Raw genomic sequence first — 230686 nt, 5'->3', positions numbered from 1 at the left:
CCGGACCCGGTCAAGGAGCGTACGCGCGAGCGGATCGTGGTCACCGGTGACGTGCCGAGCCCGGCCGACCCGCCGTCCGGGTGCCGCTTCCGGACCCGGTGCCCGAAGTTCGCGCGGGACCTCTCGGAGCCCGAGCGCGAGAAGTGCGTGCAGGAGGTGCCGGGACTGCTGGAGCGCGGTTCGGGCCACCGCGACGCCTGCCACTACTCGGAGGTGGTCGAGCTCCTCTGAGCCGGCGTGGACGCCGGGGCCGGGGCGGGGGTTCTCCCCCGTCCCGGCCCTCGTTCTGCACGGGGCCGAAAACCGATGATCTGACCGAACATTGAGGTCGATATCGGTCCATAACGGCGCGGAAGCGTGGCGCCCGGACGCATCCGGATGTACCTTCGTGGCTTCGTCGGTGACCCGTAGGAGATACATGAGCCACGTTCCGTCACCGGGCCGCGCACGCCGCGCCCCGTCCCGCACCCCCCGCCCCCGACGTGAGCGCACCTGGTTGGCGGCCGCCGTCGCCGCCGTACCCCTCCTCCCCCTGGCCCCGATCGGAGCACCCGCGGCCCACGCCGACGTGTTCCCCGGACCCGGGAACACCGAGCTGGCCGAGAGGATCGACACGATCCTCGACGACCCGGCGCTGGAAGGAGCCGCCTCGGGTGTCCTGGTACAGGACCCCGGGACCGGCGAGGTCCTCTACGAAGGCGGGACCGGCACACAATTGCTGCCCGCCTCCAACATGAAGATGTTCACCGCCGCCGCGGCGCTGGAGTCCCTCGGCCCCGACCACACCTTCGAGACGCGTGTGGTGGCCGAGGACGGAGAGGGAGCCCCCACGACCGTCGGAGACCTGCACCTGGTCGGCGGCGGCGACCCGCTCCTGTCCGACGAGGACCTCGACACCCTCGCCGCCGACGTGGCCGCCTCCGGGGTCGAGGTGGTCGAGGGCGACCTGCTCGCCGACGACAGCCGGTTCGACGAACAGCGCCTCGTCGACGACTGGTGGGAGGAGGACGAACCCTTCGCCTACTCCGCGCAGATCTCCGCGCTCACCGTCGCCCACGGGGACCGTTTCGACACCGGCGTCACCGAGGTCACGGTCGAACCCGCCGCCGAGGGCGACCCCGTCACCGTCGACCTCGGCGCCGCCGACGGATACGCCGGGCTCGACAACAGCGCCGAGACCGGACCGCCCGGCAGCGGGCACACGCTCGAGATCGACCGGCCCACCGGTACCAACACCATCGAAGTCACCGGCTCCCTGCCCGCCGGCGCAGACCCGCTCCAGGAACTGCGCACAGTCGACGAACCCGCAGGCCTGGCTGGCCACCTCTTCGCCGAGGCGCTGGACGAGCACGGGGTCGAGGTACGCGGCGACCTCGAGTACGGGCAACTGCCCGGGGACCGGGACGAGCCGCGCGAACTGGCCGGCCACACCTCTGCCGAGCTGGCCGAGATCCTCGTCCCGTTCATGAAGTTCAGCAACAACGCCCACGCCGAGATGCTCGTCAAGGAGATCGGCCGGGAGGCCGCCGGGAAAGGCACGTGGGAGGACGGGCTCGCCGAGGTGGAGCAGGCCCTCGACGGGATCGGGGTGGACACCGCCGACCTGGTGTTCGACGACGGGTCGGGGCTCTCCCGGAGCAACCTCGTCACCGCCGCGACCGTGGGCGACCTGCTGACCCGGGTCCGGGACACCGACTGGGCCGACGACTTCCGCGACTCCCTGCCCGTGGCCGGTGCGCAGGACCCGTTCGTGGGCGGCACCCTGTCCGGGCGCATGGGAGACAGCGCAGCCGAAGGGGTCCTGACCGCCAAGACCGGGACCCTGAGCGGGGTGAGCGCGCTGTCCGGATACGTTCCCGCACCCGACGGCGGCGAGCTGGTCTTCAGCGTCGTCAACAACGGGTACGAGGGCGGGGCCCCCACCCACGTGCAGGACGCCATCGGCATCGCCGTGGCCGAGCACCTGGGCCACGAGGCCGGCGCCGGTACCTCCCCGCTGCGCGCAGGGGAACCCTCCGGCGGTGAGACGGAGTGCTCCTGGACGGGCACCTGCTGACCGCACGCCCGCGCTGACGCGGGCCCCGCGCCGACCGGGCCCCGGTGACCGAGTGTCCCGGGGCCCGGCCCGTGTCCGCGCGCTCCCATGGAGCGGGGAACATGCCTGGTGACGGCGTGTCCAAGGCACGGGGAGCAGTTGTCCACAGCCCACCCACCAGGGCTGTCGCTCCCCGCCCGAGGCTGGCAGGGTGGAATCGGAGGAAACACCGACCCCTCGCGAGCCGGGCCCGCCCCTGCCGGGGCCCGAGACCCGGTCGACCCTCCGGACCCGTGTGCACCGCATGCCACATCCTCCTGCGCCCCGGACCGGGGCGTGTCACCACCCGGAAGGCGCGTATGGCTCTGCTCGACATCGGCGCGTGGATCGGCCAGCTCCTGTCCGTCCTCGTGTTCGTCCCGATCCTGCTCCTGCTCGGCCTGTTGGCCAGCCGCATGATGGGTGTGCCCTTCAGCCTGCCCCGGCTCCTGTTCTCCGGAATGGTGGGCATGCTCCTGGGCAGCGTCGCCGCGGTGGTGCTCTACTACGGTTCCTTCGAGGCCGCCGGCGAGAGCGGAGACATCTACGAACCCGGGTTCGTGGCCGTGGTGTACGTGGTCATGGCCGCCTTGGCGATGCTGGCCTTCGTCGCCACCGAGCTGGTGCTGCCGCGCGGGACCCGGGTGCGGCCGCTGGCGATGGCCCTGGCCGTCAAGGACTGGGCGGGGCGCGTGCGCCGCTACCGCACCATCACCTGGATCCTGGCCCGGCACGGCCTGTGGGGCTACGTGGGCGGGCGCCGCGACGGCGGGAAGGACGCCTCCACCCAGCGCCGCCTGGCCCGGTCGTTGGCGCGCTCCTTCGAGGAGTCCGGGGTGGTCTTCGTGAAGCTGGGCCAGGCGCTGGCCACCCGCCGGGACCTGTTGCCGCCGGTCTTCGTGGAGGAGCTCGGGCGGCTGCACAACGAGGTCGCGCCGGTCTCCTTCGACGCGGTCCGCACCCGGATCCAGGACGAGCTCGGCCGCCCCCTGGACGAACTCTTCGCCGAGCTCGACCCGACCCCGCTGGCGGCGGCCTCCATCGGCCAGGTGCACGCGGCCCGCCTCCACACGGGGGAGGAGGTCGTGGTCAAGGTGCAGCGGCCCGGGATCGCCCCGGTCGTCCACCGCGACCTCGACATCATCTGCCGCCTGGCCCGCCGTTTCCACGAGCACACCGACTGGGGGCCGGCGATCGGTGTCGTGGACCTGGCCGACGGGTTCGCCGAGGCGCTGCGCGAGGAACTCGACTTCGAGGCGGAAGCCACCAGCATCGCCGCGATGGCCGAGGCGTCGGTGGGCACACCGGTGCGGATCCCGCGGGTGCACGAGGCCTGGACGAGCCGGCGGGTGCTGGTCATGGAGCGGTTCCACGGCACACCCATCGGCGCGGTCGACCCGGCCGACATGGATGGCGACCGCATCGCCCACGAGCTGTTGCAGTGCCTGCTCGACCAGGTCCTGATCAAGGGGATCTTCCACGCCGACCCCCACCCGGGCAACATCTTCCTGCTGGACAGCGGCGAGGTGGGTCTGCTCGACCACGGGTCGGTGGGGCGCCTGGACGGGCACACCCGGGAGGCGCTCCAGCTGATGATGATGGCCATCGACCGGGCCGACGCGGTGCTGCTCACCGACACCCTCCTGGATGTGGCCACCGACGCCGACGGGGTCGACTCCGGACGGTTGCGGCGTTCCCTGGGCCAGTTCATGGTCCGCTACCTCAACACCGGAACCACGGCCCACGCGCGGATGTTCAGCGAGCTGCTGCTGATCGTCACCCGGTTCGGGCTGGCGCTGCCGGGGGAGTTGGCTTCGGTCTTTCGGGCCCTGGCGACGGTGGAGGGCACCCTGGTCCGCCTGTCCCCGGGGTTCGACGCCGTGGGGGAGGCGAAACGGTTCGTGAGCGCGCGGGTGGCCGAGCGTGTCAGCCCCAAGGACCTACGGGACAAGGCGATGGGCGAGGTCATGGCGATGCTGCCGACGCTGCGCCGACTGCCCCGCAGGCTCGACCGCATCACCGACCAGCTCCACCGGGGCCGGTTCACAGTGCAGGTGCGCCCCTTCGCGCACCCCGACGACCGCCGGACCATGCGCGACATCGTGACCCGGATGGTGCTCATGGTGCTGTCGGTGGTGACCGGGCTGATGTCGGTGGGGTTGTTCATCGCCACCGACGGCACACAGACCACGTGGGCGGAGATGTCGATCCAGGCGCAGGTGTTGGAGGTGGCCGCGTGGGTGCTGTTGGGTTCGGCGGGACTGATGATGCTGCGGTTGTTGGTGGGCGTGGCCCGCGACAACACCGATCGAAGACGCTGAGGGGACCGGTACGGTCACGGACCGCTGGTGTCGGACCCGTCCGCGCCGCCCAGGTGCTCGGCGAAGTGCTTTTCGATCGCGCGTTGGAGGCGGATCTCGTTCTCAGGGTTGGAGAAACCGTGTCCCTCGTCGTCGGCGACGAGGTATTCGACCGGGACCCCGCGGTCGCGCAGCGAGGCGACGATGCGGTCGGACTCGGCACGCATGACGCGGGCGTCGTTGGCGCCATGGGCGATCAGCAACGGCGTGGTGATGTCGTCGACCCGGGAGATCGGCGACCGCGCCAGCATGTCGGCCTCTTGGGCGGGGTCCTCGGGATCGCCCACGTACGCGAACCAGTTGTTCATCATGTACGGGCGGCTGAACGGGGGCAGGTGGCGCATGAAACTCGCCAGATCCGCGATACCGACGAAGTCGACGGCGGCGGCGAAACGGTCCGGTGTGGTCGTGACGCCGGCCAGGGTCGCATAGCCCCCGTAGGAGGCGCCCATGATGCCGATCCGGTGCGGGTCGGCGATGCCCTGATCGATCGCCCATGAGACCGCGTCGAGCAGGTCGTCCTGCATCGCGCCGGCGAACTCGCCGATCCCGGCGACGGTGTGTCGGCGCCCATACCCCGTGGAGCCCCGGAAGTTCACCTGCAGCACCGCGTAGCCGCGGTTGGCCAGGAACTGCGCCTGCGGGCTGTAGTTCCAGGTGTCGTGCATCCACGGCCCGCCGTGCACGACCAGCACGAGCGGCAGCATCTTCGGGGCGATACCGACGGGAAGGGTGAGGAACCCGTGCAGCGGCAGCCCGTCGCGCGCTGTGAACTCGACCGCCTCCATCGGCGCGAGATCCGCCGGGTCCAGGTGCGGCAAGGACCGGAACAGCCGACGGCTCCGGCCGGTGGCGTGGTCGTAGAACCACGCGACGGCGGGGTCCCGGTCATGGACGAAGGTGGCGATCCACCGCTGTCCCGAGTCGTCGGACGACAGCGTGCCCAGGATCCCGTCGGAAAGGGCCGACAGCTCCGCGTGGACCTCGGCGAAGTGCTCGTCGAGCACCTCGATGTGCGGGCGCCGCCCCACGAACCGGGCGGCGAGGATCTCGCCGGTGCGGTGGTGGGTGAACACGGTCGGCGGCAGCACGCCCGGGACCATACAGCCTATGATGTCAAGGCTCCGGCCCTCCTGCGCGGCGATGACGCTCGTCGAACCGGTCTCGCGATCGATGCGTACCAGCTGCAGGTCGTCCGAGTCGAGGTAGGCGCCGACGACGAGTCCCGTGCCGTCCGGGGTCACCAACTGCGGTTGGACCTCCAACGGGTAATCGGCTCCACCCATCCGCGTCAGTAGCCTGTGCTCTCCCGACACTGGATCGATGGCCGAGAACTCGATCGTGCCGTCCCCGGTGAGGCGGGAGGAGAACGCCGGTTCGCCGTCGTGGTCCAGCAGCACGCCCGCCGCGGGCTCCGACTGCTCGTGGTGCAGCGTCGTCTCGCCCGTGGCCACGTCGATCCGGAACACGTCGAGAGCCATCGGCCGTTCGTTCATCGTCACGAGCACGTTCCCTGGATGGGAAGGGAGCGGCTCGGCGACGAACACCCGGGAGCCCGGAGGCAGCGGGGTGAGGTCGAGGGCCGGAACGTTCGGGGCCTCGAGGTCCACCCGGTACAGATGCCACTCCTCGTTGCCGTCGGTGTCCTGCAGGTACACCAGCCATCGCGGGTCGTCGACCCAGAAGTACGTCGTGATGCCTCGCCGGGTCTCATGGGTGACGCAGCGGGCCTCCTCGTGGTCCTCGTCGAGCCCGCGCACCCAGATGTTGCGCCGCCCGTTCGCCGGTGCGAGATAGGCCACGCGCGTCCCGTCCGGTGAGATCGTCGGGTTGGAGAAGGCGGGATCGGCGAAGAATTCCTCGGCCTCGATACGTCGGGGCCGGGATCCGTGGTCCGCGATGGTCATGAGCATGCTCCTTCGGGGCGTCGGGGAGGACGGTGAGTGCCACGACGAGGTCGGTGGCTCTGAGCACGTCCCGGACACCGGTATCCCAAACGATGCCCTTGGGGCACGGTCAAGCTCCCACCCGCACCGCGTACGCCGGACTCATGACCGCGTCGGCGGATCGCCCCGTTCCCGTTCCGACCCGGCTCGTGGAGAATGGGGCCATGCCGAGCAGACCTGCCTTCCTCTGATGGCCTGGAGTACCCGTGAACTCGCCGACCTCGCGGGCACGAGCATCAAGGCCATCCGCCACTACCACGCCATCGACCTGCTCGAGGAGCCGGAACGGGCCTCGAACGGCTACAAGCTCTACGACACACGCCACCTCGTGGGGCTCCTCCGGATCAGACGACTGCGGAAGCTCGGTATGTCGCTGGCGCAGATCGCCGCGACGGACGGATCGGGCGACGGTTTCGCCGACACGGTGCGCGCACTCGATTCGGAGCTGGCCGCCTCGATCGAGCGGCAGCAGGCCATCCGTGCCGAGCTCGCGGACCTCCTGCACCACCACGCATCGGCGGACGTACCGCCTGGGTTCGAGGCCGTGGCACCGAGCCTGTCCGACGCTGATCGGGCGATGATCATGGTCTCGTCCCAGCTCTTCGGCGACGAGGTCCTCCAGGACATGCGGGGCATGTCCGCGAGCCATCAGGAGGTCGATGCCGACTTCAACGGCCTTCCCCCGGATGCCGACGACGTCACCGTGTGCGACCTCGCGGAGCGCCTCGCGCCCGTCCTCCGCTCCATTCGCGAGGCCTACCCTTCCGCCGGCGACCCGGGCCCCTTCGCCCTCGGCGGGGAGCGGGATGCCATGGCCACCGTGGGTCGGGCCCTGTCGGACCTCTACAACCCGGCGCAGCTCGCGGTGCTGCGGCACGCGCACCGCATCCTGGCGGACGTGCACGGGACCCGGTGGCGGACCGGTGACGCCGACCGTCGAGGTCACTCGTCGGGGCGGTCGAGCAGGAGTCGCAGCACCCGGTGGACCTCCTCGGGTCCGGGCGCGTACGCGCCCGAGTAGGCCCCGCGCAGGAACATCCCCTCGATGGCGTTGGCGACGCCGATGCGCCGGACGGGGGCGGTGGTGTACGGGGCGAGGAAGGCGTCGAGCGTGGCTGACCAGCGTTCGATCTCCGGGCGCATGGCCGGGCGTCGGGCGGCCATGAGGAAGAGCTCGCACTCGGCGACCAGGTGGGCGCGGGCTTCCTCGTCGGCGGGGGCGATGATGCGGGCCAGGGCGGCGAGCCCTTCGTCACCGGTGCCCAGGCCGCCCACCAACTCGACGTAGGAGTCGTTGACCCTGGTCAGGGTGGCCACGAGCAGGTCGTCGACGGAGTCGTAGTAGTAGGTGACCGAGCTGGGCGGGACCCCGGCCTCGGCGGCGACGCGGCGTTGGCTCACCGAGCCGGCCCCGTCGCGTTCGATGACGCGCATGGTCGCTTCCACCAGTAGTCGGCGGCGTTGTTCGCCCTTGCGCCGGCGGCCGTCCTGGATGTGCTCGGGGTCGGTGTCCACGTGTTTCTCCTCTCCGGGGCCTCAGTGCTGTCCGCCCATTTCCAGGGCCATCACCCCGGCGATGACGAGGGCGATGCCGCCGGTCTGCACCCATGTGAGCGACTCGCCGAGGAACAGGACCCCGATGGTGGCGACGAGGGCCACGCCCAGGGCCGCCCACAAACCGTAGGCGACACCGAGGTCCATGCCCCTGACGAGCGACTGGGAGAGGAGGAAGAACGCGGTGGCGTATCCGGCGACGACGAAGATCGAGGGCAGCAGCTTGGTGAAGCCCTCGGAGAACTTGAGGGAGGTGGTGGCGAACACCTCTGCGGCGATCGCACCCACCAGGAAGATCCATTGCACGAGGAGCTCCTTCCGAAACATCCTGAGCGATCGCTCAGCTTTCTGGGAAAACTTGTTCAAACGATCAATATTCTACGACCTGGAGGGGAGCGGACACAACGCGTGCAACGGGGTCACTTCCGCCACATACCCTGGGATCCTGACATGTACCCCCAGTACCCCCAGGGTGTATCGTCAGCGGTTCCGGGGTCTGGACCCGCAGGATCGTCGGTAACTGCTCGATACCGATACGAATGAGGTCCGAACCTTTTCCGCTCTCGTGCGTCCAACACTGGGACACGGCGTCGAGAAATTCATGGAGGTCCAGACGTGACGGGGAAGACCTACGCGGCCCGCCCGCGCCGGTTCGGTGTCGTGCTGGCATCGCTGGCGCTGATGGCCACCGCCTGCACTTCCGGAGACGCCGAGACACAGAGCACCGAGGAAGCCGCCCCCGCCGAGCTCGCCATCGCCCCCGGTGACGGTGAGGAGACCCTCCCGCCCAACTCCCCGGTCACCGTCGCCGCAGACGGAGGCACCATCACCGGCGTCCAGCTCGAGCAGTCCGTCGGTGATGAGGGCGAGGAGGAGGACTCCCTCTACGACATGAGCGGCACTCTCAACGAGGACGACACCGAGTGGGTCAGCGACTGGAACCTGCGTCCCGGCGCCGAGGTCCTGGTCACCGCCACCGCCGAGAACGAGGCCGGTGAGGAGAGCGAGCTCGTCCACGAGTTCACCACCGAGGACGCCCCTGAGGGCCAGCGCCTCGGCTTGGCCTCCAACTTCCCGAACTCCGGTGACACCGTCGGCGTGGGCATGCCCGTCGTCATCAACTTCGACCGTCCCGTGACCAACAAGGTCGAGGTCGAGAACTCCATGGAGGTGCAGTCCGAGGAGGAGATCGAGGGCGCCTGGAACTGGGTCGACGACCAGATGGCCGTCTTCCGCCCCCAGGAGTACTGGGAGCCCCACCAGCAGGTGAGCGTCGACCTCAACCTCGCCGGTGTCGAATCCTCCGAGGGTGTCTACGGCCACCGCAACTACGCGATCGACTTCGAGGTCGGCCGTGAGCTCATCGCCACGATGCACGTGCCCGACCACGAGATGGAGGTCGAGGTCGATGGCGAGCACGAGCGCACCATCGATGTGAGCAACGGCGCCGCCAACCGCGACTTCGACACCACCACCAGCGGGACCCACGTCCTCATGGAGCGCCACGAAAGCCTCACGATGGACTCCGCCACCCTCGGCATCGAGAAGGGCGACCCCGGCTACTACCGCCTCGACGTCCAGTACGCCGTCCGCACCTCCAACAGCGGCGAGTTCGTCCACGAGATGTCCGCCAACGGCAACATCGGCTCGGCCAACACCTCCAACGGCTGCACCAACCTGCGCATGGACGACGCCCGGTGGTTCTTCGAGAACACGCTGATGGGCGACGTCCTCGACACCACAGGTACCGAACGCGAGTTCGAGTGGAACAACGGTTGGGGTTACTGGCAGAAGTCGTGGGAGGAATGGCTCGAGGCCAGTGAGACCGAGGAACCGCAGGTGACCGATGGTTCGGGCACCCCCGGCCCGGTCCACGGCGAGGGCCTCTGAGGAACCCCTGACCCTGACGCCGGCGGGGGCCACAGAACTTCGGTTCCGTGGCCCCCGCCGCCGTGTGCGCGGCGTTCGCCGGAGTGGCGAACAGGCCGGGGCCGGGCCAGTTCGTGGCTGTGGCCCGGCCCCGGTCCTCGAACACCGGTCCTCCCGTACTCGGGCGGTGGCCCAGGCCCCGATCGTGCACTGTGTGACCTCGGTGCGCTCGCCGGCGCCGGGGATGCTACATTCGCCTCCGAACGAAAGCTTCCCGAATGGTCAGGGTCCGGGCAAGGGACGAAACACGGGGACAATGAGTCGACACACCATGACGAGCGGCCTCGATGCGCTCTTCCTCCGCAGGATGGCCGCCCGCCTCGATCGCGGGGTCGCCGCGGCCGTACGCGAACACGGTCTCACCGTCGACCAATGGCGGATGCTCGACCTGGTGGCCGACGCCGGACCCCTGCCGATGGCCGCTCTGTGCGAGGAACTGAGCCTGGCCGGGGCCACCGCCACCCGCGTCGCCGACCGGCTGGTGGCCGAGGCACTGGCGTCCCGCTCCATCGACGGCACCGACCGCCGGCGTGTGGTCCTGCGAGGTTCCGAACGCGGTCTCGAACTGCGCGAGAAGCTCTCCGCCGAGGTCGAACAGGCACAGACGCAGCAGCTCGACACTCTCGGCGAGACCGACCGCGGGCGTCTGGTGCGCATGTTCGGTTCGGTCGCCGAACAGGTCGGCACGGCCTGAGCCGAGGGGTCAGCCCTCCGTGCCCGAGCGTGTGGCCCGTGTCGACAGCCGGGCCACGACCGCGTCGACGACCAGATTGGTCACGGCCGCCATGTCCACCGCTTCCGGCTCCAGCAGCCATTGCACCTGGAGCCCGTCCATGGCGGCGATGACCGCGGCCGCCGCGTCGTGCGCCGGGGTGTGCCCGTGCGGACCGGGGACCGATGCCTTCTCCCGCTGCTCGGGCTCGAGGCGTTCCAGGACGGCTGCGGCGATCTCGCGCCGCAGCACCGTGTACCGGTTCCGGAACCACCCCTGTGCCGGATGCCGGTCGGTCGCGCTCTCTGCGGAGAGCACCGCGTAGAGCTGTGTGGTGCCAGGGGCGGCGGCGTTGCGTTCGGCGGTGGTGACCAGGTGGCGGAGCAGGCCCGCGCCCTCGGGTGCGGGGGACCTGGCGTCGCGCAGCTCCAACACGGCGGTGAGCAGACCGGTCTTGGAACCGAAGTGGTGCAGTACCCCCGCAGGCGTGATGTCCAACATCGCGGCGATGTCGGCCAGGGACGTGTTGTGGAACCCCTGCGCGGCGAAGGCCTCGGCTGCGGTGTACAGGATCTGCTCGCGCCGGTTGACGCGCTTGCGCGGTCCGGGGGCGCCGGGTTCCCGGGTCGGGGTCGTCTCGCTCAACGGAGGCCTCCACTTTTGCGTGCGGGCCTCTGACTGGGGTGCGGCCCGCCCCGTACCACCGTATCCGCGGGGTCAGCCGCGGTGGAGGCTGCAAGAGGACGGGCAGACGATGCTTAGGACCCAGCTCCCGCCCAGTTCCTCCGGCGGCGGGGAAGCGTGCTCCTCGGACGTGGGTGCGGAGGCCACTGCGGGTTCGGCCGAGGCCGGGCCGGCCCAGGACGGGCCCGGAGTGATGAGCGGGGTCGTGGCCAGGAGCGCGGCCAGCAGCGGGGCCGGGACCGGGTGGGCCGCACGCGGGGTCGGACCTGCCTGCACGGGAGGCAAGGGTGTGTGCAGCACCACCGTCGTCCACGGGGCCACCGCCAGAACCCACAGCAGTCCGAGACCGAGATCGGCCTGCGCCGCGGGCACGGCCGGGACCAGGGGCACGAGACCGGCCAGGGCGAGCCCCACACCCTGGAACACGGGAACACGGGGCGGCCGCAGCAGCAGGGCCGCAGCCACGGCGAGCACCGCCCACACGGCGGTCACCCACGGCGCGGCCAGGTTCGCGGCGGCCCACAGTCCCAGGGCGGTCAGGGCGGCCACGGCCGCGAGCACACACGCGGTCAGCGGTGCACGCCGGAACCCGGTGCGCCAGGCCCGGCCGAGGTCGGGCCCCTGCCCACGCGCGGCGTCGTCGGCCACCCGCACGGCGGAGCCCACGGCGGTCGGCGCCCCGACCAGTGCCGCCACGAGTCCGGCGCCGGCGAACACTCGGGTGAGCAGCGGCAGCGAGGGCCACACGACCGCCTGCCCGCTGGTGATGGCGCCGTGCGCGCTCAGGGCGGCGGCCGTGAGCGCTCCCAGCAACAAGGCGGGGAGCAGCGGCATGAGCAGGGCCGTCAACAGCGCCCGGTAATGCCGCCACGTGGTGCGTGCGGCCCGTCCGGCCGCTTCCCGTACGCCCACCGTGATCCCTCCCGAAAAGCCCGTGCCGTAGGNCGCCCGCCGGTAGCGTTGCATCGCGCCCGGGCCCGGGTTCCGGGGGGGGGCCGTGCACAGCAGGACGTGAGGGAGCGGTCCGGATGTCCGACACTCGGTGGCTCGACGAGAGTGAGCAGTGGAGCTGGCGCAACTTCCTGACGGCGGCGCATCTGTTGGACGCCCAGCTGGATCGGCAGCTGCGCCGGGACTCGGGGCTCTCGCACTCGGCCTACTCCACGCTCGCGGCGCTGTCGGAGGCGCCCGAGCACGCGATGACGATGAGCGCCCTGGCCGCCTATCTGCGCGCGTCCCAGAGCCGGATGTCGCACTCGGTCTCCGGTCTGGAACGCGAGGCCCTGGTCCGCCGCTTCAAACGTTCGGGTGACCGCCGCACCACCGTCGTCCAGCTCACCGATCACGGGCTCGGGACCCTCGGGGCCGCGGCCCCCGGGCACGTGGAGGAGGTCCGCCGGGTCCTCTTCGACGCCCTGACCTCTGAGCAGATGCGTCAGCTCGACGGGATCAGCGCGGCGTTGCTGGCCGCCCTCGATCCCGAGGACGTCGAACCCCGGTACACACGCTGACTGGGTGTGGTGCGCCACTACGGAACGTGCCCCGATCTGCCGGGGCCGCCCGGTAGCATGTAGTTTCCTGGGAAAAGGTTGCGCCCTCAAGCTTCGGGGGGCGTCCCAGGTAGAGCCCGACCACGAAGCAGGAGAACCGATGTCTCGACGTCCGCTCATGTCCAAGCTCCACGACGTCACCGCTCTGGCCGCCCGCGCCGTCGTCGGTGTCGTCCTCATCGCCCACGGTCTGCCCAAGGCCACCGACACCGGCGGTACCGCCGCGGGCTTCGAGGCCATGGGCATCCCCGCACCCGAGGTCGCTGCGCTCGTCGGCGCCGTGATCGAGGTGGGCTTCGGTGCCGCGCTCATCATCGGCCTCCTGCTCCCGGTCACCGGCGTCGTCCTGCTCGCGATGATGGGCTCCGCCATCGCCTTCGCACACGTGGGGGACCCCCTCGTCGGCGGTTACGAACTCCCGATGGTCCTGGGGCTGACCGCCCTCGCCCTCGGGTTCTCCGGCGGTCGTCTCGCGCTGGACAGCCTGCTGCCGCTGCCTTGGAACGAGCGCCGTGCGCAGAAGGACGGGACCCCGGCCGAAGAAAGCGGAACCAAGGACTCCCTCTCCGTGTGAACGAGCAGGAGCCGAATGTTCCGAGAGCCGCGCACCGAACCCGGTGCGCGGCCTCTTATTTTTCTTTCACCCCATGAGAAACAATGGCCACAGGTATCACCATTAATTCGCGAGATAAATCCTCGTTCTGTCGACTCCGGATGGTGGTCTCGGGGGATTTTGGGGGTAAATACGTAGAGTCGAAGCCAATAAACGCCATGTTGTTTGGATCCGGTGTTCTGGGACCGTCCCCCCATTTCCCGGGTGCCCAACCTCCGACAACGGGAGCGTCGTGTCCGCATCCGCCCACCACAACAGCACACCCGACTGGCAGTTCAGGATCACCGACCGGGACGGCGGAGTCCTCCACGGGGCCGCGGTACTGGTCTCACCCGACCACGTTCTCACCTGCGCCCACGTCGTGCGCGCCGCGGCCGGAGAGGACGGTCCCGGGGCCCGAGTACGCCTCGACGCGCCCCGGCACAGCGACACCTGGCACACCCGGGCCGCGGTCGTCGAGGGCGGATGGTGGTGGGACGAAGGGCCGGCGTGGGACGCCGCCCTCCTGCGCCTGGACGGCCCTGCTCCGGCAGTGCCCGCGCCGATCGGCACACCCGGCCCGCACATCCCGCACGGGCACCCGGTGCACATCCTCGGATTCCCCCACGCCCCCGCCGGCCGCTGGCTCACCGGACTCGTGCGCGGCGCCGGCGGCGCACGCCCCGAATACGTCCAGATCGACGTCGACCCATCGGCCCCTGTCGCCGTCACCCGCGGGTTCAGCGGCAGCGGTGTGCGCAGCAACGACGGCACTCTCCTCGGTATCGTGCGGGAAGCCGGCGCAGAGGGACGGCTGGCCTGGATGGTCCCGGTGACGGCCGTCCCCGGGCTGAGGCCCGGACCGAGAGCCGCGCCGGGGCTCGACCACGAACAACTGCACGCACTCGCCGTGGCCGTCTCCGACCTGGAGACCATCGTCTCCCGCGAGGTCCGCGCCCTCTTCGTCAGCGCACTCGACCCCCGGCTGCGCCGCAGGATCGACGCCGCGGCCGTCCCGGCCGTCTTCTCCCACGACCTGGTCCTACGGGCCCACCGCGACTACGAGGTCCTCGACGAGGTCCTGGACCAACTGGCCGCGTGGGAGGAGGCCAGCGCACCCATGCGGCGTGTCCAGGAGGCCGCCGCCCCCTTGTTGAGGGGGTGCGGTGACACCTGAGGACCGCGAGAGCCTTGTCGACGCCTTCTGCGAGGTCGCCTACGTACAGGACCGGGAGGGCCAGAGCGACCTGCTGAGCTGCCTGCCCCTGCGCATCCGCCGGGAGGTCGGCACCGGCCCGGTCTACCGCTTCGCCCTGCGCCTCATCGCCGCGTGCGAGACCCAGGGGGCCCTGCTGCCGCTGGTGCGCTGGGTCCTGCGCAAGGACGCGCGCAGTGTCGCCGCCGAGGCCCTGGCGGCCGAGGCGGCCCCCTACGTCCGCGAGGCCGAGGACACCGTGCTGGGGCCCGTCCTCGTCGACACCGCCACCGCCGGGGCCGCCACCGTCGGCGGGGACCTCACCACCGTCCGAGCCGAACTCACCCGGCTGCCCTGCGAACCCGGTGTGCGCGGCAGTTACCGGTCGATCCGCGCCGATCACGTCGGCAAGGGCGGGGGACTGCCGCCCCCGGAAACCGCCTGGGAGGCGCTGGTCAACCTCGCCCTGCTGCCCGCTTTCGCCGACCCTTCCCCGGCCGCCCGCTTCTGCGCCTGGCTCGCCCAGGCCTATCCCGCCCTGGCCTGCGCCGACCTCCTCGGCCAGTGGGGCGGCACCGGCGCCGTCGACCCCGTGCCCGCGCCCCCGCCCGAGGACCTGCCCGCGCGCCTGGTGGTCCGTGTCAGCCGCAGCTGCCGGGAGAGCTACGACCTGGAGAGCTGGTCGGTGCTCAGCGACGGCCGCGGCGGCCCGCCCGACTTCACCGAGCACTGGATGGACCGGGACGTGGCAGGAGAGGAGGTCAGCGTCCGCGTCGGCTCCCGGCTCGACCTCATGCTCGCCGATTCCCGCGCCGCCCACCACGGCAGCACCCGCGTGGAGCTCGTGACCTCCCTCGACCTCATGGCCGAGGCCGTCGCCGAACGCTGGCAGAACGGCCGCACGCGCCAAGGGCAGTCCCTGGGCGAACGCGCCGAGGTCGTCTACCGCGACGAGGCCCTCCTCGACAGGCGGGACCCCGAGGTCAGAAGTGCGCAGAAACGTTTCTCACAGAGGTGGGCCGGGCTTTTTCGCGAGGGTCGTGCCTCCGTTTTCGACCTCTTCCACACGGCGGACATGAATGAGAGACTGATCGCCAAAAGAATCGATGACGACACAGTCATCGGGATATCCGTTCCGCATGGTCTCGGCGAGGCCTTTCTGAGCGTGGCTCTGGCGGTGAGAAGCGGTGTTCCGGTGATCATCTGGCATTGCGGGGACGGTCCCCGACCGGTCGGTTCCTGGCTGAGTCCGGTGCAGATGGAACGTGAGGTGACGGTGTCCTCCGATGACATGACCGAGTTGCCCGCCGCCCTCCTGAGCTCCCGGTCGGGGCGCGTGTCGCCCACTGATTACGGGTACATCGAGAGCAGCTCCGAGATCGCGGTCATCTACCACGACACCCTGCCGGTCCTGCCCCCTCCGCCCCCACCGATGTCCCACCGAAGCATCCAGTAGCCCGCGTCGGGCGCGGTTCGAAGGACAACCCTCCATGACCACACCAGCCGAACCAGGATCGACCGATCCCGTGCCGGACGTGCCGGAGTGGTGGATCTTCCACGGTACGGGCCATCCCCGCCCGTACCTGGACCTGCTCACCCAGCTGCCGCCCCCGCCCCAGTGGCGGACTTTCGGTGGGCGCCCCGACCGCAGCGAACCACCCCACGACGAGAGCAGCGGACGCTACCTGGGGCCGGCGCGTACCCGGGGTTTCGCCATCCCCTTGGGGCCCGAGCGCAAGGATCTGCTCGACAAGGTCAATGCCGCCATCCACCTGCGGCGCCCCCTGCTGTTGGTGGGCCCGCCCGGGGTCGGCAAGTCCAGTCTGGCCCATCAGATCTCCCGCGAACTACGGCTGGGGCGTGTGTTGCGTTGGCCCGTGACGAGCCGGTCCACGGTCCGCGACGGGCTCTACTCCTACGACCCGCTCACCCAGATCCACGACCTGAACCTGGAGAACGCCCGCGCCCGGATCACCGGCGCCGAGGACCCGGGGGGTTCGGAGGACCGAGGGGGTTCGCGGAGCCAGGAGGGAGCCGAGGGGCGGCCCGGCACCAGCGCCCGTTCCATCGGCCGTTACCTCACCCTCGGCCCCCTGGGTACGGCGTTCCTGCCTGCCCGGCTGCCGCGGGTGCTGCTCGTCGACGACTTCGACCTGGGCGACTTCGACCTCTCCGGTGACCTGCTCGACCTGTTCGAGAGCGGCGGGTTCCACGTGCCGGAGCTGGCACGGTTGGCCGGGGTGGCCGAGAGGATCGTGGTAGCCACGGACGATCCCGGGCGTTCGGTCTCCGTCGAACGCGGCCGTGTCCTGTGCTCGGCTTTCCCCATCGTGGTGCTGACCTGCAACAACGATCGTGACTTACCGCCCGCGTTCATGCGCCGCTGCATCCCCGTGCGGATGGGCCTGCCCCGGGAGGAGGAACTCCTGGCCGCGGTCGCCGGACACTTCGACGGCAACCTCCCCACCGGTACCCGGGACCTGGTCACCAAGTTCCTCGACGCGGGTGTGCACGGCGACCAGCTGGCCCTCGACCAGCTCCTCAACGCCGTGCACCTGGTCGGACAGCTCGATCACGGCGACGGTCCCACCTCCGAGCAGGTGGACCGCCTGGCCGAACTCCTCTGGCACCGGCTCACGGAACCCCCCGGATGAGCGGCGGCCGGCAGGGCCCCTCGTTGGCCGAGTACGGCCTGGACGCCACCGACCTCGCCGACGCCGTCCATCTGGCCGCCGTCATGAAACAGGCCGCGGACGGCACCTCGCAGCTGAGTTACGGCCACCTGTCCCATCTGCCCTTCACCGAGCCCCTGCCAACCGATCCAGGGGACCGGGGGCCCGAGCCGGAGCACGACGCGAACACGGAACCCGAGCGTCAGGAGGAATCCCCTCGCGAAGAGGTGCCCGATCCGCTGCGGGCCGCCACCGTCGCCCCCCTCGACGACCCCGTCCACCACCTCGACGACCGCTCCGCCCTCCTGTCGGCCTTCAGCCTCTTCAACCTCAAGCTCCCCCAGGGACGTGCCGATCACCTCGACCTCATCGACACCGCGCGCAACTACGCCCGCGCGCTCCTGGACACCGCCCACTGGGGCGCCGGGGAGCGCCGCTCCGCCGGGGTCCCGGTCCTGCCCGCCCTTCGACGCGGCGCCCACCGGGCCGTCCGCCTCACCCTGGTCGTCGACACCGGCGTGTCCATGCTCTTCCAGCGGGGTGTGGCCGACGAACTCACCCGGCTCCTGCGCCGCAGCGGCATCTTCCACGCCGTGGACCTGCTCGGGTTCGACTCCCACCGGCAGGGCGCGCCCCTGCTCGTCGGCCCGGACGGGCGTCCCCGGCACCTGCGGCCCGCCGGGCACAACGGCCCGCACGTCACATTGATCGTCACCGACGGGCTCGGCACGGCCTGGGGGGACACCGGGTTCCAGTCCTGGATCGCCCGAGCCGCCCGGGGCGGGGCGGTGGCCGTGCTCCACCTGCTGCGTCCACAACTGTGGCAGCGCGGGTCGATCCGCACGGTGCCCACCCGTATCCGCGCCTCCTGGCCGGCGAGCCCGGCCGGGCCCAACACCGGCTACGTGCGCGAACGCATCCGCTCGGACACGGGCGGGGAGGAACGGCCCCGCGGCACGCTCGTCCCCGTACTGCCGATGCGCGCCGCCGCCCTGCACGCCTGGGCTTCCTTCACGATGGTGCGGAACCGCTCGCGCCTGTGGGTGCACGCCGCCGAGTACCCCGATTCCGGGGCCCGCCCCACCCCCTCCCCGCCCGAGAACGAAGAGGGCGTTCTGCCCGAGGAGGAGGCGGTGCTGCGGTTCCGGCGCACCGCGAGCCCGGAGGCCTTCGAACTGGCCGTGGCCCTGGCGGCGGTCCCGCTGCACCCGGCCGTGGTCTCCGAGGTGTGCCGGGACGTGCTGGGCCGTGCCTCGCCCTCCGAACTCACCGAGGTCTTCTTCAGCGGTCTGGTGCGCCTGGCCGAAGGGGTCCTGGAGGAGGACCCGCTCGAAGAGGTCCGGTGGGACTTCCGCTCCGGCGTACGGGCCAGGCTGCTTGCGCTGGGTGGGCAGGTGCCCGAGATCCGCCGGATGCTGCGCCTGGCCGTGCGGGTCCTGGACGGCCGCGATCCCTGGTTCGACGACCTCGCCCGCATGCTCGACGGCGAGCACGTGGGCATCCCCGCGGCCGGGTCGGGGGCGCGGGTGTGGGTCGAGGCGATGCTGCCCGCGGTCGAGAGCGGCGCCGTCGCACGCCGCTACCGCGCACCCGTCGACGTGTACGCGCGCACCCTGCGCGGATGACGCCAGGAAGGAGTCGGGCCGATGGCACGAGTCGTACGTTTCCGTATCGGTGACCAGGAACCCGGTGATGACGAGGTGTACGTGGAGGTCGACGGCGATCCCGACGGCACCGAACTCGTCTCCGGAGGAGACCGGGTCGAGGAGGCGCTCGGCACCCTCACCGAACGGCTCTCCTCCGTGCGCCGCGCCGTGGGCGCCACGCTGGACGAGCTCGGTACCTCACTCGGCCCCGACGTGATCCGGGTCACCGTCGGGGTGAAACTCAGGGCCGAGGCCGGCGCGATCATCGCCCGCTCCTCCGCCGAGGGCAACCTGCGCGTCCAGATGGAATGGGACCGCCGGGACGAGACCGACACCTGAGACCACCCGCCACCCCCTCCGGCGTCCACCGGAGGTCGCCGAGTCTGCCTACCATGCTGCTCATGCGCATTCTCGTGGTGGAGGACGACGACCGGGTCGCACGCGGGCTGGTGACCGCACTGCGGTCCGCCTCGTTCGACGTTCAACGGGTGGCCACCGCCGAACGCGCCCTCACCGCCCCGCCCGCCGACGTCGTCCTGCTCGACCTCGGGCTACCCGACGCCGACGGCATCGATCTGCTGCGCCGGCTCCGCAACCGCCCCCAGACCGCGATCATCGCCGTCACCGCGCGCGGGGAGGAACGGGACCGGGTACGGGGGCTGCGTGCCGGCGCCGACGACTACGTGGTCAAACCCTTCGGGGTGGCCGAACTCCTGGCCCGCGTCGAAGCCGTCCTGCGCCGCACCCGCCCCGCCCGCGCCGAACCCGAGGAGGCCGAGCCGCCGGTGCGTGTGGGCGAAGTGGTCGTGCACCCCGATTCCCGGGAGGCGACCGTGGCCGGGGAGCCCGTGCGCCTGACCCGCAAGGAGTTCGACCTGCTGGTCCTGCTCGCCGGACGCTCACCCTCGGTCGTGGCCCGCGACCAGATTCTCGACCAGGTGTGGGGCACCGCATGGGAGGCCTCCTCGCGCACCCTCGACACCCATGTCGCGTCGCTGCGCGGCAAACTCGGCGACTCGGTGCGCATCCGCACGCTGCGGGGCGTCGGTTACGTCCTCGACGGGGCCTGACCCGTGCTGCGGCGCCTGCTCGTCATCCTCGTTCCCTCCGCCGTCGTCCTGGTCATGGCGGTCCTGGTGCCGTTGGGCACGATGATCGCCCAGCAGTACACCCAGGAGTCCTACGTCGACCGCACCGGCGATGCCGGACGGTTCGCCTCCCTGGCCCAGAGCGCCCTGGACGCCGAACGTCTGACCGCCCTCGACCAGGAGCTCGAGCGCTACCACGACCTGTACGAGACCCCCGTGATCGTGGTCGCACCCGACGGTGGGATCGTCACCGGGTCCCGGGACACCGACGGACTCGCCGGCCTGCTCGACTCCCTGCCCCTGGACGGACAGGTGCGCACCGCCCTGGCCGGCGAACGGCCTTCACCCCCGAACACCGTGTGGCCGTGGACCGATGAGCCCCTCGTCGTCGTCGAACCCGTCGGCCGCGACAGCGAGGTCGCCGGTGCCGTCGTCCTGGTCTCGCCCACCGACCGCCTCGGTTCGGAAGTGCTCGAGGCCTGGGTCTGGACCGCCCTGACCGCGCTGGTACCGCTGGCACTGCTCGTGGCCGCGGCACTGCCGCTGTCCCGTTGGGTGCTGCGACCGATCCGGCGCCTGGACGAGGCAACCGAGTCGGTCTCCGCCGGCGACCTGGAAGTGAGCGTGGACGCCGAACGCGGACCACCGGAGCTGCGCGACCTCACCTACTCCTTCAACACGATGGTCTCGGTGGTCCGGGGTGCCCTCGAACGCCAGCGCGCGTTCGTCTCCGAGGCCTCGCACCAGCTGCGGAACCCGCTGGCGAGCCTGCGCCTGGCGGTGGAGAACCTCGCACCGCACCTGCGCACCGAGGAGGCCCGCGAGGCCCACGCGATCGCCGTGGACGAGACCACCGCCATGCACCGCATGCTCAACTCGCTGCTGGCCGCGACCCGGCTGGAGAGCATCACCGGTTCCGAACCCGTGGACGTGCCAGAGGTCCTGTGCACCCGCGTCGAACGCTGGCGCGCGCTGGGCGACTCGCGCGGCATCGAGGTCGACACCGACGTCCCCGACGGCCTCCGCGCGCTCGCGCCCGCGGGCGGCCTCGGCAGCATCCTCGACGAGCTGGTCAGCAACGCGACCCGTCTTTCGGGCGGCACCCGGATCGTGGTGCGCGCCCGCGAGGGCGACCCTGTGCACCTGTGGGTGCTCGACGACGGCCAGGGCCTGCCCGAGGACGAGCACGAGTCCGCACTCCACCGGTTCTGGCGCTCCTCCCGCCACCAGAACACCGAGGGCACGGGTCTGGGCCTGGCCATCGTCGCCGACCTCGTGCGCGACAGCGGCGGTCGCCTCACCCTCACCGACGGCATCGGCGAGGGCGACCGTCCCGGCCTCGGCGTCCTCATCGAACTCCCGCCCGCCTGAGGGAGAGCGCTGTGCGGGTGTGGGCCCGTTCAGCCCCGTGGCCGCTCCTCCTGGGTGGCGTGTCGTGCGCCGATCCCCTCGACGACCAGATCGAGGACCTGGTCGAAGTAGGTGTGCTTCATGGCACGCGCGTCCGGTTCGGAGACGGCGGTGGCGACCGCACGCTCGTGCTCGCGCGAGGCGTGCGTCTTCGTGTTCCGCATGGCGACAGTGGACGTGGCTGCGCCGATGATCTGGTTCGACACCGCACGGATCGCGACGGCCTGCTGTTCCTCGTCTCCGCCGAGACCGTGGATCGCGTCGACGATCCGCCTGCCCAGAGTGACCGCGTTCGGGCCGATCAGTGGCCTGGAGCCGGCGAACTCCGCCGCCCAGGTGTGGGCGGTCAGCGCCGCGTAGTAGCGACGGGCGGTCTCCTTGATCGCGGTCTCCGGGGGCGCGTCCGGGGCCGGGAGCTCCGCTGCGGCCTCGGCCAGGATCTCGTCCACGGCCAGGTCGACGAGGTCCTCCCGCCTCTTGACGTACCAGTACAGGCTCGTCGCGTGCACACCGAGCTCGGTCGCGACCTTGCGCATCGTCAGTGCTCGGGCCCCGTCCCGGTCGAGCAGGGCGATCGTCGCCTCGACGATGAGTTCGCGGCTGAGGGAGGGCTGGGAGCGGCGGCGCTCCGGCCGGTGGAAGACGCTGTCGAACTGCTGGTCGGATCCCGGGTCAGTCATGCTAGACAGCATAAGTAGTCCTACGTTGTTGGATTCTCACCAACGGTGTATGTTGATACTCATGATCAACGAAACCTCCACCGAACAACCGCACACCTCCTCCCTCCCGGCGGCTTCGGACCCCTCGCGCACGACGGCCGCCGCCCCCCACGGCCTCACCGCGTTCCTCGGGATCGCCTTCGCCTTCTCCTGGACCGCGTGGTGGGCCGGCCCCCATCTGATCCCCGCGGACGACCCCATGCCGTTCGTCGTCCTCGGCGGGTTCGGTCCGATGGCCGCCGCGATCGCGGTCACCGCCGCCACGCAGGGCTGGGCCGGGACCCGTTCCCTCTTCCGGCGGTACTCGATCGGGCGCCGTGGCGGTCCCGTGCCCTACCTGATCGCGGCCCTCGCCCTCCTGGCCATCGCGGCCTCCGCGGCGTTGCCCGTGTACACGGGCAACGTGACGCCGGACCGGGATGTCCTGAACGCGGCACTGATGACCGTGCCCGTCCAGTTCCTGGCCATCGCACTGGCCGGTGGCGGCAATGAGGAACTGGGATGGCGTGGGTTCGCGCAGCCCCGGCTCCAGGGCGCGCTCCCGCCGCTGGCGGCGAACCTGGTCCTCGGCATGGTCTGGGCGGTGTGGCACGCCCCCTTGTTCGCCTTGGACGGCACCGTGCAGTCGGAGATGTCCTTTCCCGCCTACACCCTGCTCTGCGTCGGCCTCACCTTCGTCCTCGGGCACGTCTTCAACTCCGCCCGTGGCGGTGTCCTCGCCGCGGTCCTCGCCCACGCCGCGATCAACGTCCTGGCAGGGCTGAAGGTGGCGGTCGTGGGAGACCCGGCCGGAGCGCTCGAGGTCACCTTCGTCCTCGTCATCGGGGCGGTGCTCGCCCTCGCCACCCGAGGCCGTCTCGGACTGCGCCGGCCCTGGGTGTACTGACCACGGCGGCCCTTCCGGCCGTTCGCGGCCGGTCTCAGGCCGGTTTGTCCTCGCGGTACCACTCGGCCGCGCCGGGGTGCAGGGGAACGGCACCGGTGGAGATCCCTGTGCGCACGTTGATCTGCGCGGCTTCGGGCCGCTGCTCGGCGAGCGCGTCCGCGCCGCGGTACAAGGAATCGGTGATCCGGGAGACGAGCGGGTCGGGCAGGTCGGCGCGGCACAGCAGCAGGTTGGGGATGGACACCGTGGGGCAGGCCGGGAGGCCGACGTAGGTGGTGGCGGGGATGTTCGCGGGCAAGTAGGTGTCCGGGTAGAGCCCAGCCATGAGACGGGCGGTCCCGGACAGGTCGATCAACCGCACCTCGTGGTCCTCGGCGAGGCCCGCGATGGCGGGGGTGGGCAGTCCGGTCAGGGAGAACATCGCGTCGATCTCACCGGCGGCGAGCGCCTGGGCCGAGGAGGCCTGGTCCAGCCGCACGGTGTCGGCGTCGATCCCGGTCTCGTCGAGGATCTGCCCGACCGTGAACTCGGTTCCGGAGTTGATCTCGCCGATCGAGACCGGCCGCCCCGACAGGTCCTCGACGGAGCGCACCGGGGAGTCGCCCATGACGACCAAGTGCACGAAGCTGTCGTAGAGGCGTCCGACTGCGCTGATGCCGTTGCCCTCGGCCACCCCGGTGGAGAGCACCGAGTCGATATTGGCCAGCCCCAGATGCGCCTCCGAGTCCTCCAACAGCACCAGGTTGTCGTGCGAGGCGCCGGTCTCGACCGGGACGACCTCGGTTCCGTCGAGTTCGTCGTCGAGCAGCATCGCGATCCGTGCCCCGATCTCCCGGTAGACCGCGCCGGGCGGGCCGGTGGCCACGACCAACTCGTCGATACCCGAGGCCGGCTCGCGTGTGCATCCGCTCACCCCGACGGCGGCGGCACAACCGGCGAGGGTCAGGAGCGCGTCACGGCGGGTCGGTCCACTCAGGTGCATAGCTGCAGCTTAGGCACGGTCCCCGGGGCAGCTCACCGGTGCGTCCGGTGTCACGAGGTGTCCCAGATCACTCACCATGCGTGGCGCTATGTCAGGGGAATCCCAAGTCTTCTGCAGTTGCGTTGCACACATCATCACCCAGTAACCAGGATCACAGGGTCAGAAAGAGGTAACTCGAAGGAAACCGCCGGGAAACCGATGGTTCCACTCGGGCCGCAGCAGGGGAGTCCCGCGAGCTCCCCCGTGACAGGAGGCTTCATGGCGACCCAGACCCGGGCCGAGGTGCCGGAGGCATCATCGTCCACACAGGAGGGGCAGCCGAGCAGCGGCGGTTGGCCCCGGTCGAAGCTGATCGGGCTCGTTCTCGGGCCGCTGCTGGCCGTGATCGTGTACGCCCTTCTGCCCGAGATGCCCATGGAGCTCGGAGACGGGGAGACCACTCTTTCCGCCAATGGTTCGGCGGTCGCGGCCGTCACGGCGTGGATCGCGGTCTGGTGGGCCACCGAAGCCATCCCGATCCCGGCGACCTCGCTGTTGCCGTTGGTGCTCTTCCCGGTCCTGCTCGACGGTGTTGCCGTGGGTGATGTCGCACCCTCCTACGGCTCCGACACCATCTTCCTGTTCATGGGCGGGTTCATGCTCGCCCTCGCGATGCAGAAATGGAACCTCCACAAGCGCATCGCCCTGACGATCGTGTCCAAGGTCGGTTCCAACACGGCGGGCCTGGTCGGCGGTTTCATGATCGCCACCGGTTTCATCTCGATGTGGGTCAGCAACACCGCGACCGCCGTGATGATGCTGCCCGTCGGCCTGTCGGTGATCACCGTCATCGCGCAGTTCCGCAACGGCCGCACCGACGTCAAATTCGCGACCGCCCTGATGCTCGGTATCGCCTATTCGGCTTCCATCGGCTCGGTGGCCACCCTCATCGGGACCCCGCCGAACGTGCTCATGGTGGGTTATCTCAACGACGTCCACGGCATGTCCATCGGGTTCGGCCAGTGGATGCTGGTCGGCGCCCCGCTGGCGGCCGTGTTCCTGTTCATCGCCTGGTTCGTTCTGGTCAAGTTCTGCTTCCGCCCCGAGGTCAAGAAGGTCGAGGGCGCACAGGAACTGATCCACGGCGAACTGCAGAAGATGGGCCGGATGGGGCGCGGCGAGAAGCTCGTGCTGATGGTGTTCGCCGTCGCGGCCTTCTCCTGGATCTTCATCCCGATGCTGGCCGACACCGAGCTGATCGGCGGCGCACTGCCGTGGCTGGCCGGTATCGAGGACGCCGTCGTGGCCATGTACGTGGCCGTGGCCCTCTTCCTCATCCCGGTGGACCGCCACACCCGGATCCTCGACTGGGACACCGCCGTCAAACTGCCCTGGGGCATCCTCCTGCTCTTCGGCGGTGGGCTGGCCCTCTCCGCCCAGTTCACCGAGACCGGCCTGAGCGAGTGGATCGGCGGCCAGGTCTCCGTGCTCGCCGGCGTGCCCACATGGGTGCTCGTCCTCGCCGTCGCGGGGCTGGTCCTGGTCCTGACCGAGCTCACCAGCAATACCGCCACCGCGGCCACGTTCCTGCCCATCCTGGGCGGCGTCGCCGTCGGTATGGACGTCGACGTCCTCGTGCTCATCCTCCCCGCGGTGCTGGCCGCCACCATGGCCTTCATGCTCCCGGTCGCCACCCCGCCCAACGCGATCGCCTTCGGCTCCGGGTACGTCAACATCGGACAGATGCTCAAGGGCGGTATCTGGCTCAACCTGATCGCGCTGTTCCTGATCCTGGGCACCATGTACGGTCTCGTCGGTTGGGCCCTCGGCGTGAGCCTCTGACGAACGGCACGCGAGCACGACGCGGCGCCGCCGGACGGATGGGTCCGGCGGCGCCGCGTTCCCGTCGCCTCAGAGGTCGCCGTCGGGCCGGGAGTAGCCCGGGTGCTCCTGCCCTGCCTGTTCGTCGAGCTCCACGACCAGGTCGTCGAAGCGGGTCTCCTCCGCCTGCGGGGCTCCGGTCAGGTACCCCGCGCGGGCCATGGCCGATCCGCCCACGGCACTCGTGGCCAACTGGATCACCAGGGCCAGGCCGACCTTGAGCGCGTTGCCGAGCGACGGTTGCTGCAACAGCAGCCCGATGAGGATCAGGGCCGGGCCGAACGCACCGGAGATCGTCACACCGTTCAGGCGCGAGTACAGGTCCGGAAGCCGCAGCAATCCGATCGCGCCGACCAGGAAGGCCAGGGCACCGGCGAGTACGAGCAGGTCGCCGATGATCTCGGTGAGGGTCATCGTTTCCCTCCTGCGGTCAGACGGGCCAGGGAGATCGCGGCGAGGAAACCCACGAGGGTGCAGACCACCACGATGTCCACCAGCAGTACGGTCTCCAGACGGATACCGAGGATCGCGACCAGGAGCACGAACCCGTAGAAGACCATGTCCGAGCCGGTTCCCCTGTCGGCCCCGGTCGGGCCGCGCAGGACCCGGAAGGTCGCGATGATCATGGAGACCACCACTGCCGCCAGGGCGATGTCGATGATGCTCATAGGCGTTGTCCCCCTTCGTCCCGTTCCAGGTCCTCCGCTCGGGGCGGCTTCCCCGCGGGCCGGGTCGCCCGCAGCAGCCGGTCCTCCATGGCGTGTACGTAACGCACGGTCGAACCGTGGCTGTGGGTGTACATCGAGTACACCCACACCGTGGCCGGGTCCTGCCGGGCCGCCACGGTCAGGGAGCCCGGTGTGAGCGAGACCAGGTTGGCCAGCGTCGAGACCTCGAAGTCGGTGCGGCACCGCAGCGGCACCTCCACGAAGGCCGCCGAGATCCGGCTTCCGGGGGTGAGGATCTCCCACCCCACGCGCAGTGACCCGGTGAGCAGGTCGTAGGCCAGGTAGACGGGAATCCAGAGGATGCCCAGGATCCAGTTCAGGACGCTCTTGACCGTCATCCGAGCACCGCCTCGACGTAGGTGGACGTTTCCAGGAGGTTCGCGGCCACCGTGGAACTCAGGTCCAGTGGGAGGGCCGCGCCCAGGCCGATGCCCAGGGCCGTGGCGGCCGACACCACACAGGGCACCAGCATCGCCGTGGGGACCCTGGGGCGGACAAGCACCGCGGTGGAGCCCTCCTCGCAGTGCGACTCGTTCACGGGACGCTCGACCTCGGGTTCCTCGCTCCAGAAGACGCTGCCCCAGAGCGTGAGCATCGACATCAGGGTGATGAGGCCGACGGCCACCGCGATCACCGCGATGATCCACTCCCCGGCCAACCGGCCCGGGTTCACCGTGCCGGCGGCCCCGTAGACCAGCGCCACACCGGCGAGGAAGACCGTCGAGGTCAGAAGGCCGACCGTCACGTAGATGCGGCCGGACCGCAGACGGCGCAGCGTACCGAGCACGGCCGGTATCCCGTACGCGGGGACCAGTATGACCTCGATGAACACGAACATGTTGGACAGGTCACCGGTCATCAGTGCGCCCGCCACACCCACGGACAGCACCAGCGCCAGGAACCGCGCGGCCGTCGACGGCGCGGCGACCACGAGGGGCAGGAGCGCTGCGCTCACGGGGCGCCCCCGGTGTCGTCGTCCCTACCGGTGGCGGCAAGGGTGAGCATGTAGACGGTGATCGAGAAGGTGATGACGATCGCCGTCAGGACGAAGGCCTGCGGAAGAGGGTCGGAGGCCACATCGGCGGGGTTGTAACCGATCAAGGGTTGAGCCCTGCGGAAGATGCCCCCGGCCGACATGAGCATCAGGTTCACCGAATGCCCCAACATGACGAAACCCAGGATGATCCGGACCAGGCCCCGTTGGAGCATCAGGAAGACCGCCCCGAAGGTCAGGACACCGATCGTGATGGCGAGAGTCAACGTGTGCCTCCGTTCCGGACGGTGTCGAGCGGGTCCTCGGGGTGATCGCCCGGGTCCTTCTCGGGGGTGCTCGCGGGGGGTTGATCCGGTGCGGTCCCCATGACGCCCAGCGTCGAGTCACCGGGCCTGGACTCCTCCAGCCCGAGCTGGTTGAGGGCGGTGAGGACGACACCGACCACCGCCAGGTAGACACCGGCCTCGAAGACCAACGCGGTCGTCAGGTGCAGGGAGCCGCCCCACGGAAGGGCGAGCTCGGTGTGCAGCGGTTTGAGGAAGGAGCCGTCGACGTAGCCGAGGACCCCGGAGGAGATCGCGGTGAGGATCCCGGCCCCGATGAACATCGGGTAGGCGAGTTGGATCCGGGCCACGGAGGCGCTGGGCGCGGCCAGGTAGACCAGGGCGAACCCGGCACCGGCGACCAGGCCGCCGACGAAGCCGCCGCCGACGTCGGTGTGGCCGCGCACCATGAGGTAGATCGACCAGACCACGATCAGTGGCAGCAGCACGTGGCCGACCGCACGCATGATCATCGTGTTGTCGTCCGCGTCGTAGGCGGCGCTGCGCCGGCTGACCACGACCCAGCGGGAACCGTGCGAGGGCAGCAGGCCGCTGGAGTTGAGCACTGCGATGATGATGATCCCGGCCACGCCCAGGACGACGAGTTCGCCCAGGGTGTCGAAGGCGCGGTAGTCGACGAGGACCGTGTTGACGACGTTGGTGCCGCCGGTGTCCTCCTCGGAGTGGTTCAGGAAGTACCGGCCGGAGTCGGAGATGTCGCGGCGCCCGGTCAGGAAGTAGGTCCCCAGCGCCGCCGAGACACCCGCGACCGCCGCGATCAATGCGGTCAGCGCCGTGCGGGTCCGCGGGACCGGGTGGAACCGCCTGGGGAGCCGGCGCAGCACCAGGGCCGCGATGACCACGGTCAGGATCTCCACGACGAGCTGGGTGAGGGCCACGTCGTAGGCGCCGAGCAGGAACAGCCACAGCGCGGTGGTGAACCCGGCGACACCCACCATGACGAGCCCGGCCATGCGAGAGTCCGTCACGGCGGCGCCGATGACGGCGACGGTGGCCAGCGCGACGAGCGGCCAGTCGAGCGGATGGGTGGTGTCGCCGTACTGGTCGGGCACTTCGATACCGGCCCCGGCGACCACCCCGGCCAACGCGGTCAGTACCAGGAGGGGCATGACCAGGTGGCGGGTGGGCGAGTCGGAGCGGGTGAGGCCGCTGATGCGGCGTCCGAGGCCGATCACCCCGTCGTGGAGGGCCTCGAAGACGGTGGGACCGTTCGCCGGGAACAGGGCGCGTCCGGCCAGGTGCTCACCGGAGGCGGTCCACCGGATCAGGAGCGCACCGAACCCGATGGCGGCCAGCGACATGAACAGGTCGACCGAGAACCCGTGCCACAGGGACAGTTCGGCCGGATAGTACGCGCCGGTGGTATCGACGGCGCCACGTTCCCCGAGCTGGTTCAGGATGGGTACGGCCAACCCCAGGGCGAGCCCGGCGACACCGGCCACCGCGGGGCCGGCGAGGAAGCCCGGGTCGGCCTCGCGCACGTCGGTACTGCCCCGGGGCGTGCCCCAGAACGTGCCGTACGCGAACCGGAACGAGTAGGCGAAGGTGAAGGCCGACGCCAGGACCGCCGCCGCGGCCGCCACCGGCCCGGCCCAGACCGGACCGGGTGCCTCCAACAGCCCCTTGAAGATGTTCTCCTTGGTCACGAAGCCCAGCAGCGGCGGGATGCCCGCCATGGACAGTGCCGCAAGGGCCGTCACTCCGGCCGAGACCGGCATGAGGCGGGCCAGGCCGCCGAGTTCGCGCAGGTCGCGGCTGCCGGCCTCGTGGTCGATGACGCCGGCCATCATGAACAGCGCGGCCTTGAAGAGCGCGTGCGCGAGTGTGTGCACGGTCGCCGCGATGAGCGCGGCCTCTTTGCCCACACCGATCACCGCGACGAGCAGGCCGAGCTGGCTCACGGTCGAGTAGGCGGCCAGGCGTTTGAGGTCGTGCTGTTGCAGTGCGAAGACCGCGCCGATGACGGCTGTGATCAGACCGGTGGTGATCAGGGCCGCGTTCCACACCGCAAGGTCGGAGAAGGCCGGGGTGAAACGCATCAGGAGGTAGATGCCGGCCTTGACCATGGCCGCGGCGTGCAGATAGGCGCTGACCGGTGTGCCGGCCGCCATGGCGTCGGGCAGCCAGTAATGGAACGGGAACTGCGCGGACTTGGTGAAGGCGGCCACGACGATCAGCAGGGCGATGGTCGTGGCGAAGGCCGGGTCCTGGGACCACACCGGATCGGCGAGGATCTCGCTCAACCGGGTCGTTCCCACGCGCAGAGCCATGAGGACGGCCGCGGTCAGAAGTGCGAGGCCCCCCAATGCGGTGATGAGGAAGGTGCGGATGGCCGGCCGGCTCGCACCCGGCCCCGAGAGTCCGATGAGGTAGAAGGACGTGATGGTCGTGAGTTCCCAGAAGACGTAGAGCAGTACGACGTCGTCGGCCAGCACCAGTCCCGTCATCGAGAACGCGAACAGGGTCATCAGGAAGTAGAAACCCAGTCGGCGACCGGGTGGGAAGTACCGGGTGGAGTAGGCCATGATCAGCCCGCCCACACCGGTGATCAGCAAGGTGAACAACCAACCGACGCCGTCCATGCGCAGGCTCAGCCCGACACCGATCTGCGGCATCCACGGCAGGACGGACTCGGGGGTGTGCCCGTCGGCGAGCACGCTCGGGGCCAGAGCCAGCACGCCCCCTGCCAGAGCCAGCAGGACGGCCGCGAGCAGCCATCCCGCGTCGCGCCCGAGGAGGCGATCGGCCAAGGGCGTGCCGATCACGGCGGCGGCGAGGACCAGAAGCAGTATCAGCAGTACCACGCCACCGTCATTTCATAATGAGGGGCTTCCACCTAGGCGACACAGCGCGCAGAGGAGACCTGGGGTACATGTCGACATTCACCCTTTTGGTTTGTCGTGTGCTCTTGTCGTGGATCGATTCTGGAGGAAGGGTGGACGTGGTGCTTCGTCCCGGCCCGGGCCGGAGCTGCGGGTGATTCCGGCGGCCGGAAGGGGCTGGGCGGGTGCTCGTGGCAGCGTCGCCGTCGAAAAGCGCTCAGACGCGCAGGCTGCGTCCGTACCTGGGGGAACACAGTCGTGATGCTCGGGCTCGATGCGGTGACGGGGGAGTCCGGTGCGAGCGGTGGTGGATGCGCCCGTATGTGTCAATGGCCGTATCAACGGTTGACCGGATATTTATGCCTCTGATGCGGTTTGGCAGGGGACCGCGCTACCCCTTTATGAGGCGTCTGGTCCGGCCATATTCGGTAGTGAAAAACCCCTTGCCACCCGTCGGTGGGTGACAAGGGGTTCTGGTTCACGGGCTCTGCGCCCGGTTCCCTAGGCCTTTCCGTTCTCGTCCGGGGCGTCCTCCGAACGCTCCGCAGAGCGCTGTCGGCCGGCCTCCTCGAGGTCGTCGAAGGCGGTCGCCTCCGTGGGCGGGGTACCGGTCAGGTATCCGGCCCGCGCCATGGCGTTGCCACCGATCGCAGCCGTGGCGAGCTGGATCAGCAGAGCCAATGCGATCTTCCAGGCGTTCTCCAGCGTCGGGTAGTCCAGGAAAAGCCCCAAGAAGATGAGTGCGGGCGCCAGACCGGCAGTGATCGTGACGCCACTGAGCCGTGCGTAGAAGTCGCGCAGCCGCAGCAGCCCGAACGCCCCGACCACGAACACCAGGGAACCGGCGATCATGCACGCCATGCTGGCGATCTCCAACGGTGTCATCGTTTACCTCCGGAGATCAGACGGGCGACGGACAGGGCGGTCAGGAAACCGACCAGCGCGCACACCAGCACGATGTCCACGACGAGGTCGGTGCGGAGACGGAAACCGAGCAGCGCGACCAGGCTCACGAAGCCGTAGAAGGCCACATCGGCCCCGGCCCCGCGGTCGGCGCTGGAGGGACCGATCAAGATCCTGTACGCGGCGACGGCCATACCGATGATGATGGCCACGATCCCGATGTCGATGGGCTGCATCAGTATTCACCTCGCTCTGTGCTCTCCGCTGTGGCAGGGCGTGTCGGCACACCGGCGCGGGGACGTGTCACGGCGAGCAGGCGGTCCTCCATGTCGTGGATGTCGCTGTGGAAGGAGGCCCGGTCCTCGATGTAGAGACCGTGCACCCACAGGGTGACGGGAGTGTCCTCGCCGACCGCCACCGTCACCGTTCCGGGCGTCAGGGAAATCATGTTGGCCAGCATCGTCGTCTCGAAATCGGTCCGGCAGCGGGTGGGGACCTCCACGAAGGCCGGGGTGGAGGAACTACCGGGGGTCAGGACGTCCCACAGGACCTCCGACGAGGTCTTGACGACCTCGGCGCCGAAGTAGAAGGGGAACCAGAGGGTGCGTAGCACCCACATCACGTAGATCATCCGCCGAGCACCGCCTCGAGGTAGCCGGAAGTGTCCAAAAGACCCTGCGCGGCCTCGGCGCTCAGGGTGAGCAGGACCTGGGCGCCCAACCCGATGCACAGGGTCGTCGCGGTCAGGATCAGGCCGGGCATGAGCACCATCGGGCGCACACGGGCGGCGGTCACGGTGGTGGTGCCGCCCTCGGCCGACGTGGTCCCGCTCCCGTCGTGGTCCGCCTCGTGCGCGGGGTCCTTGCCCCAGAACACACCGCCCCAGATCTTGAGCATCGACATGAGCGTGATGAGGCTGACCACGATCATGATCGCCGCGGCCGCCCACTGCTGGGCGTCGACCGCACCGATGACCAGGGTCAGCTTGGCGACGAAGCCGGAGAAGGGCGGCAGCCCGGCCAGGGACAGCGCCGCGCCCATGAAGACCAGTCCCAGCACGGGCTGGCGCCGGGCGATCCCGCCGAGCCGGTCGAGTGCCCCGGTCCCGTGTGTGTGCTCGATGGCGCCCGTGGACAGGAACAGCGACGCCTTCACGATCATGTGGTGGATGAGGTAGAAGATGCCCGCCATGAGGCCGATCTCGGTGAACAGGGCGACACCCAGCAGGATGTAGCCGATCTGGCTGATCATGTGGAAGACCAGGATCGACCGGGTGGTGTCCTCGCCCACCGCACCCATGACGCCGATGAGCATCGTGGCGCTGAAGACCAGCACGCCGATCCACAAGTAGGTGGAGTCGCCGTCGAAGACCAGCGCGTACAGGCGGTAGATCGCGTAGATGGCCACCTTGGTGTGCAGGCCGGAGAAGAGCGCGGTGACCGCCGGGGAGGCCCGCGGGTAGGTGCGGGCCAGCCAACCGTGCACGGGAACGACGGCGGCCTTGATGCTCAGCGCCAGGATCACCACACCCATGCCGGCGGCGACCACGGGCGACTCGGCGGCCTGCCCGGCCAGCTCACCCAGGTGCACCGTCCCGGTGGCCCCGTAGACCAGCGCGACACCGGCGAGGAAGATCGTCGAGGTCAGCAGGTTGACGGTGACGTAGATCCGTCCCGCCCGGAGCCTCCCGAGCGCCCCGATCATCGCGAGCAGCCCGTAGGAGGGCAGCAGCATGACCTCGATGAACACGAAGAGGTTGAAGAGGTCCCCGGTGAGCAGTGCACCGGACACCCCGGCGTACAGGACCAGCACCAGCGACGGGAAGAACGGGCGTTGGTCGTCGTGGACCGCCGCGGCGAAGGCCGCAGAGACCAGCACCAGCAAGGACGTCGTCCACAGCATGAGGGCGGTGAAGGTGTCGGCGACGAACGGGATGGAGATCCCGTCCTGCCACAGACCGACGTTGTGGGCGAGGACCTGGCCGTCCCGGGTCTGCCACAGCAGGAGGGACGCGGCCGCCAGGCCCAGACCGCTGGGCACCATCATCAGGGTGCTGCGCACCCACATCGGCGGGGTGAACACGGCCATGAGCCCTGCCACGGCCAGTGGCACCCCCACGAAAAGAGGCAGGAGCGCGGGGTTCATGAGGCGTCCTCGGTGTCGTCGTCGCTACCGGAGGCGGCGAGGGTGAGCATGTAGATCACGATGGAGAAGGCGATCACGATGGCAGTGAGCACGAACGCCTGCGGCAACGGGTCGGCCGCCCAATCGGGCGGGTTGATGCCGAGCAGGGGCTGGTCACGGCGGAAGGTGCCGCCGGCCGACATGATCAGCAGGTTCACGGCGTGGCCGAGGAGCAGCAGCCCGAGCACGATGCGGACCATGCCGCGCTGGAGCATCAGGTAGACGCCTCCGGCGACCATGATGGCGATGGTGACTGCGAGGGTCATCGGGCACCTCCGGTGGTGGTCGTGTCCACGCCGACGGCCGTGGCCCCAGTGCCTTCGAGGGAGGGGGCCGTGTCGTCCGGGAACTCACCCTCGGACGTACCTGGAGGCGACGGCGGTGTCGCCGGACGGGCTGTCCCGCCGTTCTCCAGTCCCAACTCGTTCAGGGCGGCCAGCAGCACACCCACAACGGCGAGGTAGACACCGACGTCGAAGATCAGCGCGGTGGTGAAGTGGTAGTAGTCCCCTCCGGGCAGCGGGATCTCGGCGTGCAGCGGCAGCAGGAACGAACCCTCGAAGAAACCGAGCAGGCCCGATCCCAGGGCGACGAGGACGCCGCTTCCGATGATGGCCGGGTAGGCCAGGCGGATGCGCGCGGCCGCGTCACTGGACGCGGCGAGGTAGGTCAGCGCGAACGCCGACCCCCCGACGAGACCGCCGATGAAGCCGCCACCGGGCTCGTTGTGGCCGCGAGCCAAGAGGTACAGCGACCAGATGACGAGAATGGGCAGCAGGAACTTGGCGACCGTGCGCATGAGCACGGTGTTCGGCGCCGACTCGAAGACCGGGTTGGTGACAGGTACTTCCGGTTTCCGTGCCTTGTGCACGGGCAACAGGTCGCTGTTCCTGAGCACCGCGATGATGATGAGCCCGGCCACGCCCAGGACGACGAGTTCGCCCAGGGTGTCGAAGGCGCGGTAGTCGACGAGGATCGTGTTGACGACGTTGTCGCCCCCTGTGTCCTCCGGCGCGTTGCCGAGGAAGTAGTCCGCGGCCGACGAGAGTTCCCGCCGCCCGGTGAACGCGAACGCGGCCGTACCGGCCACCAAGCCGGAGGCGATCGCGATGAGGGCCGTCAGAACGGACCTCTTGCGGGTGACCGGGTGGAAGGTCCGGGGCAGGCGCCGCAGCACCAGCACCGCCACGACCACGGTGAGCACCTCGACGAGCAACTGGGTCAGGGCGACGTCGAACGCGCCCAGGAAGAACAGCCACAGAGCCGTGGTGAACCCGGCCACGCCGATCAGGGCGAGGGCGGCCAGGCGCGAACGGGTGAGCGCAGCGCCCAGGACCGCCACACCCATGAGACCGACCAGGAGCCAGTCCAAGGGGCGGCTGGTCTGGCCGGCGGGGGCTGGAAGATCGATGCCGATCCACAGAACCGCAGCGGCCAGGACGATGGTCATGACGATCGGTGCGCCCAGGTGGAACGCGATCGCGTCGGTGCGGGTCAGGTCGCCGACCCTGCGTCCCGCGCGGATCGTGGCACCGTGGATCCGCTCGAAGACCGAGGGGCCGTCGACCGGCAGCAGCGACCGCCCGGCGTAGGACTCGCCGGAGGCGGTGCGCCACACCAGCAGCACGCCCAGTGCGATGGCCGCGGCCGACATGGCCAGCTCGGGGTTGAACCCGTGCCACAGCAACAGGTGAGCGTCGGCGGCGGTGCCGGTGGTGTCCTGCGCGACCCCGTTGACGAGGGGGTCCAGGACCGGCACGGCCAGGCCCAGGACCACACCGCCGAGCGCGGAGAGGGCGGCCGGGAGCCAGAAGGCAGCGGGGGCCTCGTGCACGTTCTCCTGCGCGGCCCGGCGCTCACCACGCGGTTCGCCGAAGAACGCGCTGTGCACGAATCGGAAGGAGTAGGCGAAAGTGAACGCGGCCGCGCCCACGGCCACCGCTCCGGCGAGGATGCCCGCCCACGGGCCGCCGGAGGCACCCAGGAGCCCGGCGAACAGGTATTCCTTGCTGACGAAGCCCAGCAGCGGCGGGATGCCTGCCATGGACAGCGCGGCCAGGGTCGCGATCGCCGCCGTGACGGGCATGCGACGGGCCAGGCCGCCCAGGTCGCGCAGGTCACGGGTTCCGGCTTCGTGGTCGACCAGACCGACCACCATGAACAGTGCCGACTTGAACAGCGCGTGTGCCACGGTGTGCGCGGCCGCCGCCACCAGGGCCTCCGGGGTCCCGACGCCGATCACGGCGATGAGGAAACCGAGCTGGCTCACGGTCGAGTAGGCGGCCAGGCGCTTGAGGTCGTGCTGTTGCAGTGCGAAGACCGCGCCGATGACGGCTGTGATCAGACCGAACGTGATGAGCGCGGCGTTCCACAGGAACACCTCACCGAAGGCGGACGTGAACCGCATGGCCAGGTAGATGCCGGCCTTGACCATGGCCGCGGCGTGCAGATAGGCGCTGACCGGTGTGCTGGCCGCCATGGCGTCGGGCAGCCAGTAGTGGAACGGGAACTGTGCGGACTTGGTGAAGACCGCGACCACGACCAGGAGCGTGACCAGCACCGTGAACGTGCTGTCCTGGGTCCAGGTCTGGTCGGCCAGGATCGCACTGAGCTGTGTCGTGCCGGTGCGGACCACCAGGAGCACCGCTGCGCCCAGCAGGGCCAGGCCGCCTACCGCGGTGATGAGGAAGGTGCGGATGGCCGGCCGGCTCGCGCCCGGCCCCGAGAGTCCGATGAGGTAGAAGGAGGCGATGGTCGTGAGTTCCCAGAAGACGTAGAGCAGCACGACGTCGTCGGCCAGCACCAGTCCCGTCATCGAGAACGCGAACAGGGTCATCAGGAAGTAGAAACCCAGCCGGCGACCGGGTGGGAAGTACCGGGTGGAGTAGGCCATGATCAGCGCGCCCACGCCCGTGACCAGCAGGGTGAACAACCACCCCAGGGCGTCCATGCGCAGATGGAACTCCACGCCGATTTGCGGCATCCAAGGTACGGAGTAGGTCAGGGCCTCATCGGAGCCGAGGACCTGGGGCGCCTGTGCGGCGATCAGAGCGGTCAGTGCGGCCAGCACGGCCGCGGCGAACCAGCCGGTGTTGCGTCCGAGGACACGTTCCACCAGTGGAATGCTCAGCACCGTCGCCGCGAGCACCAGGATCGAAGTCAGCAGCACCACGCCACTGTCCTTTCACAATTTGTGTCCTCTCCCCAACCGACACAGCGGTCCCACGGGCGGTGGTTACGCGAGGATACGGGAGAGAGGATCGAGGAGAGCCTGGGATCGCGGGGCCGCAGCGCTCACCGGTACACGGGCACAGGTGTGCTGTGTGGGTGTGGCGGGGCGGCCCCTTCGGTCAGTGGAGTCCGGGCGGGCACGCGGCGAGTTCGCCGTGTGCGTTGGTGCCCCAGGACGTCGTGTAACCGTTGGTGCCGAGCGGTAGGCAGTGGCCGACCGGGCACTTCTCGGCCTCGGCGAAGCGGCAGCGCCGCGTCGTGTCGGCGGCGCGCGGGGAGTAGGAAGAGGCGGGCACACGGTGCCTGTCGTGGCTGCGTGTGGCGACCATGGTTCCTCCTCTCCCAGGCCGCGTATGCGTCGTCGGAACTCTACCAACCACGCGGGACCGAACGAAGCGGACATCGTACCTGGTGCGGAGGCCATACCCCCGGTGGCAGGGGAACCGGCTCCATGGGATGATCGACGATTGTGATGAGTGAGAGGGTGTCCCGAGGGACGCACATCTACCGCACGCCCTCCGGCGCGGACAAGATCCGGACCTGGTGCGAGGAACGCCTGGCCACCTGGCCCGGGCTCGAACGTCTCCCTGCCGTCGATACCGCCTTGGGCACTACGCGTGCTTTCCTTGCTCCCGGCGGTGAGCGCACCCCTGTGGTGATGCTTCCGGGGACCAACTTCAACACCGCCACCAACGTCGACATCCTGCGGGTCCTGGCCGCGGACCGGCCGGTCATCAGCGTGGACCCGCCCGGGCAGCCGGGTCTGAGCGGCCCCATGCGCCCCCGTGGTGACCGGACGGCGGCCTACGGCGCATGGTTCGGAGAGCTCCTGCCCCAGCTCGTGGACGGGCCGGTGATCGTGCTCGGCCACGCCCTGGGCGCCGCGATGGCACTGGACTCCACCCCTTCCCCCCTGGTCTCGGGGCTGATGCTGGTCGACCCGGCCGGGCTCTCGGCCGCCGGCGCCGGGGGTGACCTCATGCGCGTGACGCTGCCGTGGATGATCGGCCCGCGCGACAGCAAGAGCGCCCGTGTACTCAACATGCTGCACGGCGAGAACTACCAGGTCGACGCCTCCGACCCGATGGCGCGCTGGTGGACGCTGGTGGGTACCCACTGCCGCTACGTGCTGTCCCCGCCGCCCCTGGAGATGGAGTCCCTGCGCCCGTGGCACGACACCCCCACGGTGCTGGCGACCGGGTCCGAGGACGTGCTCTACTCGCCCTCCCGCCTGTACGGCCCTGCGCTTCGCCTGTTGAACGCCGAGGTCGTGGAACTGGAGGGTGCGGGACATCTGGCCCCGTACGAGCAGCCCGAACGCATCGCCGAGCTGCTCGGCCGCCTGGACCATTAGCAAGGACCCGCCGGGTGCGTCCGGCGGGTCGCTCAGTAGTAGACCGCGAGCGGCCCGTTGGGCCCCTCGATGACGGTCACCGGGGTGTCGAAGACCCGGGTGAGCACCTCGTCGGTGAGGATCTCGCTCGCTGTGCCGAACTCGACGACGGCACCGTCCTTGACCGCGCAGATCCGGTCGGCGTAGTGGCCGGCGAAGTTGATGTCGTGGAGCACGATCACGATGGTGCGCTCCAGCTCCTCGGCGGCGCGGCGCAGGTGCTGCATCATCTGCACCGAATGGCGCATGTCGAGGTTGTTGAGCGGCTCGTCCAGCAGGATGTACTCGGTGTCCTGGGACAGAACCATCGCCACGTAGGCGCGTTGGCGCTGTCCGCCCGAGAGTTGGTCGAGGTAGCGGTCCTCGAGGTCGCTCAGGCCCAGGAAGTCGATCGCCTGGCTGACGACCTCCTCGTCGGTGGTGGTCAACCTGCCCTTGGAGTGGGGGAAGCGCCCGAAGGCGACCAGCTGGCGCACGGTCAACCTGGTGATGAAGTGGTTCTCCTGGCGCAGGATCGAGACGATCTTGGCCAGGTCCTTGGAGTCGGTCCTCGTCACGTCGTAGCCGGCGATCTCGATCGTCCCGGAGTCGAGGCCGAGCAGTCGGCCCGCCATGGTCAGCAGGGTCGACTTCCCGGCACCGTTGGGCCCCACCAGCGCGGTCACCCCGCCCTCGGGGATCGTCAGGTCGACGGGACCGATCACGACGTCGCTGTTGTAGTCCTTGCGCACACCCGTGAGCGTGATCAAAGCCGCCCCTTTCTGAGGATGACGAACAGGAACACCACGCCCCCGACCAGCTCGATGATGATCGAGACCACGCCCTGGGCGTAGAAGATGTTCCGCATGACGAAGTACGCCCCGCTGAGCACGACGAAACAGGTCAGTGCCGAGAGCGGAAGGACGTAACGGTGGTCGTGGGTGTCGGCGAACTGGTAGGCCAGGGTCGCCACGAGAAAGCCCAGGAAGGTCATCGGTCCGACGAGCGCTGTCGAGACCGCCATGAGGATCGAGACCAGGAACAGCACCCGGATGGTCTCCTTGCGGTGGTTCATGCCCAGGCTCGTGCTCGCGTCGCGTCCGAGCGCGACGATGTCGAGGCGCCGAGAACTCACCAGCAGCAGGCCTGCGGCTACGAGGCACAACGGGATCGCGACCGGCAGGTAGGAAGCGTCGGCGTTGGCGATGTTGCCGAACAGCCGCGCCGCGAGCACGTCGAACTCGCTCGGGGTGAGCAAGCGCTGCATGAAAGTGGAGACCGACGCGAGGCCGCCGCCGATGACGATCCCGATCAACAGCATGACCTGCAGGTTCGCGTACCTGCCGGACAGGAGCCAGCCGTACAGCACCATCGCGAAGCCGATCATGACAGCGGTCTGGAGCATGAACTGCGGGAGCCCCTGGAGCGCCACGACCCCCGCGACACCGATGAAGTACACCCCTGCGGTCTGCACCGCGACGTAGAGCGCCTCGAACCCCATGATCGACGGGGTGATGATGCGGTTGCCGGTCACGGTCTGAAAACTCACCGTGGCGATGGACTGGCAGATCGCCACCACGGCTATGACCACCAGGTTCGTGGAGCGCATCTCGGCGATGCGCCAGAAACCGTCCGAACCGACCGGCATCGGGTTGTCCCAGGTCAGGAGGCCGAAACCGAAACCGGCCGCGAGCGCGGAGAGCACCCCGACGATGGTCCAGTAGCGGATGCGGCTGCGCCTGGTCGGCAGGCTGCGGGACGAGCGCTCGGGCCGTGCGGTGGCCGGTGCGCTCCGACGGGGAGAAGGAGTGGTTGTCTCAGCCACGGCGACGCTGCCTCAACAGGAGAAGGACGAAGACGGCGGCCCCGACGACCCCGAGGATGAGGGACACGGGCACCTCGAAGGGCATGATGACGGTCCGGCCGATGAGGTCGCAGACCGTGACGATGCCGATGCCGAGCAGGCACACCCACGGCAGATTGCTGCGCAGGTCGTCGCCGCGGAACATCGAGACGACGTTGGGGACGATGAGCCCGAGGAAGGGCAGGTTGCCCACGACCACGGTCACCACGCCCGTCGCTACCGCGATCAGACCGGTTCCCACCAGGATGATCCGGTTGTAGTTCAGCCCGACGTTGGTGGAGATCTCCTCACCGAGCCCGGCGACGGTGAACCGGTCGGCGATGAGGAACACAGCGACGGCCACCAGCGCCACGATCCACAGCATTTCGTACTGGCCCCGCAGTACGGAGGTGAAGCTGCCGGCGAACCACACACCGAGGTTCTGCAACATGTCGGTCTGCAACGCGATGAAGGTCGAGACCGAACTGACGACGGCGCCCAGCATGATGCCGACGATCGGGACGATGAGCGAGGAGCGCAGGGTGACCCGGCGCAGGAACAGGAAGAACACCATCGTGCCGATGAACGCCGCCACGACCGCGCCGACCATGCGGGTGGCGATACTCGCCCCGGGCACCAGGAGCATCACCGTGAGCAGACCGAGCCCGGCCCATTCGGTGGTGCCGGTGGTCGTGGGCTCGACGAAGCGGTTCTGCGTCAACAACTGCATCACCAGTCCCGACATCGCCATCGCGGCCCCGGCCAGGACCAGGGCGATGGTGCGCGGGATGCGGGTGATGGAGAACATCTCGCCGCCGTCCTCGGCACCGAAGACGTCGTACACCCCGATGAACAGGGAGAGCACCAGAAGCGCGCCCACGACGGCGATGCCGGCGAGGAGCTTGCGGTCGAAGAGCGCTCCCCTGTCCCGTGTCCTCGGGGTCCGGGTCACCGCCGACATGCCAGGCCCTTTCGTGAATGCGGGTACGTGCCGGCAACGGTGCGGGGGGCACCGTCACCGGCATGTGCCGTCCGGAGGAGCGGGATCAATCCTGCTCCTCCAGTGCGTCGGCGAAGGTGCCGAAGAACTCGGTGTAGGTCTGGATGCCCTCGTTGGTGTAGGTGTCGGCGGGCATGTGGACGATCTGCTCCTCTTCGACCGCCGTCACGTTCGAGAGGGCCTCCGAACCCGAGAGGACGTCCTCGGCCGGTTCGTACTCGGCCTCGTCGGCGGCCACGGCGGCGTCGCGGTCCATCACCAGGATCCAGTCGGGGTCGGAGTCGGCGATCGCCTCGACGGAGATGTCGTCGCCCTGGTGGTCGTCGCTGGCGTCATCGACCTCCAGGGCCGGGGTGAGGCCGAAGATGTCGAAGACCGGTCCGAGGGTGCGGCCCACGCCGGGGGCCAGGTACCCGATCTCGCCGCCCGAGGTGGTCACGGCCATGACGGTGTCGCCCTCGTCGTAGGCGGCGCCGACCCGTTCGATGGCCGCGTCGAACTCATCGGTGAGCTGAGCGGCCTCGTCCTGCTTGTCGAAGACTTCGCCGAGCACCTCGGTCTGTCGCTCGAGCTCGGTGTCGAAGGGCTCGCCCTCCTCGGGATCGAGCACCAGGATCGGGGTCTCGGGCACCAGGTCGGCGATGTCGTCCTGGTACTGCGAGAAACGCTGTCCGTTGACCACGAGGTCGGGCTCGGCGGCCACGACGGACTCCAGGTCGGGCTCGTTGTGCGAACCGACGTCGAGGATCGACTCGTCCTGCGTGTAGTCGATGGTCTCCGGCATGAGCGAGACCGCGCCGGCCGACAGCTCCACGCCCCAGTCCGAGAGGGTCTGGAAGGTGCGGTTGTCGAGAGCGACCACCGACTCCGGGGGAGCGTTCACCGTCTGGGTGCCGTTGTTGTCCTCGATCTCGATCGTGGTGCCGGCCGCGGAGGGGGCGGTACCGTCCTCCTGCCCGGAAGAACAACCGACGAGTACGAGAGCCGACGACAGGATGATTGCGAGCGCCGGAACAGGGCGAACAGGGAACAGCACGGGGGACTCCTTCACATTAAGAGGTAAAGGGAGCCTAACCTAACTCTGTGGAGGGGCGCGAGTCGGGGGGAGGTTCGGGATACAGGTCACAGAGCCACGGTCACCGGAGAGCACGGCCCGGTGACCGCCGGCCGGGCGTGGGACCCTGACGCCGGCGCCGTGGTCGTGGAGGCTGTTGGCGCCGCCGTGACCCGAGGGAGGACCATGGACCCGGGAGAGACCGATGACGCCTACGCCCTGCTCGCCAAGGGGGAGCTGATCGTGCACGCCCGGGCGCTGCAGGCCGCCGCGGAACTGGGTCTGGGTGATCTGCTCGCCGACGGACCCCGCACCGCCGGGGCGCTCGCCGAGGCCGCCGGCTGCGAACCCGGTGCGCTGCGCAGGCTCCTGGGCCTGTTGGCCGGCGACGGTGTCGTCGCCCGCGCCGGCGGCGACCGCTTCGCACTCACCCGCGCCGGGGGACCCCTGCGCTCGAACCACCCGGCCTCGGTGCGATCGGTCCTGGCGATGGACGGCGCGGTCGCCCCGCTGGTCATCGGCGCGACTGGCCACACCCTCGCCACGGGGGAACCGGCCTTCCCGCAGGTCATGGGCCGCGACTTCTACGACCACCTGGACGCCCGTCCAGAGCAGGGGGAGGTCTTCGACGGCGCGATGGAGGACCTCACCCGCGTGGTGGCCCCCGGACTGCTGGCCGTGAGCGGCCTGTCCGGAACGGAGCGGATCGTCGACGTCGGCGGGGGCAACGGGACCCTGCTGGCCGAAATCCTGTGGGCCCACCCGGGGGCCGAGGGGCTACTGCTGGAGACCCCTCGGGTGGCCGAGGCGGCGCGGATCCGGCTCCGGGAGCAGGGCCTGTCCGGGCGTTGCCGGGCCGTGCCCGGCGACTTCTTCGACCATGTGCCCGAAGAGGGCGACATCTACCTGCTCAAATGGGTCCTGCACAACTGGCCCGACGAGGACGCGCTGCGGATCCTGCGTTCCTGCCGCCGTGCCATGGCCCCCGGCGCACGCCTGCTCGTGATCGAGTCGGTCGTGCCCGACGGGGACGGCCCCCACCCCTCCCGAGCCATGGACCTGGCCATGCTCGTGCTCTCCGGCGGACGCGAACGCACCCGCGACGAGTACGCCGCGTTGTTCGGCCGGGCCGGGCTGCGCCTGGAGTCGTTCCGGGAGGCCGACGCCCGCTACGGGGTCCTCGAGGCCGTACCCGAACAGGTCACGGGCCCTCGGCCAACCACACCGGGGTGACGGTCACCGCGCGGATGAGCCAGCCGTCCGGTCCGCGCCGGAGCACGTGTTCGTAGCGGCCGCCCACCGCCCACCAGTCCGTCGGATCCCCTTGCGTGCGCAGGTGCACCGCACGCATCTGCGACCGCACCACGGCGGTGTCCCCGTCGAGACGCACCAGATGGTCGGAGGTGGAGTGGTGGGTCTCGGCGTGGCCGCCCAGGTCGGCGGCGACGAACGCGGCCAACCCGGCCCGGCCGTGGTGGGTGGCGTGCGGCAGACTCAACCGGCAGTCCTCGGTGAACAGGGACGCGTAGCCGTCGAAATCGCGCCGGTCCAGGCAGTGCACGAACCGGGCGAGCAGATCCAGGATCGACGAGCGGTCCTGCTCAGCGGTGGTCGCCGGCGCCGCCATCGCGGTCCGTTCCCTCCCGCCCCCGCAGGAGCGCGGCGTTCAACGTCAGCCCCGGGCCGAAGGTCATCGCTACCCCGTACCCACCCGGTGCCAGGGGCGAGGACCGCAGCATCGAGTCCATGACCAGGGGCAGACCGGACGAGGAACAGTTGCCCAGCAGGCGCAGGATCTCACGCGAACCCTCCACCTGTGCCGGATCCAGCGACAGGGAACGTTCGACGGCGTCCACGATGCGGCGCCCACCGGGGTGGATCGCCCACCAGCCCACCTCATCGGTCCGCAACCCGTGCGGTGAGAGCAGCTCCGCCATGAGGTCCGGCAACGCCTGACCGATCAGGCCGGGCACCTGCGACGACAGGCCCATGGTGAACCCGTGGTCGCCCACGTGCCAGCTCATGTGGTCCTCGTGCTCGTGGTCGGTGAGTGAAGCCAGGTCCAGCACGCCGGGGCCGCCGCCGCGCTCGGGATCGTGCAGCACCATCGCCACGGCCGCGTCCCCGAACAGGGAGTTGATGACCAGCTGCTCGATGTTCCAGGGCGGTGGTTGCAGGTGGAGCGAGGACAGCTCCAAATTGACCAGTACCGCCGGGGTCCGGTGGGCACGCACGTGGTCGTCGCACGCCGCGAGCCCCGGCAGCGCCGCGAAGCAGCCCATGTGCCCCACGTGCAGTCGACGGGTCGAGGGCCGCATCCCCAGTTCCGGCAGGAGCCGCGTTTCCACCCCGGGTGTGCCGTATCCGGTGGAGGAGACCAGGCACAGCAGCCCGATCTCCTCCGGATCGACGGGCGCCTCGTGCAATGCCGTGGAGACCGCCGCGCGTGCCAGCGGGAGCCCTTCGCGCTGGAACCGTTCCATCCGCTCGGAGGTCGGCCACGAGGCCACGTCCTCGACCCGCGGGTCGACGGCGAGCCGGCGCTGGTCGATCCCGGACCCGGCGACGATCTTGTCCAGTGTCCTCGCGCCCTCGTGCCCCTCGGGCAGCAGGGACGAGAGACCTTGCTGATCGATCACGGGGGCGGGGAGGGCGACACCGGTTCCGCCGATCACCGTCGCGCACATAGGGTGCCACCCCGCCGGTGCGGGCCGCGCGGGGCGGCGTGGAAGCTGCGGTCGTCAGGCCTTGCGGTTCTCACCGAGCTCTTCCTCGATCGGGTTCACGGGCCGGTTCTCCATCGCGGACTCGGCCATCCCCGATTGTGTACGTTCGCGGGCCTGGCGGACCCGTGCGGCTTCGGTCCGGGCGCCTTCCTCGGACTCCTCCAGAGGCACCGAACGCAGGATCTCGTTGGGTTCGTTGTACTCGGCCGGCGGCATGGCCCGGAGTGCGCTGACCATCTCGGTGTCCGCGTCGGCATCGAGCGCGTGCTGGACGACGGTGTCCTTGTCGACGGGGAAATCCACCTCGCCGAGGATGTCGCGAAGTCCATCGAGTCCGCGCTTGACTCCCATGTCTCCCCCTTGGAACGAGGCCCCGTGGGGGGTGAGTAGGGCGGGGCCGGTGTGGCTTCGCTTTCTCAGGGGGCACTACCCGTGGGCCTGGATCCCCAACCGCCGGACCCACGTCGTCGGGGGCCCGGCGGTTGGGGACCTCGGGGAACCCGAAGGTCCAGTCGGAGCGTAGTGGGGCCGCCACGGCAGGTGCTTGCCGCCGCGCCGTCCCTGGCGTCCACTCACCCCCTGCGTGACCATGACCCGACCGAGCTGGGCGGTCACGAGTTCCTCGGCCGTCTGGGTGCGGGCGGGCTGGGGATCGTCCACATGGACCTCTGCAGCACCTCGAACACGGGGGACAGTGAGCCTGAGGACACCGTGAGGCTCCACCCCGCCGACGGGTGAGGGGTGAGGGCGGCCTGGCGGGGCTCAGGAGGCGAAGAAGCGTCGCTTGCGCCGGCCGATCCGCCCGGCCGAGGGGGTCCACTCGCGGGTGAGGCGGGTGTCGGAGCCGGTCTCCTCGTGCAGGCGGAGCCACGCACGTCGCGACATCCCCACACGGTGGGCCTCACCCAGCGCGCCGCTGAGTTTGGCGGCCACGCTGATGCAGCTGCCGACGAGTTCCTCGACGGTGTCGCGCAGGGTCTGCACCTTGAAGCGTGCGACCGGGCCGGCGTCGATCCCGCAACGGACCTGGAGGGAGAGCGATGTCTCTTCCCCGCAGACCGGACAGGCCGTACAGCTGCAGCTCAGGTGGCGGACCAACTCGTGTGGTGGATCGTCGACCATGCGGCGCAGCCGCCGGGTGTACTCCACCGCGTCCTGGACGCGGTCGGCCCCGGAGAAGAGGATGAGCACGCCGTCACCGCGCAGGTGTACCTCAGCTCCGTCGATGTCCTCGACGAGGCGGACGCACTGGGAAAGAAAGACCTGGAAGAGTTCCGCCGCTGCGTTGAGCCCGTGGTGTCTTTCCACGAACTCCACGATCCCCGTCGATCCGCGCATGTCCGCGAACAGCGCAGTGAACTCCCCCTCCTCGCCCGAGGAGGGGGAGTGTTCACCAGCGTTGCGGTCAGGGGTCCTCACCATCGCTTCTGCTCTTTCCAGGATGGACGTGATCTCTCGGGTCCAAGGAGAGACGGACGTTCATGTAGACCTTGCCGTGGTGGTGGTCGGCGGGGCAGCGCCGGGGCGGGCGTTCCACGGCCACACCGATCGCGAGCAGGGCGGCGCCCGCGACGGCGAGGATGATGAGGCGGGAGGTGGACATGTAAGGGAGGGCGAGGTCGCCCACCTCCAGTCCACCTCCGATCAGGGCGGCGACGATGACGAGGGCACCGATAGCGCGGAGGGACACGGTTCTTCTCCCTGAGCGGAGAGGTACAGCGACGCTACCAAGAGTACTCCTCGGCCAAGTTATGTGCAATACTACACATAAGAAAGTCAAGAAATTGTATCGCCGTCGGCGACGCTCGCCAGTACCGCCTCATCGGTGACGATGATGCGCTGCCGTCCCGTCGTCACTGCGCCCATCGCCCGGAGCCTCTTGATCACTTGGGACACGGACTCGCGTGAGACCCCCACCAGGCCTGCGAGCTCGCGCTGGTTCAGGGCCACGCACACGCCGCGTTCCTCCGGGGTGCCGATCTTGGACGCCAGTTCCACGAGTCCGCGCGCCAGGCGCTGCTCGGCGCCGATGATCCCGTGTTCCGCCTGCTTGCGGGTGGCCTCCTTGAGCCGGGCGTGCAGGTGGCGCAGGAGTGCCCGCATGACACGTGGATGCTCGTACAGGAAGTCCAGCCACACCTCGCCGGGCACATACAACGCCTCGACCTCGCTCAACGCGTACACGCTCGCCGACCTGGGTTCCCGGCCGATCGCCGCCATCTCGCCCACGGTCTCGCCGGGCCCGCGGACGGCCACGATGTGCTCGGAGGAGTGCGTGGTGATCTTGACGTGGCCGCGCCGTACGAGCAGTACGAAGTCGGTGAGCTCGCCGGCGCCGAACAGGATGGAACCCGTGGGGTAACGGGTCACGTGGCCGAGCTTCTCCACCTCCTCTCGTTCGGAGTGAGTCAGGAGAGAAGTTCCGCTTGTCAATTCCGCATCATCCACACGCCAAAGTGTAGTAATGCACTGAGTGTCTACAGAGAGGGCGCGCTGCTGCGGATGCCTTCGGACCGAGGGGGCCCGTCCGGCCTTCAGCGGGGGCCGTCGAGGAACCCCGCCGTCTCCTCGGCCAGCCGTGCCCACGCCTCGGCATTCTGGATCTGCGGCGTGCCGTCCGCGGCCTGCGGCCCGTAGTCGCCGAACTGCGCGTGGTTCATCCCGTCGATCTCCACAGTGACGGCGTTCTCGGGCAGATCACCACTCCGTTCGCGAACCTGCTCGGGGTCGACCAGCAGATCCTCCGACGCCGACACCGACAACACCCGCTGATCCTCGCGCTCGGCCAGGTCGGCCCCGGCCACTGCGTAGGAACCCCACAGGATCAGGCCCTCCGTGGACAGATCCTCGCCCCCGGCGACGTCGGCGGCCATGGCCCCGCCCATCGAGTGCCCTCCCACGTACCACTCGTCGGCCTCGAGACGGTCCGTCATCTCCTCGGCACGGCCGGGCGCCAGGACCGCCAGGTTCAACGGCATGCGCACGATGACCACACCCACCCCGGTCTCGGCGACCACCGGCGCCCAGGTGGCGGCGTAGGCCTCCGGCTCCACCCGTGCGCCGGGATAGAAGACGACGGCCCGCTCCACCTCGCCTTCTGGCGGCTCCAGGACCACGCCTTCGTCGTCCACGGTGACGTCGGCGGTCTCTCCGGCCCGTTCCAGTGAGCCGGGCCGGGCCTCGTACGGCCGGCTCACCCAGAGCGCGAACGCCCCGATCCCCAGAACGAGCAACACAGCGAGAGCTCCCGCGGTCCAGGTCGCCAAGCGGCGCATCGAAGAGACCCCCAGGTGGATGATTCGAGCCATGTGCTTAGGAAAGCAAGATATTGCAAGAGCGAAGGAATCGGTGTGCGCTCACCGACCGAGCCCTCGGAGAGACCATGCCCGACACGCAGCAGGAACCACGCACCGGCGCCAGATCGCTTCTCGTCCTCCTGGGTTTCGCCCTGGCTGTCGCGGCTGCCGCGGCCATCGGTGGAGTGGCCTCCAGCACCGCCGGCGACGTCTACGGGCAGCTGGAACAGCCCGGGTGGGCGCCACCCTCCTGGCTGTTCAGCCCCGTGTGGACCGTGCTCTACGTGCTCATCGCGGTGGCCGGGTGGCTCGTTTGGCGCCGAGCGGGGTGGTCCGGCGCTCGTGTCGCCATGACCTTGTTTCTGGTGCAGCTCGTGCTCAACGCCGCGTGGCCGCCCCTGTTCTTCGCGGCCGAGATGCGCCTGGCGGCCTTCATCGAGATCATCGTGCTGCTGGCCGTGATCACCGCGATGATCGCCGCCTTCGCCCGAATCTCCCGCACCGCCGCCGTGTTGATGGCCCCGTACTGGGTGTGGGTGGCGTACGCGTCCGCCCTCAACTTCTCGCTGTGGCAGCTGAACCCGGGTGGGTGAGCCACGGCCGAGCGCCGATACCATCGGACCCTATGGACGACGCGGAGGGTCATGCTCAGGGAGCGCCCACCGGGCGCGGTGGACGCAGGTCCGAGCTCTACGACGCGATCCGCGGCGACGGCCGGCAGCTCGCGGCCTCACTCATCCAACTGCTGCATGCGGCGGCGGAGACCTCGGCCCTCAACCCCACCGACTTCCAGTGCCTGGTGCTGCTGCGTCTGGGCGATCCCCTGAGCCCGGGGGAGATCGCCACCCGCCTCAAGCTCGCCACCGGAACCGTCACCAGCGTCGTCGACCGCCTCGAACGCCACGGACTCGTGTACCGCGACCGGCACCCGGACGACCGGCGCCGGATCGTGGTGCGCCCCGTCGACGCCCCCCTCACGGGCGGCTCGGTCGGGGGAACCGGGGTCCTGCCCGGACTGGGCGAACCCATGGTGGAGCTCCACGACCGGTACAGCGAGGCGGAACTGGAGACCATCGCCGGCTGGCTCCACGAGGTCGGCGGTGTGATCCGGGCCTTCGCCGACAACGCACGTTGATCATCCCGCCGGCCCCTGCGGCCGCGGTCCGGTTCGCCCCGGTGGGCCGAGTCGGGGAACATGGGAACCCCTCCGAGCACGCCCTCGCCGCCGCGTGTGTGCTCGGCGCGCCCGTACGGCGACGGCCGGACCGACCGAAGGACACCCGATGACCACCTACGCGCTCCTCCTGCACCCTGCGGCCAACCGTGTCTACACCGATTCCGCCGCCCGCCTCATGGCAGCGGAGCTGGGTGTGCTCGACCGGACCGTCCTCGGCGGACGTATCAGCGACCTCACGCGCACCACCATCGGAGGCATCCCCTACCTGACCTTCGAGACGGACGCGCTCTCCGGGGCCGAGACCGGACTGATCGCCAACCTCTCCTCCGTCTACGGCCTCTTCCGGATCGAGGGGGACCTGCTCGCGCCGGTCGAACTGCACCGGCTCGACCGCTACGACGACGACCTCATCACGATCCAGAAGTACCAGGGCAAGACCAACGAGCAGTTCACCAAGCTCCTGCTCAACGTCACCCTGTGGAGCTCCGCGCGCGGCGCCGAGATGCTCGACCGCCGCTTCCACGTGTTCGATCCCCTGTGCGGGCGCGGCACGACCCTGAACCAGGCGCTCATGTACGGCTACGACGCCACCGGGGTCGACACCGACAAACGCGACTTCGAGGCCTACTCCGGCTTCGTGCGCACCTACCTCAAGCGCAAGCGCCTCAAGCACCAGGCCGATGTGACCCAGGTGCGCCGTGACAAGCGGGTGCTCGGCAAGCGGCTGGAAGCGACCCTGGCGCCCACCAAGGAGGACTTCAAGGCCGGTCGCACCCAGCACCTCGAGTACGCGAACGTGGACACCACCGAGGCCCGTGCCGTCTACGCCCCCCGCAGCTTCGACCTCGTCGTCGCCGACGCGCCCTACGGGGTCCAGCACGGCAGCCGTACCGACAAGGCAGGCCTCAAGCGAGGCCCCCAGGAGCTGATCCATGCCGCCGCGCCCGGGTGGACCGAGCTGTTGCGGCCGGGCGGCGCCGTCGGGATCTCCTGGAACAACCTGGTCGCCGGCCGGGACGAGCTGGCCGAGGCGCTGGCCGCCGCCGGGCTGGAGGTCTGCGACTCCGGCCCCTACCTCGACCTCGAGCACCGCGTGGACCAGGCGATCATGCGCGACGTGATCGTCGCCCGCAAACCCTGAACGGCGGGCACGCCGTGCCGTGGGGGCACACTGCGAACCACAAAGGAACGAGCCGGGCCGGCCTCAGGAGCGGTGCGCCTCGGACCGTGCCTGGACGAGCAAGCCGGTGGGGGAGAAGACGCCGGTGAGGTGGCCCAGTGCTTCGTCCCGGTCCTTCCCGGTGCTCGAAGGGGCGAGGAGGATCGAGGCGAGTTCGGAGGTGTCCTCCAGGAGCCGCAGCCCCCGGTAGTACGTGAGCAGATCTGCGTCGGCCGTGTGTGGGCCGTAGCCCTCCATGAACCAGCGTTGCTGCTCGCCGCTCGCGGCCGGGTCGGCCAACACCCCGCCGCCGAGCACGAACATGAGGTCGCGTTCGGGCGGGGCGAGCACGGCGTCGTCGAAGTCGAGCAGGGCCGGGCGTCCGACGCCGGTGAGCACGAGGTTGCCCAGGTGCGGGTCGCCGTGGCAAGGGACGTACCGGGGCAGGTCGCTCCGGGAACGCAGCCGCTCCGCGAGGCTGTGCGTGTGCTGGTGGACCCCACGGAGTTCCGCGCGGTGGGGATGCCACAGTTCGGCCAGGCGCTTGGTGATCTCCCCGGAGGGTGCGGCGTCGATCTCGGCGTCGACCTGCTCGAAGTATTCCGCCCACCGGGTCGGGTCGAAGCCCTCCCGCGGCACCACGCTGCGCACCTCACCCTCGACGGGAAGTGTGTGCAGGGCCGCCAGGAGCTGCCCGAACGCGCGCCACCCACGCTCGCCCAGAGGCGCGTCGAAGCCGCTGGTGCCGTCGATCCACTCCATGACGGACAGGCGTGCGCCGTCGATGTCGGTCCACAGGGATCCGTCGCGTGCGGGCACCGGGGCCGGCGCGCTCCCCGGGAGCGCCGCGTCGAGCGCGGCCGGCAGCACCGCCCCCGCGGGTGAACCGCCGGTGCTCCACTTGACCGCGAACCGCCGTCCCCGGGCGTCGACCGCCTTCCACGAGGAAGCCTCCAGGTCGGCGCCGCCGTCGATCGGGGTGAGCTCGAGCCCTTCCAGCGAATAGAGTTCGCCGACCACCTGGCCGACCTCAGCCGGGTCCATCGGACCGTCCCCCTCGTGTTCCGTTCGGGTGCCCGCAGGTCGACCCCTGCGGGCGGGCGCACACATCCGTCCGGGGAGAAGACCGGGCCTCGTGGGGGCCGGGGGAGGGACCGGGACGAAAACACTCTCATGTGGCGACCGCGGCCAAGCACGGTATCGGCATGTTCGACGCCCTGGTCCACCTGGCCGAGGGCGAGTGCTGGATGCCCGGAACCGTCTGAGTCTCTCCGGGCCACCTGAACAGTGACCTGGCAGCAGCGAGCGCACGGACCACCACCTGTCGTTGGAGTCCTAGGGGTGGGCCCCGGGCCAAGAATCGGTCATGTGCTTGGGATACTGTGCCTCCGGTGACCTTAGGGGGACATTTTGGACACGCCCGTGCGCACCGTCGACGTCGCCGTCATCGGCGGTGGACCGGCGGGGCTGGCAGCCGGGTACTTCCTCCGGCGGGCGAAGGCGGACTGCGTCATCCTCGACGGGCAGGGGGACCCGGGCGGGTTCTGGAACGGCTTCTGGAACGAGTACTGGGACTCCCTGCGGCTGATCTCCTCGGCCGAGCACAGCTCTCTGCCGGGCTGGCCGATGCCGAAGGAGCCGGGACAGGACCACCCTTCGGCACGGCACGTCGCCGACTACCTGGCCGAGTACGAGCGCCGCCACGATCTGCCCGTGCGCCGTCCGGTGACCGTGAGCGAGGTGCGCCGCGCCGACGGGCTCTTGGAGGTGGTCGGTTCCACGGGGACGTGGCGGGCCCGGCACGTGGTCAGCGCGACCGGGACCTGGCGGCGTCCCTACACGCCCGACCACCCCGGCCGTGAGCTCTTCGAGGGTAGGCAGCTGCACACGGTGGACTACCGCCGCCCGGAGGAGTTCGCCGGGCAGCGGGTGGTGGTCGTGGGCGGCGGCAACGCCGCGGCGCAGCTCCTGGCCGAGCTTTCGGAGGTCGCGCACACCACGTGGGTCACCCGGCGTCCTCCCCGCTTCATGGCTGACGGCGTGTACGGACGCGTGCTGCGCGACACGGCCACCCGCCGCGTCCAGGACGTGGGAACGGACGGGAGCGCCGGGTCCCTGGACGACATCGTCATGGTGCCGAGTGTGCGCCGAGCGCGGGACCGGGGCGCGCTCAAGGCGCGGCCGATGTTCGAGCGGCTCACTCGGACCGGCGTGGCCTGGGCCGACGGCGATGAGTGGGCGGCCGACGCGGTCCTGTGGTGTACGGGGTTCCGTCCGGCCCTGAAACACCTGGCCCCGCTGGAGCCGTTCGACTCCGACGGCCGGATCCCCGTCGACGGGAACCGCTGCCTCCGGGAGCCGTACCTGCACCTGCTCGGCTACGGCGACTGGACCGGGGCCGCCTCCGACACGCTGCTCGGCGCGGGCCACACCGCCGAGGCCGCCGTCGACCGGATCGTCGAGGACCTGAACACAGGATGAGCGCTCCGCCCCTTCGTGGAACCGGCGCAGGGCGAAGAACACTTGGTGGAGCGGGGCAGGGTTCGGGAGCCCCCCACCGGACCCGGCACGGAACACTGAGCGTCGTCCCATATCGGCTGAGGGCGCAAAGTGCCGGCTGCATCAGGTCTCCTTCGTGTCCTTGCGGCCGGCCGCGATGCGCGCGGCGACGATGAGGATCAGGCCGATGACCGTGAGCCCGGCGCCGGTGATGGCCGGGCTGCGCAGTCCGTACCCGGCGGCGATCGCGGCCCCGGCGAGGCTGACGCCGACGGTGTTGCCGAGGTTGAACGCGGCGATGTTGGTCGCCGAGGCGAGCGTGGCCGCTCCCTTCGCATGACGGAGTACGCGGGCTTGGAGGCCGGGCACGGTGGCGAACCCGACAAGGCCCAGGAGGAAGAGCATGACGCCCATCGGGATCGGCATCCCGGCCACGGCCCCGAGGATCGAGATCACGATGGGAAGCAGGATCGAGAGCGTCAGCACCGCGTTGTCGGCGTTCTTGTCGGCGGCCCGGCCTCCGACGACGTTGCCGAGGAACAGACCGGCACCGAAGAGCACCAGCAGCCACGGGATCGCCCCCGCCGGGTAGCCGGTCACGTCGCGCAGCAGCGGTTCGATGTAGGTGAACACGCCGAACATGCCGCCGAAGACCATCGCGGTCGTCAGCAACGAGACGAGCACCTGGGGGCGTCCGAGGGCGCGGAACTGCTGGGCGATGGGAAGCTGATCCTGTTCTGGCCGTGTCTTGGGCACCAGGGCGATGAGCCCGGCCAGTGCGAGGACGCCGATCACGCTGATGGTCCAGAACACCATGCGCCAGCCCAGCTGCTGGCCGACGAAGGCACCGGCGGGCACACCGAGCACGTTCGCGATCGTCAGGCCCGCGAAGAGCGCAGCGACCGCGGAGGCCCGCTTGTTCTTCGGGACCAGTGAGGAGGCGAGGACGGCTCCGATGCCGAAGTAGCCGCCGTGGGCGAGGGCGGCGATGATGCGGCCGGTGAACATGATCTCGTAGTTCGGCGCCCACGCGGACAGGATGTTGCCGAGTACGAAGAACGCCAGCAGCAGCACGAGCGCGTACTTCGGGGGCCGCTGCATCAGGAACGGGGTGATGATGAGGGCCCCGGGTACCACGGCCAGGGCATAGGCGCCGACGAGGTGGCCGGCAACGCTGATGCCGACGCCCAGATCGCCGGCGACCTCGGTGAGCAGCCCGGCGATGACGAACTCGGTCAACCCGATGCCGAACCCACCGATGCTCAATGCGAGCAGCGCCAGGCGCATCTTGCCTCTGCTGATTGCCGACTGGTCGCCGGCCTGTGCCGGTGTCGTTGATGTCTTGGTGGGAGAAGTCATCGCGGGTACTTCTTGTCTCTTCGGTGAACTGAGCGGTAGCGGCCCACTGGACACGGGTCTTCCGGGCTTGTTCTCCAGCGTGTTGGGCCCCGGGAGAAACAGCCATCCCTCTCTTGCCCCTACCACTGACAGGGGCAGGCCGGCCGGTGTCGTCGCGGGGGCTGCGCTGCGAGAATCGGAGGTCATGAGCACACGGAAGAGGACGGTGAACGAGGCCGGCGCCAGCGCACGGGAGGCCGAGAACCTGCTTGGCGACTTCTTGCGTGCCCACCGGGCCCGCATCACGCCCGAGGAAGCGGGTATCGCCTCCTACGGTGTTCGTCGTGTACCCGGACTACGCCGCGAAGAGCTGGCACAGCTGGGCGGGGTCTCGGCGAACTACTACACCCGGCTCGAACAGGGCGAGGCGATGAACCCCTCTGCCTCGATCCTCGGAGCCCTCGCTCGTGCCCTCCGGCTGGATGAGGACGCGACCATCTACCTGCACAGCATCGCCGGCACCTCGCACCCTGACGCCACGAGACAGGACGCAGACGAGTCCGAGGCCGGGACGACGCTCGCCTTCGACCGCATCGTCGACCACCTGCCGGGGACAGCCACGGTCACCCTCTCGCAGACCAACGATGTGCTCTCGTACACGCCCCTGGCGTACGAGCTGTTCTTCAAGCACCTGCCGACGGGCCAGGAACCATGGAACACGTACCGGCTGCTGTTCACCGACCCCTACACCAGAGACCTCTACCGCAACTGGTCCGAGGAAGCATCGCTGGCAGTCGCCTCGCTGCGCTTCCACGCCGCCTCCCATCCCCATGACCCCGCGGTGCGTGAACTGGTCGGCGAGCTCAGCGTTGTCAGTAGCGAGTTCGCGCGCCTCTGGGCAGAGCACCCGGTGCGCCGCTGCACCCGCGGATCCAAACTCCTGATGCACCCCGAGTTCGGAGACATCGACCTCGAATACCAGATTCTCCATGCTCCCGACGGCGACGGCCGACGAATCCTCATCCACACCGCTGTCCCCGAAACCCCTGCGGCAGATGTTTTCCAGATGCTCGGAGCCTGATCCACTGTGACCGCCGTTCAAGGGCCGGGGTAAGCCGCAGTGGCAGAAGTAGGTCGGCTCCGAGCACGCCAAGCTCCGTGGTCTCGGTGAGCGGGCCATCACCCTGGACGCGGACACCGTGCGAGTACTGCGCACTTGGCGGCGCCGCCAAGTGGAAACGAAGTTGGCCTCGGGCGTTGAGTGGTGGGAAACGGGCTTGGTGTTCACTCGGGGCGACGGTCGGGGTTGGCGCCCGGCCCAGGTCACCGACTGGTTCCACCGCATCGCTCGTACCGCTGGTCTGCCGTCCATCTGTTGCACCGGCTGCGGCATGGGGCGGCGTCGATGAGCCTGGCCGCAGGGGTCGATGTCAAGGTCGTCTCCACCGAACTGGGTCACGCCACGACCCACTTCACCCAGGACACCTACCAGACGGTCTTCCCCGACGCGGCCAAAGCCGCGGCCGAGGCCACCGCCGCGATGCTCAAGCCCGCAGCTCAGCAGGAAGGGGGCATCTTTGGGCCGTGAGGTTCGCCTTGCGACCCTTTTTGAGCTCGTCATCGAGGAGTGCCGGCCCTGGGTCTGGAAGCCGGAACCGTCTGGAGACCTGCAGAGCGAGGTCCTCGGCGAGGTGGCTGCACCGGCGAGGCACGGAACACACGGAGCCGAACCAGGGCCCCGAACGCACGAAAACCCCGGGTCCGAACTGATGAAAACGCGTTCTGACCTGGGGTTTTCCCTGGTAGGGCCCCGGGGGATCGAACCCCGAACCCGCGGATTAAAAGTTCCCTGGATAGGTGCCGCAACGTGTCGCCGTGTACCACATCGTGTCGCCCCATCCGATTCGTGGTGTCGCCGGATGACGCCCGATGCCGCCTGGTGTCGCGTGAGTACGGGACGGCGGAGCACGAACGGAGCACACACCGGCCGGCTGGAACTTCCGACACCACCTCGCGAGGTTCTGAGGTGTTTCGTGCAGTGTGAGGTTCTGGGCGTCTCATCTACGTGCGGATCATGCGAAACGGTCACCGTAGTGGGGGAAATGTACACGCGAGACAATGATCCAGGAGTCTTTGAGTAGCTGGGCCAGGCTTCCTAGCGAGGCTTGATGAGATCGCGAGCCATGAGGTAAGCCTCCAACAGGCGCGATCCGGTGTAATGGACGGTCGCCAACTCCGCGATGGTCTCGTCACCGTTGACCGCCACAGTGTTGGTCATGTGTTTGAAAAGCGGTGCGTCTGAAAAGGAGTCCCCCGTAGGCCAAGCAGCGATCCAGCTCCGCCCCTCGGCGGCTCCATTCATTCTTGACGATGGTGACCTCGCCTTCCGGGACCAGGATGTTCTCGATGATGATGGGCGAGGCGAAAGGCAGCGTAGAAAATCGCGACGCGAATACTTTGTCGCGAGGCGGAGTAGCAAGCGCGCGTAGAAGTCCGGTGACATGCCCGCAACCAGTGAGTGCTCGCCTCGGGAACGGAGATCGTCGCACACTCTGGGGACGTCGGTCAGGAAGGGACTCGCGTTGAAGACCGAGCGGGCATCGTGCTCGGTGAGTTCGCCAGAGCCGCCTCTGATCGACGTCACCCGTGTGAGCAGTATATGCAAGGATCAGACTTTTGCGCTTGTGCGCAGGAAAGAACTTCCCTGCCCGAGCAGGAGGCCGAACGTGGTGACCGCGTAAGCGGACCAGAGCAGGGGGAGCCCCCCAACGGAAACCAGCGGGAACGTCAGCAGGACTAGCAAGCCGTAGCAGAACAGGAATGTGTACATGGCTGGTATGGTTCGCTTCAGGGCTACCAAGCCCATCCCGGAAACCACTTGAAAACTGTCGAACAGCGCGACCAGAAACACGAGTGGTAGCAATGCGGCGACCATGGCCCGCACCTCAGGATCATGGGTGAGAACGCTGAGTGCCGGATCGGCCACGGACCAGAGCGCCACGGCACTGGCCAGGGTAAGAGGAACAGAAACCGAGTAGCCCGAAAATACTGTTATTCGAACTTCGGCCAGATCCCTCCGCTTCGCAGCCTTGGCGATGTAGGGGACCGTGGACTGGCCTACAGAAAGAGAGGGGAAGAACAGGAGATTTGCGAAGAGCACCAGGAACTGATGTGCTGCTGCGGCCTCGGATCCGATCCGCGCCACTGCCACGATGAGAACGCTCAATGACACGGATTTGATCAGAAGTGTGGAACCGGTGGGAAGCCCGACCTTGGCGATCTTCCACATCCCGGTCAAACTGGGAGATCCGGACAGTACAGAAAGTTTCTCAAGGACTGGGATGCGGCGTACCGTGAACCAGGTGAGTGCCAGCGTGATCGTGCTACCGAGGAGCGTCGCCAGACCTGCGCCAGCCAATCCCATCCCGAAAAACGGACCGGGACCGAGGACAAGTGTGGGCACAAGGATAAATGACAAGAGCGTGTGCACCAGACCAAGCACAAACACGGTTCGGTTCCTGCCCAGAGCGACCAATATAACCGTCGCTGATGCCGACAAGGAGACCATAACCGCATGACAGCCAATGAAAAGCGGGTAGACTCCCAGTGCAGAGCGTGTGCCGTCAGTGACTCCGAACACAGCCGCCAACAACGGAGTGGCTAAGATGAAGAATCCAGCTGTGAATCCCATGAGAAGAGCCAGCCATATACTGTCGCGTATGACCGTAGTCAGGGCAGCGGAATCCTCCTCGTTCTCCGCGATAAAAGGCATTGAGCCTCGTAGGGCTCCTTGAACGACCATGATGGTTGGCGCAAGAAGTGCGGTCACGAGTGCGTGTGCAGCCAGTGCTTCGGTCAGCAAGTTTCCGAGAACTCCGGCAGACACCAGAGCACCAGAAAATGACGCGACCATGGAGAAATAAAGAGGCAAGGCCTTTTTGAGGATATCGAAGGCACGCGAAGAAACTTTTATGCCTTGTGAATTTCCTTCCTTTATTCCCATAGCCGCAGCCTGCATTTTAATCGGTTTTCCCTTCAAAGTCCCCTCCGTGCTTGCGCCAGAAACGCCAGATGGCACCCCGGGTCAGTATTGGAAAGGCAAAGCCAAGGCGAAAATCCTGCCTTGATCCTCGATGAGAAGCCCTTCGTCCAGGCAACGGTCGATGTGGCAATTGATCTCATCTTCTGACGGATTTTCGGGAAGCTGTCCTACCTCCTTCACCAGACGGGATCGACTCTTGAAGTTATCCATGCAGGCATTGTAGGAATACGCCTGCCAGCCGTTCATGGAAATTCGGCGGGCTGGGGAATTTCTCCTATCCAAAATTTCCAGCCAACCGGGCCCCCTCCGGGCAAACATCGTAGGCCGATTCCCCTTCCTCCAAAGCGCTTTCCAATTTTCCACAGCTTCCGAGAGTTCGCCCAGAACTGAAGGACTTGCAACTTCATTGATATCGGCATCGAAAAAATAGGAAACATCTTCAGTTCTGACCTGATTTTGTGGGTACACATGGTAGTAGGAGCGCCTTGGTCTGATGTTTTTGATATGTGAACTGTGGCCATTAAAATAGGGACTGAAGCGCTCCAGCCAAATGGGATTAACACCGTTGGGTGGTTCCAAATGATGGAGCAGTGGGATCAGGTCGGCCTGGAGACGGTAATCCTCATCCCGCTCTCCTGGAAAACCGGAGAGTATGTTCCAGTGAACGGATATATTGAAATGAAGCGCCCACTTTAGGAGGCGGATGTTGATAATTGAGTCCGAGCCCTTCCTCATGAGCTTGAGGACATTACTACTCAGGCTCTCGATTCCGGGCTGAACAGCAGTGACACCTGCACTGGCGAGGGCATGAACCTGACCGCGATCTAAATTAGCCTTCACTTCGAAGAATAGGGAAAGCGTCCAGTCACTGTCAGCCATACTCCCACAGAACTCACCCAGATATTTCATGTCAAGGATATTGTCTACCGCAGCGATCGCGGAGATCTTGTAATTTCGGAGAAGTGCTTCCATCTCCGCGAAGGCCCGCTCTGGAGATTTCGCCCGGTAATCCATGCCCAACGCGTTCAATCCACAGAAGGTGCAGTGGTGCTTGGCTCCCCACCAACAACCACGGGAGAACTCAATGAGCAATTCTACTCGTCGCTCCCGAAGGAGGCTATCGCCACCGTATTTACCCAAGGTCTCAAAGTAATCCGTGTAATCTGGAGTGGGTATAAGATCGAGATCCACAATGGAAGGTGCTCGTACCTCCTGCGTGGACGGAGTGATCGAAGTGTGGCGAGAGAGAACTCCCGGTATCCTGATATCTGTCTCACCCAGGGAGACTCTTCGTACGAGCTCAGGGAAAGCCGCCTCACCTTCGCCGATCACTGCAAAATCGATAAAATCGTGCGCCCGAAAAAATTCTAGCCCCATAACTCCATCAAAATTTGCACCACCAAAGGTGATGGGAATCTCTGGAAATCTCTCTTTTATCCTCCTAGCGAGCGCCAAGGATGAAACATTCTGCATGAATGTCGAAGAGAAGCCAATCAGGTCATATTTCATCCAGTCTCTCTGGGACACTTCGTCAAGCCACGCCGGAAGACGCTTCTCTCTAAGAGAAATAAGCCCCTCCTCGCCGATATCGAAATTCTTTGCAGTTTCGAGCACTTCGGGGAAATCTATAATATAATCCCTGGTGCCTCCGGCGTCAGACATGTAAGAGGCACGGCTAAAAAGCCACTCCCCAAGCAGTGTGACACGTTCGGAACTCAAGTCACTGAAAGCCTCGTAAACATCGACTCCGAGGTCTGCTGCGAGTTCAATGTTCAGGTAGTGGACGTCGACCTCATGCCCGCCGGCTTCGAGCACAGACTTCAAGAGTCCGCACTGGATGGATGGAGTATCTACCCGTGACCAGGGCATGTTGATCAGGGCTACTCTGGAGACCCGAGTGGGAAGAACCGAAGACCTTTTGTGTGGCCACAAAATTTCCATGTTACCAACCTTCGATTTGGATAATGGAAGTTCCAGAAACCTATGCTTCCCGGGGTTTCACGGCACCTCCTCCAATGGATAAATTCATCGATGCGAAGTCCTATATCGAAGCGAAGTCACGAACCTCCTTGCATTGATCGCAGAAAGGAACCAAAGGAATCAAATATCTTCTCCGGAGGGCGGCCCATGTCTGATTCAGATCTGAGAGCCACATAACCGTCGGGGCGAACGATAAGGGCACCAGTTCGACTCACGACCGGAGCCGGCCCGCCATGAGTGACGTCCGTTACTTCCACACCAAGCTGTTGGACCTGAATGCCCGGTGCTTTCATCGGTGGGTTCTCCAGAAATTCTCGCCATCCGTGTGCATGCTGGCCAAGGAGGGCCAAGTAGCGATAGCCGGCCAGTTGAGACGTCCCCAGCGTGCCACGAGACGTACGGAAGAGCCGGTGCGGCGCCCGGTAGCCGACCTGACCAGACGGATCCCCTGGATCCTCCCAGCAAACGTCTTCGACCTGAACGTCCTGGTTCGACCAACGAGAACTGCCTCTCATGCCGAATCCGAAAACGGAGGTGATGTACGGTGCAGTTTCTCCACATATCTCGGCTTTGAGGTGCCAGGCTTGTCGGTTGGCGTAGTAGCCGAAAGCCTGTTGAGCGACGAATCGGGCGAAAGATCGGCGTTCGTTTGAATATTGGTCGAGAGCTTTCACGGAATCTGTTCCCTCGACGACCTCTGCTAGGCGCCAGGCCAACTCGGCTCCGTCCTGGATCGCGGAGTTTCCTCCAAAACCTCCGACCGACGGAATAATGTGTGCCGCGTCTCCCGCGAGCAGGAGTCTACCGTCACGCAAGGAGCGCGGTATACGTTCGGCCATGGTCCAACTGGTCACCTCACCTACGCCGACCTCCAGGTCGTCGATCCCTGAGACCTCGCGGACGAGTTCCTCAGCGAACGTCCTGTCCTCGGTATAGCGTTCGCTCGCTTTAGGGACTTCCATGGAAAGAACATATCGGCCACGGATATCTGTTGAATGCAACGTACCAAGCCCGCGCTTCGGATGACGGATGAAGAAGAGAACCTCTTCAGCCTCGATTGTGTCGAGGAGATCGGCAGAGAAAACGATGCGGATATACGTGGATATGTCTCCCCTACCGTCGGTGGCGATGTCCATGCTTTCTCTCAGGAACGAGCGTGGTCCATCGGCTCCAACGATCCAGGAACTGTCAACAAGCCTTGAAAATCCTGTTTTTCTGTCTTCAACCATCACAGTGATACCGTTGTCGCCTTTCCAGATCTCCGTGAGGTTGCTTTCGAAGTCCACCCGAACTCCTAGAGAAAGGGCTCGAGCCACGAGCATGCGTTCAAGGTTCTCTTGGGAGATCATGCCCCAAGCACTCGAACTGATATTTGCGGTGTCAGGTGGCGTTTTTCCGAAGTCTTGCAATTGCTGAGTGAAATCCTCCATGAGTGCTGTACGCCGAGTCCGTGTACGCGATTCGTCTTGAGCTAGGATGCCCTCCTCCAGGTCGAGAAGTGCCAGGAGTTCCATGGTCCTCGCACTGATTCCACGGGCCTTCGGTTGTACCGACGTTGATGCTCTCCTCTCGATCACCGTTGACTTGATATTCTGCTTTGCGAGGAAACAGGCGGTGGACAGTCCAGCGAACCCTGAGCCTACAATCAAAACAGGATTGAACTCTCGCTCTCGAAGTATTTTTTTGCCATTTACCATCTATCGTTATTTCTCTCTGTTGTTAAAGAAATTAGACCGTCTAGAGTCCGTTGATTAGCAGTCACTCGCAAGAGTCCGATATTCGAGTGTAGTTTGCTTGAAGTGCATTCAACTATACCCTCCAGTATTTTCCTAGGAATTCCTTTCGTGGGTATCGAAACAAAATTTGTCTGTGATCTCGGTATTTCTAAACCCGGCAGGATACGGTGAATTAGGCCTTCAACGCGGCGGCGTAGAGCAACCGCGTCTTCTACCGCTTCACGCCTCCAAAAGTCTCCGTCATCCGAGAATAGGGTCATGAGGGAGGCGAGTTGAAGATAATCCATAGAGAATGTTTGCGACATTTTTGATAACTGATGAATAATTTCGGATTTGGCGAAGATCAGGCCAAGGCGAATTCCGGCTAGACCGTATGCCTTCGAAAGACTCAGGATGGAGATGGTATTTGTTTTTGTCAGCTCCCTCATGCTCTCCGTATGTGGATAATCAGAGAAGAGATCATAAGTCAGATCGAGCACTACCCCTGAGGATACTTCTGAGGAATCGAAAATGGACTCTCGCGTGTAAACAAAACCTGTGGGGTTCTCAGGCGAGCACACCACGGTCCAGGCTTCCGGGAAGCCGTGGCAAGCCGGCTCATCACCAGAAGGGTAATATGATAATTCCATCCCAAGATCTTTAGCAATCATGGAGAATCCGAAATAGCTTGGATCAGGGATGTTAAGAGCGAGGCCCTGGCTTTGCACAAATCTGAAGGCCAGGTGCAGTCCCTCAGTGCACCCACGGACTAGGAGGACGTTTTCTTCCTCGACCCCATATGAGTCTGAAATGGACTTGATCAGCCCTGGCTGGGTTCGGTTGGGATATCGACGCCAGGGGGTGTTCCCCACGGTTTCGAGAACGCGGTACTTGAACCATGCAGGGGGATCCTGATTAGCTTCTGTCAAATCGACACCCGGCGGAGGAATTTCAAGGGGAATCTCGTTCACATTCTTCCCTTTCACTAGTTTCCCAGTCTGTCGGTCGAGTTCCCGCTTACCTTTTATTTTCCGGCCGCATTGATGGTCTCAAGGTCAAGTCCCATTTCATTCATTAAGTAGAGGCAGAAGGACCAGCAGCGCGCCCCTTCCACTGTAAAGTTTCCGAAAGTCTGGACATAGTCAGGTATCCAGGACGCGAGTTCATCTATCGAGTTTCCGATTCCGTTTTGACTCGCGTAGTCCTTGAACGGCAATGACGTGTGGTGCAAGAATTTCTTTCCTGGCAACCGTTCACAGAGTTCGGCATAGAAGACGGTTTGCAGGATCAGCTCATGCCAGACATCGTCGGCTTCTTGCGTGAGAGGCATGAACTTTCCCTCGCCATTTTTGGAGGTAAGATACAGGAAACGCATGCACTCCTCGGCCTGAACTGAAAGAGCATCGCTTTTTCGTTCCAGGAATCTACCTTCCAAATGTTCTTTTATTTCTTTCGTCAAGTACTCCGAAGTGATGCTTCTCATTAATTTCCCTAACTTTTATTGCGGTTTTATTGAGTTGATCGGGTGGGTTCATTGTTGATGCCATAATAGGGGTCCGCCGCCCCACTTTTGAGCTGCGGACCCCCTCTCCCCCTACTTGATGTCCGCCCAGCAGTTCTTGGCGTACTCAGAGAGGGTTTCGTTTTCGTCGTTCTCGATCGAGTCAGTGACGAGATCCTTGATTTCTTCAATAGTCATCGATGCTTTCCTTTCTGTCTAGTTCTCAGTCCAGGGCGCTAGTAGGGTACCGTCGATTCCAGTCGGAATCTAGGGACTTGGTCATGTTTATTTGTGGGAGGATTTTGTTGTTCGTGTTGCTGTAGTGGTTGCGGGTCCTCGTGCACCATTTGCAGGGATGAATGATTAGCCAAGGTAGGCCAAGAATTTTTCGTCCTGCTTCCTCGGAGTTGGAGTACCAGCATGCCCAGTACGGCAGCCGCACTTTGGGGTGTGAGCTGGGAAGAGACCGCTGATCGACACGGTGTTGTGATCGGTTCGCCAGACACAAGAACGGCCGCCCGAAGATCGTTGCTGTGTGAAGAGACAAAAACCACGGGCGGCCGCTGCCCTGATGTTAGAGGCCCCAACGAGCCGAAGACGACCTCAACGCCCTCATGGAAGGCATACGCGGCTGCTTCGCCCGCCTCCAGCCGTGGCTGACCGCCCTCGGCTACGTCCGGGCAGTCCTGTCTGAGGTGCCCAAACGCAACGGGTGGGCCATCGCGGAGTGGATCGGCCACCGGACCCCCGACAAGGTTCAGCGACTGCTGAACCGGGCCTGCTGGGACAGCGGCCAGGTGATGCGAACGGTCCGCGCTCATGTAGTCCAGGGCCTGGATGCGCAGGCCCAAGCCTCCAGCATGAGGATCGGGGCGCTGGACGAGACCGGCCAAGAGAAGAAGGGCCAGCACACCGCAGGGGTCAAACGCCAGCACATGGGCTGCGCGGATGGGGTGGCCAACGGGATCAATACCGTGCATCTGTCCTATGTGCGCGGCGGGGTCGGACACTCCCTGATCGGATGCGAGCAGTGGATCCCCGCCGAGCATCTCGACGATGCGGCCACGGCCGCCCGAATGGGGCTGCCACAGGACCTGGAGTTTGCGACCAAGGGGCAGCTGGCCACCAGGATCCTGGCCCAGGCCCAGGCCCAGGCCCAGGCCCAGGCCGAGGGGGTCCTCTTCGATTTCGTGTGCGGTGACGAGGTCTACGGCAACAGCCCTGGCCTGCGCCGCTACTGCGAGCGCGAGCAGCAGGGCTACGTGCTGCGCGTGCCCGCCAACTTCCCGGTGGTTCTGGGGGAGGGAACCAGCACCACGTGCAAGCAGATCGTGCGCACCCACCTGAGGCAGAAGAAGCGGTGGCAGATCCTCTCCGCCGGGGGAGGGGACAAGGGCCAGCGCTACTACGCCTGGGCCTGGGTGGGCACCAACTCGGCCCAGCACTGGCTTTTGGTGCGCAAACACCTGACCACAGGCGCGTTGGCCTACCACCTGTGCTTCGCGGCCCCAGGACAGCCGGCGACGTTGCGGCGGCTGGTGAACGCGGCGGGGATGCGGTGGCCCATCGAGGAGGATTTCGAGTTCGGTAAGGACCTGTTCGGTCTGGACCAGGCCCAGGTCAGGCTGTACGGGGCGATCGGACGCCATACCGTGCTGGTTATGCTCGCCTTGGCGGTGTGCGCGGTGGCCGTCGCCCGTTCCTCCTGTTCTCCAGCCGACCAGGCCGCTATCCGCGCGGCCATGAGCGCTCACGGCGCTGAGGAACTGCCGTTCTCCTTCTCCGCTTCAAGCACCCGGTCGGTGGCACCGGACCCGTGAGAACGGAAGGCAGCGGCCCGCGTAGCCCGAGTCCGACGATTCCGGTATCCGACAACCCACAACGACGACGAGGGCAGAACATGAGTGAAGGCAACGAACTCCGCGGCGGTGTGAACGTGGTGTACCGCAGCGGCGACGCCGTCCACCGCCCGGCCACGGCGGCGGCACCGACGATCCACCGCCTGCTCCGCCATCTGTACGACCAGGGCTTCGACGGTGCGCCGCAACCGCTGGGCTTCGATGCCGAGGGCAGGGAGGTGCTCAGCTTCCTGCCCGGTGAGGTGCATGAGTCGCTGGCCCCCGGCCTGCGCACACCGGAGCTGCTGACGTCGGCGGCCGAACTGCTGCGCCGCTTGCACGACGCCGGCGCCACGTTCCCGGCTGCGCCCGAGGACCGTTGGCAGATGCCGTCCCGCACGCCGACCGAGGTCGTGTGTCATGGCGACACAGCCCCCTACAACTGTGTGGTGCGCGACGGCCGCGCAGTCGGCTTCATAGACTTCGACACCGCCCACCCGGGCCCGCGCGTGTGGGACCTCGCCTACGCCGCCTACCGGTTCGCCCCGCTGCATGCCCCAACCAACCCCGACAGCTTCGGCGGCCCCCGCGAGCAGGGCCGGCGTGCGGCCGCCTTCTGCTTCGCCTACGGCCATCGGGCCGACGCGCGACTGCTGGAGGCGGTGACCGAGCGGCTGGAGGCGCTCATCGCCTACATGCGCGAGCAGGCCGAGCAGGGAAGCGCCGCGTTCCAGGCCCACATCGCCGACGGTCACATCGACCTCTACGAGACCGACATCGCCTATCTCGACGCGCACCGCGACACACTGCTGCGCGCCTTCTCCGAGGAGTGACCGATGCCGCGCACACTGCTGCTGACCCCGTGGTATCCACCATCGCCCGATGGGGCCGAGACATACGCGCAGCGGCTGTTCACCCACGCACCGAACTTCGGATGGGCCACCTCGGTGGCCACCGAGGGCCGGGCGGCCCGGAACTCCGGTGCGTCTCCGAGGAACAGGCCGGAGTGCACCGGCTGTCCCGCTAGGTCGACCAGTTGGCCGACCCCGGCGGGTGGCCTGGCGTTCCATGCAGTTCGCCGTGCTCGACGAACTGGAGGAGGCGCTGGCTGGCGCCGCGGCGCCCGATCTGGTGCACGCCAACAGCATCGAGACCGCCGTCCTCGGCCGTATCGTCGCTGACCACCACGGCGTCCCACTGGTGTGCACGATCCACGAGCACGCCCCGCAGGCCGAGGCCTATGGGAACGGCCGCACCCGGCTCGCGTTCAACAGGCTGGCCCGAGGCGGTGATCGCGCCGAGCCGGTTCTACCGCGAGAGGGCACTGGCCGCGGGGGTTCCGCCCGAGCGCGTCCACCTGATCCCGCACGGAGTGGAGATCCCGGACGGCCCGCCCGCCCGTCCTTCCGGCGGCTACGGGCCGGGTCGGGGCCTGCCTGCCGACACATGGCTCACGCTTGGCTGGTGCCGCGGCCGGAAACGTTCACCCGGTTGAGCGATCGGTGCCAGAGCTGACCGCAACACCAGCAGTCAACCCTGGAAGCCGCGGTGTCCGCACCCCCAAAGCCCGCAGACTCACCAACCTCTCAGGTCAGTACACCTAGGAGGAAACCCCTGGTCTGGACAGCGGACCGCGTCGCCCAGTGGGAGAAGGACGGAACGGTTCCGGGGGAGGTGATGATCTGACCCCCTGAGCAGACCATCCGCTTCCTGGGCCACGCCCGCAAGTACACGTGGTTGTTCCCGCTCTTCCACCTGATCGCGGTCAAGGGGTTGCGGCACGGTGCGGCGTCGATGGCCTGGCCGCAGGGATGGACGTCAAGGTGGTCTCAGCTGAACCCGGCCATGCCACGACCCACTTCACCCAGGGCACCTACCAGACGGTGTTCCCCGACGTGGCGAAAGCGGCGGCCGAGGCGACCGCCGCGATGCTCAAGCCCGCAGCTCAGTAGGACGGGGGCATCTTCGGGCCGTGAGGTTCGCCCTGCGGCCCTTTTCGAGTTCGTCATCGAGGAGCACCGGCCCTGGGGGCTCGAAGCCGGAACCGTCTGGAGGCCTGCAGAGCGAGGTCCTCAGTGAGGTTGGGGCAGCGGCGAGGCAGCCGAGCGCACACGGAGCCGAACCAGGGCTCCGGACGCACGAAAACCCCGGGTCCGAACTGATAGAAACGCGTTCTGACCTGGGGTTTTCCCTGGTAGGGCCCCGGGGGATCGAACCCCGAACCCGCGGATTAAAAGTCCGCTGCTCTGCCGATTGAGCTAAGGCCCCGTGCCTACGGCCCACGTCGATCGACGACGTCGCGCGTCGGCCGGGACAACTCTACCCCAGCGACGCACCGGCTGTTGAGTCGCCGGCCGCCGATCGGAGCGCACCCGGCGCTCACATCCGGTCCTCGTGTTCCAGAGCGTCGGTGACCGCGGCGACCGCGCCCTTGGCGGTGCGTCCGGCGCCGATGAGGGTCGCCGAAGCGAAACCCGTCCAGTCCCCGTATCCGACCAGGGACAATCGCGGTTCGGCCACCGAACGGTTGCCCTCCACGGGTACCCGCCCGTGTTCGTCGACCACACCCAGCGGGGCGAGGTGGTCGAGAGCAGAATGGAACCCGGTGCACCACAGGATCGCGTCGCACTCCAGGGAGCTCCCGTCGGACCACGCGACACCGCCGGTGGTGAGGCGTTCGAACATCGGCTCGGCCTTGAGCACGCCCCGGTCGCGTGCCTGCCGCACACTCGGGACCATGACGATGTCGCCGAGATCGCCCAGTTCAGAGCCGTCCTCGCCCCGACCGAGCCGGGTCGCCAGGTCGAACAGGGCCCGGGCGTCGACGTCGTCGGGCATGAACCGGGGCGGACGTGAGGTGGCCCACGTCGTGTCGGCGACCAGGGAGAGCTCGGCGATGATCTGCGCCGCTGAGTTGCCGCCGCCGACCACCACGACCCGCTGCCCGGCGAACTCGTCCGGGTTTCGGTAGTCGACGGTGTGCAACTGCCTCCCGGCGAACACCTCGCGCCGGGCAAGGCCCGGAAGGTGTGGTGCGGTCCAGCTCCCGGTCGCGCTCACCACGTGGCGTGCCCGCCAGACACCACGGTCGGTCACCACCCGTAGGCGCGCGCCGGACGCCTCCTGCTCGACCCGGTCCACGCGGACCGGCCGCCGCACGGGCATCCCGTACCGGCGCTCGTACTCGGTCAGGTACCGGACCACGTGCTGGGCGCTGGGGTACTCGTGGCCCTCTTCGGCGGGCATCCACCACCCGGGGAGCATGCTGTGGCCGGCGGGGGAGAACAGGCGCAGGGAGTCCCAGTACTCGGCCCAGGCCCCACCCGGACGATCGCGCTCGTCCAGGATCACGAAGTCGGCGCGGGCACGCCGCAGGAAGTACCCGGCGGCCAGTCCGGCCTGGCCGCCGCCCACGACCGCGACGTCGACGTTGCGTTCCCGGTCGCCCATGTGTCTCCTCCCTCTCCGGTCAGCTCTGTCGTCCAACACCGTGCCCGCCCGCGCCCATCCCGCGCGGGTGGGCACGGGCTCACCCGGCAGGGGCGCCGGTACGGACGCGGCAGGCGGCCGCGGTGCGCAGGCGGGCGCGCAGCGCCAGGGCCAGGAGCGCGAGCCCGGCGACGGCGAGCAGCGGCTGCAGGGGTGCGAACCAGCTCAACGCCCCGGAGGTGCCCAGGGCCATCAGCACGAGTGTGTTGCAGGTGGGGCAGCCGATCGCGAACCAGGCGAGCAGGCCGCCGACCAGGCCCCGGCGCGGCGTCGAACGGTCCTCGTCCTCCTCCGTGCGCTCCGGGGCCCGGCCGCCGTGGGGACGCGTGTAGGTGGCCAGCAGCAGCCCGCCGAGGGCAGCGGTGGCCACCCATACCGGGTACATCCACCAAACCGCCTCGACCTCACGGACGAACAAGTCGTTGGGCAGCAGCACCGATGGGGTCCCCAGCAGGACCAGAGCCCCTACCGTTCCCAGTGCCGCGGCCGTCCACTGCCGTACCGTCCACAGTCGCATCGTCGCCCGGTCCTCTCCCTCGCCGTGTCGCCCGGTCCCGGGGCCCGTGCACGGGACCGGTGTGCGGTCCGTGTGTCCCGGTGTCCGACGCGTCGTTCTTCTATGTAGCATAGAGGTGTTTCTATGGAGGGTAGAAGACCCCTCCCGGGTTCCGTCATGGAAGGTCCGGCGCATGCCGCAGCAGAAGAAGCAGGACGGGACACAGAGCTCCGGGGCGCTGTGGCCGCTCCTCGCGAGCGCGGTGCTCGTCCTGGTCGTGGTCGTGGGCCTGATCGCGTGGGCCGCCGACAGCGAGGACACATCCGACGACGGCACGGCCACCGACACCTCGGCCGCCGGCCAACAGGACGAGGCCTACGAGGAGGCCCGCGCCTTCGGGGAGACGCTCGCCCGCCGCGACGGCGAGGACCCGGCCGCACTCGGTGAGGAAGACGCCCCCATCGTGCTCATCGGCTACTCCGACTACCAGTGCCCGTACTGCGCACGCTGGGTCGAGGAGGTCCAACCCGAACTGGTCGAACGCTACGTCGAACCCGGCGACCTGCGCATCGAGTGGCGCGAGTTCCCCTACATGGGCGAGACCTCCCACATGCTCTCCGTCGGCGCCCACGCAGCCGGAGAGCAAGGCGCCTACTGGGACTACCACGAGGCCGTCTACGGCGCTCAGGAGACCTTCAAGGACGAGGACCCCGAGACCCTCGCCGACCTGCTGACGGGGGTCGCCGAGGACCAGGGCCTGGACGCGGAGCGCTTCGCCGATGACCTGGCCGAGGACGACCTGAACGCCGCGGTCGACGGCGACTTCGCCGAGGGGCAGCGGCTCGGCGTCAGCGGCACCCCGGCGTTCATCATCAACGGAACACCCGTGTTCGGTGCACAACCCCTCGATGTCTTCACGGACGCCATCGACACCGCCCTGGAACAGGAGGGCTGACCCGTGGACGTCGGATACCTGGCCGCACTGCTCGGCGGCCTGCTCGCCCTGCTCAGCCCCTGCAGCGCACTCCTGCTCCCCTCCTTCTTCGCCTACGCCTTCCGGGACACGGCCGGCCTGTTCACCCGCACCGCCGTGTTCTACGCGGGCATGTGCGCGACCCTCGTACCCCTGGGCGCGGGGTCGGCGATGGTGAGCGGCTTCTTCCACGGCAACCGCGACCTCCTCATCACCGCCGCCGGCTGGCTCCTCATCCTCTTCGGGCTCGCGCAGATCCTCGGCCTGGGCGTGAACATCGGCCCCCTCGCCCGCCTCCAAGGGCGGCTGGCCGGGCGTACCGGGGCCCTGCCCGTCTTCGGCCTCGGCGCGGTCTACGGGCTCGCCGGATTCTGCTCCGGCCCGATCCTGGGCGCCGTCCTCACCGTCGCCGCGACCGGCGGCACGGTCCGCGGCGGGCTCCTGCTGGCCTGTTACGCCCTGGGCATGGCCCTGCCCTTGTTCGTCCTGGCGCTCTTCTGGGACCGGTTCGACCTGGGCCGGCGTGCTTGGCTGCGCGGACGGTCCTTCACCGTCGGCCCGCTGACCCTGCACACGACGTCCCTGGTCTCGGGACTGTTGTTCGTCGTCATCGGTGCGCTGTTCCTGCTCTACGACGGCACCGCGTCCCTGCCCGCCCTCGGGGGATCCGGGGAGGAGGTCGCCCACCGGCTCCAGCTCCAGCTCTCCCAGCTCGGAGGCGTGGCCGACCTCCTGCTCGTCGCGGCGGCGGCGCTGGTGCTCTTCGGCGTGGGCCTGTACCGGCTGCGCGGGGGACAACGCTCCTCTGCCGAGGAGATCCCGCAAGAGCAGGAGGACCGGGCCCCGTGACCGTGCACGTAGGGCCGGGCCGTCCTCTCCGCGCGCTGGCAGCCGGCGCCGCTCTCGTCCAGGCCCTGGCGGCCTGCACGTCCCGAGAGGTGTCCGCGCCCGAGGACGCCGAACCCCGCGAGGACCCTCCGGTGCAGGCCACGGCCGCACCGGAGGCCGAACCGGCGCCCACCTTGGCCGGCGCACCTCTGTGGGCGGCGCCGTACTCCTCGCCACCGCAGCCGGCCGGAGACGGGTTCGTGGGCATGGCCATGCCCGAGCGGGGCGGGGGCGACCTCACCTTTCTCGGGATCGACGCCGAGGGCAGCACCCGGTGGTCCGTGACCCGCAACCCGAGTTGCACGGCGTTCGCCGTGACCAAGGACACCGACGGCCAGGACCTCGTGGTGCTCCTGGACAGCGACGCCGAGCCGGCGAGCGGTCTCCTGGCGACCAGGACCACGGCCGCCGCCTACGACCCCCTCGACGGGACGCTCGTGTGGGGTCCCACCGACGTTCCGGGAACACTGGTCGGCCCCGGGCTGCTCCTGGCCGCGATCGAGGGGTCGGTGATGAGTACCTCCACCGGGCCCAAGGTGGCGCTGGCCCCGGCGACCGGGGAGGTCGTCGCCGACGAGGAGGAAGACGGAACGGAACTCCTGCACGAGTACCAAGGCACCCTGCTCGCGAGGGAGGGTACCGAGCTGCGCTCCTCGGAATCCGGGAGCGGCGACGTGCTCTGGACCTCCGACGACCTCGACCCGCCCGAACACGCAGGACCCGAACCGGACGCGGTCGGTCCCGCCCCCGGACCCGCGCCGGAGAACGGCTACGCGGCCTCGGTGGTCCTGTCCTGGGCCGGTCCGGACGGGGAGCCTGCCGCCCACACCGTCCACGACCTGCGCACGGGAGACCGGCTCGTCTCGTTCCCCGGCCCGGAAGAACCACGCGTCGTCGGGGACAAGGAGGGTCTCACCGTGATCAGCGGTCCCCACCCGGACGGCGGGCAGCTCCTCGTCGGGCTGGAGGGCTCCCCGGCCGAGGAGCTGTGGCGCACCCGCCTTCCGGACGGTCCACGGCTCGACGCGGTCGTCGGCGACCATGCCTACCTCACCGACGGCGACCTCACACGGCTGGTGGACGCCGGCTCGGGCGCGAGCGAGGGGGAAGGGCCCTGGGCGGTTCCCGTGGCTGCGGCCGCGGACGGCACGGCCCTGGTCCCGGTCGCATCGGAAGGGCTCGGGGACGCCTTCGCGGCCTTCGCCCCCAGCGCATGAACCGGTGCGGGGCGGCCGAACCGTTCTCGGGCCGAGGACAGTGGAACGGGATCATTAGTCTGGGACGGACGATGGTGCACGAGAGTGTGAGGACGATGGACGAACCGCTGCCGGGACTGGGACCGCTGGAATCGGCCGTCCTCGACGTCATGTGGAGCGCCGGAGAACCGATGAGCGTCCGCTCGGTCGTGGACTCGCTCCCGGGCCGCACCCCCGCCTACACCACCATCTCCACGGTCCTGGAGAACCTGCGCCGCAAGGGATGGGTGGAACGCGACAGGGTGGGCCGTTTGTGGTTCTACCACCCCGTGCGCGATCGCCCCACCTACGCCGCCCAGCGCATGTCCGGGGTGCTTGCCGAGAGCGGGGACCCTCGAGCCACTCTCCTGCGGTTCGTCGACGACATGCCGCCCGACCAGGTCGAGGTCCTGCGCGGCCTGCTCTCGGACGTGCCGCGCGAGGAGGAACCGTGATCCTGATCGCGACCGCCGCCGGCTCGGCGGCCCTGCTCAGCCTCGCCGGCCCCGCGTTCGTGCGGTGGTGCGCACGCGCGGGCGACCTGCCACCGAGGTACCTGCTCGGACTGTGGACGGTCGCGCTCCTGGCCTGGACCATGAGCTGGACGACCCTGGTGTTCACCGTCGTGGCCGAGGTCATGGGCCCCGGGCTGAAGGGGTTCATGACCGCCTGCATCACCCTGATCCAAGCGGTGAGCAGCAGCGGAGCCGGGACGGTCGTGGCCGTGCTCGCCCCGGTCGCCGCCCTCGCCGCCGGCCGGCTCTGCTGGATACTCGTGCGCCGTTACGCCGGGTCGGTGCGCTGGCGACGGGCACACCACCGCGAGCTCACCGCCGGAGCGCGGCAGCGCTGCCTCGGCGGGCGCGACGTGTGGCTGCTGCAGGCCCGCCGCCCCGACGCCTACTGTGTGCCCGGCCGCCGGTCCGGGGTCGTGCTCACCCAAGGAGCCCTCGACGTCCTGTCCCACCGGGAGCTGCTGGCGGTTCTCGCCCACGAGGACGCCCACCTGCGCGGACGCCACCACGTACTCGTGGCCGCCTCCCGCCTGCTCGACACGGCCTTCCCGAGAGTGCCGCTGTTGCGAGCCGCGGCCGGTGAGGTGCCGGTCCTGGCCGAGTGGGCCGCCGACGACCACGCGGCCCGTACGGTGGGCCACACTCCTCTGCTGCACGCCATCGGCGCCATGGTGGCACCGGCCGAACCGGACCCCTCCGGCAGGTCCCTGGCCGCGTCCGGCGCCTGCCCGGTGCAACGCGCCCGCCGCCTGCTGCCCGGAGCGGCCTCCCGGACCGGGCGCTCCGCCCGCATGGCGGCCGCGTTCGCCGCGGTGGTCCTGCTGGCCGTGCCGCCCGCGGCGGTGTCGGGCGCGGCCGCGCTCACCGTGGCGGGTTCACCGCCCTGCGTCTGCACCATCTGACACTGCGCACCCTCCGGCCCAGGTCAGCGTGAACGGTCGGGCAGCCCTGCGGCCTCACGCAGACGGGCGTACTCCTCGGCCAGTTCCGCGGGTTTCCAGTGCGCGTTGCGTCCGCTCGGGTTCGGCAGCAGCCACACCCGGGTGCCCCCGAGGTGCTCCTCCCGCGGGCCGACACGTGCGTCCCTGAGCCCGAAGGCCGTCCGGTATCCGGTGATGCCGAGGAACGCCAGCCACGTCGGCCGATACCGCTCCATCTCCGCGCGCAGGCGCTCCCCTCCGGCCACGAGTTCCGCGCCGGACAGCTCCGACACGTCCCGGGTCGCACGCTCCACGAGGTTGGTCAGTCCCAGGCCCAGGGGCAGCAGTTCCTGCTCCCGGTCGGGGGTCAGGGTCCCGGGGGTGAACCCCGCCCGGGCCAGAGCGGGCCAGAAGCGGTTCCCCGGGGACGCGAAGTGGTGGCCCACCAGCGCCGTGGTCAGCCCCGGGTTCATGCCGCAGAAGACCACACCGAGCCCCTTCGCCATCACATGCGGCAGGGTCCGGTCCCGCGCGGTCTCCAGCTCCGCGCGGCTGCGGCCCCCGTACCCGCGTGTGGGACCGTTCCGCTGCGAACGCCGGGCCTTTCCGTGCCCGCCGGCCCCCTGCCCGTGTCCGTCCATGGCCGCGCCTCCCGCGTGGTCGCCTGCCTCCCGCCCGCGCCGGAACCTACCGCCGGCGCGGGGCCGTGCGGCCGGTACCGTCGGGCCGCACCGCTACGTGTGCAGGCTCTTCGGGCGCGTCACCCCGGTCCAGGCGCACGGGAGTTGGTGTACTCGGGGCAGCCAACCACACCAAGGAGCACCATGGCCTTCTCGGAGAAGCAGCAGGACGTCCTCCGCAAACCCGCGTTCGGGCACGTCGCCACACTCGGCCCCTCGGGCGATCCGCAGACCAGCCCCGTGTGGATCGACTGGGACGGCGCGTTCCTCAAGTTCAGCCAGACCACCACACGCCAGAAGCTCAAGAACCTGGAGCGTGACAGCCGGGTGGCCGTCTCGGTGACCGACCCCGACGACCCCTACATGTACGTCGAGGTCAGGGGCTCCGTCGACCGTGTCGAGGACGACCCGGACAAGGCCTTCATCGACGCCATGGCCCAGAAGTACCTGGGCACGGACTACCCCGGGCACAGCGCGGAGGAGACCCGAGTCATCGTGTACGTGCGGCCGGACCGGTTCGTCGGACGCTNCCGGCCCCCCGCCGCTCCTCAGGGCAGAGGCGGGTCGCCCACGCAGTGACGGAGAGGATCATGGGGCTTCGGGAACGCAAGAAGCGGGCAACGCGGCGTGCGCTCAGGGACGCCGCCGTGCGCCTGGTGCTGGAGCACGGCCTCGAGAACGTGACCGTGGAGGAGATCGCCGCCGCGGGCGAGGTCTCCACCCGGACCTTCTTCAACTATTTCGGCAGCAAGGAGGACGCGCTCCTGGGCGATGTCTCCCACGGGCCCGGCGAGGAGGCGGTGCGCACGTTCGCCGCAGGCGGTCCCACCGGGGGGTTCACGGATGATCTCGTCCAGCTCCTCACCGGCTTCCTCACCGACAGCGATGAGCTGACCTCCTGGCGGGAGGAAGCGCGCGTCAATTGGCAGCTCACCGAACGCGAACCCCAACTCCTGCCGGGGATGCTCGCCCGCCTTCACGACGTCGAGGTCCGGATCGCCGAGGCGGTGGCCGAACGCACCGGCGCCGCCGACGATGACGAGACCCCGAAGCTCATCGCGGGTGTGGCGGGCACGGTGGTGCGCTACGCCCTGGCCGACGCCGCGGAGCAACAGGAGACCGTCGGCAGTCTGCGTGCGGCCATGCGGGGCGCCTTCGACCGGCTGGGTGAGACCTTCCGTCCGTACGGTTCCTGACCCGGAACCGCACCCGCTCTCCTGTGGTCCCGCGCCCTTCCCCCGCACCCGCCTCTGCCTCTCCTCCGTGCCTGTGGCCCATCTCTCGGGAACGTGTGCCCCGTTCCCGGCGTCGAAGCTGTCGGAGGAGGTCGGCGGTGCCCTCCCGTCGCCTTCCCCGGGGCACCCCGGGAGAAGTCAGGGAAGGGCCAGGGGCCTCCCCGATGGGAAACGTCTCAGGGAGCGGGCAGCCTGTAGGTATGAGCAACAAACGCTTCCAACGCAGCAATGAAAAGCGGCTCCTGGCCGGTGTGTGCGGCGGTATCTCCGAGTACTTCGGCTGGGATTCCACCATCGTGCGCGTCGTGTTCGTCGTGCTCACGGCGCTGGGGTTCAGCGGGGTCTTCGTCTACGTCCTGGCCTGGCTGATCATGCCGGCCCAGGGCGAGCAGCGTTCCCTGTTGGAACAGATCATCCGCAACTTCCAAGGAAAGTCGAGCCAGTGACCATGCAGTGGACCCTTCGAGCCCACCCCGGGTGGCAGCGGCGCGAGCTCCGCGCCCGGTGTGAGGACCACGAGTCGGAGGAGGCACGGGAGCCCTCCTCCGACGTCCCGGCCGAGGCCCGGCCCGCCTGAGCTCAGGCGGGCCGGGCCTCGCCGTCCCTGCGGTGCCCGAACGCGGCACCGGGTGCCGGACGGGTCCGTTCAGACGGGCTGTTCCGACTCGTTCATCTTCTCGATGGTGTGCTCGGCCATGCGTGACCACGTGACCCCGAGCACGCCCCCCAGGATCACCCCGACCACACCGGCGCCGGAGACGACCGCCGCGGTACCGAACAGCTCCACGAAGAGCGATCCGAAGAGGATCCCGATACCCTGCACGGCCTGGAGCCCGGCCGCGACCAGCCCGAACGCCAGACCGCGGCCCTGCTCCGGTGTGCACAGCACGAACGCGGCGTTGGCGACGATCTGGTACGAGGCGGCCGCCCCACTGAGCGCGAGCGCCGTCACCACGAGCCACAGCGGCAGCGGCAGCAGCCACAGGACCAGCGGAACCGACGCGAGCACGGTCAGCGGCCCCATCCACCTCATGCGTGTGGGCGGCGGAACGAAGCGGGTGAGCAGGAAACCGCCGACGAGGGTGCCGATGGAGGGCCCGGCCATGATGAGCCCCGCGGCGCCGGCCCCGGCGCCCAACTCGTCGGCCATGGGGTTGGCGATCCCGTAGGGGATCATGTAGAGGCCCGCCACCCAGGCCATGAGGGCGAGCGTGCGCAGGCGCGGGTCGGTGAACACCAGCTTCGTCCCGCGGGTGGCCATGGCGATCAGACCGGGCCGGGCGCGGTTGCCGTCGGGGTCCGCGTTGGGGGAGGGGCGGGCACGCACACCGGCCGTGACCAGCAGGGCCGACAGCACGAAGATCGCGGCGTTGGCCATGACGGCGGTGTTCGGTCCGATGATGGAGACCACCACACCGCCGGCGATGAGCCCGATGAGCATGCCCAACTGGGTGGTCAGGTGGATGATCGCGGTGCTGGCGACGTAGCGCTCGCCCTGGATGATCTCGGCGAGCAGGGCGGCTCGCGCGGCGGTGAAGGGCACGGCGGGGACGAACGACAGGAACAGCAGGGTCCAGATCGCCCACACGGGCATGCCGGGGATCCCCACGGCCAGGATGAAAACCGCGCGTATCAGATCGCAGACGATGATCGCCTGCTTGCGAGGGAAGACGTCCGCGAGCCCGGAGAGCAGGGGGCCGGCGATGATCGGGGGCAGGAAGGTGACCGCGAGGGTGATACCCGCGGCGAAGGCCGAGTCCGTCGCCCGGTAGACGAGGACGCTCACGGCGATGTTGAGGAGGTTGGTCCCGATGATGGACAGGGCGTGGCCCAACCAGAGGTACCGGAACTCGCGGATCCGCATGACGTCGCGGTAGCTGCTCTTCCAGGTCGTGCCCTGGCTTTCGTCCCGGGGGCCGGAGGGGTCGTGGCCCTCGTCGTCGGGGTCGTGGTCGAGGCGCGGATTGCTCACCCGGCACTCCCTTGTCTGTTACTGGGTCGTGATCACGCTGTGTCGTGTCCCAATGACCAACAGTTCCGGAGTGCGCTGTGGCCCGCAAGCCGTTCCGGAGATTTCGTGGCTCATTCGTTGCTGCATGCAGTAGGGAGGGAATGCCTGTGGGGCGCCGGTTGTCCGGTGTTGCTCGGTTTCGGGTCGACCGCTCGGGTTCAGCCCCAGCCCAGGTCGGTGAGGCGGTCGTCGTCGATGCCGAAATGGTGCGCGATCTCGTGGACGACGGTGACCCGGACCTCCTCGACCACTTGCTCCTGGGACGTACAGATCGCGCAGATGTTGCGCTGGTAGATGTGGATCACGTCCGGCAGCACACCGAAGTAGGTGTCCCCGCGCTCGGTGAGCGGTACCCCCTCGTACACCCCCAGCAGGCCCTCGGGTGACTCCTCCTCGACGGTGATCACCACGTTGTCCATCAGCCGGGCCAGGTGTTCGGGGATCGTGTCCAGGGCATCGGCGACCAGTTCCTCGAATTCACGGCGTGTCAGTTCCACCACGCCCGCCATTGTGTCGCCCCGCGGGCCCGTGCGGGAAGGGAGCGGAAGAACCACAGGTGGCCCGCGCGGACCGGCAACTTCTGTGGGAAGAGACATAACACTCGGGAGCGGGCGTAAAGCATTGGGCGCACGTCGGCACGGCGGCATGATGGGGGAGTGCTCTCTTGGGAAGCGATCAACCGCCACGATCTCCGCGAGACCCTGCAACGTGCGCGTGCGGCTTTCGCGCGCGTCCGTGAAGGGCGCGCATGGAGGTGGGGCTGTGTCGTGGTCGCGGGGTTGCTCGGCGGATGGCTGGGCCTGGCGCTGGCCGGGCAGGTCGTCACCCCCATCGGCCCCGCCGACGTCACTTTCTCCCTGAGTCCGCAGCTCAACGGTGAGACGGTCGTCGACGTCGCCCCGCTGGGACAGCTCGCCTTCGAGACCCACGCCGCGCCGCTGCGCGTCGAGGCGGCCATCACCGACATCCGCCTGTCCGCCGCGCAGGAGATGTTCACCGATCCCGGGGCGATCAACAGCATGGCCGCCGGGATCGGGCAGGACCTGCGCGACGGTGTCGTCGCCTTGGTGGTCAGGTCCCTGCTGACCGCCGTCCTCGGTGCCTTCCTCGTGGCCCTGGTGCTCTTCCGGAGTTTGCGCCGGGCCCTGGCCGGGGGCGCCGTCTCCCTGGGCGCTCTCGTCGTCGCCGGGGCGGTCGCCGCCGCCACCTTCAACCCCGGCGCCATCGCCGAGCCCCGCTACGCCGGCCTCATCGCCGGTGCCCCGCAGGTCGTGGGCGGCGCGGAGGAGGTCGTGGGCCGATTCGGTCAGTACCAGGAGCAGCTGGCCGGGCTCGTCGGCAACGTCTCGATGATCTACGAGGCCACCTCCGAACTGCCCGTCTACGAGGACGACGAGTCGGTGGTCCGCGTGCTGCACGTGTCCGACATCCAGCTCAACCCGGCCTCGTGGAGCATCATCTCCAGCCTCCGGGAACAGTACGGGGTGGACGCGATCGTGGATTCCGGCGACCTCACAGACCGAGGCAGCCCCGCTGAGGACACCTTCGCCGACGAGATCGCCGACCTCGATGTGCCCTACGTGTGGGTGAAGGGCCGGCACGACTCCATGGGCACCCAGCGCGCGGTGGAGTCGCAGCCCAACGCGGTCGTGCTCGACGGCGACACCGCGGAGGTCGAGGGCCTCACCTTCTACGGGTCGGGTGATCCCCGCTACACCCCGGACGAGACCCGGCTGGACCCCGGTGAGAGCGAGATCGCCGCGCAGGGCGCGGAGGAGGCCGAGCGGGTCGCCGACGGGTCCGAGGGCGTCGACGTGACGTTGATGCACAGCCGTACCCAGGCGGAGGCCTTCGACGGGGTCGTGCCGCTCGTGCTCACCGGGGACGAGCACACACGGGCCACCGAACTCACCGATCTGGGGACCCGCTTCCTCGTGCAGGGTTCGACCGGGGGCGCCGGGCTGAGCGGCCTGGACCATGATTCCGACCGTCCGATCCCGTACCAGGCGTCCGTGCTCTACTTCGACGGTGAGAGCGGGCGTCTCCAGGCCCGCGACGACATCGACCTCGGCGGGGTCGGTCTCACGTCGGCGCAGGTCGAGCGCAAGATCGAAGCGGAGCCCGATGCGCCCGTCGGTGAATCCGAGGACGCCACCGACGAGCCCGCGGAAGAGGGTTCCCCCGGCTGAGGAGGGGCTCCGGAGTCGGGCCGTTCGGTGCTGCTCGCCCCGTTCGCAGATTCCACTTTGGCGCTCGGTGCCGATTTCCCCTATGCTTGGTCTGTCTGAGCGGGCCCCTGTCGTCTAGCGGCCTAGGACGCCGCCCTTTCAAGGCGGTAGCGCGGGTTCGAATCCCGTCGGGGGTACGAAGCGGTCAGACCACTGCCGGACATCTGGCAGAATGGGAACCGCAGCGCGGCACCGGGCCACAGGCCCGGGGCCGACAACAGAACAAGGTCCTGTGGAGCAGTTAGGAGTGCTCGCCACCCTGTCAAGGTGGAGGCCGCGGGTTCAAATCCCGTCAGGACCGCGCAGGCACCGGAGACCGGTCGCCCGGCTGGGTAGCTCAGTTGGTACGAGCGTCCGCCTGAAAAGCGGAAGGTCGGCGGTTCGACCCCGCCCCCAGCCACATCGCTCAGACACGCGAAAAGGCCCTGACACCTGGGAAACAGGTGCCGGGGCCTTTTTCTGCGTCGGTGGCTGTCGGTGGACGGCCGCGGGTTCCGGTGGGTATCTACGGCCCATACGCGGCCGCGTTCAGAAGTCCCTGAGGGGCGGCCCGCCGAGGAGCCCTCCAGGGGCTCGGCCGCTCCGACCCCGTGCACGTCCTGCCCGGCCCCGCTCCGCGGCTCAGCTGCCCGCGTAGGGCCAGGTTCCGTCGATGACCGCCTCCGGGTCGCGGGTCCGGCGCAGGTAGGACTGGAACGAGGCCGCCTGGTCGGCCTTCCACCGCACCTGGGAATCGTGCAGCTCGGCGGGGGAGAGCTCCCCGAGCTCCGGATGGCTCGACCCCAGGCGCCAGGCCAGCCGCCCCGCCGCGAGCGCGTCGGCCGCCGCACCGTGTGCCTCGTCGGCCGCCAGCGGGACCCCGTGGTGCGCGCACACGTCCGTGAGCTTGCGCCCGCCCTTGCGGAACGGGTCCATCTGCTTGTCCAGCACCAACGGGTCCACCACGTGCAGTGTGGCCAGCGGTGCGGCGTCGACGCCGTGCCTGGTGAGCTCGTGGTGCAGGAGGCCCAGGTCGTAGGGGGCGTTGTAGACGACGAGGGGAAGTCCGTCCGTGGCTGCCTTCTCCAGGGCCGCACCGATCGCCGGGACCGCATCCGCCGCCGGCACGCCCTCGGCACGGACCCGCTCGTCGGTGAAGCCGTGAATGGCGCTCGCCTCGGGCGGGATCAGTACACCCGGGTCGATGATCCACGTCAGGGGTTCCTTGGAGCCGCTCGCGGGGTCGATGTGCCACAGCGCCGCGGTGACGATGCGGTCGCCGGTGACGTCCAGGCCGGTGGTCTCGACATCGAAGGCGGCGAGGGGACGGGTGTACCAGGAAGCGCTCATCCGGGTCCTTCTCTCTCCTGTCCCGACCTGTGGGACCCGGCCGGGGCCGGCCGGGGTCGGGTCTCGTGGGCACGGTACCGCGCAGGCCCGACAACGGCGTCCCTTTTCGTTCGTGGAGGCGGGAGTGCCGCGGCTCCGTAGAACCAGGTGCGCCGCACGGGCGTCTTCACACTGTGAAGGACCGTCCCCTGCGTCCGGCGCCGTGTGCCGTCGTGTCCCGCCCCTGCTTCTGGAGTGTCCATGAGTCCCGAACGCGATCCCGTACACCCTCGTGACCTGGACGCCCTGCGCTACCGGATCAACCGGATCGAGGCGCGACTGGCCCTGCGCCACGAGGTCGAGCGGGCCTCCCGCGCTGTGACAGCCGGTCTCTCCGCGGGTGCCGCGGTGCTGTTCCAGTCCCTGTACCTCGTGTGGGAGCCGTCAGGAGAAACCTCCTGGAGCAGGTCGACCCTCTCGGGTTGGGAGATGCTGTTCACCGGAGTGGTCTCGGGGACGGTCTTCACCGGGATCGGGCTGCTCGCGCTGCTGGCTCTGGTGGCCACCGCTCTCGTGGCGCAGCGGCAATGGGCCTTCCGTGCGGTGCTGGGCGCGGCTGCTGCGTTCCCGGTGCTGTGGCTGCTCGGATGGGCCCTCGCCCACGTCGACACCGAAGGAGCCGTCGAGGCGGGGCCGGGCCCGTGGTGCGCGCTGGCGGGGGTGGCGCTGATCGCGGCGTCCGCGGCCCGTGCGGAGCGGTTGTGGCGGGACGCCCCCCGAGGTTGGGAGTGACACCCGGGCACCGTGGCCGTCACGGACAGCTTGTGCAGCACACCACGGCGGATGGGCGGTTCCTCCGGTAGTGTCCGGACCCGTGAACCATGCGACCGCCGCCGACGGCACCCGGATCCGGTACGACGTCATCGGAGAGGGCGAACCCCTGCTCCTGTTCAACGGGCAGGCCCTCGACCTTCAGATGTGGGACGGTGTGCGCGAGGAACTCGCCCGCGCCCACCGCGTCGTCCGCATGGACTTCCGCGGGACCGGCGGCAGCGACCTCCCGCTCGAGGGCCCCTACACGTTGGAGCTCTTCGCGCGCGACGCCCTCGCCGTCCTCGACGAGCTCGGCGTCACACGCACCCACGTCTACGGCTTCTCGATGGGTGGCAAGGTCGCGCAGACGCTCGCGTACGCCGCTCCCGAGCGTGTGGGCTCCCTCGTGCTGGGCGCGACCGCACCCGGAGGGGAGAACGAGGTCCCGCGCGCGCACTCTTCCACGGTCGCGCTGCGCAAGGCCGCCACCGAGGAGGGACGCGACCTCATCGCGGAACTCTTCTACACCCCGGAATGGGCGGCCGAGAACCCCGACCAGGTGACACGCATCCTGCCGCGCGGACCGAAGCGTGGCCTGAGGCTGCACTTCGAAGCCGGCAACGGCCACGATGGATGGGATCTGCTCCCGCACATCGGAGCGCCCACGCTGGTCGTGCACGGTGAGGACGACGAGCTCGCCCCCGTCGGCAACGCCGGGCTGCTGGCCGCCAGGGTCCCCGGTGCCGAACTCCTGGTCCTGCCCGGGCTGCGGCACGGTTACCTGCACGAGGGACGCCCGAAGGCGACCGAGGGCGTGCTCGACTTCCTCGCCCGGCACCCGCTTCCGGCTTAGCGCCGCACACGTGCGCGGGCCGTCCCCAACACGTGCGGGGTCGCCCGAGGCGTGCGCGGGGGCCGTTCGGGCCGTGTCCGGTCCGCCCGCTCACAGCTCGGTGGGCAGCTCCGCGCGCAGCTTCTCCAACTGCCGCCGGTCCCGCTTGGTCGGCCGTCCCGCGCCCCGGTCGCGCTTGAGCACGGGTCCGCGCGCCTCCGGTCCGGGCTGGACCGGGCTGCGGTCCACGTAGCACCGCGCCGCGATGGGCGCCCCCACACGTTTGACGATGACGTGACTCACATCGACGAGTCGGGTGGTGCCGTGCAGCCGGACCCGGATCTCGTCGCCGGCCTTGATCCCCGTGGCCGGTTTGGCGGGGCGCCCATTGACGCGCACGTGCCCGCCACGGCAGGCCTGAGCGGCGTCGGAGCGGGTCTTGGTGAGACGGACGGCCCACAGCCAACGGTCGATCCGTGTGCTGTCGGGGCCGTTCGGCAGGGCCGGCCGGGACTCGTTCACGCCTGCGTCCTCCTCGTCTCTCGTGGCCTCTGTGTCCACTCTAGGCCGGACATGGTTCGAAGTACTCCGAAGACGGGTTAGAGTAGTAACCGCAGCAAGCGAGGTCCTGTGGAGCAGTTAGGAGTGCTCGCCACCCTGTCAAGGTGGAGGCCGCGGGTTCAAATCCCGTCAGGACCGCACAGTGAAGGCCCGGTGTCCTCAACAGGCGCCGGGCCTTCGGCTTGACTGGGGATCGGACGAGGGGACTGGTCGTGGCATACCGGTACGCCACCGAGCGGACCGACCACTCTGCTCTGGCGAGCGGGCAAGTGCTGCGCTCGGCGCCCGGGTTCCCGGGGTTCCCGGTCCGACTCGCCAGTGAGCTCCTGCAGCGCGCGCTCGCGCACACCACGGACCAGGGTGAGACCCCGGTGCGGCTCTGGGACCCTTGTTGCGGCAGTGGTTATCTCGCGACCGTGTTGGGGCTGCTGCACCGCGACCGCCTCTCCCATGTCCGGGTCTCCGACGTCGACGGGGAGGCCGTGGCGCTGGCCGCCCGCAACCTCGAACTCCTCACCGCCGAGGGCCTGGCCGCACGTGAGGAGGAGCTGCGCCGCTCCGCCCGCGACTTCGGCCGGGTGGAGTACGTCGAACGCGCCGAGGCCGCCCGCGAACTCGCGGCCGTTCTCGCCTCTCAGGGCGGCGACCTGCCCCACGAGACCTTCACCGCCGATGTGTTCGCCCTCACCGACCCGGTCGACGCCGACGTGGTGGTCACCGACATCCCCTACGGCGAGATGACCACCTGGGGCGGCCGGGCGCCGGACGCGGACCATGTCGGCGCGATGCTGCGTTCCTTGGGTGGTGTCCTGCCCCGGCACGCGGTCGTCGTCATCACCGCCAAGACCCGCCGTGTCTGCCTTCCCGAAGGCGTGCGCGCCCTGGAACGCGTCAAGGTGGGGACCCGTTCCGGGGCCCTCGTGCGCGCCCGCGACGTCGCCTCCTGATCCACCGCACCTGGAAGAGGGCCGGCGGCCACAGGGTCTTCGTATCGCGCCCCTACCGTTCCGGTGAACTGTGCCGATTGTGCCCGAATGCGGTGTGGGGTGTGTGATTTTCACCCCGTACGAGGCATATTCATGGGCGGTATGTGGTCGCGGAAGAACTTCGGCGGGAGCGCGCCGGGCAACGCGCGAGCAAACGGGGTGTATTCGTCATGGTGGACCGTGGTAAAGGCGGAGCCGCTTCCGGAACACTGCGGACCGCGGGAAACCACGTCACCCGATCAGAGCCCTCGGAAGGGGGACGCTCCCAGGCCAGGGCTTCCTGCTTCAGAAACGTTCCCGGTAAAAACGCAATCATGGTTCGGGAAACCCGGATGTTCGGTGATCCGTTTTCCGGGTCGGATCACCTCGGGCATGAAGCACATGATTTCCCGTGCGTCGCCGTGGTTTTCCGGAATCCACATCGGTGTACACATTCTCTCGAGCGTGACCGTCATCGGTACGCGCGCGGTGTGCTGATCGGGAGGTATCGGCTCCGCACCCTCACCGAGTACGACGCCCGCTACGCCGTCCAGGCACGGACGGCAGGGGCGGGTGCCCCGCAGTGAGGTCTGCGAGGGTCTCTTCCCGCCGGGTAGAGGAAGGACGCCGACGACAGCGGTGCCGGGGACGGCCCCCGTGCACCGCATGAGGGGGTTCCACGTGAGTACCACCACCGACTCCGAAGGACGGTCCGGCTGGCTCGGCGCAGGTCGGGCCGCCCGTAGCGCCCACCGCAGGGCGGTCACCCGCCAGGCCGCCTCGGTCCTGCTCGGTTACCCCGACGAAACGTTCTTCGAACGGTTGCCGCTGGTCGCCCGCGCCGTCGCCGAACTGCCGCGGGGAACCGTGCGCGCCGCACTCCTGGGGTTCTGCGAGCACGCCTCCAGCACTCCCGAGCTCGAATTGTGCCGGCACTACACCGAGGTGTTCGACACGCGCCGGCGCCATGCCCTGCGGATGACCTACTACACCGATGGCCGCGGTCCCGCCCTGACCGATGTCAGAAGGGTCTACACCGATGCGGGCTGGCGGGTACCCGTCCGCGAGCTGCCCGACCACCTCGCGGTGCTCCTCGAGTTCGCGGCCCGGGGCGACTCCGATGCCGGAGACGACCTGTTGCTGCGGTTCCGGCCCGGCCTGGAACTGCTGGGTGAGGTCCTGTGGGAGCACGGCACCCCGTACGCGCAGGTCGTGGACGCGGTCTCCCTGACCCTTCCGTCCCAGAGCGGCCAGGACGGAGAGCCCGACCGGCGCATGGCCGTGCAGGGGCTGCTCGGCGAGAAAGGCGGCCCGGAGGGCAACGGTGAGAGCGCGGTGCGGCCCGCGGCCGAGGTGTCCGAGGGCCGGATCCCTGCGCCGCGCGAATCCCAGCAGGAACGCCGCCAGGACCTCGACTGGGGCGGGCGATGAACCGTCCGGGCACGTTTCCCGTGTTCTTCGTCCCTGTGCGAGCCCTCGCCCCTGAACGCCCCGCTCCGAGTCGTCCGCGACGCCCGCTGAACAAGGAGTAGACCTCGATGGAGCTGTTTCCGGACTTCCCGCTGGACTCCTGGTACGAGACCAAACAGACGATCCACCGGTTCCAGCAGATCGTCGGCAAGGTCCGTATGCACCACAGCCCGCGCCGCAACCATTGGTGGAACGTGCCTTTCCACCTGACGGGCAGCGGCATCACGACACGGCCGATGGGGATGGTGGACGGCAACCCGGTCTTCACCGTCGACCTCGATTTCGTCCGTCACAGGCTGGTGGCCTCGAACCTGGCGGGGGAGTCGGTCTCCTTCCCGCTGCAGGGACACAGCGTGTCCTCGTTCTACCTGCGTTTCCGATCGGCGCTGGACGGCCTCGGAGTGGACAGCAGCATCTCCCGTGCGAGCCCGTTCGATCTCTCCGACGCCGACCGCCCGTTCGTCGACGACCACGAGCACACCACCTACGTGCCCGAGCAGGCCAACCGGTACTGGCGGGTACTGAGCCAGGTCAACCTGGTGCTGGAGGAGTTCGCGGCGGACTTCTCCGGTAAGACGAGCCCCGTGCACCACTTCTGGCACACCTTCGACATCGCCCTCACCCGGTTCTCCCCGCGTGCGGTCGATCAGCCGCGTGAGGCGGGGGAACTGGTGCGTGAGGCGTACTCGCGCGAGGTGGTGAGTTTCGGGTTCTGGTTCGGTGACGACAGCGTCCCCGAGCCCTGTTTCTACTCGTACACGGTGCCGGAACCGGACGGTCTCACCGAACGCCCGCTCGCACCCGCCTCCGCGGAGTGGGCCGGCAGCGGACACGGTCACCTGGCGCTGCTGCGCTACGCCGACGCCCGACGCGCCCCGGACCCGCGCGCCACGGTCCTGGAGTTCTTCGAGAGCGCCTACCGGGCCGGCGCGGGGCTCGCGGGGTGGGACATCGACGCCCTCGCCTGTCCGGGTGGGGCCACCGACCCGTACAAGGCGGGCCATTGACGTGACGGGGGTCCCTTGGGGGCCCGGTCCTGAGCGGGGATACTGGTCTCAGTCCGTATGCGGTGGTGTCCAGGGACCGCACCGCGCACACCAGTGACTGGGAGAATCATGGAGCTGAAGGTCGAGGACGTCCCCGAGCGGTCGAGGTACGAGGTCAGCGTGGACGGGAAAGCGGTGGGTTTCTCTGCCTACCACCTGATCGAGGACGGGGTCCTCGCGCTGCCGCACGTGGAGGTGGACCCGGCTTTCGAAGGGCAGGGCGTGGCCTCCGCGCTCATGCGCGAGTCCTTGGACGACGTTCGTCGCCGGGAACTGAAGATCGTGCCGATCTGCCCGTTCGCGCAGGCCTTCGTGGAACGCAACCCCGATTACGGCGATCTCGTGCACCAAGGGTGAGGCTGCGGCTGGCCGGTGGGACACTGTCGGCGCTCGGGTCGACACGCTTCGTCGTTGCAGGTGGGCCGGTCGATAACGGTCCGGACGCAGGTGGCACACGGGACGGGGTAGGTTCCCGCGAATGGCGTGTTTTGCTCCCCTTCATGGGTAAGGGATAGCGATTGTCCATCCGAACCGAGGAGCGCCACACGTGCTACTGGCCGAGGCAACCACCGGTGTCGATCAACTGACCGACGCCATCGGTGTCTTCAACGACGACTACTTCTGGCTGTGGCTGATCATCCCCCTGTTGGCGATCGTCAGCCTCTACATCACGATCCGCACGGGCGGCGTACAGTTCCGGATGCTCCCGGAGATGTTCCGGGTCATCAGGAGCAAGCCGGAGATCGCGCCGGACGGCAAGAAGGCCGTCTCTTCACTGCAGGCGTTCATGATCTCGGCGGCCGCGCGGATCGGCACCGGCAACATCATCGGTGTCTCCATCGCGATTTCTTTGGGCGGCCCGGGTGCCGTCTTCTGGATGTGGGCCATGGCGCTCGTGGTCTGCGGCGCCAGCTTCGTGGAGTCCACACTGGCCCAGCTCTACAAGGTCCGCGACCCCGCCGGTTACCGCGGCGGCCCGGCCTACTACATCGAGAAGGGGCTCGGGCAGCGCTGGCTGGCCGTGGTCTTCGCGGTGGTCCTCATCATCACCTTCCCGATGGTCTTCAACGCGGTGCAGAGCAACACCATCAGCGGTGCCCTCGCCAACTCCGCCGACCAGGTCGGGATGCAGGCCGGTGACAGCATGCTGTTCGCCGCGGCGGTCGGTGTGGTGATCGTGGTCCTGACGGGCCTGGTCATCTTCGGCGGCGTGCGGCGCATCGCCAACACCGCCCAGGCGCTCATCCCGTTCTTCGCGGGCCTGTACGTCCTCATCGGCCTGATGTTGATGGTGATCAACTGGCGCGAGATCCCGGTCATGTTCACGACCATCTTCGAGCACGCCTTCGGGTTCCAGGAGTTCGCCGGCGCCGCGCTCGGTGCCGTCGTCATCCAGGGCGTGCGCCGCGGCATGTTCTCCAACGAGGCCGGCCTGGGCTCGGCGCCCAACGCCGCCGCGAGCGCATCGGTCACGCACCCCGCCAAGCAGGGACTCGTGCAGACCCTGGGCGTCTACCTCGACACCCTCGTCATCTGCTCGATCACGGCCTTCATCATCCTGCTCGGGCAGCAGGAGTTCAACGGTGAGCTGCAGAGCGACCTGACCCAGTTCGCGCTCACCGCTCAGCTGGGCCCGTGGGCGCTGCACCTGATGACGCTCATCGTCCTCCTGGTGGCCTTCACCTCGGTGCTCGGCAACTACTACTACGGCGAGTCCAACATCGAGTACCTGTCCGCGAACGAGCGGGTGCTGTTCGTGTACAAGTGCGTGTTCCTCGTGGCGACCTTCCTCGGTGCGCTCGGCGAGATCTCGCTGATCTGGACCTTGGCCGACACCACGATGGGCACGATGGCGATGGTCAACCTCATCGCGATCGCACCGCTGACGGTGATCGCCTGCCGCCTGCTCAAGGACTACAACGACCAGCGGCGTCAGGGCCTCGATCCCGTCTTCACCCGTGACCGTCTGCCCGACGTGCGCGGTATCGAGTGCTGGGAGCCCAAGGCGCCGAGCGAGAGCGCGGAGGCGCGGTCGAGGAGCTGATCTCCCCGCGGTGTCCCGCGTGCAGGTGGGGGCCGGTCCCGGCACGAGTGGTGCCCGGGGCCGGCCCGTCTCTGTTTCGGGGGCCAACCTGGACGGCTCGGGTCGTAGAAACGAAAAAGGTCAACAGAAGGTCACCTTTGGGGCATCTGTGTTCTTTCGGTCACGGCGGATCAACGCTAGTGTTCTGGGTCACAGTTGTGGCGGCCAGTCGTGCGTCTCGGTGAGGGAGCCAGATGTCCATCGTCTCGATCGAGCCCGCCACCGCCGAGCGGTGGCAAGACCTGGAGAACCTGTTCGGACCGACCGGAGCCTACGGGCACTGCTGGTGCACGTTCTTCCGTAGGAGGGCCAAGGACCACACGGCGAGTACCACCTGCGACCGGTCGGTGCGCGGTGTGGACAACAAGGCGGAGCTGCGCCGGGTGACTCTGGAGGGCCGTGTCCCCGGCCTGCTCGCCTACGACGAGGACGGTCCCTGTGGATGGGTCTCCGTGGCTCCGCGCGAGGACTACATCCGCCTGTCGCGCTCGCGTTCCCTGCGTCCGGCCGACCCCGCCGAACCCGGCGTGTGGTCGCTGGTGTGTTTCTGGTTGCCGCCCCGGCGCCGGCGCCGGGGCGCGGGGAGCCGGCTGCTGGACGGGGCGATCGAGTACGCCCGTGCCGAGGGCGCGCGGGTCCTGGAGGCCTATCCCGTCGACACGGCGGGCGGGCGCGCGCCCAGTGCCGAGGTCTACACGGGAACGGTGGAGATGTTCCGCCGGGCGGGGTTCGCTCTGGCGCAGCATCACGCGAGCGAACGCACGGTGGCCCGGCTGAACCTCAAGGAGGGCTGACGGGGGCGTCGCGGAACGGGGGGAGGGTATCCCCCTCGGGGCCGTGGGCCGCGAAAGCGGCCCGCGGCCCCGTTCGTGTGATCGGGCGGATCTCGCGGATGGTCGGCATATGGGGAGCACTGTGGGGTGTTTTTACCCCCCTGGGGTAGTCTGACGTGGTCTTCGGTGTTCGAAAAGCGATCATGGAGCTTGACTCGTACATACCCTACGGGGGTATAGTTCGGGTGTTGGGAAAACCCGCCGTACGCCACACAGGAGATGACATGGCCACGACGACCACCGCTGTCTACGCCGTCGACGGAATGAGCTGCGGTCACTGCGTCGACTCCGTCACCGAGGAAGTCACCGAGGTTCCCGGGGTGACCGACGTCGCCGTCGACCTCGAAGGCAAGAAGGTCACGGTCACCAGCGAAGGCACCGTCGACGACGCCGCCGTGCGCGCCGCCATCGACGAGGCCGGATACGAGGTCAGGGACTGACATGGGGGTGACCACGAAGCTCGGGCTCTACACCCTGGGCCTCGTGGCCGTGTTCGGCGCGATGTTCGGGGTCGGCTCCCTGGTCGGCCCCGTGCTCCCGGAGAACACTCCGGAGTACTCGCTGGAACAGGGCCACGACGGTACGGCCGACACGGGCCACGACGACGTCGGCGGAAACGGCGACGGAGAGGAAGCACAGTGAGCACCCAGCCAGTGCAGGGCGTCCCTGCGTCCGTCGAGCTCGACATCGGCGGGATGACCTGTGCTGCCTGCGCCAACCGCGTCGAGAAGCGCCTCAACAAGATGGACGGGGTCACCGCCACCGTCAACTTCGCGACCGAGAAGGCCCGGGTCTCCGTCGAGGACGGGGCCGCCGCCGTCGACGACCTCGTCGCCCAGATCGAGAAAGCCGGCTACACCGCCGCCCCGCCCGCACCCGAACCGGAGGACGAACCGGCCGCGACCGCGGCCGAGGACCCCGTGCGCGCGCTGCGGACCCGCGCGGTCGTGTCCCTGCTGCTCGCGGCCCCCGTCATCGTCATGGCCATGGTTCCTGCTCTGCAGTTCACCCACTGGCAGTGGGCCTCACTCACCCTCACCGCGCCCGTGGTGGTCTGGGGAGCCCTGCCCTTCCACGTCTCGGCGTGGAAGAACCTGAAGCTCGGCACCGCGACCATGGACACGCTCGTCTCCCTCGGCGTGGGCGCCGCGTTCCTGTGGTCGCTCTACGCCCTCTTCCTCGGCACGGCCGGGCAACCGGGGATGACACACCCCTTCGAACTCACCATCGCCCGCACCGACGGGGCCGCCAACATCTACCTGGAGGTGGCCGCCGGGGTCACCGCGTTCATCCTCCTCGGCAAGTTCTTCGAGGCGCGGTCCAAACGGCAGGCCGGTGCGGCGCTGCGCTCCCTCATGGAACTCGGCGCCAAGGAGGTCACCGTGCTGCGCGGGGGACGCGAGGTCCCCGTCCCCGTCGGTGAGCTCGCCGTCGACGACCGGTTCGTGGTCCGGCCCGGCGAGAAGATCGCCACCGACGGAACCGTCGAGGAGGGCAGCTCCGCCGTCGACATGAGCATGCTCACCGGCGAATCGGCGCCGGTGGAGGTCGATCCCGGCAGCGCCGTGGTCGGGGCGACCGTCAACGCCGGCGGACGCCTGGTCGTGCGAGCCACCCGGGTGGGTTCGCACACCCAGCTCTCCCGGATGGCGCGCCTGGTCGAGGAGGCCCAGAACGGCAAGGCCGCCGTGCAGCGCCTGGCCGACCGCATCTCCGGGGTCTTCGTGCCCGTGGCCATCATGGTCGCCGTCGGTACGCTCGGATTCTGGTTGGGCACCGGCGACCCGGTCACGGCCGCCTTCACCGCCGCCGTCGCCGTGCTCATCATCGCCTGCCCGTGCGCGCTCGGCCTGGCAACCCCGATGGCACTCATGATCGGGACCGGACGCGGTGCCCAGCTCGGCATCCTCATCAAGGGCCCCGAGGTGTTGGAGAACACCCGGCGCGTGGACACCGTCGTCCTGGACAAGACCGGGACGGTCACCACCGGGAAGATGGCCCTGGACGGTGTCGTCACGGCCCAGGGCACCGGCGAGGAGGAACTGCTGCGCCTGGCCGGGGCGCTGGAGAACGCCTCCGAGCACCCCATCGCCCGCGCCATCGCCTCCGGTGCCCTCGTGCGTGTCGGCGACCTCCCCACACCCGGGGACTTCGCCAACGCCGAAGGCCTCGGGGTGCGGGGGACCGTGGACGGGCACGCCGTCCTCGTCGGCCGCCGCGCGCTCCTGGAGCAGTGGTCGCAGCCCCTACCGTCCGACCTCGAGTCCGCGATGGCCGATGCCGAACGCAAGGGCCGGACCGCCGTCGCCGTCGGATGGGACGGCCGGGCCCGCGGGGTGCTCGTGGTCGCCGACACGGTCAAGCCGACCAGCGCCGAGGCCGTGCGCCGGTTCCGCGAACTCGGCCTGAGGCCGCTCCTGCTCACCGGCGACAACGAGGCGGTCGCACGCACCGTCGCCGACGAGGTCGGGATCGAGGAGGTCGTCGCCGAGGTCCTGCCCGAGGACAAGGTCGACGTGGTCCGGCGCCTGCAGGACGAGGGACGTGCCGTGGCGATGGTCGGAGACGGCGTCAACGACGCCGCGGCCCTGGCCCAGGCCGATCTGGGGCTGTCCATGGGCACCGGGACGGACGTGGCGATCGAGGCCGGTGACCTGACCCTGGTGCGCGGGGACCTGCGCGTCGCCGCGGACGCCGTGCAGCTCTCCCGCCGGACGTTGTCCACGATCAAGGGGAACCTGTTCTGGGCCTTCGCCTACAACGCCTCGGCCGTCCCGCTCGCCGCCGCCGGACTGCTCAACCCGATGCTCGCGGGCGCGGCGATGGCGCTCTCGAGCGTGTTCGTGGTGACCAACAGCCAGCGGCTGCGCCGGTTCCGTCCGCTGGAGCAGTCCGGACGGACACCTTGACCCTGCCGGGGTGCGCAGCCGGCATCCCGGGCACGCGCGTGTGCGCGGCAGATCGCGTGCAGTCGTGAACTGCGGGGACGCGGGGAGCGCGAGCCCCCCACGGTGACGGGGAGGGGACAGGGCGTTAGGGTGTGCGCGGATCACATCCCGCCCGGCGACGGACGGACCCGCGACCCGCCCCTGCCCCCCACCCCCCCGGTAAGGCGACCGTGTCATCTGGATGTCCCTACGCGAAGCTGTATCAAGAAGAGCCGCACCCCGATCCCTACGCCGTGTACGCGAAGATGCGGGAGGAGCACGGCCCCGTCGTCCCCGTGCAGCTGGAACCCGGGGTGCGCGGCTGGTTGGTCACCGACTACAGCACCCTCATCAGCTGGTGCCGGGACACGACCGCCTTCACCCACGACCCGCGCCTGTGGAAGGACTACGCTGAAGGCCGTGTCGACGATTCCGCGGCCGTCGTGCCCATGATGGCGCCGCGCCCCAACGCCTTGTTCACCGACGGGGCCGAGCACCAGCGCTACCGGCGGGCCATCTCCGACAGCTTCGGGGTGGTCAGCGAACAGCACCTGGCTTCGGTCACCCGTGAGATCGCCGACTCCCTCGTCGACACCTTCTGTGAACGCGGCGAGGGCGACCTCCTGAACGAGTTCGCGCGTCTCCTGCCGCTGCTGGTTATGAGCGTGGTGTTCGGCATGGACGAGGACTGTGCCCTGCGCTTCGCGCGCGCCAGCCGCGACATGTGGACGGGCGTGGACGCCGAACGCGCCAACGCCGAGGCCGAACGGGCCCTCTCGGAAACGGTGAGCCTCAAGCACCGCGCTCCGGGCGACGACGTCACCAGCCGTCTCGTCCAGCACCGGGCCGCGTTGACGGACGAGGAGGTCATCATGCAGATGCTCCTCATGGTCACCGCCGCCAACGAACCCACCGCGAACCTCATCAACTCCACGTTGCGCGCTGCTCTCACCGAGGCCGACCGCGATCCCGCGCGGTACCGTACCGACGGCGAGCTGAGCGCACTCGTGGACCGTGTGCTGTGGCAGGACCCGCCGATCACGAACTACCCGGTGATCTACCCGCGTGTGGACGTGCCCGTCGGCGGCGGGCGCACCATCGGGGCGGGCTCGCCGATCCTCCTCGGTTTCGCGGCCGCCAACCGTTTCTTCGCCGAGGAGAACGCCGACCACATCGCCGAATCGGCCAACCGTGCCCACGTCGCGTGGGGAGCCGGCCCGCACCGCTGCCCCGCCCGGGACCAGGCCGTCACCATCGCCACAGCGGCGGTGCGCACGGTACTGAACCGCCTGCCCTCATTGCGCCTCGCTGTTCCCCCCGAGGAACTGCGGTGGAACCTGACCGGGCTCTCCTGGGTCCCGGTCAGCCTTCCGACGGCGTTCGATCCACAAACCCCCCTGTCCCGCGCAACAGTGGAAGGAACCCATTGGAGCCCGTCCGAATCGCCCCGGGAAACCTCCGAGCCCAAGCGGCCCACCTCCGGGAGGTCTCCCCTGTCGTCCCTGTCGTCCTTCCTGGGGAAGTTTCTGCGTGGGTCGTGACCACCCACGCCGGGGTCACCGAGGCCCTCGCCGACCCCCGCATCCAGAAGAACCGCAAGCACTGGAAGGCCTTCAACGCCGGTGAGGTGCCGCCGGACTGGCCGTTGATGTCCTGGATCATCAACGAGAACATGCTCTCGCAGGACGGGGAGATCCACACCCGGCTGCGCAAGCTGATCTCCAAGGCCTTCACCCCGCGCCGGGTCGAGCTCATGCGCGACGACATCGTGGGCATCGTCGACCGCCTGTTGAACGACCTGGAGGCGGAGGCGGCCGAGAGCGGGGGCGGCCCCGTCGACTTCAAGGAGATCGTCGCGATGCCGCTGCCGCTGACCGTGATCAGCGAGCTCTTCGGGGTCGAGGTCGCGATCCGCGGCGAGATGCACGACCTGGTCAGTACGTTCTTCGACCAGTCCACCACCCCTGAGCAGGCGATGCAGTCCTTCACCCGCCTGTGGGAGGTCCTCACCCGGCTGGTGGCCGAGAAGCGGGAGCGGCCCGGCGACGACCTCACCAGCGGTCTCATCGCCTCCCGTGACGACCAGGACAAACTCACCGAGGACGAGTTGATCTGGGCGCTGGTGCTGTTCATCAGCGCGGGCTACGAGACCACGATGAACCTCATCCCGAACGTGGTGCGCGCCCTCATCCAGCATCCCGACCAGCTCCAGCTGCTCCTGGACGGCCGGGCCGAGTGGGCCGACGCCACCGAGGAGGTGTTGCGCTGGGATTCCCCGGGCGAGTACGTCCCGATGCGTTACACCACCGAGGACATGGAACTGGCCGGTGTGCGGATCCCGCAGGGCGAGGCCCTGCTCATGGGCTACGGATCGGCCGGCCGTGACAAGGAACGCTACGGTGAGACCGCCGACGTCTTCGACATCACACGCGAGGACACCTCGCACTTGAGCTTCTCCCACGGACGCCACTACTGCCTCGGGGCGAATCTGGCCCGTATGGAGGTCAACGAGCTGGTCCCGCGCCTGTTCGAGCGTTTCCCGAGGATCCGGATCGCGGTGGAGGACGCCGACCTGGAACCGATGCCGTCGATCATCGTCTCCGGGGTGAAGGCGCTGCCGGTGCGGGTGGACTGACGCGTGTGCCGGGTGAGGAAACGCCCGGCGCCGGGCCCCGTCGTACGAACCGTCCTCGGGGACGGCCCCGGCGGGGTCCTCGCACGTCATGGGTGAAGGGTCCTGATCCGACCCCCGTGTGACGAGAAACCGATCCCGGGTCGCCGACCCGAGAGCCCGCCGAGGAATCCTAAGGTGTGTTCGGTGGCTGCCGTCCGTCGCGCAGGAATACCGGGTCCGCCGAACGCGCCCTAGGGTGTGAGCGGAAACCGGTCCGGCCCAGGCTCGGTCGGAGCGGCGCCCCCGACCCCTTCACCCACCCCTCCCCCGCAGAGGATCCCACGCGAGCATGAACAGTTCGGAAGCCGACCCCGGCCGTGTCCTGGTCAACCGCTACCGTCTCGACGACGTCATCGGCACCGGAGGGATGGGCCGTGTATGGCGGGGGACCGACACCCTCCTCGACCGCCCCGTCGCGGTCAAGGAACTCACCACGCCCCCGGGCCTGCCCGACCACGAGGTCGAGGTCCTGCGCACCCGCATGATCCGGGAGGCCCGGAGCGCCGCCCAGCTCAGCCACCCCTCGATCATCACGGTCTTCGACGTCGCGGACGAGGACGGTCTCCCCTGGATCGTCATGGAGCTCGTGCAGGGCCCGTCCCTGGGCACGCTCCTGCGCGAGGAGGGGACTCTGCCGGTCCACCGCGCCGCCGAGATCGGCGAGCAGATGGCCGCAGCGCTGGCCGAGGCCCACCGGCGCGGCATCGTGCACCGCGACATCAAGCCGGGGAACGTGCTCATCGCCGGCGACGACCGGGCCGTCCTCACCGACTTCGGCATCGCCCATCTGGACGGGTCCACGCATCTGACCAGCACGGGTCTGCTCATGGGCTCGCCCAGTTACCTGGCCCCGGAGGTCGCCCACGGCCACTCGGCCACCGCAGCCTCCGACGTGTGGGCCCTGGGGGTGACCCTGTACCAGGCGGTGGAGGGCACCCTGCCCTTCGAGCGGCCCACCCCGATGTCGACACTGACGGCGATCGTCACCCAGGACCTGCCGGAGCCGACCCGCGCCGGGGCGCTCGCGCCGTTGCTGGCCGAACTGTGCGCCAAGCAGCCGGAGGACCGCCCTTCCATCGAGNGTTCGGCGGCCGCGACCGCCGTCGCCCCGGTCCCCGCCACCGCGCCGGCCCCCGAACCGGCCCCGGAACCCGCCCCCGCCGAGAGCGCCGCACACGCGGGGAAGGCCCCTGCCGTACCCGCAGCGGGTACGGGCGCAGCGGGCGCCACGGGCGGCGGGCGCGGCTCCGACCGCACCCGCAACCTCGTCATCGCCGCGGTCGCCTCCGTGGTGCTCGTCGCCGGTGCCACCATCTCCGTCCTGATGAGCATGAACCGCGACGACACCGGAGAGCTCGTCGGTGAGAGCGAGCAGGCCGACGCGGCCGGGGAGGCCGCCCAGGAACCCACCGAACCCGAGGAGGACGCCGAGGAGAGCGCGTCCGAGCCCGAGGCCGAAGCCACCGAGGAGGACGAGGCCGGCGAGGAGGACGGTTCCGACGACGAGGAATGGGACTTCCTCGAGCGCCACGAGGACGACAGCGGCTTCTCCGTCGACGTGCCCGAGGACTGGGAGCTCGATCGCGAGGGCCACATGGTCTACTTCCGCAACCCCGACGGCGGCTACCTCATGGTCGACCAGACCGACGACCCCAACGACGACGCGGGCGAGGACTGGCGCGACCTCGAACCCGCAGCGAGCGGCAACTTCGACGGGTACTCCCTCATCGGGATCGAGGACGTCGATGCCGAGTGGACCGACGACTACAACAGCGCCGCCGACTGGGAGTTCACCTTCTCCGACGGTGACAGGCACGCCATCAACCGGGGCTTCCACACCGACGAGAAGGGCTACGCGCTCTTCCTGGTGAGCCCGGAGGACCCGGGCGTCAACCACCAGCTCCTCGACCGCATCTCGGAGTCCTTCGACCCGGCCTCCTGACCCGGACCCCGCCCCGCCCCCACCGGTGCGGGAGCAGGGGACGGCGCCGCCTTGGTCCCTCCGTCCGCGAGCGACGGGTCCAGGTGCTGGGGAACGGCCCCGCGCGGGCGGTTCGCGTCCGGGCCGGGCCGTGGCGTCGGTACCGTGAAACCCATGAGTGTCTTGGTCACCGGGCCCACCGGAATGGTCGGGCGACGCGTCCTGACCGAACTGCGCAGGCGCGGCATCACCGCCGCGGGTGCTTCACGCACGTCGGAGGTGCGTCTGGACTGGACCGACACCTCCGACTGGGACAAGGTCCTCGACGGCGTCGAGAGCATCTTCGTGGTCACGCCCATCGGGCGCTCCCTCGGCAACCGGGTGGCCGGGTTCATCGAGAAGGCCGCCGAGAAGGGTGTGGAGAAAGCGGTCGTGATGTCGTCCATGGGCAGTGAGCACGCGCCCTCCGACTCCGACCAGCGCGTGGCCGAGGAACGGGCCCGCAAGGTCTTCGACAAGTGGACCGTCCTGCGCCCCAACTGGCTCAACCAGGACTTCACCGAGGGCACGTTCGCCGCCCTGGCCCGCTCGCGCAACGGCCGGCTCGAACTACCCGTCAAGAAGCACACCGCGGTGAGCTTCGTGGACGCCCGCGACGTCGCCAACACCGCCGTCGCCGCTCTCGTCGGCGATCACGCCGGCCGCGAGTACACACTGACCGGGCCCGAACCCGTCACGTTCAAGCAGTTCGTGCGCATGACCAAGGGCACCGACAGTCCCGTGTGGCGCTTCAAGAAGGTCGACGAGGCCGGGTTCTACTTCCGTGCCCGCAACCGCGGCTGGGGCGACCGTTACATCGACACCCTCAACGAGCGGTTCGCCGCCGCCGTCGCGGGCCGCGCCGCCGAGGTCACCGAGGACGTGCGCGCAGCATTGGGCCGCGACCCGGGACCGGTGGCCAAGTTCATCCGCGAGGAGACCGCATGAGAAAGGACCCCTGGAGGCTGCGACCGGCCTCCGGGGGTCTCCTTCCCGGGCCCCTTCCGGCGGGAGGGCCCGTGCTCACTTGAGCAGCTGGCGCGCCATGACCATGCGCTGGACCTGGTTCGTACCTTCGTAGATCTGGGTGATCTTGGCATCGCGCATCATGCGCTCGACCGGGAAGTCCTTCACGTACCCGGCGCCGCCCAGCAGCTGCACCGCGTCGGTGGTGATCTCCATGGCCGCGTCGGAGGCGTAGCACTTGGCGGCCGCACCGTAGAAGGGCAGGTCGTCGTCGTGCCGCTCGGACTTGGCGGCGGCCGTGTAGACCATCTGGCGGGCGGTCTCGAGCTTCATCGCCATGTCGGCGAGCATGAACTGCACACCCTGGAAGTCGGCGACGGCCTTGCCGAACTGCTTGCGTTCCTTGACGTAGGCCACGGCCTGGTCGAGGGCGCCCTGGGCGAGACCGACCGCCTGCGCACCGATGGTGACGCGGGTGTGGTCGAGGGTGCGCAGAGCGATCTTGAGGCCCTCGCCGGGCGCGCCGATGATGCGGTCGCCGGGAACACGCACGTCGTCGAAGAACAGCTCGCGGGTCGGGGAGCCCTTGATGCCCAGCTTGCGCTCGGGCTCGCCCAGGGTGAACCCGGCGTCGTCGGCGTGCAGCACGAACGCGGAGATGTTGCCGCCGCGCTTGCCGTCGGGGTCGGTGACGGCGAGCACGGTGTAGTAGTCGCTCACGCCGGCGTTGGTGATCCACGACTTCTGGCCGTTGAGGATCCAGCCGTCGCCGTCGGGCGCGGCCTGGGAGCGCATGCTCGCGGTGTCGGAGCCGGCCTCGCGCTCGGAGAGCCCGTAGGAGAACATCGCCTCGCCACTGGCGACCTCGGGCAGGTAGCGCTGCTTGATCTCCTCGGAACCGCCCAGGATGACCGGCATGGTGCCGAGTTTGTTGACGGCCGGGATGAGCGAGGAGGAACCGCAGACCCGGGCGACCTCCTCGATGACGATGCAGGTGGCCAGCGCGTCGGCACCCACGCCTTCGTACTGCTCCCCGATGTGCGGGGCGTGGAAGTCGGTGGACACGAGCGCCTCGAGGGCCTCCTGCGGGAAGCGGCTCCGCTCGTCCACGTCAGCGGCGTGCGGAGCGATCTTGTCCTCGGAGACCGCGCGCACCGCCTCGCGCAGCTCTTCGTGTTCCTCCGTCGTACTGAACAGATCGAAGTCGCTCATCGTCTTCTCCTCCATCTGGCACCGCGTGCCGAATCATGGCATTCAGTGCCAGGATAGGAGGTGAAAGATGTGAAGTACACCGGCGGGTCGGTAATACTCTTTGGCTGTGGAACGGAGGTGGCCGTGGCGCAGGCGCGGGTGAGCACGCGGGAGGTCGTCCTCGCGGCGGTCGGCCTGTTCACCGAGTACGGGTTCGAACGCACGACGATGGACGGGATCGCGACCGCGACGGGGGTGAGCCGCCGCAGCCTCTTCCGGCGCTTCGGCTCGAAGGAGGACATCCTCTTCTCCGAGCACGACGAACTCTTCACCACGGTGGCGCGCTACCTCGACGCTTCACCGGACGACCCGCTCACAGCGGTGCACTCGGCCGCGCGCATGGTCTTCCAGGGATACCTGCGCGACCCCGAGATCACCCTGCCCCGTTACCGCCTGGTGCGGGCGCATCCGCGCCTGCGGGACCGGGAGGTGGCGATGACGGCCCGGTACCAGTCGGCCTTCAGCCACTACCTGACCGAACGCTCCGGCGCGGGACTCTCCCTGGCCTCGGGTGTGGTGGCCGCGTCGGTGATCGCGGCCCACAACCATGTGCTGCGCTCCTGGCTGCGCGACCCGGGCGAGGAAGAGGAAGCGGTGTGGGCGCGTTTCGACGACGCGATGGCCTACGTCAGCACCGCCGCACGCCCGCTCCTGGAACCGGGGAGCGGAGCGCGGCCGGGCCGGGTCCTGGTCGCCCTCTACCCCAGCGACGCCGACAACGACGAGGTGCTGCGCCGGATCGGTTCCGCCCTGGAGCCCGACGCCTTCTGAGTCCCGGGCAGCAGGTCACGGGCCCCGGGCCCGGTCCACGTCGCCGAGGCCGTTGGTCCGCAAGGGGAGCCGTCGCACTTAGGCTGGACGGGGCCGAAGACCGACAGCGACACGAGCGGGACAGGGCGAGCGGTGATGAGCGTGGACACGGCGGACGCGGCACGGCAGGGTGCCGGTGCGGCACATGAGGCCGCCAAGCGGCGGACGTTTGCGGTGATCTCCCACCCCGACGCCGGTAAGTCGACTCTGACCGAGGCGCTCGCGCTGCACTCGGAGGCGATCTCCTCGGCCGGCGCCGTACACGGCAAGGGCGACCGCAGGGGTGTGACCTCCGACTGGATGGCGATGGAGCAGGACCGCGGGATCTCCATCACCTCGGCCGCCCTGCGCATCGACTACGAGGGCCGGGTGCTCAACCTTCTGGACACCCCGGGCCACGCCGATTTCTCCGAGGACACCTACCGGGTGCTGTCGGCGGTGGACTGCGCGATCATGCTGCTGGACTCGGCCAAGGGCCTGGAGCCGCAGACCCTCAAGCTCTTCGAGGTGTGCCGCGCCCGCAGGATGCCGGTCATCACCTTCGTCAACAAGTGGGACCGCCCCGGGCGCGAGCCGCTGGAGCTGTTGGACGAGATCGAGCAGCGCATCGGCCTGCGTCCCACCCCGCTCAACTGGCCGGTGGGCATCGCCGGCGACTTCCGCGGGCTCATCGACCGCCGCTCCGAGGGCCAGTACACGAAGCTGACCCGAACCCCGGGCGGGGCGCGCAAGGCCCTGGAGGAGCCCATGTCGGCCGAGGAGGCCGCCGGGATCGAGCAGGACGCCTGGACACAGGCGCAGGAGGAGATCGAGCTGCTGGAGGCGCTCGGAGCCGACTTCGACACCGAGTCCTTCCTGGCGGGGGAGTCCTCCCCGGTGCTGTTCGGTGCGGCGCTGTCCAACTTCGGTGTCGGCCAGCTCCTGGAGGCGGTCGTGAATCTGGCGCCGGCGCCGGCGGCCAAGGAGGACGTGCGGGGTGAGCCGCGTCCGGTGGAGGAGCCCTTCTCCGGTCAGGTCTTCAAGATGCAGGCGAACATGGACAAGAACCACCGTGACCGTATGGCGTTCGTGCGGGTCAGTTCGGGCCGGTTCGAGCGCGGTATGGTGCTCACCCACGCGGAGACGGGGCGTCCGTTCGCGACCAAGTACACCCAGGCGGTCTTCGGGTCGGACCGGTCCACGATCGGTGAGGCTTTCCCGGGTGATGTGATCGCTCTGGTCAATGCCCATGCGTTGTCGGTGGGCGACACCCTCTACGACGGGCCCAAGGTCTCCTTCCCGCCGATCCCGAGCTTCGCCCCGGAGCACTTCGTGGTCGCGCGTGCGGTCGATGCCGGCAAGTACAAGCAGTTCCAGCGCGGTATCGCTCAGTTGGACGCTGAGGGTGTGGTCCAGGTGTTGACCTCGGACGTGCGTGGGGAGCAGGCGCCGGTGTTGGCGGCGGTGGGTCCCTTGCAGTTCGATGTGGTGCGGCACCGTATGGCTGAGGAGTTCCGTTCGCCGATCGATGCTTCTGCGTTGGAGTATTCCGTGGCTCGCCGTACTGATGAGGGGTCCGCGGCCGGGTTGCACGCGCTCTCGGGTGCGGAGGTGTTGCGTCGCCGTTCCGATGGGGAGCTTCTGGTGTTGGTGAACAACAAGTGGCGTTTGCGGGTGATCGAGCGTGATCATCCGGGGTTGTTCATGGAGGCGTTGCTCGCCGGCGGCGTCGACGAGAACGCCTGAAGCCCTGGCCCACGTTCCCGCACGCAGGCACGTCTTTCTCCTTCGAGCGGAAATATTCACTGCGGGTCAACGATGGTGACACGGCGTCGTGTCCGGCGGCATTGGCGTAGACCGGTGTGAACTCTCGTTCCCGAGGTACGCGGTGTATACACCGAAGCCCCCTCCTGGGGCCCGTGTGCCGGTTCGCCCCGAGGGGTGTGGCGTGCGTAGAGGTCAATCTCACGGGCGGGGGAGTACCCCGCTTCAGCGCCCGTGATCAGGGCGAAGGTAACCTGTGCGGAGGCCGCCAGGGCGCCATCGGCAGCACGGTCACCCGGATGAACCTTCCGGTTTGTCCCTATCTGTGAAGGGGCATGGGAAGCGCACGCGGAGCACTGTGTGACGGGGTGCTCAGGGGACCGAAGCAGGAGATAAGGGCGACGCCGGGCGACCCCCGGTGCCGTGCGTGGCGCCCCAGGGCGAGCATGAAAGTTCACACGATGCGGCAAAATCCATAAATCTTCACCGGCCGGTAATTCTTGCTGTCATGCACGTGTGTTGCATGTCACCTGTCCATGAATCGGCGAAACTTATATGATTTTGCTTAACCATCGTTTAACAAAACAGAATAATAACGAGTGAATCAAAAGAACGTGGAGGCTGACCGCCCCGCGTCCCACGTACCTCACGGATCCCCCGCCTGGAAAGGTTGACCTCGGGCATGAGCGATGACGAGAAAGAGCGCACGGTTGAGCTCCACTACGAGGGGGGCACGCTGACACTCCCGGTGTTCACCGGCACTGAGGGGGAGCGCACCATCGAGCTGAAGACCCTGTTGGGGTCCACAGGCATGACCACCCTCGACCCGGGGTTCGGGAACACGGCCTCCTGCAGCTCGGAGATCACCTACATCGACGGCGGCGCCGGGGTCCTGCGCTACCGCGGATACCCCATCCAGGACCTGGCCGTGGGCAGCAGCTTCCTGGAGGTCGCCTACCTGGTGATTTACGGCGAGCTGCCCGAGCCCGGCCAGATCAAGGAGTTCTCCGACAAGCTGCGTGAGAACGCCGACATCCCCGAAGAGATGGGCGCGTTCATCGACGCGATGCCCCGCAACGGGCACCCCATGTCCCTGGTGGCCAGCGCGGTCAACACCCTGGCCGCCTACTACGACGACAGCGTCGACCCGGACGACGAGAACCAGGTCGAGCTCGCCACGATCCGGCTGATGGCCAAGCTGCCGACGATCGCGGCCCGCATCTACCGCAACTCCGTCGGCGAGCAGCCGATCGCGCCGGACCCCTCGCTCGGCTACGTCGAGAACTTCACCCGCATGACCTTCGGTGACCGGCGTCCCGACGGTGAGCTGGGCGAGCTCTTCGGCAAGGCCGTCGACCTGCTGCTGCTCCTGCACGCCGACCACGAGCTCAACTGCTCCACCGCCACCGTGCGGGTCGTCGGCTCCTCGCAGGCCGACATCTACGCGAGCATCGCCTCCGGCGTGAACGCCCTGTCCGGCCCCTCGCACGGTGGCGCCAACCAGGCCGTCCTGGAGATGCTGGACGAGATCCGCGACTCCGGCGTCGAGCTCGAGGACTTCCTGGAGCGTGTGAAGAACCGCGAGGTCCGCCTCATGGGCTTCGGTCACCGCGTCTACAAGAACTTCGACCCCCGCAGCAAGCAGATCAAGAACCTTGCCACTCAGATCCTCGACCGGGACGACGACCCGGACGAGCTCTTCGAGCTCGCGCTCAAGCTCGAGTCCGCCGCGCTGAAGGACTCCTACTTCACCGAGCGCAAGCTCTACCCGAACGTCGACTTCTTCACCGGCGTCATCTACCGGGCCATGGGCTTCCCGACCAACATGTTCACGGTTCTGTTCGCCCTGGGCCGCCTGCCCGGTTGGATCGCGCACTACCGCGAGCAGCTGCGCGACCCGGCCTTCCGGATCGCGCGCCCGCGTCAGCACTACGTCGGCTCGCCCGAGCGCCGTTACCCCGGCCAGGGGTAAGCGACCCGGCCGAACACCGACCGCCCGTCCGCGCCACCGGCCGGCCCCACGGCCGACCTCGGCGAGGGCGGGCGTCCGTGTGTCAGGGGCCCGCTTTCCCGGTATTTTGCGAACCCGGAGTCGTCGGAGGGCGCCAATACGGGAAGTGCCAGAGTGCGGCCCCGCCCACGCGGGGCCCCTCGCCGCGGAGGGAGGCTGCGATGGTCGGGTACGAGCTGCCCGGGGGTCTGCTCGGGCACCTGAGCCGCAACTGGTGGCTGGTGGTCCTGCGGGGGGTCGCCGCCGTACTGTTCGGGCTCCTGGCCCTGCTGTGGCCCGGACTCACGCTGGTCGCCCTGGCCGTGGTCTTCGGTGTCTACGCGCTCGTGGACGCCGGCGCGGTCGGTTACGCCGCGCTCCGGGCCGAACGCGGCACACGTGCCCCCTTGATCGTGCAGTCCGTGCTGACCCTGATCGTCGGCCTCGTCGCGCTGCTGTGGCCGCTGGCCGCGGTGGTGGCGCTCGTGTTCGTCGTCGGTGCCTGGGCGATCATCACCGGTATCGGCGAGATCGTCACCGCGGTCCGGTTGCGTGCCCGGATCAGCTCGGAGTGGCTGCTGATCTTCGTCGGTGCCCTCTCGGTCATCTTCGGTCTGCTGCTGTGGTTCTGGCCCCTGGAAGGCGCCCAGGCGCTCGTGTTCGTCGTCGGTGCCTACGCGATCGTCTTCGGTGTGGTGCTCGCCGTGGCCGGGTTCCGGTTGCGCAGTGCCGACGGCGGCCGCGAGGACTCCGAGGACGAGGGAGCCGCGGGCGAAGCCGGGTACGTCCCGGGGACGGGCTCCTACTCCTACGATGGCGGACCGGAGCACGGTGGTGGGGACCTGCTCGCCCGGCGCGAGGACGAGGAGCCCGCGCCCGCCGAGGCCTTCGAACCCGGCGAAGGTTTCGAGAACCCCCGACGCACGGGTGACGAAGCTCCCCAGGTCCCCGGGGCCGAGCAGACCTTCCGTACCGGCGAAGCACGCGAAGACGCCCGACGCCCGGTTTCCGAGGAGCCGGATGAGCGTCCGCGCCGGGGTCGCCACCGCGCTCCCAAGCGCGGCGACTGACCGCCCCGAGCCCGCCTCCGGAGACGCCCGCGCCGTTGGGGCAGATCTGCTCAACCACCGTCGACGCGAGGCGCGTGCCCCCATGGCCGAAGGCCCCCATGGCGCGTGCCGCGCGGTGGTCTCCCGAGCCATCCTTACGCGGTCTTTGGACGCCTGGAGCCCCTGAGCCGTCTGGGCTCAAAGGGCGGAGCCCGCACGCCAGTATGAGCTCGACCGGGGGGAGACCCCTCCCCACAGAAAAAGGGCTAGGAAACTACACGGGCGAGCCCGAGGGGCCTAGCGCCGCATCAGCCAGGGGGTTCGCCCCGTCGCGACGTTCGGCACGGCACCTCGCTGTGTTGGTGAAAAGCCCATACAGGAACCACTGTGCGGGCTCTCCGCCGCCTTGCGATGCACCATCCTGAGCTCCGCTCCTTGGCGGGCAAACCCTGACTGACACAGCACTGGACGAGAACCACCATCCGTGGTGCCCGGGGCCGGCGCCCCTGCCCCAGGCCCGCGTGGCCCACTCAACCACGAGAAGGAAGGAACGAACGTACATGGACCATCTCGTCGTTGTCACCGGCGGTCCGGGGTCGGGCAAGACCACCCTCCTGGATCACCTCTCCGGGCTCGGTTTCCCCCGTACCCCCGAGGCCGGGCGGGCGATCATCCGCGACCAGCGGGAGATCGGCGGAACCGGCCTGGTCTGGAAGGACGCCCGGCTCTTCGGTGAGCTCATGCTCCAGTGGGAACTGCGCTCCCACCGCGAGGCCGCGGACCGGCCGGGCCCGGTCTTCTGCGACCGCGGGGTCCCGGACCTCGTCGGCTGGTACCTGCTCCAGGGCGAGGAGGTGCCCGAGCACGTGGCCGAGGCCGCACGCCGGTTCCGGTACCACCGGACGGTCTTCGTGGCCCCGCCGTGGCCGGAGATCTTCGGTGCCGACCCCGAACGCCACCAGTCCTGGGACGAGGCCGTGCGTACCCATGCCGCGATGGTGGAGGCGTATCCCGCGTACGGGTACAAGATCGTGGAACTTCCTCTGGCGCCGGTCGCCGAACGTGCCGCCTTCGTGCTCGAGCGAGTCCACGCGGGGCACTGAGCCCCGTGGTTGAGGTCAAAACCCTCTGCGGCCGACCTTCCCTTCCACCTGTTTCCTGCCCTGTGGAGAGGGGCCTTCCCCCGGTCGAGCTCATACTGGCGTGCGGGCTCACGCGCTTCTGTGGCCGATGGCTGATGGGTTCCGGGCGTCCAGAGACCGCGTGGACGTGGTGGGTGAGACCACCGCGCGGAACGCGCAGGGGGCCTTCGGTCCAGGTGCGACGCACCGCGCGAGGATTGTGATGCTGAGCAGACCTGACCCCTGTGGGAGAGGGGAGCCCCGGCGCCGTCAAGAGTGCTCTGGGGTAGAACCCTTCATGTGGCCGAGCCCCTCAGGATCCGTGGTTGAGCAGACCTGACCCTCGGGAACGATCGTGTGCTGCACGGGCCCCGAGTCCCGGATTCCCTTGTGATGGGGCCGACAGGGAGCCACACTCGTGTGTGGGGCGGCGGACGGCGCGCTCCGGCATCGAGACACCGGCGGCTCCGCGAGGCGTGGGCTCCGGACGCGGGGAGTGGTTGGGACGGTGACGAGCGCGCCGGGGGCCGGGACCCCGTCCATGAGCTGGGAGGGGATCGAGGAGGCACTCAACCGTGCTCGGGGCGAGAGCGCACGTGTCTCGCTCCGGTTGGCCGATCTGGAGCGCAACGTCGCCCGAGGCATGCTCCAGGGCGCCGGACCCGTGGGCCGTACCCGGGAACGGTGGGAGCGAGCCGAACGCGGCATCCACAGGCTGTGGACGCTGTACGCCACTTTCGAGGAAGTCATCGAGCAGGCAAGCCTCCTCCACGGATCCGGTGGCGACGAGATCTCCGTCCGCGAGGCTCTCTCCCACGTGCTGACCGGTCCCTCGGTCGCCTTCGCGCTCGACGGAGGAACCGAACACCTCTCCCTGGCCGAGGCGACCGCCCGCATGTCCGCCTACTCGGAGGAGGCCGCCGGGACGGTCGCCGAGGTCGAGGCCGCCTGGGCCGTGCTCCACCCCAAACTCGGCGGACTCGAGGCGCTGTGGCAGGAGATCGGTTCCCTGACCGGGATGGTCGGGGGCGACGAGGAGGAGCACGACCACCTGCGCACCGAACTGGCCTCCCTCGGCGATACCGTGCGCCGTGACCCCCTCGCCCTGGTCACCGCCGACGGCACCGTCGACACCTCCGGCCTCGAACGGGCCCGCACACGGCTCGAACACACCGCTGGGGAACTCCGTGACGCCCTGCGTATGTGCGACTCCTACGACGAGAGCGTCGAACGTCTCCTCTGGGCCATCGACGACGCCGAGGAGAAGGTCGGCCGCACGGCCGCGCTCAGGCGCCACGTCGCCGAAGCCGTCGCGGTGCCCGCACCGATCGAGGTCGTCGACAGGGTGCCGTCCCTGCGCGAGGACGTGGCCGAGATGGCCGAGCTGCGCGCCCAGGGACGCTGGCGCGAGCTCGGTACGCTCCACGGCCGGCTCCAGCGGGCCGTGCACGAGACCGTCGACGACCTCGCCGAACGTTCGGAGAACCTCGAAGGGCTCCTGGAACGCCGTTCCGAGTTGCGCGGGCGCCTGGACGACTACCGCACACGAGCGGCGCGGCTCGGACCGGCGGAGGACGAACGGCTCCTCGCCGAACACCGTCGCGCGCACCGGGCCCTGTGGGAGGGCCCCGCCGACCTGCGCGAAGCCACCGCGGCACTCTCCGCCTACCGGGACGCCCTCCGGCAGAGGACCGGATCCGGCCGCGGATCGAACAGAACCACACCGGGCGCGGGCGCGTCAGAGGGGTGAGAGTGATGGTGGTGCACAACACATGACCAACTGCACGGCTCCCGGTTGCAACGGCCGCATGAGGAACGGACTCTGCGGCGTGTGCGGCCTGGCCCCCCAAGACGTGCGAGCCCCCCGACCCCCGAACCCGCCCCCCGCGAGCTCCCGGCCCGGCACGCCCGCGCCGGGCGCCCCCGTGGAGGGCGGTCCCCCGGTTCCACCGCGGGGCCGGGCCGACCCGCCGGTTCCACCGCAGAGGCGCGCGGCTCCGCCGGCCCCGCCGGAGCCGTTCCCGGGGCCCTCCACCCACGGCCCGGCACCCGAGGAGCGGCCCGGGCCACCGGACAGCGACCCCAGCAGTGGTGACGATTCCGGTTCCCGCTCCGGCTCCGGCCACATGCGCCTCTCCGGCCACAGTGGTCCGGCTCGGAGCGGTCCCGACAGCAGCGCCGGGAGCACGGCCGCCCTGCTGAGCGGGGGCGCCTCCGGCCGCAGCAGCAGTCGCCCCAGTTCACGCGGCATGCTCGGCATGGGGCTGGTACAGGTCCCGGTGGTGCCCTACCGCGACCCCTCCGAAGCGGTCATGACCGACCCGGTCGTCGCGGAGAAGAACCGTTACTGCGGCAACTGCAACGAGAAGGTCGGCCGCCGCCGGGGCGAGCTCCCCGGGCGCACCCAGGGGTTCTGCCGCCGCTGCGGCACCCGGTTCTCCTTCGTGCCCAAACTCGTCGGGGGCGATTTGGTCGGCGGCCAGTACGAGGTGCTCGGCTGCCTGGCCCACGGCGGCCTCGGCTGGATCTATCTCGCCCGCGACCGCAACGTCAACGACCGGTGGGTCGTGCTCAAGGGCCTCCTCAACTCCGGTGACGCCGAGGCCCACAAGGCCGCCTCGGCCGAACGCGAGTACCTGTCGCAGGTCGAGCACCCCAACATCGTCAAGATCATCAATTTCGTCCAGCACCCCGATCCGCAGACCGGTATCCCCGGCGGCCACATAGTCATGGATTACGTGGGCGGAAAGTCCTTGCGGGAACTGCTCCTGGACCGGCGCGGATCCGCCGATCAGGACGAGGCGCTGCCCCTGGACCAGGTCATCGCCTACGGGCTGGAGTGCCTGCGCGCTCTCGGGTACCTGCACTCCAAAGGCCTGCTCTACTGCGACTTCAAACCCGACAACGTCATCCAGAGCGAGGAGCAGATCAAGCTCATCGACCTGGGCGGGGTGCGACGCATGGACGACACCGAGAGCGCGGTCTACAGCACCCCCGGATACCGGGTGCCCGAGGAGGAGATCGTCAGTTCCGGCCCCTCGGTCAGCTCCGATCTGTACGCGGTCGGCCGGGCCCTGGCGGTGCTCAGCTTCCGGTTCAGTTTCCGGCGCCGTCACCCCTACACCCTCCCACCACGCGAGACGGTGCCGGTCCTGAGCCGCTACGAGTCCTACGACCGGCTGCTGCGGCGGGCGACCCACCACGAACCCGAACGGCGTTTCCACGACGCCGCCGACATGGCCGACCAGTTGACCGGGGTGCTGCGCGAGGTCCTCGCCGACATGGACGAGTCCCCGCACCCCGCGCCCTCGTCCCTGTTCGGCACGGAGAGTTTCAGCGCGGCCGACCTGGGCGCGCACGACGCCGACCGCCTGTTGTCGCCACCGCCGCCCACCCGGGCGGCGGGTGTGCTCCCGGCACCGCTCATCGATCCCGCCGACCCGGCCGCCCAGCTCCTGCGCGGGTTCTCCTCCCTCTCGACCGCCGAACTCGTGCCCACACTGCGGGCGGCACCGTCGCCCACCCCCGAGACCCGGCTCATGCTGGTGCGCGCGCTCATCACCGAGGGGCGCAAACTCGAGGCCATGGACGCCCTGCACGCCTTCGGCCAGACGATGCCGGGCGACTGGCGGACCATGTGGTACATGGCCGTCATGGAACTGGGCGACGGAGAGTTCGAGGCCGCCCGCGCCCACTTCGACGAGCTCTACTCCCATCTGCCCGGCGAAATCGCTCCCAAGCTCGGCCTGGCCATGGCAGCCGAGCACACAGGCGGACACGAGACCGCCGCCGGGCTGTACCGGGCGGTCTGGGCCACCGACCACTCCTACGTCAGCGCTGCCTTCGGCCTGGCCCGGATCCGCCGCGCCCAGGGGCGGCGGGCCCGCGCCATCGAGGTCCTGGACACCGTCCCGGAACTGTCCAGCCTCCACGTGCACGCCCAGACCGTGCTCATCGCCCTGCTCCTCACCGGCGAGGACCTCCGGACCGCCGACGACTTCCTGCAGGCCGGCGATCGGCTCGGCCGCATCGGTCTCGACAGCGAGAGCGGCGACCGACTCGCCGTCCGGGTCCTGGAGAGCGCCCTGGACTGGCTCCGGCGCGGGGGCCGCCCCGACGTGTCGACCCGCCTGCTCGGCGCGCCCCTCACCGAGGAGGGTGTGCGCACCAATCTGGAACGGCGGTACCGGTCCTTGGCGCACTGGGCGCGCTCGGCCACCGACCGGTACGCGCTCGTCGACAAGGCCAACTCCCTACGTCCCAAGACGCTGCTGTGAGTAATGAAGGAACGCCGATGACCAAGGTGCGGACCTGCCCCGGATGCGCCGACAGAGTGACTGCCGGGGACGCTTTCTGCGAGAGCTGCGGCCGCACTCTGCCGGAGGAGGTACGCCAGGCCCCTCCGGAGCCGGAGGAGGCCGGACACGGCGTCGCCCCACTCGGTGCGGCCCACGGAGGCGGGGAGGGGTCCGTGGCCGTGCCGAGCACCCGCGGGCGCCCCGAGGACGGAGACTGGACCACCCCGAGCGGTGCCCGCTGGAACCGGCTCTCCGACCACGGCGAACACGTCCACAGCGGGGGAGCCTCCCTGACCGACAGCCTGGCGGTGGACTCCGAGTGGGACCAGATAGACGCGCTGGCCACCCAACCGGTACGCCGCGACACCGCGAAGACGGGCGGGGAGGCCTCCCCGCCCGCGAACGCCGTCCCCCTGTGGCCACGCTCTGCGGAGGAGACCGCGGTCGGGTTCGCCGACCCGCAGACCTGTGCCTGGTGCCCGGGGCGGGTCACCGACGGCTACTGCGACGCGTGCCTTCACCTCCAACCCACCGGCCGCGACCACGTGGTCGTGCGCACCGCCCGCGCCTCGGGTGTCAGCGACGTCGGACACCGGCACCGCCGGAACGAGGACGCCATGGCGGTGCGGGTCGTGGCGGAAGACGCCGAGCACGGGGCCGGGACGGTCTGCGCGGTCGTGTGCGACGGCGTCTCCAGCTCACCCCGCTCGGACGAGGCCTCCCGTGTCACCGCCGAGACCGGTGCGGGGGTCCTGACCGAACAGGTCGGTGGCGGAGCCGGGCCCCGGGAGGCGACCGGGACGGCCATGACCCGGGCCGCCGAGGCCGTCGCCGCCATCGCCGAGCCACCCGGTTCCGCACCCGCCTGCACGTTCGTGTCGGCGGTCGTCGACCCCGGGACCGGGTCGGTGACCGGGTCGGTGACCGTCGGTTGGGTCGGTGACAGCCGTGCCTACTGGGTCTCCGACGACGGGGGCGCCAGCGCCCCCGCGCTGCTGACCCGGGACGACTCCTGGGCCGAGGCGATGGTCCAAGCCGGCGCCCTCACCCGCGCCGAGGCCATGCGCTCGACCCACGCCCACGCCCTCATCGCCTGGATGGGCGCCGACTCCGGCGAGATCGACGCCCACGTCTGCACCGTCACGCCGACCGGTCCGGGCGCCGTGGTGCTGTGCAGCGACGGGTTGTGGAACTACTACGAGGAACCGGAGGAGATGGCCGCCGCCGTACCGGGAGCCGGAACCGACCCCTTGGGGGCCGCCCGCGAGTACGTCGGTCTCGCCCTCCGGGCGGGCGGCAAGGACAACGTGAGCGTGGTCGTCGTCCCCGTCCCCGGTCCTCGGGGGGCGCCGATGCCGTACTCGTCCGATCCGGGGCCGGGCGGACCTTCCGGATCCGGGTAGGAGGACTGCATGCCGAGTTGCCCGTCCGGGCACCACTCCACGGCCGAGGGCTTCTGCGACGTGTGCGGCCTCCGCCTGCAGACCCCCCTCCCCTCGGCCGCCCCCGACCCCCGCACCCACGCGCCCCCCTCGGCCCCTCCCGGACCCGCCCCCGGACCGGCCGTGGGCGAACCCCGCGGCGGCCCCTGCCCCGAGTGCGGGACCTCCCGCGCCGGCCGGTTCTGCGAGGAATGCGGTTACGACTTCGCCTCACAGTCCGGTGCCCACCAGCTCCGGCACCCCGGCGCACACCCCGTCGGCACGATCTGGCGCGCCGTCGTGGCCGCCGACCCCGCGTATTACCAGTACATGGTCGACCAGGGCATGCTCGACCCCGACCGCATCGTCTTCCCCGCCGACCACCGGCCCCGCCGCCTCACCCTGAGCGGGGACCGGGTCCACATCGGACGACGCAGCGCCTCCCGCCGTCTCGTCCCCGAGATCGACCTGGGCGGACCCGGCGGCGACCCCGCGATCTCCCACGTCCACGCGGTCCTTCTGGCACGGGAGGGGGACACGTGGACGCTCATGGACCCCGGGTCGACCAACGGCACCACGGTCAACGGGACCGCGAACCCCATCACCCCCCACGTGGAGGTTCCACTCAATGACAACGACCGCATCTACGTCGGCGCATGGACCGTCATCGTCGTCCAGCGGGGATGACCGGAACCCGTCGGGCGTTCGCGCGCGCTTGCGCACGACCCCTGCACGGCTGTGGCTGCTGGCCGTGGCCTCGGTCGTCGTGGTGGCCGGCCTGTTCGTGTCGGCGGGCTCCACGCTCGGGCAGGCCCGTGACGGCGTGGAGGTGCTCGGGGAGGACGCCGGTCCCCAGGCCATGGCCACCACGGAGCTGTACCTGGCCCTGGCCGACATGGATGCGCACATGGCCGACGTGCTCCTCATGGGCACCGGCCACGGACTCGGGTCGGGGCGTGAGGTCGCCGAGGAACAGTACGAGGCCAGCCGCACACGGGCCAACGAGGCCCTGCTGCAGGCCGCCTCTCTCACAGAGGGCGACAGCATCGAGGAACGCAACGTCCAGGCCGTCCTGGACGGGCTCGGCGAGTACGAACGCACGGTCGGCGAGGCGCTGCTGCTCAACGACGAGGCCGAGGCGCCCTCCGGTGAGGTGGACGAGACCGCCCTGAGGCGCTACCGCGAGGGCAGCCGCCTCATGCACACCGACCTCATGCCCAAGGCCTTCAACCTCGGTCTCGGCTCCTCGGCGATCGTGCGCGCCAACCACGAGGAGGGCCAGGACGAGGTCGCGCTGGGGCTGCTCCGAGTGGGCGGTACCGGGGTGCTCACCATCGGTGTCCTGGTGGGATTCCAGCTCTACCTGCGCCGACGCTTCCGCCGCCGTCTCAACGCCCCGCTGCTCACGGCGACAGCGGTCACCGCCGCACTGACCGTGGGGGTGGTCCTGACCCTCGACGCGGCCGGCGGGGACCAGAGCCGCGCCAAGGAGGAAGGGCTGGACGCCGCCATGGCCCTGTCCCGGGCCGGGGCCGTGGCCACCGACATGCAGGCCGACCAGAGCCGCTACCTGCTCGACCCCGAGCTGGCCGACAACCACCAGCAGGTCTACCTCGAACGCGCCCAGGCGGTGCTGTTCCGCCCTGCCGGGAACCTGGAGGAGTACTACGGGCAGGTCGCGGAGGTCGCCGACACCTACCCCGATCTGCCGGGTGAGGGGGAACAACCCGGTGAGGACGGGGAGGACACCGACCCCGGCACCCTCGGCTACCTGGGGGAGGACGCCCGCGACTCCCTCCTGCCGGCGGAACGCGGGGCCCTCGGCGAGGTCCTCTCCGCCTACGACACCCTCCAGGAGGAAGACCGGCGCATGCGTGAGCTCTCAGAGGGCGGCGACCGGTCCGGCGCCATCGGCGCCCGTATGGACATCGCCCACCACGAGGACGGCGCCTTCACCGACTACACCGAAGCCCTCGACCGCCTCATCGACCTGCACGGCCGGCAGTTCGAGGCCGGCATCGAGAGCGGCGAGCGCGCCCTGTCGGTGTGGACGTGGCTGCTGCCCACCGCAACCCTGCTCGTGCTGGTGCTCCTCGCCGCCGGGGTGCGCCCGCGCCTGGCCGAGTACCGATGACCCCCAGAGACGAGGACCAGGTCGTGTTTTTCGAATCATCCCGGTTCGCTGATCCGGAAACCTTCCGCGGAGCATCCGCCGGGCGGGTGGGAAAACGGCACCGCCCCACCACGTCCCTCCTCGCGGCTGCCGCCGCGGGGGTCCTGACCCTGGCCGCCTGTGCCGCCCCCGGGGAGGAAGCCTCGGTCCTGGAAGGCGACACGATCACCATCGGGGTCAAGTTCGACCAGCCCGGACTGGGCCTGGCCGAGGACGGCGAGTTCGCCGGCTTCGACGTGGACGTCGCCCACTACCTGGCCGGGGAGATGGGTTTCGACCGCGAAGACGTCGAAGTGGCCGGGGTGACCTCCGTCGAACGCGAGGACAAGATCATCGGGGGAGAGGTGGACATGGTCGTGGCGACCTACTCCATCACCCCCGAGCGCAAGACCGAGGTGACCTTCGGGGGCCCCTACTACGTCGCAAAACAGGACATCCTCGTGAGCGCCGACGACACCGACACCGAGACCGTGCGAGACCTGGAGGGGCTCGACGTGTGCCAAGGGGAGGGCTCCAACTCCGCCTCGCGCATCACCGACGGCCTGGGCATCGACGCGACCGTGTCCGACGCCCCCAGTTACAGCCACTGCATCGACTGGCTCGGCGACGGCCGCGCCGATGCCGTCTCCACCGACAACCTCATCCTGGCCGGGTTCCTCGCCGAGGATCCTTCCGCCTACCGGTTCGTGAACTACCCCTTCACCGACGAGAAGTACGGGGTGGGGCTGCCGTACGGGGACGTGGAGGCCTGTGAGGCCGTGAACAAGGCGATCAACAGGATGTACCAGGACGGGACCGCCGGAGAACTGTTGGAGGAGTGGTTCGGCAGTACCGATCTGGAGCTCGTCCGCACCGTCCCGCAGTTCGAGGGGTGCAACTGACCTGGGGCTGCGGAACCCGTGTGGCTGAGGGGTCCTCAACCCCCGCGGCCGGTTCCGGCCGGAGTGGCCTGAAACTGCCGTATGACGGATACTGACCCTTGTGTAGGGCAACGAGGTACAGGTGAGGAGCTGTCCGTTGACCATCGCCGAGTTCCTGAACGCGCGGTTGGACGAGGACGAACGCGCCTCGAAAGCGGTCCCCGAGGGATCCCGCGGCAGGGAACGGGCGCTTGCCGAGGTCGCGGCGAAACGCAGGATCGTGCGCGGCTACGCGGAAGCGCACGAGACGAGTATGCGCACCGTGGATCCGTCGGCGTCCGACCGGGGCGGCGACCCCTGGTCCGAACTGTTCGCCTGGCGTATGGCCGTCAAGTGCCTGGCGGCCGTCTACGCCAACCACTCCGAGTACGACACCTCCTGGGAGGTCCCCGAGGTCTCGAGGGAACTCACCGGGCGTTGACCCTCACGGANGGGCCCCGCCCCTCGGCCGTGCCGGGGTCTGTCTGGTAGATGCCTTGTCTGCCGAACAGCCCCTAAGCCCCGTCCGGACGCGGCATCGCGGGGATCTGCAGTACCGACCACGGGCTGAGCGCCCACGGCGCGCGCTCGGCCGCCGCCACCAGATCCTCCCACTCCACCCACGTGTACTCGGCGACCTCCTCCGGAGCGGGGGAGGGCTCGTCCTCGGTTCGTGCCCAGAAGACCGGGCAGACCTCGTTCTCCACGATCCCCTCGGCCGACTCCGCCCGGTAGCGGAAGTCGGGCAACGCCGTCCACACGTCGGTCAGCTCCATGCCGAGCTCCTCGCGCGCACGCCGCCGCACCGCCGCCTCCGGGGATTCGTCCGGGCCCGGGTGGCCGCAACAGCTGTTGGTCCACACCCCCGGCCACGTGAGCTTGTCCAACGCCCGCCGGGTCATCAACACCCGTCCACGCGCGTCCAGCACGTAGGAGGAGAACGCCAGGTGCAGCGGGGTCTCCTCGGTGTGCACCGTGGCCTTGTCGGCGACCCCGACGTGACGGTGGTCCTCGTCGAGCAGCACCACGAGTTCACGCGTCGATCCGTCCACTTGATCCTCCTGCCCGGGGAAGGCCCCGGCCGCGGTCCTGGTACCGCTCCATGGTCTCCCGGACGGGCCGATCGTGGGGCCCGTTCGATCGATCGCTTCCGTCACCAGGCCCGGAACCGCGCCGCCGGAGGTCCGTAACCGGACGGCGGCGCCAGGGCGGTGCACGGGTCCGCATAAGCTTCCGAACGGCCCTCCCGGGCCCGCGCGGAACGAAGAAGAGCAGTGGTGGAAGTGACGGACACGACGGAACGGAGCACGGCCGAAGGGCTCGACCCCGACCGGCTGGGTGAGGCGCTGAACGTGATCGCCGAGGTCGGGGAACTGCCCAGTGACCACCCCGACTCCATCGCGGTGCAACGGGCCACCGCCGGCCTGTTCAAGGCGGTCAAGGAACGGCGGCGCCAGGAACGCCGCGCCCGCGTCAAGGAACACGATGCCGCCGTCTTCGCGGCCACGGCCACCGCCGCCCCCGACCGTATCGACGACGAGACCAGCGGGCGCGCCCTCACCAGCGGCAGCGACGGGCCCCTCGCCGGGGTCGTGCACAAGGCCCGCCCCTGCTACGTCTGCAAGGAGAAGTACCGCGAGGTCGACGCGTTCTACCACCAGCTCTGCCCGAGCTGCGCGGCCGAGAACCGCCGGCGCCGCCACGCACGCACCGACCTGACGGGACGCCGTGCCCTGCTCACCGGCGGCCGCGCGAAGATCGGGATGTACATCGCCCTGCGGCTGCTGCGCGACGGCGCCCACACCACCATCACCACCCGTTTCCCCAACGACGCCGTGCGCCGTTTCGCCGCGATGGAGGACAGCCACGAGTGGCTGCACCGCTTGGAGGTCGTCGGTATCGACCTGCGCGACCCCTCCCAGGTGGTGGAGCTCTCCGACACCGTCGCCGCCCACGGGCACCTGGACGTGCTCATCAACAACGCCGCCCAGACCGTGCGCCGCTCCCCGGCCTCCTACGCACCGCTCCTGGAGGCAGAGGCCGAACCCGTCACCGGCCGCGGCCTGCCCCGGCCCCTGGTGCTCGGCGGCCTGCGCCCCCGCGTCCAGGAACTCACCGAAGGCGGGTCCGGCAGTGCCCTGACCGCGGCCCGGCACACCTTCACCCCGCAGATGCTCACCTCCCTGGCCCTGACCACCGGATCGGCCTCCATGGAGCGGGTACGTTCCGGTACCGCCATCGACGCCGGAGGGCTCGTCCCCGACCTGGACCCGGTCAACAGTTGGACCCAGAACGTGGGCGGGGTCGACCCCGTGGAGATGCTCGAGGTGCAGCTGTGCAACGTCAGCGCACCGTTCATGCTGGTCGACCGCCTGCGCCCGGCCCTGGCCGCCTCACCGGCGGGCCGCACCCACGTCGTCAACGTCTCCGCCATGGAGGGTGTCTTCGGCCGCGGCTACAAGGGCTCGGGCCACCCGCACACCAACATGGCCAAGGCCGCGCTGAACATGCTCACCCGCACCAGCGCCCAGGAGATGTTCGAGCGTGACGGCACCCTCATGAACAGCGTCGACACCGGCTGGATCACCGACGAGCGACCCCACCCCGACAAGGAACGCCTGGCCGAGGCCGGCTTCCACGCCCCGCTCGACCTCACCGACGGTGCCGCCCGGGTCTACGATCCCGTGGTGCGCGGCGAGGCAGGCGAGGACCTCTACGGCTGTTTCCTCAAGGACTACAGCCACGGCCCGTGGTGAACACGGCTCCGTGGAGCCCTCGGAGCCGCTGAGACGCGCCCGAGGCCGGAGCTCACCCGGCCAGACCGTTCCGGTGCGCCCACGCGGCGATCTCCACCCGGTTGCGGGCGCCGAGTTTCTCCTGGACCCGTGCCAGGTGCGTCTTGACCGTGCTCACGGTCACGTACAGCTCTTCCGCGACCTCGGTGTTGGTCGCCCCCCGCGCCACCGACCGCACGATGTCGCGTTCACGTCCGGTCAGCCCGCCCTCCGGCTGCAACGGCTCGGGTGTGTACGCGGTCGCGAAGTGCCGGAGCAGGCGCACGGTGATGCGCGGAGAGACCAGCGCGTCGCCCCGGTCGGCCGCCCGCACCGCCTCCATCAGCAGCGCCGGGCCCGCGTCCTTGAGCAGGAACCCGACCGCGCCGCCGGTCAGCGCAGCGTGCACGTACTCGTCCAGGTCGAAGGTGGTCACCACGACCACCCGCAGCGGCTGCTCGACCTGCGGGCCGGCCAACCTGCGTGTGGCCTCCAGCCCGTCGATGCCCGGCATGCGTATGTCCATGAGCACCACGTCCGGGCGCAGCTCCTCGGCCAGCCGCACCGCCTCGAGCCCGTCCCCGGCCTCGCCGACGACCTCGATCCCGTCCTCGGCGTCCAGCATGTAGCGGAACCCCGTCCGCACCATCGGCTGGTCGTCGGCCAGCAGCACCCGGATCGTCACCGTGCCTCGCCCTCCTCTCGCTCCGACACGGGCACCTGCGCCCGCACCGTCCAACCCTGCCGTGTCTCGGAGGGTCCCGCGGACAGCTCCCCGCCCAGCAGACGGACCCGCTCGGCCATCCCGACCAGGCCGTGGCCGCCGCCCCCGCGCCGCGGGGTGCCGTGGCCGTCGTCGGCCACCTCCAGCTCCACCGCGCCCTCTCCGACCGTCACCCGGACCTGGACCCGCCCTGCGCCGCGGGCGTGCCGCAGTGCGTTGGTCACAGACTCCTGGGCCACACGCAGTATCGCCGTGCCCACGTCCGCCGGGAGTTCCTCGACCGGACCGGACAGTTCCACCGCCACACCGGGACGCCCGGGCGCGGCCGGGGCGGCGAGCTCGCGCAGCCCTTCCGCGGCGAGAGGGGCCAGCGGGGCCGAGTCCTGTTCGCGCAGCCCGGAGACCAGCCCCCGCATGGACTCCAGGGCACGTGTGCCCGCCTCCTCGATCCGGGGCAGGGCCTCGCGCACCGCCGACGGGTCGCGTTCGGCCACGTGCCGCAACGCCTGTGCCTGCACCACGATCCCGGTGACCTCGTGCGCCACCACGTCGTGCAGGTCCCGGGCGATGGCCAGGCGTTCGGCCTGGCGGGCCCGTTCCTCGTGCGCGCGCCGTTCGCTCCCGCGCCACCGCAGGTACAGCCCCGGGGCCAGGCCGAGCGCCACCGCGAGCAGGGAGTTGGAGGGATCGAGTGTGAAGGGTTCGCGCAGGAAATCGGAGTAGGCGGCCAGGAACACCAGGAACGACACCGCCACGATGCGGGGGACGTTGCAGCGCAGGGCCGTCAGGGACAGCAGCGACAGGATCGCGATGAACTCCGAACCGGCGATGGGATAACCGAACAGGCCGCCCGGAAGCGGCCACAGCAGTACCGAGCACGCCGTGACCACCAGGGGGGCCGCCACCGCTGCCGCGAAGGTCGCCCCCGCCCCGGCCCGCGGACGCACGACCAGGATCAGCAGCAGCGCACAGACCGCGCCGGAGACCGAAGGGGCGAAATCCATCGGAGAGCTCGGTGGCCCCGCCCAGTCCTGGTACCCCGGGATCGCCAGGGCACGCCCCAGGTCCGCGGCCCACAACGCCGCCAGGGCCACCGCCAGCCCCGCGGCGGCGCACACGGCCAGGGCACGGGGACGGGCGGACGGGTCGGTGAAGTACCCGGTCAGGGTCGAGAAGCGGGGCATGCAGCCACGTTAGGGCTGTGTCCGGGGGAGGGGTATCGGTCGAAAGAACGAACACCGGTACCGGCCCGGTCGGCCATCGGGTCGATGTGGCGGGGCGGGCGCGCGGGACAGGCTCGGAGGTAGCGAATCGAGGACGGAAGGACCCCGTGACCGTGGAACGTACCCCCGAACCCGCGCCGCCCGCGAGCGGCGCCGGACACGAACGCGACACCGCCGAGCACGCCGGACAGGCAGTCGGCGCAGAGACCGCCCCGGACGCCGGACGCGCACCGCGGACCCGGTCCGCCCAGCACACAGGAAGGCCCGGCGCCGACCGCCGGATCCCCTTGCTGGACGCGGCCCGGGGGCTGGCGATGATCGGCGTGATCATGATGAACGCCACCTCCGTCGTCCTGGCCGCCGAAAGCGCCGGGGAAGAGCCCATGGGCACCCTGACCTCGCTCGTCGACGGCGGGACCAGCCTGCTGATGGCCGGCAAGGCCCGTGCCCTGCTCATGGTCCTGCTGGGCGCCGGAGCGGTCCTGGCCTGGCACTCGGCCCGCAACCGGGGCACGCGACCGGTGGCGGTCATGGTGCGTCGCTACACCGTCCTGGGGGTGCTGTTCGGCCTTCCCCACTTCGCGGTCTTCAGCGGGGACATCCTCACCCACTACGCCCTCACCGCACTGGTACTGACCCCACTGATGCCGTTGCTGCTGACCGGGTCCCGCAAGCGCCCGCTCGTGGGCGCCGCGGCCCTGTTCGCCCTTGCGCCCGGTGTCGAGTACCTCGTGGACCTGGGTGCCTGGAGTGTTCAGGTCGGTCCGCTCCCGCAGACGCTCGGGTTCTTCTGCGCGGGTGTGTGGTTGGCGCGCCGTCCGGAGCTCGATCCGCGCTCTGAGGACGTGCCCACACGCCTTCCGGGGGCCTTCGTGTGGATCGGTCTGGCCGCGCAGGTCCTGGGCTCGGCCGTCCTCCTCCTCGACGGCCTGCTGCATCCGATGCAGTTCGACGCCGACGGGACACCGGTCCTCCCCGCCGGTTCGCAGATGCTGGTCTCCTTCTCCGGAACCTTGTCCGGCCTGGGCGGTGCGCTGTTCTTCCTCGGCCTGGCGTGGTGGCTGCTGCGCCGTGACCGGGGCGCTGCCCGTGTGCTGACGGGCCTGGCCCCGCTCGGCCGCGTCACGCTGACGGTGTACCTGGCCAGCACTGCGGTCTTCCTCCTCACGATGGGTGCGTTCGAGACCCGGATCCCGATGCTCGGCCAGTACGGGATCGCCATCGCCTTCCTCGCCGCCGCGCTGCTCTTCGCGCACCTGTGGGAGAGGGCCTTCCGGACCGGGCCCCTCGAATGGGTGTGGCGGAGCCTGATCCATATGCGCCCCCTTCCGTTGCGGCGCGTGCACCGGACGTGAACACCGCAGTGGAGAGCGGTTCCGTCCGAGAGACAGGTGTGCAGGGGTGTGTCTCCGCGCGGGAGCGGGCCCGCGCGGAACTGCTTTCTCGGAGTGCGATTTCCCGGGAGTGAAAAAAGTGTGGCCAGGTCCGTGCATAATGCCTCTGAGAGGGAACCTATTCGCCGGACAGGAGAAGGCGGCAAGGGAAGGCGGTTGTCAGAGCAGAAGGTCCGTGCAATAGGATCCCGGGCCAACGGTGCGCGCGTGTGGACCCCGGCCTGTGCCCATCCGTCGCGCCGACCAGAACCCGACAGGCCACGTCGATTTCCCGCTAGCTCGGCCGTCTTCCCCGATTCGGGACTACCGTCCATATGCGTCCCCCACCGAAGGAAGAGCCGAGTCCTCACTCGATAGGGTCGCTCATGCACCACCCCCCTGACACGCTTCACGCTCGCAAGCGACGCAAGGCCAGGGCCACGATCGTGTCGTCCGCCTTCCAACTCTTCTCCGAACACGGTTTCGACAACGTCACCGTCACCGCAATCGCCGAACGTGCCGAGGTGGGACGAACCACGTTCTTCCGCTACTTCGGCGACAAACAGCAGGTGCTGTTCGCGGACGACGGTGCCGAAGTCGACCGCATGTGTGCCCACGTGCGCGAGAAAGCACCCAGACCTCTCGGTGGAAACCTGAGCGCCTGTGTCGAGGTGCTCAGGGACGCCCAGGAGACCGCAAGTGCGCAGCCCTCGCTCACGCCCGCGCACTCGGCGATCCTCGCCCGCCTGCTGTGCGAGTCCAACGAGCTGCGGTCGCGGTACCTGCTCACCAGGCAGCAGCGTTCCGTGAACCTGGCCTCCGCCCTCACCGAGGCCGGTGCCGAGGAGTCCGTCGCCGTCCTGGCCGCATATCTGACGATGGCGTGCGAGCTCTCGGCGATGCGTCTGTCGCGGACCCCGGAGGCCTATCCCGAACGACTCGACGAGGCCCACCGCATCCTCGAGGGCCTCAACGGCTGATGCCGGGTCGCACCGTGTCCCGGTACCCGGCCCGGACGCGGGGCGTCGGCCCCGCACGGGCCCGGGTACCGGGGGCGTACGGGCGTCTCACGCGCCGTACGTGCGCACCGGTACCGTCGACCTCCGGACCGGAACCAGCGCGCCCGGGCACCACGGCAAACCCCACCACGGCAAACCCCGGATCCCGCCCCGGGCCCTCGTCGAACAGCACGTCCGGGGCCGCGGTCCGGGGCCGGCCCGGCCCCGCTCCCCACCTCGGCCTCCCCCGGTTGAGAGGATCGTTCCGGCCTTACCAGTGCCGAGGAAGGGGACCGAACGCCATGAGCCACTCCGTGAACGACACCGCCGCAGATGCCGGGGGTACCACGTGAGCAGCGAGCAAGAGGTGCTGGTCGAGGTCCGCGGGCGCGTGGGCCACCTGACCCTGAACCGGCCCCGCGCGATCAACGCCCTCGGCCACCCCATGGTCCAGTGCCTCGACGAGACCCTGACCGCCTGGGAGGAGGACGACCGTATCGACACGGTCGTGATCGACGGGGCCGGCGAGCGCGGCCTCTGCGCGGGCGGCGACGTCCGTCTGATACGGGACAGCGCCCTGGGCGACGGCAGTGGTGCGGCGGCCTTCTGGCGCGACGAATACCTGCTCAACGCCCGCATCGCCCGCTACCCCAAGCCCTATGTCGCCCTCATGGACGGGGTCGTCATGGGCGGCGGCGTGGGTGTGTCCGCGCACGGGTCCGTGCGGGTGGTCACCGAACGCTCCAAGATCGGCATGCCCGAGACCACCATCGGGTTCACCCCCGACGTGGGCGGCACCTTCCTCCTCTCGCGTGCGCCCGGTGAACTCGGTACCCATCTGGCCCTGACCGCGGGTTCGGTCGGCGCCGGCGATGCGATCCGCCTCGGTCTGGCCGACCACTACGTGCCCTCCGAGCGCCTCCCGGGCCTGACCGAGGCGCTGTTCTCGGACCCCTCCGCCGACAAAGTCACCGCCGTCGTGGAACGTTTCGCCGAACCCGCGCCCGAGGCCCCGCTGTCGGCCGAGCGGGACTGGATCGACGCCTGTTACTCCGCGCGCACGGCCGAGGAGATCGTGGCGCGACTGCGCGACCGTGGGACATCCGAGGCCGAGAAGGCGGCCGAGACCGTCCTGAGCAAGTCCCCGACGTCGGTGAAGGTCACCCTGGAGGCCCTGCGCCGTGCCCGTGGCCTTCCCGACCTGCCGTCCGTTCTGGAACAGGAGTACCGGGTCTCCTGCGCCTTCCTGGCCGAACCCGACCTCGCCGAAGGGATCCGCGCCCAGGTCGTGGACAAGGATCGTGATCCCCGCTGGGACCCGCCGACACTGGCCGGCGTGACCGACGTGGAGCGCTTCTTCGCGCCCGCTCCGACCGGGCCGCTGGGGCCGGCCGGTTGAGGACGTGCCCTTGAGGCGGGGCCGTGCCGGGCAGGGGACCCGGCCGGCCGGGTCCCACCGGCCGAACCGGGTGAGGGGGCCGCTCGTATTGCGGTGCGATCACGGTCCGGTGGCGCCGCGACATCGGTGTGCCGCGGGGAGGGTGATGGTCGTCGCTCATCGCGGAAGGCCCTGCGCGCGACAGCCGCGCCGAATTCCCGTTTGGGGTCAAAAGCGGGTATCTTCGCAGGTCAGGGTAGAGATCTTTGTCACTTTGGCGGCTGGGTGACCCGTGGGTAACCTTCCAGGGGCTGCGGTGCGGCTTATCCGGATCTCACCTGGTCCTGGAGCTTTTCTCCGACATGTGGGGAGCACGTATGGCCGTGTATAGGATTTCCCAAGCGATCGCGTCACGTGGATCACTCCAGTGAGCGAGCTACCTCCCAGCCACCGCCCCTGCGGCATCCGTGAGCCCGACGCGTTCTGAGCCGACGCGCCCCGGGCGGGTGTTCAGGGGCTGAATGTTGCCCTGAACCACCCGCTACGGGACCGCATTGAGAGGTAGAAATGTCGGCTGAAACCGTCGGTCTCGCACTCCTCCTGTTGGGAGGTCTGCTGCTGCTCTCCAAACTCGTCCGAGTGAAGTGGAAGCTCTCGCAGAAGCTCTACCTGCCGAGCGCAATCATTGGTGGCGGCATCGCGCTGCTTCTCGGCCCCGACGTCCTCGGATGGTTCGCGGGTCTGCTCGCAGACCGGGGCATCGCCGAGGGCTTCGCCGAGCGCGTCCAGGAGGGCGGCCTCTTCGGTGAGGACATCATGTCGGTCTGGTCGACCCTGCCCGGCCTGCTGATCTCCGTGGTCTTCGCGAGCCTCTTCCTCGGCAAGCGCCTGCCCAAGCTCAAGGAGACCGTCGACCTGGCCGGACCCAACCTGGCCTTCGGCGTGACGGTGGCCAGCGGCCAGTACGTCATCGGCCTGCTCCTGGCCATCTTCATCCTCGCTCCGGTCTTCGGCGTACCCCTCTTCTCCGGCACCCTCATCGAGATCGGGTTCCTCGGCGGCCACGGCACCGCCGCGGGCCTGGGCAACACCTTCGAGCAGGTCGGCTGGGCCGAGGGCCAGGACCTCGCCCTGGGCATGGCCACGGTCGGTCTTCTCTCCGGTGTCGTCATCGGCATCATCCTCATCAACTGGGGTGCCCGCACCAAGAAGACCCAGGTGATCGACGCCGAGAAGAAGGGCACGGACAGGGAACAGGCCGGCCTCATCGAGCGTGAGAACCGCACCGCCGGCTCGACCATGACGGTCCACCCCTCGTCCATGGACCCGCTCACCCTGCACTTCGGCCTCATCGCGGTCGCCATCATCATCGGCCAGCTCATCCTGTCCGGCCTCCAGTGGGTCGAACAGGCCCTGTGGGCGGAGACCATCGAGGTCATGGCGTACGTGCCGCTGTTCCCGCTCGCCATGATCGGCGGCATCATCGTCCAGATCGTCATCGACCGGTTCGACAAGAACCACATCGTGGACGAGCGCTCCATCGAGCGCATCCAGGGCCTGTCGCTGGACGTGCTCATCATCGCCGCCATGGCCACACTGTCGCTGCAGGCCATCGCTGACAACATCGGTGTCTTCGCGATCCTGGCGATCTCCGGCATCCTCTGGTGCCTGTTCGCGTTCCTGTTCCTGGCCCCGCGCATGATGCCGAACTACTGGTTCGAGCGCGGCATCGGTGAGTTCGGCCAGTCCATGGGCGTGACGGCCACCGGTATGGTCCTCATGCGCGTCGTCGACCCCGAGGTCAAGACACCCGCCTACCCCGCGTTCGGGTACAAGCAGCTCGTCTTCGAGCCGTTCTTCGGTGGTGGCCTGGTCACCGCCGCCGCCATCCCGCTGGTCGTCAGCCCGCTCGTCGGGGCCTGGGGCTTCCTGGCGCTCATGGCGGCCACCATGGTCGCGGCCCTCTTCTTCGGCCTCGTCGTGCTCCGGCGGCGCCACAGGAAGATGGACGCCGCAGCCGCGGCGAAGGAGAGCGCCTCCGTCTGAGGGTCCCACAGGGCNGGCCGCCCTTGCCCGTCCGGCCGACATGTGGGCCACCGGCTCGGGGCCGCCGACCCTCCCCCGCGCGGCACGACACCGAGGCACCGACCGGGCGCCGGTTCCCCATCCGGTCCCGGTCGACGCCGGCCGAAGAGGTCGACGGCATCCGAGAGGGGTGGCCGGGAAAGCGGCAGGACGCTCGCAGCGCGTCAACCGCTTGACAGGGATTTCCTGACAGGACGAACATTGAAATGCCAGGTCAGGAGCCCCGGGGTCGGGCTCTCGCAGAAGAGCGCGGCGCGGGGCCCGGTCGCCTTCCGAGCCTGCACGGGCGGTGTACCGGTCGGCTCTCCGACGCGCACGGCGCGGAGAGGGGAGACATGGGTGAGCCAGACAAGACAGAGCACCACACGTCCTGGCTGACGGAGGAGTCGGTGGACCCGGCGGACCGTACCGCGGACGGGACACACGACTCCGAGGCCGGGGCCGCCGAGGGCCGACCACGAAAGGACGGAGAGGAACCCGACGTCCTCCTGGACGTGCCCCACCTGAACGTGGACGAGATCGACCTGGAGGTGGACAAGCTCCGGGCGCGGGTCGCACTCCAGGCCAGGGTCCTGGACCTCCTCCAACTCGACGTGGGAGCCGACGTGGACCTCGCCGGGGTCCGGCTCGGCATCAAGGGGGTCCAGGCCCAAGCCCTCCTGAAGGTCCGGCTCGACAACGTGGAGTCGATCATCGAGCGGGTCCTGCAGACCATCGACGAGAACCCGCAGATCGTCGAGGCGGCGGCCCGTAAGGTCGCCGAGACGGCCGGAGGGGTGGCCGACAGCCTCGGCCGGACGGCCGTAGGGGCCACCGAGGGGGTGGGCAAGGCGGCCGAAGGCGTCGGAAGGACGGCCGAGAGCGTCGGAGGCGCGGCCGAAGGTGTCGGAAGAACGGCCGAGGGGGCCGTGGGCACCGCGAGCGAGGCGGCACGGGACGCCGCCGGCGGCGCCGAGCTCCCCGGGACGAGAACCGCGGAGGAGCAGACGGAGGGCGCCGACACCACCTCGGGGGAGCCGGAGGCCGGCCAGGAGGGAACGGCCTCCGGGCTGTCCGGGGAGGCCGCCGGTCCCGGGCGGTCCGACGGCGCTCCCGACACCGGGCAGGACGGCGGTGAGCGTTCCGAAGCCGAGCGTGAGACCGATGGGACCGATCCCGAGGCCGCCATCGAGCGTCCCGAGGACAGGACCGCGGACGAGCGTCTCGAGGACGACTCCGGCCACGAGCAGCCCGACGCCGGGAGCTGGGACCGGACCTGGGCCGAGGCCGAACAGGTGCTCTCCGCGGTCGGCCAGAGGTTGCTCAAAGGACTGGGCGCGGGGGCCAAGCAGGTCGGCCGGGAGGTCGGCGGAGCGGCCTCACGGGTGGTCCGCGCAGCGCGTGAAGGGGGATGAGGCCGGTGTCTCGGGAGGAGGATCCGAGTGACAGGCCCGACGTGGAGATCAGCGCCCGGGCGAGCGCGGACGAGGTGACCTTCCACCGGGTACCGGACGTGCGGACGACCTTCGGCGGCGATGGAGAGTCCACCGTGGAGGGCGGCCGCGAGAACCTGCCGCACGGGGTCGATCCCGGAACCACCCACCGCCGGATACGCGCCCGCTACCGCGCCGTGAGCCGAGCGGAGCCCCGGCAGGGCCCACCGGAGCGGGAACACGGCACCCGTCCTGACCGCTGAACGGCGAGACGGGGCCCAAGGCAGCGTCTCGGGCCCCGGGCCCACACATGAAAGAGGGGCCGGCACCGGCGCCGACCCCTCCCGCGGTTCCTGTGCCTGCGCACCTCACTCGGTGCGTTCGGCCCTCTCCTGCTCCCGTTCCTCCTGGCGTTCGGCCTCCTCCTGAGCCCGCTCCTTCTCCGCGATCCGGTCGGCCAGTGCGTCCTCGACCAACAGGTCATGCTGGATACGCCCCGACCGGTACCCCACACGCGCCGCGATGTGCCCGGCCACGGGGATCGTCACGATCTGGAACAGGCCCACCAGTGCCAGGGTCCCGACGTTGAACACATTGGTCTCGACGGGGATCAACCGGATCGCGAGCCCCACCAGCACCAGCAGCAGTCCCAGAACCTGCGGCTTGGCCGCCGTGTGCATCCGCGACAGAAGGTCGGGGAAACGGACCAGGCCGATGCCGGCCACGAGCGTCAACAGCGCCCCCGCCAGGAGGCACAGAACGGCGATCCAGTCGAGTGCCTGCACGAACGTGTCGCTCATGATCCTCCCTTGTCCGGAGTGTTCTGTTGCGAACCCGTGCCGGTCTCATCGGTCGTTCCCTGGGGAGGGACGTACTCCTCGGGACGCCGGGCGACGAACTTCGAGATACTGACGGACGAGGTGAAACCGACCAGCGCCAGCACCAGCAGCGTCGGCATGAGCGTCGGATCCTGATGGAAGGCCGCGTAGGCGCTCAGGCCGGTCATGGCCGAGGCGATCAGCACATCCACCGAAAGTGCCCGGTCCAGGATGCTGGGGCCCAGGAACAGCCGGGCGGTGCTCAGCAACGCGGCGAGAGCAAGGGCCACCGCGATCACGGTCCAGAGGGCGGTCACACGCGCTCCTCTCCGGAAGCCAGGGCTTCCTCCAGCTCGGCGATGTCGGCCCGGGTGCCCAGACCGCGCACCAGGCGCTCTTCAAGAGCACGCACGTCCTTCTCGGCGTTGCGCACCTTCTCCTCGGTGTCCGCGCCGAGCACGTGCACGAACAGCTCACGCTCGGCCTGGCCCACCTCGACGATGACACTGCCCGGGATCACCGTCGTGACGATGGCGGTGCACACCAGCATCAGGTCGGAGCCCGTGCGCTGTTTCACCGAGATCACGGAACTGTGCACCGTACCCGGGGTGAAGATCTGCGCGGTCACCTGGAAACTCGCCACGAACATCTTCCAGGTGATGTAGACGATCATCCACACCCCTTGGACCGGCCAGAACCGGAACCCGGGTTTGATCGGTGGCAGCGGGAACACCAGCATGATCGCCACCGACGCCAGGAATCCCAGAAGCAGCAGCCCCAGCGACTCCGGTCGCAGCTGGAAGGCGTCGAAGAGCAGCATCCACACCAGCGTCATGCCGAGCGCGACGGAGATCTGGATCTTACCGAGTCGGCGCCGCAGACCCATGGCACGGATGCTCTTCGGCGGGGACGGTTCGATCATCGCGTACCTCCGAGGACCGCGTCGATGTAGGACGTCTGGCCCATCAGCTCCACGGCGGCGTCGGACGCATAGCCGATGAGCGGGCCGGCGAAGACCGTCAGCGCCAGGCTGAATGCGACCAGCGCCATGGTGGCGCCGACCATGCTCTTGGGCAGTACCACCGAGGTGACCACCGGCGCGGACACGTCGGTGTCGCCGATGCGGGAGGAGGGGCCCACGGCCTCGTCCGACGGACCCAGTGCCGCCGTCGACGAGGAGTCGGCCTCGGTGTCCTCCAACACGGTGCCGGGCTCGGCGACCATGCCCTCGGAGGGTGTGCGCCAGAACGCGGAGTTCCACACCCGCGCGATGACGTACAGGGTCAGCAGGCTCGTCAGGACCGACGCACCCACCAGCGTGTAGGCCAGCGGTGTCCCGGCGTCGATACCGGCCTGCATCAGACCGATCTTGCCGAGGAAGCCCGACAGCGGCGGGATCCCGCCCAGGTTCATCGCCGGGACGAAGAACAGGAGGGCCAGGATCGGTGCGATGCGCACCAGACCCCCGAGCTGGTCCAGCGACGTGGACCCGCCCCTGCGCTCGATCAGACCCGTGATGAGGAACAACGTGGTCTGCACGGTGATGTGGTGCGCGATGTAGAAGACCGCGCCGGCCATCCCCAGCTCACTGCCGAGCCCCACACCGAAGATCATGTAGCCGATATGGCTGACCAGGGTGAACGACAACAATCGTTTGATGTCGTTCTGCGCGACCGCGCCCAGGATGCCCATGATCATCGTCGCCAGCGCCACCCACATCAGCAGGGTGTTGATCTGTGTACCGGGGAACATGAGCGTCTCGACGCGGATGATCGAGTACACACCGACCTTGGTCAGCAGGCCGGCGAACACCGCGGTGACCGGCACCGGGGCGGTCGGATAGGAGTCCGGCAGCCAGGCCGCGAGCGGGAACACCGCCGCCTTGATGGCGAACGCGATGACCAGGACGACCTCCAGCACCAGCCAGAGTTCGTTGTTGATCTCGGGCATGCGCTCGCCCAGCTGTGCCATGTTCACGGTCCCGGTCGCGGCGAAGATCAGCGCGATCGCCATCAGGAACAGCACCGACGACACCAGCGACACCACCACGTAGATGGCGCCCGCGCGCATCCGCGCCTGGGTCCCGCCCAGGGTCAGCAGCACGTAGCTGGCGGTCAACAGGATCTCGAAGCCCACGTACAGGTTGAACAGGTCACCCGCGAGGAAGGCGTTGGAGACACCCGCGACCAGGATCAGGTAGGTCGGCTGGTACACCGACAACGGCGCCACCTCGGCCTTGGGGGCCATGCCCTGGCCGATCGAGTAGATCAGCACCGCCAGGGTGATCGCGGCCGACACCGTCACCATCAGGGCGGCGAGCCGGTCGGCGACCAACGTGATGCCGATGGGCGCCTCCCACCCACCGAGCTGCACGGCCTGCGGGCCGAGTTCGTGTGCGCCGAACATCAGCAGCAGACCGACGACCAGCACGGCGGCGAGCGTGCCCACGCTCAGCCAGTGCTGGAGCCTGGGCCAGCGATTACCGAGCGCGAACTTCACACCCGCCGCGAACAGCGGCAGGATCACCGGCAGCGGAACGAGTAGATGGAGAACGTCGGCGAAGAAGGACTCTCCCATGGTCACTCGCCCCTTTGCAGATCGCTGTCCTCGGCACGAGCGAGGCGTTCACGCTCGGCACGCATCGACCGGCTCGCCTCGCGCCGCTGGGCATGGATCCTGCGGCGCAGTTCGCGCCACAGTTCACGCTCGGCGGCACGGTCGGCCCTGCGGTGCTCCCGCAGGCGCCGGCGCCCCAGTCGGATACGGCCGCGCAATTCGTTGACCTGGGCGGTCATGGTCTCCGAACGTTCACTGAGACGACGCATGGTCTCCTGCGAGCGTTCGTCGGCCTCACCGTCCTCGGCCTCGACCTCGTGGCGTGCCAGTTCGGCCTGGGCCGCCGCGATCTCCGCCTTGATGCGGGCCTGCTCGGCCAGCTCCTGGGCGTCGGCGGCCGCGATGGTGGCCTGGAGTTCGGCCCGCTGGCGGCGGATGTCGGCCCGCAGGCGGCGGCGCTCCTGCTGGAAGCGGCGCCGCACCGCGCGCCGGCCCTCGCCGTACGCGATCCGCAGGTCCTCGGCGTCGTCCTGGACCTCGTCGTTGCCCTCGAGCTGCCAGTTCCGGTAGGCCATCGCCAACAGGAACGCGGTCAGGCCCAGGGTGATGACGATCGCGGTCAGGATCATCGCCTGAGGCAGGGGATCGGTCATCCGGGTCTCGTCACCGAACCAGAGGACGGGGGGACCGCCCTTCTGGCCGCCGGCGGCCAGAAGCATCAGGTTGACCCCGTTGCTCATCACCACGAAGCCGAGGAGGACGCGGGTGAGGCTGCGCTCGAGGAGCAGCACCACACCCACGGCGACCAGGACGCCGATGACGATGACGAGGGTCAGACTCGGTGAATCGCTCACGGGGTGACCTCCTCGACTCGCTTGGTGGCCTCGGCCCGCGACTCTTCGTCGGCCTCGGAGGCGTCCCTCTCGATCTGCTCGTCGATGCGGGCGCCCAGGCTCCTGAGGATGTCCAGGATCAGGCCGATCACCAGCAGGTAGACACCGATGTCGAAGAGCATGGACACGGTCAGGTGGGCCTCACCCAGAATCCAGAAGTCCACGTATCCGTGGGCGCCGGCGAGGACGGCGTCGCCGAAGAACGCACCGGCGAGCCCGGTACCGGTGGCCACGGCCAGACCCGTACCGATGAGCGAGCCGGGTTGGACCCACGCGGTGGAGTACAGCTCGTAGCGTCCCCCGGCCAGGTAGCGCACGATGAAGGCCAGGCCTGCCACGATGCCGCCGGCGAAACCGCCGCCGACGGCCGTGTGGCCGGTCAGGAGCAGGTACAACGAGATCACCATGATCACCGGGAAGAGGAACCGTGAGATCACCTCGAAGATGATCGAGCGGCGCTCGGTGGGCTGGGTGCCCGCGCCCGGCAGCCACGTGCGGTTCCACTGCGGCCTGACGTGCATGGATGTCGGAGCGAACGCGATCCTGCCCAGGCTCGCCTCGGCGTGCCCGTGGGGCTCCTTCGGCGGGTAGGTGACGGACAGAGCCATCGCCTGGCCGGGGAGCTTCCGGGACTGGGGACGGCGGCGCAGGAACATCAGGCTGGCCACGCCGGCAGCGGCGGCGGCCAGTACCGAGATCTCGCCCATGGTGTCCCAGGCACGGACATCGAGCAGCAGCACCGAGATGATGTTCTCGCCCCCGGCGTCGCGTGCGGCGTCCGGGTACAGGGAGGCGATCGACCCCTCCTGACGGCCGGCCAGCGCGTAGTAGGTCATGAACGAGGCGACCAGGCCGGTGGCGGCACCGATGGCCAGGTTCCACACACGGCGGCCGCGCAGGGCGGGCGCCGAGAAGTTCGTGGGCAGGCGCCGCAACACCAGCACGAACACGACCAGGCTGACGGTCTCCACCAGGAACTGGGTGAGCGCGATGTCGGGTGCGGCCTGCAGGTAGAACAGGGCGGCGCAGCCGTAACCGCTGATGCCGATCAGGATCACCGAGTACAGGCGGCGTCGCACGAAGACCGCGGCCAGGGCGGTCACGAGCATGATGACGGCCGGGATGACCTGGACCGGGGTGTCCCACAGGCGCATTTCCGGTGTGGGCAGTTCCCAGATGCGGCCGGTGATGATCGGCCAGGTAGCGCCGATGATCAGCACGACCAGGATCGTCCCGAGGTAGACCGGCAGTGAACCGCGCTGGGTGGCGCCGGTGGCCTGCAGGGCGAGTTTGTCCAGCCCGGTGAGCATACGGCGGTAGTTGCGGTCGGCGTCGACCACGGCCATGGCGCGGTTGACGCGTTCCACCCCGTCCCGGAACCGGAACAGGAGCGCACCGCCGACGAGACAGACCGCCGACAGCAGCAGCGGCAGCTCCCACCCGTGCCAGAGCGCCAGGTGTGCCTCGTGTCCGCCGGGGCCGAGGGGCTCGACGGTGTCGGCGTAGAGGGCGAACAGCGGTTCCAACCGGGAGGAGAACAGGCCGCCGAGGAGGCTGAGCGCGGCCAGGACCGCGGCCGGGGCCAGGAAGAGCGGTCCGGGCGCGTGCACGTGGGTGTCGGGCACGTCCTCCTTGGTGGAGAAGGCCCCCCACAGGAACCGCAGGCTGTAGGCCACGGTGAAGACGGAACCCACGACCAGCCCGGTCAGGACGACGGTGTCGAGGAGCCCGCCGCCGACGTAGGCGCCGAAAGCCAGCTCCTTGGCGGCGAAGCCGAGGGTGGGTGGCAGACCGGACATGGATGCGGCCGCCACGACCGAGATCCAGAACGTGCCCGGCATGGAGCCGCGCAGCCCGGAGAGCTTGCGGATGTCCCGGGTCCCGGTGCTGTGGTCGATGATGCCGACCGCGAGGAACAACGGCGCCTTGAAGAGGGTGTGCGCCAACAGCATGGAGATGCCGGCGAGTGCGGCGTACTGGTTCCCGGTGCCGAGCAGGGTGATGAGGAAGCCGAGCTGGCTGATGGTGCCCGAGGCCAGGACGAGCTTCAAGTCGGTCTGGCGCAGGGCCTTCCAACCGGCCAGCACCATGGTCAGGGCCCCGAAGAACACTGCCATCGTCTGCCACACGGCCACGTCCCCGAACGCGGGGGTGAGGCGGGCGACCAGGTAGACACCCGCTTTGACCATCGCCGCGGCGTGCAGGTAACCGGAGACCGGTGTGGGAGCGCGCATGGCGGCGGGCAGCCACAGGCTGAACGGGAACAGCGCCGACTTCGACATCGCGCCGATCATGATCAGCACGAGCGCTGCGTTGATGAGCGGCCCCTCGGGTGGGGCCTGGACGATCTCGGCGATCACGTAGGTCCCGGCGGTCTCGCCGAGCATGACCATGCCGACGAGCATCGCCAGGCCGCCGAGTGTGGTGACGGTCAGCGCCGTCATGGCGGCGCGGCGGCTCTCCTTCAGCTCGGTGTTGTGTCCCACGAGCAGGTAGGAGAAGACCGTGGTCAGCTCCCAGTACACGAAGAGCTGGATGAGGTCGTCGGCCAGGACGAGCCCGAGCATCGCGCCGGCGAACGCCACGAACACTCCGGCGAACCGGCCCAGCCCGGGCTCGGATTCGCTGAAGTAACGGGCGCAGTAGATGAGGATGAGCGTGCCCACCCCGGCCGCGATGAGGGTCATCAGCAGGCCGAGGGCGTCCATGTGCAGGCCCAGGCGGAGAGAGAACTCCGGGGCCCACGCGTGGGAGGAGGACAGCGCATCGCCGCCGAGGATGGTGGGGAGCTGGAAGAAGGCCCAGACCGTGGAGAGGCCGGGGACCACGGCGAGCGCGAGGAAGGCGTTACGGCCCCACCTGCGTATCAGTAAGGGAGCCACCGCCGCAGCGATGAAATGCGCGATTAGCACTGTTGTCAATGCGCCCCTCCCGGACCGGTCCGGGCCCACCCGAGTTCCGGGCGGACGTCCACTGCCCCTACAGCAGTCCGTTACGCCCACAGCTGGGGAGGTGGACGGGCTGTTACTGCGGCTTGTGGGACGTGTGTCTTCCTGAACTTGCGTGCATAAGCTATTTGATAGCTACACTATACAAGCGTCAAACCGCCGCGCGGACCCGGGGGTCCGCCGGACCTTCAGCTTGCGAGGACCGTTCCGTGCCCGATGAAGCCCACGAATACAGTGCGGAGCTGCACAATCGGGAACTCGAGGAGTTCCAACGTGCGTGGACCGAACTGATCAACGCAGCCATACACGCGCAGACGCGTAGCGGCCACAGCCACCGCGGGGGTGAAGAGCTCACACTCACTCAGGCCCTGCTCATGGAGGCGGTCCGGGGGATGGATGCTCCCAACGTGGGCGCCGTGGCCCAAGTGGTGGGGGTCTCGTCCCCGTCCGCCACGCGCATGATCCAACAACTCGAGCGCCGCGGACTGCTGGCGCGCCGCAGGTCGGAGCGCGACGAACGCAGCACCGTGGTGACCGTCACAGAAGAGGGGGAACGGGTCCTCGCCTTCACGCGCGAGCGCATGGAGGGTAAACAGCACAAAATCTTCGAAGCGATCAGACCGGCCATGCGCCCGATGGTCATCACGCTCCTCCATGATCTGCGCGAGGCGCTGGACGAGACCTGAGCGGCCGAGCCCTCGGTTCGGCGCTCTTGTTTTACCTCTATTGACAACTGCATCAGCTGCCCTTTTCTTCCCACGTCCGGTTCCCGGCTCTGGGCCAGCCTGATCCGGGGCCAGGGGCCGGTATTGCGGATCTGCCTTGGGCAGATCTGCCCAAGGCCGAAACCGTGGCTTCTGCCTCCCTGCTCACCACAGGCTGGAGAGGAACCGGCCCGGTCGTCGCGGCCGGCGGAAGGAGAGGACCATGACCACCATGTCGGCCCCGGTGGCCTCGGCCGAGGGGACGGACGGACCTTTCGACGATCAGCTCGCGACGCGGCTCATGCGCAGTCGCATCGTGTTCCTGGGAACACAGGTCGACGAGACCAGCGCCAACCGTGTCTGCGCACAGTTGATGCTGCTCGCCGACGAGGACCCGCACAAGGACATCACCCTGGCGATCAACAGCCCCGGCGGGGTGATCACCGCGGGCATGGCCATCCACGACACGATGAACTTCGTGCCCAACGACGTCTCGACCGTCGTCATGGGTGTGGCCGCCAGCATGGGGCAGTTCCTGTCCTGCACCGGCACGCACGGCAAACGGTTCGCACTGCCCAACGCACGCGTCATGATGCACCAGCCCTCGGGCGGCATCAGCGGGACCGCCGCCGACATCGCCATCCAGGCCGAGAACCTGGCCCACACCAAACAGGCCATGGTGCGTCTGATCGCCCGGCACACAGGACAGACCGAGGAGCGTGTCGCCGCCGACCAGCAGCGCGACGCCTGGTTCACCGCCGAGGAGGCCCGCGACTACGGGTTCGTGGACGAGGTCGTGACCGGCGTCGGCGAGCTCGGCGGGGTCGGACCGCGCCTGGGCCTGCACGCGCCCGGGTTCAGCACCGGACGAGGAGGGACGCGATGAGCGGCCGTTACACGATCCCGACGGTCGTGGAGAGCACCCCGAAGGGGGAGCGTTCCTACGACGTCTTCAGCCGGCTGTTGTCGGAGCGCATCATCTTCCTGGGAACACCCATCGACGACGACGTCTCCAACGTGGTCATGGCGCAGCTGCTGCACCTGGACCACGAGAGCAGCGACACCGACATCCAGCTCTACATCAACTCGCCCGGAGGCTCGAACACCGCGTTGACCGCCATCTACGACACCATGCGGTTCGTACGTGCCGACGTCTCGACCGTCTGCATGGGCCAGGCCGCTTCCGCTGCTGCGGTGCTGCTCGCGGCCGGGGCCCCCGGCAAACGGATGGCTCTGGAGCACGCCAGGGTGATGCTGCACCAGCCTTCGACGGAGGGCCAGGGCGTGGCCGCCGACCTGGAGATCCAGGCCGAGGAGGTGTTGCGCATCCGTTCGCAGGTCGAGGGGATCCTGGCGCGGCACACGGGCCGGACACTCGAACGCCTGCGGGCCGACACCGACCGGGACCGGTACTTCACCGCCGAGGAAGCGAAGGACTACGGACTGATCGACGGGATCGTCACGGTCCGGGAGGAGACCCCGGTGCCGGAGGCGGCCTGACCCGAGGAGCACGACGGCACTGTGCGGCCCGGCCGACCGGCCGGGCCGCACCCGATTTCCGGAACGTGTTCCGTGGGTTGTGGATTGGTGCCCGGGGCACGTGCCGTCTTCCGGGGCCGTGTGGACCTCGGAAGACGGATAGAGGCGGTCGGAGGGGCGGCCGACGGACGGGGCTCGACGGGTCAGGCGGCGAGCGTGAGTACTCTGGCCTGCTGGGTCGGCGCGGGCGTCTGCGGCATCGGCGCGACCTGGTAGCTGCCTGGGCGCATGATCTGCACCGGGGCCGAAAGCCGGTACAGCTCGGCGAACACGTCCGTCAGCGACAACCCCAGAGAACGGTAGATCGCCGCGAGGAGTTCGGAGGAAGCCTCCTTGCGGCCGCGTTCGATCTCCGAGAGGTAGGGCAGCGACACCTGGGCGTCCTCGGCGACCTCACGCAAGGTGCGTCCCTGGTCGTTGCGGGTACGGCGCAGGAGTTCACCGATGAGGTCGCGCATGAGCGGGTCATCGGGCTGCTCGGTGCACGGGCCGCGACGGGCCTCGTCCAGATCGCGCAGAACGCTGTCGGACATCGGTTCCTCCCGGTGGCGGCGCGGACGTCGTTCTTCGAGCCTATGCCTCAGGACGGGTCGGCGGCAGGGGGAGCGGCCCTGCTTCTGCCGACGGCAGAAGCCCTGGGGTCGGCGGGGCACCCCCGTGCCACGGAGAGCCCTCGTGCCACGGAGTGCTTCGAGGCACAGCAGGCCTGAGGGAGTGGGGCCTCCAGGGAGCGGCTGCGGTGGGAGGCTCTGTCCCAGGCGGATGGGTCTCGGGAGGGTTTTCCACTCTCGGATCGGGTGCTTGGTGTGGTGGGGGTGGTGTGGTTTCTTGTTGCGCTGGGGGAGTCTCGGGTGTCTGGGGAGCTGGGGTGCCTGGGAAGTGGGGTTTCTGGTGGTGCCGTGGGGTTGGTGTGGGTGGTGTTCGTCGGAGCGTCGAGCCTAGCCCGGCCGGGGCTTCCCGCAACCCGCTTCGGCGCCACCCCGCGCCCTCGGAAAGCGGAGAAGGTGCGGCGTTGTGCGTGGTCGGTCGGGGCGCCTCGGGGTGTGCGGTCCACCCCTTGACGCCGGGCTCGACCGCTCTCGCCGCCGAACACCTGCCGGTCGGTCCCCTCATCCGCCGAAGAAGCGGGGGTGCCCAAAGCCAACCCCCTGTGGTGGCCACATTGCGACCACTGGTCGAGGCGTGGGCACGGTGGCTCGCTCCTGCGTAAGGCACAGGCCTGGCCCCGGCACTCCCGGTGACGGCGTTGAGGACAGGGCAGGCCGGCGTGTGCGACCTCCGGAAAGGCTTCGGGCCCCGACCGAGCATTGCCAGTGCTCCTGATAGCACTACAGGCCGGTGTTGGTGCTTGTAAGGGCACTGCCAACGGGCTTCGGTGGATCGTTCCCCCGTCCGGGGCCATTTTCGGGGGCGAGGACGGCCCCGGGCGGGGGTCCGCTTGTCGCGGGCCCCGGCTCCGGCCCCCGTCCGGGTTCTCGCCCTGGGGCCGGCCCTGGTCCGGCCCGACGGGCGGTACGCACACACGACCTGAGGGCGCCCAGCTCCTCCGTCAGCCAGCTGAGAGCTGCGCTCCGGTCCGTGAACCGCGGCAGGTCGTTCCGGCCGAACACCGGGGCGATATGCCATCGCCCCGGGTTGAGGGTGAGAGCGGCCGCGGCCGCCGTGGTCAGGTAATGCTCCAGGACCCGGTCCAGGGCCTCCTCCCGTTCCTGTTCCGTTCCCTCCTCCTCGGCGCGCACACGCGTGCAGCCGTGTCAGGTCGTGTTGGCGCAACCGCCCTCCGGTGCCCTCCTCCAACAGGCTCACGGTGAGCAACTCCGCGAGCAGTTCCTCGGTCTCTTCCTCGGAGAGCCCGGCGAGCGCACCGGCGGCGTCGGGGGTCAGATCCCGCCCGGGACTCAGCCCCAGGAGCCGGTACATACGCTGCGCCCCCGGACTCAGCCACCGGTACGAATCAGTGAGCACGGCCTCCACCGACATCTCCGCTTCCGCGCCGAACGCACTCAGCCGGTGGCGCGCCCGGGACAGGCGTTCGACGAGTCGGCTCAACGGTTGGTGGCGTCGGACGGCGAGCCCGCTGACCGCCGCGCACACCGCCAGGGGGAGCCCTCCGCAGAGGCCGGTGAGCGTACGGAGAGCATCGGGTTCCTCTCGGGGCCGGTCGTCGGCCAGGATGCGCTGGACGAGTTCGACCGCCCCCGAATCGTCGAGAGGGCCCAACTCCAGGAACTCGGCGCCGTCCAGACGCAACCCGCTCAGGTGCAGCCGTGTGGTCACGAGCACCAGATGCTCGCCTTCGCCCGGCAGGAGGGGCCGTACCTGCGCTGCGGAGACGGCGTTGTCGATGAGGAATCCGAGCCGGCCCGTGTGTGCGGGTGCGAAAGGCCGCCGCGCGTCCGGCGAGGTCGCGGGGGATGTGTTCCGGTGAGACACCGAGGTCGCGCAGGAACCGGTCGAGAACGTCTCCGGGGTCGGCGGGGGTGTCGCCGCTGAACCCGTGCAGGTCGCAGTTGAGAATCCCGTCGGTGAAGGTGCTGGAGACGGAGGAGAGGAAGTGTGTGGCGAGCGCGGTCTTGCCCACGCCTCCGGTTCCGTGCAGCACGACCGCAGGTGCGGCGGCGTCGTGCAGCTCGTGCAGGTGGCGGACCGTGTCGGCGCGGTCGGCGAAGAAGCGTGGTCTGCCGGGGAGTTGGTGAGGGGGAGGGGGCGGGGCAGCACCGGTGTGCACATCGCCCCGGACGGAGCCGATCTGCACGACGGTCCCCGACACCTGATCGGAGGTCAGACGGTTCCGGTCGCTGTCGTGGGGGAGCATGGGGGGTCTCTCGAGGTCAACAGGAACTCAGGACTCATACCCCAGAGGACGCTCCATATCCGGAGGGCGGAGCACGATGTTGCTCAACGCACATGCTTATGCACGTGCAGCAATGTACAGGGGTGCAAAAACCCCATAAAAGGTTCATACAGGGCAGGCATTTTCCTGTGTCCCTCCGTGCCCGCGAGGGAACGGAAAGGGCGCGTCAACGCGCCGACCAAGAGGAGGTACCCGTGGAGATCACCGGAATCTTCAGCGCGATCATCGTCGGGTTGATCATCGGGGCGCTCGGACGCCTCATCATTCCTGGCAAACAACACCTGCCCATTTGGCTCACACTCGTCCTGGGCATCGTGGCCGCTGTCGTCGGAGGCTGGATCGCTGCCATTTTCGCCACGGCCTTCCTCTGGGTGTTGTTGGTCCAGGTACTGGTGGCCGCGGGGATCGTCTACCTCGCCGACGGTTTCTACGCCAAGAACGCCTCCTGAGGCGCCGTCGAGCACGAGCACACGCGCCGGCCTCCGGTCACCATCCGGGGGCCGGCGCCACACGTTCGGTACGCCCCGACGACAGCGACCACTCCGCCGCCTCCAGCACCGCCACGACGTCACGACCGAACCGCACCCCGCAAGGATCCCCCTTCTCCCCGGAGATCTGCGCGGTGAGCCGATCGATCGCCTTTCCGAACGCCGACACCGGATCCCGGGAGCCGGTCGGAACCGGACGCCACCCCTGCTCGCCGTGCAGAACCACCTCGAAGGTCTGCGCCGCGGCCGGGGCGTCCAACGTCAGCGCGAACGAACCCACCGCACCCCCGGCGTGCTCGGTCAACAGGTGCACCGTCTCCTTGGGTCCGGCCAGCGCGGAGACCCGCTGGACCTGCCCCAGCACCGGAAGCGTCAGCGCGAGCGCGTGCGGGCCCAGGTCCCACAGGCCGCCCTTGGCCCGCCGCCACGGCGAGGTGCCGAACGGGTTCCCGGGTTCGAAGATCGACGCGAACAGGTGCGCCCGCACGCCGTGCCAGTCCTGGCCCCGCACCTCGGAATGGAAACGCTCGACCTCCTCGGAGAACCGCGCCGTGAAGAACACGACCGACGCCAGTTCCCGGCTCTCCGCCTCCACCGTGAGCTGGTCGGCCATCGAGGTCGACAGTGAGACCGGTTTGTCCAGCAGCAGGTGGCGCCCCGCCCGCGCCGCCCGCAGGGCCAGTTCCGCCTGGACATCGGGCGGCAGGGCGATCGCGACCGCGTCGACCTCCTTCAGGAGCGCGTCGACGTCCTCATGGGCCTGAGCCCCGTAGCGTTCGGCCAGTGCCGTCGCCTTGGCCGGATCCCGTCCCCAGACCCCGACCAGCTCTGCGCCCGGGTGGGCGTCCAGGGCCGCCGCGTGTGTCTCGTTGGCCCAGAACCCCGTGCCCAATAGTCCGAACCTGACGCTCATGCCTGTCCACCCTTCCTCGTGGTCCCGGAACCATTGTCCATGGAATCGCTCCCAAGCGGTGGCCGCCTCCGGCCACCTGCACCCCAGCGGTCGCAAGAGCCTCGTCAGAATCGGAAGAACCCCGTCGGGAGCCCGCCACACGGCCCGGTCCACCCACTCGTGCGCCGAGGAGAGGACCACGGAGGTGCTCGCCGTCGTCCGGCGGTGGCCGGTTCCGGACCGGGCCGACCCTGCCCCGCACACCACCGGCCCCGTCGCTGAGCGCGACAGGGCCGGTGTGGCGTGATCAGCGCCGCACGCGTGCCGAGATCCTCACGGAGCGATCGGAACCACGGACGAGAAGGGCGCGTGGGTGGCCAGGCGCCCCGTGATGCCCTCACGGACCATGGCCTTGGCGACCTCCGCGGCGCTGCCGACGTCCGCGCCCTTGGCGAGCTCGGCCGTGATGGCGGCGGCGAAGGTGCAGCCGGCGCCGCTGACGCGCTCCTCGCCGATCTTCGGGGCGCTCAGGACGGTGGCGTTCTCACCGTCGAAGTGCACGTCCACGGCGTCGGGCCCGGGCAGCTCCGTGCCGCCCTTGGCGATGACGTGGCGCGGGCCCAGCTCGTGGATACGGCGGGCGGCCTCGATCAGGTCGTCGACCGTGTCGATGCTCTCCATGCCGGCCAGAGTGCGCGCCTCGAAGTGGTTGGGCGTGATGACCGTGGCCAGCGGCAGGATCTGCGCGGTCAGTGCCTTGTCGGTGTCCAGGGCCGCCCCGGCCTCCTGGCCCTTGCAGATGAGGACCGGGTCCAGGACGACGTGCCGCCACTCCTGGCCCTTGAGGCCTTCTTCGACCACGTCGATGGTCTCGGGCCTTCCGAGCATGCCGATCTTGACGACGTCGACGTCGTGGCAGCTCGTGGCCGCCTCGATCTGGTCGGCGATGACACCCGGGTCGATCGGGACGAAGCGGTGTGCCCAGTCGTTCTTCGGGTCGAAGGAGACGATGCAGGTGATCGTGCCCATCCCGTAGACGCCGAGCTCCTGGAAGGCCTTGAGGTCGGCCTGGATGCCGGCGCCGCCGGTGGCCTCCGACCCTGCGATCACGTATGCGCGGTTGGTCATGGAATGCCAACCTCCTCCTGAATCTCGGTGCTGTTGCCGGTCTCGGAAGCCCTCCACGGGTTCACGAACACGTCTTTATTGCATCACAACACCCGGACCGGATGCCCGAGCCGGCCCTCGCTTGTAGCGCGGGTCACTGCCGGTCAGTGGAGGTGGGTCGCCTGTGGCCATGGTCCCTCGGAGAGATCTCACGGGTCCATGTTCCTCAGCGGCTCGCACTGTGGCCCTTTCGGTTGTGCAGGTCGGGGTTCCGAGAGCCGTGCTGCGGGGGCTTCCCTGCGGCATCACCACTGGCTCGGGCCCGGCCGCATCCCGTGGTCAGTCCTCGTGCGGTGGGAAAATGCCCAGGGAGTCGGACTCCCCGGCCACATCGCCGTCCTCCCCGAAGTCCAATGCCTCGAAGGCGCGTTCGGGCTCGCCGTCGTCCCCGATCGTGTGGAGGTAGTAGGCGTCGCTCGTCTGAAGGAGGAGGCGGTCGCCCTGGGGGTCGTACCAGTACCGGTTGATCGGGTTGCCCTCGGTCTCCAGGAGCACGTCGTCATCGGTGACCGAGCCCTCCTCGTCCAGGGAGAAGAGGGACAGCTGGGTGTGCGTGTCCTCCTGGGGCGCGCTCTCGAGAGGGCCGATGAACGTCTCTTCGGGGCCGCGCACGAAATTCGACGGGACGATGTTCGTTCCGTCCTCGCTCATCAGGAATTCGAGGGAATCCCCGGGGGCACTGTCCTGTCCCGGTGGGCCGCTCTCCACCAGCTCCAGGACATCGGGCTCGAGGTCCTCGGAAATCGTGTAGACGGTGTCGGGCAGGCCGATCTCGAGCCCGTGCCCGTGCACCTGGACCTCCTCGACGGTATCCGGAGCCTGCGTGAGGCGGGGAACGTCTCCGACGTGTGCGGGTTCGGACTCGGGATCGTCGACGTCGACCGCGAGGATCCGGGAGTCGTCCTCACCGTGCTCGCTGCGTTCCTCGAACCAGATCTGTGTTCCGTCCGGGCTGAACTGGGGTGCTGAGTAGGTGATCTCACCGCCGCTGAAACTCGCCTCCTCCTCGGGGGCGATCGTCGGCCCGGGGACGTATGAGCGGGTCTCGCCGTCGAGCGATCCCAGGATCAACCCCTGGTCGGTCTCGATGACGGCGTTCCGGAAACCCGGCGAGAACACGAACTGGCTCCAGTCCGTCTGATGGCGCTCCTCGTCCGCCTCGTTGAGCTCGTGGAGACTCAGACGGATGTTCAGGCTTCCGTCCTCGACGTCGTGGAAGGTGACGAACGTGTCGTCGTTGGACCAGTTGAAGATGAGTAGGCCCGAGAGGTCTTCCGGAGGGATCTCGGCCGCCTCCTCCGGGGTCTCCTCGTTCGGGGCGTCCTGCGCGGTCGGAGTGTCGTCGCTGCCGCAGCCGGTCAGTACCAACAGGCAGGCCAGGGACAGGTGGGCGGGAATGCCCGAGTACCGCTTGGTCTCGTTCACAGGTCTTCCTCGGGGGTCGCTTCTCTGACGGTTGGGGCCCAGGAGCCGGGTCATTTCTTCGAAGGGCCACTACCGTGACCGTGCTCGTCCCCCTTGGTCTTGCTCCTCTGCAGGAACGACGGTACGGCTGGGGACGCTGAGTCGGAGGAGGCGTTACCGGTGGCCGAAGCGGTCCCGGAACCTTGCGCCGGATGGCCCGCGCCGCTTTTCGCGAGCGTGGCCCCGACGTTGTCCGTATACGCCTTCTTGGATTCCAGGTCGCCCGCACGGCCGAAGGCCTCCCACGTGCGGTGCAGGGCTTCGGGGGACAACTCGCGACCCTCGAGGGACCGGGACAAGTCCTTCACCAGTCCTTTGTCCGCACGGCGGACGAAGCTGTCGAACAGTGGAGTGAGGTGGGCGTCTTGCGTGGGACGGCCCGCAACCCAAGCGCGTGTCTCGGAGGTGTAGGACCGGCGTGCGTCCTTGAGCTCCGCACGCCAGTCCTGTCCCGCGTCGCGTTTCCGAGCGCTGTCCCTGGCAGCGTCGATGACCGCATCGAGCGCCACCACCTTGACGGCCTCTCTGACCTTCGGGGACCTGTATTCCTCTGAGACCCTGTTGGGATTGATCCCCTCGGTCGGGTCGGTCTGCTCACGCTGGGGGCGTTGAACGGGGCCGGACGGGCTGATCCCTTTCGGACTGTCGAGAGGGCCGTGCAGGGTCTCCTCGATGGTGCCGAGCGCATCCTGGTTTCCGAAGGTCTCAGCTGGATCCTCGGACAGTGACCGGCTTGGGAAACCGCTCCATTTCTCTCCTGCTTCCTGGTGAAAGACGTACCCGAGCTTCGCCTCGGGGCGGGGATCGTCCGGGGTCTTGCTGAGGAAGGCGTACCTTCCGGTGAGCTCCGTCTCCGGGTAGGCCTCGGTGAGGAGTTCTTGCACGGTCCCCTTGAAACTGGTGTCCACCAACGTCACCGAACTGTCCGGTTCCCCCATGGGGATCCCGGCGCGTTGGAACATCTTCTGAACCCGTTGATGGGAGAAGTCGACGCTTTCCGGATCCACCTTGTTCCGAGCTCCACGGAAGGTCTCGATGTCCGGGAAGGAACGTCCCTCGTTTTTCTCCCGGTCCTGCAGGGCCGCTTCGGCAACGGCCCTGGACAGAGTCACATTGGCGCAGTGCCGGGCGTGGAAATCCGGGTCGAGCTCGCGTACGGCGAGATGCAAAGAAGTGCCGTCGCGTCCGAGGAACGCGATTCTGTGGTCATCGCCTTTGAGCCGGACGTCCTCCTGCAGGTCGTCCAGGATCTCAGCAGCGACGGAAACCATGAAAGGTGCGGTGTTGTTGCGAAAGGTCGTGTAGGCGTCTTGGACAGTGCGGAGCTCGTTCGGCGTGAGCCCGTATTCGTTCTGGATGTATTCAAGATCCATGCATGGTCCGGGGGGTGAGAACTCAGTCGAACAGAGTCTGCTTCAACCAAATATTGAACGGGTCGTATTTCGCGGCCACACTCAGCCAGACCTCCGCACCGCGATCGTCACGGCTCATGCGGCCGATCCGGTCCAAGGAGACCTTCCTCAGACCGAGATTGACGAAGGGCTTGCCGAGCGCGGCGGAGAGGGCGAGCGCGTCGTGTTGCATGCTCCCGGGGTGGAAAGCGGCGAACCACGCTTCGATGTGGCGGTGCAACAGCTCCTGCCAGCCGCCGGCCGGTGCCTCGGAGAAGCGCCGATGGAACGCGTCTCCCGGGACGATCTCGATCTCGGGGCGGAAGGTGATCTCGGACGTGACCAATTGGACGTCCTCCAGCCGGCCCGACTCGATCGCGTCGAACACCCTGTGGGCCGACAGAACGTCCATCCGGATGTTGTGCTCGGCCCGGGAAGGGTCGCGGTACTCGAGCGCTCCCCCCATCTGCGTGACGATGAGCCTCTCGGCAGCTTCCGGGACCTCCGTCAGGACGCGGGCCAGATTGCTCAGTGCTCCCATACCGACCCAGCGGATCGGCCCGTCGGTCCGTTCCAGGAGGTCACGTACCGCGCCGGTGACGTCGCAGGGTTGGGCGGGGATCTCCTCGGGCACCAGACCCTGCGCACAGAAGTACCTGGTCCTGCCGGCACTGTGGCCGGCCACGGTCCCTACGTCGCCGCGGTCCAACAGGTCCAGCAGATACCGGGCCAACCGCGCCCGTTCACCGTGGGGGAGGCCGTTCCCGGTCTCGTCGTTGGTCAGTACCAGGGCGAGTTCCGGAACGGTACGGCCCGCGGCGGCCACGGCGATCGCGTCGTCGGGGTCTCCCCCGATGTCGGTGTCGAGGATGATCGGGGTGCCCTTCGGGCTCTCGGGCCACAGCCCCCCGGCCGCGGTCTCCTCCGAGATCAGGCGCAGGGCGCTCTCGGCAGGAGCCCTTGTGCCGAGGGCGATCAGGGCTTCCTGTTCCGCGCGGAGCTGTTCGATGCTCCGGTCGTCGTCCTCCGAGTACGGCATGCTGCTCTCCTCCTGGTCGGGTCAGAGCCCAGTGTGGTCGACGACCGTTACCTCGGGCGGGGGGTTGTGTGTGTCCTGGTGGGGTTTGGTCATACACCCGGAGAAGGGTCCGTCGGGTGCGCGCAGGGAGGCCAGAGCAGGGTCCAGATGGTCCCTGTGCCATTCGTGCGGTGCGGTGATCCCGGCGCCGCCGGTGTCCGACATCGCCTGGTAGGCGAGCCACAGTGCGTGGAGCCGACCGATGGCCTCCGGATGCTCCCACCAGCGCGCGCACCAAGGAGCACGGGAACTCGGGATGCGGGAGGTGACGTAGACGGGTACGAGGAAGCCGTTCACCCAGGCCGTCAGTTGGGCGAGTTCGACCATGTACTCGTCCGGGGTGAGCGCAAAGATGAAGGGCGGCTGCTGGGCCCCTTCCTGGGTAGTGCTCAAGGTCGCTCCAGTGCTGTACTCGACGGGATCGGGTCAGAGGGTGAGGCGTTTGGCCGCTCGGCCGGCGATGGCGCTCTCGGCTGCTTCCTGGTCCGCCGAGACGGTCTTGGCGCTCTTCTCCCGGAACCAGGGCCTCAGACGCAGGCGCGCCGGCCGGGTGGAGGTCGCGAGCAGCAGCGCGGTTCCCTTCTCGATCTCACGCACGTCGGACACGTCGAGGATGCGCTCGCGGCGTTGTGAGCGTTGGAGGCTGCGCCCGTCCTTGCTCTCCGACGCCGACGATTCGTCCACGTAGGTCTCGCCGACGAGAGAGGAGATCCGGTCGGCGAAAGCCTGGTCGTCCAAGCCGGAGCCGAGGAGCTTGACGGTGGCGGCCGACCACAAGGAGTCCATCCCGCTCTTGCCCCATACACGCACGCCCTGCTCGTAGGACTGCATGACCGTCACCGGGAGCACTCCGCGTGAACCCAGGTGCGAGTACAGGTCCGGCAGGTCCTGGATCTTGCAGACGTTGCAGGCCTCGTCCAGGATCGCCTCCATCGGCGGATCCAGGCGGCCGCCCGGGCTGGCCTCGGCCACAGCGACGGCCGCGCGCAGGCACGCGTCGGTCAGTGCCGCGATCACACCGGCCGCGCCACCGCCCCCGTCCTTGGACAGGAGATAGAGGGCGTCGGTGGAACGCACGAACTCCCCGGGCTCGAACTTCGGCAGGTCCTCGTTCGGGGTCACCCAGGCCAGGACTTCCGGGTCCAAGAGGCATGCGACCGCCTGGCGGGCGTGCTCGTAGATGCCGTCCCTCGTTTCCGGAGCTCCCCGAACGGTCCCGTCGAGGTTCTCCGCGAGAGCGGTCAGCCCGTGATTGCGCAGGATGATGAGGGGACCCTGGTCGCCCGGATCGGCCAACCAGTCGAGGACCTCCCTGAGGTTCCTGCCGTCGATGGACGCGGCGTGCAGGACGATGCGCAGCAGGTTGCGCCCGGCCTTGGCCCAGAAGTCCTCACCCTCCTCGGCTCCACTGGTGGCCGAGACCAGGTGCATGGCCAGCCGGTCGGCCCCTTCGATGGTGCGGGCCATGGAGAGCATGTCCCACCACATCTCACGGTCGGCGTGGGCGATCGACTGGGGATCGAACAACCACACTCTTCCGCGGCGGGCGCGTTCCCCGGAGGTGATCGCATAGATGTCGGCCTTGTTGGAGGTCACGACGCAGGGCCCGGGGGCCTGGAGGATGTTCGGGACCGCCAGCGCCGAGGTCTTCCCGGATCTGGGCCCCATGAAGACCACCGCGACGTCCTCCCACGAGGCACGCAGCTCGGGGCCGGACGGATGGAGGTCGCCGAGGAGCAGACCCGCATCGGCGGGGTCGATCTTCTTGCGGTCCCGGAGCGAGCGCCGCAGGCGCCTGGCCTTCTCCGCTGCTGCCTTCGGCGCGAGGTCGCCGGTCTGCTCGGCGGTGGCCAGACCGCCGCGGTCGTTCCCTCCGCTCATGAGCAGGACCACCAGTACGGCGAGGATGACCACGAAGCCGACCGTGGCGACCATGCCCGTCACGACCGCCGTGAGCGAGGCACCCTGCCACACCGGTTCCCCGCTCAGTACGGCGAAGAACGTGTCGAACCCGAAAGCGGGCGGGTTCCATCCGGCGCCGCCGAAGAACGCGCCGATGGTCCCGCCGAGCCACAGGATGGCCAGGAGGGCGAAACCACCGATGATGAGGCCGATGAGCCAGAATTGGGAGGGGTCGACGGGCGCTCTGCCGCCCCGCTGCTTGCCCATGTGTGGACCTTCCTTCAGCTGTGTGCGGAGACGTCGGTGTCCGTGTGGGACGTGCGGTCGCCCGAGGTGCCCTGCCCGGTCTCCTCGGATGTTGTGGCGGTGGCTTCGGTGAGCTCGGTGACCGGGGTGGCCTCCGTGGTCTCGGAGGCAGCGGGCTCGGCACTGCCGACCCGCGAGGTCTGGTGCCACAGTTTGTTGGTGTCGTGGATCCCCGACTCCACCGATGTGAGCTGGAGGTTCACCGGGATGCCCGGCCTCCCGCCGACCTTGACGAGGAACTTGCCGCGGCCGGGGGGTTCGGCCTCCTTGTTGGTCGCCGGGTCCCAGGCCGGCGGGTCCTGCCAGCCCTTCAGCATGTTCTGCTCTGCCTCGGAGAACGGGATCGCCGACTGGAGCATGGGCATTTCCGCTGCGGGGAGCCCGCCGCAGATGACCATGCCCGAACGCTCGACGAAACCGCGGGCCTTCATCCGGTCCTCTTCGTTGGCGAGGGACATGAGGTCGCTCATCGTGTGGGAGCACATGGCCATGCCCACGCCGCGCTGCCGGTTGAGGCGGGTGAGGGCGTCGACCCTGTCGACCATGCCGCGGCCCGCGCGGAGCGCACGCCACAGCTCGTCGAGGATCACGAAGTAGTGGCGCCGGGGTTCGAGCCCGGCGTCGGCCAGGGCGTTCGCGACGTTGACCGTGCCGAATCCGGCGGACCAGCACGCCAGCAGCACGGCGGCCTGCAGGTCCATCTCGGAGTCGTCGATGGAAGAGACGTCGAAGACCACCGGACGGTCGCGCACCATCGGGCTGGTGGTCGGTTTCGAGAAGGTCTCTCCCAGCCGCCCACCGCCGCAGAGACCGATGAGCGAGGCCTCCAACCCGTCGGTGATCTCCCGGTACCGGTCCATGGAACCGCGGTCCAGGGCGACCTGGCGCACCTCGTCGGGGGCGTCCTGAACGACCTTGAGCAGGTCGGGAAGGACCGGGGTGCCGTCGAGCCTGTCGTCCAGGACCTTCAATGCACGGTCCAGGATCGTCTCCTCCCGGTCCGTGGGAGGAGACGACCGCATGATGGTCAACAATGCCGAGACCATGTTGAGTCGGCGGCCGTGGGCGTCCGCGAGGACTCGGCTGCGGGCCTTGCCGGTGAGCCGGCGGGCGGCGGCCCGGGACTCGCCGGGGTCGAGGATGTTGAGGTGCCCGCGCCCTCGTCCCAGGGTGATGACCTGGCCGCCCAGGGCCTCGATGAGGTCGACGTAGTCCGGTTTGAGGTCCCCGAGGACGAGGGGCTGACCCCCGTAGCCGGCGATCCCGGTGGCCATACGCCTGATGATGGTGCTCTTCCCCAGCCCGGGCTTGCCCAGGACGAAGGCCGATGGGTTGGAGATCAACTTGGCGCGCTGGAACCAGGAGATCGGGTCGCAGCACAGGGTCGCCCCCGAACTCAGGTTCCGTCCCAGGGGGACCCCGACCATGGGTGTGCCCGTGCCCACGGAGAACGGCCACAGACCGCAGGCCTGGACGGTCGTGCCCCGCCACTCCTCCGCCATCTGGACGACGCCCGCCTCGCCGCGGCCCGGACCGACCCAACCGCGCATACCGGGACGCTTGCGAGGGGCCTGCACCTCCTCCTCGGCCTGCTTCTGACGTCTGATCTGCGCTTGCCGCTGCTTCTTGATGTTCGTGCTCTTGGCGCGCTTGTGTCCGCCGATCACAGCTGCTCCCTCAGTTCAGCGGGGACCTTCAGGTGTTTGGGCAGGACCAGGCCGAGTGGAAGGGCCCCGGCGAACGCCGAGTCCTGGGAGCCGTGGACCAACCTCAATCGGAGGCGGGCGGTCGCGGACAGGTTGTCCACGGTCGCCATGGCCTCGGGTTTGAGCGCCGGGTCGGTGACGGTTGCTGTCACGACCAGGCCGAAGTTGACCAGGCCGGCGCCGGAGGCCTCCTCCGCCGCTGTCGCGCGGGCCGCCCGGGTGGCCACCATGTCGCGGGCGGAGGGTTTGTCGGAGGAGGTCTGCCGGAACTCCGCTGCCCGTAGGTCGGCCTCGACCACCGTGGCGGCGCGGGCGGCGTCCAACGGGCGGTAGAGCAGGGTCACCCGCTTGCGGGCGATGTCGGAGTGCGGGGCCAGGAGGCGCGAGAGGATGTTGGACTGGACGTTGCCCCGCGGAGCCGCGGTCATGGACCAGGTCATCGACAGGGCACCGTCGTGGATGTAGGAGTCCCACATCGTCTGGTGGGCGGTGGGTCCGACGTCCGGCCAGGTGAGTTCGGGGTCCTCCCCGTTGGCGTGTGCCTCGTCGATGAGGACCGCCGATGCGGGGTCGTAGGCGATCCGGATCGTCTCGCACAGTTCTTGGGCGGACAGCGGATGAGCAGCTCCGCCTCCGGTCGCGCTCAGTTGCTGGGTCAGGTTGGGAACCCGTGCTGCCAGCTCGGGTCCCATTTCGTCCGGCTTGCGTTTCTTGCCGCCGGTCCGGGAGGCGGCCGAGAAGGTCACGGCGACGTAGGCCTTCACCACGGAGGAGCCGGTCGGGTAGCGGTCGACGGCCTCGTGCAGCATGGCCTGTGCGAAGGCGGGTGAGTCCGGGTCGATATTGCTCATGACTTCCCGGCGCAGCCTGGTGCCGGTGTCCGGAGCGGTCTCGACCGTCACCGAGGCCGCCTCGATCCCGGGCTCGTCCCCGAGGTTGGCCAGCCAGTGGCCCCAACCGGCCACCCACACGTCCACCTGGTCCTCGTCCACCAGCGCGGCGCCGTCGGGTTCGGTCCCGATCACCACGGTGTAGTGGCCGGTGGCCGGCACGTAGAGAAGGGCGAAGGGGCGGCCGTAGGAGTCGGTGTGTTCGGACAGGCGTGAGGGCGCTGCCAGACCCGGGAGTTGGAAGGTGCCCCACGGGGTTCGCCCCAACGGACCCGAGCGGTACAGATGGGCTTTCTTCGATCGTGTGTTCCACCAGGCCATGCGTACGGTCATCCTCGTGATCAGGTTGCGGTCGTGTTTGTCCTTGGTGAGAACCGCCAGCAGGAGCCCGCCGACGAGGATTCCGCCGACGAATCCGGCGAGCATCCCCCCGATCATCACGAGGAAGACCACGAAGATGAGTCCGCCGAGCAGGAGGCCGGTGCCCAAAGAGCCCAGGCCCATGAGCCCCGCGGTCGCCGGTTTGCGCCAGTTCCCATAGGTGCGAGGTCCGCGGACCTCGGAATCAGCGACTGCCACTGGGGCCGCCCCCCTCTCCTGATTCGCTTCCCTCGGTCGCGTCCTTGGCGGTCTGGGCGACGGTGTCGCCGACCTTCTTCGCGGCGTCCGCCGCTGCCATCGCCGCGGTGGCGACACCAGCGGTGGCCGCGCCCGCACCTGCGGCCGCGCCTCCCTTGGCGGCACCGCCGGCCATCTGGCCGCCGCCCTGGGCCCCGCCCTGGGCCGCGCCACTGGTGTTGGCGGAGCCGGAGGGGCCACTGCCGGAACCGCCGCCCCCGCCGCCTCCACCGCCTCCACCTCCGCCGGAGGTCTTGGCGGCACCGGAGGGCAGGTCGGCCACAGCCCCGCTGACCGCGGCTCCCGCGGCGGCGCCGCCGGCCATCCCACCGACCATGGGTACGGCGAAGCGGATGAGGGCGGGCATGGCGATCAGCGCCACGATCATGAGCGTCAGGCCCGAGATGACCTGTAGGAGGCCGTGGTCGTCCTCGAAGAGGTCGGCCCCCACCAGCTGGAAGGCCGCCGCGTAGATGATGGCCGCAGCCGGCTTGTAGAGGATGAAGGCGACGAGCCAGCCGACCAGCTTCTTGAACCAGGACTTGCCCATCTCCGTGTTGGTGAAGGACGCCGCCAGGGGAAGGACCCCGGCCAGGATCACGAGCATCCCGATGCGGACCACCATGAGGACGATCTGCATCATCGTCGCGATGATCGCGAAGAGGCCGAGGAGAATCACCGTGAGAGGAATGATGGGTGAGATCACCCCTGAGGCTCCGCTCATCACGAGCATCACGGAGACGTTCTCGGCGAAGTCGGTCCCGTCTGTCGCGTTGTCCAGGATCCACGTGGAGAACTGCTCGGAGGCGGTGATCGCCAGGTTGGCCATCGTTACGCCGCCGGCGGAGACGATCACCAGGGTGATCAGGGACTTGATGAGGTCCTTGCCCGGCTCGGCCCTCTGTTCCCAGGCCATTTTCATCCCCGCGACCACCACCGACATGACGGCCGCGGCACCCGTGTACCACCACAGGCTGTTCTGGAGATAGACCGTGGGGCCCGAACCACTGGGAGCAGCGGTCGTGGGGATGAGCGCCATGATGATGCCGGAGGCGGCGGAGATGAGTACCACGGCGGCCAGGACCATGCCGACCTTGCCCAGGTGTTCGCCTCCCTCGCCCTGCCTGCGAGCGATGGCCATGCGGGCGCCGAGGGCGATCAGGGAGAGGACGCAGACACCGAGAGCGATCCACACCCCGTACTCCAGCAGGCGTGTGATACTCCCGGACGTGTCCCCGGTCTCCCCGGCACTGATGGACGCGGAGTCACCGGTGGCACCGGTCAGCGGTGGTGGGCTGACATGCACCCACAAGGTGCCCAGCGACTCGATGATCTGACCGAGCGCCTCGACGACGGCGTCGGACATCCATTCGAGGATGGTGTCGAAGGCAGTTTCCGCGAAGGCTCTGGCGCCTTCTTGGAAGTGACAGCCGATATCGTGCCAATCGCACATGGGGGTACTCGCCTAGCGGTCGTGTGTTTCACCATTCGCTTCTGTGTGCGCTCGCGAAAGAGGTCCGATCAAGCGCCCTGCCACCGGACGAACCCTGAGAGGCTCTCCACCGGGTAGGGAGGGGTGGCGGGTTCGCCGTCGTCTGCCAGGACGTTCTTCCAGTCGCCGTTCTCCCAGCGGAGGTCGAGGGGAAAGACCATGTCGAGCCCGTACGACGAGGTGTAGGCGATCTGGACGGAGGCCTCCTCCCCGTCGTAGGAGATGACCCGGAAGGCCGCGACCTGGATGCTTGCTCCGTCGTCCCCGGAGGCCGCAGCGGAGGTCCCGCCGTCGGCCAGGGCCGCCTCACGCCCGGGCCCCTCTGCGAGGGCACGTTCCATGACCACGTCCGCGAGTTCCGGGTCCGAGCTCATCGCTGTCCAGTTCGCCGCGGCGAGGACGGCCCCCAGAGGGGTGCGTGCAAAGCAGGAGCGGTAACCGTCGTCGTCGACCGTGCCTGGGCCCTGGCCCTCGACGCTCGGCGCGGCGATCGTGCCCGCGAGCTCCCACTCGGTCCCCTCGGGAGGCTCGTCCAAGCCACTCGCCATCTCCACCTCGGTCAGTCCGCATACGCTCGCGTCGTCCGCTGGAGGTGGGTTCTCGGACGTGGGGGATGCCGTCGGTGCGGAGGGCGAGGTTTCCTCTCCGCCCTCATCGTCTCCGCCGAAAAAACTGATCGAGATCACGAGAAGGCCGACGAGGGCGATGACGCCGAGGAACATCGCAGAGAAGATGAATCCTCTGGCCGCGAAGGGCGACTCGTCCACCTGTTCACCGAAGTTGGTCATGGCGATGCAACCCTGGGTCGTTGTCTATACGAGGAATCCGACGAGGGACGTGGCGGCGGAGATGAGGATGACCCCCGCGAGGACCATGCCGATCTTGCCCATGTGTTCGCCGCCCTCCCCCCGGCGGGACTGGATCGCCATGGTCGCTCCGGCGATGATCAGACCGAGGACGCAGATCCCCAGGGCGACCCACTTGGCCCACCCGAGGATCGACACGAAGCCCTCGGCGCCGGGGGGAGCTTCCCCCGACCCGGGGTCGGGAACAGCGGCCAGGTGGGCGGTGACCTCGGATGCGGTTTCGAGGAGCATGGGAGTCCTTTCTCTGAACTCGGAACAAGGAGGTTTCTCAGTGTGAAAGTGCGTCCAGATCCGCGATCATGGAGCGCACGGATTTCGGGCTTCTCTGTACGTCCACGGGTTCGTTCAGGCGCCACGACTCGATCCACGGGATGCTCCATGTCCGAGGTACGCCACCTTTGATGACCTTGGCCATGTCTTTCAGTGGGCGAGGGAGTTTTCCCGGTGCGTCGGCCACGAGCACGAGCCCGATCAGTTCGATCCCCGAGACCGATCCGGATGCCCATTCCGTGGCGGCCAGTTGTGCTGAACGAAGCCCGGATGCGTGGGTGCGTGCGACCAGGACGACCCTGGCGGGAGCATGCCCGGGCGGGTTGGCCACTTCCGGCCACGCGTGCCCTGCGGGCCTGGCATCAGGCACCAGCCCGGCGAGGGTGCTCTCACCCGCACCGCCGTGCACACCGAGGAACCAGACGTGCGCGGTTCCGGAGACCCGGCGCCGTGGGAGACGGTCGTCGTCGCCAGGGAAGGGGACCCCTCCCTGGGGCGACTGGGGTCCTGTGGCCGCCGGGGCGTCGTCCGGGACGGTGTGGTCCTGGTCCGGGGTCTCCTCGAGCGGAGGCCTCGTGACCCAGGGGTTCACGTTCTCACCCATCACCGCTCCTGCCCGTTCATCTGCTGTTTCTCGTATCGGTTGTCCGGCATTGTCGTGTGCGCAAGAAGAGAAGCGGTCCTCTGTTCCGTCGTCATCCCGGGGGAGGGCTCTCGCATTGGTTGTTCCTGGTTCTACTGGACCCTCTTCTTTTTGGCGCACCGGCTCTGATGCGACCTCTCGTTCGCTGGTTCACAGGATTCTGAAGTTTTTTTGGGCGGGACTGAGTTCCACATAAAGTGTGATGCAGATCTGTTGAAAGGAGGGAGTGAGGTGTAGGCTCGTGAACCGTCGTTCGCTCCACCCGGGGAAGGCGCTGCTCGCGACGGTCCACAGAGACGAGGTCGGGCAGCCATGGAGCATGACGAGGTTCCGGTGTTCCCGAGGATCACCGTGACCACCCGCAGCGACGGAACCGGCGACGTGTCGATCAGCGGACGTTCGCAGACGGTCTCGGCCGAGACCGCGTCGGAGGTCAGGACCCGCGTCACGGAGATCATCACCGGCGTCGCCGGGAAACTCGGACGCCCGGTGAAGGTCGCCACCGCGGGTGTCGACGGGGAGTGGCCTCTCATCGTCCACCCCGACGGCACGGTCGAGGAGGACGCCTCCGCCCCCGCGCCGAAGAAGGCGCGCAAGGCCAAGGGACGCAAGCCGAAGGCCGTGCCTGCTGGGGACGGTCCGGTGCAGGTGGCCTCATCGGCGCAGGAGCAGGCAGCGGAACAGCACGTCGAGCACCTCGCCCGGGCCCCTGAGCCGGAGCAGGTCCCCGATCCTGAGCCGGAGTCCCGGCCCCGACCCGAACCGGTGCCCGCGGTATCCGAAGAACCGAGCGCTGCACCGACGGATCCCCGAATCCGGCACCATGCGTCCGCCCCGTCGGAGCCCGTGCCCCCGCGCCCCCACCCACCGGCGCCCGGCCCCGGCGATCAGACGCGGCATCAGCCCGGCGACACCACCGGGCAGGTCCCGACCGCCATCGGAAGTCCGGACGAGAGCAGGGCCCGAGCGGCCCAATGGTGGAGCGAGGCAATCGCCGAGCACAACTCTTCCGTCGGAGCACAGGGTGTGGCCACCGCGATCCCGGAACACAGGAACGGTTCCGGGCTGTCCGGTCGTGGCCGGCGCTTCTTCTCGCGGCGCGGTCCTGAGAACTGAAGGCCGTCCACAACGAGCAGGAGGAGGACTCGTGCAGGCCGACGGAGTACCCCCCGGCCGTCCCAGGGCGGTCTTCGACCCCGACCTGTCCGCGCGGACCCTCGAACGGTTGCGCCGCGGATCGGCCGAACTACTCCCGAAGAAACGACCGCCCGACAGCCGGATCCGACACCGAAGGAACGCCGGTTATCTCGCCTCGGCGGGGGTGGTCGCGGCTTCGTGGGGAGCGGCTCACCTGGCGACCGAGGTTCCGGACGTCACCGACCTCGCCGTCCGTGTGCTCAGCACTCTCGGGCTGCTCGCCCTTGTCGTGTGGGGTGCGCGACAAGCGGGCCGTGTCGGGGCGGTGTTGGCGCTCCTACTCACGTGGGGTCCGCTCTTCCTCGTCTGGGGGGCTGTTCCGGGGACGGCCATGACTGGCGGCGCGGCGTTCTTCTGGGCGGCGGGACCGGTGGCCGCGCTGGCTCTGGCCACCAAGGTCACACCGTCGGCCGGGGTCCGGCACCACGGCCGTTACCTCCTGCCCGAGGACTTCGAACCGGTCGACTCGGAGGCGCTCAGGCGTCTCCAAGGAGCGATGGACCGGCTCCGCGGCGCCGCTGCCGTACTCGGCGACGACGTCGGCCCTGGTGGGGAGGAGCGCTGGCTCGCCGAGCAGGAGTGGTCGGTCGCCTCTGCCTTGGCCCACTGCAGTGAACTCGCCCTCGACCTCCACGGCAGGTCGAGGGAGGCCGTCACCGAACGGGTCTCGCGAGCGCTCGATCCGCAGCGCAGAGCCCTCGAGGCCGCGAGGGAGGCCGTGGAGGAGCGGATCCGGAGATTCGACGAGTACGCGCGAAGAGCGCACACCGCGGCGACCACGTACGAAGAACTGCGTCAGGGCGAGGAGAACGAGCGCCGTGACGACGCCTTCCTCGGTCTGCTGACCGACACGGCTTCGGAGAGCACAGGTCCCGTGTTCGGTGACAGTGGGGTCCGCGCGCTCCAGACGGCCTTGGAGGAGCAGGTGACACGAACGATCGATGCGGGGCGCTGGCTCCTCGAAGCGGCCGAGAGCCGGGCGCCCCACGAGGACGAGCAGCATCCGGAGGGGACCGCTCCGAACAGCCGGCAGGCACCTGGCTCGACCGGGCCCGTGGACGGAGGACGAAAGACATGAGACCGGTTCCGACCTCGCGGACGCCTCATGGGCGTGCCCACACGGAGCCCGAGTGGCTGGAGCACGCGCGTGTGGCCTCTCGGACCGGGCGTGCCACCCCTACGCGGGTCGAGGAGGACGCCGACCGCACACTGGCCGAGGAGGAACGGCGCCGTACCGACTGGGAACGCGCCGAAAGAGAGCATGTCGCCGGCGAACGAGCGCAACACGACGAGCGGGAGCGCGAGCGACCGGACCGTGAGCGCGCCGAAACACACACGGCCGGCACGGAAAGCGGCCTTCTCCGCCACGAGGAACGGCGGGACACGCCCCCGTACGGGGGAGGGCGGGGCGAGGAACTGAGGGAGGAGGGCACCGCGGAACCCTCCGACGAGAGGGCGCCCGACCCCGAGGGGCGAAGGGCCGAGCTGGAGGAGCAGCAGTCCGCTCCGAGACCCGACGGCCCTGCCGACCACTCGGGTGCTCCCGAGGAGGAGGCCGCCCACGCGAGCCATGAACGCGCGGCGCCCTCCCACCTCGCTCCCGCCCAGATGCGGAGCGTCCGCGGCGAAGCGAGCGCCGCCCCTCAGGCGGGGCTCGGCAACGGCGCACGTACGTACACGTCACGGCAGAGGGCCCACGGTCCCGAGGCGGATGCAGCGGTGCGGAGAACGGCGGGGGCCCGACGATGACCGGCCTTCACAACAACGATCCGGAGCAGGAGACAAGCGTGCACAGGACCACAGCACGGGTTTTCCGCGTACGACATCGGGCACTCGCCGCAGCGCTCGCGGCCTCACTCGCGCTCGCGGGCTGTGGAACACAGGAGGAGACACCGTCGCCGGAGCCGGCGGAGGAGTCCCGGAATCCTCTGGAAACAGCTGCTCCCCCGGTCTCGGACGAATCGAGGGTCGAGTTGCCCGAGACCGACTTCACCGACCCGGAGTCCGTGGCCGCTTCCTTCTGGGTCGCTTGGGAGTCCTACGACGGCGAGGCCGACACCGACGAGACCTACGTCGACCGTTATCGACCGCTCGTCACTGATCGCTTCTTCGACGAGCACGGGGCCGAGGGCATCCCCGTGCCGCCGCAGAACCTCACGGCCTTCAGGGAGAGCGGGCGTCTGCGTACCGCTGAGGTCGACAGCGTCGAGGTCCCCGAACCGGCCCAGGAGGGCGACCACCAGATCGTGCTGACCGTCGAGGGGAACCTGACCGACGCCGACGGCGGAGAAGAGATCGGTCCGCGTGAGTCGTCGCGGACCATGCTCCTGAACAACACCGGTGAGGACGACCCCGACTGGCGTGTCGACCGCTTCGTCCAGCAGTAGCCGTCCGAACGCGACTGGAGACACGTCATGGAAGGTAGTTCCGGTGCCAAGCTGCTCGCGTGCGGCTGCTTGGTGGCGCCCGTGTTCGCGATGTTCTCCCTTCTCGTCTTCATCCTGATGCTCGTCACTGTCGACACCGACGCCGAGTGGGAGACGACCGGGGGTTCGTTGGATCCGGAGGCCGTTCCCGAGGAGTTCGTCATCTGGATCGAGCGGGCAGCGGACGAATGTGAGCACGAACAATTGTCGGCCCCCGTGTTGGCCGCGCAGCTCTACCAGGAGAGCCGGTTCGACCCCGACGCCGTGGGGCCGCCCGTGACGGTCTCGGAACGCGGGGGCGTCCACCGCGCGGAGGGCATCGCACAGTTCATGCCCTACACCTGGGAGACCTGGGCGGTGGACGCCGACGACAACGGAGAGGCGTCCCCCTTCGACGCGCCCGACGCCATCATGGCCCAGGGCGCCTTCATGTGCAGCCTCATGGGGCAGGCCGCAGACAGCGGGTACGACGAGAACCCGGTCTCGCTGGCCCTGGCCGGCTACAACGCCGGTTGGGGGGCCGTGGAAGAACACGGCGGGATCCCCCCGTACGAGGAGACCGAGAACTACATCGACATCATCCTGGGCAAATCCGAGGAATTCACCGACAAAAGCGGTGAGGGGCTCGCCGACCCCGGGGTCGAGATCGACGCCGACGGGGACGTGGCCGGGGCCATCCAGTGGGCCGTGGCACAAGTAGGGACCCCGTACGTCTACGGGGGCGCCTGCATGGACCCCAAACAGAACACGCAAGGCAGCCCCGCGGGCGGATGGACCAGCGAGGACATGCGAACCCAATGCGATTGTTCGAGCCTCATGCAGCAGGCCTACGACAAGATCGGGGTCAGCCTTCCCCGGACCACGTTCGACCAGATCAATGTGGGCCAGGGGGTTTCGCCCGGCGATGTGCAGCCCGGCGACCTGGTCTTCCCGCACGACGGGCACGTCGGGATGTACATCGGTGACGGGAAGGTGGTCCATGCGCCCCAGACCGGGAAGGACGTCGAGATCACCGAGTACACCGAAGGGTACTGGGGGGCCTACGGCATCAGGAGGGTCCTGAACGACGGGTGACCGGAACGGTCAGAGTTCGGCGATGAGCTGGTCGGTCAGGTCGTAGCCGTTGGCGTAGCCCCCTTCGACGGTGTTCTCGCCGGTGGTGGGCTCGCCCGCGAAATGCAGGACCCCGTCGACGGGGGCGGCCAGCGCCGCCGGGGCGTCGTGGGCGCCCGGCGGCACGTACAGGTACGCGCCGCGGCTGTAGCGGTCCGCGGCCCAGTCGTGTGTGGTGCGGGCGACCGGGTCGGGCAGGTCCTCACCGAGCACGTCGGAGAGGGCGGCGAGGCCGATGGCGAAACGTTCGTCCTCCTCGCGGGCCAGCAGGTCGCGGGCGCTGGGGCCGGAAGCCCAGGCCACGACGACCTCGGACGCGCCCGAGGAGAGGCGCCAGAACACGAAGTCGGCGCCCGGCTCCCAGCCGAGGGCGTCCGGCCCGTCGGGGAGGACCGGGCGGTCGAACTCGTAGACCAGCTTGAGGGCGTCGGTGGTGTCCAGGGCCCGGATCGCGTCCCGGTGGCTGGTGGGCAGCGGCGGGTCGAAGCGCACGTCCTCGGCCTTGAGCACCCCCAACGGGAGGGCCAGGACGCAGTGGTCGGCACGGAAGACCTCCTCGCCGTCCGGGCCGGCGGCCAGCTCGACCCCGGACCGGATGCGGCGGACCTCCCGCACCGGGGTGGACAGACGTAGGTCGAGCCCGTCGGCGAGGGGCTCGAGGACCCGGTCGTAGCCGTCGACCACGCGGTAGTTGGCCCGCGAGGCCGCCCACCAGTCGAAGAGGTCGTGGCGGTGCATCCAGGTGGCGCTCCACCGGTCCAGGGGTTCGTTGTCGATGGAGACCGGAGGCCAGTCGGACTCGGGCACGCCTGTGCGTCGCAGGTAGGCGGCGGCGTCCTCGACGTCCAGGGGAGGGCTGTCGGTGTCGATGCGTGTACCGCCGCCGGAACCGCCCCGCACACGCGCGGTGTCGGCACCGCTCTCCTCCACGAGCTCCCAGGTGTAGGCGTCGCGGCCGTGGATGAGGCCGGCGCCCAGTTCCACGGGGACCGAGGTGAAGGAGTGGTCGGTGTGCAGCTGGCCACCGATCCGGTCGCGTGCCTCCAGGACCACGACGGACCACCCGTGGTCGACGAGGTTGCGTGCGGCCGAGAGCCCGGTGATGCCCGCGCCGATGACCACGACGTCCCATGTCGGTGCGCTCAGCCGTGAGCAGGCCGCGGCCGGGAGGAGGGCCCCGCCGCCGAGCAGGACCCCGCCTCCGCGCATGAGTGTGCGGCGACTGATGCCGGGCATGGTGCTCCCAGGCGGTCGGGTGACGGGGGTCCCAGTATGCGCCCGCTTTCGGCGCCGGGTCGGACGGCCCCCGGTCCTGCTTTCGATGGCGGATTCGTGTGTTCTTCCCCGAAATGTCGCGGACAGTGTTTAGAGTGCGGAACGTGAATGGACAACTGCCCCTCAGCACCCTCATGGACGACGCCGCGATCCTGTCCCTGGAACACCAGTTCCACCTGCAGGACGTGCTCGGCGAACACAACTGGCGGGTCGACATGAACGCACCCGTCTTCGAATTCACGTTCCCCTCGGGCGAGAGCCTGACCTGCGAGAGCTTCCACTTCCTGGGCAGCGCCGCCCCCGGTCCCGCTTCATGGATGTGGGTCTGGGCCAACCCGTCGGGGTTCCCCGAGGCCCTCACCCAACTGGCCGGTTCCGTGCGCGACCTCGGCGAACGCCACGGGGTCGCCGAGCTCACCTCCGCCGAGGTGCCCTTCGCCGACCTGCCCGGCGCCCCGGACATGCCGCACAACGCCGTGGGCCCGCCGACGGAGGCCGCCAAGGTCCTCACCGGCCGGTGGACCTCCTACAACGGCGAGGTCGGCGGCGGGACCCGGGCGTCGTTCCTGGTGGAACACCCCGCCTTCCGGCTCCCCGCACCCGACCCCGCCCGGACCGCTGGGCTGTTGCAGCAGGCCGTCTCCGGCCTACCGCTGACCGACCACCGGCGTGCGGTGTACACCTACGGCAACCTGCGCGGCCTCGACCCCGCGTTCGCGGACGACGGCGCTCGGCTGACCCTGTCCGCGGAAGGCCTCGCCCTCACGGTGTCCTTCGACGAGTACGGGCGGGTGAAGAACGTCGAGGGCACTGTCGGCTGACCCGCGTCCGGGGCCGCTGGGACGGCCAGGACCGGCCCGACCGTTGGTAGCGCCGCTGAGAGGACGGCTGTCAGTGTTGCTGGAAGCACGACCACCGGGCTGCCGGAAAACAGCCCGGTCGCGGCCGCCCTGGCCTCCCCTCGTCGGATACGATGCAGACGTGCATTTGCCTCTCTACCTCTGATCCGAGCCTCAGCACCCGCCCACTACGTGGCCGCGGGTGCCAGACGCATGTCCGGGCCCCGTACAGGGGCCGGCCGTCGGCTCGAAGAGCTCGTGCACACCCCGTCGAGACGACTCCGGGGCGAGCTCCGTTCGGAGGAAACGTGGCAACCCTCAAGCACAGATCAGCAAGCATGCCCGCAGGCGAGCGGGCCCAACTCACCGCGGACGGTATCGGTATCGACCGCGGAGGCCGCACCGTGCTCTCCGGTGTGAGCATGTCCGTCACCCCGCGCTCCCGATGGGGGATCGTCGGGGAGAACGGACGCGGTAAATCCACGCTCCTGCACATCCTGGCGGGGGCGCTGGAACCCGACACCGGAACGGTCCGGCGCATCGGTACCCTCGGCGTCGCCGAGCAGGAGATCGACGTGGTCGAGGGCCGTACCGTCGGTGACCTCGTCGACATCGAACTCGCCGATGCCCGAGACGCCCTCGCCGATCTCGACACGAGCGCCGAGGGTCTGGCCACCGGCCGTCCCGAGGCCGTCGAACGTTACGAGGCCGCCCTGAGTACCGCCGAAGCCATCGACGCCTGGGACGCCGACCGGCGCGTCGACCTGGCCCTGGACCATCTCGGGGCCGTCACCGACCGGTCCCGGCCCCTGGCCGAGCTCTCGGTCGGTCAGCGCTATCGGGTCCGGCTCGCGTGCCTGCTCGGCGCCGCGCACGACTTCCTGCTGCTGGACGAACCCACCAACCACCTCGACGCCGCCGGGCTGGACTTCCTGACCCGGCACCTGCGTGAGCGCACGGGCGGGGTGGTCCTCGTCAGCCACGACCGCGCCCTGCTGTCGGACGTGGCCACGACCGTCCTCGATCTCGACCCGAGCCGTGACGGGCTGCCCGGTGTGTACGGCGGCGGGTTCGCCGGATACGTGGAGGGGCGGCGGGCCGAACGCGAACGCTGGGCCGCCGAGTACGAGCAGCAGCAGGCCGAGCACACCAAGCTCAGCCAGGACCTGTCCGCCGCCCAGAACCGGCTCGTGAGCGGGTGGCGTCCGGGCAAGGGCACCGGAAAGCACCAGCGGGCCACCCGCGCGGGCGGGCTGGTGCGTGCCGTCCACCGCCGGCGCGAGGACCTGGAGGCGCACGCGGTCGACATGCCGCCGCCACCTCTGGAGTTCCGTATGCCGGATCTGCCCGCGCACCCCGGGGTGAGGCTGCTGCGCGCGGATGAGGTCACCGTCGGGGGACGGCTGGAGCGACCGGTCACGCTCTCCCTGGAGTCCGGTGCGCGGCTCGTCGTCACCGGGCCCAACGGTGCGGGAAAGTCGACGCTGCTGTCGCTGCTCGCGCGGGAGACCGCACCCACGGACGGCCGCGTGCACACCGCCCGCACCGCCCGGGTGCGGCTCCTGGCACAGGAGTCCCCGCACGCCGTGGCGCGCAGTGCCCGGGACGTGTTCCGGGCCCATGTCGGGCGGATGGTGGGCGAGGGGGTGTTGCGGGAGCGGGACGAGCTCTCCCTGGGTGCCCTCGGGCTGTTGGCGCCGGCGGACGTGAACAAACCGCTGCGCGAGCTCTCGATGGGACAGCAGCGCCGGCTCGACCTGGCCCTCGCGCTCGCGTCGCGCCCGCACGTGCTGCTGCTCGACGAACCCACCAACCACCTGTCGATCGCCTTGGTCGACGAGCTCACCGAAGGGCTTCGGGCCACCGGCGCGGCGGTGGTGCTGGCCACCCACGACCGGCAGCTCCAGCGCGACGCCGGCGACTGGGAACGGCTCGCGCTCGACCCGGCGCCGTCCGCCCGGCAGACCGTCGGCGGTCGGAGGTGAACGGCCCGGTGCCGGGGAACGCGCCCCGGCACCGGGGTAGGGCCAGGGCAGGAAGGAGATCCCATGAGTACCGAGGATGACGTGCGGCGCCTCGCGATGCGCCTGCCCGAGGTGACCGAGAAACCCTGTTACGGCACGCCCGCGTTCTACCCGTCTTGTCCGAGAGTGCTCCGGTCTTCAGGCCGGGACGGTCTGCCACTGTCCGGTCCGGGCTTTTTTCTGGTTTTCCTGCGCGCACATCGACCCTGGTCGTACGGTTGTTCGCATGCAGCTTCGTTTCCAGTACCGTCTCTACCCGGACCCGGGTCAGCGCGTCGCGCTGGCCCGCTTGTTCGGGTGTGTGCGGGTGGTCTACAACGACGCGCTGGAACGCACCAGGCCGATCAAGGCCGCCAACAAGCTGCTCGGGAGCCCCAAGCACCGGATCGCCGAGGGCCCCTATGTGCGGGTGCCCAAGAGCGCCGAGTTGTCCAAGGCGTTGATCACCGGGGCGAAGAAGACCCCCGAGCGGGCCTGGCTCTCACAGGTGTCGGCGGTCCCGCTCCAACAGGTGCTGCGGGATGTGGACCGGGCCTGGAAAGCGCACGAGGACTCCAAGACCGGTCAACGCAAGGGGCCGAAAGTGGGTGTGCCCCGCTTCAAGTCGCGCCGCGAGGCGCGTAGCGCCACCCGCCCCTCAAGGGCGGGTTGCAATCCCCGTCGTTCACGACAGGGAGGACGTCAATTCACCACCGGCCACTACGCGGAGCACGCCTCCGTCCTCGTGCGCCTGCACCGGGTCGCCGGCGACGAACTCGCCGAACTCCTCGCCGAGGCCTGGGACGCCCGCGCGCCCCGGTGAGCCCGGGGAGGACTCACTCCGGGCTCGGGGCGAGCAGCACGAACCCTGCGGAGAAGGGGTCCGCGCACACCGCGAGCCGGCCCACCCCGGGTGTGCTCTCCGGCCCCACGTACACCTGCCCGCCGGCCTCGGTGACCGCCGAAGAGGCCCGGTCGCAGTCGGTGACATGGAAGACCGGGTGCCAGTCGGCGGCGCCCTCGGTCGCGGGCAGGTGCGCCGGGTCCACACCCATGATCCCGCCGAAGTAGCGGTCCTCGCCGGCCTCGTGCGGGCGCACGGTCGTGTACACGGTGTCCTCGTCCAGACGGATGTCGTTGAACCCCCACTCGAACAAGCGTCCGTAGAAGTCCTTCGCGCCCTGCGCGGAGGGGGTCCACAGCTCCGTCCACATGAGGGTTCCGGGTACGTCGGTGCGTTCCATCCCCGCGAAGCTCGCAGGCTGCCACAGGGAGAACCCGCCGCCCTGCGGGTCGGCGAGGTAGGCCATGTGCCCCAGGCCCATGACGTCCATCGGCTCGACCATGACGGAGGCGCCGAGTTCCTGCGCGCTGCGCACCGTCGCACGGACGTCACCGGTGTTGAAATAGATCTCCCAGGCCACCGGCTGGTCGTCGGCCATGAGCGGTCCGGCCCCGCCGATGACAGCGCCGTCCGAGCGCAACATGCGGTACCCGCCGGGGTCGGGGCCCGCGGACCCCGGATCCCACCCGAGCACCCGGTGGTAGGAGTCCAGGGCGGCGTCGACGTCGCTGGTGCTGAGTGCGACCCAGCTCGGTGGTCCCTCGAGGTAGTGCGTGGTGAGCATCGTGTTCCTTCCTTCCGGCGTCGGACACGAGTGTGCTCCCGGCACCGACATTGCGGGGTTCGCTCCGGCAAAGGTTCGACAAGCGCCCTTGGCCCGCCGCGGTCCCTCGGAACACACGGTTCCGGACCACGGAGCATCCGACCCCTGCGCCACGGGTGAGTAGGATCCCCTGGATCGGGGCCGGCGACGGGAGGTGGACATGGAGAGCGACAGCGAGCTGCTCGCGCGCACCGCCTCCGGGGACGAACATGGGCTGAGGCTCCTGTACGAACGGCACGCCGCGGCCGTGCTGCGGCTGCTGCGGCGGCTGACGTCCGACCCGGGGGTGGCCGAGGAGATCCTGCAGGAGACCTGGATCGCCGTGTGGACTTCGGCGTACCGTTTCCGGGGGGACTCCTCGGTGCGGGCCTGGCTCCTCGGGGTCGCCCGGCGTCAGGCACACAACCGGCTGCGCCGACAGCGCCCCTCGACCGTCGAGTTCGACGCGGCCCCCGAACCCGTGGACGAGACGGCCGACGTCGAGGGGGAGGTCCTGGCCGCGGCCGGGCGGGATGAGATCGTCGCGGCGATCGGACGGCTCCCGCGGACACACCGCGACGTCGTCGTGCTCGCCCTGGTCGAGGAGCTCCCCTATGCCGACATCGCCGAGGTCGTGGGGGTTCCGGTGGGAACGGTCAAGAGCCGCATGGCCAAGGCGCGACGGGTGCTGGCCGCGGAACTTCCGGGGGAGTGGGTGAGCTGACATGGAGCACTTGGACGACGAGGCGGTCACCAGGGCCGGCACGCACGAGGGCCGGGCGGCCCTGCCCGAGGCGGCACGGGCACACCTGGACACGTGTGTCCTCTGCGAGCAGCGGGTGTTGGGCACCGAACGGCTCGCATCCGTCCTGCGCGAGGAGGAGCCGGACCCCGCCGTCCCGTCCTTCGACACGTTCATCGCCCCGCACCTGACACCGGAGCGGGCCCCCGAGCCCGCTCCGGCCCCTGCACCGGAACCGGAACCCGTTCCGGTGCCCGCGCCCAGGGTCACGGCCGGCCGCGCGGCACACCTGGCCCTCGCGGTGACCTGGAGGCAGGTCCGCCTGGTCCCGCCCGTGCTGTCGTCGGCCGTCGTCGCCGGTTTCGCCGTGCTGGCCCTCGCCCTCGCCCTGGTCCCGAGCCGACCTGCGGAACCCTACGTCGAAGCCGTCACCGTCGGACTGGTCACGATCGCCGGCGTGGTGGCGTGCGACCCACGGCGCGATCCCCGGCGGGAAGCGTTCCACGCCATGCTCGTTCCCCCGTTGGCGGTGTGGTTCGCACGCCTGGTCCTGGTCCTCGGGGCCGTGCTCGTGCTGGCCGTCGCGGTCTCGGCGCTGGCCGGTGCGGTGCCCGGAGGACGTCCGTTCCCGGAGCTGGTGGGTTCCTGGCTCCCGCCGTCCCTGCTCGGGGCGGCCCTGACCGTCTTCGGGACCGTGTGGCGTTCACCGGCCGTGGGACTCGTGCTCGGGGGAGTGTCTTGGGCGATGGCCCTGGCGGTGTTCCGGTGGAACACGGCCACGGGCGTGTTCGGGGCGGTCGCCGCGCCCTTGTGGGCCGACCTCACGGCCTCGGTGACCGTCGCGGCCCTGGTGTTCGCCGGTGCCGCCTGGCTGGTCACCCGCCCCGGCCGGAGCGTGGGCTGAGGGGACCGAGCATGCGTATCACCGCGAGAGAGGTCCGGTACCGCTACCGGGGCACGACCGCGTTGGCGGGCGTCGACCTCCACGTCCACGGCGGCGTGTTCGGCCTCCTCGGACCCAACGGCGCCGGGAAGACCACACTCCTCCGGCTCATCACGGGTCTCCTGCGCCCGCGCGGCGGCCCCCTCCTCGTCGGCGGACACGACATGGGCACCATCGGCGGTCGGCGGGCCGTGCGTCGCCTGGTCGGTTACCTTCCGGAGGACCCGGGCCTGTACGCGCACCTCACCGTACGGAAGAACCTGGATCACGCCGCCCTGCTGAAGGGCGATCCCCACGCGCGTTCCCGGAACAGGCGGGCGGGGCAGGTGATGGACCGGCTGGATCTGACCGCGCACGCCCGGACCCGGGCCGGGGAACTCTCCGTCGGTGGGCGGCAGCGTGCCGGTCTCGCGCAGGCGCTGATCGGCGGGCCGCCGCTGCTCGTACTGGACGAACCGACCTCGGCGCTGGACCCGGTCCACCGGCACCGGTTCCGGGAACTCCTCCGCGACCTCGCCCGGGACACCACCGTGGTGCTGTCCACCCATGTCCTGGACGACGTCGCCCGTGTCTGCGACCGGGTCGGCCTGCTCGACGCAGGAACAGTGGCCTTCACCGGGACCGCGGCCCAGCTCGCGCGGGCGGCGCCGGACGGGCAGGACCTCGAACAGGGATACGCCGCGCTGCTGGGCCACGCACCCGCCCCGGATCAAAATTCGCGTCCCGAACCGTGAACCGCTTCGCCCCCTCGGCGCTACGTACTACGCGAAGAGCCACCGGAGACCCGGTGGACACCGATGCGAGGAGGGGCGATGACGAGGCAGCCACCGGGTACGGCCGACCGTGCGGAGGAGGCGGTGCCAGGTGCCGTGGACGCACCCTCGTGGACCACGGTGTTCGGCACCGAACTCCTGAGGCTCCGCCGGGGGTTCCCGTTCTGGTACAGCATCCTCATGCCCGCGGCCCTGATCCTGCCCCTGGGGATCATCACCGTGTTCTCCCCGGAAGCGCAGGCGGGGAGGGCCTGGCAGACCTGGCTCCAGGTCGTGCTCATGTTCTGGGGTGTACTCCTGCCGATGAGCGCCGCCCTCTACGCCGGGGTCGCCGAGCGCCAGGACGACGACGCGCGCCGCCTGCTGTACACCTACGCCTTCTCCCGGGGCCGTCTGCTCATCGGCAAGTTCCTGGCGCTGACCGCACTGAGCCTGGCGTCCTCGATCCTGCTCGTCCTCCTGCTCACCCTGATGGGTGCGGGCTTCGGAAGGATGCAGGACCTCCCGACGATCGTGGCGGGCGCACTGCTGCCGTGGGCGGCCTTCCTCGGATCACTCGCCCTGTGCCTGCTCATCGCCAACGTCTGGGGCTTCACGGCCACGATGTGCACCGGTGTGGCCGGGATGATGTTCGGCGCGCTGCTCGCGGACAAGGTGGTGTGGTGGGTGATCCCGCTTGCCTGGCCCATGCGCATGGTCGTTCCCCTCGCCGGGATCGAGGCCTCCGGTGTCCCGCTGCCCGACGAGCATCCCCTGCACGACCTGACGGTCCTCCCGGCCGGGGCGGGCCTGTCCCTCGCCCTCGCCGCGGTCCTGCTCGCCGTCGGTGCCCGTTACGTGAACCGGAAGGAACTGTGATGGCCGAGGCGCTGCGAGTGTCGGGTGTGGAGAAGACCTTGGGAAGGCGGCATCCCGCGTTGCGGGGCGTGGATCTGACCGTGCGGACCGGCGAGGTCTACGGGCTGCTCGGACCGAACGGTGCGGGCAAGACCACGTTGATGAAGACGATCGCGGGTCTGTTGCGGTTGGACTCGGGACGGATTTCCGTGTTCGACCGGCCGCTGTCGAGGGATACCCGCCGCGGACTGGGGACCCTGATCGACGGTCCGGGACTGTGGCCCCGGATGAACGCGGCCGAGCACGTCCGTGTGCACACCAGGCTCCGGGGCGTGCCCGAGGAATGGGGACACGAGGCGTTGAGCACCGTCGGCATGGCCGACCTCGCCGACCGCCGGGTCTCCGCCTGCTCCCTGGGTATGCGGTGGCGCCTGGGAATCGCGTTGGCCCTGGTCAGCAGACCGCAGTTGCTGGTGCTGGACGAACCCACCAACGGCCTGGACCCGCTCGGTATGCGGGACATGCGCGAGCTTCTGCGCCGGCTCGCCGGGGAGGGGACGACCGTCTTCGTCTCCAGCCACCAGTTGGACCAGATCGCCCGGATCTGCGACCGCGTCGGTGTCCTGGTCGCCGGTACCACCCACTACGAGGGGCCGCTGGAGGGCCTGGCCAACGGCGGCGACCTGGAGGAGGGCTTCCTCGACCTCGTGGCGGCGGGGGCGGACAGCAGCACACCCACGTGACCACGGTGAGGGGCGGCGGGGCGGCCATCCGCCGCCCCTCACCGTGGCCCGCCCGTTCTGAGGACCGCGGAGCCGAGGCCGGGGCCGGGGAGGGCCCCACCCGCCATAGGCTGGACGGCATGTCTGATCTCGCGCTCGGGAAGCGGGGTGGCCTCCGGTGAGGAACGCCGCCACCATCGTGTCCTTCCTCGTCTTCGTCATCGCCTTCGTCGCCACCCGCGATTTCACGCGGACCTTCCTGGCCTCCTGGGTGGCCCTGGAAGGCCTGGCGCTCTGGATCGCTTCCTTCGTCTCCTCGGTCCTGCTGGCCGCTCTCGCCGCCGGGCTCGTGCTCCAGATCTTCCGGTTCTTCGACCGCGACTGACCCGTGCGCGGACGAACCCCGGTGCCCGCTCGCCGCACGTCGATGCGCACTCGCACCGCGTGCCCCGCAGATCCGTCATGACCGGTTCTGTCCCACCGATTCCCCGGGCACCCGCCCGTGCGCCATGATGTGCGCATGGGTTTGCGAGAGCGGAAGAAGGCGGCCACCCGTGCCGCGATCCGGCACCAGGCTCTGGAACTCATCCGTGAGCAGGGATACGAGGCGACCACCACCGGACAGATCGCCGCGGCCGCGGACGTCTCGGAGAGCACCTTCTTCCGGTACTTCCCCACGAAGGAGGAGGCCGTCCGCACCGATGACGTGCTCGCCCGTGTTCACGGCCACTTCCTCGACGAACCCGAGAGCGTGCCCCTCACCGACGCCTTGCGGGCGGGGTTGCGTCGTGCTTACGCGGAGATGAGCGGCGCCGACCGGGACGAGGACCTGCAACGGCGCCGGCTCATGTTCACCGTGCCCGAGCTCCGGTCGTCCCTGATCGAACGGCATGCCACCGGGATCGGTGAGCTCGCCGAGGCCGCCGCCGAACGCACCGGGCGTTCGGCCACGGACCTCGACGTGCGGGCGTGGGCGGGCGCGTGCATCGGGGCGCTGCTGTCGGTCTCGCTCGCCGTCGCCGAGGAGGGCGAGGGCGAACCCGCGGACTTCCCCGATCTCCTCGACAGTGCCCTCGCGCGGGTCCAGGGCGGTTCCTTCGGCCTCTGACCCCGGAGTTTTCACGGGCCTGACGCGTCGGTCGCGGTTTCCTGCTCCTGGGCTTGGTCGGATCGGCGGCCCTCCCGGGCTTGGCGGGCCTGGCGACGCTTCTCCATGAGGCGGTCCTGTTCCCGTAGCGCGCGGCGTTCTTCGCGGTTGAGCGGCCGGTTCTCGGGGTCGGTCTCGTCGTAGTTCTTCGCCGTGCGCGGGTTCTCCTTCTGCGGGCGTTGCATCGCGTTCACCTGGTCTCGTTCCTCGGCGCGGGCACGATGGGCGCCCTCGGTGCCGGTGTCCTCGGTTCGGGTGCCTGAGTGAGCTGCTCCTCGAGTCGGTCCGGTGTGGGGGCGCTCTCGACCTGGGTGCGGTGGCCGGGTCGGCGGTAGGTGGTGGCGATCCAGGTGCGGCCGGTGTAGACGATGTGCCACCGGTGTCCCCACCTGGTGCGCAGGCGGTCCAGGGTCTCGTGTTCGGTCTCCCAGGCCTGTCCGGTCAGGTCCTGGTGCAGGCCCTCGTGGCGGGTGATGCGCACGCACAGGCGGGCATCGCCCTCCAGGGTCGTGCGGGCGCCGCATTCGGACAGGTCGCGCCACTTCATGCGGCCCCCTGTGCGAGGTAGCGGCGCACCGCCAGGGCCAGCGGGGCGAGGTCCCCGGCGGGGTCGGACACGTAGGTGCGCACCCGGTTCGCACGGCGCGGGCGGCGCTTGTGGGGAGAGCGGCGCTCGCGGAGGTTCGCCTCTGCACGTCGGCGCACGTGCTCGAGCTCGGACAAGGACAGGTAGCGAGGCGCCATGGGCGCACACCTCCTGGGTCAGGTCCGGGTGAGTGACCCCGGATGGACTAGGTACGCTCCATCTAAAACTGTGATTCACCGTTTTTCAAGTCTGGGTTGTGAATCGGTCAACGTGAAGGCGGGAAAGTGAAACGGACATTGGTCCCAAGACGTCCGCGGTCATACGATCGACGCATGCCCGATCCCACTGGTGACTTCAGCCCGACCATCCGGCGCCGCAGGCTCTCTGAGGAGCTGAAACAACTCCGCTCCACAGCCGGCCTCACGCTGGAGCAAGCGGCGAAGAAGCTCGAATGGAGCAGGGCCAAAATCGCCAACATCGAGACCGGAAAGCGGCTTCGTCCCTACGTCACCGACATCGGTCTCCTGCTCGACATCTACGGAGTGACTGACCCCGAGCGACGGGAGGCCCTGTTCGAGCTGACGAGGCAGTCGCGTGTCAAGGGTTGGTGGACGCGGTACAGCGACTTCGCGGGGGCCTACTTCGGCTTCGAGGCTGAGGCGTCATCCATTGCGACCTATCAAGTGGGAGCCATCCCCGGGTTGCTGCAGACCTCCGATTACGCGGTCGCGTCCTCACAGGCATCACTCACACCGACGAACGACATCGAACGCGTCGTGGACGCCCGAAAACGGCGTCAGCGCATCCTCGACCAAAAGAAGCCACCGCGCCTGTGGGCCATCATTGACGAGGCGGCCCTCGCCCGGCCGGCCACAGCGGCCGAGCCAGAGGTGATGCGCAAGCAGATCCGGCATCTGGTCGAGGCCGCTGAGCGGCCGAACATCGCTGTGCAGGTCCTCCCGTTCTCCACCGGCCTGCACGCCGGAACCGGTGGCCCCTTCGTGCTTCTCGACTTCCCCGATCCCATAGACCGGCCCGTCGTCTATCTCGAGACCAGACACCAAGGGCTCTACCTGGAGACACCGGAACAGATTGCAGATTACCGCGATGTCTTGGGCCATCTTCAGGACACGGCTCTGTCACCGGCGGAGTCCGCAGCACACTTGGACCGACTCATTGACTAGGAGCACCCTGACGTGCACCGAACCCACACCCACCTGAACTTCCACAAGAGCAGTTACAGCACCACGGCGCAGGAGTGCGTCGAGGTCGCTGAGTTCTTCGAGGGTGCGGCTGTCCGAGACACCCAGCACCGGGAGCTGGGGCACCTGGCCTTCCCGACCGCAGAGTGGCACGCGTTGCTCGGCGCGGCCAGCCGCAAGTAACCCGCAACAGTGAAGGCCTCCGGTCCAGAACCGGAGGCCTTCACTGTGCTTACCTAAGCATCCCAGGAGGAGCTTACCTGTCCGAAGCTCCCTCGTGGAAGGGTCGCGACGCTGCGGGTGCAGGTCCTTCCAGAAGAGGCGGGGCCGCACGCAGGGATGGACGATTCCTTCGTGATCCTGGATTTCGCCTCCGATCCCTCAGCGGTGTAAGTCGAGCAGGCCGGCGGAGATGGCCTACTCATCGAAGATGCGGAGCAGCTCAGGACTTACGAGACTGTCCTCGATCAGGTCCGGACCTCGGCGCTGAGTGTCGAACAGTCACTGGCATGGTTGACGGGGCGGCTCGACCAGATCGATCAGGGGGCATGATGCTCACCAGCGAATCCCACGTCAACTTCCACAAGAGCAGTTACTCCAGCGCCAAGGGGCAGGACTGCGTCGAGTTCGCGGAATTTGCGACCGGAGCTGCTGTGCGTGACACTCAGAATCGGGAACTTGGGCCCCTCAGCTTTCCACCCCTGGAGTGGACAGCCCTGCTCCGCTCGGCCACCGGCCAGTAGGGCAGGAGTGCATCTTGAGAAGTCCAGGACCTGTAGAGGGTCGACTGAATTCGATGGCGAAAAGTTCAGGGATGCACCCGAACATGCTTTCCGCTCTCCACTGAAAGAGGTCAGCGCCTGTATGGGCATAACCCCTGATGCGCAGGATCGATTCGGGTGAGAAAATCTGTCATAGTTCTCCTCGCCCTTTTGTTGATGCTCGTGCTGTTTATTTTTTGTCGATCTGACTCCATAGTTCCGATTAATCGCTCTCATGATGCAGGTGATTTCACGCTCAGGGTCCTTGAATATGGCCCGATTGAGTCTAATGGCAATCTTTATTCATGGGAGTTGGTGGTCAACAATCAGGTGGGGGAGGAAGTTGATTTAAGGGTCGATGCGTCCTGTAGGTCCGGATTTTTTCCATGGGGTGACCGTCAGGAACCTGTCACTCTCAATGACAATAAAACCCAACTCCCTCCATTCGAGGCAAGAGGTTGGCGCATGACGTGCCCAAGGGAGCATGGCCGTATGCACGTAATAACTGTCACTGTCCTCCCGGATGGGAAGCGGCAGCCCTCTGAAATCCACTTCTATGCAAATGACCAGAATTAAGTTCTGTGCATGAGGTCGAGTGCCGTGGGTGGGTTCTCGACCTCTGACCGAACCTCGCGCTGATTGCCGGTGGCAGTGCCATGGCGGTCGACGTGGTCCCCCTGCCGCCCGCGATCGGCTACAAGGGTTCGTCCTCGCGGCGGAACAAGATCACCGTCTCGCCCGCGCAGTTCGACGGACGCTTGGTGGTGACCGACGCAGAGGCCTTCGCCGAGGCGGTCCGGATGGGGATCGGGCGTGCGAAGGCCTACGGGTGCGGGTTGGTGAGTCTGGCGCCCGTCCCTTTCGTGTGACCCGGATGTCCTGAAGACCGAACCGGGGCGGGGCCGCGCGCGCCGCGGCCCCGCCGCCGGGTCAGCCCTGCGGGATCAGGGCGACCGTGTGCTGGGTGTCGGCCTCGACCGCGTCCTCGCTGTACAGGAGCGGGACGTAATCGCCCTCGCGCCACGGGTCGACGTGGTCGCCGTAGTGCGGGCTGTCCGGGTCGCCGGATTGCCCGGGTGCGTTGACCGCCAGGGAGGAGTCCCATTCCCCGACGTCGAGGACCATCCGGAAGGACGCCCCGGCGTTGTGCCGGTACTCGGCCGGGTCCATCCCGGAACGGTTCACCGTGTGTGTGGACCCCTGGCGCTCGAACGGCCCCAGGTCATCACCGACCGGGCTCTCGAACACGGTGTGCTGCAGGTCGCCCCACCGCCACTGCGACGGGTCGGTGCCCAAAGACCCGGACACGTCCTCGAACGCCGCGGCCAGGGAATCGGTGAGGACCTGGTCCCGCACCGCCTCGGCGTCGCCGCCGATCCACTCGCCGGGGTGGTGCAGCGCGTCCAGGAGCGCGCCAGCGTCCTGGGTGTGTTCGGTGAAGGAGGCCAGCTCGGGCGAGACCGCCTCGTAGAACGCCGGACCCAGGTGGCGGTGGAACCAGGTCTGGTACAGGGCCGCCTGCGCGGAATCCACCGGGTGGTCGCCGTCCCAGCCCTCCAGGAGCTCGGCCGCCTCGCGGGCCGGTCCTTCGGCGTCCAGGCCCTCGAGCAGGGGCAGCGCCTCGCGGACGGTCAGGTCCACGACGTCGTTCTGCAGCTCCGCGGAACCCTCCATGGTGGCGGGCCCATCGCTGTCCAGCACTTCGGTGATGCGGTCCTGGCGGTAACCCGGGGCCCACTCGTAGCCCAGGCCCAGGTCCTCGGGCAGGTTGTACTCGTTGGCGGTGGAGAAGAACCCCTCGTCGGGGTTGTGCACGGACGGCAGGTCCTCCATGAACCCGTCCCACTCGTGGGTGCCGTCCCCGGGTACGGGCAGCAGACCGTCGCCCTCGCCGCGTTCGGGGACCAGGCCGGCCGCGGCCCACCCGATGTCGCCGTTGACGTCGGCGTAGGTGTAGTTCATGGGCGGGCCGCCCCACCCCTCCAGGACCGAACGGAACTCGTCGAAGTCCTCGGCGTACATCAGTTCCAGGCTGTTGAAGTAGGCGGTCGTTCCGGGTTCGGTCCAGGTGGTGCGCACGGCGTAGGCGGTGTCGCTCTCCTCGTCCTGGGCGACGACGGGACCGTGGCGGGTGAAGCGCAGCTCCACCTCCTCGGTCGAACCGTCGGGCAGGGCCACCTCCTCGGTGACCACCTCCATCTCCTCCCACGCGCCGTCGTGGCGGTAGCGGGTGGGGTCGTCGGGATCCACGTCGTAGAAGACCAGGTCCTGTTGGTCGGCGGACAGGAACGTGAGCCCGTACGCGGCCGTCCCGTTGTGCCCCATCGCCACACCCGGCAGGAACGGCTCACCCGCGCCGACCACGTCGACCTCCGGTGAGAACAGGTGGACGACGTAGCGCAGGGAGGGCGCCGTCACGGGCCGGTGCGGGTCGCCGGCCAGGATCGGCCGGTCGGTGTCGGTGAGGTCGGGGGAGAGGGTCCAGCTGTTGCTGCCCTCGTCCCCGTTGGTGGTCAGGGGGACCTCCTCCTCGGCGGCCATGGGCAGGCGCGCCTGCTCCTCGTCGTCGAAGGTCACGTCGCCGGTGGCGAGCCTGTAGGTGTCCAGGACGTCGCCGGGCACCGAACACGGGTCCAGGCCCTCGGGCAGGGAGGTCGTGTGCTCGGGTTCCATGCCCAGCAGCAGGTCGGCGTTGCCGAGCTCGTCGTCGCAGGCCACCCGGGTGCGGGTGAGTTCACTCGCGAGGTTCCCGCTGAGGGTGTGCGTGCGGATGCGGACGACGTCCTCGGGCTCCCAGCGGGCCGGGTCGTAGCCGAGCTCGTCGAACTCGGGAGGCCTGTGCTCGGGGTGCTCCGCCAACCAGTCGACGTAGGCGTTGATGCCCTCGGCGAAGCGTGTGGCGGCGGTGCGGGACTCGGGTCCGTAGCTGTCCCACTCCTCGTCCATGTCGCCCCGGTACGAGAACAGGCGCGCGGCACGGTCGCGTTCCACGAAGTCCGGGCCCAGGACCTCGGAGAGCTCGCCCAGCCCTTGACGGCGGTGCAGGTCGATCTGGAAGAGCCGGTCGCGGGCGGCGTTGACCCCCTGGGCGTAGAAGAGGTCCTCGTTGTCGTCGGCGGTGATGTGCGGGATCCCGGCGGAGTCGACGGCGATGGTCGCCTCGCCGTTCAGGCCGGGCAGGTGGAGTTCGTCGCGTTCGGCGGCGGTGGCGCCGGCCCCGGCCAGGGGCACACCGATGATCGTGGCCGAGACCAGGGCTGTGATGCTGCGTCTGCGCATACTGCGTCCTTGCATCGGGGGAGGAGCGGATCGGAGGGACGCGGACGGAGGAACCCTACAATGGGCGATCCGTCGGTGACGAGACGTGTTGACGCGAGGATGTGCGTGTCGCTCTCATGACCTGCGACGGCCCGTTGGCTTTTCCCTCGAAGCGCTCGTGTCCCGGGGGAAACACGCGTATCGGCCGTTCCGGGTGTGAGACTGGGGGCATGACGAGCCACACCATGAGAGCCATCAGGCAGGAGACCCTCGGGACCCCGGAGGTCCTGAAGGAGCAGGAACTGCCCGTGCCGAAGCCGGGCCCGGGCCAGATCCGGGTGCGCGCCCACGCCGCGGGCGTCAACCCCACCGACTGGAAGCACCGCGAGTCCGGCCTGTTCCTCGGGGAGCCGCCGTTCGTGCTGGGCTGGGACGTCTCCGGCGTGGTCGACGAGGTCGGGTTCGGCACGACCCTCTTCCAGCGCGGCGACGAGGTCTTCGGGATGGTGCCCTACCCCTTCGGGGCCGGAACCCACGCCGAGTACGTCGTGGGGCCCACGCGTGCCTTCGCGTTCAAACCCTCCGAGGTCGACCACGTCACGGCCGGTGCGGTGCCGCTCGCGGCGCTGACCGCCTGGCAGGCCCTGGTCGACACCGCCGGGGTCGGGGACGGGGACCGGGTCCTGGTGCACGCGGCCGCCGGCGGTGTGGGCCACCTGGCCGTGCAACTCGCCAAGGCCCGCGGTGCCCACGTCATCGGCACGGCCAGCGAGCCCAAGCACGAGTTCGTGCGTTCCCTCGGCGCCGACGAGGTGATCGACTACCGGGCCACCGACGTCGGTGAGGCCGCCCAGGGCGTCGACGTGGTGCTGGACACCGTCGGCGGGGCCGAGCAGATCGAGACGTCGGTACGCGCGCTGCGCCCCGGCGGCACCGTCGTGAGCCTGCTGCCCCTCGAGGCCCCGGACGCGGTCGCCCGGGCCGAGGCGCAGGGCTCGCGGGTGGTGAACATGCTGGTGGAACACGACCACCAGGGCATGCGCTCCATCGCCGCCCTCGTGGCGCGGGGCGCGCTGCGGCCCGCCATCGCCGAGACCTTCCCGCTCGCGCAGGCCGCGCGTGCGCACGAGGTCGGCGAGCGCGGCCGGACCACCGGGAAGTTGGTGCTGACCATCGGCTGAGGCCGGTCCGCACACAAGGAGGGGGTGACGTCCGATCCGTCACCCCCTCGTCGTGCGCGGGTCACTCCGCGGAGGACCGGGACTCCACCACGGTCTCGGGTCCCGGGTAGGTCACCATCTCCTCGCCGTCGGGGAATCGCACCAGGTACGGAGGGCCGTCGTGGGCGCCCCGCACCTCCACGATCTCTCCTGTCCGCTGGCCGTCGCTGCTGCTGGCGCCGTGCATGTGCACGAGATCGCCGACGTGTGCGCGCATGGTTCCCCCGTTCGAAACGGACCTGTCGGTGGCAACCGGGATCTACCCGGAGATCCCGCGCGCCGAAACGGGCCCTGTGCGGGCGCGAGAGCTCCTCTGACCGAGCAGAAGGAGGGCATGAGAGATCTCAGCGGGGGAGCAGGCCGGTCATGAGGAGGTCGACGACGGCGGGGAGATGGCCTTCCAGTTCCCGGAGCGAGTCGGCGTCGGCGTAGGACGTGAGCCCGTGCAGGGTCGCGGCGACGGTGAGCGCGATCGTGCCCGGGTCGCCGGGTGCGATCGAACCCTCCTCCTGGCCCTCGGTGACGGGGTGCAGCACCGTCTCCACCAGGCGCCCGACGGCGGTGGTGAGCTCGTCGGGGCGTGAGGGGGCGTGTTTGCGCGCGTACATCAGTTCCAGCAGCGCGGGGTGGTCGAGGGCGAAGCCGACGTAGACCCGGGCGAGGGCGAGGAGGCGGGACCGTGGGTCGCCGGGTTCCTCGACGGCCTCGCCGAGCCGGGTGTCCAGGCGCTCGAACCCGGTCAGGGCCAAGGTGTCCAGGAGATGGTTCTTGCCGCGGAAGTGGCGTCCCGGGGCCGCGTGGCTCACCCCCGCCCGTCGGGCGAGCTCACGCAGGGACAGCGCGTCGGGTCCCTGCTCGGCGAGGGCTCGCTCGGCGCCGTCGAGCAGGGCGGCGCGCAGGTCTCCGTGGTGGTAGGGGCGGTGGGACATGGCCCCAGCATAGCCCGATGTATACGCTGCCATCATTGTTGTCATTGACAACTTCTCCGGGCCGTGCCTACGTTGTGGGCATGCAGACCACAGCCGTTTCCCTCCCCGACCTGACCGGCCGCACGGTCGTGATCACCGGCGCCAACAGCGGCCTCGGTCTGGAGACCGCCCGCATGCTCGGAGCCCGGGGCGCACGCGTCGTGCTCGCCGTGCGCAATGAGGACAAGGGCCGGGAGGCGGCCCGGCAGATCCCCGGCGACCCCGAGGTGCGCCGTCTCGACCTCGGCGACCTGAAGTCCGTGCGTGCCTTCGCCGAGGCGTGGACGGGCGACATCGAACTGCTCATCAACAACGCGGGTGTCATGGCGGTGGCCGAGGGACGTACCGCCGACGGGTTCGAGATCCAGTTCGGCGTCAACCACCTGGGCCACTTCGCCCTCACCAATCTGCTGTTGGAGCACGTGACCGGGCGCGTGGTCACTCTGTCCTCGGGCCTGCACCGCACGGCGGCGGGCATCGACTTCGATGACGTCCATCTCGAGCAGGGCTACTCCCCTTACCGGGCCTACGGGCAGTCCAAGCTGGCCAACCTGTTGTTCACCCTGGAACTGCAGCGTCGGCTGGAGGCGGCCGGATCATCTGTGCTGTCGGTCGCCGCCCACCCGGGTTACGCCGCCACGAACCTGCAGAGCCACGGCGCCGACCCCTTCTCGCGCAAGATGGCGATGCTCGGTAACGGCCTCATCGCCCAGAGCGCCTGGGCCGGTGCGTTGCCCACGGTCTTCGCCGCCACCCAGGAGATGGACGGAGCCGGGTACGCCGGACCGGGCGGCCTCTTCGGGATGCGGGGCGCGCCCACCTACTCCGAGCGCAGCGCCGCCGCGAAGGACCCCGTGGCGGCCGAACGCCTCTGGGAGCTGTCGGAGGAACTGACGGGGGCTTCCTTCCCGCTCTGAGGTCGGCCGCCGCGAACCGCTGGTGAGGTGCGGGGCGGGGCCCTGCGGGGGGCAGGGCCCCGCCCCGCACGTTCACGGCACCAGGGCCAGTTCGTCGTCGACGGACTCGCGCACGGCCTCCTCCGAGACCGCCCACGGCAGGGTCTCGCCCGCGCTCCAGAGGTCGAGCTGGTCGTCGTAGTTGCCGTGGAAGGCGTGCCCGGAATTGCCGGTCAGGTTCACCCAGGTGGAGGCGTCCCGGTCCGACAGGTCCACGACCATGCGCATCGACGGCACGCTCACGATGCCGAACCCCTCCGAGGCGTCCCACCCGGTGGCGTTGACGATGCTCCCCCCGCCCGAACTCTCCACCGGGCCGCGGTTGAACAGGCGCTCCACGGCCGGGATCCCCGAGGTGCCGAAGGACTCGTGGGTGGCGGTGAGGGTGTGCAGGTCGCCCCAGCGCCATGCGGACGGGTCGTCGCCGAGCAGTTCCACGAGTTCGTCGGCGGCCGCGTCCATCGATGCGGCCAGGACCTCTTCGCGCCCGTCGGCGTCCTCGCCCTCCCACCAGGGGGAGTCGGGGTCCTCGAGCAGGCTGTTGACCACGTACATGCCGCGTGAGCTGTCGCTCATGCCGACCGGGTCGAGCTCGTCGAACAGCGTCGGCAGCAGGTGGCGCCACGTGGCTTGGTAGAACGCGGCGCCGGCGGAGTCGGCTTCGGTGTACAGGTCCCAGCCGGCGAGCTGCTCCTGGGCCTGCGCCGTGACCCCGTCGACGTCGGCGTCCAGCAGGTGCGGGACGAGGGGCTCGGCGGCCAGGTGGTAGGAGTCCATGTGCATGCGCTCCATGTCCTGCACCCCGACCGGCCCGTCGGCGATGGCCTCCTCGGCCAGGTCGTTGATGCGCTGGCCCCGGTATCCGTAGTCCCAGTCGTCGGTGAGCATGTGCGCGTACTCGTCGTCCACAGAGGCCTGGTTCGCGGTGATCACCAGCCCCGATCCGGGGTTGAGCACACTCGGCAGTTCCTCGAAGGGCAGGTATTCCTCCCAGGCGTGGTCGGGGTCCCAGCCGGGAGCGGGGAAACGCCCGTCGCCCTCGCCGCGTACCGGGACGTTGCCGGGCGCCTGGTAGCCGATGTTGCCTTCCCCGTCGGCGTAGACGAGGTTCTGCGAGGGCACCTCGAAGGAACGCGCCGCGTCGCGGAAGTCGTCCCAGCCGCGGGCCCGGTTCATGGCGAAGATCGCGTCGGCGGTGCCGCCGGGTTCCAGGGCCGTCCACCGCAGGGAGACGTCGCCGGAGCCGCCGTCCTGTCCCTGTCCGGCCTCGCGCTGGCCGGCGCCGGCCTGTGCGTCGGAGACGATCGGGCCGTTGACCGTGCTGCGGACGGTGAAGTCGATGTCCTCGCCGCCCTGGACCCGCACCGTCTCCTCCCGGGTCTCGACGGGTAGCCACTCGTCCCCGTAGCGGTGGGTGTCGCCGTCGACGTCCTCCACGTACAGGTCCATGACGTCGGGGTAGAGGTTGGTGAAGCCCCAGGCGATGGACTCGTTCTGGCCGATGACCACGCCGGGCAGCCCGGAGAAACCGAACCCGGACACGTCGTAGGGGCATTCCTCGGTCAGTTCCGTGCAGTGCAGCCCCATCTGGTACCAGGTCGAGGGCATCGAAGCGCCCAGGTGGGGGTCGTTGGCGAGCAGGGGCTCACCGGACTCGGTGTGTTCACCCGAGACGGCCCAGGCGTTGGAACCCAGGTCGGCGCTGCTGCTGGGGCCGAGGAGGTCGGGGACCGCGCCGACGGAGTCCGAGACCCGTTCCAGGGCGTCCTCCCCGTCGCCTGGACCGGGTGCGCGGCGGGCGTCCTCCTCGGGCGAGGGGTCGGTCTCGGGGGCCGTGTGCTCCTCGGTCACGGTCGTGGGGGTGTGTTCCTCGAAGGGGTAAGGCGGGTAGAGCTCGTCGATCTGCTCCTCGTCGAAGCCGGCGGCGAGCAGGCGCCCGCGCTCGGTCTCCTCGCTCATGTTGCCGCTGAGGTCCCAGGCCATGGCCTTGAGCCAGGCGAGACTGTCGGCGGGCTGCCAGGGTTCGATCTCGTGTCCGCCGTTCATGACGGTCAGGAGGCTGTGCTCGAGGGAGGCCGAGGCGCCACCGTTCTGCTCCAGCCAGGCGTTGACCCCGTCGGCGTAGGCGTCCAGGTGGGCGCGGCTGTCCTCGTCGAGCAGCTCGTACTCCTGCTCGGCGACGTGGCGCCAGCCCATGGTCCGCAGGAACACGTCGGTCTCGGCCTGCTCGGGTCCGAACAGCTCGGACACGCGTCCGGCCGTGACGTGGCGGCGGAAGTCCATCTCCCAGAACCGGTCCTGCGCGTGGGTGAACCCTTGAGCCATGAACAGGTCGTGGGCGTGGTCGGCGTACAGGTTCGTGACGCCGTGCTCGTCGCGTACGACGTCGACCTGGGAGTGCAGGCCGGGCAGATCGATCTCGCCGGAGGTCTGTGGGAACGGGCGGCGCACCGCCCACACGCTCAGGAGTGCGGCGATCAGGGCCAGAACGATGACCGTGGCGAGGAGACCCAAAAGCACGCGAAAAAGGACAGTCTTGCGCAGAACACCCATGGCGGAACTTTAAGGTGCCTTGGGTCACACATGCCATGGCAGTGTCTGCCTCGATCCCTATTTGTTACCAAGCAGTAGGTGGACGGTGCCACCAAGAAGTAAGTGCCCGGTTCCGTCGACCGGCGGCCTCCGAACGGGCCGTCTCCCCGCCTCGCGCCGACTCAGACCCGCACCCCCGCCTCGGAGGCCTCCACGCGCAACCGCTCCACGAGATCGGCCGCGGGCAGGTCCCGGGACTTGCGCCACCCGCGTCCGGCCCACAACGCCATACCCCCGCTGTCCTCCGCCTTCGCGGCGGCCGCACGCAACGGCTTGGTCATGTGGTGGATCTCCGGGTATGCGAAGGGCGCGCCCAGGTGCTCGCCGATGAACCGGTTGACCAGCCCCCGGGCCGGTCGCCCGGTGAAAGCCCAGGTCAACGCCGTCTCGGTGAAGTCCGGGTTGCCCAGGGCGAGCTTGTGGGCCGGCTGGGCACCGCTCTCCGGGCAGCGCACGAACGCCGTTCCCAATTGCGCCGCCACCGCACCCGTGTCCAGCACCGCGGCCACGTCCCGGCCGTTCATCACCCCGCCCGAACCGATCACCGGCACGCCCACGGTCGCGATCACCTCCGGCAGCAGCTCCAACAGAGGGCGATCGTGGCCGCGCAGGGGGTCGAACGTGGCCCGGTGCCCGCCGGCCTCCACACCCTGTACGCACAGGGCGTCGGCGCCGCGGCCGACGGCGATGCAGGCTTCCGCCACGGTCGTCACCGTCACCACCGTCGCCGACCCTGCCTCACGCAACCGCGACAGGACCGCCGGTTCCGGGCAACCGAAGGTGAAGCTCACCATCGGTACCGGGTCACGGACGAGCAGGTCCAGTTTGGCCGCCCAGTCATCGTCGTCGTGCTCGGGTTCACCGACGGGGACCCCCTGGCGCTCGGCCTCGGTGGAGAGCTCCTTGCGGTACTCGTACAGCCGGTCGGGATCACCCTCTGCCTCCGAGGGCGCGAACAGGTTCACCATNGGCGCTCAAGTACCCCGCGGCCAGCGAACCGGTGGCCCCGGCCTTGTGTACGGCCGTGACGAGGGCGGGCGAGGAGACACCGCCCGCCATGGGTGCCTGGACGATCGGGCGTACGTTCAGAAGTCCTGCCGTGGCCATTTTTACCACTCCCACCGATTGTGTGCGGAAATATTAACAGTCGACTTTGTTTCGCCGGTAGGGCGGGGTGCCGCTCCCTCGTTTCTCATTCATATGGGAATTCACGGGATGGTTTATCCCCGTCCGGTGCCATCTCCGTGAATTCGGCCGGCCCCGGTCCATGACAGGAGGATACGGTTTCTCGCCGAAAACCGCCGGTACTCTAGACGAGGACTTCGAAGAACGCGGCCGCCAGAGCCGGCACACCGGGGTTGCGTCCGCCACGCGGCCACACGAGGCCGAAGGAGGACTCGGGCAGACCGACCACCGGCACCAACGCGATCTCGTCGGTTTCCTCGTACCCGTCGACCGAACCGCACAGCAGCATCGCACCCCGCTTCAACGCGACCTGGCGCAGACCGTCCTGCAGGTCCTCCGCCCCCTCGTGGTGATGGATCCTCTTGCCCAGAGGGGTGAGCGTGGGAGCGTGAACCCGCAACCAGTGGTCCCGGGACCGCCGGACCGGGATGAGGGGGACCTGCGCCATGTCCTCTACCCCCACCGAGTCGCGGTCCGCCAACGGATGCTCCGCGGAGACCGCCAGCCGCTGCGGTTGGCGGTCGAAGACCGGTCCGATCACGAGGTCGCGCTCGCGCACCGGAAGCAGCACCACCGCTGCGTCCACCCGACCGTCGCGCAACGGCCCGAACGGATCCTCCAGCGGGTTCTCCACGACCTCCACCCGCGCCTCGGGTGAACGTTTCTCGAAAACCTTGACGGCGCGGTCCACCGGTTCCCGCATCTGTCCCGGAAAACCCAACCGCACCATGCGTTGACCGCTGGAAGCCCGGTCACGCGCGTCCTCCAGTACCGAGACCAGCGCCCCGTAGGCCGGCCGCAGGGAGGACAGGAACTCCTCCCCGAAAGGGCTCAGCCGCAGGCGCTCAGCGGAGTTGTCCAGCAACGGGGTGCCGATCCTGTGCTCCAACCGCTCCACGAGTTCCCGCGTTCGATTCACGGGCAGGCCCAGGCGCATGGCCACCCGGCCGAAGTGCAGTTCCTCCGCAACCAGGAGGAAGCACTCCAGTTCCCGGATCTCGATGCCCTGCACGCTTCCACCTTCCGCGTTCGACGTGACACTCATGGAAGCACGCTGGGATGTGGGGTTTTCGCCCGGCACGCGGTGACAGGCCGGACGGAAGCTCCGATCCCGGTCGAACGGCGCCCGGCCCGGGCCGTGTGAGCGGCCGTCGGTACGTTCGGCGCGATACCGACCACCAGAGGAGACAGACATGAGCGTGACCGCCGTCGACGCCTTCGCCGCGGAACTCGACGGTTGCGGGGTCCTGGTCAACAACGCCGGCGGCGCCATCGGCACCGAACCGGTCGCCACCGGCGACCCGCAGGACTGGCGCACGATGTAGGCGGTCAACGTGCTCGGAGTGCTCAATATGACGCAGGCGTTGCTGCCCCGGCTGGAGGAGAGCGGGGACGGCACCGTCCTGGTGCTCACCTCCGTGGCCGGGCACGTCGTCTACGAGGGCGGGGCAGGTTACGCGGCCGCGGAACACGGGGCCCATACCCTCGCCGCCACACTGCGCCTGGAGTTGGTGGGCAAACCGGTGCGTGTACTGGAGATCGCACCCGGCATGGTCGAGACCGAGGAGTTCTCCCTCAACCGGCTGCGCGGCGGCTCCGAGGCCGCCGAGGCCGTCTACGCGGGGGTCCCCGACCCCCTCACGGCCGAGGACGTGGCCGAGACCGTGGTGTGGGCCCTCACTCGGCCTCCGCACGTCAACATCGACCTGCTCGTGGTGCGCCCCCGTGCGCAGGCCGCCCAGCACCGGGTGCACCGCATCTCCGACGACACGCAGGGTTAGCGAGGAGGAAGAGGAAGGGGGCGGCGACGCCCCCGTGGGACGGATCAGGCCTTCCCGCCGCCGTCCTCGTTCTTCTTCCCACGCTCACCCTTCTGCTCCTCGTCGTCGCCCTGCAGACCTGCCACGGCCCCGTGCACGGAGTCCTTGGCGCTCTCCACGCCCTCACGTGCGCGGCCCTTGAACTGTTCGGCCCGGCCCTCGCCCTCGACCTTGTCGTTGCCGGTCACTTTGCCGGCCATTTCCTTGAGCTTGCCCTTGGCCTGCTCGACCTTGCCTTGGGACTTTCCTTCCTGGCTCATGGGTACCCCCTTGTGGTCCCGATTGTTTGAATTGCTCTCCCCCCGAGGCCTTCCATGCTATTCGTGTCCTATTCACCGTCTGCGGGCAAAATTCGGGTGGTTCATCACACCGTGATCGATCACCCGGGCCGATGATTGACCGTTCGTGTGTCGGGCACGGCCACGTGTGAGGCGGTCTCCAGATGTTCCGAACGCCGATAGCGAATGAATGGAGGGCGCACCATGGACCTGACTTTCCTTCAGCCGCTGTACGAGACGTCCACGCCCGTTGGGTCGCTGTACATCAACACGTCCCGTGATGCGGAGGACACCGACCACGCGGTCCGTGTCCGATGGGACAAGGCCAGGGACGAACTGCGGGAACGGGGGCTCGACGAGGCCACTCTCGAGGCGATGGACAGGGTCGTCGGTGTCACCGAAGGCGTACCTGGACCGCACGGGCAGGTCGTGTACGCGGCCGGGGGGAAGGTGCTGCTCGACTCCACGGTCTCCGAACCACCCCAGGACCATTTCGTGCGAGTCGGCACCCTGCCGGATCCCTTGCCGGCCCTGGCAGCAGAGGGAAGCCACGTCCCGCACGTGCTCGCGGTCCTCGACAGCATCGGCGCCGACCTCATCGCCGAGTACGCCGACGGGCGCACGGTGACCCGCCGGATCGAGGGTGAGGACAAGCCCACCCACAAGGTCCGTGAAGGCGGTTACCACCACAAGCAGATGCAGCGCGCGGTCGACGAACAGGTCGGCCACAACCTCGACGGGGTCGCCGAGGCCTTCGCCGAACTCGCCGACCGCAGCAAGGCCGAGGTCGTCGCCGTCGCCGGAGAGACCTCCGTCCGCGGGGACCTCGTGCAACGCCTGCCCGAGCGGGTGCGAGAACGCGCGGTCGAGCTGGAGTCCGGTTCCCGCGCGTCCGGTTCCGAGGCCTCCCCGCTGGAGGAGGAACTGGAGGAGCACCTGGACCGGCAGGCCGACGAGCACGTTCGGGACGCGGTCGAGGCGTTCGATCGCGGGGGCCCCGACGGGGCCTCCGCCGAGGGCCTCGACTCCGTCGTGCACGCGTTGCAGCGCGGCCAGGTGGAGACGCTCCTGTGGTCGGAGGGTTTCCCCGGCTCCGAGCGGAAGCTGTGGATCGGCCCGTCCGGCGAACAGATCGCGCTGAACGCCCAGGAACTGCGCGACATGGGGGTGAGCGATCCGGTCGAGGAGGAGGCCGGGCCCGCGCTGGTGCGTTCGGTGTCCCTGACCGGCGCCGGTTTCCTCCGCGTTCCGGGGCAGAGGCTCGCCCCGGAGGACGGGATCGCAGCGGTCCTGCGCTTCGCGACGTGATGAGCACCCGGGCCGCCGAGGCCCGGTGAGGACCTCCACGGGGGAACGGAAGGCAGGACGGGGCGCCGTCGAGCGACGGCGTCCCGTCCTGGTGTGTGCGGCCGGTTCGCCGTCCGGGTCCGCGCACTCGCGATGACCATCGGTTTTCCGTTCTGCCCCGGGGGTGGTGGCGCCGACTGTTCGATCTGCTCTCCCCGTGAAGCGCGCTCGGTGGGTTGACTCTGATCTCCCCCCGCCTCACTATTGCAACGAGGTTGCGGAGATTGCAACACCCGTCAGGCGCGGATCATGCCCTGTCGAGCGGATTGCGCAGACCACCGATGAGGACCTCGTATGTCCACCGACTGCTCCCCCGTCCCCGAGCCCCCGGACAACAGAACTTCGGGGCCCCCAGAAGCACCTTCAGCGGCACACCCGACCGAGCGTGGGGGCGGGCGGGCCCACCCGACCGCCCCTCGCCCTCCCGGAGTGCCTCGATTCCGGGGCGCGCGTGTTCCGCGGAGCGACCGTTCCATCATCATGACGGTGCCTTCGCTGCTGATCCTCGCGTTGATCACCGTCGCCATCGCGCACCCGGACAGCACAGCCCGGGTCATCGGCCAGATGCGCACGTGGGTGACATCAGGGTTCACCTGGTACTTCGTCATCTACTCCCTGGTAGCGGTGACAGTGTGCACCTGGCTCTGCGTGAGCCGAGTGCACAAGGTGAAGATCGGTGGGCCCGACGCGAAACCCGAGTACGGCCTGTTCTCCTGGTACTCCATGCTCTTCGCTTGTGGACAGGGGATCGGACTGATCTTCTGGGGTATCGCAGAGCCGATCATGCTCCGGGACGAGACGCCCGTGATCCCTCGGAGCGAAAGCTCCGGAGAGGGTGGGATCGTCTGGACCTATTTCCACTGGGGACTCACGGCCTGGGCGATGTACTGCGTGGTGGCCATCTGCCTCGCTTATTCGCACCACAATCTCGGAAAGACGCTGACTTTCCGAGAAGCCACTGTGGACATCTTGCCGAGGAAATCGCGCAGACCCGCAGGCGTGGCCATCGAACTTCTCACGATCATCGCGACGGTTCTGGGCCTGGCAACCTCCTTCGGGTTCGCGGCACTGCAAGTCTCTTCGGGGATCGAGTCATTCACCGGACTGGAGTCGGTGCCGGCGGTCTGGATCGCCGTCATCGCCACGTTCGCCACGTTGACCGCGATCTCGGTCTTCCTCGGAGTTTCCCGGGGGATGAAGCGGATCAGCCAAATCAATTCGATCCTGAGCATCGTTCTGGTTGCGGCCGTATTCCTCTTCGGTCCCACCCTCTACATCATCGCCAACATGTCGCAGACGTTCGGAGCGTACTTCCAGAACTTCCTCTCGATGAGCTTCTGGGCCGAGTCCCAGATGGCCGGGGTCCCGCTCGACTCCTGGCAGGACAGCTGGAGCGGCTGGTGGACGGTCTTCATCTGGTGCTGGGTGATCGCCTTCTCTCCCTTCGTCGCCGGGTTCATCGCGCGGGTCTCCCGAGGGCGTACGATCCGTGAGTTCGTTCTCGGTGTGACCGTCGTCCCGTCACTCATCGTCATGGTGTGGGTCGGGGTCATCGGTTCGGCAGGGATCCACTACGACGACGCCAGCGGCCGGAGTATCTCCGACGACGTCGAGACCGACAACGCTCAAGGCCTCTTCTCGATGCTCGACATGATCCCCATGATCGGCTGGCCGCTGTTGGTCATCGCAACCCTGCTTGTCGCCACGTATTACGTGACCAGTTTGGATTCCGGTACCTACGCGCTCGCGGAATTCGTTTCTGCTCCCCGTGGGCCGGGCCCCTTCTTCAGGGTGGTGCTGGTCGTCAGTATCGCCACGGTGGCGGTGCTGCTTTTGTCCATCGGTGGAGAGGCCGTCGTGGACACGGTGCAGACGGGGACGATCATCGGCGCGTTCCCGTTCTCCTTCATCATCCTTCTGATGGTGGCCAATTTGATCAGAAGGCTCCGCGGGCGGGACGAGAGCATCGAGCGTCTCGAGGAAGAGGTCAACGTGCCCGACCACCGGACCGATGACGAGGTGCAGAACAGGGGAATGGAAGGCGACACCGGCAAGTAGCGGACCGCAACAAATTCGGGAAACCGGAGACGGTTGATCTCCATAGGAGCGCAGGACAGTGTCACCACATCAGGACCACAGCTCCGGGGTGCGCCTCGGGGAGATGGACGCTCATTCATACCAGGAATGGGTGCGTACAGAAAAAACATGTGTCTTCATCCCTGTGGGTGCTCACGAACAGCACGGGCCGCACCTGCCCATGGGTACGGATGCCCTGCTTTCCACGATAATATCCGAGTCCGTCGCAGCAGATATGCATGCCAAGGTGGCACCGGCCTTCGCATACGGTTACAAGTCGCAGCAGAGATCAGGTGGCGGAGACCACCTTCCCGGGACGGTCAGCCTGGATGCGGAAGCCCTCATCAAATTGACGCGCACCGTCGTCGGTGAACTTCTGGACCAGGGAGTGCAGAACGTAGTCCTTGTCAACGGCCATTATGAGAATTACCAGTTCCTTTACGAAGGAGTGGACCTGGCGTTGGCCGACCTGGGGTTGCAGAAGAGCGGTGATCGCGCTGTTCTCCTGCTTTCCTATTGGGATTATGTCTCGGAGGAGACGTTGTCAAAGGTCTACCCAGATGGATTCCCCGGTTGGGAAGTAGAGCACGGAGGGGTTCTCGAGACTTCTCTGATGCTCCACCTCCGTCCCGATCTCGTGCAGATGGAGCGGGCCCAGAACCACCCCGCAGCCGAATTTCCCCGGTTCGATCGCCTTCCTGTGGCGGCCGACCGTACGCCGGCCAGCGGTTGCCTGTCCTCCCCGGCGGGGGCGGACGCCAAAAAGGGAGAACTCCTCTTCGGTCAAGTCGTGGAAGAGTTGTCGGCAGACATGTCGTCGGAAATTGAACTATGAGTGCGTGGGCGGGAAGTCCAGGAAGGAAGGAAAAGTCTATGGGTCAGGAAAACATGGGATCCGTTGCGGATCTGGAGCGCACCAAGGTTCTCCATAACGGGTCGAAGGCACAACTGACGTTCTCGGCAGAGGAATTCGAAAACCGTCTTGCGGGACTCCGCTCGATCATGGTGCGCAAGGACGTCGACGCCGTCGTTCTCACCAGTTACCAGAACATCAAGTACTACTCCGACTTCCTGTTCACCCAGTTCGGGCGTTCCTATGCTCTGGTGGTGACCCAGCAGGACTCGGTCACCGTCACTGCCAATATCGATGCAGGTATGCCGTGGCGCACCAGCTATGGCGACAACCTGGTCTACACGGACTGGAAACGTGACAACTTTTATTATGCATTGAAGGAGGTTCTGCGCCGGCAGGGAGTCGACCCGCGGCGCCTCGGGGTGGAGGACGACACCTTGTCCGTGATTCTGCGTGAGCGGATCCAGGGTGCGTTCGATTCGGCTCAGCTCGTTGATGTCTCACAGGACACGATGCGCCAGAGGATGATCAAGTCGGCGGAAGAGATCGAACTGATCAAAGAAGGCGCACGGATCGGTGATCTGGGTGGTGAAGCGATTCGTGATGCCCTCCGTGAGGGCATGATGGAATATGAAGTGTCGCTCATCGGTACAGAGGCGATGGTGCATGAAATCGCCCGTACATTCCCCGGCCGGGAAGTTCGGGACACGTGGGTGTGGTTCCAGTCGGGGATCAACACCGACGGCGCACACAACTGGTCCACGACCCGTGAACTGCGGCGTGGAGACATCCTCTCCTTGAACTGCTTCCCGATGACATCGGGGTACTACACAGCGCTCGAGCGGACACTTTTCCTCGGGGAGCCCGACAAACGCAGCCTGGAACTGTGGAACGTGAACGTGGAAGTTCACCGCCGTGGACTGGAACTGATCAAACCGGGTGCGGTGTGCAAGGACATTGCAGCCGAATTGAATGAGATCTACATTCAGAACGGCCTTCTGGCGAACAGGACCTTCGGCTACGGCCACTCGTTCGGTGTCCTCTCCCATTACTACGGCCGTGAGGCCGGCCTGGAACTGCGGGAGGACGTCGACACCGTCCTGGAACCGGGGATGGTGGTCTCCATGGAGCCGATGATCACGGTCCCGGAGGGCGAGCCCGGAGCCGGCGGGTACCGCGAACACGACATCCTCGTGGTCGGGGAGGAGGGGGCCGAGAACATCACGAAGTTCGGCTTCGGGCCCGAGCACAACATCGTCCGGTGACCAAGCACGCATAATTTCGGTGGAAGCGGATCTGATGCCGCTTCCACCGATCATTTTTCGTCCCCCTTGGGTTGGTGGCGGAGGAACTCCGGAGGGGGTAATATTTTGCCATGGAAGGCGAAAAGGCGCACACACGCGGGACATCGGTCATCGTCAATGTCATGGATGTTCTCCGTTGCTTCACCGCGGGCGAACCCTTGCAAAGCGTCACGGGGATCGCTACTCAGGTGGGACTGCACAAGTCCAGTGTCTCCAGAATTCTTTCGACGCTGGAACAGGAACATGTGGTCGAACGTGATCCGACGTCCCGGAAGTACCGGTTGGGGTTGGGACTCATCGCGATCGCCGGCCCGCTCCTGGCCAATCTCGATGTGCGGCACGTGGCGCTGGAGGCCATGCGAACTGTGGCCGAGAACTCCGGGGAGACCGTTGCGCTGAGCGTGTGGGACGGGCACGAAGCCGTCACGGTGGAGCAGATACCGAGCTCCCGGCCGGTGAAACACACATCGGCCCTGGGGAGCCGATACAGCACGGGCGGCAGCGCGACGGTGCAGGTGTTCTTGGCCGCGCACGCGGAGAGGGCCGACGAACTCCTCGGTTCGGGGCGGATCGAGCTCCCGTCCGGGGAGAGTTCGGAGTCGTACCGGCGGAGGTTGTGGAAGGTCGGCGAGCTCGGATACGGGGTCAATTACGGTGAGACGTCCCCGGACGAGGTGGGTGTGGCTGCCCCGGTCTGTGACCACAGAGGCGAGGTGGTGGCAGCGCTCCTGGTCGCTGCGCCCTTCTTCCGTGTCTCCGAGGAGGAAGTGGGGACCATCGCCGGACTCTGCCGCGCAGGGGCCGGAGAGATCGGCCGCCGGCTCGGCAGCCACAGCCCCGCCGCCCCGATCCGCTAGCGGGCGGACACCCGCCCTGGAGCGAAGACTCAGCCGCGTCCCTGCGCTTCACGACGTGAGGCGGCTCCTGGTCGCGTGGCCCCCACCGCTTCCCGGAGACGTGAGTCACGTGGTAAATGTGACGTGACTTACGCTCCGGACATGGGGTGATCCGTCCCCGTCCGGCCGTTTCGCTCATGCCTCCCGCACGGCTAGGAGACCCCGGACTTGAGCACGATCGCTTCCCGCCCCAGCTATGCCTCCGGCACCTCGACCACCCCGTTGCTCGGTGACACCATCGGCACCAACCTCGCCCGGACGGTCGCGGCCCATCCCGACCGGGACGCGCTCGTCGACATCGCCCAGGGCGTGCGCCTGACCTATCAGGACCTCTCCGACGCCGTGGACGAGGTCGCGTCGGGCCTGCTGGAGCTGGGGGTCGCCGTCGGTGACCGTGTCGGGATCTGGGCGCCCAACTGCTCGGAGTGGGTCCTCACCCAGTACGCGACCGCCCGCATCGGTGCCGTCCTGGTCAACATCAACCCCGCATACCGCACCCATGAGCTCGAGTACGTGCTCGAGCAGGCGGGGGTGTCGGTACTGGTCTCGGCGCCCTCGTTCAAGTCCTCCGACTACGTGGAGATGGTCGGGCAGGTGCGCGCGAACTGCCCCGAGCTGCGTGAGACGGTCTTCCTCGGCGGACCGGACTGGGAGGAGCTGCGCGCCGCGGGGCGCCGGGCCGGCCGGTCGCGCTTGGCCGAGATCGAGCGGGAACTGTCCCCGGACGACCCGATCAACCTCCAGTACACCTCGGGCACCACGGGTTTCCCCAAGGGCGCGACGCTCTCGCACCACAACATCCTCAACAACGGGTTCTCCGTCGGTGAGCTCCTCGGCTACACCGAACAGGACCGCATCTGTATTCCCGTGCCCTTCTACCATTGCTTCGGCATGGTCATGGGTAATCTGGCCGCCACTACGCACGGCTCCTGCATGGTGCTCCCGGGGCCCGGGTTCGAACCGGCGGCCGCGCTCGAAGCGGTCCAGGCCGAACGCTGCACCTCTCTGTACGGGGTACCGGCCATGTTCATCGCCGAGCTGTCCCTGCCCGATTTCGAGGACTACGACCTGTCCAGCCTGCGCACCGGCATCATGGCCGGCTCGCCGTGCCCGCAGGAGATCATGCGCCAGGTCATCGACCGGATGGGCATGGGCGAGGTCTCCATCTGTTACGGCATGACCGAGACGTCCCCGGTCTCCCTCCAGACCCGGCGCGAGGATCCGCTCGAACGGCGCGTGTCCACCGTCGGACGGGTCGGCCCCCACCTGGAGGTCAAGGTCCTCGACCCCGCCACCGGCGTGACCGTGCCGCGCGGCGAGGCCGGGGAACTGTGCACCCGCGGGTACTCGGTGATGCTCGGGTACTGGAACATGCCCGAGAAGACCGCGGAGTCCATCGACTCGGCCCGCTGGATGCACACCGGCGACATCGCCGTCATGGACGAGGACGGCTACCTCGCCATCACCGGCCGCATCAAGGACATGGTGATCCGCGGCGGCGAGAACATCTACCCGCGCGAGGTCGAGGAGGTCCTGCACACCCATCCCGACATCCTCGACGCACAGGTCATCGGCGTGCCCGACGACAAGTACGGCGAGGAACTCATGGCGTGGGTGCGCATGCGCGAGGGCGTGGAAGCCATCACCCTGGACGCCCTGCGCGACTTCTGCCGCACACGGGTGGCCCACTACAAGGTGCCCCGGTACGTGCACGTGGTCGACGAGTTCCCCATGACCGTCACCGGGAAGGTCCGCAAGATCGAGATGCGCGAACGTGCGGTCGAGCTGATCGAGGGGGCCTGACCCGGCCGGGTCAGCCGCTCACCGCGTCGGGGTCGGTGGCGAGCACCTCGCACAGTCCGTCGAGGGCCGCCTCGGCCCCGTCCCCGTCAGGGCAGGCGATGGTGACCGGCTGACCGTGCTCGACACCGAGCGCCATCACCGCGAGCACGCTCGTGGCCGCCACCGGATCGTGGCCCTCACGGGCGATGGTCACGGGCAATCCGGTGTCCTTGGCCGCCTGGACGAAGAGGGTGGCGGGGCGTGCGTGCAGCCCCAGGAGGGCGGCGACGGCGATGGTGCGCTGGGGCATGTCGGTCCTCGGGTTCGCAAGTACGTGAGGGCGGGGCGCGCCGGGAACCCCGGCGTGTTCCGGGGTTCCTTTCCCACGCGCGGCCCCGCCCAACCCCCGAACGGCCGACGGGCCGGGCGGGCTCGGAGCGGGCCGCGTTCAGGTGGTGTAGTCGGCGTTGATACGGATGTAGTCCTCGGTCAGGTCGCAGCCGTAGACGGTGAAGGAACCGTCGGCGATACCCAGGTCCACACCGATGAGGACCTCGTCGCCGGACAGGTGTTCCGAGGCGCGGCGGAGCGTCTCCTCGTCCGAGGGTGCCGGGTAGGTCTCCACGTCGCCGAAGAAGATACGGACGTTCTCCCGGTGGATGTCGGTCTCGTCGGAGCACTTGCCGACCGCCATCGCCACTCGGCCCCAGTTCGGGTCGGCCCCGTGCACGGCGGTCTTGACCAGGGGTGAGTTGACCACGGCCTTGGCCACACGTTTGGCCTGGGCGTCGTCGCGTGCGCCGCTCATGCGGACCTCGATGAGTTTGCCCGCGCCCTCGCCGTCGGAAGCGATCATGCGCACGAGCTGCAGCGCGACCCCGTACAGGGCCTCCTCGAACGCCTCGGTCCCGACCGGGCCGGCCAGCCCGTTGGCGAGGACCGCCGCGGAATCGCTCGTGGAGGTGTCGCTGTCGATGCTCAGGGCGTTGAACGTGCGGTCCACGACCCGCCGGAAGACGGCGTCCAGCGTGGACCGATCGATTTCGGCGTCGGTGAAGAACCAGGCGAGCATCGTGGCCATGTCCGGTTCGATCATCCCCACACCCTTGGCGATGCCGGTGACGGTCGCCTCGCCCACGCGTGCGCTCGCGGTCTTGGGCCGGGTGTCGGTCGTCATCATCGCCGCCGCCGAGCGGTCCAGGTCGGCTGCGGGCAGGGGCGAGGAGAGACCGTCGAAGGTGGAGCGGATCTTGTCCATGGGGTAGGGGCGGCCGATGACGCCGGTGGAGGCCACGATCATTTCGTCGGCCGGAACCCCGGCGGCCGCGGCGGCGAGCTCCTGGACCTCGCGGGCGTGGGCCTCACCTTCGGCGCCGGTGGCCACGTTCGCGTTCCGGGCGAGGGTCACCACACCCCGTACGTTGCCGTCGGCGGCCGCGCTCCGGCTCAGCACCACGCTCGGGCCGGCGAACCGCGACCGTGTGAACACCGCCGACACGTGCGCGGGTACCTCGGAGGCCACCACGAAGAAGTCGTCGTGGGGGTCCTTGATGCCGATGTTTCCGGCCAGCCCGCGGAATCCGGCCGGTACGGGGGTCTGCTCGCTCATCGTCACTCCTCGTCTCCCGGGGCCTCTGCCGGTGGGGTGCCGTCCCCGGTGCAGCGGCCAGCTTACTGGGGACACACGTGCGCGATTACGGTCCCGACCTGCAAGGGTTTCGTACCGTTCATGGACGGCGCCTGTGTGACATCGGCGTGGTTACGGGGTATTCGGCGTAAGAACACGAACACCGGGGGGAGGCGTGTGGTGCGCGATGGTGACTGGCTCACGGAAACCGGGGCGCGGCTCCGAGGCGTCTTGAAGGTCATGGTGGATGCCGGGTGGCTGCCCGGCGGTACCGCAGTCATCGGCACGGGAGGTATGTGGGAGTTCGTCGCGGTGGGGCGGACCTCCGACGCGCATGAGACCGCTCCCGACGTCTCCTACGACGTCGCGAGTCTGACCAAGGTCATGGCGACGTGGCCACTGGTGGGTCAGGCGGTGGCCGAGGGACTGCTCGACCTGGACACACCCGTGTCCGAATACCNCCCACACCAGCCGCCTCAACCAGGTCACGTGGTTGGAGCGGCACGTGGGCACGGGGCAGCATCTGGCGGAGGCGATCCTGTCCGACCCCTTGGAGGAACCCGGCTACCAGTACATCGACCAGGGGTTCATCCTCCTCGGGCTCGTGCTGGAGAACCTGTACGGCACGGGGTTGGAACGACTGGCCGAGGACCTGTGGGAGGAGATGGGCATGCGCTCGACCTCCTACGGGCCGTTGGGACGTTCACCCTCCGTGGCCCCCACCGAGCGCCGCTTGGTCGGTGCCGCGCCCGATTGGGGTGTGGTGCACGACGAGGCGGCCGCGCTCATGGGAGGGGTCGCCGGTCACGCGGGGGCGTTCACCACCGCGATCGACCTGGGGGCGTTCGCGCGGGAGATGTTGCGGGTGCACGAGGGCGGCCGCGGTCCGGTGCCGAAACCGTTCGTGCGTGCCAGTTGGCAGCCGCACGTGGACGCGGGGCACCGGATCTCGCGCGGGTTGGGGTGGCTGGTCACGCCCGAGGGGATCGTCTACCACAACGGGTTCACCGGGACGGGCCTGTTCATGCATCCCCGCAGCGGCCGTTACGTGGGGGTGCTGACCAACGCGGTGCACTACGGCCGCGACCGCACGGGGTTGACCGACCTGCGGGCGGCCGCACGTGCGGCGCTGGTGCCGCAGTCCCACGACTCACAGACCTGAGTGCTGGGAAGCAGGGGACGTGTGCATCCTCGCCCGGGGACTCAGGGGGCGGGGGTGCGCAGGGCGGCGAGCAGATCCCCCAGGAGTTCGGCGAGCCCTTCCGGGCCCGGAACGACGAGATCGGCCCGGGAAGCGACCTCCGGGACCTCCTCGGAGGCCGAACATACCGTCACACCGGGCACTCCTTCCTCTCGGAGCGCGGCCACGGCGCCGAAGGCGGGTAGGTCACCGAGGTCGTCTCCGGCGTAGAGCACCGAGCGCGCGGCGGTCCCGTGGGCCAGTGAGGTCAGGGCCGCGCCCTTGTCCACGCCCTGTGGGCGGAGTTCGATCACCATGCGCCCGGGTTCGGTGACCAGCCCGGCGCGCTCGGCGAGACGCTCCAGGTGCGGGCGCAGCAGTTCGAGCGCAGTGTCGGGGTCGGTGGCCCGGCGGGTGTGTACCGCCAGCGACCGGCCCTTGTCCTCGATCCACGTGCCCTCGGGAGCGCCCGCGGAGTCCACCAGCGCGGGTAGTTGCTCGCGCACCAGGTTCACCCCCGGTGGCGGGTCCGCGGCGATCACCCGGCCCTCGGCCCACCGCTCGGCCCCGTAGTGGCCGAGCACGACGATGCCGGGCACCTCGGCCAGGCCTCCCAGGAGCACGGCGGTTTCCGCGGGGCGGCCGGTGACGACCGCGACGGCCCCGACATGGGCGGCGAGAGCGGTCAGAGCCGGAACGATCCCGGGGTGAGGGGCCGAGGTGCGGGGGTCATCGACGATCGGGGCGAGTGTGCCGTCGAAATCGAAGGCGGCCAGGGCCCGGTCGGGGGAGGAGCGGAACGTGTCCAGGCCGTGGTGTCCGGCGTCGGTACGCGGTGAGGGCAGGGCCATGCGGTCTCTCCAGGGTGGTCGCGGCAGTGCTCAGAGCCGGATACCCAGTTGGCGGGCGTTGCGCTGACGGCGGCGGTCCGCGCGCAGACGGCGCAGCCGTTTGACGGTCAATGGGTCGAAGGCGAGCGCCTCGGGACGCTCCACCAGACCGTTGAGGAGCTGGTAGTAACGGGTCGGCGAGAAGCCGAACTCGTCGCGGATCGCCTGTTCCTTGGAGCCCTCGAACTTCCACCACTGGCGTTCGAAGGCGAGGATGCGCTCTTCGCGCTCGGCGAGGGCCGACTGGCCGTCGCCGGACGGACCGATAATCGGCATGGGACACCCCCTGGACGGGAAATTGGTTTGTCCGGATCGGCGCGACTCATGTTAGCGACTCGACATGCCGCGTGGAGGGTGGAAAACCCATGAATGGCAGCCGGGATACAGTTGCGTTCCCTACCCCTCGGGCCACTTGCCCACGCTGTGATCCTGTGCTCGTGACAGAATTGCGGAGGTCCCGGGAGGGCCGCGTGGAACGTCGACCGTATCGTTCGAGGGAGCCTGACGTGCTCGGGGGAAACAGCCGTAACAAGACGCACACACGACGGGGGATCAGGGGGGTCGCCGCCTCGTGTGCGATCGTCACGGTGCTCGGAGTCACATCTGTGCCGGCCGCCGCCCAGGTCGAGGGTCCCCCCGACTTCCGGCCCGACCAGTGGGGCCAGAGCGCGATCGGTGCCGCGGAGTTGTGGGAGCAGACCCAGGGGCACGGGACCACGGTGGCGATCCCGGGGCCCTCGGTCATGGAGGACCACCCTGACCTCAGGGACAACGTCACCGTCAACACCGACCACGGTGAGAACACCGAGGAGATGGACCTCGGCACGGAACTCGGCGGCCTGGTCGTCGGCCACGGCCACGGTATGGACGCCGACGGCGGTGTGCTGGGCGTGGCCCCCGAAGCCGGGCTTCTGGCCCTGCCCACCGAGGACGAGATGGGTGCGGCCATCCGTACCGCGTCCCAGGACTCGCAGGTCATTCTCCTGCCCTCCACAGACGCCGACCTGGTCGAGGAGACCCGTGCTGCGGTGGCGGACGGTGTGGTCGTGGTCGGGCCCGCAGGTGGCGACGACCCCAACGTCATCTCGGTCGCCGGCACCGACCAGGACGGGCAACTGGTCTCCGGTTCCCCCGGTGCGGCGCAGATCGAGCTGACCGCGCCCGGCGACCAGCTCTACACCGCCGGCCCGGACTTGGGCGAGACCCAGGTCAGCGGTGCCCCGTACGCCGCCGCCCTCGCCGCCGGCGGGATCGCCCTGCTGCGTGCGGAGTACCCGCAGCTCTCGCCCGAGCAGGTGCGCGAGGTCGTCGTCCAAGGGGCGCAGGAGGGCCCGGGCGGTCTTCCCGCGCTCGACCTGCCCACCGCGCACGAACAGGCCGCTCAGGTGACCGGGGGCGACGGGATCATCGACGAGGACCTCGCTCTGGAGGCCGGCGAGGAACCGGCCGTCCCGGTCTGGGCGTGGTTCGCGGTCGTCGGCGCCGTCCTGGTGTTCGGGATCCTCGCTGTGGCCCTGTGGGTACGCCGTTCCTCCCGCGACCCCTACGGGGTCGAGGCCGAACGCCGCGAGGAGGATGAGCGGCTCGCCGCCGACCGTGCTGCCGAGGAGCAGCCCGCGCGCCGCCAGAAGGGCGGCCGGCGCCGCAAACCCCGCAAGAGCTGACCCCGCCGCCCGGCCCGCTCGGTCCGCCCGAGCGGGCCGTTGCCGTTCCTGGAGGTGTTGTGCGGGTTGCCGGGCACGCGGCCGTACGGAGGCGCTGTCTAGGCTGGTCCATACCTGCACCCCCAGCGAACGGAGCGCGCCCATGCCACGCACAGCGGACGGCAGCGCGGGCGACGCCGATTACGGCGTCATCGCCCGTGACTACACCGACCACCGTGTCCCCGACCCCCGCATCGCCCGCGCCGTCCACGCGGCCCTCGGCAGCGCCCGCACCGTACTCAACGTCGGCGCGGGTGCGGGCTCCTACGAACCCGGCGACCGCGACGTCACACCGGTGGAACCCTCTGCGAGCATGCGGGCCCGGCGCCCCGGCCACCTCGCCGAGGCCGTGGACGCCGCCGCGGAGGACCTGCCCTTCGGCGACGACACCTTCGACGCGGCCATGGCCGCCTTCACCGTGCACCAGTGGCAGGACCTCGACGGCGGGCTGGCGGAGGTCCGCCGGGTCACCCGTGGCCCTGTGGTGCTGTTGACCTGTGATCCCGCCCTGGTCCGGGGTTTCTGGCTCGACGAGTACGCCCCTGAGGTCCTGGCGACCGAGGCCTCCCGATACCCCGCACCGGACGTGCTCGCCGCCGGTCTGGGCGGGCGTGTGGAGTCCGTCGCCGTCCCGGTCCCCCTGGATTGTTCCGACGGGTTCAACGAGGCCTATTACGGCCGCCCCGAGGGCCTCCTGGACACGAGTGCCCGCGCCTCGTGCTCGTCCTGGAGCTTTGTCGGCGACGACGTCGTGCGGCGCTTCACCGACGACCTCTCGCGCGACCTCGGCGACGGCACCTGGGACCGCCGCCACGGGCATCTGCGCAGGACCCCCGAGCTGCACGGGTCGCTGGTGGCGGTGGTCGCGGTCCCCGATTGATCCGGCCCGTGGCGCGGGAGGGCGCCGGACCGGTGGGAACTTCGGCCCTCCCGTGTTGTGCACGTGCATCTGTAAAGCACGTCCGAATACTCTTGACGCTCCGGATGCGACCGACAAAGCTGGTCACATGGCATTCTCCCAGCCCTCTGAACTGCCCACACGCGGGCAGGACCGGCAGGAAACCGCAGTCCTCTCGGAGAACCTCGTCGACGGGCGCGTTCGCCTGGTCGAGTCCGACCCGAAGTGGCCCTACTTCTTCGAACGTGAGGACCGCCGCATCCGCGAGGCGCTCGGGGACCGTGTCCTGCTGCTGGAACACGCGGGATCGACCTCCGTGCCCGGGCTCCTCGCCAAACCCTGCGTCGACCTGCTCCTCTGCGTGGCGGACCCCGCCGACGAGAGCGCCTACGTGCCGGGCCTCGAGGCCGCCGGGTACACCGTGGTCATCCGTGACCCGGAATGGTACGAGCACCGGGTCCTCAAGGGCGCGGAGATCAATCTCGACCTCCACGTGTTCGCGCACGGGTGCGAGGAGGCCGAACGGATGCTGCGCCTGCGCGACCACCTGCGCGCCGACGCGGGCGCCCGTGCCCGCTACGCCGCCGTCAAGAAGGAACTCGCCGAGCGTGTCTGGGACAGCATCCAGGACTACGCCGACGCCAAATCCGAGGTGGTCGAGGAACTGCTCACCGAGGCCGCCGGACAGCCGCCGGCCTGAGCCCCGCTCAACCCAGCGACCGGATCTGTTCCTGGAACCACCGTCGGGGCGGCAACGCCACCGCCGCTTCGGCCAGCCGTTTGCGGCGCTCGCGCCGTTCCTCCGCAGGCATCGACAATGCCTGGTGCAACGCCTCGGCGGTCTCCACGGTGTCGAACGGGTTCACCAGCAGCGCGTCCTCACCGAGTTCGTCGGCGGCCCCGGCCTCCCGTGAGAGCACCAGCACCGAGTCGCGTTCCGACAACAGCGGGCCTTCCTTGGCGACCAGGTTCATGCCGTCGCGGACCGGGTTGACCAGCAGTACGTCCGCGAGCTGGAAGGAGGCCAACGACCGCGGGTAGTCGTCGTCGACCTCCAGCACGAGCGGTGTCCACTCGGGGGTCGAGAACTCCTCGTTGATCTCCTCGGCCATCCGCAGCACGGTCTCGGTGTACTCGCGGTACTCGGGGACGTCCCCGCGGCTGGGGTAGGCGAAGGCCAGGTGGGTGACGCGCCCACGCCACTCGGGGTGGAGCGTGAGCAGCTCGCGGTAGGACTCCAGTCCCCGCACGATGTTCTTGGACAGCTCGGTGCGGTCCACACGCACGATCAGCCGTGTGTCGCCCACGATCTCCGTCAGTGTCCCGTGCCGCTGGGCCACTTCCGGTTCGGCGGCGCTGTTGCGCAGACCTTCCTCGTCGGCGCCCAGCGCGTGCACCCCCACGGTCACGACGCGGCCCCCGTACTCGACGGTGCGGCGGTCGATGTCGACGTCGGCGCCGAGGGTCTGCGCGCAGCACCGCAGGAACGCCTCGGCCCACCGCGGGCTGTGGAAGCCGAGCCGGTCGGCGCCGAGCATGCCCTCCAACAGCTCGCGCACGATCCGATCCGGCAGCATCCGCATGTACTCCGGCGGGGCCCACGGGGTGTGCGAGAAGTGTGCGATGCGCAGGTCGGGGCGGCGGGAGCGCAGGATCCGCGGAACCAGCGCCAGATGGTAGTCCTGTACCGCCACACGTGCTCCCTCGGCGGCCCCGGTGACCAGGGCCTCGGCGAAGGCGTTGTTGTAGGCGGCGTAGTCCTCCCACAACCGTGCGAACTCCGAACCGAACGTCGGCTTGTTCGGGAGGTCGTAGAGCATGTGCTGCAGGAACCACAGCGTCGAGTTGGCGATGCCGGTGTAGGCGCCCGCGAAGGTCCGTTCGGGGATGTCGAGCATGTGCACCCGCATCCCGCCGAGGTCGTGGACGCGGTCGAGCCGGGCCCCGGGGGCCTCGGCGGCCGCGCGCCGGTCGTCGCCGGAGAGCGCCGCGCACACCCAGATGCTGTCGACCTCCGCGGCCACCGAGGTCATACCCGAGACGAGGCCGCCGCCGCCCCTGCGGTGCTCCAGGGAACCGTCCTCCCTGGTACGGAAGGAGATCGGCCCCCGGTTGGCGGCGATGAGGGTCTGGGCCTTGTCCACGGATCTTTCCTCTCGCAGGCATGGATTATCGCGCGGGCGCACCGTATGTCTCGCCCCTGTTCCCGGTTCCCAAACGTGGTCCAGGAGCACGTCATCCGGTTGCAAAGGGGCGCACGCACGGCCACAACGCGTCTGGTGTGGCATCTCACGATGTGAGCGGTTGTGTGTAATACGCGTCACCCGCCATGGAAAAGTCGCCGGGGGCTCCGTTACAGTGCTGATGCGGTTCCGGTAAGGACCAGCAGAAAATTTCATATTGCTCATCCAGAGGGGTGGAGGGACCGGCCCTGCGAAGCCCCGGCAACCATCTCAGCATGTGACACTCGCGACTTGCGAGGCGGCTGAGGCAGGTGCCAACTCCGGCCTGGGGTCAAAGTGGCCAGCCAGGAAAGATGAGGGGAGAAGCCTCGCCATGGCAATCGCCGCCGCAGAAAAAACCTCCGCCCGCGCCTTCGGCCCGGGGACCGCGCTCTCCTGCCGCGAATGCGGTGAACAGTACGACCTCACCCCGCGCTTCGCCTGCGAGTTCTGTTTCGGGCCTCTGGAGATCGCCTACGACCTCTCCGGTGTGACCCGGGCCGACATCGAGAGCGGCCCCGCCAACATCTGGCGCTACCGTTCGCTGCTGCCCGTCCCCGCGAACGTGGCGGAGCTGCCGAACATGAACCCCGGCCTCACCCCGCTGGTGCGCGCCGACCGCCTCGCCGGCGAGCTGGGCCTGCGCTCCCTCCACGTCAAGGACGACTCCGGCAACCCCACCCACTCCTTCAAGGACCGCGTGGTGGCCATGGCCGTCGAGGCCGCCCGCACGTTCGGTTTCACGACGCTCTCCTGCTCCTCCACCGGAAACCTCGCAGGTGCGGTCGGTGCTGCCGCGGCGCGAGCCGGCTTCGAGTCCTGCGTGTTCGTCCCCGCCGGGCTGGAGGAGGCCAAGATCGTCATGGCCGCGGTCTACGGCGGCAAGGTCGTGGCGATCGACGGCAACTACGACGACGTGAACCGTTTCTGCTCCGAGCTCATCGGTGACCCCGTCGGCGAGGACTGGGGGTTCGTCAACGTCAACCTGCGGCCCTACTATGCCGAGGGTTCCAAGACCCTGGCCTACGAGATCGCCGAGCAGCTCGGTTGGCGCCTGCCCGAGCAGATCGTCGTCCCGATCGCTTCCGGATCCCAGCTCACCAAGATCGACAAGGGCTTCAAGGAGCTCATCCAGGCCGGCCTGGTCGAGGACCGCCCCTACAAGATCTTCGGTGCCCAGGCCACCGGGTGCTCGCCGGTCGCCCGTGCGTGGGAGGCCGGCCACGACGTGATCCAGCCGGTCAAGCCTGACACCATCGCCAAGTCGTTGGCGATCGGCAACCCCGCCGACGGCCCCTACGTGCTCGACGTCGCCCAGCGCACGGGCGGCTCGGTCGAGCACGTCGACGACACCGAGATCCGCGAGGGCATCAACCTGCTCGCCCGCACCGAGGGCATCTTCGCCGAGACCGCAGGCGGGGTGACCACCGGTGTGCTGCGCAAGCTCGTGCGGGAGGGCCGTATCGACCCCGACGCCGAGACGGTCGTGCTCAACACCGGTGACGGTCTCAAGACCCTCAACGCCGTCGACGCTGGTGTGACCGCCACGGTCAAGCCCTCGGTGGAGGCCTTCACCGCTGCAGGCCTCGCCTGACCCCTCCACGGATCCACCACCCACGCCTGAGACAGAACAGGACCTTCGCCATGAGCGCCAGCGTTCGCGTGCCCACCATCCTGCGCGGCTACACCGACGACGCCCGGGAGGTGGCGGCCCGGGGCAACACCCTCCAGGAGGTCTTCGACGACCTCGAGGCCAACCATCCGGGCATCCGCGCCCGCATCCTCGACGACAGCGGCAAGGTGCGCCGCTTCATCAACGTCTACGTCGGTGACGAGGACGTGCGTTTCGAGAAGGGTCTCGATACCGAGATCTCCGACGGGGCGCAGGTCTCGATCATCCCGGCCGTCGCCGGGGGTTGCTGACCCCGGAGCGAGTGTGATGAGCGGCCCCGGACCTACGTCCCGCGTCCGGGGCCGCTCTGTGTCCGGGACGGCAGTGTCGGAGGAAGATCACGGTGGGAGGCGTCCCGACCACACACGAGGGTTCGCCCGGTGGAACCGGGGCCGAATTCACCGAGGCGGGTGGTCCTGGTGGCCCACCAGAGAGACCACGGACTCGATCGCCGCCCTGTGACCGTCCAGAGAGCTGCCCAGTGGCAATCTCGCGCAACCCGTCCAGATGCCGTCGATGGTGACGATCAGGAGTTCGGCGACGCCTTCGGGGTGGCGCCGAGTGCCAGCTCGCCTCTGGCTCGGGCGTACTCCAACAGGCGGACCAGGTTCGTGCGGGTCTGTTCCGTCAGCTCCGAGAGTACGTCGGTGAAACCGGGATCCACAGCAGCGCGGGCGTAGAAGGCCACCCAGATGCGTGACTGGGCGAGTCTGCGTTCGTCGCTGGGCAAGAACTCCCGGAACGGGGACGACCGGGACGAGGGGGATGACGACGGGCCTTCCATGATGGAGCGCGGCGACGCGTGCTCCATCGAGAACGCCCTGGAGGAGACCGAGGCCACAGTCTCCTCCGTCCTACGGCTCAACCTCCCCGTCGACCACGAACGCGCCGACCGCGGCGACCCCGGGCTCACAGTGCTCGGCGTCGACGACGAGGTCCAGCTCCTCGACGCCGAAGGCGAACCCGTGGCCGCCGACGACCTGCGCAGGGACGACATCCTGCTGAGCCGGACGGCCGCCGACGAAATGCGCGCCGAGCGGGGGACCTTCTCACCGTCGCCGACCGCGAGGTACGGGTCGTCGGGGTGTACGACTCGGGTGCCCCCACGGCTCCGCCGGCCTCCGCCGTCGTCCCGCTCGGCGCGCTCCAGAGCACCGTCGACTCGGACGGCGAGGTCAACCTCCTCACGCTCACCTACGAGGACGAGGTGACGTGGAGTGAGGACGAGGATCCGTCAACGAGGAGCTGGTCTCCCTGGTCCAGGACCAGGGCTGGGGGCCGATGCCCTGCGGGCCTCGGCCCACGAGAGCGCCGACCAGCTCACCGAGGAGCTCGCCGCGCTGTTCCTGCTCTTCAGCCAGTTGTCGATGGTGGCGGGCGTGCTCCTCATCGTCCTCGTCGTGACGATGCTGGCCGCCGAACGGCGCCAGGAGTTCGGGGTCCTGCGGGCGATGGGCTTGAGCCGCGGTCGGATCGCGCTCATCCTGAGCGTGGAAGGGCTGGGATATGCGGTCCTGTCCTCGGTGATCGGGACCGTGCTGGGCTGGTTCGCCGGGGCCGGTGCGTCCTGGATCCTGAGTGAACGCGTGGCCGACCCCGCCATGCCGTCGGCCCCGCTGGAGTTCGGCTTCGACCCGGTGACCACGGGTACTGCCTACCTCCTCGGCGTGTCCGTGACCATGCTGGTCTTCGTCCTCGCATCCGTGCGCGCTTCAAAGGTCCACACGGTCTCGGCGTTGCGCGGCTCGGAGGGCCCCCGAAGCGCCGGCGCTGGGCGATGCCCGTGTTCGCGACGCTGATCCTGCTGCTCGGTGCGGCCTCTGCGGCCCTGGGGTTGCAGGAGGGTACCGCTGCAGAGACCCTGACCGGACTCACCCTGGTCCTCGGTGCCCTGGGCGGACTCCTTCCGCTCCTGCGCGTGCCCTCACGCCTGGCCCACTCCGTCTGCGCCCTGGCCATCATCGTCCTGTGGTCGCTCCCGGGTGAGCTGTTCGGCGACGCGGGGTCGGGGATCACCCTCTTCTTCCTCGCCGGGATCGCCCTGGTCGCCGCCGGCGTGTGGCTGTTCGTCTCCAACAGCGGCCTGATGCAGCGGTTGATGCGGCGGCTCCTGACGCCTCTGCCCGCGATGGCCTCGGTCGTGCCCATCTCCGTCGCCTACTCCATGCGCAACCGCGTCCGGTCCGGGACGACCGTGGCAATGCTGAGCATCGTCGTCCTCACGATCACCCTCAGCGGGTTCGTCACCGCGGCCGTCAACGAGATCTACTCCGACCACCGTGCCGTCACCGGCGGTTTCGACATGCGGGCCACCTGGGCCGCCCCCGAGGGCGATCCGCCCGACCTGCGGGAGGTCTTCGACGAGAGTCCGCGTATCGACACCTCGGAGGTCGCCCGGATCGGGGGATACGCCGAGACCACCGCGCAGGCTCGGCAGATCGACGCCGACACCGGCAGTGAGGACGTCCAGATCCGGGGGGCGGACGAGGACTACTTGCTCAACAACCGTTACTCGGTCCCGCTGAGGGCCCCGGGCTCGAGAGCTCGGAGAAGGTCTGGGACGAATTGCGGCGCACCTCCAACACCGCCGTGGTTTCGGGCAGCATGATCCCCAGTGACTCCGCAGCCTTCGTCGGAGGCGGCGGCAGCGACCTGGAGCTCGAAGGTGTCGGCGTCGAGGACGAGTACCTACCCTCCGACCTGCGCCTGAGGGTGAACGACCCGGATGGTGGGACCACCACGTTGCGCGTGATCGGGGTCGTGGACCGCAGCGCCGAGTACCTCGGCGACGTGGTCACCTCCACCGACGGACTGGCCAGGGTCACCGACGACGAGGACGCCCGGCCCACGGCGTGGTTCCTCACCGCCGACGACCGGGACGAAGCGGGCGAGCTGGAGATCGCCGCCCAGCGTGCTCTGATGGACCACGCGGTCACGACCACGCCCTTGAAGGGGGAGGTCGAACTCAGCGCCGAGTCCAACGGGGCCGTGCAGTGGCTGCTCATGGCCTTCATGGGCTTCGGGCTCGTCGTCGGTTGCGCCGCGCTCGGTGTGGTCACCATCAGGTCGATCGCCGAACGACGCAACCAGATCGGTGTCCTGCGGGCCATCGGTATGCAGCGCAGCGGTGTCCGCCGACTCTTCCTCATCGAGTCGCTCCTGGTCACGGTCAGCGGGATCGTCCTGGGGTTCGGACTGGCCTTCATCGTCTCCCCGGGGCTGATCGACTCGTTGCGGGTGGATCTGCCCGGTGTGACCTACACGGTTCCCACGACCGTACTCGCATGGATCATCGGGATCACCCTCGTGTTCTCCACCGTCATCTCCGTGCTGATGTCTCGGAGAGCGGGAGAGGTTCCCCTTTGCCGAGCACCCGGCATCTTGTCTTGCTCTCCCAGATCTCCGCAGGACCGGAGCAGCAAGCCTCCGGCGAATTTTCCCCCAGTCCGAAGGACGAACCATGAGATTGCGTCGGGCACCCCCATCCGTCCAGTCCACCGCCGGAGACTCTCAGTCCAACAGGGTCCCCGTCGGGATCAGGGGAGTGGTCTCGTACGCGCCCGCGAAGGTGATCGGCAACGAAGAGCTCTCCCGGAACCTCGACACCAGTGACGAGTGGATCGTCGCCAAGACCGGGATCCGTGAGCGCCGATTCCTCCCCGAGGGGCCTCTCTGAAGGGGGACGGGCCGGCCGGCGTGCTGACAGGTGCTGCGCCGTCGCGGGCGTCCGCGCCCCGGACCTACATCCGCGTCCGGGGCCGCTCTGTGTCCGGGGGCGCGGAAAACCCGTGGTGAACTGCGGACCCGCGCTCCTAGGCTGCGGCCATGACCGAGATCCGTTCCTACGCGAACAGTGACCGTGAGGCCGTCGTCGAACTGGCCCTGCGTGCTTGGGAGCCCGTGCACGCCTCGATGCGGCGGGTCCTGGGCGAGATGCTCTGTCGGAGGTTGATCCCGGACTGGAGGGAGAGCCAACGCGCGACCGTCACAGAAGACCTGGACTCCGACAGCTCCCACGTGTGGGTGGCCGTCCGGGAGGACACCGTAGCCGGGTTCGCGGCCGTCCACCTCAAACCCGACGACAAGGCCGGCGAGGTCCACCTGGTGGCCGTCGACCCGGACCACCAGGGCCGGGGTGTGGGGCGTGCGCTCATCGACCACGCCACCGTGTGGATCGCAGAGCAGGGCATGACGACGGCGATGGTCGAGACCGGTGGCGACGAGGGCCACCGACCCGCGCGGGCCCTCTACGAGAACGCCGGGTACACGGCCCTTCCGGTAGTGCGTTACTTTCGCGCGCTCTGATCCGTCCCGCCCGTCCGCGTTCCTCCCCTGGAGGGCCGGCGGCGGCCCGAGGGCCTTCGGGCCGCCGCCGGTCTCCGAGCACCAGGGCCCGCTCCGGTCGCGGCTCAGGCGGCCCTGTGCACGACCCGGCCGTCGAGCACGGTCAGCCATGCGTTCACGTGCCGCAACCGGTCCGGGGCGAGCGTGCGCACGTCCGCGTCCAGCACCACCAGGTCGGCCAGGTGGCCGGGGCGCACGGAACCCAACCGGTCCTCGACACCGAGCGCGTGCGCGGCGTCCAACGTGTGCGCACGAAGGGCCTCGTGCAGGGTCACCGCTTGGTCCGTACCGATCTCCTCCCCCTCGCGCGTGGTGCGCCCCACCGCGTTGGCGATGGTGTCCATGGGACGCAGGCTGGAGACGAAGGAGTCGCTGGAGAGCACCGGCCGCAGACCCAGGTCCAGCTCCTCGCGCATGGGTTGGAGGCGGTGCGCGCGCCCGCCCAGCCTGCGGAGGAAGTCGCCCCCGCTGTCGTACAGGAAGTTGGGCTGGTTGACGGGGATCACCCCGAAGTCGGTGAAGCGCTTGGCCTGTTCGGGGGTGGGATAGCCGCAGTGCTCCAACCGTGGGCGCGCGTCCGGACCGCTCACGCGGGACGCCGACGCGATCGCGGCCAGGCTGTGCTCCATCGCCGCGTCGCCCTGGGTGTGGATGGCCACCTGCCAGCCCTCGCCGGCGGCGCGTGTGACCAGGTCGGTGAGCTGGTCGGGGTGATGGTACAGACTTCCGGCGAGCTCTCCGCGCTCACCGTAGGGCGTGCTGAACTTGGCGGTCCCGCCCAGGAGGCTGCCGTCGGCGTAGAACTTCATCCCGGTCAGCCGCAGCCAGTCGTCACCGAAGGGACTGGCCAGCCCGGCCTGGGTCAGTGCGTCCAACTGGTGTGACAGAGGCATGCCGAAGGTGCGCAGGGGCAGGCTCCCGGCCGTGCGGGCGGCCCGGTAGACCCGCAGTTCCCGCGCGGAGACCTGCGGGTCGCACACCGTCGTCACCCCGGCCGACAGGTAAGGGTCCGCGGCGTCGGCCAGCCATCCCAGCAACTGTTCGGCGGGCAGGGCCGTGTGGAAGTTGGGTCCGTGGCATCCGATGTCCACGGCCAGCGGCAGCAGCAGCTCCATGGCCGAGTCCAGGACCATGCCCGTCAGGCGGCCCCCCTCGTCCCGTACGAAGGACCCGCCCTCGGGGTCGGTGACGTCCTCGCCGACCCCGCTCCAGGCCAGGCTCATCGAGTTGACGACGGCCTGGTGGCCGGAGACGTGGTAGACGATCACCGGGTGTTCGGAGGTGGCCTCGTCCAGGGCGCGCCGGGTGGGGCGGCCCTCGGGGTACTTGGCGTCGTCCATGGAGAAGGCCCGGATCCATTGCCCGGCCGGGGTCCGTTCGGCCTCGGCGGCGATCACCTCGGCGAGGTCGGCGACGCTGGAGACCCGCGGGTAGCGGGCGTCGACGGCCGCCAGCGACTCGGCGGTGGACAACAGGTGGTTGTGCGGGTCGATGAATCCGGGCACGAGCGTGCGTCCGCCCGCGTCGACCTCGGCTGCCTCCGGGCCCGCGGCGGCCCGGGCCCGTTCGGCGGTCCCGGCCAGTACGACCCGGCCGTCGCGCACGGCCACGGCATCGGCCTCGGGGTTGGTCTCGTCCATGGTCAGGACGCGGGCATTGTGGATGAGCAGAGCGGTCACGGTGAGGTGTTCCTCCGGGAACGGGGCCGTGGGGAGGGGGTCCACGGCGGGGTCGGTTCTGTGCGGGCGGTCCCGGGGGTCAGACCTGGGCGAGCATCTCTTCGTCCTGGTAGCGGGGGGCGCGGATCAGGCAGAAGGCGCTCAGCGCCGCCATGAGGATCAGTAGGCCGACGACGGGCAGGATGCTGCCGGTCACGGCGAGCAGGGCGGTGCAGGCCAGCGGGGAGAGTCCGCCGAAGATCGCGCCGGCGACCTGGTAGGAGAGCGAGATGCTCGTGTACCGGTTGCGGGGCGGGAACATCTGCGACAGCACCCGCGCGGTGGGCCCGTACACAGCGGACATCGCCAGGCGCATCAGGCACAGCATCAGCACGATCAGGACGGTGCTGCCGGTCTCCAGGATCAGGAACTGCGGCAGGGCCAGCACGGCCACACCCGCCAGGCCGATGAGGACCATCCGGACGGTGCCGTAACGGTCGCCCAGCAGGGACACGCCCAGGGTCACGAGCAGTTCCAGGAGCGCGGCCGCGGTCAGTGCGTTCAGGATGAGCTGTTCGCTGAGGCCGATCTCGGTCACGCTGTAGGCCTGCAGGAACGTGGTCACGATGTAGTAGCCGCCCACGGCCACCGGCAGGACGCCCACGCCCAGCAGCAGCGAGCGCCAGGAGGAGCGCACCGCGTCCCGCAGCGGCAGGCTCTCGGGTTCGTGCTCGGAGCTCTCCTGGGCCGCGGCGAAGACGGGGGACTCCTCGACCCGCATGCGGATGAACAGGCCCACCAGGACCAGCAGGATCGATGCGAGGAACGGCAGGCGCCAGCCCCAGTCGTAGAGGATGTCCGAGCCCCAGGAGGCGATGATCCCGAAGGCGCCGGTGGCCAGCAGGGCCCCCGCGGGGTTGCCGAGCTGGGCGAATGCGCCGTAGAAGGTCTTGCGGTGGGCGGGAGCGTGCTCGACCGCCATGAGGACGGCGCCGCCCCACTCACCGCCCACGGCGATGCCCTGTACCAGTCGCAGGAGCACCAACAGCAGCGGCGCGAGGAAACCGACCTCTTCGTAGGTGGGCAACAGCCCCACGGAGAAGGTGGCCACGCCCATCATCAACAAGGTCGTGACCAGGGCGGACTTTCGGCCGAGCCGGTCACCGAAGTGGCCGAAGAGGATGCCTCCCAGGGGGCGGGCGAAGAACCCGACCGAGAAGGTGGCGAACGAGGCCATCAGGCCGATCATCGGGTCCGCGTCGGGAGGGAAGAACAACTGGGCGAAGACCAGTCCGGCGGCGGTGGCGTAGATGTAGAAGTCGAACCACTCGATGGTGGTCCCCACGAAGGCTGCGAGGGCCGCACGCATGGGGTGAGGTGACGATGGAGCCTTTTGTGCAGACATGAGGTACTCCGGTGGGCAGCGGACAGGACGTTCGTCCAGGAACTGGCTGTGACCCTAGACACTGATGTCCGATTTCGGAGGGATATTCTGCACGTGTCGGGTTGTGACAAAAGTGCACGTCGCACACAACCCAGGAGGGCCACGCGATGGACATCACCGTTCGGGACATCACCGCCGACCCCGGCCTCGAAGTACACGCCGTCGCCGGGCGCGGGGGACTGGACCGGCCGATCCGGTGGGCGCACGTGACGGAGCTGCCCGACCCCGCGCCCTGGATGCGCGGCGGCGAACTCGTCCTGAGCGCCGGCATGGGCGTCGGTTCCGAGGGCCGGGCCGCCTACGTGCGCCGAGTCCACGACGCCGGCTGCGTCGGCCTGGCCTTCGCGATCGACGTGTGGATGGAACAGATCCCCGAGGAGATCCTCGCCGAGGGCGACCGCCTGGACCTGCCCATCCTGAGGGTGGAGGGCGGGACCCCCTTCATCGCCGTCGTGGAGACCGTCGCCGACCACCACGCGAACGAGCGCGCCCGAGAGCAGTCACGTGTGCTCGGGGCCCAGGACTCGATGGCCCGGGCCGTGCTGCGCTCGGGGCCTCCCGGAGTGATGGGCGAGCTGGCCTCGTCGACCGCCGGCGCCTGCCTGCTGCTGGACCCCAACGGCCTGACCCGTCTCGCCGCGCCCGAGGGCGAGCCGGAGTGGCACGCCCTCGTGCGCACCGCTGCCCGGGGCCAACGGACACGGGGCATGACGGTGCTCGCCGACGGGGACGCCTCCGTCCTCCTGCAGAGCCTGGGCACCACGGGACGCACGCTGGGATGGCTGGCGGTGCGCCATCCCGAGCCCGCCTCGCCGCACGTCCGCATGCTCGCCAACCACGCCGCCTCCCTGCTGGCGGTGGACCTGATGTACTCCCGGGAGGCTCGCCGATCGCTGTTCCGCGAGCGGGCACCCCACCTGCGTGCCGCCCTCGAGGACGGCGGGGGCCGGATCCTTCCGCCATTGCCCGAGCCCCCGTGGGAGGTGGTCCACTACCCGTGCCCGTCCCCGGAGGCCGCCCTGGTCCGGGCCGCCGACGCACTCCCCGACCTCCTGGGGCCGACCCGGGCCTCCGAACGCGTCGGCCTGTGCACCTTCGGCGACGCCCTGGTCGCCGTGCTCCCTGTCACCGGACACCCCCGTACGGGGCAGCGGCTCCTGGAAGTCCTGGGGGACCTTCCCGACGGGCCGACCGCCGCCGGCGCCTGCGGCGCGCGGAGCCCGGCCGAGCTCCCCGCTGCGGTGGACCGGGCCCGCCAGGCCGCCACGGAGGGCTACCGGCACGCCGACGACTCCGACGCCTGGTCACTGCTGCGCGACAACCTGTCCCCGGAGGGGGCACGCGCGTTCGGCCGGGCCGTCCTGGGGCCGCTGCACGAGCACGACGTACGCAACTCCACCGACCTCGCCCACACGCTGCGCCACTTCCTCGACAACGGTGCCCACATCGAGGCGACCGCCCGTGAACTCGGGGTCCACCGCAACACCTTGCGTGGACGCCTGCGTACCGCGGAGCGGGTCCTCAACCGTGATCTGAGGGAGGCCCGGGCGCGGCTGGAACTGTGGACCGCCCTGTACCTGGAGCCGATGCGGTGCCACGACGGTTCCTGGCACCGGTGATCACACGCGCCGGCGGCTGCCGGCCCGGAAGGAGACCAGTGGAAACACCTCGGACGGACCGCACCACGTACCCGGAGGCCGACATCCCGGCGTACGTGAACGACACCCTCTCCGCGGTCACCCCCTCGATGGCCGCGGCCCTCGGGGTGCCCGGACACGACGACCTGTTGGGAACAGGGCGGGTCCGGGCGGCCGCGTTCCTGCTGGTGGACGGGTTGGGCGCGCAGCTGCTCGACCGGTACGCCGACCACGCGCCGACCCTGGCCGCCCTCGCGCGCGGCGGTTCCGTGCTCCGGGCCGGGTTCCCGGCGACGACCGCGACGAGCCTGGCCTCGCTCGGGACGGGGCTGCCCTCCGGCGGACACGGCGTCATCGGGTACAGCTTCGCGCTCGAGGGTCCCGGAGGCATCCCGCAGGGTCCGGTGATGAACGCGCTGGGCTGGTGTGCGCACGCCGTCCCGGGCTCCGCCGACCTTCGGGAGGACTTTCCGCCGGAGTCGGTCCAGCCGCACAGCACGGTGTTCGAACGTGCCGCGGGGGACGGGGTGGAGGTGTCCCGGCTGGTGCCCGGTTTCCACCACGGTTCCGGTCTGACCCGCGCGGTCCTGCGGGGTCCCGGCCAGTTCCACGACGTGTCCCGGCCCGAGGAGCTCGTGCCCGGGATGCTGGAAGCGCTGCGCGGTTCCGGGCGGGCGTTGGTCTACGGCTACCACGGCGATCTCGACCGGGCCGGCCACGACCACGGGCCCGGTTCCGGACGTTGGATCGAGGAGCTCGAACGGGTGGAGGCGCTGGTGTCCGACCTCGCCTCGGACCTGCCCCCGGACACGGTGCTGGCGGTGGTCGCCGATCACGGGATGATCGACACCGGCGACCACCGAGTGGATATCGACCACACGCCGGAACTGCTGCGGGGCGTGGACCGCCTGGGCGGCGAGGCACGGGTGCGCCACGTGCACACCGAACCCGGTTCCGCGGCCGATGTGCTCGCCTCCTGGCGCGAGGTGTTGGGGGAGCGGGCCCACGTGGTCGAACGCGACCGGGCGATCGCGGAGGGCTGGTACGGGCCGAACGTGCCCGATCTGGTCCGTGCGCGTATGGGCGACGTCATCGCCGCCGCCCGCGACACCTGGACGCTGGTGCGTACCCGGGCCGAGCCGACCGAGTCCGCGATGATCGGCCACCACGGTTCCTGGACCGAGGCCGAGCAGCTGGTGCCCCTGCTCCTGCTGCGCGCGGAGTAGACCGTTGTCGGGGTCGGGTTCGCCGTCGTCCCGGGGTGAGGCTCGCTTCTGCCGAGGGGGCATTCTGGTCCCCCGTCCGGCCGGGCCGCCGCGTCCACCGGGCGATGACGATGCAAGAACCGTTCGAGCAGACCGTTCAACGGTACGGGGCGACCGTTTCGATGGACGAGTCGCCCGGGCCTGCCCCGTGCCACCATTGCGATGACCGCAGCGTGAAGGAGCCCGTTCCCGATGACCGAATCCACCCCTGCCGACGATGCGCCGGCTGTCGACTCCGCCGACCCGGGGACGGTGATCGGCCAGGACGGGCTGGCCCGACCCGCGTGGGCGTCGGTGGATCCGCTGTTGCGCGAGTACTACGACACCGAGTGGGGCATGCCGGTGCGCGACGAGCGCGGGATGTACGAGCGCATCAGTCTGGAGGCGTTCCAGGCCGGACTGTCGTGGGCGACGATTCTGCGCAAACGCCCCGCGTTCCGGGCCGCGTTCGACGATTTCGTCCCCGAAGCGGTGGCCGAGTACGACGATCGCGACGTGGAACGGTTGATGGCGGACGGAGGGATCGTGCGCAACCGGGCCAAGATCCTCGCCGCCGTCACCAACGCGCAAGCCACCCTCCGATTGCGGGACAAAGGCGGCCTGGTCGACTTCGTTTGGTCCTTCCGGCCCGACCGGACCCCGGCCCCGCGCACCGTCGCGGATGTTCCCACGAAGTCACCCGAGTCGCTGGCCCTGTCCAAGGCCCTGCGCAAGGAGGGGTTCACGTTCGTCGGTCCCACCACCCTGTACGCGCTCATGGAGGCGATCGGCATCGTCGACACCCACCTGCTCGGGTCGCACCGCCGCGGCTCGTCGGGGGTCTGGTCCCAGTGACGAGGGTCCTCGGCGCGGGTGATGCGCCGCGTCCCGTCCTGGGCGCCCGCGCGTCAAAACCCCTGGGGCGCAGGTGTTCGCGCAGGTGGAAAGGGTAGAGGTCAACGGGTGGCAAATCGTGACCACATCGTTTGCACTCGCCATGGGCGAGTGCTAAAAATAGGAGTACTTAGCACTCGGTGAGCATGAGTGCTAAGTCGGAGCGAGGCTGCGAGGCCGTGGTCGCCGACAGCAGGGTTGTCGGCACGATCGCGGTCGTCCGTCGCGGGCGCAGACCTCGTCCCTTCGCGTATCAGCCCGGTCACGGGAGGACAAGAACTCAATGGCAGCCAAACTGATCGCGTTCGACGAGGAGGCCCGTCGCGGCCTCGAGAGCGGCATGAACCAGCTTGCCGAGGCCGTCAAGGTCACGCTGGGCCCCAAGGGCCGCAACGTCGTGCTGGAGAAGAAGTGGGGCGCACCCACCATCACCAACGACGGCGTCTCCATCGCCAAGGAGATCGAGCTCGAGGACCCCTGGGAGAAGATCGGGGCCGAGCTGGTCAAGGAGGTCGCCAAGAAGACGGACGACGTCGCCGGTGACGGTACGACCACCGCCACCGTGCTCGCCCAGGCACTCGTCCGCGAGGGCCTGCGCAACGTCGTCGCCGGCGCCAACCCGGTCGGCCTCAAGCGCGGCATCGAGTCCGCCGTCGCGCGCATCAACGAGGAGCTCGGCAACCTCTCCCAGGAGGTCGAGACCAAGGAGCAGATCGCCTCCACCGCCTCCATCTCCGCCGGCGACGACCAGATCGGCGAGGCCATCGCCGAGGCCATGGACAAGGTCGGCAAGGAAGGCGTCATCACCGTCGAGGAGGGCCAGACCTTCGGGCTCGAGCTGGAGCTCGCCGAGGGCATGCGCTTCGACAAGGGCTACATCTCGCCCTACTTCGCCACCGACCTGGAGCGGATGGAGACGGTCCTCGAGGACCCCTACATCCTCATCGTCAACTCCAAGATCTCCAACAACAACGAGTTCCTCCCCGTTGTGGAGAAGGTCCTGCAGGCCGGCCGTCCGCTGATGGTCATCGCCGAGGACGTCGAGCAGGGCGCGCTGCAGACCCTGGTCGTCAACAAGATCCGCGGCACCTTCAAGTCCGTCGCCGTCAAGGCACCGGGCTTCGGTGACCGCCGCAAGGCCCAGCTCGGCGACATCGCCGTCCTGACCGGCGGCCAGGTCATCACCGAGGAGGTCGGCCTCAAGCTCGAGAACACCGAGCTCGACATGCTGGGCCGCGCCCGCAAGGTCGTCGTCACCAAGGACGAGACCACCATCGTCGACGGCAGCGGTGACGCCACCAGCATCGCCGGTCGCGTCAACGAGATCCGCAGCGAGATCGAGCGCACCGACTCCGACTACGACCGCGAGAAGCTCCAGGAGCGTCTCGCCCGTCTGGCCGGCGGTGTGGCCGTCATCAAGGCCGGTGCCGCCACCGAGGTGGAGCTCAAGGAGCGCAAGCACCGCATCGAGGACGCCGTTCGCAACGCCAAGGCCGCGGTCGAGGAGGGCATCCTGCCCGGCGGTGGCGTCGCGCTGCTGCAGGCCAGCGTTCCCGCCTTCGAGAAGCTCGAGGCCGAGGGCGACGACGCGGTCGGCGCCGACATCGTCCGCCGCGCCATCGCCGAGCCCCTCAAGCAGATCGCGTTCAACGCCGGTCTCGAGGGCGGCGTCGTGGTCGACAAGGTCAAGAACCTCGAGCCGGGCATCGGCCTGAACGCCGCCACCGGTGAGTACACCGACCTGTTCAAGGACGGCGTCATCGACCCGACCAAGGTCACCCGTTCCGCTCTGCAGAACGCGGCCTCCATCGCCGGTCTGTTCCTGACGACCGAGGCCGTCATCGCCGAGAAGCCGGAGAAGGCGGCGGCCCCGGCCGGCGACCCGACCGGTGGTATGGGCGGCATGGACTTCTAGTCCACCGGACCGGGGTCGGATACGCGACCTCGCCCGCGACGACCGGGCGGTCCCTCACGGGGCCGCCCGGTTTCGTGTGTCCGGGGCGGAGCGGTGCGCGGCGCTGTCCGTAACAGAACTCCGGAGTTATTCTGCGAAGTGTCGGGTGGGCGGATGCGGACAGCGCTACGCTTCCGTCCGGAGGTGCGAGGCGAGATGAGTCTGGTGATGACGGAAACCGCCCCAACAGCGGGGATGTCGCGGTGGGACCACCTTCTCGGCACCTGGCGAGAGCTGGACGTGCCCGACGGTTGGCGGGCCGAGATCGTGGACGATGACGGAGTCGTACTGGTGGCGCCCCCCTCTGACCCGCACAACTACATCGCGGTGCGTGTGACACGCACCTTGAACAAGGTCCTTCCAGAGGACTGGGACGTGTACCAGACGCTCGGGATCCAGGTGCCCAAGATCGAGCGGCTCTACATGCCCGACCTGGTGGTCATGCCGGAAGCGGTGGTGCTGGACCCCCACAGAACTCCGTGCCCCGGGGACGAGGCCGAACTCGCCGTCGAGATCGTTTCCCGCAGCAGCAAGGACACCGACCGAAAGAAGAAACTGTGGGGTTATGCCCATGCTCCCGTCCCGCTCTACCTGATCATCGACGCATGGGACGAGACCGGGCCCTCGGTGACCCTCCACGAACAGCCGGGCAACGGGCGTTACAACCAGGCCACCACGGTCTCCTTCGGTGAGAAGATCACTCTCCCCGAGCCGTTCGACGTGGACCTCGACACCTCGCGTTTTCCCAGGCCCGACCAGTGGCCCTCGGCCTGAGCCTGTCGGGGAGCAGCGCCGACGACCGGGCGGGTCCCTCACGGGGCCGCCCGGTTTCGTGCGTCCGGCAGCGGCCTCAGTCGCCGTGCCAGGCGTGCCACAGGTCGGCGTAGGAGCCGCCGCGGGACAACAACTCCCCGTGGGTACCGAGCTCGCGGACCATGCCGCCCTCGACCACCGCGACCCGGTCGGCGTCGTGCGCCGTGTGCAGCCGGTGCGCGATCATCAGGACCGTACGCCCGGCCAGTACCCCCGACAGGGAACGTTCCAGGTGGCGGGCGGAGCGCGGGTCCATCGACGACGTCGCCTCGTCCAACACCAGCACCGCGGGGTCGGCCAGCACCACCCGCGCCAGCGCGAGTTGCTGCACACGCGCAGGGTCGGGGGTCGCGTGCCCCGAGCCCACCGGGGTGAGCAGGCCCTCGGGCAGGGAACGCACCCAGTCCGCCGCGCCGACCGCCTCCAGCGCGTTCCACAGGTCGGCCTCGTCCCCGGTCTCCGCGGCCAGGGTCAGGTTCTCCGCGATCGTGCCGCGGAACAGATGGCTCTCCTGGCTCAACAGGATCACGTGCGCACGCCGCTGCTGCGGTGACAACGACGCCAGGTCCGCGCCGTCCACACGGACCCGGCCCGAGGAGGGCACGTGGATCCCGGCGACGAGCTTGCCCAACGTCGATTTGCCCGATCCGCTGGGGCCCACCATCGCCAGGCGTTCACCGGGACGCACCGCCAGGTCCACGCCGTGCAGGACCTCGGTGCCGGTGTAGCCGAAACGCACGTCCGACAACTCCACGCCCCGGCCGCCGGACACCGGCCGGGCCCCCGTGCCCCGCACGTCCTCCTGGGCGTGCCCCACACCCAACAGGCGCCGCATGCTCACGAAACCGACCATCATGTTGTCGATCTGGTCCACGAGCTGCTCGACGGGGCGCGCCAACTGCACGGAGAAGAACGTCGCCGTCGCGACCTGGCCGAGGGTGAGCGCGTCGTTCGTGTACAGCAGCCCGGCCGCGAGGAAGGTCGTCGCCGTGGGCAGCTGGTAGACGACCTCCAGCTGCGGGAACCACACCGTCCGCAGCCACAGCGTGTACCGCTCGGCGAGGAAGGCCCGGTGCACCTGCCGGCCGTTCTCCGCGCGCCGCCGGTCCTGGCGGCCCAACGCCTCCACGGTGTGCGCGCCCTCGACGGTGTCGGCCACACCCTGGGTCAGGTCCGAGTAGGTGGCCAGCTCGCGGATGTAACCGTCCGGGGCACGCCGGGCGTACCAGCGGGCCGACACCGACAGCAGCACGAGACCCGGTACCCACGCCGCCAGCAGCGCAGGGTGCAGTACCGCCAGCGCCGCCAGGATCACTGCGACCGTCACCGCGCTCACGACCATGTGCGGCAGGGAGAAGCGCACCATGTGGTTGAGGTTGCCGATGTCGCGGCCGGTGCGCGAGAGCAGGTCACCGGAGCCGGCCCGTTCCACCGTCCCCAACGGCAGACGCAACACCGCACCGATGAACTCCTCCCGCAGCTGCGCCAGCACCCCTTCGCCGAACCGGATCGACAGGGCCACCGACACCAGCGTCAGGGCCGCGTTGGCCAGGAACGCCGCCACGACGAGTGCGGCCATGGTGTCGACGCTGCCGGCGCCGCGCCCCTCCCGCACGGCATCGACGATGAAGCCGAGCGTCCACGGGGCGGCGAGCGCGCTCAGCGCGGCCAGGGCGTGCAGCACCACGACCCACACCAGGATGCCGCGGTACTCCCGTCCGGCCCGGGCCAGGCGTGTCCACACCTCCCGAGTGGAGGAGACCGGCAGAGCCGCGGGGTCCGGTTTCGGCAGGCCGGTCGCGCGATCCGTGGCGGGCAGGTCGGCGTGGGTCATGGTTCCTCGCTCGCGGTGCGCAGGACGGTGCGGGTGTAGTCGGGGACGGTCGCCAACAGGTCCTGGTGTGTGCCCTCGGCGACCACCCGCTCGCCGGAGACCAGGTGGACACGGTCGGTGCGGCCCAGCAGCAGCGGGCTCGTCGTGACCAGGACGGTGGTGCGGCCGCTACGGGCGGCCGGCAACCTGTGGGCGACGGCGGCCTCGGAGTGTGCGTCCACCGCCGAGGCCGGTTCCACCAGGACCAGCACCTCGGGGCCGGCGGCCAGCGCGCGGGCCAGGCGCAGGCGCTGCTGCTGGCCGCCGGAGTACTCGCGGGCGCGGGCGGTGAGCACCGTGTCCAGTCCTGACGCGGACCGGCCGACGACGTCGTCGGCGTGGGCGACCCGCACCGCCTCGGCCAGTTCCTCCTCGGGCAGGCCGCCCTCGGGTGAGAGTTCGTCGCGCAGACGCCCGGAGAACAGGTAGGCGTCGTTGTCGGAGACCAGGACCTTGCCCCGCAAGTCCCGCAACGGGAGATCGGTGAGGGGCACGGTTCGCCCGGTGTGGTGCTCGACCAGTTCCGCGGTCTCCGCAGGGGTGCCGTCGCGGTAGCGCCCGAGGCGTTCGGCGAGCGCGGTGGCCTCGGCGGGGTCGGGGCACACGATGCCGGTGATCTGCCCGGCGTGGGCGGTGACACCGGTGAGCCGGTCGTGCAGGCCGAGCGGGCCTTCCGGGGGTACGGCCGGGTGTTCGGGGTCGGGATGGTCGTGGGACAGGTTCAGCACCCGCACCACCCGGGAGGCGGCCACCCGCGCACCGATGTAGAGGGTGGCCACGGCGGTCAACCAGCGCACCTGCTGCCCCAGCAGCCCCGTGTACCCGTAGAAGGCGACGAGTTGCCCGGCGGTGAGTTCGCCGTTCAGGGCCAAGCGCGCCCCGTACCAGACGATGCCCACGAGCAGCAGGCCCGGGTAGAGGGCCTGGGCGGCGCGGAGCGCGGCGTCCATCCACCCCACCCGCATCCCGGCGTCGCGCACCCGGCCCGATTCCTGGCGGTACCGGGCGCCGATGGTGTCCTCGCCGCCCACGCCCCGCAGCACACGCAGCCCGGCGACCAGGTCGTTGGCCCGGGTGGCGAGCTCGGCCTGCCGGTCGCGCTGGTGGTCCTGGCGGCGGGAGAGCGGACGCAGCATCGGCGCGACCGCGAGGACGATGAGCGGGACCCCGACGATCAGCACCGTTCCGAAGGCCGGGTGTGTGTACAGGGTCAGACCGGCGATCGCGCCGATCGACACGAGCGCTCCGGGTAGCAGTGACGCGTTCTCGTACAGGTCGCCGATGCGGTTGATGTCGTCGGTGCCGATCGCCACGACCTCACCGCCGGGCAATCGCCGGGTCAGGGTCGGGCCGAGGTCGACGGAGCGGTCGATGACCACGGCGATGGTGCGGTAGGCGCCGCGGACCCAGCTGTAGGTCGCGGTGCGTTCGGCGGCGAACACGATGACTGCCGAGGCGAGGGCGCACGCGGCGAGCACACCGGACCACAGCAGCAGCGCCCCCGTGTCACCGCCGGCGAGACCGGAGTCGAGGGCGGCGCCGAGCGCGGTGGCGCTCAGGACCCCGCACAGGGTGTAGAGGCCGTTGACGGTGGAGGTGCTCAGGAGGGTGGTCCACTGCCGGCCGGCGCCCCAGAGGAGGAAACGGTCGGGGGAACGGGTGTCCGGCGGGGTCCCCACCGGTTCGGGTAGTCGGCGCACAGTCACCGGACATTAGCCGTGGGCCGCCCCGACCGGCCACCGGTTTTTGCCGCAGGGCGATGCGCCCCTCGGAGGGGCTCCGGTCCCGCCGTCTCAGGGGCCGCACCGGGACGGAACCAGGGTGATTCCCCATGGTGGGGAGCGTGCCCGGCGATGAGAATGCCGGTATGAGCGATGACCCCGTCCGCGGCGCGGATGTGCCCCCCGGTCCGATCGAAGAGCCCCGTGTCGGCCTGCTCTGGCGAGTGGTCGTCGTGATGGCCGCTGCCATGGTGATCTGGTACGCCCTCCTGCCCCTGGTCCGTGAACCGTTCCCCGAGGACTCGCAGTTCGGCGCCGCCCGTTGGGCCACCGCCGTGTTCGTGACGGCGGCGGTGGTCCCGGTGCTCTGGGCGGTCCGCCGGTACCTGGACCGGAGGCCGTGGGACGGGTTGCGCCTGACCGGGTTCCGTGAGGGGTGGTGGCCCTTCCTGGTGGGGGCACTCTCGTGGGGGATCCCGGGGTTCGCGGGGCTCGGGGCCGCGCTCGCGCTCGGCTGGGTCGAACTCGTACCGCGCGCGGCCGTCCCGGAACTGGCGGGACACCTGGTGCTGCTGGCCGTGCTGGTGCTGTTGTACGAGGCGTTGCCGGAGGAGCTGATCTTCCGCGGCTACTTGTTCCGCAACCTCAACACCGCCATGGCGGCCTGGCTCGCGGTGGTGGCGCAGGCGGCGCTGTTCGCACTGTTCGGGGCCACCCTCTGGGTGCTCTCCACCGGGTGGGAGGTCCTCGGTGAACGGGTCGTCCTGTTCTTCTCCATAGGGATCGTCATCGGGTGCCTGCGTGTGGTCACCGGCAACGTGTGGACCTGCATCGGTTTCCACGTGGTGTTCCAGGTGACCGCACAAGCGGTGCTCGGCGGTCAGTTGTTCCAGGTGCGAGGGGACGAGGGCGGATTCGTGCTCGCTCTGGCGGGCCCGTTCGTGTTCGGGGTGCTCGTGGCGATCCTGCTGTCCCGTCGGGATGGGAACTGGCGGGAGCGGGTGCCCGACTCCGTCTAGCGGACGGTGCCTTCGGCATGCCGGAGGGGCGTCGAGACCCTCCTGGAGGTCACCGGGCAGGCCGTGCAGCCCTGCCCCAACTACGGGATCGACTCCGGGGCGGCCGGCGACGGGAGGCGACGGTGAGTGAGGCCTGCGGGTGCGGGGACGGCACCGACGACCGCACTGAGGAGGAGAGCGGACCCGCCCGCCTGTGGCACGTGGGCGAGATCCGGTTCGCAGCTGTCGCGGCCGTGCTCTGGGCCGCCGGGTACGGGACCGGCTGGGCCGGCGGCCCCGAGTGGGGTGTGCTGCTCGGGCAGACCGGCGCGTTGGCCGTGGCCGGGTGGACCTTCGTCCCCTCCACCCTGCGGCGCCCGGCCCGGGGCAGGATCGGTGTCGGCACCCTCATGACCGTCGCCGCAGTGGGCGCGGTCCTGCTCGGCCACGGCCTCTTCCCCGGCGACGAACAGGGAACACAGCCGCAGGACGCGTGTGCGCGACTCCTCGTCGAGTCCGTGCCAGGCCTCGGCGTCCTGGGCCGGGTCGATGCCGGCGGGGTCCCGTCCGCGCTTGTCGCCCTTGGTGAAGAGCCGTAGCGGCGGGGTTTCCCAGTTCAGGCCGCCCTCTCGCAGCGAGTGGAAACGGGTGCGTTGCCGGGTGCCGACCATGGGAAGGCCTCCGGGGGCAGGTGAACCGACCCTCATGCTTGGACACGAGCGGCACATGTGTAAAGATCTGTCGGGGAGGAACTCGGACAAGCGGGATACGGCCGTCTCCGCCGACGATGGAGCCTCGCCGAAAAGGTACGGTCGGGGAGTACACTCCACGCCGAACGAACCGATCGGGGGACGACGTGTTCTGTGGTGATCCCGGGAGCTCCGGTTACGCCTCGTGCGCCGCCCAGACCCAGATCTTCGCGCTGGCCTCGGTGATTCCCGCGCTGCTCGGCCTCGCCCTCCTGGTGACCGCCTTCACAGCCCCTTCGGTCCGCGGCGACCGGCTCCTGCGCTCCCGCACGCTCACCTACTCGCTCATCGCGTGGGGCATCGCGGCGGGAACCTACGTCGTGGGTGTCCTGCCGTCGGTCTGACCCCGAAAACCTCCGGCACCCACCCCGGACACCGGTCCGGGGCCGGCCCGGCACGGCTCACCGCTTGCGCGCCAGCCCGCAGTACTGGGGCAGATCGCGTACCTCGCCGACCTCCACCGCTTCCGGACGCCACTTGGTCACCGAGACCACACCCGGGTCGATCAGCTCCAGGCCTTCGAAGAACCGCGTGAAGTCCTCCACCGAACGCGGCACGTAGGGCAGGGTCACCCCGTCCTCCCAGATCTTCGTGAACTCCGCGATCTCCTCGGGGTCCAGTTCCGCCGCGTCCGACAGCACCCCGTCGCACACCCCGACGAAACTCCCCGCCGGCAGCGCGTCCACGTAGGCGTGCACCAGTCCCAGCGCCTCCTCCAGGTCGGGGAAGTGCCCCATGATGCCCATGAGCATCAGCGCGACCGGCTGCTGGAAGTCCAGGACCCCGCGCGCCTCCGCCAGGACCGACTCGGTGTCGCGCAGGTCGGAATCGACGAACGCGGTGCGTCCTTCACCGGTCCCGGTCAGCAGCGCACGCGCGTGCGCCAGCACCAGCGGGTCGTTGTCGACGTAGACCACACGGCTGTCCCGGGCCAATCCTTGGGCCACTTCGTGGGTGTTGTCGGCGGTGGGCAGGCCTGCACCGATGTCCAGGAACTGGCGTACGCCCTCCTGCTCCACCAGGTGCGTGACGCTGCGGCGCAGGAACGCCCGGTCACCGAGGGCGGCTTCGACGACCTGGGGGAACAGTTCCCGGAGCCGGTCGCCCACCTCGCGGTCGGGCGGATAATTGTCTTTACCTCCGAGCCAGTAGTTCCAGACCCGGGCGGTGTGAGCGACGGACGTGTCGATGGGGGTGTCCGGCATGGGTCCTCTCAGACGCGGGGCGGGTTCTCGATGGCTGGCATTGTCCTGCCTCGCGAACCCTCGCCACAACCCCGAACCCCGCTGTCACAGGGGTTCGGCCGCTTCGAGGGGAACCGGAACCCGCTCAGGCCAGCAGCTCGGCCGCGTCCGTGATCTGGTACGCGTACCCCTGCTCGGCCAGGAACCGCTGCCGGTGGGCCGCGTAGTCCTGGTCCAGGGTGTCGCGGGCGACGACGGCGTAGAACCGCGCGCTGCCTCCGTCGGCCTTCGGGCGCAGCACCCGGCCCAAGCGCTGGGCCTCCTCCTGGCGCGACCCGAACGAGCCCGACACCTGTACCGCCACCCCGGCCTCGGGGAGGTCGATGGAGAAGTTCGCGACCTTGGACACCACGAGGGTCCGCAGCTCACCGGACCGGAACGCGTCGTAGAGCCGTTCCCGTTCCTTGTTGCGCGTATCGCCCTTGATCACCGGCGCGCCCAGGGTCTCACCGAGCTCGTCCAACTGGTCGATGAAGGAACCGATGACCAGGACCTGCTCCTCCGCATGGCGTTCCACGAGGGCGTCCACGACCCGGTTCTTGGCGTCGGTGGAGGCACAGAACCGGTAGCGGTCCTCGGGTTCGGCGGTCGCGTAGGCCATGCGCTCGGCGTCGGACAGGTCGACCCGCACCTCGACACAGTCGGCCGGGGCGATCCACCCCTGGTTCTCCATGTCCTTCCACGGGGCGTCGAAGCGCTTGGGGCCGATGAGGGAGAACACGTCACCCTCGCGGCCGTCCTCGCGCACCAGGGTGGCGGTCAGCCCGAGCCGCCGGCGTGCCTGCAGGTCCGCAGTCATCCGGAAGATCGGGGCGGGCAGCAGGTGCACCTCGTCGTAGACGACCAGGCCCCAGTCCCGTGCCTCGAACAGCTCCAGGTGCGTGTGGACACCCTTCTTGCGGGCCGCCATGACCTGGTACGTGGCGATGGTGACGGGGCGGATCTCCTTGCGGCTGCCCGAGTACTCGCCGATCTCGTCCTCGGTGAGGGAGGTGCGGCGCAACAGCTCGGCCTTCCACTGGTGCACCGAGATGGTGTTGGTGACCAGGATCAGCGTCGTGGCCCCGGTCATCGCCATCGCTGCGGCGCCCACGATGGTCTTGCCCGCGCCGCACGGCAGCACGACCACCCCCGAGCCCCCGGCCTGGAAGCTCTCGGCGGCCTCGCGCTGGTAGGGGCGCAGCTCCCAGCCGTCCTCGGCCAGGTCGATCTCGTGGGCCTCGCCGTCGACGTACCCGGCGAGGTCCTCGGCCGGCCAACCGATCTTGAGCAGGGCCTGCTTGAGGTTTCCGCGCTCACTGGGGTGCACGGCGACGGTGTCGTCGTCGATGCGCTCGCCCAGCATGCCCCTGAGCTTCTTGGCGCGCACGACCTCTTCCAGGACGGCCCGGTCGCTGGAGCGCAGTACCAGGCCGTGGGCGGGGTCGCCGTCGAGGGTGAGGCGGCCGTAGCGGTCCATGGTCTCGGAGATGTCCACCAGGAGGCCCTGGGGCACCGGGAACCGCGAGAAGCCCATGAGCGCGTCCACGGCCTGCTCCGCGTCGTGCCCGGCGGCGCGCGCGTTCCACAGGGCCAACGGGGTGATCCGGTAGGTGTGCACGTGTTCGGGTGCACGCTCGAGCTCGGCGAAGGGAGCGATGGCGCGGCGGCATTCGGCGGCCGACTCGTGGTCGACCTCGAGGAGGAGGGTTTTGTCGGACTGGACGATCAGGCAGGACACACGGGACCTTCACTCTCGTCGACGGCATGTGGGGAGGACCCCACGTGCAACACCTGTGCTGCTCCGATCATGCCCGCCGGCCGGGAGCGGTGGGGCACACTCCTGTGCCGTGCACGGCGGGCCCGGCCGTCAGACGTCGAGGACGATCGCGGTGGTGATGAGCCCGGCGAGGACGGCGAAGATGCCGAGGTGGATCCCGTTGGAGATCCAGGCGTAGCGGCGGAACTTGCCGTGCCGATCCGGGTCGCGGCTGCGCTCCGACAGGGCGATCCCTGCCATGACCGTGCCGATGAGCGGGGTGATGTTGCCCATGCACATGGGGACCAGCAGGACGCTGATGACCAGCGCGGTGATCGTGCTGCCCGCCGGCGGCTGGTGCTCGGGCCGAACGTAGGTATAGGGGTATGGAGTCGGCGGCGGGCCGTGGCCCGGGTAGTACGCGCCGCCGTGGGGCGGCTGCGGACCGTAGGGCGGGACCCCGCCCGGAGGAGGTCCGTACGGAGGCTGCTGGGCGCCGTAGTGGGGATGGGGGTCGGACATCGGGGCTCCATGGAACGGTCGGGGGACGGCGCCGTGCACAGGCGGATTCAGCCGCCGAACAGCATCATCATGATGAACAGCACGGCGAGTGGGACGGCGAAGATCACCGACAGCGCGATGTAGGCGAAGTTGCACGCCCAGGTGTAGCGGATGAACCGCTCGACCTCGGAGGTGTTCGGGATCTTCGTCAGCGCGGTCACTGCGAAGGCGACACCGGGAACGTTGGCCACCAGTACGTAGAACCAGAGTCCCATGGTGAGGCCGAGCAACGGGACCGTCCAGGTCAAAAAGGCCACGACCAGTGCCGCGACCGCACCGCCCACCCGTGGCGGCGGGCCTGACGGCGGAGGGCTGCCCGGTGGGAGTTCCGTGGCACCCGGGGCCGGGTGTGCAGCGTGGGGCGCGGCCGGGGCCATGTGTGCGCTCGCGGAGGACCCCGGAGTGGGAGGCGCTCCACCGTGAGGGCCCGGGCCGCTGGAGGGACCCGGGGCCGGTGAAGGGTCCTGGAAGCTCTGCGGGGACGGCGGTCCGGTCTCGTGCAGGCCTTCGGACGGGCGCAGGACCGGGTTGGGGTCCCGCTCCCAGAAATCCCGTGGGCCTCTGCTGTTCACCGGTATCCGCTTCCTCCTCTTTGTCACGTACTGTCGCGATACCCATTCTCCATGGTGGGACGCAGGTGCGACGGCAAGGGTTCGTGACCCGGGCGCGCCGGTCGGCCCGGATCAGTACGGTACGAGGCCGGTGATCTCCTGGAGCCAGGAACCCGTCTGGGTGAAGGCCACGAACGTCAGCACGAACATCACGAAGACCATGACCCCTGCCGCACCCAGGCAGTACCAGGAGTAGCGGGTCAGGGTCTCGGCCTTGACCGGCATGCTGCGGTCACGCGCATGACCGGCCCGGACCGCGAAGACGATGCCGGCGACGCCGAACAGCCAGTTGAAACAGCACAGGACCGTGATGGCGTGCAGGATCATCGCGGTGGTGGCGCTGCTGGCCCCGCCCCCGGCCAGGGGCGCACCGGAGCTGCTCGAGGAATCGCGGTCGGACCCGCGGTCGCGGTCCTGCTCCTGCTGCTCCGGTTCGCGTTCGGGCGCACGCCGGGGTTCCTGGCGCTGCTCGCGCCGCGGCTCGTGCCGGGGTCCCTGCCGTGGCTCGGAAGGATCTTCCCGGACCCGGTCACGTTGCGCTGCCTGAGGGGTTTCCCGGGGTTGCTCGGGTCGTGGCCCGGGCGCGGGGGCACCGGTACGTTCCGGGGGCGGTGCTCCGCCGGGCGCAGGACGGGGACCTCGGTCCCGGTCGTCGCCGGGGTCGCGGGGGGACGATGCCCCTGGGGGCAGCGGTGGGTTGCTCATCGGGGTCTCTCTCGCACGGTGAGGCTCGACCTGGCGTGCCCCGCCGGAGAGGAGCACGCGTGAGTCACTGTACGGCGTGCCAACCGTGGGAACCCGGCCACACGGGCATCTCAGGCACCCCGGCAGCGGGTCAGGTGCCGGGGTCGGCGAGCTCCGCCACCGCCGAGATCCGGTGCACCGCGAACCGGTGCACGGCGCCCCGCGTCGCGTCGTAGGCGGTGACGAACCCGCCGTCGACCGACGTCGGGTGCACGATCCGGCTCACCTGGCGCCCGTCGGTGTCCGTGTATCCGATCCAGACCCGGCGCTCGTCCCGTGCCGCGTCCGAGAGCGCCGCCATGACCGCGGCGGCCCGTGAGCCCGGAGGCCCGTCCGTGGGCAACGGCACCGGACGGCGCGCGATCGTGGACGCCTCGTCCCCGGCCCGCAGCGCTCGCACGGTCGCGTGGATCGCCTCCGCGGAGGCCTCCCGGTCGGGTGCCTCGGGGAACTCCACCGGGTCCGCCCGCCGCACCTCCGGACGGTCCAGGTTCATCGCCCCGTCACCACTCTCCGGGACCGGGTGGTACCCCAGCTGCCGCAACCGTTCCACCAGCGTCGCCCGGTTCTCCCGGCTCGCCACGACGGTGGGTGCGAGCCGGATCAGCCCGAGCCCGTCCGCGCGCCGGTCGTTGAGCAGCTCCTCCAACAGGGAGGGCTCGTCGCAGCGCAGGTAACTGGACGCGGTCCCGGCCCGAAGCCGGCCGTGCCGCCGTCCCACGTCCGAGACCAAGTACCGCAGGGCCTGGGGCAGCGGGGTCCGTGAGTGGCGTTCCAGCAGGTCGGTGATGTCGGCGACGCCCCGTCCGGCGTCCAGCCCCCGGCGGATCGAGTCCTCGGTGAACCGGTAGACGGTGGCTCCGCCGGTGGACTCCACCTCGGCGACCAGGGCGAGTTCACGGGCGAGGCCGGCTACGAGCGGCCCGGGGGCCACGGCGGTCATGTCGCCCTGCACGAGGATGTGGTCCAGGGGTTGGGGCAGCTCCCCGGCGAGCTCTCGGGCCGCACCGTCGGGGTCTCCGGCCAGCAGCGGACGGGTGTGCCCGGCCAAGGCCCCGAACGCGGTCAGGCCGAGCACCGAGGCCTCGGTCCGTGCGGCCTCCACGAGCTCGGTGTGCACCGACGACTCCCGGCGCGGGTGGCGCCAGGCCATCCGTTCGGCCAGGGACACGTCGGAGGGAACCAATCCGGGCTCGGCCTCGGCCAGCGTGTTGAGCAGGTCCCGGCGGGCCTGGGGCGCACCCGGCCGGGCCATCCCCGGGCCCAGCGCGTTCCGGACCCTTCCGCCGGAGTCCCTGGACCCGGTCAGGGAAGCCACCCGGTCGGTGCCGATCCAGGCCAGGGCCAGCCGCAGCCACCGCTTCTCCGGGGGGCTCTGCCGCCACAGGTCGTACTCGCGGGTGGGCAGCCACTCCCCGGCCAGGCGGTCGTCGGTGCCCACCAGGCCGGCGGCTTGCGCGGTCTCCACCAGGAGCGCGGCCTCGGACTCGTCGACCTCCATCGTCTGTGCGGCCCGCCGCAGGTCGCGTACGCCCAGGCCGCCGTTGCGCAGCACACCGGGCGGGTCCTGGGCCCAGTGCTCCAGCAGTTCCTCGACCGCCCGCAGCGCCGTGAAGGCTTGCCCGGCGGCGGTACGCGAGACCGTTCCGGCGGAGCGCTCCCGGCCCTCGAACGCCGGCGGTTCGGCCGAGAGCTCCCGGAAGAGTGCGCCCTCCCGCAGGTGCAGACCGACCTCGCGCGGCAGGGTGAGGGTGTCGTCGCCGGTGGGGAGCAGCAGCGCCCGCGCCATGAGGCTCTCCACGGGCGAACCCGCGGTGGCCAGATCGACTGCGCGGCGGGCGTCGGTGACGGTGCCGTTGGGCGGGCCCCAGGCCATCCCCTCCAGCAGGCGGTGTGCGCGTTCACCCACCTGGTCGAGGAGTTCCGCGACCCGTGCGGGGTCCGACAGCAGCATGGCGAGGCTCTCCACCGGGGTGGACGCGGTGCTGCCGGGCGCGAGTTCGTCGGTCAGGCGCTGGACGGAGGCGTGTGGCAGGGCCGCCAGCAGAGGACGCGAGGGCGGGCCGAGCTGTGCGGGGTGGGGGAGGAGTTCGCGGAGCACCTGGACGGGACGTATACGGTCGCGGTCCGGCCAGACCAGGGCGAGGCGGAGCAGTTCCCCGAGGGCGCGGTCCAAGCCGCCCGTTCCGCCGGAGGTGTCCCCGGAGGACGGGTGACGGGCGGCGGCCGGGCCCGGTCCGGGGCCGGCCGCCGGGGTCAGGCGCAGAGCTCCGGCGAGCTCGGCGGCGGTCACACCCACGGGTTCGGACATCCGGTCGTCACCCAGGGCCACGACGGCCTCCAGGACGGCCAGGGTGAACCGGTCCAGGCGTTCCAGCACCCGCAGGACGGCGTTGCGGGTGGTGGCGCGGCCGGCGAGGGCGCCGATGTCGGAGGGCACCGGGCGGGTCAGGTCCGGGCGCGCGCTCAGCAACGCGGTGAGTTCCTCGTCGGAGCGGCTGCGCAACCAGCCCGTGAACGTCGGCGGCCTGCGCCGGGGCGCATCCGAGCGGTCGGCGGACGGCTCGGGGGCGGATCCCTCGGCGGTCGGGTTCTCGGTC

216 protein-coding genes, 5 tRNA genes, 7 pseudogenes and 1 riboswitch (2 of these 229 only partly in view) are annotated in these 230686 nt (G+C 69.2%); of the genes and pseudogenes, 129 read left to right on the top strand and 99 right to left on the bottom strand.

Annotated features, from left to right (window positions below; all coding sequences use genetic code 11):
- The 3 genes from D473_RS0101830 to D473_RS0101820 all read left to right on the top strand — a co-directional run.
- A protein-coding gene (locus D473_RS0101830; protein ID WP_017607389.1) for an ABC transporter ATP-binding protein crosses the window boundary here: on the top strand, positions 1-231 show its 3' end. 1971 nt of this gene lie to the left of the window's left edge; 231 of the gene's 2202 nt are visible here — the last part of the coding sequence; the start codon falls outside the window, past its left edge; it ends in the stop codon at positions 229-231.
- Positions 232-418: 187 nt separating this feature from the next.
- Entirely contained in the window at positions 419-2056 is a 1638-nt protein-coding gene (dacB, locus tag D473_RS0101825) for a D-alanyl-D-alanine carboxypeptidase/D-alanyl-D-alanine endopeptidase (protein WP_026126505.1), read from the top strand.
- A 338-nt stretch (positions 2057-2394) separates the two neighbouring features.
- On the top strand, positions 2395-4395 hold the full coding sequence (locus D473_RS0101820) for an ABC1 kinase family protein (RefSeq protein ID WP_017607387.1): 2001 nt from the start codon (positions 2395-2397) through the stop codon (positions 4393-4395).
- 14 nt (positions 4396-4409) lie between these two features.
- Here the strand turns inward: D473_RS0101820 and D473_RS0101815 are convergent, their stop codons facing one another.
- Positions 4410-6341, bottom strand: coding sequence for a S9 family peptidase (locus D473_RS0101815; protein ID WP_017607386.1), 1932 nt, complete (start codon positions 6339-6341; stop codon positions 4410-4412).
- 229 nt (positions 6342-6570) lie between these two features.
- Between D473_RS0101815 and D473_RS0101810 the strand changes: the two genes are divergently transcribed.
- Positions 6571-7401 (top strand): helix-turn-helix domain-containing protein, encoded by an 831-nt coding sequence (locus D473_RS0101810; protein ID WP_017607385.1) that lies wholly within the window; start codon positions 6571-6573, stop codon positions 7399-7401.
- Here D473_RS0101810 and D473_RS0101805 read toward each other — a convergent pair.
- Together D473_RS0101805 and D473_RS0101800 are read right to left on the bottom strand one after the other, a co-directional pair.
- A complete protein-coding gene (locus D473_RS0101805) occupies positions 7323-7895 on the bottom strand; it encodes a TetR/AcrR family transcriptional regulator (RefSeq protein ID WP_017607384.1) in 573 nt (190 codons plus the stop codon). The two genes, D473_RS0101810 and D473_RS0101805, sit on opposite strands and share 79 nt — an antisense overlap.
- A 21-nt stretch (positions 7896-7916) precedes the next feature.
- Entirely contained in the window at positions 7917-8240 is a 324-nt protein-coding gene (locus tag D473_RS0101800; protein WP_026126504.1) for a DMT family transporter, read from the bottom strand.
- Positions 8241-8549: 309 nt separating this feature from the next.
- Between D473_RS0101800 and D473_RS0101795 the strand changes: the two genes are divergently transcribed.
- Together D473_RS0101795 and D473_RS0101790 are read left to right on the top strand one after the other, a co-directional pair.
- A complete protein-coding gene (locus tag D473_RS0101795; protein WP_017607382.1) occupies positions 8550-9824 on the top strand; it encodes a L,D-transpeptidase in 1275 nt (424 codons plus the stop codon).
- Between the two features lie 295 nt (positions 9825-10119).
- The gene (locus D473_RS0101790; protein ID WP_241474683.1) at positions 10120-10557 is read left to right on the top strand and encodes a MarR family winged helix-turn-helix transcriptional regulator; all 438 of its coding nucleotides are present in this window, start codon (positions 10120-10122) and stop codon (positions 10555-10557) included.
- Positions 10558-10566: 9 nt separating this feature from the next.
- Here the strand turns inward: D473_RS0101790 and D473_RS0101785 are convergent, their stop codons facing one another.
- Positions 10567-11220 (bottom strand): TetR/AcrR family transcriptional regulator, encoded by a 654-nt coding sequence (locus D473_RS0101785; protein ID WP_017607380.1) that lies wholly within the window; start codon positions 11218-11220, stop codon positions 10567-10569.
- Between the two features lie 72 nt (positions 11221-11292).
- Entirely contained in the window at positions 11293-12171 is an 879-nt protein-coding gene (locus D473_RS0101780) for a hypothetical protein (RefSeq protein ID WP_241474682.1), read from the bottom strand.
- 116 nt (positions 12172-12287) lie between these two features.
- Here D473_RS0101780 and D473_RS0101775 point away from each other — a divergent pair, with 116 nt between their 5' ends.
- From D473_RS0101775 to D473_RS0101735, 9 genes are all read left to right on the top strand, one after another.
- Complete coding sequence (locus tag D473_RS0101775) at positions 12288-12770, top strand: MarR family winged helix-turn-helix transcriptional regulator (RefSeq protein WP_017607378.1); 483 nt, start codon at positions 12288-12290, stop codon at positions 12768-12770.
- Between the two features lie 139 nt (positions 12771-12909).
- Positions 12910-13383, top strand: a complete 474-nt coding sequence (locus tag D473_RS0101770; RefSeq protein WP_033352383.1) for a DoxX family protein — start codon at positions 12910-12912, stop codon at positions 13381-13383.
- A 271-nt stretch (positions 13384-13654) separates the two neighbouring features.
- A complete protein-coding gene (locus D473_RS0101765) occupies positions 13655-14578 on the top strand; it encodes a trypsin-like serine peptidase (RefSeq protein WP_017607376.1) in 924 nt (307 codons plus the stop codon).
- The gene (locus tag D473_RS0101760; RefSeq protein WP_017607375.1) at positions 14568-16052 is read left to right on the top strand and encodes a hypothetical protein; all 1485 of its coding nucleotides are present in this window, start codon (positions 14568-14570) and stop codon (positions 16050-16052) included. The genes D473_RS0101765 and D473_RS0101760 overlap by 11 nt, the downstream gene beginning before the upstream one ends.
- A gap of 34 nt (positions 16053-16086) precedes the next feature.
- Positions 16087-17250 (top strand): AAA family ATPase, encoded by a 1164-nt coding sequence (locus tag D473_RS0101755; protein ID WP_017607374.1) that lies wholly within the window; start codon positions 16087-16089, stop codon positions 17248-17250.
- The gene (locus D473_RS23995; RefSeq protein WP_051042918.1) at positions 17247-18893 is read left to right on the top strand and encodes an SAV_2336 N-terminal domain-related protein; all 1647 of its coding nucleotides are present in this window, start codon (positions 17247-17249) and stop codon (positions 18891-18893) included. Before D473_RS0101755 ends, D473_RS23995 begins: the two co-directional genes overlap by 4 nt.
- 21 nt (positions 18894-18914) lie before the next feature.
- Positions 18915-19253, top strand: a complete 339-nt coding sequence (locus D473_RS0101745; RefSeq protein WP_017607373.1) for a CU044_2847 family protein — start codon at positions 18915-18917, stop codon at positions 19251-19253.
- A gap of 53 nt (positions 19254-19306) precedes the next feature.
- Positions 19307-19984, top strand: a complete 678-nt coding sequence (locus tag D473_RS0101740; RefSeq protein WP_017607372.1) for a response regulator transcription factor — start codon at positions 19307-19309, stop codon at positions 19982-19984.
- A 3-nt stretch (positions 19985-19987) separates the two neighbouring features.
- On the top strand, positions 19988-21373 hold the full coding sequence (locus tag D473_RS0101735) for a sensor histidine kinase (protein ID WP_017607371.1): 1386 nt from the start codon (positions 19988-19990) through the stop codon (positions 21371-21373).
- Positions 21374-21402: 29 nt separating this feature from the next.
- On the opposite strand, the gene D473_RS0101730 is transcribed toward D473_RS0101735, so the two are convergent.
- Complete coding sequence (locus D473_RS0101730; protein WP_026126503.1) at positions 21403-22104, bottom strand: TetR/AcrR family transcriptional regulator; 702 nt, start codon at positions 22102-22104, stop codon at positions 21403-21405.
- Positions 22105-22153: 49 nt separating this feature from the next.
- Here D473_RS0101730 and D473_RS0101725 point away from each other — a divergent pair, with 49 nt between their 5' ends.
- Positions 22154-23017 carry a CPBP family intramembrane glutamic endopeptidase gene (locus D473_RS0101725; protein ID WP_017607369.1) on the top strand — a complete coding sequence of 288 codons (864 nt, stop codon included), beginning with the start codon at positions 22154-22156 and terminating at the stop codon, positions 23015-23017.
- A 34-nt stretch (positions 23018-23051) separates the two neighbouring features.
- Here D473_RS0101725 and D473_RS0101720 read toward each other — a convergent pair whose 3' ends face one another.
- Entirely contained in the window at positions 23052-23999 is a 948-nt protein-coding gene (locus D473_RS0101720) for a TAXI family TRAP transporter solute-binding subunit (protein WP_017607368.1), read from the bottom strand.
- A gap of 258 nt (positions 24000-24257) precedes the next feature.
- Here D473_RS0101720 and D473_RS0101715 point away from each other — a divergent pair, with 258 nt between their 5' ends.
- Positions 24258-25820, top strand: coding sequence for an SLC13 family permease (locus tag D473_RS0101715; protein ID WP_017607367.1), 1563 nt, complete (start codon positions 24258-24260; stop codon positions 25818-25820).
- A 69-nt stretch (positions 25821-25889) separates the two neighbouring features.
- Here the strand turns inward: D473_RS0101715 and mnhG (D473_RS0101710) are convergent, their stop codons facing one another.
- The 13 genes from mnhG (D473_RS0101710) to D473_RS0101650 all read right to left on the bottom strand — a co-directional run bounded on the left by mnhG (D473_RS0101710) (position 25890) and on the right by D473_RS0101650 (position 37394).
- Positions 25890-26273, bottom strand: a complete 384-nt coding sequence (gene mnhG / locus D473_RS0101710; RefSeq protein WP_017607366.1) for a monovalent cation/H(+) antiporter subunit G — start codon at positions 26271-26273, stop codon at positions 25890-25892.
- A complete protein-coding gene (locus tag D473_RS0101705; protein ID WP_017607365.1) occupies positions 26270-26527 on the bottom strand; it encodes a monovalent cation/H+ antiporter complex subunit F in 258 nt (85 codons plus the stop codon). Before D473_RS0101705 ends, mnhG (D473_RS0101710) begins: the two co-directional genes overlap by 4 nt.
- Complete coding sequence (locus D473_RS0101700; protein WP_017607364.1) at positions 26524-26925, bottom strand: Na+/H+ antiporter subunit E; 402 nt, start codon at positions 26923-26925, stop codon at positions 26524-26526. The genes D473_RS0101705 and D473_RS0101700 overlap by 4 nt, the downstream gene beginning before the upstream one ends.
- A complete protein-coding gene (locus D473_RS0101695; protein ID WP_017607363.1) occupies positions 26922-27542 on the bottom strand; it encodes a proton-conducting transporter transmembrane domain-containing protein in 621 nt (206 codons plus the stop codon). Before D473_RS0101695 ends, D473_RS0101700 begins: the two co-directional genes overlap by 4 nt.
- Positions 27539-27847, bottom strand: coding sequence for a sodium:proton antiporter (locus tag D473_RS0101690; protein WP_017607362.1), 309 nt, complete (start codon positions 27845-27847; stop codon positions 27539-27541). The genes D473_RS0101695 and D473_RS0101690 overlap by 4 nt, the downstream gene beginning before the upstream one ends.
- Entirely contained in the window at positions 27844-30729 is a 2886-nt protein-coding gene (locus tag D473_RS0101685) for a DUF4040 family protein (protein WP_017607361.1), read from the bottom strand. Before D473_RS0101685 ends, D473_RS0101690 begins: the two co-directional genes overlap by 4 nt.
- Positions 30730-31248: 519 nt before the next feature.
- Positions 31249-31632, bottom strand: coding sequence for a cation:proton antiporter (locus D473_RS0101680; protein WP_017607360.1), 384 nt, complete (start codon positions 31630-31632; stop codon positions 31249-31251).
- Positions 31629-31886, bottom strand: a complete 258-nt coding sequence (locus D473_RS0101675; RefSeq protein WP_017607359.1) for a monovalent cation/H+ antiporter complex subunit F — start codon at positions 31884-31886, stop codon at positions 31629-31631. Before D473_RS0101675 ends, D473_RS0101680 begins: the two co-directional genes overlap by 4 nt.
- On the bottom strand, positions 31886-32281 hold the full coding sequence (locus D473_RS0101670) for a Na+/H+ antiporter subunit E (protein ID WP_017607358.1): 396 nt from the start codon (positions 32279-32281) through the stop codon (positions 31886-31888). Before D473_RS0101670 ends, D473_RS0101675 begins: the two co-directional genes overlap by 1 nt.
- The gene (locus D473_RS0101665) at positions 32278-33795 is read right to left on the bottom strand and encodes a monovalent cation/H+ antiporter subunit D family protein (RefSeq protein ID WP_017607357.1); all 1518 of its coding nucleotides are present in this window, start codon (positions 33793-33795) and stop codon (positions 32278-32280) included. Before D473_RS0101665 ends, D473_RS0101670 begins: the two co-directional genes overlap by 4 nt.
- Complete coding sequence (locus D473_RS0101660; protein ID WP_017607356.1) at positions 33792-34100, bottom strand: sodium:proton antiporter; 309 nt, start codon at positions 34098-34100, stop codon at positions 33792-33794. The genes D473_RS0101665 and D473_RS0101660 overlap by 4 nt, the downstream gene beginning before the upstream one ends.
- Positions 34097-37006: a DUF4040 family protein gene (locus D473_RS0101655; RefSeq protein ID WP_017607355.1), complete on the bottom strand. Its 2910-nt coding sequence runs from the start codon at positions 37004-37006 to the stop codon at positions 34097-34099. The genes D473_RS0101660 and D473_RS0101655 overlap by 4 nt, the downstream gene beginning before the upstream one ends.
- 178 nt (positions 37007-37184) lie before the next feature.
- On the bottom strand, positions 37185-37394 hold the full coding sequence (locus D473_RS0101650) for a hypothetical protein (protein ID WP_017607354.1): 210 nt from the start codon (positions 37392-37394) through the stop codon (positions 37185-37187).
- A 143-nt stretch (positions 37395-37537) separates the two neighbouring features.
- Between D473_RS0101650 and D473_RS0101645 the strand changes: the two genes are divergently transcribed.
- Positions 37538-38419 (top strand): alpha/beta fold hydrolase, encoded by an 882-nt coding sequence (locus D473_RS0101645; protein ID WP_017607353.1) that lies wholly within the window; start codon positions 37538-37540, stop codon positions 38417-38419.
- 32 nt (positions 38420-38451) lie between these two features.
- Here D473_RS0101645 and D473_RS0101640 read toward each other — a convergent pair whose 3' ends face one another.
- From D473_RS0101640 to D473_RS0101625, 4 genes are all read right to left on the bottom strand, one after another.
- Positions 38452-39207: an iron ABC transporter ATP-binding protein gene (locus D473_RS0101640; RefSeq protein ID WP_017607352.1), complete on the bottom strand. Its 756-nt coding sequence runs from the start codon at positions 39205-39207 to the stop codon at positions 38452-38454.
- Complete coding sequence (locus D473_RS0101635) at positions 39204-40142, bottom strand: iron chelate uptake ABC transporter family permease subunit (RefSeq protein ID WP_017607351.1); 939 nt, start codon at positions 40140-40142, stop codon at positions 39204-39206. Before D473_RS0101635 ends, D473_RS0101640 begins: the two co-directional genes overlap by 4 nt.
- Positions 40143-40254: 112 nt before the next feature.
- Positions 40255-41241, bottom strand: coding sequence for an ABC transporter permease (locus D473_RS0101630; protein WP_017607350.1), 987 nt, complete (start codon positions 41239-41241; stop codon positions 40255-40257).
- 85 nt (positions 41242-41326) lie between these two features.
- Positions 41327-42316 (bottom strand): siderophore ABC transporter substrate-binding protein, encoded by a 990-nt coding sequence (locus D473_RS0101625; RefSeq protein ID WP_017607349.1) that lies wholly within the window; start codon positions 42314-42316, stop codon positions 41327-41329.
- Between the two features lie 204 nt (positions 42317-42520).
- Here D473_RS0101625 and D473_RS0101620 point away from each other — a divergent pair, with 204 nt between their 5' ends.
- A complete protein-coding gene (locus tag D473_RS0101620; RefSeq protein ID WP_017607348.1) occupies positions 42521-43567 on the top strand; it encodes a methyltransferase in 1047 nt (348 codons plus the stop codon).
- Here D473_RS0101620 and D473_RS0101615 read toward each other — a convergent pair.
- From D473_RS0101615 to D473_RS0101580, 7 genes are all read right to left on the bottom strand, one after another.
- Positions 43536-43961, bottom strand: coding sequence for a nuclear transport factor 2 family protein (locus D473_RS0101615; protein ID WP_017607347.1), 426 nt, complete (start codon positions 43959-43961; stop codon positions 43536-43538). The genes D473_RS0101620 and D473_RS0101615 overlap by 32 nt on opposite strands.
- Positions 43936-44973 carry a type III polyketide synthase gene (locus D473_RS0101610; RefSeq protein WP_241474681.1) on the bottom strand — a complete coding sequence of 346 codons (1038 nt, stop codon included), beginning with the start codon at positions 44971-44973 and terminating at the stop codon, positions 43936-43938. Before D473_RS0101610 ends, D473_RS0101615 begins: the two co-directional genes overlap by 26 nt.
- A gap of 102 nt (positions 44974-45075) precedes the next feature.
- Complete coding sequence (locus tag D473_RS0101605; protein WP_017607345.1) at positions 45076-45411, bottom strand: DUF2795 domain-containing protein; 336 nt, start codon at positions 45409-45411, stop codon at positions 45076-45078.
- A gap of 411 nt (positions 45412-45822) precedes the next feature.
- Positions 45823-46482 (bottom strand): hypothetical protein, encoded by a 660-nt coding sequence (locus tag D473_RS0101595; protein ID WP_017607343.1) that lies wholly within the window; start codon positions 46480-46482, stop codon positions 45823-45825.
- Positions 46466-46750, bottom strand: coding sequence for a hypothetical protein (locus tag D473_RS0101590; protein ID WP_017607342.1), 285 nt, complete (start codon positions 46748-46750; stop codon positions 46466-46468). The genes D473_RS0101595 and D473_RS0101590 overlap by 17 nt, the downstream gene beginning before the upstream one ends.
- 86 nt (positions 46751-46836) lie before the next feature.
- Entirely contained in the window at positions 46837-47508 is a 672-nt protein-coding gene (locus tag D473_RS0101585) for a Crp/Fnr family transcriptional regulator (RefSeq protein ID WP_241474680.1), read from the bottom strand.
- An 86-nt stretch (positions 47509-47594) separates the two neighbouring features.
- Positions 47595-48335, bottom strand: coding sequence for an alpha/beta hydrolase (locus D473_RS0101580; RefSeq protein ID WP_026126499.1), 741 nt, complete (start codon positions 48333-48335; stop codon positions 47595-47597).
- A gap of 107 nt (positions 48336-48442) precedes the next feature.
- On the opposite strand from D473_RS0101580, the gene D473_RS0101575 reads away from it, so the two are divergent.
- The 3 genes from D473_RS0101575 (at position 48443) to D473_RS0101565 (ending at position 50674) form a co-directional block, all read left to right on the top strand.
- Positions 48443-48949 (top strand): TspO/MBR family protein, encoded by a 507-nt coding sequence (locus tag D473_RS0101575; RefSeq protein WP_017607339.1) that lies wholly within the window; start codon positions 48443-48445, stop codon positions 48947-48949.
- Between the two features lie 32 nt (positions 48950-48981).
- The gene (locus D473_RS0101570) at positions 48982-49491 is read left to right on the top strand and encodes a MarR family winged helix-turn-helix transcriptional regulator (RefSeq protein WP_017607338.1); all 510 of its coding nucleotides are present in this window, start codon (positions 48982-48984) and stop codon (positions 49489-49491) included.
- 148 nt (positions 49492-49639) lie between these two features.
- Positions 49640-50674: a TRM11 family methyltransferase gene (locus D473_RS0101565; RefSeq protein WP_017607337.1), complete on the top strand. Its 1035-nt coding sequence runs from the start codon at positions 49640-49642 to the stop codon at positions 50672-50674.
- Positions 50675-50737: 63 nt separating this feature from the next.
- Here D473_RS0101565 and D473_RS0101560 read toward each other — a convergent pair whose 3' ends face one another.
- Positions 50738-51736 (bottom strand): phosphotransferase enzyme family protein, encoded by a 999-nt coding sequence (locus D473_RS0101560; RefSeq protein ID WP_017607336.1) that lies wholly within the window; start codon positions 51734-51736, stop codon positions 50738-50740.
- A gap of 378 nt (positions 51737-52114) precedes the next feature.
- Here D473_RS0101560 and D473_RS0101550 point away from each other — a divergent pair, with 378 nt between their 5' ends.
- Positions 52115-53173 (top strand): ArsO family NAD(P)H-dependent flavin-containing monooxygenase, encoded by a 1059-nt coding sequence (locus D473_RS0101550; RefSeq protein ID WP_017607334.1) that lies wholly within the window; start codon positions 52115-52117, stop codon positions 53171-53173.
- Between the two features lie 141 nt (positions 53174-53314).
- Here D473_RS0101550 and D473_RS23990 read toward each other — a convergent pair whose 3' ends face one another.
- On the bottom strand, positions 53315-54550 hold the full coding sequence (locus D473_RS23990; RefSeq protein WP_241474678.1) for an MFS transporter: 1236 nt from the start codon (positions 54548-54550) through the stop codon (positions 53315-53317).
- A gap of 184 nt (positions 54551-54734) precedes the next feature.
- Between D473_RS23990 and D473_RS0101540 the strand changes: the two genes are divergently transcribed.
- Positions 54735-55610 carry a helix-turn-helix domain-containing protein gene (locus tag D473_RS0101540; RefSeq protein WP_152436729.1) on the top strand — a complete coding sequence of 292 codons (876 nt, stop codon included), beginning with the start codon at positions 54735-54737 and terminating at the stop codon, positions 55608-55610.
- Between the two features lie 85 nt (positions 55611-55695).
- A pseudogene (locus tag D473_RS26225) lies at positions 55696-56117 on the top strand (tyrosine-type recombinase/integrase); the annotation flags it as partial.
- A gap of 567 nt (positions 56118-56684) precedes the next feature.
- Here the strand turns inward: D473_RS26225 and D473_RS28320 are convergent.
- The 6 genes from D473_RS28320 to D473_RS27020 all read right to left on the bottom strand — a co-directional run bounded on the left by D473_RS28320 (position 56685) and on the right by D473_RS27020 (position 63749).
- Positions 56685-56807: a hypothetical protein gene (locus D473_RS28320; protein ID WP_017607330.1), complete on the bottom strand. Its 123-nt coding sequence runs from the start codon at positions 56805-56807 to the stop codon at positions 56685-56687.
- A gap of 390 nt (positions 56808-57197) precedes the next feature.
- Positions 57198-58607 (bottom strand): MATE family efflux transporter, encoded by a 1410-nt coding sequence (locus D473_RS0101525; RefSeq protein WP_152436728.1) that lies wholly within the window; start codon positions 58605-58607, stop codon positions 57198-57200.
- A gap of 6 nt (positions 58608-58613) precedes the next feature.
- Entirely contained in the window at positions 58614-60512 is a 1899-nt protein-coding gene (locus D473_RS26220) for a RiPP maturation radical SAM C-methyltransferase (RefSeq protein ID WP_083917882.1), read from the bottom strand.
- A 116-nt stretch (positions 60513-60628) separates the two neighbouring features.
- The gene (locus D473_RS26215) at positions 60629-62248 is read right to left on the bottom strand and encodes an FAD-dependent monooxygenase (protein WP_083917881.1); all 1620 of its coding nucleotides are present in this window, start codon (positions 62246-62248) and stop codon (positions 60629-60631) included.
- Positions 62242-63237 (bottom strand): aminotransferase class I/II-fold pyridoxal phosphate-dependent enzyme, encoded by a 996-nt coding sequence (locus D473_RS26210; protein ID WP_161626401.1) that lies wholly within the window; start codon positions 63235-63237, stop codon positions 62242-62244. Before D473_RS26210 ends, D473_RS26215 begins: the two co-directional genes overlap by 7 nt.
- 53 nt (positions 63238-63290) lie before the next feature.
- Positions 63291-63749: a hypothetical protein gene (locus D473_RS27020; RefSeq protein WP_152436727.1), complete on the bottom strand. Its 459-nt coding sequence runs from the start codon at positions 63747-63749 to the stop codon at positions 63291-63293.
- A gap of 632 nt (positions 63750-64381) precedes the next feature.
- Here D473_RS27020 and D473_RS25940 point away from each other — a divergent pair.
- The 4 genes and pseudogenes from D473_RS25940 to D473_RS28770 form a co-directional block, all read left to right on the top strand.
- Positions 64382-65470: pseudogene (locus D473_RS25940) on the top strand (IS701 family transposase); the annotation flags it as partial.
- Positions 65471-65667: 197 nt separating this feature from the next.
- Positions 65668-66438, top strand: a complete 771-nt coding sequence (locus D473_RS0101510) for a phosphotransferase (protein ID WP_017607326.1) — start codon at positions 65668-65670, stop codon at positions 66436-66438.
- Between the two features lie 49 nt (positions 66439-66487).
- Complete coding sequence (locus tag D473_RS28615; protein WP_083917879.1) at positions 66488-67120, top strand: glycosyltransferase; 633 nt, start codon at positions 66488-66490, stop codon at positions 67118-67120.
- A gap of 219 nt (positions 67121-67339) precedes the next feature.
- Positions 67340-67557 (top strand): annotated as a pseudogene (locus tag D473_RS28770) (tyrosine-type recombinase/integrase); the annotation flags it as partial.
- 240 nt (positions 67558-67797) lie between these two features.
- Here the strand turns inward: D473_RS28770 and D473_RS0101495 are convergent.
- The 3 genes from D473_RS0101495 to D473_RS0101485 form a co-directional block, all read right to left on the bottom strand.
- Positions 67798-67873 (bottom strand) — tRNA-Lys (locus D473_RS0101495).
- Between the two features lie 111 nt (positions 67874-67984).
- Positions 67985-69055: an ArsO family NAD(P)H-dependent flavin-containing monooxygenase gene (locus tag D473_RS0101490; protein WP_017607323.1), complete on the bottom strand. Its 1071-nt coding sequence runs from the start codon at positions 69053-69055 to the stop codon at positions 67985-67987.
- Positions 69056-69134: 79 nt separating this feature from the next.
- Positions 69135-69611 (bottom strand): hypothetical protein, encoded by a 477-nt coding sequence (locus tag D473_RS0101485; protein WP_017607322.1) that lies wholly within the window; start codon positions 69609-69611, stop codon positions 69135-69137.
- Between the two features lie 172 nt (positions 69612-69783).
- Between D473_RS0101485 and D473_RS0101480 the strand changes: the two genes are divergently transcribed.
- From D473_RS0101480 to D473_RS0101460, 5 genes are all read left to right on the top strand, one after another.
- Entirely contained in the window at positions 69784-70545 is a 762-nt protein-coding gene (locus D473_RS0101480; protein ID WP_017607321.1) for a DsbA family protein, read from the top strand.
- Between the two features lie 3 nt (positions 70546-70548).
- The gene (locus D473_RS0101475) at positions 70549-71412 is read left to right on the top strand and encodes a cytochrome c biogenesis CcdA family protein (RefSeq protein ID WP_017607320.1); all 864 of its coding nucleotides are present in this window, start codon (positions 70549-70551) and stop codon (positions 71410-71412) included.
- Positions 71409-72668: a hypothetical protein gene (locus D473_RS0101470; RefSeq protein ID WP_017607319.1), complete on the top strand. Its 1260-nt coding sequence runs from the start codon at positions 71409-71411 to the stop codon at positions 72666-72668. Before D473_RS0101475 ends, D473_RS0101470 begins: the two co-directional genes overlap by 4 nt.
- 95 nt (positions 72669-72763) lie before the next feature.
- Complete coding sequence (locus D473_RS0101465; protein WP_026126496.1) at positions 72764-73141, top strand: BlaI/MecI/CopY family transcriptional regulator; 378 nt, start codon at positions 72764-72766, stop codon at positions 73139-73141.
- Entirely contained in the window at positions 73138-74103 is a 966-nt protein-coding gene (locus D473_RS0101460) for a M56 family metallopeptidase (protein WP_017607317.1), read from the top strand. Before D473_RS0101465 ends, D473_RS0101460 begins: the two co-directional genes overlap by 4 nt.
- A gap of 23 nt (positions 74104-74126) precedes the next feature.
- On the opposite strand, the gene mug is transcribed toward D473_RS0101460, so the two are convergent.
- Positions 74127-74762 (bottom strand): G/U mismatch-specific DNA glycosylase, encoded by a 636-nt coding sequence (gene mug / locus D473_RS0101455; protein ID WP_017607316.1) that lies wholly within the window; start codon positions 74760-74762, stop codon positions 74127-74129.
- A 183-nt stretch (positions 74763-74945) separates the two neighbouring features.
- On the opposite strand from mug, the gene D473_RS0101450 reads away from it, so the two are divergent.
- From D473_RS0101450 to D473_RS28315, 4 genes are all read left to right on the top strand, one after another.
- Positions 74946-75380 carry a PPOX class F420-dependent oxidoreductase gene (locus D473_RS0101450; protein WP_017607315.1) on the top strand — a complete coding sequence of 145 codons (435 nt, stop codon included), beginning with the start codon at positions 74946-74948 and terminating at the stop codon, positions 75378-75380.
- A gap of 11 nt (positions 75381-75391) precedes the next feature.
- Positions 75392-75997: a TetR/AcrR family transcriptional regulator gene (locus D473_RS0101445; protein ID WP_017607314.1), complete on the top strand. Its 606-nt coding sequence runs from the start codon at positions 75392-75394 to the stop codon at positions 75995-75997.
- Positions 75998-76236: 239 nt separating this feature from the next.
- On the top strand, positions 76237-76482 hold the full coding sequence (locus D473_RS0101440; protein ID WP_017607313.1) for a PspC domain-containing protein: 246 nt from the start codon (positions 76237-76239) through the stop codon (positions 76480-76482).
- On the top strand, positions 76479-76613 hold the full coding sequence (locus D473_RS28315; protein WP_017607312.1) for a hypothetical protein: 135 nt from the start codon (positions 76479-76481) through the stop codon (positions 76611-76613). The genes D473_RS0101440 and D473_RS28315 overlap by 4 nt, the downstream gene beginning before the upstream one ends.
- Positions 76614-76682: 69 nt before the next feature.
- On the opposite strand, the gene D473_RS0101430 is transcribed toward D473_RS28315, so the two are convergent.
- Both D473_RS0101430 and D473_RS0101425 read right to left on the bottom strand, forming a co-directional pair.
- Positions 76683-78008 carry an MFS transporter gene (locus D473_RS0101430; protein ID WP_017607311.1) on the bottom strand — a complete coding sequence of 442 codons (1326 nt, stop codon included), beginning with the start codon at positions 78006-78008 and terminating at the stop codon, positions 76683-76685.
- Between the two features lie 197 nt (positions 78009-78205).
- Positions 78206-78556 carry a metallopeptidase family protein gene (locus D473_RS0101425; protein ID WP_017607310.1) on the bottom strand — a complete coding sequence of 117 codons (351 nt, stop codon included), beginning with the start codon at positions 78554-78556 and terminating at the stop codon, positions 78206-78208.
- Between the two features lie 147 nt (positions 78557-78703).
- On the opposite strand from D473_RS0101425, the gene D473_RS0101420 reads away from it, so the two are divergent.
- The 4 genes from D473_RS0101420 (at position 78704) to D473_RS0101405 (ending at position 80675) form a co-directional block, all read left to right on the top strand.
- The gene (locus tag D473_RS0101420; protein ID WP_026126495.1) at positions 78704-80236 is read left to right on the top strand and encodes a metallophosphoesterase family protein; all 1533 of its coding nucleotides are present in this window, start codon (positions 78704-78706) and stop codon (positions 80234-80236) included.
- Positions 80237-80339: 103 nt separating this feature from the next.
- Positions 80340-80412 (top strand) — tRNA-Glu (locus D473_RS0101415).
- An 89-nt stretch (positions 80413-80501) separates the two neighbouring features.
- Positions 80502-80576, top strand: a tRNA-Asp gene (locus D473_RS0101410).
- Between the two features lie 25 nt (positions 80577-80601).
- Positions 80602-80675: transfer RNA gene (locus D473_RS0101405), tRNA-Phe, on the top strand.
- 221 nt (positions 80676-80896) lie between these two features.
- Here the strand turns inward: D473_RS0101405 and D473_RS0101400 are convergent.
- The gene (locus tag D473_RS0101400; RefSeq protein WP_017607308.1) at positions 80897-81604 is read right to left on the bottom strand and encodes an exonuclease domain-containing protein; all 708 of its coding nucleotides are present in this window, start codon (positions 81602-81604) and stop codon (positions 80897-80899) included.
- Between the two features lie 240 nt (positions 81605-81844).
- Here D473_RS0101400 and D473_RS0101395 point away from each other — a divergent pair, with 240 nt between their 5' ends.
- On the top strand, positions 81845-82375 hold the full coding sequence (locus tag D473_RS0101395) for a hypothetical protein (protein WP_017607307.1): 531 nt from the start codon (positions 81845-81847) through the stop codon (positions 82373-82375).
- A gap of 82 nt (positions 82376-82457) precedes the next feature.
- Positions 82458-83249 carry an alpha/beta fold hydrolase gene (locus D473_RS0101390; RefSeq protein WP_026126494.1) on the top strand — a complete coding sequence of 264 codons (792 nt, stop codon included), beginning with the start codon at positions 82458-82460 and terminating at the stop codon, positions 83247-83249.
- Positions 83250-83339: 90 nt separating this feature from the next.
- Here the strand turns inward: D473_RS0101390 and D473_RS0101385 are convergent, their stop codons facing one another.
- On the bottom strand, positions 83340-83750 hold the full coding sequence (locus tag D473_RS0101385) for an RNA-binding S4 domain-containing protein (RefSeq protein WP_017607305.1): 411 nt from the start codon (positions 83748-83750) through the stop codon (positions 83340-83342).
- Positions 83751-83852: 102 nt separating this feature from the next.
- Here D473_RS0101385 and D473_RS0101380 point away from each other — a divergent pair.
- From D473_RS0101380 to D473_RS0101315, 14 genes are all read left to right on the top strand, one after another.
- Positions 83853-83927: transfer RNA gene (locus tag D473_RS0101380), tRNA-Asp, on the top strand.
- Positions 83928-84001: 74 nt separating this feature from the next.
- On the top strand, positions 84002-84736 hold the full coding sequence (locus D473_RS0101375) for an rRNA methyltransferase (protein WP_017607304.1): 735 nt from the start codon (positions 84002-84004) through the stop codon (positions 84734-84736).
- Positions 84737-85435: 699 nt separating this feature from the next.
- Positions 85436-86185, top strand: coding sequence for a nitrate reductase molybdenum cofactor assembly chaperone (gene narJ / locus D473_RS0101370; RefSeq protein ID WP_033352465.1), 750 nt, complete (start codon positions 85436-85438; stop codon positions 86183-86185).
- Positions 86186-86292: 107 nt separating this feature from the next.
- On the top strand, positions 86293-87231 hold the full coding sequence (locus tag D473_RS0101365; RefSeq protein WP_017607302.1) for a DUF5996 family protein: 939 nt from the start codon (positions 86293-86295) through the stop codon (positions 87229-87231).
- Between the two features lie 108 nt (positions 87232-87339).
- Complete coding sequence (locus tag D473_RS0101360; protein WP_017607301.1) at positions 87340-87627, top strand: GNAT family N-acetyltransferase; 288 nt, start codon at positions 87340-87342, stop codon at positions 87625-87627.
- A gap of 190 nt (positions 87628-87817) precedes the next feature.
- Entirely contained in the window at positions 87818-89314 is a 1497-nt protein-coding gene (locus D473_RS0101355; protein WP_017607300.1) for an alanine/glycine:cation symporter family protein, read from the top strand.
- 233 nt (positions 89315-89547) lie between these two features.
- Positions 89548-90147, top strand: a complete 600-nt coding sequence (locus D473_RS0101350) for a GNAT family N-acetyltransferase (protein WP_017607299.1) — start codon at positions 89548-89550, stop codon at positions 90145-90147.
- A 263-nt stretch (positions 90148-90410) separates the two neighbouring features.
- Complete coding sequence (locus D473_RS0101345; protein ID WP_017607298.1) at positions 90411-90626, top strand: heavy-metal-associated domain-containing protein; 216 nt, start codon at positions 90411-90413, stop codon at positions 90624-90626.
- 1 nt (position 90627) lies between these two features.
- Positions 90628-90828 (top strand): hypothetical protein, encoded by a 201-nt coding sequence (locus D473_RS0101340; RefSeq protein WP_017607297.1) that lies wholly within the window; start codon positions 90628-90630, stop codon positions 90826-90828.
- Positions 90825-93095: a heavy metal translocating P-type ATPase gene (locus tag D473_RS0101335; protein WP_017607296.1), complete on the top strand. Its 2271-nt coding sequence runs from the start codon at positions 90825-90827 to the stop codon at positions 93093-93095. Before D473_RS0101340 ends, D473_RS0101335 begins: the two co-directional genes overlap by 4 nt.
- Positions 93096-93367: 272 nt before the next feature.
- Complete coding sequence (locus D473_RS0101330) at positions 93368-94654, top strand: cytochrome P450 family protein (protein WP_017607295.1); 1287 nt, start codon at positions 93368-93370, stop codon at positions 94652-94654.
- Entirely contained in the window at positions 94651-95748 is a 1098-nt protein-coding gene (locus tag D473_RS0101325; protein WP_017607294.1) for a cytochrome P450 family protein, read from the top strand. The genes D473_RS0101330 and D473_RS0101325 overlap by 4 nt, the downstream gene beginning before the upstream one ends.
- Positions 95749-96076: 328 nt before the next feature.
- Positions 96077-97729, top strand: coding sequence for a serine/threonine-protein kinase (locus tag D473_RS0101320; RefSeq protein ID WP_017607293.1), 1653 nt, complete (start codon positions 96077-96079; stop codon positions 97727-97729).
- A gap of 153 nt (positions 97730-97882) precedes the next feature.
- Complete coding sequence (locus tag D473_RS0101315) at positions 97883-98695, top strand: NAD(P)H-binding protein (protein ID WP_017607292.1); 813 nt, start codon at positions 97883-97885, stop codon at positions 98693-98695.
- Between the two features lie 75 nt (positions 98696-98770).
- Here the strand turns inward: D473_RS0101315 and D473_RS0101310 are convergent, their stop codons facing one another.
- Positions 98771-99925, bottom strand: a complete 1155-nt coding sequence (locus D473_RS0101310) for an acyl-CoA dehydrogenase family protein (protein ID WP_026126493.1) — start codon at positions 99923-99925, stop codon at positions 98771-98773.
- A 117-nt stretch (positions 99926-100042) separates the two neighbouring features.
- On the opposite strand from D473_RS0101310, the gene D473_RS0101305 reads away from it, so the two are divergent.
- The 12 genes from D473_RS0101305 (at position 100043) to D473_RS0101250 (ending at position 115910) form a co-directional block, all read left to right on the top strand.
- Positions 100043-100735, top strand: coding sequence for a TetR/AcrR family transcriptional regulator (locus D473_RS0101305; protein WP_017607290.1), 693 nt, complete (start codon positions 100043-100045; stop codon positions 100733-100735).
- Between the two features lie 135 nt (positions 100736-100870).
- Complete coding sequence (locus D473_RS0101300) at positions 100871-102499, top strand: peptide chain release factor 3 (RefSeq protein ID WP_026126492.1); 1629 nt, start codon at positions 100871-100873, stop codon at positions 102497-102499.
- 700 nt (positions 102500-103199) lie between these two features.
- Entirely contained in the window at positions 103200-104489 is a 1290-nt protein-coding gene (locus D473_RS0101295; protein WP_017607288.1) for a citrate synthase, read from the top strand.
- Between the two features lie 200 nt (positions 104490-104689).
- A complete protein-coding gene (locus tag D473_RS0101290; protein ID WP_017607287.1) occupies positions 104690-105577 on the top strand; it encodes an HdeD family acid-resistance protein in 888 nt (295 codons plus the stop codon).
- A gap of 539 nt (positions 105578-106116) precedes the next feature.
- Entirely contained in the window at positions 106117-106659 is a 543-nt protein-coding gene (locus D473_RS0101285) for an AAA family ATPase (protein WP_017607286.1), read from the top strand.
- A 526-nt stretch (positions 106660-107185) separates the two neighbouring features.
- The gene (locus D473_RS23970) at positions 107186-108427 is read left to right on the top strand and encodes a hypothetical protein (RefSeq protein WP_241474674.1); all 1242 of its coding nucleotides are present in this window, start codon (positions 107186-107188) and stop codon (positions 108425-108427) included.
- A 22-nt stretch (positions 108428-108449) separates the two neighbouring features.
- Entirely contained in the window at positions 108450-110954 is a 2505-nt protein-coding gene (locus D473_RS0101275) for a serine/threonine-protein kinase (protein ID WP_026126530.1), read from the top strand.
- A gap of 17 nt (positions 110955-110971) precedes the next feature.
- Positions 110972-112378 (top strand): PP2C family protein-serine/threonine phosphatase, encoded by a 1407-nt coding sequence (locus D473_RS0101270; RefSeq protein WP_017607283.1) that lies wholly within the window; start codon positions 110972-110974, stop codon positions 112376-112378.
- A 9-nt stretch (positions 112379-112387) separates the two neighbouring features.
- Positions 112388-113083 carry an FHA domain-containing protein gene (locus tag D473_RS0101265; protein WP_017607282.1) on the top strand — a complete coding sequence of 232 codons (696 nt, stop codon included), beginning with the start codon at positions 112388-112390 and terminating at the stop codon, positions 113081-113083.
- 28 nt (positions 113084-113111) lie between these two features.
- The gene (locus tag D473_RS0101260) at positions 113112-114530 is read left to right on the top strand and encodes a hypothetical protein (RefSeq protein WP_017607281.1); all 1419 of its coding nucleotides are present in this window, start codon (positions 113112-113114) and stop codon (positions 114528-114530) included.
- Positions 114527-115450 carry a glutamate ABC transporter substrate-binding protein gene (locus D473_RS0101255; protein WP_017607280.1) on the top strand — a complete coding sequence of 308 codons (924 nt, stop codon included), beginning with the start codon at positions 114527-114529 and terminating at the stop codon, positions 115448-115450. The genes D473_RS0101260 and D473_RS0101255 overlap by 4 nt, the downstream gene beginning before the upstream one ends.
- Positions 115451-115586: 136 nt before the next feature.
- Positions 115587-115910, top strand: coding sequence for a DUF6221 family protein (locus D473_RS0101250; RefSeq protein WP_017607279.1), 324 nt, complete (start codon positions 115587-115589; stop codon positions 115908-115910).
- Between the two features lie 73 nt (positions 115911-115983).
- Here the strand turns inward: D473_RS0101250 and idi are convergent, their stop codons facing one another.
- Entirely contained in the window at positions 115984-116520 is a 537-nt protein-coding gene (gene idi / locus D473_RS0101245; RefSeq protein ID WP_017607278.1) for an isopentenyl-diphosphate Delta-isomerase, read from the bottom strand.
- A gap of 222 nt (positions 116521-116742) precedes the next feature.
- Here idi and D473_RS0101240 point away from each other — a divergent pair, with 222 nt between their 5' ends.
- Positions 116743-118224 carry an SDR family NAD(P)-dependent oxidoreductase gene (locus tag D473_RS0101240; protein WP_017607277.1) on the top strand — a complete coding sequence of 494 codons (1482 nt, stop codon included), beginning with the start codon at positions 116743-116745 and terminating at the stop codon, positions 118222-118224.
- Positions 118225-118276: 52 nt separating this feature from the next.
- On the opposite strand, the gene D473_RS0101235 is transcribed toward D473_RS0101240, so the two are convergent.
- Together D473_RS0101235 and D473_RS0101230 are read right to left on the bottom strand one after the other, a co-directional pair.
- Positions 118277-118927 (bottom strand): response regulator, encoded by a 651-nt coding sequence (locus D473_RS0101235; RefSeq protein ID WP_017607276.1) that lies wholly within the window; start codon positions 118925-118927, stop codon positions 118277-118279.
- Positions 118924-120150 carry a sensor histidine kinase gene (locus tag D473_RS0101230; RefSeq protein ID WP_017607275.1) on the bottom strand — a complete coding sequence of 409 codons (1227 nt, stop codon included), beginning with the start codon at positions 120148-120150 and terminating at the stop codon, positions 118924-118926. The genes D473_RS0101235 and D473_RS0101230 overlap by 4 nt, the downstream gene beginning before the upstream one ends.
- A gap of 146 nt (positions 120151-120296) precedes the next feature.
- Between D473_RS0101230 and D473_RS0101225 the strand changes: the two genes are divergently transcribed.
- The 6 genes from D473_RS0101225 to D473_RS0101200 all read left to right on the top strand — a co-directional run bounded on the left by D473_RS0101225 (position 120297) and on the right by D473_RS0101200 (position 127698).
- Positions 120297-121544 carry a DUF418 domain-containing protein gene (locus D473_RS0101225; RefSeq protein WP_017607274.1) on the top strand — a complete coding sequence of 416 codons (1248 nt, stop codon included), beginning with the start codon at positions 120297-120299 and terminating at the stop codon, positions 121542-121544.
- A 404-nt stretch (positions 121545-121948) separates the two neighbouring features.
- On the top strand, positions 121949-122542 hold the full coding sequence (locus tag D473_RS0101220) for a TetR/AcrR family transcriptional regulator (protein ID WP_017607273.1): 594 nt from the start codon (positions 121949-121951) through the stop codon (positions 122540-122542).
- A gap of 367 nt (positions 122543-122909) precedes the next feature.
- Complete coding sequence (locus D473_RS0101215) at positions 122910-123959, top strand: enoyl-CoA hydratase/isomerase family protein (protein WP_026126490.1); 1050 nt, start codon at positions 122910-122912, stop codon at positions 123957-123959.
- Positions 123960-124505: 546 nt separating this feature from the next.
- A complete protein-coding gene (locus D473_RS0101210) occupies positions 124506-125984 on the top strand; it encodes a sodium/glutamate symporter (RefSeq protein WP_017607271.1) in 1479 nt (492 codons plus the stop codon).
- Between the two features lie 374 nt (positions 125985-126358).
- Positions 126359-127417: a hypothetical protein gene (locus D473_RS27570; protein ID WP_051042914.1), complete on the top strand. Its 1059-nt coding sequence runs from the start codon at positions 126359-126361 to the stop codon at positions 127415-127417.
- Between the two features lie 5 nt (positions 127418-127422).
- Complete coding sequence (locus D473_RS0101200) at positions 127423-127698, top strand: hypothetical protein (RefSeq protein WP_241474673.1); 276 nt, start codon at positions 127423-127425, stop codon at positions 127696-127698.
- Positions 127699-127803: 105 nt separating this feature from the next.
- On the opposite strand, the gene mnhG (D473_RS0101195) is transcribed toward D473_RS0101200, so the two are convergent.
- Genes mnhG (D473_RS0101195) through D473_RS0101170 form a run of 6 tightly spaced genes read right to left on the bottom strand, consistent with a single transcriptional unit; the run spans position 127804 to position 134614 of the window.
- The gene (mnhG, locus tag D473_RS0101195; protein WP_017607269.1) at positions 127804-128235 is read right to left on the bottom strand and encodes a monovalent cation/H(+) antiporter subunit G; all 432 of its coding nucleotides are present in this window, start codon (positions 128233-128235) and stop codon (positions 127804-127806) included.
- Positions 128232-128570, bottom strand: coding sequence for a monovalent cation/H+ antiporter complex subunit F (locus tag D473_RS0101190; protein WP_017607268.1), 339 nt, complete (start codon positions 128568-128570; stop codon positions 128232-128234). The genes mnhG (D473_RS0101195) and D473_RS0101190 overlap by 4 nt, the downstream gene beginning before the upstream one ends.
- Positions 128567-129175, bottom strand: a complete 609-nt coding sequence (locus D473_RS0101185; protein ID WP_017607267.1) for a Na+/H+ antiporter subunit E — start codon at positions 129173-129175, stop codon at positions 128567-128569. Before D473_RS0101185 ends, D473_RS0101190 begins: the two co-directional genes overlap by 4 nt.
- Positions 129172-130830 carry a Na+/H+ antiporter subunit D gene (locus D473_RS0101180; RefSeq protein WP_193373236.1) on the bottom strand — a complete coding sequence of 553 codons (1659 nt, stop codon included), beginning with the start codon at positions 130828-130830 and terminating at the stop codon, positions 129172-129174. Before D473_RS0101180 ends, D473_RS0101185 begins: the two co-directional genes overlap by 4 nt.
- A gap of 2 nt (positions 130831-130832) precedes the next feature.
- Entirely contained in the window at positions 130833-131663 is an 831-nt protein-coding gene (locus D473_RS0101175; protein WP_017607265.1) for a Na(+)/H(+) antiporter subunit C, read from the bottom strand.
- The gene (locus D473_RS0101170) at positions 131660-134614 is read right to left on the bottom strand and encodes a Na+/H+ antiporter subunit A (protein ID WP_026126489.1); all 2955 of its coding nucleotides are present in this window, start codon (positions 134612-134614) and stop codon (positions 131660-131662) included. Before D473_RS0101170 ends, D473_RS0101175 begins: the two co-directional genes overlap by 4 nt.
- A 245-nt stretch (positions 134615-134859) precedes the next feature.
- On the opposite strand from D473_RS0101170, the gene D473_RS0101165 reads away from it, so the two are divergent.
- The 3 genes from D473_RS0101165 to D473_RS0101155 all read left to right on the top strand — a co-directional run bounded on the left by D473_RS0101165 (position 134860) and on the right by D473_RS0101155 (position 136854).
- Positions 134860-135336 (top strand): MarR family transcriptional regulator, encoded by a 477-nt coding sequence (locus D473_RS0101165; protein WP_017607263.1) that lies wholly within the window; start codon positions 134860-134862, stop codon positions 135334-135336.
- Between the two features lie 241 nt (positions 135337-135577).
- Positions 135578-136240, top strand: a complete 663-nt coding sequence (locus D473_RS0101160; RefSeq protein WP_017607262.1) for a ClpP family protease — start codon at positions 135578-135580, stop codon at positions 136238-136240.
- Positions 136237-136854 carry an ATP-dependent Clp protease proteolytic subunit gene (locus D473_RS0101155; protein WP_017607261.1) on the top strand — a complete coding sequence of 206 codons (618 nt, stop codon included), beginning with the start codon at positions 136237-136239 and terminating at the stop codon, positions 136852-136854. Before D473_RS0101160 ends, D473_RS0101155 begins: the two co-directional genes overlap by 4 nt.
- Positions 136855-137036: 182 nt before the next feature.
- Here the strand turns inward: D473_RS0101155 and D473_RS0101150 are convergent, their stop codons facing one another.
- A complete protein-coding gene (locus tag D473_RS0101150; RefSeq protein WP_017607260.1) occupies positions 137037-137426 on the bottom strand; it encodes a helix-turn-helix domain-containing protein in 390 nt (129 codons plus the stop codon).
- A gap of 2515 nt (positions 137427-139941) precedes the next feature.
- On the opposite strand from D473_RS0101150, the gene D473_RS0101145 reads away from it, so the two are divergent.
- A complete protein-coding gene (locus D473_RS0101145) occupies positions 139942-140196 on the top strand; it encodes a GlsB/YeaQ/YmgE family stress response membrane protein (RefSeq protein WP_017607259.1) in 255 nt (84 codons plus the stop codon).
- Positions 140197-140233: 37 nt separating this feature from the next.
- Here D473_RS0101145 and D473_RS0101140 read toward each other — a convergent pair whose 3' ends face one another.
- The 13 genes from D473_RS0101140 to D473_RS0101075 form a co-directional block, all read right to left on the bottom strand.
- Positions 140234-141148, bottom strand: a complete 915-nt coding sequence (locus D473_RS0101140; RefSeq protein ID WP_026126488.1) for a Gfo/Idh/MocA family protein — start codon at positions 141146-141148, stop codon at positions 140234-140236.
- Between the two features lie 312 nt (positions 141149-141460).
- The gene (gene thiD, locus D473_RS0101130) at positions 141461-142255 is read right to left on the bottom strand and encodes a bifunctional hydroxymethylpyrimidine kinase/phosphomethylpyrimidine kinase (protein ID WP_017607256.1); all 795 of its coding nucleotides are present in this window, start codon (positions 142253-142255) and stop codon (positions 141461-141463) included.
- Between the two features lie 318 nt (positions 142256-142573).
- The gene (locus D473_RS0101125) at positions 142574-143719 is read right to left on the bottom strand and encodes a hypothetical protein (RefSeq protein ID WP_017607255.1); all 1146 of its coding nucleotides are present in this window, start codon (positions 143717-143719) and stop codon (positions 142574-142576) included.
- Positions 143720-143769: 50 nt separating this feature from the next.
- Positions 143770-145131, bottom strand: coding sequence for a hypothetical protein (locus D473_RS0101120; RefSeq protein WP_017607254.1), 1362 nt, complete (start codon positions 145129-145131; stop codon positions 143770-143772).
- A 22-nt stretch (positions 145132-145153) separates the two neighbouring features.
- The gene (locus D473_RS0101115; protein WP_017607253.1) at positions 145154-146188 is read right to left on the bottom strand and encodes a nucleoside hydrolase; all 1035 of its coding nucleotides are present in this window, start codon (positions 146186-146188) and stop codon (positions 145154-145156) included.
- A 21-nt stretch (positions 146189-146209) separates the two neighbouring features.
- A complete protein-coding gene (locus D473_RS25420) occupies positions 146210-146620 on the bottom strand; it encodes a DUF4913 domain-containing protein (RefSeq protein ID WP_026126487.1) in 411 nt (136 codons plus the stop codon).
- Positions 146621-146653: 33 nt separating this feature from the next.
- Positions 146654-148396: a type IV secretory system conjugative DNA transfer family protein gene (locus tag D473_RS0101105; RefSeq protein ID WP_017607251.1), complete on the bottom strand. Its 1743-nt coding sequence runs from the start codon at positions 148394-148396 to the stop codon at positions 146654-146656.
- Positions 148397-148410: 14 nt separating this feature from the next.
- A complete protein-coding gene (locus tag D473_RS0101100; RefSeq protein ID WP_017607250.1) occupies positions 148411-150102 on the bottom strand; it encodes a hypothetical protein in 1692 nt (563 codons plus the stop codon).
- Positions 150099-151610, bottom strand: a complete 1512-nt coding sequence (locus D473_RS0101095) for an SCO6880 family protein (protein ID WP_026126486.1) — start codon at positions 151608-151610, stop codon at positions 150099-150101. Before D473_RS0101095 ends, D473_RS0101100 begins: the two co-directional genes overlap by 4 nt.
- Positions 151597-153015 (bottom strand): hypothetical protein, encoded by a 1419-nt coding sequence (locus D473_RS0101090; RefSeq protein ID WP_033352370.1) that lies wholly within the window; start codon positions 153013-153015, stop codon positions 151597-151599. Before D473_RS0101090 ends, D473_RS0101095 begins: the two co-directional genes overlap by 14 nt.
- A 155-nt stretch (positions 153016-153170) precedes the next feature.
- On the bottom strand, positions 153171-153929 hold the full coding sequence (locus tag D473_RS0101085; RefSeq protein ID WP_017607247.1) for a hypothetical protein: 759 nt from the start codon (positions 153927-153929) through the stop codon (positions 153171-153173).
- Positions 153930-153953: 24 nt separating this feature from the next.
- Positions 153954-154238, bottom strand: a complete 285-nt coding sequence (locus D473_RS0101080) for a hypothetical protein (RefSeq protein ID WP_017607246.1) — start codon at positions 154236-154238, stop codon at positions 153954-153956.
- Positions 154239-154275: 37 nt separating this feature from the next.
- Positions 154276-154881 (bottom strand): DUF6668 family protein, encoded by a 606-nt coding sequence (locus tag D473_RS0101075; RefSeq protein WP_017607245.1) that lies wholly within the window; start codon positions 154879-154881, stop codon positions 154276-154278.
- Between the two features lie 351 nt (positions 154882-155232).
- Here D473_RS0101075 and D473_RS0101065 point away from each other — a divergent pair, with 351 nt between their 5' ends.
- The 5 genes from D473_RS0101065 (at position 155233) to D473_RS0101045 (ending at position 159617) form a co-directional block, all read left to right on the top strand.
- Positions 155233-156036, top strand: coding sequence for a hypothetical protein (locus D473_RS0101065; protein ID WP_026126485.1), 804 nt, complete (start codon positions 155233-155235; stop codon positions 156034-156036).
- A gap of 31 nt (positions 156037-156067) precedes the next feature.
- The gene (locus tag D473_RS0101060) at positions 156068-157195 is read left to right on the top strand and encodes an APC family permease (protein ID WP_017607243.1); all 1128 of its coding nucleotides are present in this window, start codon (positions 156068-156070) and stop codon (positions 157193-157195) included.
- Positions 157192-157866, top strand: coding sequence for a hypothetical protein (locus D473_RS0101055; RefSeq protein WP_241474672.1), 675 nt, complete (start codon positions 157192-157194; stop codon positions 157864-157866). The genes D473_RS0101060 and D473_RS0101055 overlap by 4 nt, the downstream gene beginning before the upstream one ends.
- 224 nt (positions 157867-158090) lie before the next feature.
- Complete coding sequence (locus D473_RS0101050; protein WP_017607241.1) at positions 158091-158504, top strand: hypothetical protein; 414 nt, start codon at positions 158091-158093, stop codon at positions 158502-158504.
- Between the two features lie 27 nt (positions 158505-158531).
- The gene (locus D473_RS0101045) at positions 158532-159617 is read left to right on the top strand and encodes a C40 family peptidase (protein WP_017607240.1); all 1086 of its coding nucleotides are present in this window, start codon (positions 158532-158534) and stop codon (positions 159615-159617) included.
- 9 nt (positions 159618-159626) lie between these two features.
- Here D473_RS0101045 and D473_RS0101040 read toward each other — a convergent pair whose 3' ends face one another.
- Positions 159627-160892: a flavin monoamine oxidase family protein gene (locus tag D473_RS0101040; protein WP_017607239.1), complete on the bottom strand. Its 1266-nt coding sequence runs from the start codon at positions 160890-160892 to the stop codon at positions 159627-159629.
- A 173-nt stretch (positions 160893-161065) separates the two neighbouring features.
- Here D473_RS0101040 and D473_RS0101035 point away from each other — a divergent pair, with 173 nt between their 5' ends.
- The 3 genes from D473_RS0101035 to D473_RS23955 all read left to right on the top strand — a co-directional run bounded on the left by D473_RS0101035 (position 161066) and on the right by D473_RS23955 (position 164596).
- Positions 161066-161752: a DUF6882 domain-containing protein gene (locus D473_RS0101035; protein ID WP_017607238.1), complete on the top strand. Its 687-nt coding sequence runs from the start codon at positions 161066-161068 to the stop codon at positions 161750-161752.
- Between the two features lie 356 nt (positions 161753-162108).
- Entirely contained in the window at positions 162109-163755 is a 1647-nt protein-coding gene (locus D473_RS0101030) for an ABC-F family ATP-binding cassette domain-containing protein (RefSeq protein WP_017607237.1), read from the top strand.
- 265 nt (positions 163756-164020) lie between these two features.
- Entirely contained in the window at positions 164021-164596 is a 576-nt protein-coding gene (locus tag D473_RS23955; RefSeq protein WP_017607236.1) for a helix-turn-helix domain-containing protein, read from the top strand.
- Positions 164597-164609: 13 nt separating this feature from the next.
- On the opposite strand, the gene D473_RS0101020 is transcribed toward D473_RS23955, so the two are convergent.
- Positions 164610-165401 carry a VOC family protein gene (locus D473_RS0101020; RefSeq protein WP_017607235.1) on the bottom strand — a complete coding sequence of 264 codons (792 nt, stop codon included), beginning with the start codon at positions 165399-165401 and terminating at the stop codon, positions 164610-164612.
- Positions 165402-165600: 199 nt separating this feature from the next.
- Between D473_RS0101020 and D473_RS0101015 the strand changes: the two genes are divergently transcribed.
- From D473_RS0101015 to D473_RS0100985, 7 genes are all read left to right on the top strand, one after another.
- Positions 165601-166143 (top strand): RNA polymerase sigma factor, encoded by a 543-nt coding sequence (locus D473_RS0101015; protein WP_017607234.1) that lies wholly within the window; start codon positions 165601-165603, stop codon positions 166141-166143.
- Between the two features lies 1 nt (position 166144).
- Positions 166145-167065 (top strand): hypothetical protein, encoded by a 921-nt coding sequence (locus tag D473_RS0101010; protein WP_017607233.1) that lies wholly within the window; start codon positions 166145-166147, stop codon positions 167063-167065.
- Positions 167066-167076: 11 nt separating this feature from the next.
- Entirely contained in the window at positions 167077-167838 is a 762-nt protein-coding gene (locus D473_RS23950; protein ID WP_017607232.1) for an ABC transporter ATP-binding protein, read from the top strand.
- A gap of 78 nt (positions 167839-167916) precedes the next feature.
- Positions 167917-168735: an ABC transporter permease gene (locus D473_RS0101000; RefSeq protein ID WP_017607231.1), complete on the top strand. Its 819-nt coding sequence runs from the start codon at positions 167917-167919 to the stop codon at positions 168733-168735.
- A complete protein-coding gene (locus D473_RS0100995; RefSeq protein WP_017607230.1) occupies positions 168735-169457 on the top strand; it encodes an ABC transporter ATP-binding protein in 723 nt (240 codons plus the stop codon). The genes D473_RS0101000 and D473_RS0100995 overlap by 1 nt, the downstream gene beginning before the upstream one ends.
- Positions 169458-169614: 157 nt before the next feature.
- Positions 169615-169821: a hypothetical protein gene (locus D473_RS0100990; RefSeq protein WP_017607229.1), complete on the top strand. Its 207-nt coding sequence runs from the start codon at positions 169615-169617 to the stop codon at positions 169819-169821.
- Between the two features lie 135 nt (positions 169822-169956).
- Positions 169957-170544, top strand: a complete 588-nt coding sequence (locus tag D473_RS0100985; RefSeq protein WP_017607228.1) for an acyl-CoA-like ligand-binding transcription factor — start codon at positions 169957-169959, stop codon at positions 170542-170544.
- Between the two features lie 11 nt (positions 170545-170555).
- On the opposite strand, the gene D473_RS0100980 is transcribed toward D473_RS0100985, so the two are convergent.
- Genes D473_RS0100980 through D473_RS0100970 form a run of 3 tightly spaced genes read right to left on the bottom strand, consistent with a single transcriptional unit; the run spans position 170556 to position 171327 of the window.
- Positions 170556-170768 carry a hypothetical protein gene (locus tag D473_RS0100980; protein WP_241474690.1) on the bottom strand — a complete coding sequence of 71 codons (213 nt, stop codon included), beginning with the start codon at positions 170766-170768 and terminating at the stop codon, positions 170556-170558.
- 5 nt (positions 170769-170773) lie between these two features.
- The gene (locus tag D473_RS0100975; RefSeq protein WP_017607226.1) at positions 170774-171130 is read right to left on the bottom strand and encodes a hypothetical protein; all 357 of its coding nucleotides are present in this window, start codon (positions 171128-171130) and stop codon (positions 170774-170776) included.
- Positions 171127-171327 carry a hypothetical protein gene (locus D473_RS0100970; protein WP_017607225.1) on the bottom strand — a complete coding sequence of 67 codons (201 nt, stop codon included), beginning with the start codon at positions 171325-171327 and terminating at the stop codon, positions 171127-171129. The genes D473_RS0100975 and D473_RS0100970 overlap by 4 nt, the downstream gene beginning before the upstream one ends.
- A 174-nt stretch (positions 171328-171501) precedes the next feature.
- Between D473_RS0100970 and D473_RS0100965 the strand changes: the two genes are divergently transcribed.
- The 5 genes and pseudogenes from D473_RS0100965 (at position 171502) to cas6e (ending at position 174001) form a co-directional block, all read left to right on the top strand.
- On the top strand, positions 171502-172353 hold the full coding sequence (locus tag D473_RS0100965; protein WP_017607224.1) for a helix-turn-helix domain-containing protein: 852 nt from the start codon (positions 171502-171504) through the stop codon (positions 172351-172353).
- Positions 172354-172365: 12 nt separating this feature from the next.
- On the top strand, positions 172366-172554 hold the full coding sequence (locus D473_RS0100960) for a DUF397 domain-containing protein (RefSeq protein ID WP_017607223.1): 189 nt from the start codon (positions 172366-172368) through the stop codon (positions 172552-172554).
- Between the two features lie 234 nt (positions 172555-172788).
- Positions 172789-172923 (top strand): annotated as a pseudogene (locus D473_RS28610) (transcriptional regulator); the annotation flags it as partial.
- Complete coding sequence (locus tag D473_RS0100955) at positions 172920-173114, top strand: DUF397 domain-containing protein (protein WP_017607221.1); 195 nt, start codon at positions 172920-172922, stop codon at positions 173112-173114. The pseudogene D473_RS28610 and the gene D473_RS0100955, both read left to right, overlap by 4 nt.
- Before the next feature lie 674 nt (positions 173115-173788).
- Positions 173789-174001, top strand: a complete 213-nt coding sequence (gene cas6e, locus D473_RS0100950) for a type I-E CRISPR-associated protein Cas6/Cse3/CasE (RefSeq protein ID WP_017607220.1) — start codon at positions 173789-173791, stop codon at positions 173999-174001.
- A 61-nt stretch (positions 174002-174062) separates the two neighbouring features.
- On the opposite strand, the gene D473_RS0100945 is transcribed toward cas6e, so the two are convergent.
- Positions 174063-176411, bottom strand: coding sequence for a penicillin acylase family protein (locus tag D473_RS0100945; protein ID WP_017607219.1), 2349 nt, complete (start codon positions 176409-176411; stop codon positions 174063-174065).
- Positions 176412-176635: 224 nt separating this feature from the next.
- On the opposite strand from D473_RS0100945, the gene D473_RS0100940 reads away from it, so the two are divergent.
- Positions 176636-177571 carry an NADP-dependent oxidoreductase gene (locus D473_RS0100940; RefSeq protein ID WP_026126482.1) on the top strand — a complete coding sequence of 312 codons (936 nt, stop codon included), beginning with the start codon at positions 176636-176638 and terminating at the stop codon, positions 177569-177571.
- Between the two features lie 61 nt (positions 177572-177632).
- Here the strand turns inward: D473_RS0100940 and D473_RS0100935 are convergent, their stop codons facing one another.
- The gene (locus D473_RS0100935; RefSeq protein WP_017607217.1) at positions 177633-177827 is read right to left on the bottom strand and encodes a DUF1918 domain-containing protein; all 195 of its coding nucleotides are present in this window, start codon (positions 177825-177827) and stop codon (positions 177633-177635) included.
- 127 nt (positions 177828-177954) lie between these two features.
- Positions 177955-178539, bottom strand: a complete 585-nt coding sequence (locus D473_RS0100925; RefSeq protein WP_017607216.1) for a TetR/AcrR family transcriptional regulator — start codon at positions 178537-178539, stop codon at positions 177955-177957.
- A gap of 80 nt (positions 178540-178619) precedes the next feature.
- Here D473_RS0100925 and D473_RS0100920 point away from each other — a divergent pair, with 80 nt between their 5' ends.
- Positions 178620-179495 carry an oxidoreductase gene (locus D473_RS0100920; RefSeq protein WP_017607215.1) on the top strand — a complete coding sequence of 292 codons (876 nt, stop codon included), beginning with the start codon at positions 178620-178622 and terminating at the stop codon, positions 179493-179495.
- Positions 179496-179567: 72 nt separating this feature from the next.
- Here D473_RS0100920 and D473_RS0100915 read toward each other — a convergent pair whose 3' ends face one another.
- From D473_RS0100915 to D473_RS0100905, 3 genes and pseudogenes are all read right to left on the bottom strand, one after another.
- Entirely contained in the window at positions 179568-182087 is a 2520-nt protein-coding gene (locus D473_RS0100915) for a penicillin acylase family protein (protein ID WP_193373235.1), read from the bottom strand.
- Positions 182088-182248: 161 nt separating this feature from the next.
- Positions 182249-183233: pseudogene (locus D473_RS25415) on the bottom strand (nitronate monooxygenase).
- Between the two features lie 202 nt (positions 183234-183435).
- Positions 183436-184356, bottom strand: a complete 921-nt coding sequence (locus tag D473_RS0100905; RefSeq protein ID WP_017607212.1) for a LysR family transcriptional regulator — start codon at positions 184354-184356, stop codon at positions 183436-183438.
- 148 nt (positions 184357-184504) lie between these two features.
- On the opposite strand from D473_RS0100905, the pseudogene D473_RS25410 reads away from it, so the two are divergent.
- A pseudogene (locus D473_RS25410) lies at positions 184505-185092 on the top strand (SDR family NAD(P)-dependent oxidoreductase).
- A gap of 44 nt (positions 185093-185136) precedes the next feature.
- On the opposite strand, the gene D473_RS0100895 reads toward D473_RS25410, so the two are convergent.
- Positions 185137-185391: a CsbD family protein gene (locus tag D473_RS0100895; protein WP_017607209.1), complete on the bottom strand. Its 255-nt coding sequence runs from the start codon at positions 185389-185391 to the stop codon at positions 185137-185139.
- 222 nt (positions 185392-185613) lie between these two features.
- Here D473_RS0100895 and D473_RS0100890 point away from each other — a divergent pair, with 222 nt between their 5' ends.
- From D473_RS0100890 to D473_RS0100865, 6 genes are all read left to right on the top strand, one after another.
- Positions 185614-186717 carry a baeRF2 domain-containing protein gene (locus D473_RS0100890; protein ID WP_017607208.1) on the top strand — a complete coding sequence of 368 codons (1104 nt, stop codon included), beginning with the start codon at positions 185614-185616 and terminating at the stop codon, positions 186715-186717.
- Between the two features lie 519 nt (positions 186718-187236).
- Positions 187237-188814, top strand: coding sequence for a BCCT family transporter (locus D473_RS0100885; RefSeq protein WP_017607207.1), 1578 nt, complete (start codon positions 187237-187239; stop codon positions 188812-188814).
- A 103-nt stretch (positions 188815-188917) separates the two neighbouring features.
- Positions 188918-189667, top strand: coding sequence for a creatininase (locus D473_RS0100880; RefSeq protein WP_033352446.1), 750 nt, complete (start codon positions 188918-188920; stop codon positions 189665-189667).
- Positions 189668-189705: 38 nt separating this feature from the next.
- Complete coding sequence (locus D473_RS0100875; protein WP_017607204.1) at positions 189706-190950, top strand: aminopeptidase P family protein; 1245 nt, start codon at positions 189706-189708, stop codon at positions 190948-190950.
- Between the two features lie 110 nt (positions 190951-191060).
- Complete coding sequence (locus D473_RS23935) at positions 191061-191846, top strand: IclR family transcriptional regulator (RefSeq protein WP_033352364.1); 786 nt, start codon at positions 191061-191063, stop codon at positions 191844-191846.
- Between the two features lie 207 nt (positions 191847-192053).
- On the top strand, positions 192054-193688 hold the full coding sequence (locus D473_RS0100865) for an AMP-binding protein (RefSeq protein ID WP_017607202.1): 1635 nt from the start codon (positions 192054-192056) through the stop codon (positions 193686-193688).
- Between the two features lie 10 nt (positions 193689-193698).
- Here D473_RS0100865 and D473_RS0100860 read toward each other — a convergent pair whose 3' ends face one another.
- Positions 193699-193977 carry an HPr family phosphocarrier protein gene (locus D473_RS0100860; RefSeq protein WP_017607201.1) on the bottom strand — a complete coding sequence of 93 codons (279 nt, stop codon included), beginning with the start codon at positions 193975-193977 and terminating at the stop codon, positions 193699-193701.
- Between the two features lie 138 nt (positions 193978-194115).
- Entirely contained in the window at positions 194116-195276 is a 1161-nt protein-coding gene (gene argJ, locus D473_RS0100855) for a bifunctional glutamate N-acetyltransferase/amino-acid acetyltransferase ArgJ (RefSeq protein ID WP_017607200.1), read from the bottom strand.
- 198 nt (positions 195277-195474) lie between these two features.
- Between argJ and D473_RS25405 the strand changes: the two are divergent.
- Positions 195475-196456: pseudogene (locus tag D473_RS25405) on the top strand (serine hydrolase domain-containing protein).
- 41 nt (positions 196457-196497) lie between these two features.
- Here D473_RS25405 and otsB read toward each other — a convergent pair.
- Both otsB and D473_RS0100840 read right to left on the bottom strand, forming a co-directional pair.
- Positions 196498-197325, bottom strand: a complete 828-nt coding sequence (gene otsB / locus D473_RS0100845) for a trehalose-phosphatase (protein WP_017607198.1) — start codon at positions 197323-197325, stop codon at positions 196498-196500.
- A 30-nt stretch (positions 197326-197355) separates the two neighbouring features.
- Positions 197356-197640, bottom strand: a complete 285-nt coding sequence (locus tag D473_RS0100840) for a DUF3263 domain-containing protein (RefSeq protein ID WP_017607197.1) — start codon at positions 197638-197640, stop codon at positions 197356-197358.
- A gap of 311 nt (positions 197641-197951) precedes the next feature.
- Between D473_RS0100840 and D473_RS0100835 the strand changes: the two genes are divergently transcribed.
- The 3 genes from D473_RS0100835 (at position 197952) to D473_RS0100825 (ending at position 200665) form a co-directional block, all read left to right on the top strand.
- Positions 197952-199028 carry a S8 family serine peptidase gene (locus D473_RS0100835; protein WP_241474671.1) on the top strand — a complete coding sequence of 359 codons (1077 nt, stop codon included), beginning with the start codon at positions 197952-197954 and terminating at the stop codon, positions 199026-199028.
- Positions 199029-199170: 142 nt separating this feature from the next.
- Positions 199171-199947 carry a class I SAM-dependent methyltransferase gene (locus D473_RS0100830; protein WP_017607195.1) on the top strand — a complete coding sequence of 259 codons (777 nt, stop codon included), beginning with the start codon at positions 199171-199173 and terminating at the stop codon, positions 199945-199947.
- A 127-nt stretch (positions 199948-200074) separates the two neighbouring features.
- Positions 200075-200665 carry a GrpB family protein gene (locus D473_RS0100825; RefSeq protein ID WP_017607194.1) on the top strand — a complete coding sequence of 197 codons (591 nt, stop codon included), beginning with the start codon at positions 200075-200077 and terminating at the stop codon, positions 200663-200665.
- A 7-nt stretch (positions 200666-200672) separates the two neighbouring features.
- Here the strand turns inward: D473_RS0100825 and D473_RS0100820 are convergent, their stop codons facing one another.
- The gene (locus D473_RS0100820; RefSeq protein ID WP_017607193.1) at positions 200673-202109 is read right to left on the bottom strand and encodes an alpha,alpha-trehalose-phosphate synthase (UDP-forming); all 1437 of its coding nucleotides are present in this window, start codon (positions 202107-202109) and stop codon (positions 200673-200675) included.
- A 257-nt stretch (positions 202110-202366) separates the two neighbouring features.
- A riboswitch (SAM riboswitch) is annotated at positions 202367-202508 on the top strand.
- Positions 202509-202521: 13 nt separating this feature from the next.
- Here D473_RS0100820 and thrC point away from each other — a divergent pair.
- Together thrC and D473_RS0100810 are read left to right on the top strand one after the other, a co-directional pair.
- Positions 202522-203781 (top strand): threonine synthase, encoded by a 1260-nt coding sequence (gene thrC / locus D473_RS0100815; protein WP_017607192.1) that lies wholly within the window; start codon positions 202522-202524, stop codon positions 203779-203781.
- Positions 203782-203831: 50 nt separating this feature from the next.
- A complete protein-coding gene (locus D473_RS0100810; RefSeq protein ID WP_026126478.1) occupies positions 203832-204110 on the top strand; it encodes a ubiquitin-like small modifier protein 1 in 279 nt (92 codons plus the stop codon).
- Positions 204111-204385: 275 nt separating this feature from the next.
- Here D473_RS0100810 and D473_RS27930 read toward each other — a convergent pair whose 3' ends face one another.
- The gene (locus D473_RS27930) at positions 204386-204589 is read right to left on the bottom strand and encodes a TetR family transcriptional regulator C-terminal domain-containing protein (RefSeq protein WP_241474670.1); all 204 of its coding nucleotides are present in this window, start codon (positions 204587-204589) and stop codon (positions 204386-204388) included.
- A 52-nt stretch (positions 204590-204641) separates the two neighbouring features.
- Between D473_RS27930 and D473_RS27010 the strand changes: the two genes are divergently transcribed.
- The 5 genes from D473_RS27010 to D473_RS0100780 all read left to right on the top strand — a co-directional run bounded on the left by D473_RS27010 (position 204642) and on the right by D473_RS0100780 (position 208164).
- Entirely contained in the window at positions 204642-205070 is a 429-nt protein-coding gene (locus D473_RS27010) for a hypothetical protein (protein WP_017607189.1), read from the top strand.
- 6 nt (positions 205071-205076) lie between these two features.
- Positions 205077-205658, top strand: coding sequence for an ABC transporter permease (locus D473_RS0100795; protein WP_017607188.1), 582 nt, complete (start codon positions 205077-205079; stop codon positions 205656-205658).
- Complete coding sequence (locus D473_RS0100790; RefSeq protein WP_017607187.1) at positions 205637-206467, top strand: hypothetical protein; 831 nt, start codon at positions 205637-205639, stop codon at positions 206465-206467. Before D473_RS0100795 ends, D473_RS0100790 begins: the two co-directional genes overlap by 22 nt.
- Positions 206464-207471: an ABC transporter permease gene (locus D473_RS28310; protein ID WP_152436725.1), complete on the top strand. Its 1008-nt coding sequence runs from the start codon at positions 206464-206466 to the stop codon at positions 207469-207471. Before D473_RS0100790 ends, D473_RS28310 begins: the two co-directional genes overlap by 4 nt.
- A 213-nt stretch (positions 207472-207684) precedes the next feature.
- Positions 207685-208164: a GNAT family N-acetyltransferase gene (locus tag D473_RS0100780; RefSeq protein WP_017607185.1), complete on the top strand. Its 480-nt coding sequence runs from the start codon at positions 207685-207687 to the stop codon at positions 208162-208164.
- A gap of 104 nt (positions 208165-208268) precedes the next feature.
- On the opposite strand, the gene D473_RS0100775 is transcribed toward D473_RS0100780, so the two are convergent.
- Both D473_RS0100775 and D473_RS0100770 read right to left on the bottom strand, forming a co-directional pair.
- Positions 208269-209882, bottom strand: coding sequence for an amidohydrolase family protein (locus D473_RS0100775; protein WP_026126476.1), 1614 nt, complete (start codon positions 209880-209882; stop codon positions 208269-208271).
- A 79-nt stretch (positions 209883-209961) separates the two neighbouring features.
- Positions 209962-211266: an MFS transporter gene (locus tag D473_RS0100770; protein WP_026126475.1), complete on the bottom strand. Its 1305-nt coding sequence runs from the start codon at positions 211264-211266 to the stop codon at positions 209962-209964.
- 146 nt (positions 211267-211412) lie between these two features.
- Between D473_RS0100770 and D473_RS0100765 the strand changes: the two genes are divergently transcribed.
- The 5 genes from D473_RS0100765 (at position 211413) to D473_RS0100745 (ending at position 217808) form a co-directional block, all read left to right on the top strand.
- A complete protein-coding gene (locus tag D473_RS0100765) occupies positions 211413-212924 on the top strand; it encodes a PucR family transcriptional regulator (RefSeq protein WP_017607182.1) in 1512 nt (503 codons plus the stop codon).
- A gap of 38 nt (positions 212925-212962) precedes the next feature.
- Positions 212963-214168 (top strand): alkaline phosphatase family protein, encoded by a 1206-nt coding sequence (locus tag D473_RS0100760; RefSeq protein WP_017607181.1) that lies wholly within the window; start codon positions 212963-212965, stop codon positions 214166-214168.
- 231 nt (positions 214169-214399) lie between these two features.
- On the top strand, positions 214400-215041 hold the full coding sequence (locus D473_RS0100755) for a DNA-3-methyladenine glycosylase I (protein ID WP_017607180.1): 642 nt from the start codon (positions 214400-214402) through the stop codon (positions 215039-215041).
- Between the two features lie 322 nt (positions 215042-215363).
- Positions 215364-216995 (top strand): chaperonin GroEL, encoded by a 1632-nt coding sequence (groL, locus tag D473_RS0100750; protein WP_017607179.1) that lies wholly within the window; start codon positions 215364-215366, stop codon positions 216993-216995.
- Positions 216996-217202: 207 nt separating this feature from the next.
- Positions 217203-217808 carry a Uma2 family endonuclease gene (locus D473_RS0100745; RefSeq protein ID WP_033352433.1) on the top strand — a complete coding sequence of 202 codons (606 nt, stop codon included), beginning with the start codon at positions 217203-217205 and terminating at the stop codon, positions 217806-217808.
- A gap of 76 nt (positions 217809-217884) precedes the next feature.
- Here D473_RS0100745 and D473_RS0100740 read toward each other — a convergent pair whose 3' ends face one another.
- A complete protein-coding gene (locus D473_RS0100740) occupies positions 217885-219681 on the bottom strand; it encodes an ABC transporter ATP-binding protein (protein ID WP_017607177.1) in 1797 nt (598 codons plus the stop codon).
- The gene (locus D473_RS0100735; RefSeq protein WP_026126474.1) at positions 219678-221420 is read right to left on the bottom strand and encodes an ABC transporter transmembrane domain-containing protein; all 1743 of its coding nucleotides are present in this window, start codon (positions 221418-221420) and stop codon (positions 219678-219680) included. Before D473_RS0100735 ends, D473_RS0100740 begins: the two co-directional genes overlap by 4 nt.
- A 167-nt stretch (positions 221421-221587) precedes the next feature.
- Here D473_RS0100735 and D473_RS0100730 point away from each other — a divergent pair, with 167 nt between their 5' ends.
- The 3 genes from D473_RS0100730 (at position 221588) to D473_RS0100720 (ending at position 223532) form a co-directional block, all read left to right on the top strand.
- Positions 221588-222460: a CPBP family intramembrane glutamic endopeptidase gene (locus D473_RS0100730; protein ID WP_017607175.1), complete on the top strand. Its 873-nt coding sequence runs from the start codon at positions 221588-221590 to the stop codon at positions 222458-222460.
- A gap of 122 nt (positions 222461-222582) precedes the next feature.
- Positions 222583-223038, top strand: a complete 456-nt coding sequence (locus D473_RS28605) for a hypothetical protein (RefSeq protein WP_017607174.1) — start codon at positions 222583-222585, stop codon at positions 223036-223038.
- Between the two features lie 257 nt (positions 223039-223295).
- A complete protein-coding gene (locus D473_RS0100720) occupies positions 223296-223532 on the top strand; it encodes a hypothetical protein (RefSeq protein WP_017607173.1) in 237 nt (78 codons plus the stop codon).
- A gap of 57 nt (positions 223533-223589) precedes the next feature.
- Here D473_RS0100720 and D473_RS0100715 read toward each other — a convergent pair whose 3' ends face one another.
- The 6 genes from D473_RS0100715 to D473_RS0100690 form a co-directional block, all read right to left on the bottom strand.
- Positions 223590-224393: an SAM-dependent methyltransferase gene (locus D473_RS0100715; protein WP_017607172.1), complete on the bottom strand. Its 804-nt coding sequence runs from the start codon at positions 224391-224393 to the stop codon at positions 223590-223592.
- A gap of 124 nt (positions 224394-224517) precedes the next feature.
- The gene (locus D473_RS0100710; protein WP_017607171.1) at positions 224518-226152 is read right to left on the bottom strand and encodes a DNA repair helicase XPB; all 1635 of its coding nucleotides are present in this window, start codon (positions 226150-226152) and stop codon (positions 224518-224520) included.
- A 129-nt stretch (positions 226153-226281) separates the two neighbouring features.
- A complete protein-coding gene (locus D473_RS27910; RefSeq protein ID WP_017607170.1) occupies positions 226282-226692 on the bottom strand; it encodes a hypothetical protein in 411 nt (136 codons plus the stop codon).
- A gap of 47 nt (positions 226693-226739) precedes the next feature.
- Positions 226740-227015 (bottom strand): hypothetical protein, encoded by a 276-nt coding sequence (locus D473_RS0100700; protein ID WP_017607169.1) that lies wholly within the window; start codon positions 227013-227015, stop codon positions 226740-226742.
- 399 nt (positions 227016-227414) lie between these two features.
- On the bottom strand, positions 227415-228047 hold the full coding sequence (locus D473_RS28600) for a hypothetical protein (RefSeq protein WP_026126473.1): 633 nt from the start codon (positions 228045-228047) through the stop codon (positions 227415-227417).
- Positions 228048-228177: 130 nt separating this feature from the next.
- On the bottom strand, positions 228178-230686 hold the 3' portion of the coding sequence (locus tag D473_RS0100690) for a helicase-associated domain-containing protein (protein WP_017607168.1). It continues 2 nt past the right edge of the window; 2509 of the gene's 2511 nt are visible here — the last part of the coding sequence; the start codon is cut by the window's right edge — 1 of its three bases falls inside, at position 230686; the stop codon is at positions 228178-228180.

The organism is Nocardiopsis xinjiangensis YIM 90004 (genome assembly GCF_000341145.1).
In the GTDB taxonomy this organism is placed as follows: Bacteria; Actinomycetota; Actinomycetes; order Streptosporangiales; family Streptosporangiaceae; genus Nocardiopsis; species Nocardiopsis xinjiangensis.
This window is presented reverse-complemented; position numbering and strand designations above follow the sequence as displayed.

Bases quoted from the DNA above. Each gene is read 5' to 3' on its own strand.
- D473_RS0101810 (WP_017607385.1), top strand. From the start codon at position 6,571: ATGGCCTGGAGTACCCGTGAACTCGCCGACCTCGCGGGCACGAGCATC.
- D473_RS0101725 (WP_017607369.1), top strand. From the start codon at position 22,154: ATGATCAACGAAACCTCCACCGAACAACCGCACACCTCCTCCCTCCCG.
- otsB (WP_017607198.1), bottom strand. From the start codon at position 197,325: ATGGCCCTGCCCTCACCGCGTACCGACGCCGGACACCACGGCCTGGAC.
- D473_RS0100810 (WP_026126478.1), top strand. From the start codon at position 203,832: ATGAGCGCCAGCGTTCGCGTGCCCACCATCCTGCGCGGCTACACCGAC.
- D473_RS0101255 (WP_017607280.1), top strand. From the start codon at position 114,527: ATGACCCCCAGAGACGAGGACCAGGTCGTGTTTTTCGAATCATCCCGG.
- D473_RS0101395 (WP_017607307.1), top strand. From the start codon at position 81,845: ATGAGTCCCGAACGCGATCCCGTACACCCTCGTGACCTGGACGCCCTG.
- thiD (WP_017607256.1), bottom strand. From the start codon at position 142,255: ATGACCAACCGCGCATACGTGATCGCAGGGTCGGAGGCCACCGGCGGC.
- D473_RS0101700 (WP_017607364.1), bottom strand. From the start codon at position 26,925: ATGACGGTCAAGAGCGTCCTGAACTGGATCCTGGGCATCCTCTGGATT.
- D473_RS0101705 (WP_017607365.1), bottom strand. From the start codon at position 26,527: ATGAGCATCATCGACATCGCCCTGGCGGCAGTGGTGGTCTCCATGATC.
- D473_RS0101150 (WP_017607260.1), bottom strand. From the start codon at position 137,426: ATGTCCGACAGCGTTCTGCGCGATCTGGACGAGGCCCGTCGCGGCCCG.
- D473_RS0101510 (WP_017607326.1), top strand. From the start codon at position 65,668: ATGAGTGAAGGCAACGAACTCCGCGGCGGTGTGAACGTGGTGTACCGC.
- D473_RS0101465 (WP_026126496.1), top strand. From the start codon at position 72,764: ATGGACGAACCGCTGCCGGGACTGGGACCGCTGGAATCGGCCGTCCTC.
- D473_RS0101615 (WP_017607347.1), bottom strand. From the start codon at position 43,961: ATGGCGGCGCCGGCGACCACCGCTGAGCAGGACCGCTCGTCGATCCTG.
- D473_RS0101120 (WP_017607254.1), bottom strand. From the start codon at position 145,131: ATGGATCTTGAATACATCCAGAACGAATACGGGCTCACGCCGAACGAG.
- D473_RS0101770 (WP_033352383.1), top strand. From the start codon at position 12,910: ATGTCTCGACGTCCGCTCATGTCCAAGCTCCACGACGTCACCGCTCTG.
- D473_RS0101660 (WP_017607356.1), bottom strand. From the start codon at position 34,100: ATGACCCTCGCAGTCACCATCGCCATCATGGTCGCCGGAGGCGTCTAC.
- D473_RS0101115 (WP_017607253.1), bottom strand. From the start codon at position 146,188: ATGCCGTACTCGGAGGACGACGACCGGAGCATCGAACAGCTCCGCGCG.
- D473_RS0100790 (WP_017607187.1), top strand. From the start codon at position 205,637: ATGCCCGTGTTCGCGACGCTGATCCTGCTGCTCGGTGCGGCCTCTGCG.
- D473_RS0101185 (WP_017607267.1), bottom strand. From the start codon at position 129,175: ATGATCGAACCGTCCCCGCCGAAGAGCATCCGTGCCATGGGTCTGCGG.
- D473_RS0101755 (WP_017607374.1), top strand. From the start codon at position 16,087: ATGACCACACCAGCCGAACCAGGATCGACCGATCCCGTGCCGGACGTG.
- D473_RS0101595 (WP_017607343.1), bottom strand. From the start codon at position 46,482: ATGGTGAGGACCCCTGACCGCAACGCTGGTGAACACTCCCCCTCCTCG.
- D473_RS0101605 (WP_017607345.1), bottom strand. From the start codon at position 45,411: ATGGGAGTCAAGCGCGGACTCGATGGACTTCGCGACATCCTCGGCGAG.
- D473_RS0101560 (WP_017607336.1), bottom strand. From the start codon at position 51,736: ATGGACCCGGCTGAGGTCGGCCAGGTGGTCGGCGAACTCTATTCGCTG.
- D473_RS28310 (WP_152436725.1), top strand. From the start codon at position 206,464: ATGATCCCCAGTGACTCCGCAGCCTTCGTCGGAGGCGGCGGCAGCGAC.
- D473_RS0101105 (WP_017607251.1), bottom strand. From the start codon at position 148,396: ATGGGCAAGCAGCGGGGCGGCAGAGCGCCCGTCGACCCCTCCCAATTC.
- D473_RS0101340 (WP_017607297.1), top strand. From the start codon at position 90,628: ATGGGGGTGACCACGAAGCTCGGGCTCTACACCCTGGGCCTCGTGGCC.
- D473_RS27020 (WP_152436727.1), bottom strand. From the start codon at position 63,749: ATGAGAAGCATCACTTCGGAGTACTTGACGAAAGAAATAAAAGAACAT.
- D473_RS0101745 (WP_017607373.1), top strand. From the start codon at position 18,915: ATGGCACGAGTCGTACGTTTCCGTATCGGTGACCAGGAACCCGGTGAT.
- D473_RS26220 (WP_083917882.1), bottom strand. From the start codon at position 60,512: ATGGAAATTTTGTGGCCACACAAAAGGTCTTCGGTTCTTCCCACTCGG.
- D473_RS0101160 (WP_017607262.1), top strand. From the start codon at position 135,578: ATGACCACCATGTCGGCCCCGGTGGCCTCGGCCGAGGGGACGGACGGA.
- D473_RS0101040 (WP_017607239.1), bottom strand. From the start codon at position 160,892: ATGCCCGGCATCAGTCGCCGCACACTCATGCGCGGAGGCGGGGTCCTG.
- D473_RS0101065 (WP_026126485.1), top strand. From the start codon at position 155,233: ATGGAGCATGACGAGGTTCCGGTGTTCCCGAGGATCACCGTGACCACC.
- D473_RS0101820 (WP_017607387.1), top strand. From the start codon at position 2,395: ATGGCTCTGCTCGACATCGGCGCGTGGATCGGCCAGCTCCTGTCCGTC.
- D473_RS0101080 (WP_017607246.1), bottom strand. From the start codon at position 154,238: ATGCTCCTCGAAACCGCATCCGAGGTCACCGCCCACCTGGCCGCTGTT.
- D473_RS23950 (WP_017607232.1), top strand. From the start codon at position 167,077: ATGCGTATCACCGCGAGAGAGGTCCGGTACCGCTACCGGGGCACGACC.
- D473_RS0101645 (WP_017607353.1), top strand. From the start codon at position 37,538: ATGAGTGAGAGGGTGTCCCGAGGGACGCACATCTACCGCACGCCCTCC.
- D473_RS0101650 (WP_017607354.1), bottom strand. From the start codon at position 37,394: ATGGTCGCCACACGCAGCCACGACAGGCACCGTGTGCCCGCCTCTTCC.
- D473_RS0101445 (WP_017607314.1), top strand. From the start codon at position 75,392: ATGGGGCTTCGGGAACGCAAGAAGCGGGCAACGCGGCGTGCGCTCAGG.
- D473_RS0101790 (WP_241474683.1), top strand. From the start codon at position 10,120: ATGAGTCGACACACCATGACGAGCGGCCTCGATGCGCTCTTCCTCCGC.
- D473_RS0101285 (WP_017607286.1), top strand. From the start codon at position 106,117: ATGGACCATCTCGTCGTTGTCACCGGCGGTCCGGGGTCGGGCAAGACC.
- D473_RS0101140 (WP_026126488.1), bottom strand. From the start codon at position 141,148: ATGAGCGTCAGGTTCGGACTATTGGGCACGGGGTTCTGGGCCAACGAG.
- D473_RS0101815 (WP_017607386.1), bottom strand. From the start codon at position 6,341: ATGACCATCGCGGACCACGGATCCCGGCCCCGACGTATCGAGGCCGAG.
- D473_RS0101680 (WP_017607360.1), bottom strand. From the start codon at position 31,632: ATGACACCGTTGGAGATCGCCAGCATGGCGTGCATGATCGCCGGTTCC.
- D473_RS0101740 (WP_017607372.1), top strand. From the start codon at position 19,307: ATGCTGCTCATGCGCATTCTCGTGGTGGAGGACGACGACCGGGTCGCA.
- D473_RS0101075 (WP_017607245.1), bottom strand. From the start codon at position 154,881: ATGGGTGAGAACGTGAACCCCTGGGTCACGAGGCCTCCGCTCGAGGAG.
- D473_RS0101665 (WP_017607357.1), bottom strand. From the start codon at position 33,795: ATGAACCCCGCGCTCCTGCCTCTTTTCGTGGGGGTGCCACTGGCCGTG.
- D473_RS0100825 (WP_017607194.1), top strand. From the start codon at position 200,075: ATGGCATTCTCCCAGCCCTCTGAACTGCCCACACGCGGGCAGGACCGG.
- D473_RS0101155 (WP_017607261.1), top strand. From the start codon at position 136,237: ATGAGCGGCCGTTACACGATCCCGACGGTCGTGGAGAGCACCCCGAAG.
- D473_RS23935 (WP_033352364.1), top strand. From the start codon at position 191,061: ATGGAAGGCGAAAAGGCGCACACACGCGGGACATCGGTCATCGTCAAT.
- D473_RS0101570 (WP_017607338.1), top strand. From the start codon at position 48,982: ATGGACGACGCGGAGGGTCATGCTCAGGGAGCGCCCACCGGGCGCGGT.
- D473_RS0100840 (WP_017607197.1), bottom strand. From the start codon at position 197,640: ATGCCGATTATCGGTCCGTCCGGCGACGGCCAGTCGGCCCTCGCCGAG.
- D473_RS0100925 (WP_017607216.1), bottom strand. From the start codon at position 178,539: ATGTCCCACCGCCCCTACCACCACGGAGACCTGCGCGCCGCCCTGCTC.
- D473_RS0101085 (WP_017607247.1), bottom strand. From the start codon at position 153,929: ATGACCAACTTCGGTGAACAGGTGGACGAGTCGCCCTTCGCGGCCAGA.
- D473_RS0101000 (WP_017607231.1), top strand. From the start codon at position 167,917: ATGACGAGGCAGCCACCGGGTACGGCCGACCGTGCGGAGGAGGCGGTG.
- D473_RS0101300 (WP_026126492.1), top strand. From the start codon at position 100,871: ATGAGCGTGGACACGGCGGACGCGGCACGGCAGGGTGCCGGTGCGGCA.
- D473_RS0101020 (WP_017607235.1), bottom strand. From the start codon at position 165,401: ATGCTCACCACGCACTACCTCGAGGGACCACCGAGCTGGGTCGCACTC.
- D473_RS0100780 (WP_017607185.1), top strand. From the start codon at position 207,685: ATGACCGAGATCCGTTCCTACGCGAACAGTGACCGTGAGGCCGTCGTC.
- D473_RS0101675 (WP_017607359.1), bottom strand. From the start codon at position 31,886: ATGCAGCCCATCGACATCGGGATCGTGGCCATCATCATCGGTATGGCC.
- D473_RS0100890 (WP_017607208.1), top strand. From the start codon at position 185,614: ATGGACCTGACTTTCCTTCAGCCGCTGTACGAGACGTCCACGCCCGTT.
- D473_RS0101720 (WP_017607368.1), bottom strand. From the start codon at position 23,999: ATGCACCTGAGTGGACCGACCCGCCGTGACGCGCTCCTGACCCTCGCC.
- D473_RS0101180 (WP_193373236.1), bottom strand. From the start codon at position 130,830: ATGGGAGAGTCCTTCTTCGCCGACGTTCTCCATCTACTCGTTCCGCTG.
- D473_RS0101485 (WP_017607322.1), bottom strand. From the start codon at position 69,611: ATGCGACTGTGGACGGTACGGCAGTGGACGGCCGCGGCACTGGGAACG.
- D473_RS0101565 (WP_017607337.1), top strand. From the start codon at position 49,640: ATGACCACCTACGCGCTCCTCCTGCACCCTGCGGCCAACCGTGTCTAC.
- D473_RS0101270 (WP_017607283.1), top strand. From the start codon at position 110,972: ATGACCAAGGTGCGGACCTGCCCCGGATGCGCCGACAGAGTGACTGCC.
- D473_RS0101440 (WP_017607313.1), top strand. From the start codon at position 76,237: ATGAGCAACAAACGCTTCCAACGCAGCAATGAAAAGCGGCTCCTGGCC.
- mnhG (WP_017607269.1), bottom strand. From the start codon at position 128,235: ATGAGCGACACGTTCGTGCAGGCACTCGACTGGATCGCCGTTCTGTGC.
- D473_RS28320 (WP_017607330.1), bottom strand. From the start codon at position 56,807: ATGACCAACACTGTGGCGGTCAACGGTGACGAGACCATCGCGGAGTTG.
- D473_RS27570 (WP_051042914.1), top strand. From the start codon at position 126,359: ATGGGTGAGCCAGACAAGACAGAGCACCACACGTCCTGGCTGACGGAG.
- mnhG (WP_017607366.1), bottom strand. From the start codon at position 26,273: ATGACCCTCACCGAGATCATCGGCGACCTGCTCGTACTCGCCGGTGCC.
- D473_RS0101580 (WP_026126499.1), bottom strand. From the start codon at position 48,335: ATGCGCCGCTTGGCGACCTGGACCGCGGGAGCTCTCGCTGTGTTGCTC.
- D473_RS0100880 (WP_033352446.1), top strand. From the start codon at position 188,918: ATGGACGCTCATTCATACCAGGAATGGGTGCGTACAGAAAAAACATGT.
- D473_RS0100975 (WP_017607226.1), bottom strand. From the start codon at position 171,130: ATGAAGTGGCGCGACCTGTCCGAATGCGGCGCCCGCACGACCCTGGAG.
- D473_RS0101620 (WP_017607348.1), top strand. From the start codon at position 42,521: ATGGACCCGGGAGAGACCGATGACGCCTACGCCCTGCTCGCCAAGGGG.
- D473_RS0100940 (WP_026126482.1), top strand. From the start codon at position 176,636: ATGAGAGCCATCAGGCAGGAGACCCTCGGGACCCCGGAGGTCCTGAAG.
- D473_RS0101210 (WP_017607271.1), top strand. From the start codon at position 124,506: ATGTCGGCTGAAACCGTCGGTCTCGCACTCCTCCTGTTGGGAGGTCTG.
- D473_RS0101775 (WP_017607378.1), top strand. From the start codon at position 12,288: ATGTCCGACACTCGGTGGCTCGACGAGAGTGAGCAGTGGAGCTGGCGC.
- D473_RS0101090 (WP_033352370.1), bottom strand. From the start codon at position 153,015: ATGTCCGACGCCGTCGTCGAGGCGCTCGGTCAGATCATCGAGTCGCTG.
- D473_RS0101230 (WP_017607275.1), bottom strand. From the start codon at position 120,150: ATGCCCCGCTTCTCGACCCTGACCGGGTACTTCACCGACCCGTCCGCC.
- D473_RS0101030 (WP_017607237.1), top strand. From the start codon at position 162,109: ATGCCCGCAGGCGAGCGGGCCCAACTCACCGCGGACGGTATCGGTATC.
- D473_RS0101035 (WP_017607238.1), top strand. From the start codon at position 161,066: ATGGACGACGCCGCGATCCTGTCCCTGGAACACCAGTTCCACCTGCAG.
- D473_RS0101715 (WP_017607367.1), top strand. From the start codon at position 24,258: ATGGCGACCCAGACCCGGGCCGAGGTGCCGGAGGCATCATCGTCCACA.
- thrC (WP_017607192.1), top strand. From the start codon at position 202,522: ATGGCAATCGCCGCCGCAGAAAAAACCTCCGCCCGCGCCTTCGGCCCG.
- D473_RS27010 (WP_017607189.1), top strand. From the start codon at position 204,642: ATGATGGAGCGCGGCGACGCGTGCTCCATCGAGAACGCCCTGGAGGAG.
- D473_RS0101540 (WP_152436729.1), top strand. From the start codon at position 54,735: ATGAGCACACGGAAGAGGACGGTGAACGAGGCCGGCGCCAGCGCACGG.
- D473_RS0101265 (WP_017607282.1), top strand. From the start codon at position 112,388: ATGCCGAGTTGCCCGTCCGGGCACCACTCCACGGCCGAGGGCTTCTGC.
- D473_RS0101730 (WP_026126503.1), bottom strand. From the start codon at position 22,104: ATGCTGTCTAGCATGACTGACCCGGGATCCGACCAGCAGTTCGACAGC.
- D473_RS28615 (WP_083917879.1), top strand. From the start codon at position 66,488: ATGGGGCCGAGACATACGCGCAGCGGCTGTTCACCCACGCACCGAACT.
- groL (WP_017607179.1), top strand. From the start codon at position 215,364: ATGGCAGCCAAACTGATCGCGTTCGACGAGGAGGCCCGTCGCGGCCTC.
- D473_RS0101275 (WP_026126530.1), top strand. From the start codon at position 108,450: ATGACCAACTGCACGGCTCCCGGTTGCAACGGCCGCATGAGGAACGGA.
- D473_RS0101365 (WP_017607302.1), top strand. From the start codon at position 86,293: ATGGAGCTGTTTCCGGACTTCCCGCTGGACTCCTGGTACGAGACCAAA.
- D473_RS0100765 (WP_017607182.1), top strand. From the start codon at position 211,413: ATGGACATCACCGTTCGGGACATCACCGCCGACCCCGGCCTCGAAGTA.
- D473_RS0100965 (WP_017607224.1), top strand. From the start codon at position 171,502: ATGCCCGATCCCACTGGTGACTTCAGCCCGACCATCCGGCGCCGCAGG.
- cas6e (WP_017607220.1), top strand. From the start codon at position 173,789: ATGGCGGTCGACGTGGTCCCCCTGCCGCCCGCGATCGGCTACAAGGGT.
- D473_RS0101480 (WP_017607321.1), top strand. From the start codon at position 69,784: ATGCCGCAGCAGAAGAAGCAGGACGGGACACAGAGCTCCGGGGCGCTG.
- D473_RS0101055 (WP_241474672.1), top strand. From the start codon at position 157,192: ATGAGACCGGTTCCGACCTCGCGGACGCCTCATGGGCGTGCCCACACG.
- D473_RS0101220 (WP_017607273.1), top strand. From the start codon at position 121,949: ATGCACCACCCCCCTGACACGCTTCACGCTCGCAAGCGACGCAAGGCC.
- D473_RS0101670 (WP_017607358.1), bottom strand. From the start codon at position 32,281: ATGATCTACGTGATGTGGGTGCTACGCACCCTCTGGTTCCCCTTCTAC.
- D473_RS0100875 (WP_017607204.1), top strand. From the start codon at position 189,706: ATGGGTCAGGAAAACATGGGATCCGTTGCGGATCTGGAGCGCACCAAG.
- D473_RS26215 (WP_083917881.1), bottom strand. From the start codon at position 62,248: ATGGTAAATGGCAAAAAAATACTTCGAGAGCGAGAGTTCAATCCTGTT.
- D473_RS0101630 (WP_017607350.1), bottom strand. From the start codon at position 41,241: ATGTCGGCGGTGACCCGGACCCCGAGGACACGGGACAGGGGAGCGCTC.
- D473_RS0100985 (WP_017607228.1), top strand. From the start codon at position 169,957: ATGGGTTTGCGAGAGCGGAAGAAGGCGGCCACCCGTGCCGCGATCCGG.
- D473_RS0100755 (WP_017607180.1), top strand. From the start codon at position 214,400: ATGACCGAATCCACCCCTGCCGACGATGCGCCGGCTGTCGACTCCGCC.
- D473_RS0100730 (WP_017607175.1), top strand. From the start codon at position 221,588: ATGAGCGATGACCCCGTCCGCGGCGCGGATGTGCCCCCCGGTCCGATC.
- D473_RS0101045 (WP_017607240.1), top strand. From the start codon at position 158,532: ATGGAAGGTAGTTCCGGTGCCAAGCTGCTCGCGTGCGGCTGCTTGGTG.
- D473_RS0100860 (WP_017607201.1), bottom strand. From the start codon at position 193,977: ATGCCCCAGCGCACCATCGCCGTCGCCGCCCTCCTGGGGCTGCACGCA.
- D473_RS0101015 (WP_017607234.1), top strand. From the start codon at position 165,601: ATGGAGAGCGACAGCGAGCTGCTCGCGCGCACCGCCTCCGGGGACGAA.
- D473_RS0100830 (WP_017607195.1), top strand. From the start codon at position 199,171: ATGCCACGCACAGCGGACGGCAGCGCGGGCGACGCCGATTACGGCGTC.
- D473_RS0101345 (WP_017607298.1), top strand. From the start codon at position 90,411: ATGGCCACGACGACCACCGCTGTCTACGCCGTCGACGGAATGAGCTGC.
- D473_RS0101310 (WP_026126493.1), bottom strand. From the start codon at position 99,925: ATGAGCGACTTCGATCTGTTCAGTACGACGGAGGAACACGAAGAGCTG.
- D473_RS0101400 (WP_017607308.1), bottom strand. From the start codon at position 81,604: ATGAGCGCTTCCTGGTACACCCGTCCCCTCGCCGCCTTCGATGTCGAG.
- D473_RS0101350 (WP_017607299.1), top strand. From the start codon at position 89,548: ATGTCCATCGTCTCGATCGAGCCCGCCACCGCCGAGCGGTGGCAAGAC.
- D473_RS23995 (WP_051042918.1), top strand. From the start codon at position 17,247: ATGAGCGGCGGCCGGCAGGGCCCCTCGTTGGCCGAGTACGGCCTGGAC.
- D473_RS0100945 (WP_017607219.1), bottom strand. From the start codon at position 176,411: ATGCGCAGACGCAGCATCACAGCCCTGGTCTCGGCCACGATCATCGGT.
- D473_RS0101010 (WP_017607233.1), top strand. From the start codon at position 166,145: ATGGAGCACTTGGACGACGAGGCGGTCACCAGGGCCGGCACGCACGAG.
- D473_RS0100905 (WP_017607212.1), bottom strand. From the start codon at position 184,356: ATGAGTGTCACGTCGAACGCGGAAGGTGGAAGCGTGCAGGGCATCGAG.
- D473_RS0101425 (WP_017607310.1), bottom strand. From the start codon at position 78,556: ATGGCGGGCGTGGTGGAACTGACACGCCGTGAATTCGAGGAACTGGTC.
- D473_RS0101490 (WP_017607323.1), bottom strand. From the start codon at position 69,055: ATGGGCGACCGGGAACGCAACGTCGACGTCGCGGTCGTGGGCGGCGGC.
- D473_RS0100715 (WP_017607172.1), bottom strand. From the start codon at position 224,393: ATGCCGGACACCCCCATCGACACGTCCGTCGCTCACACCGCCCGGGTC.
- D473_RS0100920 (WP_017607215.1), top strand. From the start codon at position 178,620: ATGCAGACCACAGCCGTTTCCCTCCCCGACCTGACCGGCCGCACGGTC.
- D473_RS27910 (WP_017607170.1), bottom strand. From the start codon at position 226,692: ATGTCCGACCCCCATCCCCACTACGGCGCCCAGCAGCCTCCGTACGGA.
- D473_RS0100980 (WP_241474690.1), bottom strand. From the start codon at position 170,768: ATGCAACGCCCGCAGAAGGAGAACCCGCGCACGGCGAAGAACTACGAC.
- D473_RS0101575 (WP_017607339.1), top strand. From the start codon at position 48,443: ATGCCCGACACGCAGCAGGAACCACGCACCGGCGCCAGATCGCTTCTC.
- D473_RS0100935 (WP_017607217.1), bottom strand. From the start codon at position 177,827: ATGCGCGCACACGTCGGCGATCTCGTGCACATGCACGGCGCCAGCAGC.
- D473_RS0100740 (WP_017607177.1), bottom strand. From the start codon at position 219,681: ATGACCCACGCCGACCTGCCCGCCACGGATCGCGCGACCGGCCTGCCG.
- D473_RS0100770 (WP_026126475.1), bottom strand. From the start codon at position 211,266: ATGTCTGCACAAAAGGCTCCATCGTCACCTCACCCCATGCGTGCGGCC.
- dacB (WP_026126505.1), top strand. From the start codon at position 419: ATGAGCCACGTTCCGTCACCGGGCCGCGCACGCCGCGCCCCGTCCCGC.
- D473_RS0100955 (WP_017607221.1), top strand. From the start codon at position 172,920: ATGATGCTCACCAGCGAATCCCACGTCAACTTCCACAAGAGCAGTTAC.
- D473_RS28600 (WP_026126473.1), bottom strand. From the start codon at position 228,047: ATGAGCAACCCACCGCTGCCCCCAGGGGCATCGTCCCCCCGCGACCCC.
- mug (WP_017607316.1), bottom strand. From the start codon at position 74,762: ATGGACGGACACGGGCAGGGGGCCGGCGGGCACGGAAAGGCCCGGCGT.
- D473_RS0101315 (WP_017607292.1), top strand. From the start codon at position 97,883: ATGAGTGTCTTGGTCACCGGGCCCACCGGAATGGTCGGGCGACGCGTC.
- D473_RS0100745 (WP_033352433.1), top strand. From the start codon at position 217,203: ATGACGGAAACCGCCCCAACAGCGGGGATGTCGCGGTGGGACCACCTT.
- D473_RS0101295 (WP_017607288.1), top strand. From the start codon at position 103,200: ATGAGCGATGACGAGAAAGAGCGCACGGTTGAGCTCCACTACGAGGGG.
- D473_RS23990 (WP_241474678.1), bottom strand. From the start codon at position 54,550: ATGACTTCTCCCACCAAGACATCAACGACACCGGCACAGGCCGGCGAC.
- D473_RS0100885 (WP_017607207.1), top strand. From the start codon at position 187,237: ATGACGGTGCCTTCGCTGCTGATCCTCGCGTTGATCACCGTCGCCATC.
- D473_RS0100970 (WP_017607225.1), bottom strand. From the start codon at position 171,327: ATGGCGCCTCGCTACCTGTCCTTGTCCGAGCTCGAGCACGTGCGCCGA.
- D473_RS0101360 (WP_017607301.1), top strand. From the start codon at position 87,340: ATGGAGCTGAAGGTCGAGGACGTCCCCGAGCGGTCGAGGTACGAGGTC.
- D473_RS23955 (WP_017607236.1), top strand. From the start codon at position 164,021: ATGCAGCTTCGTTTCCAGTACCGTCTCTACCCGGACCCGGGTCAGCGC.
- D473_RS0100895 (WP_017607209.1), bottom strand. From the start codon at position 185,391: ATGAGCCAGGAAGGAAAGTCCCAAGGCAAGGTCGAGCAGGCCAAGGGC.
- argJ (WP_017607200.1), bottom strand. From the start codon at position 195,276: ATGAGCGAGCAGACCCCCGTACCGGCCGGATTCCGCGGGCTGGCCGGA.
- D473_RS0100995 (WP_017607230.1), top strand. From the start codon at position 168,735: ATGGCCGAGGCGCTGCGAGTGTCGGGTGTGGAGAAGACCTTGGGAAGG.
- D473_RS0100915 (WP_193373235.1), bottom strand. From the start codon at position 182,087: ATGGGTGTTCTGCGCAAGACTGTCCTTTTTCGCGTGCTTTTGGGTCTC.
- D473_RS0101290 (WP_017607287.1), top strand. From the start codon at position 104,690: ATGGTCGGGTACGAGCTGCCCGGGGGTCTGCTCGGGCACCTGAGCCGC.